This window comes from Microbacterium sp. SCN 69-37 (genome assembly GCF_001724435.1).
Lineage (GTDB): Bacteria > Actinomycetota > Actinomycetes > Actinomycetales > Microbacteriaceae > Microbacterium > Microbacterium laevaniformans.
Genome location: NZ_MEEL01000016.1, coordinates 1 through 208,434 on the forward strand (window position 1 = coordinate 1; position 208,434 = coordinate 208,434).

The 208,434-nt window shown below is 70.6% G+C and carries 187 protein-coding genes, 1 tRNA gene, 9 pseudogenes and 1 riboswitch; of the genes and pseudogenes, 90 read left to right on the plus strand and 107 right to left on the minus strand.

From position 1 onward, the window contains the following. Nucleotides 1–94: 94 nt before the first annotated feature. A complete protein-coding gene (locus tag ABS64_RS01360; RefSeq protein WP_292680263.1) occupies nucleotides 95–1,069 on the minus strand; it encodes an IS481 family transposase in 975 nt (324 codons plus the stop codon). A 157-nt stretch (nucleotides 1,070–1,226) separates the two neighbouring features. Here ABS64_RS01360 and ABS64_RS01365 point away from each other — a divergent pair, with 157 nt between their 5' ends. Continuing rightward, nucleotides 1,227–2,573, plus strand: coding sequence for a deoxyribodipyrimidine photo-lyase (locus tag ABS64_RS01365; protein WP_292680265.1), 1,347 nt, complete (start codon nucleotides 1,227–1,229; stop codon nucleotides 2,571–2,573). Between the two features lie 14 nt (nucleotides 2,574–2,587). Beyond that, entirely contained in the window at nucleotides 2,588–3,667 is a 1,080-nt protein-coding gene (locus ABS64_RS01370; protein WP_292680492.1) for an LLM class flavin-dependent oxidoreductase, read from the plus strand. Nucleotides 3,668–3,684: 17 nt separating this feature from the next. On the opposite strand, the gene pheA is transcribed toward ABS64_RS01370, so the two are convergent. Then, a complete protein-coding gene (gene pheA / locus ABS64_RS01375) occupies nucleotides 3,685–4,668 on the minus strand; it encodes a prephenate dehydratase (RefSeq protein ID WP_005054570.1) in 984 nt (327 codons plus the stop codon). Nucleotides 4,669–4,691: 23 nt separating this feature from the next. Between pheA and ABS64_RS01380 the strand changes: the two genes are divergently transcribed. Continuing rightward, nucleotides 4,692–5,327 carry a hypothetical protein gene (locus ABS64_RS01380; RefSeq protein ID WP_292680268.1) on the plus strand — a complete coding sequence of 212 codons (636 nt, stop codon included), beginning with the start codon at nucleotides 4,692–4,694 and terminating at the stop codon, nucleotides 5,325–5,327. 33 nt (nucleotides 5,328–5,360) lie between these two features. Beyond that, nucleotides 5,361–7,004 (plus strand): phosphoglucomutase (alpha-D-glucose-1,6-bisphosphate-dependent), encoded by a 1,644-nt coding sequence (pgm, locus tag ABS64_RS01385; RefSeq protein ID WP_292680270.1) that lies wholly within the window; start codon nucleotides 5,361–5,363, stop codon nucleotides 7,002–7,004. A gap of 78 nt (nucleotides 7,005–7,082) precedes the next feature. Here the strand turns inward: pgm and ABS64_RS01390 are convergent, their stop codons facing one another. The 3 genes from ABS64_RS01390 to ABS64_RS01400 form a co-directional block, all read right to left on the minus strand. Next, nucleotides 7,083–7,304: a hypothetical protein gene (locus tag ABS64_RS01390; protein WP_288121706.1), complete on the minus strand. Its 222-nt coding sequence runs from the start codon at nucleotides 7,302–7,304 to the stop codon at nucleotides 7,083–7,085. After that, nucleotides 7,301–7,543 (minus strand): hypothetical protein, encoded by a 243-nt coding sequence (locus ABS64_RS01395; RefSeq protein ID WP_036288982.1) that lies wholly within the window; start codon nucleotides 7,541–7,543, stop codon nucleotides 7,301–7,303. The genes ABS64_RS01390 and ABS64_RS01395 overlap by 4 nt, the downstream gene beginning before the upstream one ends. Nucleotides 7,544–7,622: 79 nt before the next feature. Further along, the gene (locus tag ABS64_RS01400; protein ID WP_292680272.1) at nucleotides 7,623–8,720 is read right to left on the minus strand and encodes a glycerate kinase; all 1,098 of its coding nucleotides are present in this window, start codon (nucleotides 8,718–8,720) and stop codon (nucleotides 7,623–7,625) included. A 68-nt stretch (nucleotides 8,721–8,788) separates the two neighbouring features. Between ABS64_RS01400 and galE the strand changes: the two genes are divergently transcribed. Beyond that, nucleotides 8,789–9,766 carry a UDP-glucose 4-epimerase GalE gene (gene galE, locus ABS64_RS01405; protein WP_292680273.1) on the plus strand — a complete coding sequence of 326 codons (978 nt, stop codon included), beginning with the start codon at nucleotides 8,789–8,791 and terminating at the stop codon, nucleotides 9,764–9,766. A 226-nt stretch (nucleotides 9,767–9,992) separates the two neighbouring features. On the opposite strand, the pseudogene ABS64_RS01410 reads toward galE, so the two are convergent. Together ABS64_RS01410 and ABS64_RS01415 are read right to left on the minus strand one after the other, a co-directional pair. Next, a pseudogene (locus tag ABS64_RS01410) lies at nucleotides 9,993–10,319 on the minus strand (alpha-L-arabinofuranosidase C-terminal domain-containing protein); the annotation flags it as partial. A gap of 64 nt (nucleotides 10,320–10,383) precedes the next feature. Beyond that, nucleotides 10,384–11,394 (minus strand): LacI family DNA-binding transcriptional regulator, encoded by a 1,011-nt coding sequence (locus tag ABS64_RS01415; protein ID WP_292680275.1) that lies wholly within the window; start codon nucleotides 11,392–11,394, stop codon nucleotides 10,384–10,386. A 55-nt stretch (nucleotides 11,395–11,449) separates the two neighbouring features. Here ABS64_RS01415 and galT point away from each other — a divergent pair, with 55 nt between their 5' ends. From galT to ABS64_RS01435, 3 genes and pseudogenes are all read left to right on the plus strand, one after another. Then, nucleotides 11,450–12,646, plus strand: coding sequence for a galactose-1-phosphate uridylyltransferase (gene galT / locus ABS64_RS01420; protein WP_288119710.1), 1,197 nt, complete (start codon nucleotides 11,450–11,452; stop codon nucleotides 12,644–12,646). Continuing rightward, a complete protein-coding gene (gene galK / locus ABS64_RS01425) occupies nucleotides 12,643–13,842 on the plus strand; it encodes a galactokinase (RefSeq protein WP_292680277.1) in 1,200 nt (399 codons plus the stop codon). The genes galT and galK overlap by 4 nt, the downstream gene beginning before the upstream one ends. A gap of 61 nt (nucleotides 13,843–13,903) precedes the next feature. Then, a pseudogene (locus ABS64_RS01435) lies at nucleotides 13,904–14,479 on the plus strand (YdcF family protein); the annotation flags it as partial. Here the strand turns inward: ABS64_RS01435 and ABS64_RS01440 are convergent. The 5 genes and pseudogenes from ABS64_RS01440 to ABS64_RS01460 all read right to left on the minus strand — a co-directional run bounded on the left by ABS64_RS01440 (nucleotide 14,452) and on the right by ABS64_RS01460 (nucleotide 18,765). Next, nucleotides 14,452–15,246 (minus strand): hypothetical protein, encoded by a 795-nt coding sequence (locus tag ABS64_RS01440; RefSeq protein WP_292680279.1) that lies wholly within the window; start codon nucleotides 15,244–15,246, stop codon nucleotides 14,452–14,454. The pseudogene ABS64_RS01435 and the gene ABS64_RS01440 sit on opposite strands and share 28 nt — an antisense overlap. Nucleotides 15,247–15,316: 70 nt before the next feature. Further along, nucleotides 15,317–15,841: pseudogene (locus ABS64_RS01445) on the minus strand (carboxylesterase family protein); the annotation flags it as partial. Nucleotides 15,842–15,880: 39 nt separating this feature from the next. After that, on the minus strand, nucleotides 15,881–16,774 hold the full coding sequence (locus ABS64_RS01450) for a site-specific DNA-methyltransferase (protein WP_292680281.1): 894 nt from the start codon (nucleotides 16,772–16,774) through the stop codon (nucleotides 15,881–15,883). Further along, entirely contained in the window at nucleotides 16,771–17,820 is a 1,050-nt protein-coding gene (locus ABS64_RS01455; RefSeq protein WP_292680283.1) for a biotin/lipoate A/B protein ligase family protein, read from the minus strand. The genes ABS64_RS01450 and ABS64_RS01455 overlap by 4 nt, the downstream gene beginning before the upstream one ends. Nucleotides 17,821–17,883: 63 nt before the next feature. Continuing rightward, on the minus strand, nucleotides 17,884–18,765 hold the full coding sequence (locus ABS64_RS01460; RefSeq protein WP_292680284.1) for an alpha/beta fold hydrolase: 882 nt from the start codon (nucleotides 18,763–18,765) through the stop codon (nucleotides 17,884–17,886). A gap of 59 nt (nucleotides 18,766–18,824) precedes the next feature. Between ABS64_RS01460 and ABS64_RS01465 the strand changes: the two genes are divergently transcribed. The 4 genes from ABS64_RS01465 to ABS64_RS01480 all read left to right on the plus strand — a co-directional run bounded on the left by ABS64_RS01465 (nucleotide 18,825) and on the right by ABS64_RS01480 (nucleotide 23,925). Further along, a complete protein-coding gene (locus tag ABS64_RS01465) occupies nucleotides 18,825–20,444 on the plus strand; it encodes a DHA2 family efflux MFS transporter permease subunit (protein ID WP_016464194.1) in 1,620 nt (539 codons plus the stop codon). Between the two features lie 78 nt (nucleotides 20,445–20,522). After that, nucleotides 20,523–20,972, plus strand: coding sequence for a MarR family transcriptional regulator (locus ABS64_RS01470; protein ID WP_288119708.1), 450 nt, complete (start codon nucleotides 20,523–20,525; stop codon nucleotides 20,970–20,972). Then, entirely contained in the window at nucleotides 20,969–22,321 is a 1,353-nt protein-coding gene (locus ABS64_RS01475; protein ID WP_204947806.1) for an MFS transporter, read from the plus strand. Before ABS64_RS01470 ends, ABS64_RS01475 begins: the two co-directional genes overlap by 4 nt. A 185-nt stretch (nucleotides 22,322–22,506) precedes the next feature. Then, nucleotides 22,507–23,925, plus strand: a complete 1,419-nt coding sequence (locus ABS64_RS01480; RefSeq protein ID WP_292680496.1) for an HNH endonuclease signature motif containing protein — start codon at nucleotides 22,507–22,509, stop codon at nucleotides 23,923–23,925. 186 nt (nucleotides 23,926–24,111) lie between these two features. Here ABS64_RS01480 and ABS64_RS01485 read toward each other — a convergent pair whose 3' ends face one another. The 3 genes from ABS64_RS01485 to ABS64_RS01495 all read right to left on the minus strand — a co-directional run bounded on the left by ABS64_RS01485 (nucleotide 24,112) and on the right by ABS64_RS01495 (nucleotide 26,997). Further along, entirely contained in the window at nucleotides 24,112–24,252 is a 141-nt protein-coding gene (locus tag ABS64_RS01485) for a hypothetical protein (protein WP_197017266.1), read from the minus strand. 109 nt (nucleotides 24,253–24,361) lie between these two features. Continuing rightward, nucleotides 24,362–24,943 (minus strand): DUF1349 domain-containing protein, encoded by a 582-nt coding sequence (locus tag ABS64_RS01490; protein ID WP_061683811.1) that lies wholly within the window; start codon nucleotides 24,941–24,943, stop codon nucleotides 24,362–24,364. Beyond that, entirely contained in the window at nucleotides 24,940–26,997 is a 2,058-nt protein-coding gene (locus tag ABS64_RS01495) for a beta-galactosidase (protein ID WP_292680286.1), read from the minus strand. The genes ABS64_RS01490 and ABS64_RS01495 overlap by 4 nt, the downstream gene beginning before the upstream one ends. Nucleotides 26,998–27,068: 71 nt before the next feature. Here ABS64_RS01495 and ABS64_RS01500 point away from each other — a divergent pair, with 71 nt between their 5' ends. Both ABS64_RS01500 and ABS64_RS01505 read left to right on the plus strand, forming a co-directional pair. Beyond that, nucleotides 27,069–27,671 carry a TetR/AcrR family transcriptional regulator gene (locus ABS64_RS01500; RefSeq protein ID WP_292680287.1) on the plus strand — a complete coding sequence of 201 codons (603 nt, stop codon included), beginning with the start codon at nucleotides 27,069–27,071 and terminating at the stop codon, nucleotides 27,669–27,671. 45 nt (nucleotides 27,672–27,716) lie between these two features. Beyond that, complete coding sequence (locus ABS64_RS01505; protein ID WP_036286965.1) at nucleotides 27,717–28,073, plus strand: hypothetical protein; 357 nt, start codon at nucleotides 27,717–27,719, stop codon at nucleotides 28,071–28,073. 20 nt (nucleotides 28,074–28,093) lie between these two features. On the opposite strand, the gene ABS64_RS01510 is transcribed toward ABS64_RS01505, so the two are convergent. Beyond that, nucleotides 28,094–28,435, minus strand: coding sequence for a peptide ABC transporter permease (locus ABS64_RS01510; protein WP_292680289.1), 342 nt, complete (start codon nucleotides 28,433–28,435; stop codon nucleotides 28,094–28,096). After that, nucleotides 28,432–28,758, minus strand: a complete 327-nt coding sequence (locus ABS64_RS01515; protein ID WP_292680291.1) for an RNA polymerase subunit sigma — start codon at nucleotides 28,756–28,758, stop codon at nucleotides 28,432–28,434. The genes ABS64_RS01510 and ABS64_RS01515 overlap by 4 nt, the downstream gene beginning before the upstream one ends. A gap of 150 nt (nucleotides 28,759–28,908) precedes the next feature. On the opposite strand from ABS64_RS01515, the gene ABS64_RS01520 reads away from it, so the two are divergent. Continuing rightward, nucleotides 28,909–29,397: a MarR family transcriptional regulator gene (locus ABS64_RS01520; protein WP_292680292.1), complete on the plus strand. Its 489-nt coding sequence runs from the start codon at nucleotides 28,909–28,911 to the stop codon at nucleotides 29,395–29,397. Here ABS64_RS01520 and ABS64_RS01525 read toward each other — a convergent pair. After that, nucleotides 29,382–29,873 (minus strand): MarR family transcriptional regulator, encoded by a 492-nt coding sequence (locus ABS64_RS01525; RefSeq protein WP_292680294.1) that lies wholly within the window; start codon nucleotides 29,871–29,873, stop codon nucleotides 29,382–29,384. The two genes, ABS64_RS01520 and ABS64_RS01525, sit on opposite strands and share 16 nt — an antisense overlap. Nucleotides 29,874–29,946: 73 nt before the next feature. Between ABS64_RS01525 and ABS64_RS01530 the strand changes: the two genes are divergently transcribed. From ABS64_RS01530 to ABS64_RS01540, 3 genes are read left to right on the plus strand one after another with little or no spacing between them, the layout of a single operon-like run. Further along, nucleotides 29,947–31,560, plus strand: a complete 1,614-nt coding sequence (locus ABS64_RS01530) for a carboxyl transferase domain-containing protein (protein WP_288119613.1) — start codon at nucleotides 29,947–29,949, stop codon at nucleotides 31,558–31,560. Nucleotides 31,561–31,564: 4 nt separating this feature from the next. After that, a complete protein-coding gene (locus tag ABS64_RS01535) occupies nucleotides 31,565–33,553 on the plus strand; it encodes an acetyl-CoA carboxylase biotin carboxylase subunit (protein ID WP_292680296.1) in 1,989 nt (662 codons plus the stop codon). Further along, entirely contained in the window at nucleotides 33,550–34,050 is a 501-nt protein-coding gene (locus tag ABS64_RS01540) for a MaoC family dehydratase (RefSeq protein WP_036286952.1), read from the plus strand. The genes ABS64_RS01535 and ABS64_RS01540 overlap by 4 nt, the downstream gene beginning before the upstream one ends. On the opposite strand, the gene ABS64_RS01545 is transcribed toward ABS64_RS01540, so the two are convergent. Genes ABS64_RS01545 through ABS64_RS01560 form a run of 4 tightly spaced genes read right to left on the minus strand, consistent with a single transcriptional unit; the run spans nucleotide 34,051 to nucleotide 38,374 of the window. Then, entirely contained in the window at nucleotides 34,051–34,641 is a 591-nt protein-coding gene (locus tag ABS64_RS01545; RefSeq protein WP_036286949.1) for a TetR/AcrR family transcriptional regulator, read from the minus strand. Nucleotides 34,642–34,683: 42 nt separating this feature from the next. Beyond that, nucleotides 34,684–35,529, minus strand: coding sequence for a transglutaminase family protein (locus ABS64_RS01550; protein WP_036286947.1), 846 nt, complete (start codon nucleotides 35,527–35,529; stop codon nucleotides 34,684–34,686). After that, complete coding sequence (locus ABS64_RS01555) at nucleotides 35,526–36,458, minus strand: alpha-E domain-containing protein (RefSeq protein WP_005047726.1); 933 nt, start codon at nucleotides 36,456–36,458, stop codon at nucleotides 35,526–35,528. Before ABS64_RS01555 ends, ABS64_RS01550 begins: the two co-directional genes overlap by 4 nt. Beyond that, complete coding sequence (locus ABS64_RS01560) at nucleotides 36,452–38,374, minus strand: circularly permuted type 2 ATP-grasp protein (RefSeq protein WP_292680301.1); 1,923 nt, start codon at nucleotides 38,372–38,374, stop codon at nucleotides 36,452–36,454. The genes ABS64_RS01555 and ABS64_RS01560 overlap by 7 nt, the downstream gene beginning before the upstream one ends. Nucleotides 38,375–38,468: 94 nt before the next feature. On the opposite strand from ABS64_RS01560, the gene ABS64_RS01565 reads away from it, so the two are divergent. After that, nucleotides 38,469–39,998, plus strand: coding sequence for a molybdopterin-dependent oxidoreductase (locus tag ABS64_RS01565; RefSeq protein WP_292680303.1), 1,530 nt, complete (start codon nucleotides 38,469–38,471; stop codon nucleotides 39,996–39,998). Between the two features lie 13 nt (nucleotides 39,999–40,011). On the opposite strand, the gene rocD is transcribed toward ABS64_RS01565, so the two are convergent. Together rocD and ddaH are read right to left on the minus strand one after the other, a co-directional pair. Beyond that, nucleotides 40,012–41,235 carry an ornithine--oxo-acid transaminase gene (gene rocD, locus ABS64_RS01570; RefSeq protein WP_061683819.1) on the minus strand — a complete coding sequence of 408 codons (1,224 nt, stop codon included), beginning with the start codon at nucleotides 41,233–41,235 and terminating at the stop codon, nucleotides 40,012–40,014. Beyond that, nucleotides 41,232–42,074: a dimethylargininase gene (gene ddaH, locus ABS64_RS01575; protein WP_288119631.1), complete on the minus strand. Its 843-nt coding sequence runs from the start codon at nucleotides 42,072–42,074 to the stop codon at nucleotides 41,232–41,234. The genes rocD and ddaH overlap by 4 nt, the downstream gene beginning before the upstream one ends. A 106-nt stretch (nucleotides 42,075–42,180) precedes the next feature. Here ddaH and ABS64_RS01580 point away from each other — a divergent pair, with 106 nt between their 5' ends. Then, nucleotides 42,181–42,936 carry a hypothetical protein gene (locus tag ABS64_RS01580; RefSeq protein ID WP_292680306.1) on the plus strand — a complete coding sequence of 252 codons (756 nt, stop codon included), beginning with the start codon at nucleotides 42,181–42,183 and terminating at the stop codon, nucleotides 42,934–42,936. Nucleotides 42,937–43,293: 357 nt separating this feature from the next. Here the strand turns inward: ABS64_RS01580 and ABS64_RS01585 are convergent, their stop codons facing one another. Continuing rightward, complete coding sequence (locus tag ABS64_RS01585) at nucleotides 43,294–47,016, minus strand: bifunctional proline dehydrogenase/L-glutamate gamma-semialdehyde dehydrogenase (RefSeq protein ID WP_292680307.1); 3,723 nt, start codon at nucleotides 47,014–47,016, stop codon at nucleotides 43,294–43,296. A 137-nt stretch (nucleotides 47,017–47,153) separates the two neighbouring features. On the opposite strand from ABS64_RS01585, the gene ABS64_RS01590 reads away from it, so the two are divergent. After that, entirely contained in the window at nucleotides 47,154–48,035 is an 882-nt protein-coding gene (locus ABS64_RS01590; RefSeq protein WP_292680309.1) for a LysR family transcriptional regulator, read from the plus strand. Nucleotides 48,036–48,054: 19 nt separating this feature from the next. Here ABS64_RS01590 and ABS64_RS01595 read toward each other — a convergent pair whose 3' ends face one another. After that, nucleotides 48,055–48,615: an acyl-CoA thioesterase gene (locus tag ABS64_RS01595; protein ID WP_036317546.1), complete on the minus strand. Its 561-nt coding sequence runs from the start codon at nucleotides 48,613–48,615 to the stop codon at nucleotides 48,055–48,057. Nucleotides 48,616–48,758: 143 nt separating this feature from the next. Here ABS64_RS01595 and ABS64_RS01600 point away from each other — a divergent pair, with 143 nt between their 5' ends. Continuing rightward, nucleotides 48,759–49,277 carry a GNAT family N-acetyltransferase gene (locus tag ABS64_RS01600; RefSeq protein WP_036289977.1) on the plus strand — a complete coding sequence of 173 codons (519 nt, stop codon included), beginning with the start codon at nucleotides 48,759–48,761 and terminating at the stop codon, nucleotides 49,275–49,277. Between the two features lie 164 nt (nucleotides 49,278–49,441). Here ABS64_RS01600 and ABS64_RS01605 read toward each other — a convergent pair whose 3' ends face one another. Genes ABS64_RS01605 through ABS64_RS01615 form a run of 3 tightly spaced genes read right to left on the minus strand, consistent with a single transcriptional unit; the run spans nucleotide 49,442 to nucleotide 52,814 of the window. Beyond that, nucleotides 49,442–51,013, minus strand: coding sequence for a cytochrome b/b6 domain-containing protein (locus tag ABS64_RS01605; protein WP_292680316.1), 1,572 nt, complete (start codon nucleotides 51,011–51,013; stop codon nucleotides 49,442–49,444). Then, a complete protein-coding gene (locus ABS64_RS01610) occupies nucleotides 51,013–52,002 on the minus strand; it encodes an electron transfer flavoprotein subunit alpha/FixB family protein (protein WP_292680498.1) in 990 nt (329 codons plus the stop codon). The genes ABS64_RS01605 and ABS64_RS01610 overlap by 1 nt, the downstream gene beginning before the upstream one ends. Before the next feature lie 35 nt (nucleotides 52,003–52,037). Further along, nucleotides 52,038–52,814, minus strand: coding sequence for an electron transfer flavoprotein subunit beta/FixA family protein (locus ABS64_RS01615; protein ID WP_292680318.1), 777 nt, complete (start codon nucleotides 52,812–52,814; stop codon nucleotides 52,038–52,040). A gap of 154 nt (nucleotides 52,815–52,968) precedes the next feature. Here ABS64_RS01615 and ABS64_RS01620 point away from each other — a divergent pair, with 154 nt between their 5' ends. Further along, nucleotides 52,969–53,487, plus strand: coding sequence for a MarR family transcriptional regulator (locus ABS64_RS01620; protein WP_292680320.1), 519 nt, complete (start codon nucleotides 52,969–52,971; stop codon nucleotides 53,485–53,487). On the opposite strand, the gene ABS64_RS01625 is transcribed toward ABS64_RS01620, so the two are convergent. From ABS64_RS01625 to ABS64_RS01665, 9 genes are all read right to left on the minus strand, one after another. After that, entirely contained in the window at nucleotides 53,474–54,250 is a 777-nt protein-coding gene (locus ABS64_RS01625) for an enoyl-CoA hydratase-related protein (protein WP_292680322.1), read from the minus strand. The genes ABS64_RS01620 and ABS64_RS01625 overlap by 14 nt on opposite strands. A gap of 4 nt (nucleotides 54,251–54,254) precedes the next feature. Next, nucleotides 54,255–55,409, minus strand: coding sequence for an acyl-CoA dehydrogenase family protein (locus ABS64_RS01630; protein ID WP_292680324.1), 1,155 nt, complete (start codon nucleotides 55,407–55,409; stop codon nucleotides 54,255–54,257). Nucleotides 55,410–55,508: 99 nt separating this feature from the next. Then, the gene (locus tag ABS64_RS01635) at nucleotides 55,509–56,678 is read right to left on the minus strand and encodes a thiolase family protein (protein ID WP_036289199.1); all 1,170 of its coding nucleotides are present in this window, start codon (nucleotides 56,676–56,678) and stop codon (nucleotides 55,509–55,511) included. Nucleotides 56,679–56,769: 91 nt separating this feature from the next. Next, nucleotides 56,770–62,829, minus strand: a complete 6,060-nt coding sequence (pulA, locus tag ABS64_RS01640; RefSeq protein WP_292680326.1) for a pullulanase-type alpha-1,6-glucosidase — start codon at nucleotides 62,827–62,829, stop codon at nucleotides 56,770–56,772. Nucleotides 62,830–63,029: 200 nt separating this feature from the next. Next, nucleotides 63,030–64,220 (minus strand): bifunctional 2-methylcitrate synthase/citrate synthase, encoded by a 1,191-nt coding sequence (locus ABS64_RS01645; protein WP_292680327.1) that lies wholly within the window; start codon nucleotides 64,218–64,220, stop codon nucleotides 63,030–63,032. Further along, the gene (prpB, locus tag ABS64_RS01650; RefSeq protein WP_036289190.1) at nucleotides 64,217–65,119 is read right to left on the minus strand and encodes a methylisocitrate lyase; all 903 of its coding nucleotides are present in this window, start codon (nucleotides 65,117–65,119) and stop codon (nucleotides 64,217–64,219) included. The genes ABS64_RS01645 and prpB overlap by 4 nt, the downstream gene beginning before the upstream one ends. 148 nt (nucleotides 65,120–65,267) lie before the next feature. Next, on the minus strand, nucleotides 65,268–66,794 hold the full coding sequence (locus tag ABS64_RS01655; protein WP_288119068.1) for an MmgE/PrpD family protein: 1,527 nt from the start codon (nucleotides 66,792–66,794) through the stop codon (nucleotides 65,268–65,270). Further along, entirely contained in the window at nucleotides 66,791–67,420 is a 630-nt protein-coding gene (locus tag ABS64_RS01660) for a GntR family transcriptional regulator (RefSeq protein WP_016464152.1), read from the minus strand. Before ABS64_RS01660 ends, ABS64_RS01655 begins: the two co-directional genes overlap by 4 nt. A 107-nt stretch (nucleotides 67,421–67,527) precedes the next feature. Continuing rightward, the gene (locus ABS64_RS01665) at nucleotides 67,528–69,237 is read right to left on the minus strand and encodes a PucR family transcriptional regulator ligand-binding domain-containing protein (protein WP_363331263.1); all 1,710 of its coding nucleotides are present in this window, start codon (nucleotides 69,235–69,237) and stop codon (nucleotides 67,528–67,530) included. Nucleotides 69,238–69,310: 73 nt separating this feature from the next. Here ABS64_RS01665 and ABS64_RS01670 point away from each other — a divergent pair, with 73 nt between their 5' ends. From ABS64_RS01670 to ABS64_RS01680, 3 genes are read left to right on the plus strand one after another with little or no spacing between them, the layout of a single operon-like run. After that, nucleotides 69,311–70,798, plus strand: a complete 1,488-nt coding sequence (locus ABS64_RS01670; RefSeq protein WP_292680333.1) for a CoA-acylating methylmalonate-semialdehyde dehydrogenase — start codon at nucleotides 69,311–69,313, stop codon at nucleotides 70,796–70,798. Between the two features lie 25 nt (nucleotides 70,799–70,823). After that, entirely contained in the window at nucleotides 70,824–72,191 is a 1,368-nt protein-coding gene (locus ABS64_RS01675) for an aspartate aminotransferase family protein (protein ID WP_292680335.1), read from the plus strand. After that, a complete protein-coding gene (locus tag ABS64_RS01680; protein WP_292680337.1) occupies nucleotides 72,188–73,624 on the plus strand; it encodes an aminobutyraldehyde dehydrogenase in 1,437 nt (478 codons plus the stop codon). Before ABS64_RS01675 ends, ABS64_RS01680 begins: the two co-directional genes overlap by 4 nt. Here ABS64_RS01680 and ABS64_RS01685 read toward each other — a convergent pair. Then, nucleotides 73,605–74,252, minus strand: coding sequence for a TetR family transcriptional regulator C-terminal domain-containing protein (locus ABS64_RS01685; RefSeq protein ID WP_292680339.1), 648 nt, complete (start codon nucleotides 74,250–74,252; stop codon nucleotides 73,605–73,607). The genes ABS64_RS01680 and ABS64_RS01685 overlap by 20 nt on opposite strands. Nucleotides 74,253–74,328: 76 nt before the next feature. Here ABS64_RS01685 and ABS64_RS01690 point away from each other — a divergent pair, with 76 nt between their 5' ends. The 5 genes from ABS64_RS01690 to ABS64_RS01710 all read left to right on the plus strand — a co-directional run bounded on the left by ABS64_RS01690 (nucleotide 74,329) and on the right by ABS64_RS01710 (nucleotide 80,505). After that, nucleotides 74,329–75,375, plus strand: a complete 1,047-nt coding sequence (locus tag ABS64_RS01690) for an agmatine deiminase family protein (RefSeq protein ID WP_292680340.1) — start codon at nucleotides 74,329–74,331, stop codon at nucleotides 75,373–75,375. Next, the gene (locus ABS64_RS01695) at nucleotides 75,372–77,084 is read left to right on the plus strand and encodes an amidase (RefSeq protein ID WP_292680341.1); all 1,713 of its coding nucleotides are present in this window, start codon (nucleotides 75,372–75,374) and stop codon (nucleotides 77,082–77,084) included. Before ABS64_RS01690 ends, ABS64_RS01695 begins: the two co-directional genes overlap by 4 nt. Beyond that, nucleotides 77,081–78,457, plus strand: coding sequence for an aminotransferase class V-fold PLP-dependent enzyme (locus tag ABS64_RS01700; protein WP_292680343.1), 1,377 nt, complete (start codon nucleotides 77,081–77,083; stop codon nucleotides 78,455–78,457). The genes ABS64_RS01695 and ABS64_RS01700 overlap by 4 nt, the downstream gene beginning before the upstream one ends. Nucleotides 78,458–78,643: 186 nt before the next feature. Next, nucleotides 78,644–79,126, plus strand: coding sequence for an Lrp/AsnC family transcriptional regulator (locus ABS64_RS01705; RefSeq protein WP_196384588.1), 483 nt, complete (start codon nucleotides 78,644–78,646; stop codon nucleotides 79,124–79,126). Beyond that, a complete protein-coding gene (locus ABS64_RS01710) occupies nucleotides 79,123–80,505 on the plus strand; it encodes an aspartate aminotransferase family protein (RefSeq protein WP_288121415.1) in 1,383 nt (460 codons plus the stop codon). Before ABS64_RS01705 ends, ABS64_RS01710 begins: the two co-directional genes overlap by 4 nt. A gap of 87 nt (nucleotides 80,506–80,592) precedes the next feature. On the opposite strand, the gene ald is transcribed toward ABS64_RS01710, so the two are convergent. Continuing rightward, the gene (gene ald, locus ABS64_RS01715; RefSeq protein WP_292680345.1) at nucleotides 80,593–81,666 is read right to left on the minus strand and encodes an alanine dehydrogenase; all 1,074 of its coding nucleotides are present in this window, start codon (nucleotides 81,664–81,666) and stop codon (nucleotides 80,593–80,595) included. A 141-nt stretch (nucleotides 81,667–81,807) separates the two neighbouring features. On the opposite strand from ald, the gene ABS64_RS01720 reads away from it, so the two are divergent. The 6 genes from ABS64_RS01720 to ppsA all read left to right on the plus strand — a co-directional run bounded on the left by ABS64_RS01720 (nucleotide 81,808) and on the right by ppsA (nucleotide 89,875). After that, on the plus strand, nucleotides 81,808–82,281 hold the full coding sequence (locus tag ABS64_RS01720; protein WP_292680347.1) for an Lrp/AsnC family transcriptional regulator: 474 nt from the start codon (nucleotides 81,808–81,810) through the stop codon (nucleotides 82,279–82,281). 213 nt (nucleotides 82,282–82,494) lie between these two features. Then, nucleotides 82,495–83,859, plus strand: a complete 1,365-nt coding sequence (locus ABS64_RS01725) for an APC family permease (protein ID WP_288121423.1) — start codon at nucleotides 82,495–82,497, stop codon at nucleotides 83,857–83,859. A gap of 80 nt (nucleotides 83,860–83,939) precedes the next feature. Next, nucleotides 83,940–84,869, plus strand: a complete 930-nt coding sequence (locus ABS64_RS01730) for an ABC transporter ATP-binding protein (RefSeq protein ID WP_288121413.1) — start codon at nucleotides 83,940–83,942, stop codon at nucleotides 84,867–84,869. Beyond that, nucleotides 84,866–86,482, plus strand: a complete 1,617-nt coding sequence (locus tag ABS64_RS01735) for a polyketide antibiotic transporter (RefSeq protein WP_292680349.1) — start codon at nucleotides 84,866–84,868, stop codon at nucleotides 86,480–86,482. The genes ABS64_RS01730 and ABS64_RS01735 overlap by 4 nt, the downstream gene beginning before the upstream one ends. 139 nt (nucleotides 86,483–86,621) lie before the next feature. After that, nucleotides 86,622–87,437 carry a pyruvate, water dikinase regulatory protein gene (locus ABS64_RS01740; RefSeq protein WP_005047812.1) on the plus strand — a complete coding sequence of 272 codons (816 nt, stop codon included), beginning with the start codon at nucleotides 86,622–86,624 and terminating at the stop codon, nucleotides 87,435–87,437. Between the two features lie 50 nt (nucleotides 87,438–87,487). Beyond that, nucleotides 87,488–89,875, plus strand: a complete 2,388-nt coding sequence (ppsA, locus tag ABS64_RS01745; RefSeq protein ID WP_292680352.1) for a phosphoenolpyruvate synthase — start codon at nucleotides 87,488–87,490, stop codon at nucleotides 89,873–89,875. Between the two features lie 71 nt (nucleotides 89,876–89,946). Here ppsA and ABS64_RS01750 read toward each other — a convergent pair. From ABS64_RS01750 to ABS64_RS01760, 3 genes and pseudogenes are all read right to left on the minus strand, one after another. Further along, nucleotides 89,947–90,576 (minus strand): annotated as a pseudogene (locus tag ABS64_RS01750) (MBL fold metallo-hydrolase); the annotation flags it as partial. 48 nt (nucleotides 90,577–90,624) lie between these two features. Further along, complete coding sequence (locus ABS64_RS01755; RefSeq protein ID WP_292680353.1) at nucleotides 90,625–91,929, minus strand: HNH endonuclease signature motif containing protein; 1,305 nt, start codon at nucleotides 91,927–91,929, stop codon at nucleotides 90,625–90,627. 95 nt (nucleotides 91,930–92,024) lie between these two features. Next, nucleotides 92,025–92,300: a hypothetical protein gene (locus tag ABS64_RS01760; protein ID WP_292680354.1), complete on the minus strand. Its 276-nt coding sequence runs from the start codon at nucleotides 92,298–92,300 to the stop codon at nucleotides 92,025–92,027. A 74-nt stretch (nucleotides 92,301–92,374) separates the two neighbouring features. On the opposite strand from ABS64_RS01760, the gene ABS64_RS01765 reads away from it, so the two are divergent. Continuing rightward, on the plus strand, nucleotides 92,375–92,920 hold the full coding sequence (locus ABS64_RS01765; RefSeq protein WP_039416302.1) for a ribonuclease H: 546 nt from the start codon (nucleotides 92,375–92,377) through the stop codon (nucleotides 92,918–92,920). Here ABS64_RS01765 and ABS64_RS01770 read toward each other — a convergent pair. The 4 genes from ABS64_RS01770 to rlmN all read right to left on the minus strand — a co-directional run bounded on the left by ABS64_RS01770 (nucleotide 92,917) and on the right by rlmN (nucleotide 96,326). Continuing rightward, nucleotides 92,917–93,279: a VOC family protein gene (locus tag ABS64_RS01770; RefSeq protein WP_036285634.1), complete on the minus strand. Its 363-nt coding sequence runs from the start codon at nucleotides 93,277–93,279 to the stop codon at nucleotides 92,917–92,919. The two genes, ABS64_RS01765 and ABS64_RS01770, sit on opposite strands and share 4 nt — an antisense overlap. 56 nt (nucleotides 93,280–93,335) lie before the next feature. After that, on the minus strand, nucleotides 93,336–93,830 hold the full coding sequence (locus tag ABS64_RS01775) for an NUDIX domain-containing protein (RefSeq protein ID WP_005047824.1): 495 nt from the start codon (nucleotides 93,828–93,830) through the stop codon (nucleotides 93,336–93,338). Nucleotides 93,831–93,861: 31 nt separating this feature from the next. Then, nucleotides 93,862–94,875: an aldo/keto reductase family protein gene (locus ABS64_RS01780; RefSeq protein ID WP_292680358.1), complete on the minus strand. Its 1,014-nt coding sequence runs from the start codon at nucleotides 94,873–94,875 to the stop codon at nucleotides 93,862–93,864. A gap of 218 nt (nucleotides 94,876–95,093) precedes the next feature. After that, complete coding sequence (gene rlmN, locus ABS64_RS01785) at nucleotides 95,094–96,326, minus strand: 23S rRNA (adenine(2503)-C(2))-methyltransferase RlmN (RefSeq protein WP_292680360.1); 1,233 nt, start codon at nucleotides 96,324–96,326, stop codon at nucleotides 95,094–95,096. 202 nt (nucleotides 96,327–96,528) lie between these two features. Between rlmN and ABS64_RS01790 the strand changes: the two are divergent. Both ABS64_RS01790 and ABS64_RS01795 read left to right on the plus strand, forming a co-directional pair. Beyond that, nucleotides 96,529–96,831 (plus strand): annotated as a pseudogene (locus tag ABS64_RS01790) (LysE family transporter); the annotation flags it as partial. A gap of 52 nt (nucleotides 96,832–96,883) precedes the next feature. Beyond that, nucleotides 96,884–97,756 carry a Cof-type HAD-IIB family hydrolase gene (locus ABS64_RS01795; RefSeq protein ID WP_292680362.1) on the plus strand — a complete coding sequence of 291 codons (873 nt, stop codon included), beginning with the start codon at nucleotides 96,884–96,886 and terminating at the stop codon, nucleotides 97,754–97,756. An 88-nt stretch (nucleotides 97,757–97,844) separates the two neighbouring features. Here ABS64_RS01795 and ABS64_RS01800 read toward each other — a convergent pair whose 3' ends face one another. The 3 genes from ABS64_RS01800 to ABS64_RS01810 all read right to left on the minus strand — a co-directional run bounded on the left by ABS64_RS01800 (nucleotide 97,845) and on the right by ABS64_RS01810 (nucleotide 100,483). Continuing rightward, a complete protein-coding gene (locus tag ABS64_RS01800; RefSeq protein WP_292680364.1) occupies nucleotides 97,845–98,681 on the minus strand; it encodes an NAD(P)-dependent oxidoreductase in 837 nt (278 codons plus the stop codon). Nucleotides 98,682–98,802: 121 nt separating this feature from the next. Next, nucleotides 98,803–99,576 carry an enoyl-CoA hydratase/isomerase family protein gene (locus ABS64_RS01805; protein ID WP_292680366.1) on the minus strand — a complete coding sequence of 258 codons (774 nt, stop codon included), beginning with the start codon at nucleotides 99,574–99,576 and terminating at the stop codon, nucleotides 98,803–98,805. A 145-nt stretch (nucleotides 99,577–99,721) separates the two neighbouring features. Next, nucleotides 99,722–100,483: an SDR family NAD(P)-dependent oxidoreductase gene (locus tag ABS64_RS01810; protein ID WP_292680367.1), complete on the minus strand. Its 762-nt coding sequence runs from the start codon at nucleotides 100,481–100,483 to the stop codon at nucleotides 99,722–99,724. Between the two features lie 146 nt (nucleotides 100,484–100,629). Between ABS64_RS01810 and ABS64_RS01815 the strand changes: the two genes are divergently transcribed. Continuing rightward, complete coding sequence (locus ABS64_RS01815; RefSeq protein ID WP_353681708.1) at nucleotides 100,630–100,959, plus strand: DUF488 family protein; 330 nt, start codon at nucleotides 100,630–100,632, stop codon at nucleotides 100,957–100,959. Between the two features lie 34 nt (nucleotides 100,960–100,993). Then, nucleotides 100,994–101,269: pseudogene (locus ABS64_RS01820) on the plus strand (aminoglycoside 3'-phosphotransferase); the annotation flags it as partial. Nucleotides 101,270–101,572: 303 nt separating this feature from the next. Here the strand turns inward: ABS64_RS01820 and glpK are convergent. The 3 genes from glpK to ABS64_RS01835 form a co-directional block, all read right to left on the minus strand. Further along, the gene (gene glpK / locus ABS64_RS01825) at nucleotides 101,573–103,087 is read right to left on the minus strand and encodes a glycerol kinase GlpK (RefSeq protein ID WP_288121401.1); all 1,515 of its coding nucleotides are present in this window, start codon (nucleotides 103,085–103,087) and stop codon (nucleotides 101,573–101,575) included. Between the two features lie 47 nt (nucleotides 103,088–103,134). Next, on the minus strand, nucleotides 103,135–103,893 hold the full coding sequence (locus tag ABS64_RS01830) for an MIP/aquaporin family protein (protein WP_016464114.1): 759 nt from the start codon (nucleotides 103,891–103,893) through the stop codon (nucleotides 103,135–103,137). A 118-nt stretch (nucleotides 103,894–104,011) separates the two neighbouring features. Then, nucleotides 104,012–105,739 (minus strand): glycerol-3-phosphate dehydrogenase/oxidase, encoded by a 1,728-nt coding sequence (locus ABS64_RS01835; protein WP_292680370.1) that lies wholly within the window; start codon nucleotides 105,737–105,739, stop codon nucleotides 104,012–104,014. A gap of 168 nt (nucleotides 105,740–105,907) precedes the next feature. On the opposite strand from ABS64_RS01835, the gene ABS64_RS01840 reads away from it, so the two are divergent. After that, nucleotides 105,908–106,894, plus strand: coding sequence for a sugar-binding domain-containing protein (locus ABS64_RS01840; RefSeq protein ID WP_292680372.1), 987 nt, complete (start codon nucleotides 105,908–105,910; stop codon nucleotides 106,892–106,894). On the opposite strand, the gene ABS64_RS01845 is transcribed toward ABS64_RS01840, so the two are convergent. The 3 genes from ABS64_RS01845 to ABS64_RS01855 form a co-directional block, all read right to left on the minus strand. Further along, complete coding sequence (locus ABS64_RS01845; RefSeq protein ID WP_292680373.1) at nucleotides 106,875–107,669, minus strand: energy-coupling factor transporter transmembrane component T; 795 nt, start codon at nucleotides 107,667–107,669, stop codon at nucleotides 106,875–106,877. The genes ABS64_RS01840 and ABS64_RS01845 overlap by 20 nt on opposite strands. Then, nucleotides 107,666–109,138: an ATP-binding cassette domain-containing protein gene (locus tag ABS64_RS01850; protein WP_292680375.1), complete on the minus strand. Its 1,473-nt coding sequence runs from the start codon at nucleotides 109,136–109,138 to the stop codon at nucleotides 107,666–107,668. Before ABS64_RS01850 ends, ABS64_RS01845 begins: the two co-directional genes overlap by 4 nt. A gap of 1 nt (nucleotide 109,139) precedes the next feature. Then, nucleotides 109,140–109,796 carry an ECF transporter S component gene (locus ABS64_RS01855; RefSeq protein ID WP_292680377.1) on the minus strand — a complete coding sequence of 219 codons (657 nt, stop codon included), beginning with the start codon at nucleotides 109,794–109,796 and terminating at the stop codon, nucleotides 109,140–109,142. Further along, nucleotides 109,789–109,898: riboswitch (TPP riboswitch) on the minus strand. Its footprint overlaps the gene before it by 8 nt. 33 nt (nucleotides 109,899–109,931) lie before the next feature. Here ABS64_RS01855 and ABS64_RS01860 point away from each other — a divergent pair. Next, nucleotides 109,932–111,341 carry a D-alanyl-D-alanine carboxypeptidase gene (locus tag ABS64_RS01860; RefSeq protein WP_292680378.1) on the plus strand — a complete coding sequence of 470 codons (1,410 nt, stop codon included), beginning with the start codon at nucleotides 109,932–109,934 and terminating at the stop codon, nucleotides 111,339–111,341. 5 nt (nucleotides 111,342–111,346) lie between these two features. Here the strand turns inward: ABS64_RS01860 and ABS64_RS01865 are convergent, their stop codons facing one another. From ABS64_RS01865 to ABS64_RS01885, 5 genes are read right to left on the minus strand one after another with little or no spacing between them, the layout of a single operon-like run. After that, complete coding sequence (locus ABS64_RS01865) at nucleotides 111,347–112,942, minus strand: SLC13 family permease (RefSeq protein ID WP_061683868.1); 1,596 nt, start codon at nucleotides 112,940–112,942, stop codon at nucleotides 111,347–111,349. A 39-nt stretch (nucleotides 112,943–112,981) separates the two neighbouring features. After that, nucleotides 112,982–113,938 carry a DnaJ domain-containing protein gene (locus ABS64_RS01870; RefSeq protein ID WP_288121395.1) on the minus strand — a complete coding sequence of 319 codons (957 nt, stop codon included), beginning with the start codon at nucleotides 113,936–113,938 and terminating at the stop codon, nucleotides 112,982–112,984. A gap of 8 nt (nucleotides 113,939–113,946) precedes the next feature. Next, a complete protein-coding gene (locus ABS64_RS01875) occupies nucleotides 113,947–114,474 on the minus strand; it encodes a hypothetical protein (RefSeq protein WP_292680382.1) in 528 nt (175 codons plus the stop codon). Further along, nucleotides 114,471–115,307: an LssY C-terminal domain-containing protein gene (locus ABS64_RS01880; RefSeq protein ID WP_292680384.1), complete on the minus strand. Its 837-nt coding sequence runs from the start codon at nucleotides 115,305–115,307 to the stop codon at nucleotides 114,471–114,473. The genes ABS64_RS01875 and ABS64_RS01880 overlap by 4 nt, the downstream gene beginning before the upstream one ends. Then, nucleotides 115,307–116,371 carry an enoyl-CoA hydratase/isomerase family protein gene (locus ABS64_RS01885; RefSeq protein ID WP_036285677.1) on the minus strand — a complete coding sequence of 355 codons (1,065 nt, stop codon included), beginning with the start codon at nucleotides 116,369–116,371 and terminating at the stop codon, nucleotides 115,307–115,309. The genes ABS64_RS01880 and ABS64_RS01885 overlap by 1 nt, the downstream gene beginning before the upstream one ends. Before the next feature lie 123 nt (nucleotides 116,372–116,494). On the opposite strand from ABS64_RS01885, the gene ABS64_RS01890 reads away from it, so the two are divergent. Both ABS64_RS01890 and ABS64_RS01895 read left to right on the plus strand, forming a co-directional pair. Beyond that, entirely contained in the window at nucleotides 116,495–117,583 is a 1,089-nt protein-coding gene (locus ABS64_RS01890) for an ATP-binding cassette domain-containing protein (RefSeq protein ID WP_292680386.1), read from the plus strand. Further along, nucleotides 117,580–118,404, plus strand: a complete 825-nt coding sequence (locus tag ABS64_RS01895; RefSeq protein WP_016464105.1) for an ABC transporter permease subunit — start codon at nucleotides 117,580–117,582, stop codon at nucleotides 118,402–118,404. Before ABS64_RS01890 ends, ABS64_RS01895 begins: the two co-directional genes overlap by 4 nt. 7 nt (nucleotides 118,405–118,411) lie before the next feature. Here the strand turns inward: ABS64_RS01895 and ABS64_RS01900 are convergent, their stop codons facing one another. Continuing rightward, nucleotides 118,412–118,801 (minus strand): hypothetical protein, encoded by a 390-nt coding sequence (locus ABS64_RS01900; RefSeq protein ID WP_292680389.1) that lies wholly within the window; start codon nucleotides 118,799–118,801, stop codon nucleotides 118,412–118,414. 125 nt (nucleotides 118,802–118,926) lie between these two features. Here ABS64_RS01900 and ABS64_RS01905 point away from each other — a divergent pair, with 125 nt between their 5' ends. Next, on the plus strand, nucleotides 118,927–119,904 hold the full coding sequence (locus tag ABS64_RS01905; protein WP_016464104.1) for an acetylxylan esterase: 978 nt from the start codon (nucleotides 118,927–118,929) through the stop codon (nucleotides 119,902–119,904). Nucleotides 119,905–119,925: 21 nt separating this feature from the next. On the opposite strand, the gene ABS64_RS01910 is transcribed toward ABS64_RS01905, so the two are convergent. From ABS64_RS01910 to ABS64_RS01930, 5 genes are all read right to left on the minus strand, one after another. Then, the gene (locus ABS64_RS01910; RefSeq protein ID WP_005047876.1) at nucleotides 119,926–120,720 is read right to left on the minus strand and encodes a uroporphyrinogen-III synthase; all 795 of its coding nucleotides are present in this window, start codon (nucleotides 120,718–120,720) and stop codon (nucleotides 119,926–119,928) included. Between the two features lie 233 nt (nucleotides 120,721–120,953). Next, complete coding sequence (locus ABS64_RS01915) at nucleotides 120,954–121,226, minus strand: hypothetical protein (protein WP_005047879.1); 273 nt, start codon at nucleotides 121,224–121,226, stop codon at nucleotides 120,954–120,956. Further along, nucleotides 121,216–121,626 carry a phage holin family protein gene (locus ABS64_RS01920; RefSeq protein ID WP_005047881.1) on the minus strand — a complete coding sequence of 137 codons (411 nt, stop codon included), beginning with the start codon at nucleotides 121,624–121,626 and terminating at the stop codon, nucleotides 121,216–121,218. Before ABS64_RS01920 ends, ABS64_RS01915 begins: the two co-directional genes overlap by 11 nt. A 1-nt stretch (nucleotide 121,627) precedes the next feature. Then, nucleotides 121,628–122,023, minus strand: coding sequence for a hypothetical protein (locus ABS64_RS01925; protein WP_036285681.1), 396 nt, complete (start codon nucleotides 122,021–122,023; stop codon nucleotides 121,628–121,630). 109 nt (nucleotides 122,024–122,132) lie between these two features. After that, on the minus strand, nucleotides 122,133–123,611 hold the full coding sequence (locus tag ABS64_RS01930; RefSeq protein ID WP_292680394.1) for an FAD-dependent oxidoreductase: 1,479 nt from the start codon (nucleotides 123,609–123,611) through the stop codon (nucleotides 122,133–122,135). A 560-nt stretch (nucleotides 123,612–124,171) separates the two neighbouring features. On the opposite strand from ABS64_RS01930, the pseudogene ABS64_RS01935 reads away from it, so the two are divergent. Further along, nucleotides 124,172–124,480, plus strand: a pseudogene (locus ABS64_RS01935) (transcriptional regulator); the annotation flags it as partial. Nucleotides 124,481–125,074: 594 nt separating this feature from the next. On the opposite strand, the gene ABS64_RS01940 reads toward ABS64_RS01935, so the two are convergent. From ABS64_RS01940 to ABS64_RS01955, 4 genes are all read right to left on the minus strand, one after another. Continuing rightward, a complete protein-coding gene (locus ABS64_RS01940; protein ID WP_292680396.1) occupies nucleotides 125,075–125,929 on the minus strand; it encodes a hypothetical protein in 855 nt (284 codons plus the stop codon). Between the two features lie 534 nt (nucleotides 125,930–126,463). Beyond that, nucleotides 126,464–127,297: an ABC transporter permease gene (locus ABS64_RS01945; protein WP_016464101.1), complete on the minus strand. Its 834-nt coding sequence runs from the start codon at nucleotides 127,295–127,297 to the stop codon at nucleotides 126,464–126,466. Continuing rightward, entirely contained in the window at nucleotides 127,294–128,313 is a 1,020-nt protein-coding gene (locus ABS64_RS01950; RefSeq protein ID WP_292680398.1) for an ATP-binding cassette domain-containing protein, read from the minus strand. The genes ABS64_RS01945 and ABS64_RS01950 overlap by 4 nt, the downstream gene beginning before the upstream one ends. A gap of 98 nt (nucleotides 128,314–128,411) precedes the next feature. Next, entirely contained in the window at nucleotides 128,412–128,549 is a 138-nt protein-coding gene (locus tag ABS64_RS01955) for a hypothetical protein (RefSeq protein WP_292680400.1), read from the minus strand. 174 nt (nucleotides 128,550–128,723) lie between these two features. On the opposite strand from ABS64_RS01955, the gene ABS64_RS01960 reads away from it, so the two are divergent. Continuing rightward, nucleotides 128,724–129,290, plus strand: coding sequence for an HhH-GPD-type base excision DNA repair protein (locus tag ABS64_RS01960; protein WP_292680402.1), 567 nt, complete (start codon nucleotides 128,724–128,726; stop codon nucleotides 129,288–129,290). Nucleotides 129,291–129,450: 160 nt separating this feature from the next. Here the strand turns inward: ABS64_RS01960 and ABS64_RS01965 are convergent, their stop codons facing one another. Continuing rightward, nucleotides 129,451–130,251, minus strand: coding sequence for a GNAT family N-acetyltransferase (locus ABS64_RS01965; protein WP_292680403.1), 801 nt, complete (start codon nucleotides 130,249–130,251; stop codon nucleotides 129,451–129,453). Between the two features lie 105 nt (nucleotides 130,252–130,356). Continuing rightward, on the minus strand, nucleotides 130,357–131,745 hold the full coding sequence (locus tag ABS64_RS01970) for a glycine--tRNA ligase (protein ID WP_292680404.1): 1,389 nt from the start codon (nucleotides 131,743–131,745) through the stop codon (nucleotides 130,357–130,359). Nucleotides 131,746–131,870: 125 nt separating this feature from the next. Between ABS64_RS01970 and ABS64_RS01975 the strand changes: the two genes are divergently transcribed. Next, entirely contained in the window at nucleotides 131,871–133,442 is a 1,572-nt protein-coding gene (locus tag ABS64_RS01975; RefSeq protein WP_292680406.1) for a class I SAM-dependent methyltransferase, read from the plus strand. A gap of 147 nt (nucleotides 133,443–133,589) precedes the next feature. Here ABS64_RS01975 and ABS64_RS01980 read toward each other — a convergent pair whose 3' ends face one another. Continuing rightward, on the minus strand, nucleotides 133,590–134,273 hold the full coding sequence (locus ABS64_RS01980) for an NUDIX domain-containing protein (protein WP_016464094.1): 684 nt from the start codon (nucleotides 134,271–134,273) through the stop codon (nucleotides 133,590–133,592). A gap of 89 nt (nucleotides 134,274–134,362) precedes the next feature. Here ABS64_RS01980 and ABS64_RS01985 point away from each other — a divergent pair, with 89 nt between their 5' ends. Both ABS64_RS01985 and ABS64_RS01990 read left to right on the plus strand, forming a co-directional pair. Continuing rightward, nucleotides 134,363–135,391: an SPFH domain-containing protein gene (locus ABS64_RS01985; protein WP_292680407.1), complete on the plus strand. Its 1,029-nt coding sequence runs from the start codon at nucleotides 134,363–134,365 to the stop codon at nucleotides 135,389–135,391. 1 nt (nucleotide 135,392) lies between these two features. Next, nucleotides 135,393–136,280 (plus strand): hypothetical protein, encoded by an 888-nt coding sequence (locus ABS64_RS01990; protein WP_292680408.1) that lies wholly within the window; start codon nucleotides 135,393–135,395, stop codon nucleotides 136,278–136,280. A gap of 14 nt (nucleotides 136,281–136,294) precedes the next feature. Here the strand turns inward: ABS64_RS01990 and ABS64_RS01995 are convergent, their stop codons facing one another. The 3 genes from ABS64_RS01995 to ABS64_RS02005 form a co-directional block, all read right to left on the minus strand. After that, nucleotides 136,295–137,758, minus strand: coding sequence for a sugar porter family MFS transporter (locus tag ABS64_RS01995; protein WP_292680410.1), 1,464 nt, complete (start codon nucleotides 137,756–137,758; stop codon nucleotides 136,295–136,297). 74 nt (nucleotides 137,759–137,832) lie between these two features. Beyond that, nucleotides 137,833–138,198 (minus strand): hypothetical protein, encoded by a 366-nt coding sequence (locus ABS64_RS02000; protein ID WP_292680412.1) that lies wholly within the window; start codon nucleotides 138,196–138,198, stop codon nucleotides 137,833–137,835. 103 nt (nucleotides 138,199–138,301) lie between these two features. Then, the gene (locus tag ABS64_RS02005; RefSeq protein ID WP_036321246.1) at nucleotides 138,302–138,673 is read right to left on the minus strand and encodes a DUF4870 domain-containing protein; all 372 of its coding nucleotides are present in this window, start codon (nucleotides 138,671–138,673) and stop codon (nucleotides 138,302–138,304) included. Between the two features lie 133 nt (nucleotides 138,674–138,806). Here ABS64_RS02005 and ABS64_RS02010 point away from each other — a divergent pair, with 133 nt between their 5' ends. After that, nucleotides 138,807–140,174 carry a flotillin family protein gene (locus ABS64_RS02010; RefSeq protein ID WP_292680416.1) on the plus strand — a complete coding sequence of 456 codons (1,368 nt, stop codon included), beginning with the start codon at nucleotides 138,807–138,809 and terminating at the stop codon, nucleotides 140,172–140,174. A 58-nt stretch (nucleotides 140,175–140,232) separates the two neighbouring features. Here the strand turns inward: ABS64_RS02010 and menC are convergent, their stop codons facing one another. From menC to ABS64_RS02035, 5 genes are all read right to left on the minus strand, one after another. Further along, nucleotides 140,233–141,372, minus strand: coding sequence for an o-succinylbenzoate synthase (gene menC, locus ABS64_RS02015; RefSeq protein ID WP_292680418.1), 1,140 nt, complete (start codon nucleotides 141,370–141,372; stop codon nucleotides 140,233–140,235). 236 nt (nucleotides 141,373–141,608) lie between these two features. Next, on the minus strand, nucleotides 141,609–142,031 hold the full coding sequence (locus tag ABS64_RS02020; RefSeq protein ID WP_005047915.1) for an organic hydroperoxide resistance protein: 423 nt from the start codon (nucleotides 142,029–142,031) through the stop codon (nucleotides 141,609–141,611). A gap of 55 nt (nucleotides 142,032–142,086) precedes the next feature. Beyond that, nucleotides 142,087–142,539, minus strand: coding sequence for a MarR family transcriptional regulator (locus tag ABS64_RS02025; RefSeq protein WP_292680420.1), 453 nt, complete (start codon nucleotides 142,537–142,539; stop codon nucleotides 142,087–142,089). Nucleotides 142,540–142,594: 55 nt separating this feature from the next. Next, a complete protein-coding gene (locus tag ABS64_RS02030; RefSeq protein WP_292680422.1) occupies nucleotides 142,595–142,990 on the minus strand; it encodes a hypothetical protein in 396 nt (131 codons plus the stop codon). Further along, nucleotides 142,987–143,736, minus strand: coding sequence for a GNAT family N-acetyltransferase (locus ABS64_RS02035; RefSeq protein WP_292680423.1), 750 nt, complete (start codon nucleotides 143,734–143,736; stop codon nucleotides 142,987–142,989). Before ABS64_RS02035 ends, ABS64_RS02030 begins: the two co-directional genes overlap by 4 nt. 91 nt (nucleotides 143,737–143,827) lie before the next feature. Here ABS64_RS02035 and ABS64_RS02040 point away from each other — a divergent pair, with 91 nt between their 5' ends. From ABS64_RS02040 to purU, 3 genes are all read left to right on the plus strand, one after another. Continuing rightward, on the plus strand, nucleotides 143,828–145,228 hold the full coding sequence (locus ABS64_RS02040; RefSeq protein WP_061683514.1) for an MFS transporter: 1,401 nt from the start codon (nucleotides 143,828–143,830) through the stop codon (nucleotides 145,226–145,228). 185 nt (nucleotides 145,229–145,413) lie between these two features. Then, nucleotides 145,414–146,592 carry a cobalamin-independent methionine synthase II family protein gene (locus tag ABS64_RS02045; RefSeq protein WP_036285717.1) on the plus strand — a complete coding sequence of 393 codons (1,179 nt, stop codon included), beginning with the start codon at nucleotides 145,414–145,416 and terminating at the stop codon, nucleotides 146,590–146,592. Nucleotides 146,593–146,669: 77 nt separating this feature from the next. Further along, on the plus strand, nucleotides 146,670–147,551 hold the full coding sequence (purU, locus tag ABS64_RS02050) for a formyltetrahydrofolate deformylase (protein ID WP_036285719.1): 882 nt from the start codon (nucleotides 146,670–146,672) through the stop codon (nucleotides 147,549–147,551). Between the two features lie 17 nt (nucleotides 147,552–147,568). Here purU and ABS64_RS02055 read toward each other — a convergent pair whose 3' ends face one another. Both ABS64_RS02055 and ABS64_RS02060 read right to left on the minus strand, forming a co-directional pair. After that, nucleotides 147,569–148,516 carry a serine hydrolase gene (locus ABS64_RS02055; protein WP_082230710.1) on the minus strand — a complete coding sequence of 316 codons (948 nt, stop codon included), beginning with the start codon at nucleotides 148,514–148,516 and terminating at the stop codon, nucleotides 147,569–147,571. Between the two features lie 89 nt (nucleotides 148,517–148,605). After that, complete coding sequence (locus ABS64_RS02060; protein ID WP_292680429.1) at nucleotides 148,606–150,603, minus strand: M13-type metalloendopeptidase; 1,998 nt, start codon at nucleotides 150,601–150,603, stop codon at nucleotides 148,606–148,608. Nucleotides 150,604–150,781: 178 nt separating this feature from the next. On the opposite strand from ABS64_RS02060, the gene ABS64_RS02065 reads away from it, so the two are divergent. Beyond that, nucleotides 150,782–152,101 (plus strand): MATE family efflux transporter, encoded by a 1,320-nt coding sequence (locus ABS64_RS02065; protein ID WP_292680431.1) that lies wholly within the window; start codon nucleotides 150,782–150,784, stop codon nucleotides 152,099–152,101. Nucleotides 152,102–152,113: 12 nt separating this feature from the next. Here the strand turns inward: ABS64_RS02065 and ABS64_RS02070 are convergent, their stop codons facing one another. Beyond that, nucleotides 152,114–152,779, minus strand: a complete 666-nt coding sequence (locus ABS64_RS02070) for a TrmH family RNA methyltransferase (protein ID WP_292680432.1) — start codon at nucleotides 152,777–152,779, stop codon at nucleotides 152,114–152,116. A 261-nt stretch (nucleotides 152,780–153,040) separates the two neighbouring features. On the opposite strand from ABS64_RS02070, the gene ABS64_RS02075 reads away from it, so the two are divergent. Then, nucleotides 153,041–154,306: an Nramp family divalent metal transporter gene (locus ABS64_RS02075; protein WP_292680433.1), complete on the plus strand. Its 1,266-nt coding sequence runs from the start codon at nucleotides 153,041–153,043 to the stop codon at nucleotides 154,304–154,306. Nucleotides 154,307–154,331: 25 nt separating this feature from the next. Beyond that, on the plus strand, nucleotides 154,332–154,976 hold the full coding sequence (locus ABS64_RS02080) for a metal-dependent transcriptional regulator (RefSeq protein WP_292680435.1): 645 nt from the start codon (nucleotides 154,332–154,334) through the stop codon (nucleotides 154,974–154,976). 180 nt (nucleotides 154,977–155,156) lie between these two features. On the opposite strand, the gene ABS64_RS02085 is transcribed toward ABS64_RS02080, so the two are convergent. Next, nucleotides 155,157–156,119 (minus strand): SDR family NAD(P)-dependent oxidoreductase, encoded by a 963-nt coding sequence (locus tag ABS64_RS02085; protein WP_292680437.1) that lies wholly within the window; start codon nucleotides 156,117–156,119, stop codon nucleotides 155,157–155,159. Between the two features lie 41 nt (nucleotides 156,120–156,160). Between ABS64_RS02085 and ABS64_RS02090 the strand changes: the two genes are divergently transcribed. The 6 genes from ABS64_RS02090 to ABS64_RS02115 all read left to right on the plus strand — a co-directional run bounded on the left by ABS64_RS02090 (nucleotide 156,161) and on the right by ABS64_RS02115 (nucleotide 161,887). Beyond that, nucleotides 156,161–156,970: an HAD-IIA family hydrolase gene (locus tag ABS64_RS02090; protein WP_292680439.1), complete on the plus strand. Its 810-nt coding sequence runs from the start codon at nucleotides 156,161–156,163 to the stop codon at nucleotides 156,968–156,970. Next, a complete protein-coding gene (locus tag ABS64_RS02095) occupies nucleotides 156,967–158,028 on the plus strand; it encodes a LacI family DNA-binding transcriptional regulator (protein WP_005051873.1) in 1,062 nt (353 codons plus the stop codon). The genes ABS64_RS02090 and ABS64_RS02095 overlap by 4 nt, the downstream gene beginning before the upstream one ends. A gap of 161 nt (nucleotides 158,029–158,189) precedes the next feature. Beyond that, a complete protein-coding gene (locus ABS64_RS02100; protein ID WP_292680442.1) occupies nucleotides 158,190–159,503 on the plus strand; it encodes an MFS transporter in 1,314 nt (437 codons plus the stop codon). A gap of 27 nt (nucleotides 159,504–159,530) precedes the next feature. Continuing rightward, nucleotides 159,531–160,340, plus strand: coding sequence for an alpha/beta hydrolase (locus ABS64_RS02105; protein ID WP_292680444.1), 810 nt, complete (start codon nucleotides 159,531–159,533; stop codon nucleotides 160,338–160,340). Continuing rightward, nucleotides 160,337–161,554, plus strand: coding sequence for a GDSL-type esterase/lipase family protein (locus ABS64_RS02110; RefSeq protein WP_292680445.1), 1,218 nt, complete (start codon nucleotides 160,337–160,339; stop codon nucleotides 161,552–161,554). Before ABS64_RS02105 ends, ABS64_RS02110 begins: the two co-directional genes overlap by 4 nt. A 150-nt stretch (nucleotides 161,555–161,704) precedes the next feature. Beyond that, complete coding sequence (locus ABS64_RS02115) at nucleotides 161,705–161,887, plus strand: hypothetical protein (protein WP_016464066.1); 183 nt, start codon at nucleotides 161,705–161,707, stop codon at nucleotides 161,885–161,887. A 133-nt stretch (nucleotides 161,888–162,020) separates the two neighbouring features. On the opposite strand, the gene pyrE is transcribed toward ABS64_RS02115, so the two are convergent. Further along, complete coding sequence (gene pyrE / locus ABS64_RS02120) at nucleotides 162,021–162,596, minus strand: orotate phosphoribosyltransferase (protein WP_292680446.1); 576 nt, start codon at nucleotides 162,594–162,596, stop codon at nucleotides 162,021–162,023. A 150-nt stretch (nucleotides 162,597–162,746) separates the two neighbouring features. Between pyrE and ABS64_RS02125 the strand changes: the two genes are divergently transcribed. The 3 genes from ABS64_RS02125 (at nucleotide 162,747) to ABS64_RS02135 (ending at nucleotide 166,753) form a co-directional block, all read left to right on the plus strand. Then, a complete protein-coding gene (locus ABS64_RS02125) occupies nucleotides 162,747–164,303 on the plus strand; it encodes a Re/Si-specific NAD(P)(+) transhydrogenase subunit alpha (RefSeq protein WP_292680447.1) in 1,557 nt (518 codons plus the stop codon). 32 nt (nucleotides 164,304–164,335) lie between these two features. Continuing rightward, complete coding sequence (gene pntB / locus ABS64_RS02130; RefSeq protein WP_292680502.1) at nucleotides 164,336–165,745, plus strand: Re/Si-specific NAD(P)(+) transhydrogenase subunit beta; 1,410 nt, start codon at nucleotides 164,336–164,338, stop codon at nucleotides 165,743–165,745. A gap of 168 nt (nucleotides 165,746–165,913) precedes the next feature. Next, the gene (locus ABS64_RS02135; protein ID WP_036286585.1) at nucleotides 165,914–166,753 is read left to right on the plus strand and encodes an exodeoxyribonuclease III; all 840 of its coding nucleotides are present in this window, start codon (nucleotides 165,914–165,916) and stop codon (nucleotides 166,751–166,753) included. Between the two features lie 10 nt (nucleotides 166,754–166,763). On the opposite strand, the gene ABS64_RS02140 is transcribed toward ABS64_RS02135, so the two are convergent. After that, nucleotides 166,764–167,390, minus strand: coding sequence for a dihydrofolate reductase family protein (locus ABS64_RS02140; protein ID WP_036286586.1), 627 nt, complete (start codon nucleotides 167,388–167,390; stop codon nucleotides 166,764–166,766). Beyond that, on the minus strand, nucleotides 167,390–167,812 hold the full coding sequence (locus ABS64_RS02145) for a VOC family protein (protein WP_036286587.1): 423 nt from the start codon (nucleotides 167,810–167,812) through the stop codon (nucleotides 167,390–167,392). The genes ABS64_RS02140 and ABS64_RS02145 overlap by 1 nt, the downstream gene beginning before the upstream one ends. Nucleotides 167,813–167,904: 92 nt before the next feature. Here ABS64_RS02145 and ABS64_RS02150 point away from each other — a divergent pair, with 92 nt between their 5' ends. Next, complete coding sequence (locus tag ABS64_RS02150) at nucleotides 167,905–169,203, plus strand: sensor histidine kinase (protein ID WP_292680452.1); 1,299 nt, start codon at nucleotides 167,905–167,907, stop codon at nucleotides 169,201–169,203. Beyond that, nucleotides 169,200–169,910: a response regulator transcription factor gene (locus ABS64_RS02155; protein ID WP_005051858.1), complete on the plus strand. Its 711-nt coding sequence runs from the start codon at nucleotides 169,200–169,202 to the stop codon at nucleotides 169,908–169,910. The genes ABS64_RS02150 and ABS64_RS02155 overlap by 4 nt, the downstream gene beginning before the upstream one ends. An 18-nt stretch (nucleotides 169,911–169,928) precedes the next feature. Here ABS64_RS02155 and ABS64_RS02160 read toward each other — a convergent pair whose 3' ends face one another. Then, nucleotides 169,929–171,296 (minus strand): hypothetical protein, encoded by a 1,368-nt coding sequence (locus ABS64_RS02160; RefSeq protein WP_292680454.1) that lies wholly within the window; start codon nucleotides 171,294–171,296, stop codon nucleotides 169,929–169,931. 251 nt (nucleotides 171,297–171,547) lie between these two features. On the opposite strand from ABS64_RS02160, the gene ABS64_RS02165 reads away from it, so the two are divergent. Then, a complete protein-coding gene (locus ABS64_RS02165; protein WP_016464057.1) occupies nucleotides 171,548–172,432 on the plus strand; it encodes an ATP-binding cassette domain-containing protein in 885 nt (294 codons plus the stop codon). Beyond that, the gene (locus ABS64_RS02170) at nucleotides 172,429–173,517 is read left to right on the plus strand and encodes an ABC transporter permease (protein WP_292680457.1); all 1,089 of its coding nucleotides are present in this window, start codon (nucleotides 172,429–172,431) and stop codon (nucleotides 173,515–173,517) included. Before ABS64_RS02165 ends, ABS64_RS02170 begins: the two co-directional genes overlap by 4 nt. A 10-nt stretch (nucleotides 173,518–173,527) precedes the next feature. Here the strand turns inward: ABS64_RS02170 and ABS64_RS02175 are convergent, their stop codons facing one another. Next, nucleotides 173,528–174,841: a cation:proton antiporter gene (locus ABS64_RS02175; RefSeq protein ID WP_292680458.1), complete on the minus strand. Its 1,314-nt coding sequence runs from the start codon at nucleotides 174,839–174,841 to the stop codon at nucleotides 173,528–173,530. A 95-nt stretch (nucleotides 174,842–174,936) separates the two neighbouring features. After that, a complete protein-coding gene (gene rraA, locus ABS64_RS02180; protein WP_016464055.1) occupies nucleotides 174,937–175,404 on the minus strand; it encodes a ribonuclease E activity regulator RraA in 468 nt (155 codons plus the stop codon). Nucleotides 175,405–175,589: 185 nt separating this feature from the next. On the opposite strand from rraA, the gene ABS64_RS02185 reads away from it, so the two are divergent. The 3 genes from ABS64_RS02185 (at nucleotide 175,590) to ABS64_RS02195 (ending at nucleotide 177,761) form a co-directional block, all read left to right on the plus strand. Continuing rightward, on the plus strand, nucleotides 175,590–176,171 hold the full coding sequence (locus ABS64_RS02185; protein ID WP_016464054.1) for a nitroreductase family protein: 582 nt from the start codon (nucleotides 175,590–175,592) through the stop codon (nucleotides 176,169–176,171). 181 nt (nucleotides 176,172–176,352) lie between these two features. Beyond that, nucleotides 176,353–177,381: a hypothetical protein gene (locus ABS64_RS02190; RefSeq protein WP_005051851.1), complete on the plus strand. Its 1,029-nt coding sequence runs from the start codon at nucleotides 176,353–176,355 to the stop codon at nucleotides 177,379–177,381. After that, on the plus strand, nucleotides 177,378–177,761 hold the full coding sequence (locus ABS64_RS02195; RefSeq protein ID WP_005051850.1) for a GntR family transcriptional regulator: 384 nt from the start codon (nucleotides 177,378–177,380) through the stop codon (nucleotides 177,759–177,761). The genes ABS64_RS02190 and ABS64_RS02195 overlap by 4 nt, the downstream gene beginning before the upstream one ends. On the opposite strand, the gene ABS64_RS02200 is transcribed toward ABS64_RS02195, so the two are convergent. Further along, nucleotides 177,758–179,980 carry an AAA family ATPase gene (locus tag ABS64_RS02200; protein ID WP_292680464.1) on the minus strand — a complete coding sequence of 741 codons (2,223 nt, stop codon included), beginning with the start codon at nucleotides 179,978–179,980 and terminating at the stop codon, nucleotides 177,758–177,760. The two genes, ABS64_RS02195 and ABS64_RS02200, sit on opposite strands and share 4 nt — an antisense overlap. A gap of 141 nt (nucleotides 179,981–180,121) precedes the next feature. Here ABS64_RS02200 and ABS64_RS02205 point away from each other — a divergent pair, with 141 nt between their 5' ends. From ABS64_RS02205 to ABS64_RS02225, 5 genes are read left to right on the plus strand one after another with little or no spacing between them, the layout of a single operon-like run. Beyond that, a complete protein-coding gene (locus tag ABS64_RS02205) occupies nucleotides 180,122–180,415 on the plus strand; it encodes a hypothetical protein (RefSeq protein WP_036286598.1) in 294 nt (97 codons plus the stop codon). Next, nucleotides 180,412–181,818, plus strand: a complete 1,407-nt coding sequence (locus tag ABS64_RS02210; RefSeq protein WP_292680467.1) for a hypothetical protein — start codon at nucleotides 180,412–180,414, stop codon at nucleotides 181,816–181,818. Before ABS64_RS02205 ends, ABS64_RS02210 begins: the two co-directional genes overlap by 4 nt. Further along, nucleotides 181,815–182,408 (plus strand): hypothetical protein, encoded by a 594-nt coding sequence (locus tag ABS64_RS02215; RefSeq protein WP_292680468.1) that lies wholly within the window; start codon nucleotides 181,815–181,817, stop codon nucleotides 182,406–182,408. The genes ABS64_RS02210 and ABS64_RS02215 overlap by 4 nt, the downstream gene beginning before the upstream one ends. 8 nt (nucleotides 182,409–182,416) lie before the next feature. Further along, the gene (locus tag ABS64_RS02220) at nucleotides 182,417–182,986 is read left to right on the plus strand and encodes a hypothetical protein (protein ID WP_061683492.1); all 570 of its coding nucleotides are present in this window, start codon (nucleotides 182,417–182,419) and stop codon (nucleotides 182,984–182,986) included. Between the two features lie 10 nt (nucleotides 182,987–182,996). Beyond that, a complete protein-coding gene (locus ABS64_RS02225; protein ID WP_036286607.1) occupies nucleotides 182,997–183,551 on the plus strand; it encodes a hypothetical protein in 555 nt (184 codons plus the stop codon). A gap of 9 nt (nucleotides 183,552–183,560) precedes the next feature. Here ABS64_RS02225 and ABS64_RS02230 read toward each other — a convergent pair whose 3' ends face one another. The 3 genes from ABS64_RS02230 to ABS64_RS02240 all read right to left on the minus strand — a co-directional run bounded on the left by ABS64_RS02230 (nucleotide 183,561) and on the right by ABS64_RS02240 (nucleotide 187,157). Continuing rightward, the gene (locus ABS64_RS02230) at nucleotides 183,561–184,544 is read right to left on the minus strand and encodes a helix-turn-helix domain-containing protein (RefSeq protein WP_036286609.1); all 984 of its coding nucleotides are present in this window, start codon (nucleotides 184,542–184,544) and stop codon (nucleotides 183,561–183,563) included. Between the two features lie 299 nt (nucleotides 184,545–184,843). After that, nucleotides 184,844–185,944 carry a glycosyltransferase gene (locus ABS64_RS02235; protein ID WP_036286613.1) on the minus strand — a complete coding sequence of 367 codons (1,101 nt, stop codon included), beginning with the start codon at nucleotides 185,942–185,944 and terminating at the stop codon, nucleotides 184,844–184,846. Nucleotide 185,945: 1 nt separating this feature from the next. Continuing rightward, complete coding sequence (locus ABS64_RS02240) at nucleotides 185,946–187,157, minus strand: glycosyltransferase (RefSeq protein WP_288121353.1); 1,212 nt, start codon at nucleotides 187,155–187,157, stop codon at nucleotides 185,946–185,948. Nucleotides 187,158–187,276: 119 nt separating this feature from the next. On the opposite strand from ABS64_RS02240, the gene ABS64_RS02245 reads away from it, so the two are divergent. From ABS64_RS02245 to ABS64_RS02260, 4 genes and pseudogenes are all read left to right on the plus strand, one after another. Beyond that, entirely contained in the window at nucleotides 187,277–187,882 is a 606-nt protein-coding gene (locus ABS64_RS02245; protein WP_005051821.1) for a hypothetical protein, read from the plus strand. Between the two features lie 338 nt (nucleotides 187,883–188,220). Beyond that, nucleotides 188,221–191,082: pseudogene (locus ABS64_RS02250) on the plus strand (GH92 family glycosyl hydrolase). Between the two features lie 28 nt (nucleotides 191,083–191,110). Continuing rightward, nucleotides 191,111–191,848, plus strand: a complete 738-nt coding sequence (locus ABS64_RS02255; RefSeq protein WP_016464038.1) for a potassium channel family protein — start codon at nucleotides 191,111–191,113, stop codon at nucleotides 191,846–191,848. 4 nt (nucleotides 191,849–191,852) lie between these two features. Beyond that, entirely contained in the window at nucleotides 191,853–193,214 is a 1,362-nt protein-coding gene (locus ABS64_RS02260; RefSeq protein WP_036282758.1) for a DUF2252 family protein, read from the plus strand. A 9-nt stretch (nucleotides 193,215–193,223) separates the two neighbouring features. Here ABS64_RS02260 and ABS64_RS02265 read toward each other — a convergent pair whose 3' ends face one another. The 4 genes from ABS64_RS02265 to dnaK are packed head-to-tail and all read right to left on the minus strand — an operon-like array spanning nucleotide 193,224 to nucleotide 197,146. Further along, nucleotides 193,224–193,664 carry a MerR family transcriptional regulator gene (locus tag ABS64_RS02265; RefSeq protein WP_005051817.1) on the minus strand — a complete coding sequence of 147 codons (441 nt, stop codon included), beginning with the start codon at nucleotides 193,662–193,664 and terminating at the stop codon, nucleotides 193,224–193,226. Nucleotides 193,665–193,666: 2 nt separating this feature from the next. After that, a complete protein-coding gene (locus ABS64_RS02270) occupies nucleotides 193,667–194,650 on the minus strand; it encodes a DnaJ C-terminal domain-containing protein (protein WP_292680475.1) in 984 nt (327 codons plus the stop codon). 15 nt (nucleotides 194,651–194,665) lie between these two features. After that, a complete protein-coding gene (locus ABS64_RS02275; protein ID WP_036286639.1) occupies nucleotides 194,666–195,262 on the minus strand; it encodes a nucleotide exchange factor GrpE in 597 nt (198 codons plus the stop codon). Nucleotides 195,263–195,274: 12 nt separating this feature from the next. Next, on the minus strand, nucleotides 195,275–197,146 hold the full coding sequence (gene dnaK / locus ABS64_RS02280) for a molecular chaperone DnaK (protein ID WP_036286642.1): 1,872 nt from the start codon (nucleotides 197,144–197,146) through the stop codon (nucleotides 195,275–195,277). 219 nt (nucleotides 197,147–197,365) lie between these two features. Between dnaK and ABS64_RS02285 the strand changes: the two genes are divergently transcribed. Then, nucleotides 197,366–198,679, plus strand: a complete 1,314-nt coding sequence (locus ABS64_RS02285; RefSeq protein ID WP_082784327.1) for an MFS transporter — start codon at nucleotides 197,366–197,368, stop codon at nucleotides 198,677–198,679. Nucleotides 198,680–198,896: 217 nt separating this feature from the next. Here the strand turns inward: ABS64_RS02285 and ABS64_RS02290 are convergent, their stop codons facing one another. Both ABS64_RS02290 and ABS64_RS02295 read right to left on the minus strand, forming a co-directional pair. Further along, on the minus strand, nucleotides 198,897–200,729 hold the full coding sequence (locus ABS64_RS02290) for a DEAD/DEAH box helicase (RefSeq protein WP_292680482.1): 1,833 nt from the start codon (nucleotides 200,727–200,729) through the stop codon (nucleotides 198,897–198,899). Between the two features lie 26 nt (nucleotides 200,730–200,755). After that, on the minus strand, nucleotides 200,756–201,265 hold the full coding sequence (locus ABS64_RS02295) for a DUF427 domain-containing protein (protein ID WP_081767980.1): 510 nt from the start codon (nucleotides 201,263–201,265) through the stop codon (nucleotides 200,756–200,758). 36 nt (nucleotides 201,266–201,301) lie between these two features. Here ABS64_RS02295 and ABS64_RS02300 point away from each other — a divergent pair, with 36 nt between their 5' ends. Beyond that, on the plus strand, nucleotides 201,302–201,898 hold the full coding sequence (locus ABS64_RS02300; RefSeq protein ID WP_016464024.1) for an LON peptidase substrate-binding domain-containing protein: 597 nt from the start codon (nucleotides 201,302–201,304) through the stop codon (nucleotides 201,896–201,898). A 9-nt stretch (nucleotides 201,899–201,907) separates the two neighbouring features. Here the strand turns inward: ABS64_RS02300 and ABS64_RS02305 are convergent, their stop codons facing one another. From ABS64_RS02305 to ABS64_RS02320, 4 genes are all read right to left on the minus strand, one after another. Further along, complete coding sequence (locus tag ABS64_RS02305) at nucleotides 201,908–202,105, minus strand: hypothetical protein (protein ID WP_155947529.1); 198 nt, start codon at nucleotides 202,103–202,105, stop codon at nucleotides 201,908–201,910. A gap of 177 nt (nucleotides 202,106–202,282) precedes the next feature. Continuing rightward, nucleotides 202,283–203,935 (minus strand): BCCT family transporter, encoded by a 1,653-nt coding sequence (locus ABS64_RS02310; RefSeq protein WP_036286648.1) that lies wholly within the window; start codon nucleotides 203,933–203,935, stop codon nucleotides 202,283–202,285. 90 nt (nucleotides 203,936–204,025) lie between these two features. Further along, the gene (gene dcd / locus ABS64_RS02315) at nucleotides 204,026–204,631 is read right to left on the minus strand and encodes a dCTP deaminase (RefSeq protein ID WP_036286662.1); all 606 of its coding nucleotides are present in this window, start codon (nucleotides 204,629–204,631) and stop codon (nucleotides 204,026–204,028) included. Between the two features lie 40 nt (nucleotides 204,632–204,671). Beyond that, nucleotides 204,672–205,262, minus strand: a complete 591-nt coding sequence (locus tag ABS64_RS02320) for a TetR/AcrR family transcriptional regulator (protein ID WP_288119529.1) — start codon at nucleotides 205,260–205,262, stop codon at nucleotides 204,672–204,674. Between the two features lie 162 nt (nucleotides 205,263–205,424). Between ABS64_RS02320 and ABS64_RS02325 the strand changes: the two genes are divergently transcribed. Genes ABS64_RS02325 through ABS64_RS02335 form a run of 3 tightly spaced genes read left to right on the plus strand, consistent with a single transcriptional unit; the run spans nucleotide 205,425 to nucleotide 207,246 of the window. Beyond that, nucleotides 205,425–206,021 carry a DUF6230 family protein gene (locus ABS64_RS02325; protein ID WP_288119533.1) on the plus strand — a complete coding sequence of 199 codons (597 nt, stop codon included), beginning with the start codon at nucleotides 205,425–205,427 and terminating at the stop codon, nucleotides 206,019–206,021. Beyond that, the gene (locus tag ABS64_RS02330) at nucleotides 206,012–206,512 is read left to right on the plus strand and encodes a DUF6114 domain-containing protein (protein WP_288119530.1); all 501 of its coding nucleotides are present in this window, start codon (nucleotides 206,012–206,014) and stop codon (nucleotides 206,510–206,512) included. Before ABS64_RS02325 ends, ABS64_RS02330 begins: the two co-directional genes overlap by 10 nt. Next, complete coding sequence (locus tag ABS64_RS02335) at nucleotides 206,509–207,246, plus strand: hypothetical protein (protein ID WP_036286671.1); 738 nt, start codon at nucleotides 206,509–206,511, stop codon at nucleotides 207,244–207,246. The genes ABS64_RS02330 and ABS64_RS02335 overlap by 4 nt, the downstream gene beginning before the upstream one ends. 104 nt (nucleotides 207,247–207,350) lie before the next feature. Here ABS64_RS02335 and ABS64_RS02340 read toward each other — a convergent pair. Next, a pseudogene (locus tag ABS64_RS02340) lies at nucleotides 207,351–207,488 on the minus strand (alpha/beta hydrolase); the annotation flags it as partial. A 620-nt stretch (nucleotides 207,489–208,108) separates the two neighbouring features. Between ABS64_RS02340 and ABS64_RS02345 the strand changes: the two are divergent. After that, a tRNA-Gly gene (locus ABS64_RS02345) sits at nucleotides 208,109–208,182 on the plus strand. Nucleotides 208,183–208,434 lie beyond the last annotated feature (252 nt).

Below are 208,434 nucleotides of genomic sequence, written 5' to 3' on the forward strand. Positions count from 1 at the left end.
AATGCGATTCTTAGTCGTTTCACATCCCACCCGGAGGACCTCACCTACTCCCGAGCGACCCGCCGAACGTCACCAACCTCACGAGACACAACATCTAGTTGTACTGACCTCGACCGTTGTTGATGCGGTCGATGGGTGAGATGCCTCCGATGCCGAGGTGGCGCCTGTCTAGGTTGTAGTGGTCGAGCCAGGTCGTCAAGCCGGAGGCCCGGTCCTCGTTCGAGGTCCAGGGTCTCGCGTAGGCCCATTCGGTCGCGAGGGTCCGGTTCAGGCGTTCGACCTTCCCGTTGGTCCAGGGGCAGTGCGGTTTGATGAACCGGTGCGTGATGCGGTGCTGCTCGATCACCGCGCGGAACGCGGTCGAGTGGCGGTATGCGAACGCGTTGTCACTGATCACCCGCTCGACCTTCACTCCGAGGGTCGTGTAGAACGCGATCGCCCGCTCGAGAACACCGGCCGCGGTGGTGCCCTTCTCATCATCGTGGATCTCCGCGTAAGCGACCCGGGAGTGGTCGTCGATGACGGTGTGGACGTAGTCGTAACCCAGCCCTCGCTTGCGGGCGGGTCGTTCACCGCGGCCGTGGAGGCGCCACCCGCCGCCGGCGGGGATGCGGCCCAGCTTCTTCACATCGACGTGGATCAAGGACCCGGGATGGTCGTGCTCGTAGCGCCGTCCCGTCCGGCGGGTCGCGCGGATCACCGTCCCGGTGACCGGGTCCAGCTCCCGTAGCAGCGGGACGTGGTGGCGGCGCAGCACCCGCCCCACCGTCGAGGGCTGCAGGCCGAGCCGGCCCGCGATGAACACCGGACCGCGACGAGTGACGTGTCGCATGATCCGCACCCGCGTCTCCACGCATGCCGCCGTCCTACGCGGGTGCGAGTGGGCGACGCTGGAACGATCCTGCAGACCTGCGTGGCCGTGTTCCCGGAACCGACGCCACCACCGCCACGCAGTCGTGCGCGAGATCCCCATCTCCGCCGCGACGTGCGCGACCGCACGCCCCGACTCGATGCGCTGGACCATGATCAACCTGCCGGCCGGAGTCAGCCGGGCATTACCGTGGGACACGAGAGACCTCCGTGGACTCGAGGGAACCTAGACAGCTCCAACTCGACTACGGAGGTCTCTCCTACGTCAACAACGATCCGGGTCAGTACATCTAGCCCGCCGGACACCGCATACGCAAGGGCTCGCCGCAGCCCGACGCACCCGGCACGATGGAGCCATGCCGGCATCCCCGAGCCTCGTCTGGTTCCGCGACGACCTCCGCCTCGCGGACAATCCCGCGCTGCATGCGGGCGTCGATCGCGCCGAGCCCGTGATCGCGGTCTATGTGCTCGACGAGGAGTCGCCGGGCATGCGCCCCCTCGGCGGCGCCGCCCGGTGGTGGCTGCATCACTCCCTCACCGCGCTCGGCGAGCGCCTGCGCGAGAAGGGCACCCGCCTCGTCCTGCGCCGCGGCGCCGCATCCGAGGTCATCCCTTCACTCGCCCGCGAGGTCGGCGCCGGCGCGGTGTTCTGGAACCGGCGGTACAGCGCGCCCGAGCGCGAGGTGGATGCCGGGCTCAAGACGTCGCTGCGAGCGGGCGGCCTCGAGGTGAGCTCGTTCGCGGCGTCGCTGCTGTTCGAGCCATGGACCGTCCGCACCGGCGCGGGCACCCCCTACGGGGTGTTCACGCCGTTCTGGAAGGCGTGCCGGCAGCCGCCCGCTCCGCGCGAGCCCCTGCCGGAGCCGCGCGAGCTGCGCGGGGTGTCGAGCTACCCGGCATCCGACGACCTCGACGACTGGGGCCTCCTGCCGACGAGACCGGACTGGGCGGGCGGGCTGCGCGAACGCTGGACACCCGGCGAGCTGGCCGCGCGCCGCCGCCTGCGGGAGTTCCTCGCCGAGGATGTCGCCGACTACGACCGCGCCCGCGACGAACCCGCCGGAGGCGCGACCTCGATGCTGTCGCCGCGGCTGCGCTGGGGAGAACTCAGCCCCCACCAGGTCTGGCACGCCGCGGTGGCGTCGGGAGCCCACGTCGGAGGCTTCCTCTCCGAGGTCGGCTGGCGCGAGTTCGCCTGGCACACCCTTTTCCATGCCCCCGACCTCGCGGCGAAGAACCTGAAGTCCGCGTACGACGCCTTCCCCTGGCCCCGGCTCAAGCCCTCCCTGCTGCGGGCGTGGCAACGGGGCGAGACGGGCGTGCCCCTCGTGGATGCCGGGATGCGCGAGCTCTGGGTGTCGGGCTTCATGCACAACCGGGTGCGGATGGTGACGGCATCCTTCCTCATCAAGAACCTCCTCATCGACTGGCGCCGCGGCGAGGAGTGGTTCTGGGACACCCTCGTCGACGCGGATGCCGCGAGCAACCCCTTCAACTGGCAGTGGGTCGCCGGCTCGGGAGCCGATGCCGCCCCCTACTTCCGCATCTTCAACCCGGAGCTGCAGGCGAAGAAGTTCGACCCCGACGGACGGTACGTCCGCGAGTGGGCGCCGGATGCCGCGGACAGGGAGCCCCTCGTCGATCTGAAGGCATCGCGCGACGCCGCGCTGGCGGCCTACGAGGCCGTCAAGAACGCCCGGTGAATCCCGGCGGTGGAATGCGGCGGGCGGTCGCGGGGTTGTCTCCGTCGATGTCTCCCGCGCTCTCTGTTCTCGACCTCGTACCCGTCCGTACCGGCCAGACCAGCACGCAGGCGGTCGCCGCCTCGCTGGCTCTGGCACAGCGCGCCGATGATCTGGGCTACCGCCGCTACTGGTTCGCGGAGCACCACAACATGCCGGCTGTCGCGTCGACCACCCCGCCCGTGCTGATCGCCGCCGCCGCCGCACGCACGTCGCGCATCCGGGTCGGCTCCGGCGGCGTGATGCTTCCGAACCATGCGCCCCTCGTCGTCGCGGAGCAGTTCGCCGCCCTCGAAGCGATCGCTCCCGGCCGCATCGACCTGGGCCTCGGGCGGGCTCCGGGAAGCGACCCGGTCATCACCCAGCTGCTGCGCATGAGCGGCACCTCCAGCGACGTCGACCGCTTCCCCGATCACGTGCGCGACATCGGCGCGCTCATGTCGCCCGAGGGTGCGACGGTGCGCCTCACGGGCCGCGCCGGCGACGACGACCGCTACGGCATCCACGCGACGCCGGCGGCGACGGGCGCGCCCGAGGTGTGGCTGCTCGGATCGAGTGACTACTCGGCGCAGCTCGCGGCCGCATTCGGGCTGCCCTACGTGTTCGCCAATCACTTCTCCGGCGAGGGACTCGAACGGGCCCTCGATCTCTATCGCGGACAGTTCCAGCCGTCGGCGCACCTCGACGCACCCCGAACCTTCCTCACCGCCAACGCGGTCGTCGCCGCCACCACGGCCGAGGCCGAGGAGCGCATGCTGCCGCAGGCACGCATGATGGCGCGTCTGCGCGGCGGGCACCCGCTCACGGCTCTGGAGAGCGTCGAGCAGGCCGCGGCGGCGGAGGCGGAGGACCGTCTCGCCGGCCCTCTTCTCGACGCGCTGCGGCGGCGCTGGTTCGTCGGCACCGGCGACGACGCGCGCGGGGCGATTTCGGCCTTCGCCGATCGCCACGGCGTCGACGAGGTCATGGTCTCGCCCGTGTCGGGTGCGTACGACGAGGAGGCGATGGATGCCGCCGCCGGCCGTATCCAGACCCTCGAGCTGCTCGCGGCCTGAGGCGCGCGGCGGGAGGCTCAGGCCTCCGGTGCGCCGGAGATGAGCGCGCGCAGCCAGTCGCGGGCCTCGACGAACACCTCATCCGAATAGCGCTCCGGATAGTGCACGATCGCGCGGTCGGCACGCGGATAGGAGCCCAGATAGATCATCTTCGGGCTGAACCGCCGCAGGCCCAGCAGCGCGTCGGCCATGCGCTCGTCCTGGATGTGCCCGTCCGCGTCGATGACGAACCGGTAGCGCCCCAGGGCGTCGCCGATCGGTCGCGAGGCGAGCAGCGACAGGTTGATCCCGCGCGTGGCGAACTGCTCGAGCATCTCCATCAATGCGCCCGGGTACTCCTCGGGCAGCTCGACGATCAGCGAGGTCTTGTCGGCGCCGGTCGGCGCGGGCGGCGCGACGGTGCGCCCCACCAGCACGAAGCGGGTGACGGCATTGGCATTGTCGCCGATCTCCTCGGCGAGCAGCTGAAGGTCGTGGTGTTCGAGGATCGCGGGCGGCGCCACCGCGGCATCCGCGTCGCTCACACCCTCCAGCATGTCCACGGCCGAGGCGACATTGCTCGACGCCGGCAGGTGCGCATGGTCGGGCAGATGCGCCGACAGCCACCGCAGGCACTGCGCGTAGGCGACCGGGTGCGCGGCCACGAGGGTGACGTCTTCGATGCGGGTTCCCGGGCGGGCGACGAGCACGAAGTTCACGCGGACCAGATACTCACCGATGATTCTCAGCCCGGGCATCGTGGCCAGCGCATCCTGCGCCGTGGACACTCCGCCGTCGACCGAATTCTCGATCGCGATCATCGCGGCATCCGACCGGCCCTCGACGACATCGGCGAGCGCTTCGGCGACATTGCGCACCGGACGCCAGATCTGATCGCGCGCTTCGGGCACCTGCGCCAGCGCCGCTTCGGTGAAGGTTCCGGCCGGTCCGAGATAGCTGTAGGTACGGCGCGCGGGCACGGATGCCGCAGACGCCCCGGTCGGCGAAGGCGCGGAAGTCACGGGTGACAGCCTACGCTGAAGGGGTGATCCGCCGATTCTCCCCCCTCGCCGTCGTCACCGCCTCCGTCCTCGCGCTCGGGTTGAGCGCATGCGCCCCCGTCGAGGAGAAGCCGGCGACCCAGCCCACGCCGACCGGTTCTGCGAGCGCAACCCCGACGCCGACGCCCACTCCGACAGCGACGCCCTCGCCGTCGCCCACGGCCGACCTCGCCTGCCTCGTCGGCGCGTGGCACATGGGCCAGGACCAGGTCACCGCGTTCTACAACGACGTGAACTCGCTCATGGCGGGATCCGGTGCGAAGTTCACTCCCGTCGGCACCGCGGATCTCATCCTCCGCAAGGACGGGACCTACACGTGGACCCCGGCCGAGCAGGTCACCGCGAACGTGTCGGGAACGACCATCCTCATCAACTTCAAGGGCTCGATCACGGGAACCTACACGGTCACCGGCAACGGGATCGGCAGCCAGACCCAGGACACGTCGGGCTTGGAGATCGTCGCGACGATCGACGGCAAGGGCACGGATGCCGGCGCCATCAGCCAGCAGATCTCGGTCGCGCCGATCAGCGACGCGAAGTACGGGTGCAAGCCCGACACGCTCACGCTCATCAACAAGCTGTCCGACAGCACGGCGACATCGGTCCTGCACCGAGAGTGAGCACGGGCGCCGCGGCAGTGACAGACTGTGGACATGAGCCGCGCAGGACAGCCAGCCGAAGCCTCCGACCTCGTCGACATCGATGAGCTCATCGCCGCCTACTACGACCTCAAGCCCGATCCGGCCGTCGCCGAACAGCGTGTCGCCTTCGGCACGAGCGGCCACCGCGGCTCGTCGCTGAGCACGAGCTTCAACGAGGACCACATCCTCGCGACCACCCAGGCGATCGTCGACTACCGCACGGCGCAGGGCATCAGCGGTCCGCTCTTCCTCGGTCGCGACACGCACGGCCTGTCGCTTCCGGCAGAGCGGACGGCGGTGGAGGTCCTGGTCGCCAACGGTGTGGACGTCCGTACCGACTCCCGCGATTCGTGGGTGCCGACACCGGCCCTCAGCCACGCCATCCTCACCTACAACCGCGATCTGGCCGCCGACGACCCCGCTCGCGCCGACGGCATCGTGGTCACCCCCTCGCACAACCCGCCGCGAGACGGGGGCTTCAAGTACAACCCGCCCCACGGCGGCCCGGCCGACACCGATGCCACCGGCTGGATCGCCGACCGCGCCAATGCCCTCATCGCCGCCGGCCTCGAGGGCGTGCGGCGCACGCCCTTCAAGGACATCGACGCCGACACCCTCGGTTCGTACGACTTCCGTGAAGGCTATGTCGCCGACCTCGGCAGCATCATCGACGTCGCCGCCATCGCGAAGGCGGGCGTGCGCATCGGCGCGGACCCCCTGGGCGGCGCCTCGGTCGAGTACTGGCAGCTGATCGGCGAGCGCTACGGGCTCGATCTCACCGTCGTGAACCCCGAGGTCGACCCGACGTGGCGCTTCATGACACTGGACTGGGACGAGAAGATCCGCATGGACCCGTCGTCGCCGTCCGCGATGGCCGCTCTCGTGGCGCGACGCCATGAGTACGACATCCTCACAGGCAACGACGCCGACGCCGACCGCCACGGCATCGTGACGCCGGATGCCGGGCTGATGAACCCCAACCACTACCTGGCAGTGGCGATCGACTACCTGTACGCGCACCGCCCACAGTGGGCGGCCGACGCCGCCGTCGGCAAGACCCTCGTCTCGTCGATGATCATCGACCGGGTCGCCGAGGCGCTCGGTCGGCGCCTGCTCGAAGTGCCGGTCGGGTTCAAGTGGTTCGTTCCCGGCCTTCTCGACGGGTCGGTCGCGTTCGGCGGCGAGGAGTCGGCGGGAGCCTCCTTCCTGCGTTTCGATGGCTCGGTGTGGACGACCGACAAGGACGGCATCCTCCTGTGCCTTCTCGCCGCGGAGATCCTCGCGGTCACCGGCAAGACGCCGTCGCAGCGCTATGCCGAGCTGGAGGCCCAGTTCGGCGCCTCCGCCTATCAGCGCGTGGACGCCCCGGCGACGCCGGCGCAGAAGTCCGCCCTGTCCAAGCTCGCCCCGGAGGCGGTCACCGCGACCGAGCTCGCCGGCGAGCCGATCACCGCGAAACTGTCGCACGCGCCCGGCAACGGCGCCGCGATCGGTGGCCTCAAGGTGCAGACCGCACACGCCTGGTTCGCCGCACGCCCCTCCGGCACGGAGGACGTCTACAAGCTGTACGCCGAGTCGCTGCGCGGCGAGGAACACCTGCGCGACGTGCAGGCCGAAGCCCGCGCCGTCGTCGCGGCGGCGCTGGGCGACGCGTGACACGCACCGATCGCTGACCGCACGAACGGAAGCGGCCCCGGCCCCTCACAGAGAGGGTCCGGGGCCGCTTCCGCTCACTCAGCCTCGCGCGGGACGCCGACGCAGGACCAGCGCCGCGCCGGCGAGGACCAGGAGCATGGCGATGGCCAGAGCCACACCGAACGGGGCCGTGGCGCCGGACGTCGCCAGCGCCGTCGGCGCTGCCGTCACCGTGACCGCGTACCACCCGATCACCGCTCCGGAGGCGTCGGTCACCGCGAGGCGGTGCGCGCCCGCCGGAGCATCCGTCGGAACGGTCACGGCGATCGTTCCCGCTGCCGAGACGGTTGCGGTGCCGAGGGCTCGCGGCGTCGAGAACAGCCGCCGATGTTGTAGCGGGCGATGTTGAGGTTGAGCTCCTTCTCGCCGAACACCTTGTCGAGGAGGTCCTGACGTACCTCCTCCGGATAGCCGCCGGCGGCGTTCGCGAACCAGACCAGGCTCGTCCCCCAACCCTTGAAGGGCTCGGAGGCGTAGGCGGGGTTGGGGGTGATCGTCACAACGGGGGGGCGCAGATGCCGCTGCCGTCGCGATGTTGACGTCAACACGCGACGTGCGCGGCGCCGCGGCGCCCACTCCTCACGCCACGCCCGCGACCCCCGCTGCGAGCTGCGCCCCGGCGGCGCGCAGCCACCGGGCGGGATCGGCGAGCGCGGCGTCCGCCGACCCGGCAAGGTCGGTGAGCGCGATCGCCGCGCAGAACGCGGTCGCATCCGCCGCGGGGGCGATCCGTCCGGCGACGAGAGCCGTCGGCACTCCGGCCGCACCGGCCGCCGCGGCGACCACGGAGGGGGCCTTTCCCGCGGCGGACTGATCGTCGTAGGCCCCCTCACCCGTGACGACGAGATCGGCGGTCGCGGCGGCATCCGCGAGTCCGACGAGGCGGGCGATCTCCTCGGCGCCGGAGACGAGTCGCGCACCCCAGGTCAGCAGGGCGAAGCCGGTGCCTCCCGCCGCGCCCGCGCCCGCCACCATCGGATCGAGCGGGAACAGCGACGCGGCGTGCGCGAGGCCCGCCTCTGCGCGCGCGATGTCGTCGATGCCCTTCTGCGGTCCGAAGACCGCGGCCGCACCCGAGGGGCCGAGCAGCGGGGTGGTCACATCGGAGAGCACGACGATGCCGCCGACAGGAGGATGTCGCAGCGCAGCGGTGTCGACGTGGGCGATCGCCGCCAGCCCGCCGGCGCCGTCGGGCACCGCGGCTCCGGCGCCGTCGACGAACCCGGCACCGAGCGCCGAGAGCATACCGACGCCGAGATCGGTGGACGCGCTCGATCCGATGCCGAGGACGAGGCGCTCCACACCGTGCTCGAGCGCGGCGGCGATCGCCTCGCCGAACCCGCGCGTCGACGCGTCCCAGGGACGCAACCGGCCACCGAGCAGTTCGATCCCGCTCGTCGCCGCGAGCTCGACGACCGCGGTACTGTCCGGCAGCAGCAGCCATGCGGTGTCAACGGGCGTTCCCGCGGGCCCGGTGACCGTGAGCGGCATCCGCGTCGCGCCCGGGACGGCAGCGGCGAACGCGTCCAACGTCCCCTCTCCCCCGTCGGCCATCGGCCGCAGCACCACCTCGTCGGCCGGTCGCACCGACCGCCACCCGTCGCGCAGTGCGGCGGCGACCGCGACGGCGGGGATCGAGCCCTTGAAGCTGTCGGGGGCGAGGACGACGCGGGTCATGGGCGCGATGCTACGCGTTCACCGGCCCGCGGCATCGGTCACCGGCTCGCATCGGGCAGGATGGACACATGACGTGGCTTGTGACCGGCGGAGCGGGATACATCGGTGCGCACGTGGTGCGCGCCCTGCAGGCGGCGGGCATCGCCCCGGTCGTCGTGGACGACCTTTCGAGCGGCCACGCGTCGTTCGTGCCCAAGGGCGTGCCGTTCGTGGAGGGCACGATCCTGCATCGCGCGCTGTTGGTCGACACGATGCGCGAACACGGCGTCACGGGCGTGATCCACGTCGCCGGATTCAAGTACGCCGGCGTCTCGGTGCAGCGCCCGCTGCACACCTACGAGCAGAACGTCGAGGGCACCCGCGTCGTGCTGGCGGCCATGGCGGATGCCGGTGTGCACAACATCGTCTTCTCCTCCTCAGCCGCGGTCTATGGCACCCCCGACGTGCCCCTGGTGACCGAGGACCTGCCCAAGCGCCCCGCGTCGCCCTACGGCGAGTCGAAGCTCATCGGCGAATGGCTGCTGCGCGATCAGGGCGTGGCGACGGCATCCGACGAGCAGCCCCTCCGCCACACGTCGCTGCGCTACTTCAACGTGGTCGGCTCGGCCGACCCGTCGGTGTACGACACGAGCCCCCACAACCTCTTCCCGATCGTGTTCGAGAAGCTGCTCGCCGGCGAGACCCCGCAGATCAACGGCGACGACTACGACACCCCCGACGGCACCAACGTGCGCGACTACGTGCACGTCGGCGACATCGCGGCCGCGCACGTCGTCGCGGCGCAGCGACTCGAGGCGGGTGAGCCCATCGAGGCCGCGTACAACCTGGGGTCGCAGAACGGCCTGAGCGTGCGCGAGATCATGGATGCCATGGCCCGCGTGACCGGCACCGACTTCACGCCGAGGATCGGTCCGCGCCGCCCGGGCGACCCCGACCGCATCGTCGCCACCGGGGAGCTGGCCGCCCGCGACCTGGACTGGACCAACCGCTACACCGTCGACGAGATGGTGCGCACCGGCTGGGAGGCGCGCCGCAACGCGCGCTGATCCCGGCGCGGCGCTGCGTTTCGACTCTGCGTTTCGACTCGCTGCGCTCGCTCAACGAACGGCGCTCGCTCAACGAACGCGGGAAGCGGTGCTTTCCGGTCGTTGAGCGAGGAGCGCAGCGACGAGTCGAAACGCCGTCTCCGGCGGTCAGGCGGATGACCGCCCACGAGACGGCCGGCAGTGACACGCGCAGCTCGTCGCCCTGACGGATGACCTCCAGCGACTGCGGCCTCACCCGGTAATCGGCATCGGTGATCATCCACGACTCGACGGCGGCGAGGGATGCCGCGTCGAGTTCGCGCAGATCGATCACGAGCTCCGCGGCATCCGACACCGAGCGGTTCACGAGGAACACGCTCGTGCCGGCGTCGTCGGTCGTGACGACCGCGTTGACGGCGGAGACGTCGCCGAAGCGCGCGCTCTGCACGCGCGGCGCGCCGTCGATCTCGACCCGCCGCGCGGTGCCGCGGCCGAGGCGGGACGTGAGCGAGAAGGGGTAGAAGGTCGTCTGGCGCCACGCGGGACCGCCGGGCTCCGGCCGCCGGTGCTGCAACCCCAGGCCGCGGCGCTGATCGACGCCGTCGCCGTCGACTGACCTCGCGAACGTCGCCCCGCGATCAGACCGGCGCGGGGCCTGTGCTGTCGCGCACGATGAGGGGAGCCGGCATGACGGCGCGGGTCGCCCCGGTCGCCGACGTGGACTCGAGGTCGTCGCCCTCGTCGAGAAGAGCGGCGACGGCCTGGGCGCCGAGCCGGTCGAAGTGCTGGCGCACCGTCGTGAGAGGAGGCCGGTAGTTGGCCGCGTCGTCGACGTCGTCGAAGCCGACGACGCTGACGTCTTCGGGCACCCGCACACCATGCTCGGCGAGGGCGCGCAGCGCCCCGAGGGCCATCTGGTCGTTGGCGACGAACAGGGCGGTGCCGACGGCGCCGTCGCCGATGAGCGTCTGGGCTGCCTCGTAGCCGGATGCCGAGGTCCAGGAACCGCGCACGAGCGCGCCGACGGGACGCCCCGCCGCCTCGAGGGTGTCGCGCCATCCGCGCTCGCGCTCGGCGGCCGCGTACGAGGTCGTCGGCCCGGCGATGTGCGCGACCGTGGCGTGCCCGAGTGCGAGCAGGTGCGCGGTCGCGCCGGCCGCTCCCCCGGCATGATCGGTCTCCACGCCGGCGAACCGGTCGTCGGGCGGCGAGTCGACGACGACGAGTCGAAGAGCGGTCGGCAGATCCGCCGAGCGGACGAGAGCGGAGGCTTCGTTGATGACGACCACGCCGTCGACTCCCTGCTCGTTGAGCCGCTGGAGCGCTTCGGCGGCGTCTCCGGAGCCGAGGGTGACCACCGCGACGTCGTGCTCGCGTTCGGCGGCGGCATCGGTCACCGCCTCGAGCATGAGCGAGTTTCCGACAGTCGCGAGCGTGGAGACGACGACGCCGATCGTGCCGGACCTCCCCGTGCGCAGGGCCCGGGCGGCGCGGTGGATGCGGTAGCCGCTGCGTGCCATCGCCTCCTCGACGCGGGCGCGGGTGGCGGGGTCGACCCGCGGGCTGGCGTTGACGACACGAGAGACGGTCTGCGCCGACACCCCCGCGATCCGTGCGACATCCGCCATCGACGCGCGTTTGTGTGCCATCCCGACCTCCGTGTTGACGATAGCACGCACATAGCCGTATCGTGTTATCGTGAACATGCCGGAGCCGCCTCCTCACCTCGCCCCCGCGACACCGCCGACGGCCCCCGCGACGCCGCTCGGCGCGGGCGTCGTCAAGCGCCCCACCCGCCTCGCCGACGGGCGCGACCTCATCTACTTCGACGACCCCGACACGACCCTCGGCCCCGATCGCGCCCTCGACACGCGCAGCCTCGACCCCCGCCCGGCGACGGCGACCATGCGCCAGGACATCCTCACGGGAGACTGGATCTCCGTCGCCGCCGCCCGACAGAACCGCGCCTTCCTGCCGCCCGCCGAACTCGATCCGCTCGCCCCGCAGACCCCGACCAACCCGTCCGAGATCCCCTCGCACTACGACGTCGCCGTCTTCGAGAACCGCTCGCCCTCCTTCGGTCCGGCACTGTCCGAGGCGACCGGAGACGCCCCCGCGGCATCCGATCCCCCGCGCGGGCTCGACGACCTCGCGCACCTGGGCCTCGGTCGCACCCGCACCAGCGTCGGCCGCTGCGAGGTCGTGTGCTTCTCACCGGCGCGCAGCGGCTCGTTCGGCACGCAGACGCCGACACGCGCACGCACGGTGATCGAGGCGTGGGCCGACCGCACGGCGGCCCTGTCGGCGCTGCCCGGCGTGCAGCAGGTGTTCCCGTTCGAGAACCGCGGCGAGGCGATCGGTGTCACGCTGCAGCACCCCCACGGCCAGATCTACTCGTATCCGTACATCACCGCGCGCACGACCCGACTCCTCGACGCGATCGACCGGACGGCACCGGACCTCTTCGCTCGTATCCTCGCGTTCGAGCAGGCAGGCCCCCGCGTGCTGCTGCGGGGCGAGCACTGGACCGCCTTCGTGCCGTTCGCCGCGCGCTGGCCGATCGAGGTGCACCTGCTCCCCCACCGTCACGTGCCGGACTTCGCCGCCCTCGACGACGCCGAGCGCGACGAACTCGCACCGATCTATCTGCGGCTGCTGCGCGGCATCGACGCCCTCTACGGCGACCCGACCCCCTACATCGCCGCCTGGCATCAGGCACCCGTCCACGTCGGTCGCGACACGGTGCGCCTGAACCTGCAGATCACGAGCCCGCGTCGCGCCGCCGACAAGCTCAAGTTCCTCGCCGGATCCGAAGCGGCCATGGGCGCCTGGATCGGCGACGTCCCCCCCGAGACCGCCGCCGATCGGCTGCGATCCGCCATCGAAGGAGTCCAGCTGTGACGACCACGGCCACACCACGCACCGACGCGCACGACCTGTTCGGCGAGCTCACCGGCGCAGAGCCCGCGGGATACTGGTCGGCTCCGGGACGGGTGAACCTGATCGGCGAGCACACGGACTACAACGACGGCTTCGTCTTCCCCTTCGCGATCGACGGCCGCACGATCGCGGCGCTGGGCACGCGCGGCGACGGGCGCATCCGCGTCGTGTCGACGTTCGATCCGGTGCCGGTGGAGGTCGCCCTCGCCGACCTCGACGCGCTGTTCCCCGCCCGCCGCGACGAGATCGTCGAGTGGGCGCGCTATCCGCTCGGGGTGGCGTGGGCGCTGCGGGATGCCGCGCGTGCCGCCGGCCGCGACGCCGACGCCCTCACCGGGGTCGACATCGCTCTGGCCTCCGACGTCCCCGTCGGCGCAGGGCTTTCGTCATCGGCGGCGATCGAGGGCGCCACGGCATCCGCTCTCAACGACGTGTGGCAGCTCTCCCTCTCGCCGGTGGATCTCGCCCAGGCCGGTCGCCGCGCCGAGAACCTGGCGGTGGGAGCCCCCACCGGGATCATGGACCAGATGGCGTCGATGCTCGGCCGCGCCGACGCCGGCATCTTCCTCGACTGCCGGTCGCTGGAGGCCGATGTCGTGCCGCTCGGGTTCGCCGACGCCGGTCTGGAGGTGCTCGTCATCGACACCCGCGTGAGCCACGCGCACTCCACCGGCGGCTACGGCGAGCGCCGCGAGGCCTGCGAACGCGGAGCCGAGATCATGGGCGTCGCGGCCCTGCGCGACCTCGTGCCGGCCGACCTGGACCGCGCCCGTGCGCTGATGGACGACGTGACCTTTCGGCGCGTCCGCCACGTCGTCACGGAGGACCAGCGTGTGCTCGACGCCGTGCGCCTGCTGCGCGCGGAGGGACCGCGGGCGATCGGCGCGCTTCTCGACGCGTCGCACGCGTCGATGCGCGACGACTTCGAGATCTCCACGCCCGAGCTCGACCTGGCCGTGGAGACCGCGCGCGCAGCAGGGGCCGTCGGCGCCCGCATGACCGGCGGCGGCTTCGGCGGCGCCGCGATCGCGCTCATCGACCGCGAACTGGTCGATGAGGCGACCGCCCGTGTCGCCGCGGCATTCGCCGCCGCGGGCTTCGGCGCTGCGCACGTGTTCACCGTGCATCCCTCGGACGGCGCGCGCCGGGACGGGTAGCGTCGAGGGCGGGAGGTCGATCCGCGGCATCCCGGAAGGAGCACTCGTGGCCTCGCTCACCTACGTCGAGATCGACGGCGCCCCGCACGGGCTGTTGCGCACCCACGGCGCCGAGGTGAACGAGGCGCTGCTCGCCTTCCTGAGGCGGACGCGCATCGCGGTGCGCTCGGCACCGCCCGACGCACTCTTCGTCTTCTCCGGCGGCACCGTACGCGGAACCGAACCGGAGGCGGCGGTGATGGCGCGTCACGCGACTGTTCGTCTGGGCGTGCCGCCGGATGCCGTCGCCATCGAGTCGGCGGCCGAGAGCACACGGGAGAACCTGTCGTTCAGCCTGCCGTGGCTGCGGGAGGCCCGCACCATCCGCATCGCCTCGAACACGGCGCACGCCCACCGCGCCCGCGGCTACCTGCGCGAGCTCGATCCGCACCTGTGGGCGCGTCTTCGCCGCACCCGCGACTTCCGCCCGCTCGAGCTCGGCCCCCTGCGACTCGCGCTCACCTTCTACGATTTCGTCGCGGCGCGCTCGGCCGGCCGCGCCGCCGCCATGGCCGCCGCGAACCGAGCGGTCATCGGCGTGCGCGCCGGCGAGGACGCCGTCTCGGGTGCTCAGCGCAGCGGCGCCACCGAGGCGTAGGCGCCGACCCGCTCCGAGACCGGTACGTCGTAGATCCGCGCCGCCTGCGCCGCACTCCACCGGGTCCATCCGGGATCGCCGCCGGCGACGAACGCGACCGCGTCGGCGTGCACCGCGTCGGCGAGCTGCGGGGGCGGCGCATCGCCCGCCAGCGGCGCGATGCCCTCGGCATCCAGACAGTCGAAGAAGAAGGGCACGTCGAGGCAGTGCTCCGCGAATCCGAAGCGCCCCGACGGCCACGAGAATCGGTACATCCAGGTGGGCGCCGCACCGCGCGCATCCGCGAGCTGCACGTTCTTCTCTCGGAACATGCGGTCGGTGAGATAGCGACCGGCGACGCGCGCCGTCCCGTGCGCGGCGACGTCGCGGTTGGCCGCGAGGTAGGCGCGGCGCCGTCGTCGTTCCAGCCCGAGACGACCGAGGACGATGCTCCGGGGCACCCAGCGCATCGCCCGGGCCGCGCGCGCGAAGATCATCGTGAACTCGTCGTCGGTCGTGCCCAGCACGAGCGGCTTGTCCGCTCCCACGCCAGCCGCGAACGACGCGCCGGTCGCGCGCGGCAGCAGCTCGCCGTCGATCTCGGGACCGAGGGCGAGCCCGACAGCGAGCATCTGCGCCGCCGCCTTCGGATCGATCGCGGTCGCCTGCTTCTGCAGCGCGAGCAGGCGTTCCTCGGGGATCGATGCGAACCCGTGGCGGTCGGCGGAGACCCCGGCTGCGGCGGCGATCGCGGCGATGTGGAGCCCGAGCGCGCTCGGGCTCCACATCGCCGAGAGCGGCAGACAGCGACCACACCCGGTGGAACAGGTGTTGTGCCGACGGCATCCCGAGGAGGGTCAGCACCGCACCGCCTCCGGCCGACTGGCCGGCGATCGTCACGCGGGCCGGATCGCCCCCGAAGGCGGCGATGTTCTCCTGTACCCACTCCAGCGCCGCGAGCCAGTCGCGGACGCCGCGGTTGGACGGCGCACCGTCGATGTGACCGAAACCGTCCACGCCGAGGCGGTACGAGGTGGTCACGGTCACGGCGCCGTCGCGCGCGAAAGCACGTCCGTCGTACCAGGGGCTGGCGGGCGAGCCGGAGAAGAAGCCTCCGCCGTGGATCCACACGAGCACCGGAAGCCCGGCGGCTCCCGGGTCGGGCGTGACGACATTGACGTTGAGCGTGCCGTCGCCGGGGATGCTGGGCTCGGGATGAGGGTGATCCCGGGGTCACCGCGTTGCGCCGTGGCGCCGCTCTCCCACCGGCGGCTCCGCGAACGGGATGCCGAGGAACGCGGCCGAACGGCTCCCGTCCGCCGCCGTCCGCCAGCGACCGCGCACACGTCCGGCGGTGATCAGGATCTCGGGATCGCTCTGCACGGTCGGATCATGGCACGGCCCGATCGGGGCCGGAGTCGATCACGGCACGGGCGGTCGCGGCTCGGCCGTCACGATGCGCGCATGCGGCATGCGGCGGCGCATCACCGCGATGGCCTCGGGGTTGTCGTCGACGAGCACGGCGTCGCGCCCCAGCGCGCTGCACACCGCCCCCGTGGTGCCGCTGCCGGCGAAAAGATCGAGCACGCGATCGCCGGGTCGGCTGGACGCCTGGACGATCCGACGAAGGATACCTTCGGGCTTCTGCGTGGGGTAGCCCGTCTTCTCGCGGCCGCTGGTCGGCACGATCGTGTGCCACCACACGTCGGTCGGGAGTTTGCCCCGGGCCGCCTTCTCGGCCGTGACGAGCCCGGGGGCCATGTAGGGCTCTCGGTCGACGGCATCCGAATCGAACCAGTACCCGCGTGGATCCTTCACGTAGACCAGTATCGTGTCGTGCTTCGTGGGCCACCGGCGGCGGCTCTTGGCGCCGTAGTCGTAGGCCCAGATCAGCTCGTTGAGGAAGCACTCGCGCCCGAAGAGTGCATCGAGCAGCACCTTCGCGTAGTGGGCTTCGCGATAGTCGAGATGCACGTAGAGGGTGCCGTCGGCGGCGAGCAGTCGCCACGCCTCCCGCAGGCGCGGCTCCAGGAACTCCCAGTAGTCGTCGAAACGGTCGTCGTAGCGGCGCAGATCGCCGCGCAGGCGCGCGTAGCTCGTGCCGCGAAAGCCGGTCTTGACCTCGCCGCGCACGCCCCCGCGGTCGGCGGACTCGATCGCCTTGCCCTGGAGGCGTCCCGTGTTGAACGGCGGATCGAGGTAGATCAGGGTGAACGCGGCATCCGGGAGTGCGCGCGCGACCGCGAGGTTGTCGCCGTGGTGGATCTCGACGGCGCCGGGAACGTCGACGGTGCCGGATGCCGGTGCGTGGGTCACGGAACGCGGTGCAGCCAGGCGTCGGTGGAGAACTTCTCCTCGACGAGCGCCTCGGCCTCGGCATATTCCTCTTCGGTGATATAACCGGGCTCGGCGCCATAGAGCGTGGAGAACGTCTGCATGAACCGCTCGATGATCGCCTCGCGCGGCAGTCCCGTCTGGCTCCGCAGCGGGTCGACGCGCTTGGCCGCAGAGACGGTGCCCTTGTCGCTGAGCTTCTCGCGGCCGATGCGCAGAACCTCGGTCATCACCTGACCGTCCATGTCGTAGGACAGCGTCGCGTGATGCAGCACGCCGCCGTTCGCGAGCCGCTTCTGCGCGGCGCCGCCGATCTTTCCGGCCGGCGAGGCGATGTCGTTGAGCGGCTGGTACACGGCATCCACGCCGAGCGAGCGCAGCGCCTGCAGGGCCCAGTCGTCGAGGAACGCGTAGGAGTCCGCGAAGGTGAGGCCGGCGACGAGCGCGGCGGGCACGTAGAGCGAGTAGGTGACGATCGAGCCCGCCGCCATCAGCATGGCGCCACCGCCGGAGATGCGCCGCACGACGTCGAATCCGTGCCGCGCCGCGCCCTCGGGGTCGACCTCGTTGCGGTACGACTGGAACGAGCCGATTACGACGGCCGACTCGTTCCACTCCCAGATACGCAGGGTCGGCTTGCGTCGACCATCGCCCACCCGCGTCGTGAGCACCTCGTCGAGCGCGAGGTTCATGGCGGGCGAGACCGCCTTCTCGTGCACGACCTCCCACTCGAAGTCGCGCCAACCGGGAGCGGTCACGAGCGCCCGGCGCACGGCCGTGCCGACCGACTCGGGCGTGAACCCGAGCAGCTGCGCGCCGTCGGGCAGCGCCCCGCGGACGGCGGCCGCGATGCCCGCGGCATCCGTTTCCACGGGAAGCCCGGTGACGGCGGCGTCGATGTCGGCCAACGCGTCGTCGGGCTCGAGGAAGAAGTCCCCCGCGAGGTGGAAATCGGCGATGCGCCCGTTATCGACCTCGAGGTCGACGACGACGAGCTTGCCGCCCGGAACCTTGTACTCCCCGTGCATGACTCCAGCGTACGAGGTCGAGGCAGCCCTCCGGCGCACCGTCGGCGCGACGCGATCCGGCCGTCACACCGCGTGCAGGAGGTGCCGGTCGATCCACGCGATCAGATCGGCGATCACGGCCTCGCGCGTCACGTCGTTGAACACCTCGTGGCGGATGTCGGGGTAGATCAGCGTCGTGACGTCGGTGAGGCCGGAGCGGCGCCGGTACGCCTCGGCGAGACGGTGGATGCTGCGCGGGCCCCCGACGGTGTCGTCGCGCCCGATCATCAGCAACAGCGGCACGTCGCGGGGAAGGTCCTTCGCGGGCTTTCCGATCAGCCGCAGCGTGTCGAGCGGCCCGAAGAGCTTCGCGAGCGGCTCCGAGGTCGTCAGCGGGTCGTCGAGGAACGCGCGGCCGACCGCGAGGTCGGAGGACAGCCACTCCGATCCCATCGCATCGGGCGCCTTCCACGGCGCGTTGAGGTCACCCGAGTTCAGGGCTCCGGGCCAGCGCAGGGCCGAGCCGGTGAGGACGACGGCGTCGTAGTCCCGCGGATGCCGGTCGAGCAGCATCTGCGCGAGGAACGAGCCCCACGAGTGCCCGACGAGGATGAGGGGCAGCCCGGGGTGGTCGGCGCGGATGATGCTGCTCAACTGAGCGCAGGCCGCGACGGCGGCCCGAAGCCCACCGGGGCCGAGTCGACCCAGCCGGCGCACGTCGCCTCCGTGCTGCTCCAGGCCGGTGCGCCCGTGCCCGCGGTGATCGTCGGCGTAGACGAGATAGCCGGCGGCCGTGAGCGCCTCGGCGACGTGGGCGTAGCGGCCCGCGTGCTCCCCGACGCCGTGGAGGATCTGCACGACGCCGCGGACGCGGGCGGCGTCGCCGCCCGGCTCGTAGACGTCGTAGATGGTGCGGATGCCGTGAGGATCGATGAAGGAACGTTCCTCGCGCTGCGCCGCTGCCATGGCCCGAGTCTAGGACCGGCGGTTGGCAGCCGGAAAATTGCTAGATAAGCTAGCTATTCATGAAGGACGTCACGTCACGCCGCTGGATCGGCCTGGTCTTCATCAGCCTCGCGGTCGCGCTGATCATCGTGGACTCGACGATCGTCAACGTCGCGATTCCGGCGATCGTCGACGACCTGCGGATCACCTCCACACAGGTGCAGTGGGTGCAGGAGGCGTACACGCTCGTGTTCGCCGCGCTGCTGCTGCTGTTCGGGTCGCTCGCCGACCGCATCGGACGGCGACGCCTGCTGCTGATCGGCGTCGCATTGTTCACGGTCGCGTCGGTGATCGCCTCGTTCGCGCCGACGGGCGACCTGCTGATCCTCGCCCGTCTCGTGCAGGGCGTCGGCGGTGCGATGATGCTGCCCAGCACGCTGTCGCTGCTGAACGCGACCTTCCAGGGTCGTGAGCGCGGCATCGCCTTCGCGGTCTGGGGGTCGACGATCGGCGGAATGGCGGCGGTGGGGCCCCTCCTCGGCGGCTGGCTGACGACCTCGTTCTCGTGGCGGTGGGCCTTCGGCATCAACATCCCCCTCGGCGTGATCATCGCGATCGGCGTGCTGTGGGCGGTGGGCGAGTCGCGCGCCCAGAACGCGCCCGCGATCGACGCGCTCGGCGCGGTGCTGTCGGTCCTCCTCTTCGGAGCGCTCGTCTTCGGACTGATCGAAGGCCGCACCCTCGGATGGTGGGACGTCGACGCCCCGTTCACCGTCGCCGGCTGGAGCTGGCCGTTCTCCGTCTCGCCCGTACCGGTCGCCTTCGCGCTGGCACTGTTGGCGGCGGTGGGCTTCGTGACGTGGTCGCGGCGCCAGGCGCGTCGGGGACGACCGACCCTGCTCGATCCCCGCCTCTTCTCCATCGCGAGCTTCCGCAGCGGCAACATCGCCGCGCTCGTCGTGGCGCTGGGCGAGTTCGGGATCATCCTGTCGCTGCCGCTGTGGCTGCAGTTCGTCCTCGGATTCGACGCCCTGCAGACCGGCCTCATCCTCATCGCGCTCGCCGCGGGCTCGTTCGTGGCCAGCGGGTTCGCGGGAGCCTCCAACGGCAAGGTCAGCGCGGTGCTGATCGTCCGCGCCGGACTCGTCGCCGAGATCGTGGGCGTGGTCGCGGCGGGCCTCGTCGTCGGCGCGGATGCCGGGACGCAGTCGGCCTGGCTGTGGCTGCTGCCCGCGCTGTTCGTCTACGGCTTCGGCGTGGGACTCGCCACGGCGCAGCTGACCGGAGTCATCCTGCAGGACGTGCCGGTCGAGCTGTCCGGACAGGGGTCGGGGACGCAGTCGACGGCCCGACAGGTCGGCTCGGCGCTGGGGATCGCGATCCTCGGAACGGTGCTGTTCACCGGCACCGCCGGCATCCTGTCGTCGTCGCTCGACGACCGCGGCCTGCCGCCGCAGCAGCGCGATCAGATCGTGTCGGCCGTCGTCGACAGCTCCGGCGGCGCCATCGCGGGCCTCGCCGCGAACCCGGCGACCGCGCCGATCGCCGCTGACGCGAAGGCGGCGTTCTCCGATGCGACGCGACTGTCGGCGTTCACCGCGGCCGGCTTCCTGGTGGTGGGACTTCTCGCGACCATTCCGCTGGGCCGCGAGCGGCGGCGAGGCGAGACGGATGCCGAGGAGCCGCCCGTGCGGAGCTGAGAACCGGCGCCGGCGGCATCCGCCTGACACCGTCCACGTGATACTTAGCAAGACTAATGAGCGATGCTAAGTATCAGCATGAGCCCCGAGACGCCCGCCCCCGCCGCACCCGACCTCTCCGCACCCGCCGCCGAACTGCGCATGGCGACCTTCCGTCTGGCGCGACGACTTCGCTCCCAGCGGGCGGTCGACACCATGAGCGACGCGCAGTTCGCCGTGCTGGCCGCTCTGTCGGTGCACGGGCAGCACACCCTCGGCGAACTCGCCGACCGGGAGCGCGTGTCGGCGCCGTCGATGAACCGCACGGTGAACGGCCTGGAGGAATCGGGCTACCTCACGCGCACGACCGACGCCGACGACCGCCGCAAGGTCAACATCGCGCTCACCGACGCGGGTCGCGCGGTCGTGGAGGAGACCGTCCGGCGCCGCGACTCGTGGCTCGAAGACGCCCTGGCCGCATTGACGGCGTCGCAGCGCGAGCTGCTGCGCTCCGCCGCCGAGCTGATGCGGGAGGTGGCAGCCCGATGAGTTCGCCCACCCGCGCGTCGAATGCGATGTTCCGCTCTTTCTCGGTCTTCAACTACCGCGTCTGGTTCATCGGCGCACTGGTGTCCAACATCGGCGCGTGGATGCAGGCCACGGCGCTCAGCTGGGTCGTGCTCACGCAGCTCACGCACAACGACGCGGGGGCGATGGGCGTGACGATGGCGTTGCAGTTCGCGCCTCCCCTGCTGCTGGTGAGCGTGACGGGCTGGGTCGCCGACCGCTTCGAACGGCGACGGCTGCTGATGGTGACGCAGAGCTCGCTTCTCGTGCTCGGGGCGACCATCGGCATCCTGATCCTCAGCGGCGTCATGACGCTTCCCCTCATGTACGTCTTCGCCTTCGCGCTGGGTCTCGTGGCGGCGTTCGACAACCCGACGCGCCAGGCGTTCGTGTCGGATCTCGTCGACCGCGAGAACGCCTCGAACGCGGTGGCACTGAACGCGGCATCCTTCAACGGCGCCCGGATGATCGGGCCCGCCGCCGCCGGCGTCGTGATCGTCGCGGTCGGCACCGGCTGGGTGTTCCTGATCAACGCGGTGACGTTCCTCGCGATGATCGTGGCTCTGCGGCTGATCCGCTCCGAGGAACTCGTGCCGCGCATCACGGCGCCCGGGGCATCGCGTCTGGCCGACGGCTTCCGCTACGTCGGCAGCCGCCCCGACCTCATGGTGACGTTCGTGATGGTGTTCCTGCTCGGCGCGTTCGGCATGAACTTCCCGATCTTCGCCTCGACGATGGCCCTGGAGTTCGGACGGGATGCCGACGGCTACGGGCTGCTGAGCTCGATCCTGGCCATCGGCTCACTCGCCGGGGCCCTGTTGGCCGCCCGGCGGGATCGTGCGCGGATGCGTCTCGTGATCGTGGGCACCGGCATGTTCGCGGTCGCGGGAACGGTCTCGGCGTTCATGCCGGACTACTGGCTGTACGCCATCACGCTGATGTTCACCGGGTTCTCGGTCGTCACGACGCTCACGACGGCGAACGGCTACGTGCAGACGACGACCGATCCGGCGCTGCGCGGGCGCGTGCTCGCCCTGTACATGGCGATCCTCATGGGCGGAACGCCGATCGGCGCGCCCATCGTGGGCTGGGTGGCCGCGGAGTACGGGGCGCGTGCCGCCATCCTGCTGGGGGCCGCGGCGGCATTCGTCGCCTTCGCCGGCGGCTTCGGATGGCTGCTGTGGTCGGGGCGCCTGCACCGTCACGAGTCGCGCCGCTTCGCCCTCTCGCTGGACGAGACCCGGCCCCTGTCGATCGTGACCCCGGAGGAGTTCAGCGACGAGGTGGCGGGAACGACGCCGATCTCGCTGCCCGATCCGACACGGCGGTAGCACCACCACGAATCGGCCTCTGCCGCCACCCATCATGCATCGCACCCCGTCGCGGATCACGACGTGTGCGAAATGTCCATTGCAGTATTCGAATCTTTGTTCTATTATCGAAGGAGAGAAGCCCCGCGTATCCCCCCGATCCTGATGCGGGTTCTGCGCTCCGGCCTGTCCGGAGCGAGGGGATGATGCACGTGAGCGCGCAGCGGGAAGACGTGGCCGACATCGGCCGCATGCTCGATACGCCGTGGCCGGCGCTGGACCGGCTGGTCGCCGATGTGGTGGATGCGCGGCGGCGGATAGCCGAAGTCCAGGCCGAGGAAGCTCGACTTCTCGCCGACGCGGTCGGACTGGTCGCGGATCGGACCGCGTTGCTGCGACAAGAAGCTCAGCAGCGGGGCAGCTCACCCCTCCGGTCGAGCGACGCGGACCTGCCGCTTCGGGAAGTGGCGCTGGAGTTGGGCATGGCGATGCGCGCCTCAGACCGGGGCGTGCAGCGACGGATGTCCGAGGCGTATCTGCTGACCACGCTGTTTCCTCGCACCCACGCGTCATGGGCCGACGGCGAGATCGACGCAAGCCATGCCTGGGCCATCGCGCGAGCGGGCGCGGTGCTGCGGACGAGCGAGGATCGCGCCCGCTTCGAAACCCTCGCGCTCGAGGCGGCACGGACGGAATCTCCCTCGCGAATGACCCAGGCGGCGAAAGCCATCGCGGCGACCATCGACCCGGCGGCGTTCGACGACGCCGTGCACCGGGCAACGGACGAGCGATCCGTGCGCCTGTTCGACCTCGACGACGGCATGGCTAGACTCATCGCCGATCTGCCCGCGCCGATCGCGTACGCGATCTACGACTCGCTCACGACACGCGCTCGGACGATCGTCGACCGGACCGACACCGACACCGACACCGACACTTCCAAGGATGCGTGCGGCGAGCCCCGGCGAGCCCGAGGCGACGATGCCGACACCGTCGTCACCAGCCGATCCGCCGACGCGGAGCGCCGCACCCTCGCGCAGGTCCGCGCCGACGTCTTCGGCGACCTCCTGCTGACCGCAGCACCATCGACGACGGCCACCGGTGCGGGCCTGGACGCCATCCGCGCCCGCATCCAGGTGACGGTCCCCGCATTGACCCTCGCCGGAGACCCGGCGGGCGGACCTGCCATGCTCGCAGGTCACGGCCCCATCGACCCGGCGATCGGCCGCCGACTCGCGGGACTGGCGCCCGGCTGGGATCGTGTGTTCACCGATCCGCACACCGGTATCCCGGTCGCCGTCGACCGCTATCGCCCCAGCGCGGAACTCTCCCGCTACCTCGCCGCGCGCGACGAACGGTGCCGCGCGCCCGGTTGCACCCGGCCGGCCCACGGATGCGACCGCGACCATACGACCGCAGCGGCAGACGGCGGCGCGACCGCCCACGAGAACCTGGCGCACCTCTGCCGACGCCACCACACGATGAAACATCACACCGCCTGGCGTGTGCGCCATCTCGGTGGCGGAACACTCGAGTGGACCGGCCCCACGGGGCGCCGCTACACCGACCGGCCACCGTCACTGGTGAGGTTCGTTCCCGCGACCGAGGATCCGCCCCCGTTCTGAGCGAGGTGGGCACAGGTCAGCGAGCAGTCGACGCTCCTGCGACGACCCGCACCACGGCGAGCGCACACGCGTCGTGGGTCAGACGCGACGGGCCCGCGAGCGACTCCGACACGACGTCGTCCCAGGGTGCACCCGGAGTGCACGCTGCTCGGGCCGACGTCCAGCCGTCGCGGAAGGGACCCCGCTTCACGACGTGGCAGCCGGGCCGGAACCCTCGCCGCTCGCGAGGGATTCGGCGGCGCGCGCGTCGAGCAGCTGCTCGAGCGCGTCGAGGTCGTACCCCCGCACGTAGCCGCGGAAGAACTCTGCCAGGGCGTCGGCCGGCAACGTCCTGATCCAGGCACGCGCAGCGGGCGTGATCGACGGAGAGCTCGAACAGCTGCGAGACCTCGTCGCGCGCACGCAGGAGCTGCGCCGGTACGAGCCGCGGGCGCGATCAGTGCAGCGACGCGTCGGCGTCGGTGTGCAGCCACTCGGTGAACACGACCTCGAGGCCGGCGCGCGTCGGCGCACACACCATCGGTCCCGCCTGCGCGTCGAGATCGCCGCGGAACGGCGCGACCCGCACCAGACGCAACGGCTCGCCGTCGACGCCGGCGCGTACCGTGAGGGCATCCTCGCCACGGCTCACGCGCACGCGCAACGGCCGCCCGGCCCACTCCGGCACGGCCCCGACCGACCAGTCCGACATGATGTCGGTGACGACGGCGCCGACGCCGAGCACACCGTCGGCGTTCTCGACTCCGGCCTTCATCCAGCGCTCATCGTCGGCGCGCACGAACAGTCCCGCCTGATCGAACTGCGCTGTGAAGTCGGCCTCGAAGACGACCTCCATGGCCGTCCCGACCGGCAGCGGTGCGATCAGCGCGTGCTCGGTGTCGTGGATGAAGCCGTACGCCGTGCGGCGCCATGCGTCACTGCCTTCGACGGCCGTGACGGCCAGCGCGTCGCCCTGGGCGCGCACGGCTGCCGGCGGGGTCGTCCACGTTCCGCCGTCCCAGGCGATGCGCTCCCTCATGCGTCCATCCTGTCGCGACCGGCACCGACGGCGGCGGCATCCGCCGGACCCGCGTGCAGGGTCAGCACCTCCACGCCGCGCGGGGCGACGCGCAGACCGTCTCCGGCATCGACGACGACCTCCTCGTCGGTGCGGTTGACGAGGAACACGTGCCGGGTCGCCTCGTCCCCGCGGACGATGACCTCGAGCCGGCCTCCCGCCGCGAGCGGGTCGGCTGCGAGCGCGTCGATCTCACCGGCGAGACGCTCGAGCAGAGCCCGGGTGCCCTCCCGACCGAGGTCGGCGGACACGTAGGTCGCCGACCCGGTGCCGACGCGGCGGTGGGTGACGGCCGGCATCCCCGCGAGCTCGCCCGCCGCATAGGTGTCCAGCACCTCGACGTCGGCGCCGACGCGGGCGATCCGCTCGCTCCAGTGTGCCGCCCGTGCCCCGGAGGCGAGCAGGGCCGATTCTTCGGGCAGAAGCGGCACGAACTCTTCCACCGTCACGCCGAGGACGTCGCGAAGGGCACCCGGGTAGCCCCCGAGCCACACCCGGTCGTGCTCGTCGACGATGCCGGAGAAGTACGTCGTCACGAGATGACGACCGCTGCGGACGACGTCCTCCAGCCGGGCGCGCAACGCGTCGGGCATGACGTGCAGCATCGGCGCGATGACGACCTCGTAGTCGTCGAGGGATGCCGAGACGGGAACGACGTCGGCGCGCACGCCGAGGTCCAGCAGCGCGCGATACCAGGCCAGCGTCTCGTCGTCGTAGCGGATCGCGTCGGTGGGGTGCGAGTCGCGCCCGCTGACCCACCAGGACTCGTAGTCGAAGACGACGGCGACGCGGGCACGCTCGCGGTGCGAACCGGTGACCGCCGACAGCTCCCCCAGACGCGCGCCGAGCGCGACGACGTCGCGGAAGACGCGGCTGTGCTCGCCGGCGTGCGGCACCATGCCGGAGTGGTAGCGCTCGCCCCCGGCCCGCGACTGACGCCACTGGAAGAAGCAGACGGCATCGGCGCCGTGCCCGACGTGGGTCAGCGCGTCGCGCAGCAGCACGCCCGGCCGCTTGGGCGGGTTCACCTCGCGCCAGTTGATCGCACTCGGCGCGTGCTCCATCAAAAACCAGGGCCGCCCCTCGGCGATGTTGCCGGTGAGATTCGCCCAGAAGGAGAGGTCATCACGGCCGATCTCCCCGGGACGCAGGTAGTGGTCGTTGGAGACGAAGTCGACATCCCCGGCCCACGAGGGGTAGTCGATGTCGCGAACGTTCTGCGCGACCATGAAGTTCGTCGTGAACGGGATGTCGGGCGTGACCTCGGCGAGCACGGCGGCCTCGGCGCGCAGGTGCTCGCGCACCGCGTCCGACGAGAACCGCTCGAAGTCGAGCCGCTGGCCGGGGTTGCGGTGCGTGGGCGCGGTGCGCGGGGGCAGGATCTGATCCCACTCGGTGTAGTGCTGCGACCAGAACGCCGTTCCCCACGCGTCGTTGAGAGCATCGAGCGTCCCGTAACGCTGCCGAAGCCAGCCGCGGAAGGCGCGGGCGGCGTCGTCGGAGTAGTCGTAGATGTTGTGGCAGCCCAGCTCGTTCGAGATGTGCCAGGCGATGATCGCAGGATGCTCGCCGTAGCGCTCGGCGAGGGCGCGCACGAGTCGCAGGGCGTGCTCACGGAACGCGGGAGAGGTGGGCCGCCAGTGCTGGCGGGCACCCGGCCACAGCACGGTGCCGTCCTCGGTCTGCGGAAGGATCTCGGGATGCCGCTGCGACAGCCAGGCCGGCGGGGAGGCCGTCGCCGTGGCGAGGTCGACGTCGATGCCGTTCTCGTGCAGCAGATCGATGACCTCGTCGAGCCAGGTGAAGTCGTATTCGCCCGGACGCGGCTCCAGCAGCGCCCAGGAGAAGATCGCGAGTGACACGACGTTCACCCCGGCCTCGCGCATCAGACGCATGTCCTCGGCCCAGACGTCGCGGGACCACTGCTCGGGGTTGTAGTCGGCGCCATAGCGCATGCGCCGCGCCTCCGTCGCTCCGTCTCGGACCCAGCGATACTCCCGTGCCTGCGTTGCCATGACGGCATCCTATCTCGAATATCGTGCAGATGCACGGTTTTTTGACAGGCCCCACGGTACGCTGTCATGCCATGACGACCCCGACTTCGGCTCGCCGCGGTCCGTACGCGAAGTCGGCCGAACGGCGCGCGGAGATCATCGCGTCGGCGACGGCCATCTTCAGCGCGCACGGCTACCGCGGAGGTTCGCTGCGCCAGATCGCCGCCGAGCTGGGGCTCGGCCTGACGACGGTCATGCATCACTTCCCGACGAAGGTGTCGCTGCTGGCAGCCGTCTTGGAGCAGGAGGATGCCGCAGATGCCGACTTCCTCGCACGCACCCGTCGCGACGGACTCATCCCGACCGTGCTGGGCATCGTCGAACGCAATCTCGACCGTCGCGAGTTGGTGCGCATGTTCTCCATCGTCTCGGCGGAGGCCACCTACCCCGGACACGAGGCACACGACTGGCTGCGCCAGCGGTACGCGCGCGTCATCGCCGACTACGCCGGCGCGATCGCCGCCGATCGCGCCGCCGAAAGGATCGACCCGCCCGTCGGCGACGACACCGCTCTGGCCGCCCTGGTCATCACGGGGTGGGAGGGCGTTCAGATCCGCTGGCTCGCCGATGATTCGGACCCCGTGGCGGCCATGTCCCTGCTTCTGTCGAGTGCACTGCGACCACGGGCGGCATAATGGGTTTGTGCCTTCCGGCACGCTGAAGCCGAGAATCGAAGCCCCATGCCCTATCGCAACCAGGAAACGGTCGCGTCATGGGTGCGCGATTACCTCGAGGACCGCAACGTGGACGCTTCCTCCGTGTCGGTTCTCGAGAAGGACTTCACCCCGGGACCGGACTCCGGCCTCGTCGTCGTCGCCTTGAGCAACGCGTCCACGGTCACCTACATCCAGCCGGTCATCGCCGACGGCCACCCGCGGTGGGTGGTGACGTTCGAGCCCCGGACCGAGGGTTTCGACCTCGACGCCGCGGGCGTGGCCCGCCTGTCGGCCGATCTCTCCACCCTCGCCGACCTGTGCGGTTATCTGCAGGAACGCACCGAGCAGGCCATCGCCGACGCACCGACGGCCGCGGTCTGAGCCGCACCGCGCGGTGCGATCTAGATCAGAGGCGTCGTGAACACGGCGGTCGCCAGCGCGCCGAGCGCGACGATTCCGCTCACCGTCGCCGCCGCCTGCCACAGCGCTTGCGCGCGCGTCGACGGCGACTCGACACCGGGTTCGGGCCGCGCGGCATGAGCGCCGAACACCGCGCGCTGAGCGTCGACCAGGGTCATGTAACGGCCGACGGGGGTCGAGCGCGAGTCGAAGCCGACGAAGTGTCCGTCGGGTGTGCCCTCCACGCAGCCCACGTAGTCACCGGCGCGTGACGCGACGAAGAAGCCCTCACTGACACGGGCCCAGGTCACGCGCCCCGTGGACGCCGGAGCGATGATAGTCATGCCACGGCCGCCAGCTCCGCGCGCGACGGAACCGTGGCGCGCGCCCGCTCCATGACGATTCCGGCGGCCGACGCGGCCGCCTGGGCGATCTCGTTCACGCGTGCCGGATCGAGGCGGATCGGCTCCGCGTCGTCGAACTCGAAGCGCAGGGGAATCGCGCTGTGCACCCACAGAGCCGTCCGACCGTCGGCGGGCGACGAGAACGACAGGCTGAAGCCCTCCGACCTGCGGAGCTTGGTCATCGCGACCATCCGCAGATGGGCGAGGTCGACATCTTCGATCTCGATCGCGTCGGAGCTGTTGCCGTAGTACATGCGTCCCATCGTGACTCCCCTCGGTGTGGTGCGTTGCGCCCGGTCGGTTACGAGAAAGGTTATTCCGCAAATAAGTAGTTAGTCAAGCGAGATAATTCATGAGCTATATTGGTGGCACCGTAGCTTTTCGGCGACGACTTCTTCTGGGAGGTGAGCGAGGTGACGACCGCACACACGTCCGACGCAACCTCCGTGCTGGACGCCCTGGCGCGTTTCAGAGCGGCCGACGCGCAGATGCATCAGCGCGTGCGCACCCATGCCGCCCTCGGCGAGAACGAGCTGCGCATCCTTCAGTACGTTCTGGCCTGCGACCGCGCGGGCACCGACGTCAAGCCGAGCGAGATCTCGCGCCACCTCGGCATCAGCTCCGCGTCGACGACGGCCCTGCTCGACCGACTGGAGCGCCTCGGGAGTGTTCAGCGCGTGAGCCATCCCACCGATCGGCGCAGCATCCTCATCGCTCCGACCGCGCGCGCGGCAGCCGAGGTCGCCGCCCTCGTCGACGCGTTCGAGGACCGTGTCGCGCGGGCCATCGATCAGCTCTCCGACGACGGTCGCGCAGCGGTGTTGGCCTTCCTGGATGCGGCGACCGGGGCCGCTGACGATATCGCCGACCCCGCGGGCGCTCGCGACTACGCGTCGATGTGATCGACCGCGACGCGCATCGCGTCGAGGAAGCGGATGACCGTGTCCCGCTGGTCCTGATCCATTTCGCGAACGACCGCCATCATGCGCTCGTGCATCGCTGAGAGCGTCTGACGCACCTCGTCATCGGACTTCTCGCTGGAGCGGATGAGCACGCTGCGGCGATCGCCGGGGTTGGGGGTCCGCGTGATGTGGCCCGACTTCTCGAGCCGGTCCAGCAGTGCGGTCGTGGACGCGGAAGTGATCCCGAGATAGCGGCTCAGGGCGACGGGCGTCACATCCTCGTGGCGCAAGCGTGCGCGCGCGAGGAAGCGGAGCACGAGAAGCTCGTTCTCTCCCATGTCCATCGACTGCTGGGTCCTTCGCCGCATCGCCACCTCGGCGGCCCGGTAGGAGCGCATGGCTTCCATGACCGACGTAGAGCGCGCATCTTCGTCCACGTACCAGTAGGACGGCGACTGCTCGGCGGGCATGCTCATCGCAACATTGTGCCGCACCAGCGCGGGGGCCCCAGATCAGTGACGACGGTGGACATTCCCCGCCGCAGGCGCTATGTTTCTGATCGGGTTACTGATTGATAACCGAAATGAGGATGCCGTGTCGACGAAGGCGACGGACGGGTACCGCGAGCTCGTGGCGACGCTGCGCGCCGTGCGCGAGAGAGCCGCGCGGGGCGGCCCCGACAGCGCGCGCCAGCGGCACACCTCCCGCGGCAAACTCCTGGCTCGCGACAGGATCGACCTGCTGCTGGATCGCGGAAGCCCGTTCCTCGAACTCGCTCCCCTCGCCGCGCACGGTCTCTACGGCGGCGACGCTCCCGCCGCCGGCGTCATCGCCGGCATCGGCCTCGTCCACGGGCGGCACGTGATGGTCGTCGCCAACGACGCCACCGTCAAAGGCGGCACGTACTATCCGATGACGGTGAAGAAGCACCTGCGCGCACAGGAGGTCGCGGCCGAGAATCGCCTCCCGTGCATCTACCTCGTCGACTCCGGCGGCGCGTTCCTGCCCCTCCAGGACGAGGTGTTCCCCGATCGCGAGCACTTCGGTCGCATCTTCTACAACCAGGCGCGGATGTCACGCGACGGCATCGCGCAGATCTCCGCGGTGATGGGCTCCTCGACCGCCGGCGGCGCCTACGTCCCGGCGATGAGCGACGAGACCGTGATCGTGCGCGACCAGGGCACGATCTTCCTCGGCGGTCCGCCTCTGGTCAAGGCCGCGACCGGCGAGGTCGTCACGGCGGAGGAACTCGGGGGCGGGGTGACGCACTCGCGCATCTCGGGCGTCACCGATCATCTCGCCGAGAACGATCATCACGCCCTTCAGATCGTTCGCGACATCGTCGCCACCTTGCCGCGCTGCGCCGCGCTGCCGTACGATCTCGGCCCGGCCGATCCGCCCGCGCACGACGCCGACACTCTCTACGACGTTGTCCCGGTCGAGCTGACCACTCCCTACGACGCGCGCGAGATCATCACACGACTCGTCGACGACAGCCGGTTCGCGGAGTTCAAGCAGGAGTACGGCGAGACCCTCGTCACCGGCTTCGCACACATCCACGGCCACCCCGTCGGCATCGTCGCCAACAACGGCGTCCTGTTCGCCGAGTCGGCGATGAAGGGGGCGCACTTCATCGAACTGTGCGACCAACGCGGCATCCCGCTGCTGTTCCTCCAGAACATCACCGGTTTCATGGTGGGGCGCGAATACGAGCACGGCGGCATCGCCAAGCACGGCGCGAAGATGGTCAACGCCGTCGCCTGCACCCGCGTGCCCAAGCTCACGGTCGTCGTGGGCGGGTCGTTCGGTGCCGGGACCTACTCCATGTGCGGTCGCGCCTACTCCCCGCGCTTCCTCTGGTTGTGGCCGGGAGCACGGGTGTCGGTCATGGGCGGCGCACAGGCGGCATCCGTGCTCTCGACCGTGCGGGGCGAGCAGCTCAGCGCCGCCGGCAACGCCTGGACCGAGGAGGAGAAGGCGGCGTTCGAAGCGCCCATCCGCGACCAGTACGAACGCCAGGGCAGCCCCTACTACTCCACCGCGCGGCTCTGGGACGACGGCGTGATCGAGCCCGCGCAGACCCGCGACGTGCTCGGACTCGCCCTCGACGTCGTCTCCCGTGTCCCGATGACCGACGCCGGCTACGGCGTCTTCCGGATGTGATCGCATGACCACCATCACGAAGGTGCTCGTCGCCAACCGCGGCGAGATCGCCGTGCGCATCATCCGTACGCTCCGGAGCCTCGGCATCCGCTCGGTCGCCGTCTTCAGCGACGCCGACGCGGATGCCGTGCACGTCCGCCTCGCCGACGAGGCGGTGCGCCTCGGGCCCGCCCCCGCCGCTCAGAGCTACCTGTCCATCGAGCGGGTGCTGGATGCCGCGCGGCAGACCGGCGCCGAGGCCGTCCACCCCGGTTTCGGCTTCCTTGCCGAGAACGCCGCCTTCGCGAGCGCCTGCGCGGATGCCGGCATCGTCTTCATCGGCCCGAGCCCCGAGGCGATCGAGATCATGGGCGACAAGATCTCGGCCAAGCGGACGGTGGAAGCCCGGGGTGTGCCCACCGTGCCGGGGCTTGCGCGCGCCGGCCTCACCGACGCGGAGCTGATCGACGGCGCTGCCGGAGTCGGCTTCCCCGTCCTCATCAAGCCCTCCGCGGGCGGAGGCGGCAAAGGGATGCACGTCGTCGAGGAGGAGGCGCAGCTTCCGGCCGCCGTCGCCGCCGCCCGGCGCGAGGCGGCGGCGTCCTTCGGTGACGACACCCTGTTTCTCGAGCGCTACGTCACGACGCCACGGCACATCGAAGTGCAGGTGATCGCCGACTCCCACGGCAACATCGTGCACCTCGGGGAGCGCGAGTGCTCGCTGCAGCGACGGCATCAGAAGGTCGTCGAGGAGGCTCCCTCTCCCCTGCTGGATGCCGCGACGCGTGCCCGCATCGGGGCCGCCGCATGCGAGACGGCGCGCAGCGTCGGGTACGTGGGCGCCGGCACCGTGGAGTTCATCGTCCCCGCGGACCGTCCGGACGAGTTCTTCTTCATGGAGATGAACACGCGCCTGCAGGTGGAACATCCCGTCACCGAACTCATCACCGGCCTCGACCTGGTGGAGCTGCAGCTGCGCATCGCGGCGGGCGAGGCGCTGCCGTTCCGGCAACAGGACGTGCGCCTGAACGGCCACGCCATCGAGGTGCGCGTCTACGCCGAGGATCCGCAAGCGGGGTTCCTGCCCACCGGCGGCCGGGTCGAACGGGTCGTGCACCCGTCGGGACCCGGCATCCGCGTGGACACCTCGCTCGAGGACGGCCTCGACGTTTCCACCGACTACGACCCGATGCTCGCGAAGCTCATCGCGTGGGCTCCGAACCGCGAAGAGGCGCGGTGTCGTCTCGTGGATGCCATCGCCGAGACCGCGATCTTCGGGTTCGAGACCAACCTCACCTTCCTGAAGCTGTTGCTCGAGCGGCCCGAAGTCATCGCCGGTGAGCTCGACACCGGGCTCATCGCCCGCGTCTTCGAGCACCTGCCCTTTCCCGAGACCTCGGAGCGCACCTTCGCGGAAGCCGCGCTCGTCATGCACGCACAGCCGACCGGCACCACCGCGACGGGTCCGACCGGCCCGACAGGACCCTGGGCGCGCGCCGACGGGTGGCGGCTCGGTCCGGCGGTACCGAGCGCGTTCGACCTCGAGACCTCTGCGCGGCGGGAGCGGGTGCGGGTGTGGGCGTCGCCGCTGCGCGTCGCGGTCGGTGACGGCGGACCGCGAGCCGCCACGGTCGCCCTCGACGAGGGACGGGCGACGGTCGGCATCGGCGGTCTCGGACGCTCCTTCGCGTTCGCGGCGGGATCGGGCGGAGTCTGGCTCCGTACTGACGCAGACGCGGTTCTCGTGCGCGAGCACCGCGCGACATATGGAGCGGACCGCACCGCCGACGCCTCCCCCACACTCACCTCCCCTCTCCCGGGCACGGTCGTCATGGTGGCGGTCGACGAGGGCGCCCATGTCGAGGTGGGCGACGCGATCGTCGCGGTGGAGGCGATGAAGATGGAGCATGTGCTGCGCGCAACGGTGGGCGGCACCGTGCGGCTGACCGTCGCCGCCGGCGATCAGGTCGCCCGCGGCGGCGTCGTGGCCACGATCGAGAGGGAAGACGCATGAGCGACGGCATCGCCGCGGCACGGATCGAGCAGCGGGGGCTCTATTTCGAGGAGTTCATCGAGGGGGCGCTCTACGTGCATGCCCCCGGGCGTACCGTCACGGAAGCCGACAACGTGCTGTTCACGACGCTCACCATGAACACGCAGTCGCTCCACCTCGACGCGGCGTGGGCTGCGGGCACCGAGTTCGGGGAGCGCCTCGTCAACAGCATGTTCACCCTGTCGACGCTGGTCGGCCTGTCGGTCGCCCAGCTCACGCAGGGAACGATCGTGGCGAACCTGGGCTTCGGCCAGGTGGCGTTCCCGGCGCCAGTACGCGTCGGCGACACCCTCTACGCCGAGACGCTCATCACCCGAAAGCGCCTGTCGTCGTCCCGACCGGGGCAGGGCATCGTGGAGTTCGCCCACACGATGCGCAACCAGCGCGACGAGGTCGTGGCCACCGCGACGCGCATGACCCTCATGCGATGCCTGCCCGCGGCGCCGCGACGGGCGTGATCATCCCTCGACCAGAGCCCGGTGCGCCATCGCGGCGAGGATGCCGGCTGCCGCCGCACCGCTGGCGGGCGCGCTGTGGGGCGTGGAGTTGAGCAGACCGAAGACCCCGAGCAGCCGCGTCTCGCGTTCGGCCGCACTCAGGCGAGGAACGGCCGCGGCGAGCACGGTGTCCCAGTCCTGCACGTATTCGCGCTGCAGCCGCCGTACGCGTTGGTTGGTCTCCGCGTCGAGTCCGGCCAGCTCCCGATCCTGGATGCGGATGATGTCAGGGGCCGCGGTCGCGAAGCCGATGTGGAATGCGATGAGCTCGTCCAGCGCAGCGCGCGCCGCGGCGGCATCCGTCACCGGGCCGGCACCGAGGATCTCCCGAGCGCCCTGGAGCAGACGCTCGCTCGCGTCGAGAAGCAGCTCCGCCAGCAGCGCATCCTTGCTCCGGAAGTGCTTGTACAGGGCCGGGCCGCTCATCCCGACGGCTTCCCCGATCTCGACGGTGGTCACCGCCGCGAACCCGCGCCGCGCGAAGAGCGCGGCGGCCTCCGTGAGCAGGCGTGCTCGACGATCAGCCTTCTGCGAGCTGCGCCACGTCGTCACCGGTTCAGCCTACCGAGCCGCTGCGCAGTCCCCGCGGAGGCGTCACGCTTCCCGGGTGATGGTGACCTTCACGTGCAGGTTGCTCTTGAACGGGCCGGCGTAGACGCCCCGCAGCGGCGGGATGTCGTTGTAGTCACGGCCGCGGCCGACCAGCACGTGCCGGTCACCGATCTCGGCGTTGTTCGTCGGGTCGAAGCCCTGCCAGCCGCCCGAGAACCACTCCACCCAGGCGTGCGACTCACCCGTCACGGGCACGCCGACCTCGGCATCCGGCTGCGGATGCAGGTACCCCGACACATAGCGCGCAGGGATGCCGACCTCGCGCAGCGCCCCGAGGGTGATGTGGGTGATGTCCTGGCAGACGCCCTTGCGCTCGACCCATGCCTCCGCACCGGTCGAATGCACGCCGGTGATGCCGTGCATGTACTCCATCGCGTCACCGACGGCGGTCGCGATCTCCAGCGCCGCGCGGGCGGGCTCATCGTGACGGGCGGCGATGTCGCGCGCGAGCTCGGCGACCTCGGGATGCGGGCTCGTGCGGGTCGACTGCCCGAGCATCTCCACCGTGCCGATCGAGCGCACGCTCTCGGCTGCGAGCCGCTCCCAGCTCAGCTCGGGGAACTCGAGCGGCCGCGGGCGCACCTCGACGAGCGAGCGGGCGGTGATCTCCAGCGACCGGTGGCCGGCAAGCACGTCGAAGGCGGCGACGCGAGTGCCGAAGTAGTCGAGGTAGTAGTTGACGCTCGTCGACGGATCGATGTCCAACTGCGAGCTCAGCACGAACTGACTGTCGGTGGAGATGGGCAGCATCCGCGCCTCGTTGTACGACGCCCCCACGTCTCCTTGATAGGCGAAGCCGGTGGTGTGCTCGATGCGCAGCCGCATCATGATGTCTCTCCGATCCAGCTCGGCTCGGCGTGCGTGGGGAAGAAGCGCCCGCGGATGGCTTCCGAGGCCTCCCGCGTGACCTTCTGCACACGCTCCATGTGATCGGGCAGCTCGCTGAGGATCTCGCCGATCGGCCGGTACTCGAGGTCGTTGCGGATGCGTCCCAGCGCCCGCAGCACGGTGTTCGAGTGGCCGACCCGATCGGCCACGGGGTCGATCTCCCGCATGCACGCTTCGGCCTGGGCGATCGAGTAGATGATCGAGCGCGGGAACAGCCGGTCCAGCAGCAGGAACTCAGCTGCGTTGGACGCGCTCGGCATCCCGCGATAGGTGCGTAGATACGCCTCGTAGGCGCCGCAGGAGCGCAGGATCGTCGTCCACGACGGACCGGATGCCTCGGTCAGCGCGCGCGTCGCGAGAAGCCGTGCGGTCATGTCGGTGCGTTCGATCGCCCGCCCCAGCGTCAGGAACTGCCACGCCTCGTCCCGGCTCGTGGAGGAATCGGTGATGCCGACGGCGAGCGCGGAGCGCTCCCGCACCCACTGGAAGAACTCGTGCACCTTCTCGTTGTGCAGGCGGCGCGGCATCCGCGAATTGGTCGTATTCAGCGTCTCCCACAGCTCCGTCGAGACGATCTCGCGCGCGCGGCGGGCGTTCTCGCGCGACGCCTGCACGGCGTAGGCGATGCTCGACGGGTTGGCGCGGTCGACGGCGAGGCTGGTCAGCACGTCGGAGCGGGTGACCTCGACCGTCGGTGGTGGCGGCACCGAGCCCATGACACCCATGAGCGAGCGGCAGGCCGTGTCCTCATCGATCCAGGGGTCCTCCAGCAGCAGCTGGAGGTGCACGTCGAGGATGCGGGCGGTGCCGTCGCTGCGCTCGATGTAGCGTCCGATCCAGAACAGGCTCTCGGCGATCCGGCTCAGCATGGCATCACCTCCGCATCCGCCCCCGCGGCACGCACCGCACCCGCAGCACCCGCCGTATCCGCGCGTCCCCCTTGCAGCCCACCGTGTCCCACTTGTTGCGCAGCGTGTCCCACTTCCGGTCGCCCCAGGCCCTTGCAGACGGCAGATTCTGGGACACGCTGGCGGGTGGATGCCGCGGCATCCCGCACCGGCGGCTGTCGCCGCACCGGCGGCTGTCGCCGCACCGGCGGCTGTCGCTTCACCTCCTGCGCATCGCGGCCCTGCTGCTGCTGCTCCTGCTGCTCCTGCGTGCTCAGAGGGCGATCCTGCGGCGAGTGCGACTGCTCGCCCTGCGCGTCGTAGATGATCGGGATCGCCTCGGTGACCGAGGCCTGATCGGCGACCAGTCCCGCCAGTCCGCCCGCGGTCTGCACGACGCGGTCACCGCGGTGGGGGGCGTCGCCGCCGACGATCCAGGTGTCCTTCGAGCCGCCACCCTGTGAGGAGTTGACGACGAGCTGCCCCTCCGGCAGAGCCACGCGCGTCAGGCCCCCGGGCAGCACCCAGACCTCGTCTCCGTTGTTGACCGCGAACGGACGGAGGTCCGCATGGCGCGGGCGCATCCCGTCCTCGACGAGGGTCGGGATGGTCGAGAGCATCACGACCGGTTGAGCGATCCACCCACGCGGGTCGCGGATGAGCTTCTTGCGCAGCTTCTCGAGCTCCGCGGGCGACGCGTCGGGGCCCACCACGAGGCCCTTTCCGCCCGAGCCGTCGACCGGCTTCACGACGAGCTCGTCCAGCCGGTCGAGCACCTCTTCGAGGGCGGCCGGCTCCTCGAGCCGCCACGTGTCGACGTTCTTGAGGATCGGCTCCTCCGCGAGGTAGTAGCGGATGAGGTCGGGCACGTACGTGTAGAGCAGCTTGTCGTCGGCCACCCCGTTGCCCACGGCATTGGCGATCGTCACGTTGCCCAGCCGCGCGGCGAGCATGAGGCCGGGCGCTCCCAGCATCGAATCGGCGCGGAACTGCAGCGGGTCGAGGAAGTCGTCGTCCACACGGCGGTAGATGACGTCGACGCGGCGCGGCCCGCGAGTGGTGCGCATGAAGACCTTGCCTCCGACGCACTGCAGGTCGCGCCCCTCGACGAGCTCGACGCCCATGAGCCGCGCCAGCAGCGTGTGCTCGAAATAGGCCGAGTTGTACACACCCGGCGTCAGCACGACGACGTTCGGGTCGTCGATGCCGGGCGGGGCCGAGGCGCGGAGGGCCTGCAACAGCTTGTTGGGGTAGTCGCCGACGGGACGCACCCGCATCGAGACGAACAGCTCGGGGAGCGTCTGGGCCATCACCCGACGGTTGGAGATGACGTAGCTGACGCCGGACGGCACCCGCACGTTGTCCTCCAAGACCCGCATCTCGCCGTTCTCGTCGCGGATGAGGTCGATGCCGGCCACCTGGATACGCACGCCGTTGGCCGAGTGGATGCCGGCGGCCTGGCGGTAGAAGTACTGGCTGGAGGCGATCAGCGCAGCCGGCAGCACGCCGTCGCGCACGCAGTGCTGGTGGCCGTAGGCGTCGTCGAGGAACGCCTCGAGGGCGCGCACGCGCTGCTGCACGCCCTTCTCGATGTTCGACCACTCGTCGTACTGGATCACACGGGGCACGGCGTCCAGCGGGAACGGACGCTCCTCTCCGGCGAAGTCGAAGGTCACGCCCTGCGCGAGGTACGAGCTGGCGAGCGACTCGGTGCGTCCGCGCAGCTCCTCCTGAGTCATCTTGGCGAGCGCCTGATACAGCTCGCGGTACGCCGGACGGGAGGTCGCTGCGGCGCCGGCGGGGGCGGGCGCCGCGAACATCTCGTCGAAGGCCGCGACGCCGGAGACGGTCTTGCGCGGAGCCAGCGTCGAGCCGTATCCGTCGAACAGGTCACCCATGCCATGAGCCTAGCCCGGGCCGTGTTTCCTGAGTGTGACGACGGATGCCGCGGCATCCGCCCGCGCGCCGTCCGCGGCGACTTAGGATCAGCGCATGCGTACGCGAGCACGGGCAGCCGCCGCCGGCGCGGCCTCCGCCGCCTTCGGTGCCGGGCTCGGCGAGCTTGCCGGCGCCCTCGTGGGGGCGAGTCCCATCGCCGCCGTCGGCGGGGCACTGATCGACCTCGCCCCGCCGTGGGGAAAGGACCTCGCGATCGCTCTGTTCGGCACCGGCGACAAGGCGGCGCTCGTCACCGCGGTCGCCCTCGGGCTGCTCCTGCTGGGCGCGGCGGCGGGTCTGCTCGCCCGCCGTTCGATGGGAGCCGCGCAGACGCTGGTCGTCGTGCTGGGTCTCGTCGGCGCCGGAGCGGCCGTCACCCGGGCGGATGCCGCGGCCCTCGCCGTCGTGCCGCCGGCGGTCGGCGCCGGGGCGACCCTCCTCGGGCTGAGCCTGCTCGTCCCGCGGGCTCTCGCGGCCGCACCGCCACGGGCCGTGCCGAACGCCGCGATGCCTGCGGGCACCTCCCGCCGCACCTTCCTCCTCTGGACCGCCGGCGCGGCGGCGACGGGAGCCCTGGCCGCCGTCGGCGGGTGGGCGCTGCAGACGGGGGCCCGTGCCGCCACCGCGGTCCGTGCGGCGATCACCCTTCCGCGCGCGACGACGACCGTGAGCGTGCCGGCCGGCGCCGATCTCGGCATCCCGCAGTTGGCGCCCGTCATCACCCCCACGAGCGATTTCTACCGGATCGACACGGCGCTCGCGGTGCCGCAGATCGATCCGGCGACCTGGCGTCTGCGCATCCACGGCAAGGTCGACACCGAGGTGGAGATCGGCTGGGACGAGCTGCTCGCCCTCCCTCTCGAAGAGAGCGTGACCACCCTGACGTGCGTGTCGAACGAGGTGGGCGGCGATCTCATCGGCACCGCACGCTGGCTCGGCTATCCGATCCGTCACCTCCTCTCGCGCGCCGGCGTGCAGGCGGATGCCGACATGGTGCTCTCGACGTCGATCGACGGCTTCACCGCGGGCACGCCGCTGGAAGCCCTCACCGACGAGCGCAATGCGATCCTCGCCGTGGGCATGAACGGCGAGCCGCTGCCGATCGCGCACGGCTTCCCCGTGCGGATGGTCGTGCCGGGCCTGTACGGCTACGTGTCGGCGACGAAGTGGGTGACCGATCTGGAGGTCACGCGCTTCGCCGATGCGCAGGGCTACTGGACGCCGCGCGGGTGGTCCGAGCGGGGCCCGATCAAGCTCGCGAGCCGCATCGACGTCCCCCGGCGGGGCGACACGGTCGCGGCCGGCGACACGGTGATCGCCGGCGTCGCCTGGCAGCAGCACGTGGGCGTTCGCGGTGTGCAGGTGCAGATCGACGGCGGGGACTGGCAGGACGCGACGCTCGCCACCGCGATCTCGCCCGACACGTGGGTGCAGTGGTCCCTCCCCTGGCGGGCGACGGCGGGGCCGCACACGATCGTGGCACGAGCGATCGGGACCGACGGGCAGCCGCAGACGCCGACGGTCGCCCCACCGGCGCCGGACGGCGCGACCGGGTGGCCGCGGGTCTCGGTCTCCGTGACCTGAGGCCGGGCGGCTCTCAGCCCTCGAGGACGAGCCGCAGCTGCTCGACGGCCCAGTCGAGCTCGGTCGCACGGACCACGAGCGGCGGCGCGATGCGGATCGTCTGTCCGTGCGTGTCCTTCACGAGAACCCCCCGCGCGAGCAGCCGCTCGGCGATCTCGCGTCCCGTTCCGCGCGCCGGGTCGATGTCGACGCCGGCCCAGAGCCCGGCGACGCGGATCGCGGTGACACCGTTGCCGACGAGCGGTGCCAGCGTGGCCTCCAGGTGCTCACCGAGCGCGGTGGCGCGCGCCTGGAACTCGCCCGATGCCAGCATCTGCACCACCTGGGCACCGATGGCCGCCGCGAGCGGGTTGCCCCCGAACGTGGACCCGTGCTCGCCGGGACGGATGACCCCGAGGACGTCGCGGTCGGCGACCACCGCCGACAGGGGCACGATCCCGCCGCCGAGCGCCTTGCCCAGCAGGTACACGTCGGGCACGACCTGCTCCCGGTCGCAGGCGAACGTCGTACCCACCCGCGCGAGCCCGGACTGGATCTCGTCCGCGATGAACAGCACGCCTTCGCGGTCGCACACCTCCCGGATGGCGCGGAGGTAGCCGTCGGGCGGGATGACGACGCCCGCCTCACCCTGGATCGGCTCGACCAGCACCGCGGCGGTGTTCTCGTCGATCGCGGCGGCGATGGCGTCGGCATCCCCGTACGGCACGCGGACGAATCCGGGCGTGAAGGGGCCGAAGCCGGCGCGAGCCTGCTCGTCGTCGCTGAAGCCGACGATCGTCGTGGTGCGCCCGTGGAAGTTGCCGTCGGCGACGATGATGGTCGCGGCATCCGCGGCGACGCCCTTCGTGCGGTACGCCCACGCGCGGGCGACCTTGATCCCCGTCTCGACGGCCTCCGCACCGGTGTTCATCGGCAGCACGAGGTCCTTGCCGCACAGCTCCGCGAGCGCCGCGGCGAAGGTGCCGAGCTGATCGTTGTGGAACGCTCGGCTCGTCAGCGTGACCCGTCCCAGCTGCGCGGTCGCGGCGGCCAGGAGGGCGGGGTGGCGGTGACCGAAGTTGAGGGCGGAGTAGGCGGCCAGCAGATCGAGGTAGCGCTTGCCCTCGACGTCGGTCACCCAGGCCCCCTCACCGCGGGCGATGACGACCGGCAGCGGGTGGTAGTTGTGCGCGACGTGCTCGTCCTCGGCCGCGATGAGGGCGGCGGAGGATTCGTCGATGGAGATGGCGGAGCTCATTTCATTCCTCGCAGTTCGAGCGTGCAGCATTTGATGCCCCCGCCGCCGAGCAGCAGCTCTGACAGGTCGACGGGAACGGGAACGTAGCCCCGATCGCGCAGCTGGGCATCGAACCCGGTGGCGCGCGGGGAGAGGAAGACGTGACGGCCGTCGGATGCCGCGTTCAGGCCGAACACGGCGCCGTCCTCGTCCGACACGAGGATCGCGTCGGGGTAACGCTCTTCCAGCAGCCGCAGCGACGCCTCGTCGAACGCCGAGGGCAGGTAGGCGATGTTCGCGGCATCCACCCCGCCCTCACCTTCGACCGGATCGAGCACGCAGATCGCGGTGTCGAGGTGGTAGAACCGAGGATCGATCAGGCGGAGGGAGACGACCTCGCGGCCGAAGACATCGGCGACCTCGCGATGACTGTCACCGACGGAGCGGAATCCGGTGCCGGCGAGGATCGTGTCGCCGACGAGAAGGAAGTCCCCCTCACCCTCCTGCACCTCGACCGGTTCGATCACCTCGAAGCCGGCGGCGGCGAACCAGTCCATGAACGGACGCTCCTCCCCTCGCCGTTCCGGAACACGAAAGCGGACTCCGAGCGCTCGGCCGTCGACGACGAAACCGCCGTTGGCCGTGTAGACCATGTCGGGAAGTCCCGGCAGCGGGTCGATCAGTTCGACCTCGTGTCCGAGGGCGAGGTACGTGTCGTACAGCGTCTGCCACTGACGCACGGCCTTGGCCGTGTCGGTCGGTCGCGCCGGCTCCATCCACGGATTGATCGAATAACGCACCGTGAAGTGCTCGGGTCGGCACATCAGGTAGCGGCGGTGATGGGCGATACGGTCGGGCATTCGAGATCCTCGTTCCTCGCCATCCCCATTCTGCCAGAGCACCCTCGGCATCCGCCGAGACTGTCAAGACCGTTGCGGGTTTCATTCCCCTGAGTAGATTCGTCCCATGGCCCGCCGCACGGGAGAGGAAACGCGCGCACTGTTGTTGCGCGTCGGCATGCAGATGCTGCTGGAGCGCGGGGTGGCGGCCGGTGTGCAGCACATCCGTCTGCAGGAAGTACTGCGACGGGCGGGGCTGACCACCGGAGCGGCGTATCGGTTGTGGGCCGATCAGAGCGACTATCAGCGTGACCTCGCAGTGGCGATGGTGCGGCTGCGCATCCGCAGCGACCCCGCCGAGTATCCGCGTGCCGCGATCGAGGATCTCGTCGCGGCGGCGGCCGACGGTGACGAGGTGATCCGCACGGCGGCTGCCGCGCATGTGCAGAGCATCACACTCGACACCGACGATCCGACCCACGATCTGGACGCGCAGCAGTTCCTCGTGACCCTGGCTCTGCGGGCGGCGGCCGAGACCTGGCCCGAGCTGCAGGAGGCGACGCGAGAGCGTCGCCAGGGATCCACCGCGGCCTTCGCACGGTTCTACCTCTGGCTCATGGAGGCCTACGGCGTGCGCCTGCGCAGCCCGCTCACGATCGAGGGTTTCACCGAGCTGCTGGCAGCGATGTCGGAGGGCTTCGCGTTGCGGGCGATCGAAGGCACCCCCCACCCGACCGTCGCGGCGAGCGCATCGGACGAATTCCCCGAAGGCGCGTGGACGCTTCTCGGTCTCGGAGTGCGCGCACTGGTGTATGGGCTGATGGTTCCGGTCGAGACGGACGAGCGCGACTGCGAATCGGGCGGGAGCTCTGGGGTCGAGTGAATCCCCCGGCCCCAGAGCGACACTCCCCCCGGCGTGTCACAAGACGGTCCGATCGGACGCACAACCGCGCGTGAGTCGATCCCCGTCTGGCGCTCCCCAGATGCGCCAGAATCATGCTCGCTCGCGCGACCTTCCATCGCCAGAAAGATAAGTTGTTTCTCTCGCTGGCGAGTCGGCGACGGTTGCGTTCCACACCTTCACGAGGCGCTCGTCGGTCTCGGTGGCCGTGCGCGCCCGGCCCTCGGCATCCACATAGTCATAGGTGACCGTGGACGTCTCACCCGTTGCGACGTAGCCCAGGCGTCCGATCGACGTCGGATGCCGAGAGCTCACGGACCTCGACGAACGCCGGCTGCATCAGATGACCTCCGCGCTCCAGTCGTCGGGGTTGCCGAAGCGGTGCGCAGTGATCGACACGGCCTGCTCGCGCAGGAACGGCAGCAGTTCGATGCGCCCGGCGGTGGTGACCTCTCCGGCGTAGACGGCGATGTCGACGTCACCGTCGGTCGCACTGACGAGGGCGTCCTGGATGCGGGCGACGGATGCCGCCGGCCCGACCAGCCGCACGCGCGGTGCGTCACCGTCTTCGCGTGCCGCCTGCAGGCGCTCGATCCACTGCTCGTCGGTCTCGACGAACACCGCGATGTCGAGATCACCGAGCGCGCGACGCACGCCGGCCGGAAGCCCCACCGGTGCACTGATCGTCATCCCGCCACCCGCGCGAACGCCCGCCACCACGACGCGCAGCAGGGCCTGCCACGCGGCATCCTTCGTCGCGCGCACCGCCACCTCGACGGGCCGATACCGGAAGAGATTCCGCTCCACACCGAGCCGTGACACGTCCTTGACGCGGCCGAACTCCCGATCCCAGGCGACGGCATCGGACAGCGCGCCGCGACGCAGCCACTCGAAGGCCTCGTAGTCCAGCGAGGGCTGGGCGGACTCGATGAGCGTCGTGATGCGCGCATCCAGCCCACGCAGGTGCAGCGTCGATGACGGCGCGCCACCCGCCGAGGGCCGCCACGAGCCGAGTCCGATCAGATAGTTCGGGCCGCCGGCCTTCGTGCCGGCGCCGACCGACGAGCGCTTCCAGCCGCCGAAGGGCTGGCGCTGCACGATCGCCCCGGTGATGCCGCGGTTGACGTAGAGGTTGCCCGCCTCGACCTGATCGAGCCACAGTTCGAGGTCGGCGGGGTCCTGGGTGTACAGCCCCGCCGTCAGGCCGTACGCGACGGCGTTCTGCATCTCGACCGCCTCCGACAGCGAGGAGGCGTGCATGATGCCGAGCATCGGGCCGAAGAACTCCTCCAGATGCGTGCGCGACCCCGGCCGCACCCCCACGCGGATGCCGGGCCGCCACAGGCGCCCGGCCAGAGCAGCATCGGCGTCGGCCGAACCCTCGATGAGTTCGGGAGCGACCAGCCAGCTCTCACCCTCCTCGAGGGTCGTGAGGGCCCACTCGAGCTTGCCGCGCGGCGTCTCGATCACCGGCCCGACCTCGCTCGACGGGTCGGAGGGCGCTCCCACGCGCAGTGAGCGGACGGCATCGACGAGCTGGCGCGCGAACCGCTCGGAGCGCGCCACCGGTCCCACCAGGATCGCGAGCGAGGCGGCGGAGCACTTCTGCCCGGCGTGACCGAAGGCGCTCTTCACCAGATCGGATGCCGCGAGATCCAGGTCGGCGGAGGGCATGACGATCATGGCGTTCTTGCCGCTCGTCTCGGCGAGCAGCGGCAGGTCGCGCCGCCACGAGCGGAACAGCTGCGCGGTCTCCCACGAGCCGGTGAGAATCACACGATCCACGTCGGGGTGCGCGATCAGCCGCTGGCCGTGCTCCTCCTCGTCGACGTCGACCAGCGCGAGGATGTCGCGGTCGACGCCCTCGAGGTCCAACGCCGCCCAGACGGCCTCGGCGACCACGGCCGCGCAGCGGCGCGCCTGAGGAGCCGGCTTGAACACGACACCCGAGCCCGCCGCAAGCGCAGCGAGCACTCCGCCGGCGGGGATCGCGACGGGGAAGTTCCAGGGCGGCGCGACCACCGTGAGCGCCGCAGGCACGAAGACCGCGCCGCTCACCCGATCGAGCTCGCGCGCCGTCGCGGCGTAGTAGTTGGCGAAGTCGACGGCTTCGCTGACTTCGACATCGGCTTCGGCGAACACCTTGCCGGTCTCGCTCGCGGCCACCTCGATGAGCTCGCCGCGCCGAGCCTCGAGCGCACGCGCGACCGCACGCAGAACCTTCGCTCGATCGTCCGCGGGCACGGCGCCCCACCGTGTGCCGGCGGCCCGAACGCGCGCGACCGTCTCTTCGAGCGACGCCGAATCGTCGATGCGCGCAGCGGCGATGGTCGACTCTCCGGCGCGCGACCCGGCGATCCGCGCCAGAATCTCGTCGGCCCAGGCCCGGTTGGCCGGCAGTGCGGGGTCCGTGTCGGGCGCGTTCGCGAACCCCGGCGCACCCTCGGCGCGGACGGATTCACGAAGGTCGAAGACCGCGGTGTCGACGAACGACCCGCCGTCACCCCGACCGTCGGCGATACCGAGAACCACCTGCGTCAGATCGCCGTCGGCGGCTCCCTCCGCCGTTTCGGCTGCGGGCTCCGGACGGGTGAGGGCGGGGGTCGCTGCGCCGCTCGCCGCGTCGTCCCGCCGGGTCTGCGTCCGCTGAGGCCCCACGGGAAGCGCCGGGTCGGCCGCCCGCAGCAGCGAGGCGAGGAAGCGGTCGCGCTCCCGCGCGAACATCGCCGGATCTTCGGCAAGATCGAAAGCGGCCGAGAGGAAGTTGTCGCTCGACGCGTTCTCCTCCAATCGGCGCACGAGGTAGCTGATGGCCACATCGAACTCGTCGGGCCGCACGACCGGCACGTACAGCAGCACGTGGCCGACCTCGCGCGAGACCGCCGCCACCTGTCCCTGTGCCATGCCGAGGAGCATCTCGAACTCGACGTCGTCCCGGACGCCGCGCTCCCCCGCCAGCAGCCACGCGTACGCGATGTCGAAGAGGTTGTGGCCGGCGACGCCGAGGCGCACCGCGCGCGAGTTCTCCGGCCGCAGCGCCTCGTCGAGGCACCGGAGGTAGCTGGCGTCGGCGTCGAGCTTGCTCGCATGGGTGGCCAGCGGCCAGCCGTGCATGACGGCATCCACCCGTTCCATCGCGAGGTTCGCGCCCTTGACGAGTCGCACCTTGATGCGGGCGCCCCCGTCGTCGACCCGCTGCTGAGCCCAGGCGGTGAGCTGCCGCAGGGCCGGCAACGCATCGGGAAGGTACGCCTGCAGGACGATGCCCGCCTCCAGATCACGCAGCCGCGGATCCTCCAGCAGCCGGGTGAACACCGCGATCGTCAGGTCGAGGTCGCGGTACTCCTCCATGTCCAGATTGATGAACGTCTGAGCGGACTCGGGCCCCGCCGAGGAGGCGGCCGTCAGGTACAGCGGGAGCAGGCGGTCGACCACCCGGTCGACGACCTGGTCGAAGGCCCACATCGAGATGTGGCTCGCGATGGCCGACACCTTCACCGAGACGTAGTCGACGTCGTCGCGGCGGATGAGATCGTGGATGCCGTCCAGGCGGCGCAGCGCTTCGGCCTCGCCGAGCACGGCCTCGCCCAGGAGGTTCAGGTTGAGGCGCGCACCCGAGGCGCGGATGGCCGTCAACGCCGGGCCCAGCTTGTCGGGGCGGGCATCGACGATGAGGTGGCCGACCATCTCGCGCAGCGCGCGGCGCGCGAGCGGCACCGTCGGCGCCGGAAGGAGCGGCCCCACGGCACCGGCGGTGCGCACCGCGGCCCGCAGGTACCAGGGCAGGAACTCGGGCACCAGCGGCGCGACGCGCTGCAGGTTCGCCGCGGCGGCGCTCAACGACTCGGGACGCATGACGCCGTCGACGAAGCCGATCGTGAACGGCAGCCCGTGGGGGTCCTTGAGCACGCCGGCGAGCCGTTCGGCGGCGGGATCGACGTCGGCCGCCGCGGACTCGTCCACCCAGCGTCGCGCGAGGGAGACGGCGCTGTCGGCGAGCCGGGATGCCGAGGGGGGCGTGGTGGTGTCGTCGGTCACGTCTCCAGAGTGCACTGTGTCCATGCGTCCAGCGTGAGGCACGCATATGATTCGGCAAAAGCGATGATCTTTGACGGATATCGTTCGATGACAGCGATGTTTTCTCCGGCGCGACCACGACGCAGCCGAGACGACGGCGACGGGTGACGGAAGGAGCGCGCGTGTTCGAGTTGAAACGCCTCCGACTGCTGCACGAACTCGCCCAGCGCGGCACGATCGCCGCCGTCGCACAGGCCTTGGCGTACAGCCCGTCCACGATCTCGCAGCAGTTGTCGCAGTTGGAGCGCGAGGCGGGAGTGGCGCTGCTCGCTCCGGATGGACGCCGCGTGCGGCTGACCGCGCACGGCGAGACGCTGGCCGCCTACGCGGCGCGCGCCCTCGATGCCGACGAGGAGATCCGCGGCGAACTCGAAGACACCCGCCTCGGGATCGCGCCGGTGCGTCTCGCCGTGCTGCAGACGGCCGCCCGCGCTCTCGTGCCCGCAGCCCTGACCCTGCTCGCCGAGCGGACGCCGGGCCTGCGCGTGGAGATCTCCGAGCTGCCGCCCGAAGAGGGGTTGTTCGAGCTCGGAGCGCGCGGCTTCGACCTCGCGATCGCCGAGCAGTACCCCGGGCTCACTCGCCCCCACCGATCGGCGCTCGATCGGGATCTGCTCGGCGTCGATCCGATCCGACTGGCGACGGCGCGCGCCACCGGGCCGCTGGCCGACCTGGCCGAACACGCCTGGGTGATGGAGCCGCGCGGCACGGCGGCGCGCGAGTGGGCGATGCAGCAGTGCCGCGCCGCCGGGTTCGAGCCCGACGTGCGCTTCGAGCTCGCCGACCTCAGCGGGCATGCCGAGCTGATCGCCGCCGGTCACGCCGTCGGACTGCTGCCCGATCTGCTGTGGGCCGGCGGCGCACCCCCGGTGCACCTCAGCGCGCTTCCGGGCGACCCGGCTCGCGAGATCTTCACGGCCGCGCGCCGATCCAGCCGCAGCCGTCCCGGCATCCGCAGCGTCCGCGAGGCTCTCGCCGACGCGTTCGTCGCGCGTCGGGTCTGACGCCGGCATCCCTGCGGGATCAGTCCCACTCGCTCGGCGCGGGAGCCTTCGTCGAGGGCAGCGCGCTGTCGCGAGCCCAGTCGGCCACCCACTGCGGCAGCGGTGGGAGATCATCCGGCCGCTCGAGCGCCTCGAAGAGCTCGTCGGTGTTCACCACGCCGCCGGTGCGGCGCAGGAAGCGCGCGCGGACGATCATCTCGGCATAGACCTCGCCGTCCACGACCGCGCGGTGCATCTGGTAGACGGCCTTGTCATCGTGGGCGTACAGGCGGGATTCGACCGTGAAGCGCTGCCAGAGCTGCAGCGATTTGCGGAAGGTCACCGTCTCGCTGGCGACCACCGCGTACCAGCCCTGCGCGTTCATCGCATCCCAGATGCCGGTGCGGATCAGCAGGTCGAAGCGGCCGAGGTCGAACAGCGAGGCGTAGCGGCCGTTGTTCATATGGCCGAGCAGATCGATGTCGGTGGGCAGCGTCCGAAGCCGCAGCCGACCGACACTGCGTGGCGGCATGGGGCCGCGCCGATGCAGCAGCACCTTCGCGCGCCAGATCGTCAGGAGGGTCCGCCACCATACGTTCACGAAGCGCGATGCTAGCGGATTCCCCGATGGGCTCCTGGCATCTCTTGTGGGGTTCCCACAGTCCTCGTGGTGCCGCCGCGACGAGGGTGGAGCGCGGCATCCATCGATTTCGTGAATCGGAAGGGCCGCCGTAGAGTCTGGCCATGGAAGCCCCCACCGACATCACCGCGCAGACCGACACCGTCGTCCGTCCCGTTCGTGACGTGGATGCCGAGGCCCTCGGACGGGTCCACGCGACGTGCTGGCACGAGACCTACGACCACCTCATCAGCAAGGCCGCTCTCGAGAACGTCTCTCCCAAGCGCCTCGCCGAGCTGTGGACGCACTGGGCCCAGCAGGGCCCCGAGTTCAAGATGTTCGCCGCCCTCGTCGGCGGCGAGATCGTCGGATTCGCCGGCTCGGGCCCGGCGCGCGACCGCGACGCTCCGCGCACGCGTGAGCTCTACTTCATCTACCTGCTCGACCAGTTCCACGGCACCGGCATCGGGCAGCAGCTGTTCGACGCGACGGTCGACGCCGACGAGGAGCTCTACCTCTGGGTCGCCGCGGACAACCCGCGTGCTCACCGCTTCTACGCGCGCAACGGTTTCACGCTCGACGGAGCCACGCACACCGAGCCGTTCCTCGGCGAGACGCTCACCGAGGTCCGCTTCGTGCGCTGATCGCGCCTGCCGCGTCGCGGGTTCGGCCGGCCCCACCGCGCTGACGAACTCCGCAGATTCTGACGAACTCCGCATCCAGATCGCCGATCGGATGCGGAGTTCGTCGCATTCTGCGGAGATGCTCGACTGAGCGGCGGCCACTGTCGGGACGCTGATCGCGCGCGTCAGCGTCCGCTGACCGTGCCGAACAGGCGGGCGATCGGGGCGAGTACGAGGGGCCGCGCCGCGACCCATGCGGCGGCGATGACGACCAGCGAGACGACGAACAGCCAGAAGCCGGTCCAGTTGTCGGCATAGGCCGTCGGGTCGACCGAGCCCTGCGCGGCGTACATGTGGTTGAGGTTGCGCAGCGCCCCGGTCGCGAGCACGAGAACGACGTGGATGACGATGAACACGACGAAGAACAGCATCACCGGGAAGTGCACCTTGCGCGCCCACTCGATCGGGTAGGCGGCGCTGAGCTTCAGGTTCTTCTTCGGCCACATCCCGCTCATCCGGAAGCCGGTGATCGCGGCGAGCGGGGCGGCGATGAAGACGGTCGAGAAGTAGGCGAGCTGCTGCAGCGCGTTGTAGTTGACCCAGCCGTTCTCGGTCGGCCAGTCCAGCGAGACGTACTGCAGCGCGGCGCTGAGGGCATTGGGGACGACTTCCCAGCTCGTGGGGACGATCCGCATCCACTGGCCGGTGACGAACAGCAGCACGATGAAGACGGCGCCGTTGATGAGCCACAGGATGTCGAGCGCCTGATGGAACCAGATCGTCAGGCTCGTCTTGCCCTTGGGGTTGTTCTTCGGCGCCCAGAAGACGCTCGGCCGCTTCTCGCGGCGGATCGTGAGCCCCGAGCGGATGATCAGCACCATCAAGAAGACGTTGAAGAAGTGCTGCCAGCCGAGCCACGCGGGGATGCCGACGGGCGCACCGTCGGGCAGGTGATACTCACCGGGGTAGGTCGCGAGGAAATCGCGCGGGCCGTCGAGGCTCAGCAGGAACCGCACCGCGAGCACGGCCATGCCCGCCGCGAACAGGAGCCCGATCCCGCCGACGATGACGGTGCCCGCCCACTGCGTCTTCGTGAACGGGCCGATGCGCTGCAGTTCAGGCTTCGGCTGCGGCCGACGCGACGCGGCACGACCGGCCCAGGCGGTCCGCGGTACTGTCAGCGGCGCACGCGGACCCTCGGCGACGGCGGGAACGAGAGGGCTGTCGGCGGCGTGGGCGACCTCCGCGGAGGCATTCTCCTCACCGGGCGCCGCGGCATCGACGGCGGCCACGGCGACCGCGGTCGAGGCAGCCACCTCGGTGCCGGCGGGTGGCCAGGCGTCGCCGCCCGCGACGCGGGGCAGCCCGCGTCGCACCGATGGGGCGCCGTCGGCCGCGGCGGGTCCGGGCGTCGGCGCGGAGACCGCGGCCGCCTCCGCGTACGCCGCCTCGGCGTCAGCGGCAGCAGCGACGACGCCGGTCGGCCACGGCTCGCCTCCGGCGACGCGCGGCAAGCCCCGGCGTACGACGGTCTCGCTGCCGCGGGAAAGTGCGGAGGCGGCCACCGCGGTCGCCTGTTCCCCCGAGTGCGTCGGTGCGACCGCGGACGGCGCCATGTCTGCCTCGGCGACAGTGCTCTCCACGACAGGGGTCGCCTCCACGGCGACCTCCGCGGGTGCACTCGCGGCCGGCGGCCACGGCTCACCCCCGGCGATGCGCGGCAGCCCGCGACGCATCGACGATCCGCCGGTCGCCATCAGGCCTTCCTGGCGTCGAGGGCGGCGATCAGCTGCGGGACGACCGTGAACACGTCCCCCACGATGCCGAAGTCGGCGATGTCGAAGATGGGGGCGTCGCCGTCTTTATTGATCGCGACGATCGTCTTCGCGGTCTGCATGCCGGCTTTGTGCTGGATCGCGCCCGAGATGCCGAGAGCGACATACAACTGCGGAGACACCGACACACCGGTCTGACCGACCTGGTGCGAGTAAGGGATGTACCCGGCATCCACGGCGGCCCGCGAGGCGCCCACAGCCGCGCCGAGGGCATCGGCGAGCTGTTCGACGAGCGCGAACTTCTCGGCCGAGCCGAGTCCGCGCCCTCCCGAGACGACCTTCGCCGCGCCGCGCAGCTCCGGCCGCGACGACGCCGCGACCTCGGCTTCGAATCCGGTGATGCGCGCCGCCGGCGCGCCCGAGGCGGCGACCGCCAGCGGCACCACCCGCGGCTCGGCGACGGCCGCGGCACGGGCTTCGACCGCCCCCTGGCGCACCGTGACCACGAGAGGACCGAAGGTGGCCGCGCTCGTGACGTTGTACGCCCCGCCGTAGACGGAATGCTGCGCGAGCACGCCCTCGTCGTCGCGGGAGACGCCGACCGCATCCACGGCCAGGGCCGCACGCGAGCGTGCCGCGTACCGTCCGGCGATGTCGCGGCCCTCGATGGAGTTCGAAACGAGCACGGCGTCGGGCTTCACGAGCGCGGATGCCGCGTCCACGGCATCGACCAGAGGAACCGTCAGCGATCCGTCCGCACCGCCCAGCCCCGCGGTGAGCACGACCGCAGCCCCCAGCGCACCCGCCGCCTCGGCGAGTGCGGCATGCGCCTCGTCACCGGCGACGACCAGCGCGACCGGCGTGCCGATGCCGGCGGCGGCGCCGAGCAGTCCGGCGGCCGAGCCGGCCAGCTCACCGGCCGGGGTGACATCCAGCAGGACGAGAATCGCGTCCGAGGCGACATCCACCATCACGTTCTCCATCGTCATCGTTCCCAGCACCGTTCTCAGGCCAGTCGGTTCTCGACGAGGAAGGCGGCGAGCTTGTCGCCGGCGTCGCCCTCATCGACGATCTTGATTCCCGCACCGCGCGGAGGCTTCTCGGCGACCGCCGTCATGATCGACTGCGCGGCCGCGGACGGGTCGACGTCGACGCCGAGGTCGGCCAGCGACACGATCTCGAACGGCTTCTTCTTCGCCGCCATGATGCCCTTGAAGTTCGGGAACCGGGCATCCGGGAGGGCTTCGGTGATCGAGATGACGGCCGGCAGCGTCGCACTGACCTGCGCGGTGCCGAAGTCGGTGGCGCGCGTGCCGGTGATCTCCCCCTCGCCGATCGTGACCGACGACAGCGCGGTCGCCTGCGGCACCTGCAGGTGCTCGGCGATCATCGCCGGAAGGACGCCGCCGGTGCCGTCGGTGGAGAGATTGCCGGTGATGACCAGGTCGAACCCGGCTCGCCGCACCGCCGCGGCGAGCACGGCCGCGGTCACGCCCAGATCTGCGCCGGCCAGCGCCGGGTCGACGACCTGCAGAGCGGATGCCGCGCCCATCGCGAGCCCCTTGCGGATGGTGGCCGCAGCCTCCTCCGATGCCATCGAGACGACAGCGACCTCCGTGCCGGGGTGGGCGTCGGCATACGACAGAGCCACCTCCAGTGCGCGCTCCCCGATCTCATCGAGCACGCGCTCAGAGGCCGAGCGCTCGGCGAGACCGGTCTCGAGGTCGAGCTTGCGGTCGCCGTAGGTGTCGGGGACTTCTTTGACCAGCACCACGATCTTCATCGGTTCTCCTTGCGACGCATTCATTCTAGAAGGTGCGACTCAGTATCGCATCCGTTGAGACTCAGGATCATCCGTGGGGACGGATCGAGGTCCGCGCTAGCGTGAGACCAGCGCGCACGGCACTCCGGGCGCCGAGCCGTTCGAGGAGATGCCCGTGAGCCGCACGCCGTCGTCGCCACGCGATCCGATCGCAGAGGCCCGCCGCCAGTGGGTGGCGCACGGCTGGGTCGACGCCGCGGCCGGGATGACGGCGGTGACGAGCATCATGCGGGCGCACCAGATTCTGCTCGCGCGCGTCGACGAGGCCCTGAAGCCGTTCTCGCTCACGTTCGCCCGCTACGAACTGCTGACGCTGCTGAGTTTCACCCGTGACGGACGGATGCCGCTGTCGTCGGCGGCGAGCCGCTTGCAAGTGCACCCGACGAGCGTGACGAACACCGTCGACCGTCTTGAAGCGGCCGCGCTCGTCGCGCGCGAGCCGCACCCCGGCGATCGTCGGGCGACGCTGGTTGCCCTGACGAGGGCGGGGCGTGACCTCGCGGCTCAGGCCACCGCGGCGCTCAACGACGCCGTGTTCGCCGCGCCCGGCCTGACAGCCGACGACGTGGAAGACCTCGTCGCGATCGTCGCCCGACTGCGCCGGTCGGCGGGCGATGTCGTCAGCGATTCGTGAATCGCGGCGCACGCTTCTCCCGGAAGGCGGCCATGCCCTCCTTCTGGTCGTCCAGCGCGAATAGTGATGTGAAGACCTGCTTCTCGAAGCGCAGCCCCTCGGCGGCGCCGGTCTCCAGCGAGGCGCGCAGCGACTCCTTGGCGGCGTACAGGACGGGAAGCGATTTCGCGGCGATCTGCTCGGCCATCGCTTCTGCCTCGGCGAGCAGGTCGGCGGCGGGCACGACGCGGGAGACCAGGCCGGCCCGCTCGGCTTCGGCGGCATCCATCATCCGTCCGGTGAGCACGAGCTCTGCCGCCTTGTAGTAGCCGATCGCACGCGGCAGACGCTGCGTGCCGCCGAGGCCGGGGATGACGCCGAGAGTGATCTCGGGCTGACCGAAGCGGGCGGTGTCGGCAGCCAGGATGATGTCGCACGCCATCGCCAGCTCGCAGCCGCCGCCGAGCGCGTACCCCGCGACGGCCGCGACGACCGGCGTGCGGACGCGCGAGAAGGCCTCCAGTCCGGTGAAGGGGCTGCGCAGCGACATCTCGACGGGCGACTTGTCCTCCATCTCCTTGATGTCGGCACCGGCGGCGAAGGCGCGCTCCGAACCCGTCACGACGATGCAGCCGATCTGCTCGTCGGCATCGAACGCGGTCGCCGCGGCGGCGAGTTCTTCGACCAGGGTCGAGTTGAGGGCGTTGAGGGCCTCGGGGCGGTTGAGGGTGATCCATCCGACACGGCCGCGGGTGGACACGAGGATCGTGGAGTAGTCGCTCATGTCCTCATGCTCCCAGAACGTCGCGGCCGATGATCACGCGCATTATCTCGTTCGTGCCCTCGAGGATCTGGTGCACCCGAAGATCGCGCACCACCTTCTCGATCCCGTACTCCTGCAGATACCCGTAGCCGCCGTGCAGCTGCAGCGCCCGGTTGGCCACCTCGAAGCCGGCGTCGGTGGCGAAGCGCTTGGCCATGGCGCACTGCACGGCGACGTCGTCGGCACGGACGTCGATCGCGCGAGCCGCGTCGCGCACCATCGCCCGGGCCGCCTGCAGTTGCGTGGCCATGTCGGCGAGGGCGAACACGACGCTCTGCCGTTCGGCGAGGGCCTCGCCGAACGTGAACCGCTCGTGCACGTAGCGCACGGCACGATCGAGCGCCCACTGGGCACCGCCGACGGAGCAGGCCGCAATGTTGACCCGCCCCCCGTTGAGCCCGCTCATCGCGATGCGGAACCCCTCGCCCACGCCGCCCAGCAGAGCGGATGCCGGCACCCGCACCTCGTCGAGGATCACCTGACGGGTGGGCTGCGCGTTCCACCCCATCTTGCGCTCGTTGGGCCCGAAGCTCAGGCCCGCGGCATCCGCCGGCACCAGGAAGGCGCTGATGCCCCGCGCGCCGGGCTCGCCGGTGCGGGCCATGACGACAGAGACCGATGCCTCACCCGCGCCGGAGATGAACTGCTTGACCCCGGTGAGCACATAGCCGTCGCCGTCGGCGATCGCGCTGGTCGTGATGGCCGCGGCATCCGAGCCCGCGCCGGGCTCCGTGAGGCAGTAGGCGCCGAGGTCGCGAAGCGTGATCAGACGCGGCAGCCACTGCTCGCGCTGCGCCGGAGTGCCGTAGCTGTCGATCATCCAGGCGACCATGTTGTGGATGCTGATGTACGCGGCGATCGTGGGATCGCCCATCGACAGCTGCTCGAAGACGAGTGCGGCGTCCTCACGCGTCAGCGCGGTGCCGCCGACGTCCTCACGCACGTACAGCCCTCCGAGGCCGAGTTCTCCGGCGTCGGCGAGCACATCCCGCGGAAAGTGCTTGTCGCGATCCCATTCCAGCGCGTGCGGCTCCAGCCGCGTCCGGGCGAAGTCGCGGACGGCTTCGAGGATGGCTCCCCGCTCATCGGCGGAGAGGGAAGGGGACACAGTCATGCTCATCGCGTCACGTCCTTGTGAAACAGATCGACAGCCGGAAGTGCGCCCGGTAGGGCACAGCGATCATTTTACATGGACGTCCTAGTAAATGGACGCGGCGTTCTAGAGCCGTTCGATGATGGTGGCGTTCGCCATGCCCCCGCCCTCGCACATGGTCTGCAGTCCGTACCGTCCGCCGGTGGACTCGAGGTGCGCGAGGAGCGTACCGAGAAGTCGCGTGCCGCTGGAGCCGAGCGCGTGCCCGAGGGCGATCGCCCCTCCCCAGGGGTTGAGCTTGGCGGCATCCGCGCCGAGTTCGGCAGCCCACGCGAGCGGCACCGGGGCGAACGCCTCGTTGACCTCGTACGCGTCGAGATCGTCGATCGTCAGGCCACCGCGCTCCAGCACGCGACGTGTCGCGGGAATCGGCCCCGTGAGCATCATCAGGGGGTCGTCGCCGACGACGGCGAACGCGTGGAAGCGCGCACGCGGCGTCAGCCCCAGCTCGAGCGCCTTCTGCTCGCTCATGATGAGCACCGCGGAGGCGCCGTCGGTCAGCGGAGAAGAGTTGCCGGGTGTGATCAGCCAGTCGATCTCGGGAAAGCGCTCCGCCATGGCATCGGTGCGGAAGGCCGGCGCGAGGCCGGAAAGACCCGCGACGGTGGTGCCCGGGCGCACCGTCTCGTCGATCTCGACACCGTCGACGGCCAGCAGCTGCGAGGCGAATCTGCCCTGGACCTGCGCCTCGGCAGCGCGTTCGTGCGACTCGGCCGCGTACGCGTCGAGCTCGTCGCGCGAGAAGCCCCAGCGCGCCGCGATCAGCTCGGCCGACACGCCCTGGTTCACGAGTCCGTCGGGATAGCGCGCGTGCAACCCCGGTGAGAAGGGTGAACCGGCGACGGATGCCGCGACCCCGAGAGGCACGCGGCTCATCGATTCGACGCCGCCGGCGATGACGATGTCGTACTGTCCGGCCATGACGCCCTGCGCCGCGAACTGCGCGGCCTGCTGGCTCGATCCGCACTGCCGATCGATCGTCGTCGCCGGAACGCGCTCGTCGAATCCGGCCGCGAGCACCGCCTGACGCGCGATGTTCATCGTCTGTTCGCCGACCTGGCTGACGCAGCCGAGCAGCACGTCGTCGATCTGACGGGAGTCGAGTCCGTTGCGTTCGAGCGTCGCGCGCAGCACGTGCGCGGCGAGGTCGACGGGATGGATGCCGCTGAGCGCCCCGCCCGGCTTGCCGCGCCCCGACGGGGTGCGGACGGCGTCGACGATGACGGCGGTGCGCATGTTCATGGCATCCATCCTGTCTCCTGCCCGCGCGCGTGTCAGCACGCGCACCGGTCAGCGGCCCGCCGCCCGTCCGCGCCGTCCGCGCCCGTCAGTACGCGACGACGGGCAGCACCCCCCTCGCGCGGGAGTCGAGCCAGCCGGGGGCACCGGTGAAGGTGACCCGCACGACGTGCAGGCCGCGGCGGAGCGCCGGCAGCGTCACCGAGAACCGGCCGCGGTCGTCGGCATCCAGGGTCACCGTCGCGACGGTCGTGCCGTTGTCGGTCACGGTGACGGTGCCGACGGGCGCGCTGCGGTCGTCGGCCGTGACCTTGCCCGACACACTGACCGACGACCCGTGGCGCACGAGCAGTCGGCTCGGCTGCGCGATCACGTGGGTCGCGACCGGCTGGGCCTCGGTCAGCACCGCGACGGAGCGGGCCGGCACCGTGACGGTGCCCGTGGCGGCATCCCATGTCGTCGTCTTCACGACGGCATCCGACCCGTTCGCCTGCGCCGACGTGAGCGTGAACGAGCGCCCCGACAGCGCGGGCACGGTCTGCGTGGTCGCTTCGGGCGACGCGTTGAAGACGACGAGCGCACCGGCCAGGTCGGGATCGACGTCGGCGCCGACCGTGTCGTCGACGAGCATCGTGATCACGCCCGGCGTCGCGCCGGCGCCGCTGTTCGGGAACGACACCTTCTGCTCGATGCGGTCGGCCGAGCCGAGTCGCAGGAGGGGCACCTCGCCCCGCACCCGCAGCAGGTCGAGGGCGGATGCCTCCGCCGCGGCCATGTCCGCCGGCCCGGGCTTCAGGGCGGGGTCCGCGAGCAGCGGCTGCATGACGGCCCACTTCTCCTGGTTGTCGGCGGCCGGGGGCAGCCCCGACCCGAACGTCGATTCCTGACCGGTCCAGTCGATCCTGTTGAACCAGTCGCCCGAGTTGTAGCTGTTGCGGTCGAGCGACTTCGACCGCAGCAGCTCGGTGCCCGCGTGCCAGAACGACGGGGTCTGCGACAGCGTCACGGTCGCGAGCGACACGGTGTTCATCCGCACCCGGTCGGCCATCGTCGTGTCTTTCGGCAGCTTCAGCACGCCGAGGTCGTACAGCGTCTCGTTGTCGTGCGCGTCGACGTAGCTGATGATCTCCTCGGGCTCGTCGGCATAGCCCGCCGCCTGCCCGTTGTAGTCGAGCTCCGCTCCCTTCTTCACGCTGCCGTCGGCGGTCGTCAGGGCGAAGTCGGCGAGGTTGCCGGCGAGTCCGAGCTTGACGAGGTCGGTCTGGTGACCGAGGTCGGCGAGCGCCTGCTCGGGGGTGCCGTTGATCGGGTCGCCGTTCGGGTCGGTCGCGAGCCCCGTGCCGTACCCCTGGCGGAAGGTCGAGCCGGCGTCGACGGGGCTGCCGCCGTGCACCGCATCGCGGAGGCGATCGCTGAACGTGCCGATGCCGGTGCCGCCGAGGTTCCCCTGCCGCGCCTGCACGAACAGGGCGTCGTCCTGCACTTCGCCGAAGTTCCAGCCCTCTCCGTAGAGGTACACCTTCTTCCCGTCGACGCCGTCCTTCTTGAGGGTCAGCTCGTCGAGTGCGGCCCGGATGGCGAGCATGTTGTCCTTCGAGTGGTGCCCCATCAGGTCGAACCGGAAGCCGTCGACCTTGTACTCCTTCGCCCACAGCACGACGGAGTCGACCATGAGCTTCTGCGCGACGGCGTGCTCGGTGGCGACGTTCTGGCAGCACGTGGAGGTCTGCACGGCGCCGTTGCCGTCGAGGCGCTGGTAGTAGCCCGGCACGACCTTGTCGAGCACCGACGTGTCCGCCTGCCCCGAGGCCGAGGTGTGGTTGTACACCTCGTCGAGCACGACCTGCAGCCCCATCTTGTGGAGCGACCCGACCATCGTCCGGAACTCGCCCACGCGCGCCCCGCCCTCGGGGTTCACCGCGTACGAGCCCTCGGGCGCCTGGAAGTGGAACGGGTCGTAGCCCCAGTTGAACCCGTCGGTGTCGGCGACCGCCGCGACGCAGGCCTGCTGCTCGGCGGAGTCGGGCGCGAACGACGCGAGGTCGCACGCGGGCACCGCCTGCTGGGCGCGGTTCTCCTCGATCGTCGCGATGTCGAACGACGGCAGCAGGTGCACCGTGTTGATGCCGGCGGATGCCAGCTGCTTCAGCTGCTGCGTGCCGGCGCTGTCCCGGGCGAAGGCGAGGTAGGTGCCGCGCTCGGTCTCGGGCACCGTCTCGTCGCCGATCGAGAAGTCGCGGATGTGCAGCTCGTAGATGGCACGGTCGACGTCGCGCGCGATCACCGGCGCCTTCGTCTTCTTCCACACCTTCGGCGCCCACGCAGGGTCGGCGAGGTCGATCGCGACCGACCGGGTCGAGTTGGCCGTGAGCGCGACCGTGTACGGGTCCGTGACCTGGTTCGTCTCGACCTTTCCGGTCGTCGGGGCGTAGACCGCGACCTCCCAGAGGTACTCGTCGCCGGTCAGCGCCTTCCCGCCCGTGACGCTCCAGGTGCCCGATGCCGAATCGAAGGATGCCTCGCGCCGCGCGGGATCGCCCGTCGCACCGGCATCCCACGTCAGGAGCGTCGCCGTCTGCGCCGTCGGCGCCCAGACGCGGAAGGTCGGCTTGGATCCGCGGAAGGAGACCCCCAGGTCGTCGTCAGCGACGGCGTCGGCGTAGAGGTCGTCGAGCACGCCCGGGATCTGCACGCCGGTGTAGGCGGTGAGCTTGCCGTCGGCACCGCGCTGCGCGACGGCAAGCTGCCCGCGTAGGAGCGTCGCGACGGCGTCGCGGTCCTGCCCCTCGACGTGCAGGGCGACGAAGCCGGAGAGAGCCGGGAAGCGCGCGCGCTGCGCGTCGGTCAGCCCGTCGCCGACGCGTGTCAGCGTCACCGGGTCGCCGTCCGTCCCGGTGACGTCGCCGTCCGAGACGGCGAGCGCCGCCGTGGCCGAGCCGTACAGCTGCCAGGTCGCACCGACGGCGGGTGCGCCGAGCTCGCCGGGCCACGCGATCGTGTCGGCGTCGATCCAGTGCGCGCGCGACTGGCCGGTGCCGGGGAGCGGCGGGTCGGCCGAGACGATCTCGAGCAGGTGCGTCGCCACGTCGTAGCGGAACGAGACGCGCTTGCCCTCGGTGGCCGAGAACGCGATGTTCGCGCCGTCGCGCGCGCCGTCGGCGCCGTAGTTCTCCGCCCAGCTGAGCCCGTGCGCGACCTTCAGCTCGTACGAGCCGGTGGGCAGCTTCGTCGTCGAGAACTCGTAGACGCCGTCGCGGTCGCCGTCGAACATCATCGCGCGCAGGCAGTCGGGCGCCCAGTCGCCCGCGCAGCCGAGCTCCGACTGGAACGAGCCTGCGAGGGTGACGACGGGGCCGTCATCGCTCGACTGCACGACCTTCGTGCGCGGGTCGAACCAGAAGGTCACCGGTCCGCCGGCGTGGCGGAGGACGAGGTTCGGGCCGCTCGCGACGCCGCCCTGGCCGTAGTTCTCGTCCCAGCTCTTCTCGGTCGCGACCTTGTACTCGTAGTCGCCGGCGGGCAGGTCGACCGTCAGCCGCCAGATGCCATCGACCTGGGTCATCTGCGCCTGATCGCAGTCGGGCGCCCAGTCGTCTGCGCAGCCCATCTCGGTGTTCAGCGACCCCGGAATGCTGACGAAGTCGTACGGCGTCGCGTCGTCGGGCTCCTCCGGCGCCGGGTCGTCGACGAGGTTCACGCGGTTGCCGACGGAGGCGTAGGTGGATGCCGCGGAGCGGCCACCGGCAGCGTCGGTCGACACGGCGCGGTACTCGACGAGCGTGCCGGCGGCGAGACCCGCGACGTCGTGGAAGACGCCGGGCGTCGTGTCCTCGGCCGTGCCGAGCGGGTGCCACTCGTCACCGCCGACGACGCGCCAGGCGAAGCTCGTCTGCCGCCACGACTGGTCGGCGGTCGCCGAGACGGCGACCTGACCCGACAGCCCCGCACCGGCGGCCGGCGCCGTCACCTCGAGGGGCGCAGGCGCGGCGGGGGCTGTCACGGTGGCGTCCGCGCGGTAGACGACCGCGGAGAGGGCGGGAACCGTGACGGCGGCCGTGGCGTCGGCGCCGGTCGTGAGCGAGCCCGTCGCGCCGTAGACACCCGTGAACGAGGCATCCGCCGTCAGCGTCGGCACCGTGACGGTCGCCTCGGATGCCGTGTTGTTGAGCGCGACGAGGTACTCGACCTTCTCGTCGGCGCCGACGCGCGAGAAGGCGTACACGCCGTCTTTCGCGTACCGCTCGATCTGCGCGCCGTCGACGAGTGCCGGATGCTGCGCGCGCAGCGCCGAGAGCCCGGCGATGTGCGTGTACAGGGCGGTGTCGGTGCCGTAGCGGTCGGCCGATCCCACCGGCGTGCCGTCGATCAGGGTCTGGTTCTGATACTCCGGCACCTCGCTCGCGAACAGGGTCTGCCGGGCGCTCTTGTCGCCGCCGGGGTCGGCCCCGGTGAAGCCCTGCTCGTCGCCGTAGTAGACGACCGGCTGGCCGCGGCTGAGGAACAGCAGGTCGTGGGCGAGAAGGTCACGCTGCTCGGCATCCGGCGTGTTCTTCAGGAAGTAGCCGATCCGCCCCATGTCGTGATTGCCGAGGAAGGTCGGCAACGCCGTCGCCGACGAGTCGGGCGTCGTGTAGCGGTCGTCGCCGGCGAACATCTTCTGCAGCACCTGCGCGTCGCCGCCCTTGGCGAAGCTCGTCGCGGCCGACTGGAACGCGAAGTCGAGCACCGAGTTCATGTCGGTGTCGCGCACGTACGGCGAGAGCACGGCGGGGTCGGCGTCGTACACCTCGCCGAACATGAAGAAGTCGGGCTTGCCCTGACTGTGCGCGTAGTCGAGCACCTTGGCCGTCCACTGCTGCCAGAACGGGAAGTCGACGTGCTTGGCCGTGTCGATGCGGAATCCGTCGATGCCGAGGTCGATCCACGACTCGTACACGTCGGCGAAGCCGTTCACGACGGCCGGGTTCTCGGTCATGAGGTCGTCGAGCCCGGAGAAGTCGCCGTACGTCGTCGACTCGCCCTGATAGGTGGAGTCACCGCGGTTGTGGTACAGCGTGACGTCGTTGAGCCAGGCCGGCACCTTCACGTTCGCCTCGGCCGGGTCGACGACGGGGGTGTACGGGAAGCTCGTGGCCGCATCCATCGTCGGGAACGTGTCGGTGCCGGCGAAGTCGGCGGGGTCGAAGGCGTTCCCCGCGGCATCGGTGTACGGCTTCGTCGCCTGGTCGATGTAGGTGTACTGGTTCTCGGCGTACGAGATGACGTCGGCGGTGTGGTTCGTGATGATGTCGAAGTAGACGTCGATGCCACGGCTGTGCGCGTCGTCGATGAAGGCCTTCAGCTCGTCGTTCGTGCCGAGGTGCGGGTCGATGCGGGTGAAGTCGGTGATCCAATAGCCGTGGTACCCGGCGCTCGCGTTCTCGCCCTCGCCCTGGACGGGCTTGTTCATGAAGCTCGGCGTCAGCCAGATCGCGTTCGTGCCGAGTCCCGCGATGTAGTCGAGGTTCGCGCGCAGGCCCGCGATGTCGCCGCCGTTGTAGAAGCCGCTCGAGGTCGGGTCGAACCCGGTGGTGAGGCGGTCGCCGGTGAGGCCGCCGGTGTCGTTCGCGGTGTCGCCGTTGGCGAACCGGTCGGTCATGACGAAGTAGAACTGCTTGCCGTCGCCGGCCTGGCGCACGGGCGCGGAGACGATCGCGTCGTCGGCAGCGGTATACCCGGATGCCAAGGTGTTGGTCTCGATCGCGATGCGGTGCGAGGTGTCGTCGTAGACGAAGCGGAGCGAGGCCGGTCCGGCGATGGTGAGCGGGATGTTCGCTCCCCCGGCCGCGCCGTCGGCGCCGTAGCTCTCGTCCCACGCGCCGTTCAGCGCGATCTTGTACTCGTACGTGCCCGCCGGCACGTCGAACGTGCGCGCGTACTGCGTGGTGCCGTCGACCGGTTCGAGCGTGGTCGCGGCGCACGCGGGATCCCAGTCGCCGGGGCATCCCAGCTCGCTCTGCAGGTCGCCGACGAGCGTGGGCACGCGATCGGCGGCGAGGGTGGGCGCGGCAGTGACGGCGACGGCGCCGGCCCCGACGAGGACGGCGGCGGCGAGCAGCGCGAACGCGCGCCGCGCGGGGGTGGACAGGGTCGTCGTCGACTGAGGCACGCGGAGCTCCCGGGGTGTGCGAGCACGGCACCGTGCCCTGAGCAGGTACCCCCGACGCTACTGGGACCGGTCACAGTTCGGTATGAGAATCCTCTCATTCAGCCATGATCCGGGTGTGAGGCATCCTCGCCCCGACCCGGTGCCGCCGGGCGCGCTGCGCCGGCGCGGGGCGGGGCGGGACGAGGATGCTTCGAGCCGGATCAGCCCTCGGCTTCGGCGGCGCGGAGCGTGATCGTCGAGGTGCCGGCCTCGTCGACGAAGCCCGCGATGTGCCGCTCGTCGGGGCCGACGTACTCCGACAGCGGACGGATGAGCGCGTTCGACGCGGCCTGCTCCATGATGTGCGCGGTCCAGCCGACCACCCGCGCCGCGACGAACAGCGGCGTGAAGGTCAGGGTGTCGAACCCGATCAGGTTGTACGCGGGACCCGACGGGTAGTCGAGGTTCGGGTAGATGCCCTTCCGCTCGACGAACTCGCGCTCGAGCGTCGTGTACAGCGCCTCGACGTCGGGGCGGTCGTAGTAGTCGATGAGGGTGTCGAGCGCCGCCTTCATGGTCGGTACCCGCGAGTCGCCGTGCTTGTAGACGCGGTGCCCGAATCCCATGATCTTGCGCTTCTCGGCGAGCGCGCGGTCGAGCCAGGCCTCCACCTCGTCGGCGTCGCCGATCTCGTCGAAGATGTGCAGCACGGCCTCGTTCGCCCCGCCGTGGAGCGGCCCCTTGAGCGCGCCGATCGCGCCGACGACGGCCGAGTACAGGTCGGACAGGGTCGAGGTGATGACGCGCGCGGTGAACGTCGAGGCGTTGAACGAGTGCTCGGCGTACAGGATCATCGAGCGGTTGAAGGCATCCACCACGACGTCGTCGAACTCCTCCCCGAAGGTCATCCAGAGGAAGTTGGCGGCGTAGTCGAGATCGTCGCGCGGCGCGATGAGCTCCTCGCCGCGGCGACGGCGCTGGCCGTAGGACACGATCGCCGGCAGCGCCGCGAACAGGCGGATCGAGCGCTCGAGGTTCTCCTCGGGCGTGCCCGTGGCGTCGAGCACCGAGCCCGTGCCGGCGAGGTCGCGGGCGCCCAGCACGCTGACCGCCGTGCGCACCTCATCCATCGGGTGCGCGTCGAGCGGCGTCAGGTCGATCGCCGCCTTCACGTCATCCTGCAGGGCGCGGTGCGCGCGCTCGGTCGACCGCAGCGCCGCGAGCTGCTCGTCCGTCGGCAGGTCGCCGTTCCACAGCAGGTAGGCGACCGCCTCGGTCGACTGGGTGGCGGCCAGCTCGTGCACGGGGTAGCCGCGGTACAGCAGCGAGTTGGTCTCGGGGTTGACCTTGCTGATCGCCGTGACGTCGGCGACGACCCCGGCGAGTCCCTTGTGAATGTCGGGCATGGTCACTCCTTCGTGATCTGAAAGTTGAAGACGCTCTGGTCGAAGTGGTTGTACGACTCGTAATCGATGAGGTCGTACAGGTCGGCGCGGTGCTGCATCTCCCCCAGCCGCCCGGTGAGGTGTCCCTCGTCGTTCAGCGTATCGAGTGCGCGACCGGCGGCGCCCATCGCCATGCGCAGCAGCGACACCGGCCAGATGACGATCTGCACCCCGGCATCCCGCAGCGCATCGACGGCGAACAGCTCGCTCTTGCCGAACTCGGTCATGTTGGCGAGGATCGGCACGTCGACCGCCTTCGCGACCGCTTCGAACTCGGCGAGATCGCGCATCGCCTCGGGGAAGATGGCGTCCGCCCCGGCATCCACCAGCGCCCTCGCGCGGTCGATCGCGGCGTCGAGCCCCTCGACGGCGCGGATGTCGGTGCGCGCCATGATGAGGAAGTTCGGATCGCGGCGCGCGTCGACGGCGGCGCGGATGCGCTGGAGCGCAGTGTCGGCGTCGACGACCTGCTTGCCGTCGAGGTGGCCGCAGCGCTTCGGGTTGACCTGGTCTTCGATGTGGGTGCCGGCGATCCCGGCATCCTCGAGCGTCTGGATCGTGCGGGCGACGTTCATCGGCTCGCCGAAGCCGGTGTCGGCGTCGATGATCGCGGGGAGCTCGGTCATGCGGGCGATCTGCTGCCCGCGCCCGGCGACCTCGGTGAGCGTCGTCAGGCCGATGTCCGGAAGCCCCAGGTCGGCCGACAGCACGGCGCCCGAGATGTAGACGCCTTCGAAGCCCTTCTGCTCGATCAGCCGGGCCGACAGCGGGTTGAACGCCCCGGGGAAACGCAGCAGCTCGCCCGCGGCGAGCCGCTCGCGCAGCAGGCGCCGCTTCTCGGCGGCCGGAGTCTGTGCGTACAGCATCAGAAGCCTCCTGTCTGTGCTCTGCGGCGTACCGTATTCAGTCTGCGCGAAGCAGACGGAGCGGGCCCGCCGGGGAATTCCGCGGGCGCCGCGTCGTCAGCACGCGATGGAGACTGAATACGGTACGGTCCGTCGCCGAGACCACGCATCAGAACAGCCCCTTCGGGCTCGCCGCCGTGGCCAGCACGCCGTCGCGGGCGACGATGTTGAGCTCTCGCACCTCGTCGGCGGTCAGCTCGGGCAGCCGCTCGGCGAGAGCGAGGAACCGCTCGATCTCGGCCGGGGCGAGCACGGGCTCGGCGAGCAGGCGGAACTTGCGCACGTAGTCGGCGCGGGCGAACGGGCGCGCCCCGAGCGGGTGGGCGTCGGCGACGGCGATCTCGTCCACGATCGTCGACCCGTCCGTGAGACGGATCTCCACGCGTCCGCCGAACGCCTTCTCGTCGGGGTCCTCGGAGTGGTACCGGCGGGTCCACTCGGCATCCTCCGCCGTCGTGATCTTGTGCCACAGCGCCACCGTGTCTTCGCGGGCGGCGCGAGCGGGCAGGTACGAGTCGACGTGGTGCCAGCCGCCGTCCTGCAGCGCGACGGCGAAGATGTACGGGATCGAGTGGTCGAGGGTCTCGCGGGAGGCCTGCGGATCGTACTTCTGCGGATCGTTCGCTCCCGAGCCGATCACGTAGTGGGTGTGGTGGCTCGTGTGCAGCACGATGCTCTCCACCTTCGCCGGGTCGGCGAGCTCGGGGTGGCTGCCGTGGAGCTTTCGGGCCAGGTCGATCCACGCCTGCGCCTGATACTCGGCGGAGTGCTCCTTCGTGTACGAGTCGAGGATCGCGCGCTTGGGCTCGCCGGGCGCGGGAAGCGGAACGTCGTACGCGGCATCCTTGCCGTCGAGCATCCATGCGATGACGCCGTCTTCGCCTTCGTAGATCGGCGACGGAGAGGTCTGCCCGCGCATCGCACGGTCGACGGCTTCGACCGCCATCTTGCCGGCGAAGGCGGGGGCGTGCGCCTTCCACGTGGAGATCTCGCCCTTGCGGGACTGACGGGTGGCCGTGGTCGTGTGCAGCGCCTGCGCGACGGCCTGGGCGATGGTGTCGGCGTCGAGTCCGAGCAGGGTGCCGATGCCGGCGGCCGCCGACGGACCGAGGTGCGCGACGTGGTCGATCTTGTGCTTGTGCAGGCTGATGGCGCGCACGAGGTCCATCTGGATCTCGTAGCCGGTCGCGATGGCGCGCACCAAGGCCGCGCCGTCGACGCCGACGTGCTGGGCGACGGCGAGGATCGGCGGGATGTTGTCGCCCGGGTGCGAGTACTCCGCGGCGAGGAAGGTGTCGTGGTAGTCGAGCTCGCGCACGGCCACCCCGTTCGCCCACGCCGCCCACTCGGGACTGGTGCGCACCTCGTTCGGCTCGCCGAACACCGTCGCACCCGAACCTCCCCGCGAGACCGGGTGGTCGAGGGCCTGGGCGCGCGCCGCGGTGACGGGGCCCCGGGTGAGGGATGCCGCCGCCACGGACGCATTGTCGATGACGCGGTTGATGATCATCTCGACGACGGCGGGCTCGACGGCGACCGGGTCGGCGGCGACCTCGGCGATCTTGTGTGCGAGCTGGTCTTCGCGGGCGAGGTTCTCTTCGCTCCGGTGCACACGGACGTGGTGGATGACGGTCATGGGGTTCCTTCCAACGAGGCGAGGATGGCGACGAGCGCGTTGTGCAAGTGGACGTGGGTGGCGTGCGCGGCGAGCTCCGCGTCGCCTGCGGCGACGGCGGATGCGATCAGGCGGTGCTCGGCGACGGATGCCGCGAGCCGCGCCGGATTGTCGCGCGCGAGCCGGCGGACCCGGACGAGGTGGGTGCGCACGGTCTTCAGGGCCGCGGTCAGATAGTCGTTGGCGACGGCCGCGTCGAGCGTTTCGTCGAAGCGCGCGATGAGCGCGTAGTAGGCGTCGGGGTCGGCGGCGGCATCCGTGCGGGCGAACTCACCGGCCAACGCCGCGAACAGCGCTCCCTCTGCCCCGCCGGCGGCGAGGCGCGCAGCCGTCTCCTCCAGGGCGCGGCGCACCTCGAAGAGCTCACGGATGTCGCCCGCATCGATGTCGCTGACCACCGTCAGTCGCGGCGACGGCTGCACGACGAGGCCGTCGGCGAGGAGGCGCCCGAGTGCTTCGCGCAGCGGCGTGCGGCTCACGCCCAGGCGGACGGACTGCTCGACTTCGGCGAGCACCGTGCCGGGCGCCAGATCGCCGGACTGGATCTCGTCGAGGAGCACCCGGTAGGCACGGTCACTGGCACGCACGCGGTCTCCTCTCGACACCCATAGTGTATACATCAGCGAGGCTGCGAGGAAGCGATGACCGCTTTCGGTGCCCTAATGCATACAGAAGGCAACAGCCGCGTGCGGATTCACCCGGCCGCGTGCAGCCGATGGGTCAGCACGGCGACGTGGAGAGCGGCGACCTGCTCCCCATCGTCGAAATCGACGCCGAGAAGGTCTTCGAGCAGGGCGATGCGCTGATAGAACACCGACCGCGACAGGTGCGCCGCTTCGGCGGCCGCCGTGCGGTTGGACGGATGCGCGAGCAGCGCCGTCAGCACCTCGAAAAGGTCGCCGCCCCGAGCGCGACCGTCGGCCAGCACCGGATCGAGCATCCGCTCCGCGTGCGCGACGAGGCGATGATCGTCGCGTAGCGCCGCCACCACCCGGGTGAGGGGACGCTCGGCCACGCGCCGGCCGTCCGCGCCGCGGCGGGAAGCGCCTCGCAAGCTGTCGTCGGCACCGACGAGGTCGATCGTCTCGCGAAGGCCCGCGACGAGGGTTCCGACCGCGCGCTCGTACGCGGCCGCGGGCTCGAGCGCGGGGATGACCGCGCCCGGGCCGAGCACGACCCGCGCCCGCGCCGACGTCGACCCCGCCCGCAAGGCGTCTTCGAGTGCGACGGCGAAGGCGTCGGCACGGTTGTCGGCAGCGCTCGTCGCGCGGCCCGCGACCGCCAGGATCAGCGGCGTGCGCACCAGCGCCGACCCGTCGTCGAGGGTCGTGCTCGTGCCGCACACGACGCGCGCGCCGACCGCCGCGGCGGCGATGTCGGCGGCGGCCGCGACCGTGACCGCGTCGCCGCCCCGGCCCGACGACACGAGGGCGACCACCGCGAAGGCCACCGTGCCGACGAGGGGCATGCCCGCGGCATCCAATCGCGCCGCCACCGCGGACAGGCTGGTGAATCGTCCGTCGATCAGCGCGTCGACCACGCGCCGACGCCCCAGCCGCGACCACTCCTCGCCGCCGGGATCGGCGAGCCTGCCGAGGGCGAGCGCGGTGGCCGCCTGCTCGAGCACGGCGTCGCGTCCGGCGAGGTGGGCGGCGCCGGGCAGCGCCACGAGCCATCCCCAGCGGATGCCGCGGGCCTCCACCGGCACGATCGTGCGCCCCTCCCGGTCGGGTGCCGAGGCGGCGGCGCGGGACCGACGCGCCCAGTCGCGGAGCGTGCGGGTCTCGGTGGCACCGCCGACGTGGGCGACGACGACCTCGTGTCCGACGCTCTCCAAGACCACCGGGGCGGCCAGCGTGAGACCGACCTGCTCGACGATGAACTCCGTCGGCGCCCCGCGCAGCGCAAGTCCCGTGAACAGGGTGCGCACCGCGTCGCGGGCTTCCAGAGCCGCCGTCTGGTCGGCGATGATCCGGCGGTGCACGGCCTCGGTGATGGTGACGAACTTCACCTCTCGGTGCAGCACGATCAGCGCGATGTCGGCGCTGCGTGCGGCATCGGCCAGCACCGCCGGCACGTAGCGGTAGTGGGCGCCCAGCTCGAGCACGATGCCCGCAGCGCCCACCTCGGCCAGCTGCGCGACGAAGTGCGCCAGCCGTCGCGGATCGTCCGGCCATCCCGAACCGGTGGACAGGAGCAGCTCTCCGCCTTCGAGCAGTCGCGCGACATCCGCACTGTCGGAGACGTGCACCCAGCGCACGGGCGCCTCCAACGCGGCTCCGCCGACCACGACGACCGGGGCGCCGGGCGCGAAGGCGTCGAGGGCCAGCACCTCGGAGACGGTCGGCAGAACGGCGGCCGGACGTTCTGTCCGAGAACCGTCCACATCGCGACGATCAGACACCTGCGTCTCCCCCCTGTGCTCCGTCAGCATAAGCATGTCACGACCCGGTCGAACTGTCCGAACAGGAGCCCTCATGGACCTCATCCGTCATCACATCGCCGGCCAGTCCGTCGGATCGACCGAACGCACCGGCCCCGTCTACGACCCCGCGACCGGTGCCGCGCAGGCCGAGGTCGCCTTCGCGTCGACCGCCGAGACGGATGCCGCGATCGCGGCGGCCGCGGCGGCGCTGCCGGCCTGGCGCGCGACGAGCCTCATCAAGCGGGCGGACGTCTTCTTCCGCCTCCGCCACCTGCTGGTCGAACGCGCCGACGAGCTCGCCGCGATCATCACCGCCGAGCACGGCAAGGTGCTCTCGGATGCGAAGGGCGAGATCAGCCGCGGCATCGAGAACGTCGAGTTCGCCGCCGGGCTCGTGCACCTGCTGAAGGGCGAGCATGCCGAACAGGTGTCGCGGGGCGTCGACGTGCACTCGGTGAAGCAGCCGGTGGGCGTCGTGGGCGCGATCACGCCGTTCAACTTCCCGGTGATGGTGCCGCTGTGGATGACGGCATCCGCCATCGCCTGCGGCAACACGGTGGTCCTCAAGCCGAGCGAGAAGGACCCCTCCGCCGCCCTCTTCCTGGCGCGTCTGTACGAGGAGGCGGGCCTTCCCGCCGGTGTCCTCAACGTCGTGCACGGCGACAAGGTGGCCGTCGACGCGATCCTCGACTCCCCCACCGTCCGTGCCGTCAGCTTCGTCGGCTCGACCCCGATCGCCCGCTCGATCTACGAGCGGGCCGCCGCGGCCGGCAAGCGCGTTCAGGCTCTCGGCGGCGCGAAGAACCACATGGTCGTCATGCCCGACGCCGATCTGGATGCCGCGGCCGACGCCGCCGTCTCGGCCGCCTACGGCTCGGCCGGCGAGCGCTGCATGGCCGTCTCGGTCCTCGTCGCGGTCGGAGACGACGTCGCCGACGCCCTCGTGGCGAAGGTCGCGGAGCGCATCGCCGGGCTGACCATCGGGCCGGGCACGGATGCCGCGAGCGAGATGGGACCGCTCATCACCCGCGAGCACCGCGACAAGGTGGCCTCGTACGTCGCCGGCGCCGCCGCGGAGGGCGCGACGGTCGTCGTCGACGGCACCGCACAGCGCTTCGAGGGCGATGGCTTCTTCATCGGCGTCTCGCTCGTCGACCGGGTCGCCCCCGGCATGAGGGTCTACGACGAGGAGATCTTCGGCCCCGTGCTCTCCGTCGCCCGCGTCGCGACGTACGACGAGGCGGTCGCTCTCATCAACGCGAGTCCGTTCGCGAACGGCACCGCGGTGTTCACGCGCGACGGCGGCACCGCCCGCCAGTTCGAGTTCGACATCGAAGTCGGTATGGTCGGCATCAACGTGCCGATCCCGGTGCCGGTGGGCGCGTTCTCGTTCGGCGGGTGGCGCAACTCCCTGTTCGGCGATTCGCACATCTACGGCCCGGAGTCGATCCACTTCTACACGCGGAGCAAGGTCGTGACGACCCGCTGGCCCGACCCCAGCGAGAGCCAGATCAGCCTCGGCTTCCCGAGCAACCACTGAGTCCGCGGCATCCGGAGGAGACATCATGAGCACCATCGACCCGATCGCCGACCCGGCGGCCGACGCCGCCGTTCGCGGCGACGACCGCAGCCACGTCTTCCACTCGTGGAGCGCGCAGGCGCTCATCGACCCGCTGCCGGTCGCGGGAGGCGAAGGCGCGACGTTCTGGGACTACGCGGGAAACCGCTACCTCGACTTCTCGTCGCAGCTGGTGAACCTCAACCTCGGCCACCAGCATCCCGACCTCGTCGCGGCGATCCAGGAGCAGGCGGGTCGCCTCGCCACGATCCAGCCGTCGATGGCCAACGCCACGCGCGGCGAACTGGCGCGCCGCATCAGCGAGATCGCTCCCGACGGCTTCTCGAAGGTGTTCTTCACCAACGGCGGAGCCGATGCCAACGAGAACGCGGTCCGGATGGCGCGCCTGGTCACCGGTAAGCGCAAGGTGCTGGCGATGTACCGCAGCTATCACGGCAACACCTCGACCGCGATCACCCTCACGGGCGACCCGCGCCGGTGGGCCAACGAGCCGGCAGACGCCTCGGTCGTGCATTTCTTCGGCCCGTACGCCTACCGGTCGCCGTTCCACGCGGACTCGCCGGAGCAGGAGGCCGAGCGTGCGCTCGCCCACCTCGAGCAGACGATCATCCTGGAAGGCGCCTCGACCATCGGCGCGATCATCATCGAGTCGGTCGTCGGCACCAACGGCGTGCTGATCCCGCCGCCGGGCTACCTGCCGGGAGTGCGCGAGCTCTGCGACCGCTACGGCATCGTCTACATCGCCGACGAGGTCATGGTCGGCTTCGGACGCCTGGGCACCTGGTGGGGGTTCGAGAACTTCGACGTCGTGCCCGACCTCATCACCTTCGCGAAGGGCGTGAACTCGGGCTACGTGCCGCTGGGCGGCGTCGTCATCTCCGACCGGATCGCCGCGCACTTCGACACGGTCTCCTTCCCGGGAGGGCTGACCTACTCCGGTCACCCGCTGGCCTGCGCCCCGGGTGTGGCGACCTTCGAGGTCTTCCGCCGCGACGGCATCCTGGAGCGCGTCCGCGACCTCGGCGAGCGCGTCGTGCGCCCGCGACTGGAGCAGATGGCCGAACGGCATCCGTCCGTCGGAGAGGTGCGCGGTCTGGGCCTGTTCTGGGCGATCGAGCTCGTGCGCGACCGGCACAGTCGCGAGCCGCTCGTACCGTTCAACGCGGCGGGAGCGGATGCCGCCCCGATGGCCGCGTTCGCGGCGGCGTGCAAGAAGGCGGGCCTGTGGCCGTTCACGCACTTCAACCGCGTGCACGTGGCGCCGCCGCTGATCATCTCGGAGGACGACCTGGTGCGCGGCCTCGACGTCATCGACCGCGCGCTGGAGGTCACCGACGCCGAGGCGGCGTCGTGACCGCGGCGCAGGCCGTGCTCCGCAACGTCATCGACGGCGTACCGGTCGCGTCATCGGGTGCGGCTCTGCCGCTCGTGAGCCCCGTGACCGGCGAGGTGTACGGCCACGCTCCGGTATCGACGGCGGAGGAGGTGGATGCCGCCTTCGCGGCGGCATCCCGCGCCTTCGACACGTGGAAGCGGACGACGCCCGCCCAGCGCCAACTGCTGCTGTTCCGCCTCGCTGATGCACTGGAGGCGCACGCGGAGGAGTTCGCCGATCTGGAGTCGCAGGACACCGGAAAGCCGCGCGCGAGCCTCGTCGCCGACGAGATCGTGCAGTCGGTGGACCAGCTCCGCTTCTTCGCGGGCGCAGCCCGTGACCTCGACGGACGGGCGGCGGCGGAGTACGCGGAGGGGTTCACGTCGTACGTCCGCCGCGAGCCGATCGGCGTCGTCGCCCAGGTGACGCCGTGGAACTACCCGCTGAACATGGCGGTGTGGAAGATCGGGCCGGCTCTGGCGGCCGGCAACACCGTCGTGCTGAAGCCGAGCGAGACGACGCCTCAGACCACCGTGCGCCTCGCTGAGATCGCCGCCGAGATCTTGCCCGCCGGGGTTTTCAACGTCGTCCTCGGCGACCGGGAGACCGGCCGGATGCTGGTGGAGCACCCGACCCCGCAGCTGGTCGCGATCACCGGTTCGGTGCGCGCGGGCATGCAGGTGGCCGCTTCGGCCGCGCAGGACCTCAAGCGTGTGCACCTGGAGCTCGGCGGCAAGGCGCCGGCCCTCGTCTTCGCCGACGCCGACCTCGACCGCGCCGCCCGCGGCATCGTGGAGGCCGCGTTCTTCAACGCCGGACAGGATTGCACCGCCGCGACGCGCGTACTCGTGGATGCCGCCGTGCACGACGAGCTGGTCGCCACGCTCGTCGCCCACACCCGCGATCACGCGAAGACGGGCGCGCCGGACGACCCGGATGCCTTCTTCGGGCCGGTGAACAACGCCGACCAGCTCGCGCGCGTGAAGGGTTTCGTCGATCGCCTCCCCGCGCACGCGACGATCGCCATCGGCGGCCGCCGCCAGGGCGATGCCGGCTGCTTCTTCGAGGCGACGATCGTCACGGGCGTCCGCCAGGACGACGAGGTCGTACAGCAGGAGATCTTCGGCCCCGTGCTCACGGTGCAGCCGTTCGCGTCGGAAGAGGAAGCGCTCGCGCTGGCGAACGGGGTGCCGTACGCCCTCGCGGCATCCGTCTGGACGCGCGAGCACGCGCGGGCGCTGCGGTTCTCGCGCGACCTCGACTTCGGCTGCGTCTGGATCAACGCGCACATCCCGTTCGTCTCGGATATGCCCCACGGCGGCTTCAAGCACTCCGGGTACGGCAAGGACCTCTCGGTCTACGGCTTCGAGGACTACACCCGCCTCAAGCACGTCATGGCGAGCCTGGACTGAGCGTCTCTGCCTCGATGCCCAGCAGCCCCGCGGCCGCACGGAGCACGGGCGCGACCGGCGCGACCGGCGCGACCGGCGCGATCGCCGGCCCCCAACCCACCAGCGCGTGCGCGCCGAGTCCGTCGATCATGGCGAGCAGGTGCCAGGCCAGCGGCTCTGCGTCACCCGCCGGGATGACGCCGGCCGCCATCCCCCGAGAGACCTCCTCCGCGATCAGCGCACGCCAGGCGTCCATCGCCGCGCGCACCCGCTCGGCGAGCGGAGCGTTGCGCGTGCCCAGTGCCCACGCCTGCACCCAGACGAGGGTGACGTCGCGGCGTGCGGGATCCAGCGTCGTCCGCAGCAGCGCGCCGATCCGCACGGGAGCGGCAGCGTCGGGAAGCAGCGCCCGCACCTCCTCGAGCTCGCCGGCGACGATCTCGAAGAAGGTGTCGGCGACCAGGTCGTCCATGCTCGGGATGTAGTGGGCGACCAACCCGGAGGCCACGCCGATGCGCGTCGCGACAGCGCGCAGCGTCACGGCATCCAACCCGTCGGCGAGCGCGAGTTCGCGCGCAGCGCCCGCGATCTGCTCCCGGCGCTGCTCGGCGCTCAATCGTGCGCGCCCGGTGGTTGACGTCTGCGGCATCGGCTCGCTACCCTCCGATGAGTTGATCATGTGATCAATAAGCTACTCCAGGACCGCACGAGAGTCGAGGATGCCGATGAGCTGGCGGATGCCGAGCGAGACCGCGCCGCACGCGCGCACGTGGATGGCCTTCCCCGTGGAGGGACCGACCCTGGGCGACACCGACGCCGAGCGCGAAGAGGGCTACGCGGCGTGGACGGAGGTCGCCGCGGCCATCGCCCGCTTCGAGCCGGTGACGATGGTCGTCGATCCGTCCGAGCTCGCGCGCGCCCGGAGGATGCTGCCGGGTGACGTCACGGTCCTGGAAGCGCCCGTCGACGAGTTCTGGATGCGCGACCACGGCCCGACGTTCGTGATCGACGACGAGCGCCCCGGCGTCCTCGGCGCGGTCGACTGGATCTTCAACGGCTGGGGCGCACACGACTGGGCACGCTGGGAACGCTCCGCCGAGCACGCCCGCATCGTCGCGGCCGAGGTCGGCGCGGAACTCATCTCCTCGACCCTGGTCGCCGAAGGCGGCGGCTTCCACGTCGACGGCGAGGGCACGGTACTGCTGACCGACACGGTGCAGCTCGACCCGCGGCGCAACCCCTACGCCGACCGCGCCCGGGTCGAAGCGGAGCTCGCCCGCACGCTCGGCACGACGACGGCGATCTGGCTGCCGCGCGGCCTCACCCGCGACTACGACGATTTCGGCACGAACGGCCACGTCGACATCGTTGCGACCTTCCCCTCCCCGGGTCGCGTGCTCCTGCACACGCAGCGCGACGCGGCGCACCCCGACCACGCCGTCAGTGCCGCGCTCCGCGAGCTGCTCGCCACTCAGACCGATGCCGCCGGACGCCGTCTCGAGGTCGTCGAGCTGCCCGCGCCGGCGACCCTGCGCGACGGCGAGGGCTTCGTCGACTGGAGCTACGTCAACCACCTCGTCGTGGGCGGCGGCGTCATCGCCTGCGGCTTCGGTGAGGACAGAGCGGATGCCGGGGCCCGCGCGATCCTCGCCGATGCCTACCCGGGGCGCGAGATCGTCACCGTCGACGCACGCCCGATCTTCGCGCGCGGCGGCGGCATCCACTGCATCACGCAGCAGCAGCCGGCCCTGCCGCGCGGGGTGACCTCGTGATCGACGTCGTCGACGCCTCGATCGCCGAGCTGCGCGCCGCCCTCGACGACGGGCGTGCGACGGCCGTCGAACTCGTCGAGGCGTACCTCGCGCGCATCGACGCGTACGACGGGCCCGCCACCGCGACCGCCCTCAACGCGGTCGTCGTCCGCAACCCCGATGCGCTCGCGGAAGCCGCGGCATCCGACGAGCGCCGCGCCCGCGGCGAGACCCTCTCACCCCTGGACGGCATCCCCTACACGGCGAAGGACAGCTACCTCGTGCGGGGACTCACCGCCGCGGCGGGCTCCCCCGCCTTCGCCGAACTGATCGCCCAGCGCGACGCGTTCACGATCGAGCGCCTGCGGGCGGGCGGGGCGATCTGCCTGGGACTCACGAACATGCCGCCGATGGCCAACGGCGGCATGCAGCGCGGCGTCTACGGACGGGCGGAGAGCCCGTACAGCGCCGACTGGCTGACCGCGCCGTTCGGCTCCGGATCGTCGAACGGGTCGGGCACGGCGACCGCGGCATCCTTCGCGGCGTTCGGACTCGGCGAGGAGACGTGGTCGAGCGGCCGCGGGCCGGCGAGCAACAACGCACTGTGCGCCTACACGCCCTCGCGCGGCGTCATCTCCACGCGCGGCAACTGGCCGCTCGTGCCCACGATGGACGTCGTCGTCCCCCACACCCGGACGATGGCCGACCTGCTCGAGGTGCTCGATGTGATCGTCGCCGACGACCCCGACACCCGCGGCGACTTCTGGCGCACACAGCCATGGATCCCGCTGCCGGCGCCGTCCGCCGTGCGCCCGGACGACTACCGTGCGCTCGGCGCGGGCGCGTCGGTGGCGGACCTGCGCCTCGGCATCCCTCGGATGTACATCAACGCCGACCCGGATGCCGGGACCTCCCCCGCCCCGGGCATCGGCGGCCCGACCGGCCAGCGCATCCAGACCCGCGCGTCGATCATCGCGCTGTGGGAGCAGACGCGGGCTTCCCTCGAAGCGGCGGGGGCCGGGGTCGTCGAGGTGGATTTCCCCGTGGTCAGCACCTACGAGGGCGACCGGCCGGAAGCGCCGACCATCGCGACGCGCGGATTCGTCTCGCCCGCGTACCTCCGGCGCGAGATCGTCGACCTGTCGGCGTGGGCGTGGGAGGACTTTCTCGCCGCGAACGGCGACCCCGCGCTGTCCTCGCTCACGAACGTCGACGGCGCGCGGATCTTCCCGCACCCCGAGGGGGCGCTCCCCGACCGCTACACCGGGTTCGATGACGACATCGCGACCTACCCCGACTGGGTGCGGGAGAACCCCGGCATGACCTGGCGCGACATGCCGGAGCTCGAAGACGGGCTGAGGGGCCTGGAGCGCACCCGGCGGGTCGACCTGGAGGAATGGATGGACGGGCTCGGCCTCGACGCGGTCGTCTTCCCCGCCGTCGCCGACGTCGGACCCGCCGACATGGACGTGAACCCCGCCTCCGCCGAGCTCGGCTGGCGCAACGGCGTCTGGGTGGCGAACGGCAACCTCACCATCCGTCACCTCGGCATCCCGACCGTGACGGTGCCGATGGGACCCCTGGCCGACATCCGGATGCCGATCGGCCTCACGATCGCGGGACGCGCGGGCGATGACGTCGCACTCCTGCGCCTCGGCTGCGCGATCGAGACACTCACCCCCGAACGACCGGTGCCGCCGCGCACCCCCGCACTGAAGGACCGCACATGACCGGCGCCGCCCGCATGCACGATGTCACGCCCGAGACGCGCCGCATCGTCGACCTCGTGCTCGACTACTCCCGCGAACGCCTGCTCGCGCAGGACACCCCGCTCGACAAGCCGCTGCCCGCCGCCGAGCTCAGCCGACTGGCGGGGCGGACGATCTCCGAAGAGGGGGTCGGCGCCGAGCGCGCACTCGGGGTGTTCACGCACGTCCTGGCCCCGGCCTGCATCACGACCGACGACCCGCGGTATCTCTCCTTCATCCCGACCGCGCCCACGAAGGCGGCCGCGGCGTTCGACCTCGTCGTGTCGGCGAGCGCGCTCTACGGCGGCTCCTGGCTGGAGGGCGCCGGCGCCGTGCACGCCGAGAACGAGGTGCTGCGCTGGCTGGCCGACGAGTTCGGCCTGCCGGCATCCGCGGGCGGCGTCTTCGTGCAGGGCGGCACGCTCGGCAACCTCTCCGCCCTTGTCGCCGCGCGGGAAGCGGCGCGCGCGCACCGCGCCGACACCGGCGCCGCCGCGCCGACCCGCTGGGCGGTCGCCTGCAGTTCGCAGGCGCACTCCTCGATCGCCTCGGCGGCGCGGGTCATGGACGTCGACGTCATCACGGTGCCCACGGATACCGACGGGGTGCTGCGCGGCGACGCCGTCGCGGAGGTGCTCGTCGACGTGCACGAGCGGGTGTTCGCCGTCGTCGCGACCGCCGGCTCGACCAACTTCGGCATCGTGGACGACATCGCCGGCGTCGCCGCGGCAGCCCACGCCCACGACATCTGGCTGCACGTCGACGGCGCCTACGGCCTCGCCGGCATGCTCTCACCCCTCGCCCGCCACCTGTACGCCGGCGTCGAACAGGCCGACTCGGTGATCGTCGATCCGCACAAGTGGCTGTTCGCCCCCTTCGACGCCTGCGCTCTCATCTACCGCGACCCCGAGCAGGGCCGGCGTGCGCACACGCAGCACGCGGAGTACCTCGACACCCTGACCGACCGCTCCGACTACAGCCCGTCCGACTACGCGGCCCACCTCACCCGCCGCGCCCGGGGGCTCCCGCTGTGGTTCTCGCTCGCCACCCACGGCGCGGCTGCGTACCGCGAGGCGGTCAGCGCCTCGATCGTGCTCGCCCGGCGGATCGCCGACGAGATCGCGGCTCGGCCCGGGTTCTCCCTCGTGCGCGAGCCGCAACTGGGCGTCGTGGTGTTCGAGCGCGACGGCTGGACGCGCGCCGAGTACGAGGCGTGGTCGCAGCGCCTCCTCGACGTGCAGCACGCCTTCGTCACGCCGTCGAGCCACGAGGGCCGCGCCAACGCCCGGTTCGCGATCCTCAACCCCCGCACCACGTTCGAGGACCTCACCGGCATCCTCGACACCATGCGCTGACCGGGCGGCCCAATGGATGCGGCGGACGTCAACGGATGCGGAGACGGCGGCTGACGGCATCCGATTCTGCTGCACGTTTCCGAATCCGGTGAGGTCGGAGGGGCGGGGCGCGGCGGGCAGGCGTCCGTCGCGAACTTCTGATTCAGTCTTGATTATTCACTGCGGCGATTGATATCGTCGCCGATCATGCCCCAAACGACGGAAACCGCGCCTTCGCGTCGACAGGCCCTGGATGCCGCGTCCAAAGCGATCATCGAGCAGCTGCAGGAGGACGGGCGCCGACCGTACGCCGAGATCGCGAAGGCCGTCGGTCTCAGCGAAGCAGCGACGCGCCAGCGCGTGCAGAAGCTCGTCGACCAGGGCGTGATGCAGATCGTCGCCGTCACCGACCCGCTCCAGCTCGGCTTCGCCCGTCAGGCGATGATCGGCATCCGCATCGCCGGCGACACCCGCGGCATCGCCGCGCAGTTGTCGACCCTGCCGGGGATCAGCTACGTGGTGTCGACGGCGGGATCGTTCGATCTGCTCGTCGAGGTCGTCTGCGAGAACGACGACGACCTCATGGACCTGCTCAACGAGCAGATCCGCGCCCTTCCCGAGGTGGTCTCGACCGAGACCTTCGTCTACCTCAAACTCCACCGTCAGCTCTACAACTGGGGGACACGATGACCATCGACGACGCCGACCTGCAGGCCAAGGCCCGCAACCACCTCTGGATGCACTTCGCACGCCAGTCGGTGATGACCGAGGGCGCCGGCGTGCCCATCATCGTCAAGGGCGAGGGCCACCACATCTGGGACTCGCACGGCAAGCGCTACATCGACGGGCTCGCGGGCCTGTTCGTCGTCAACGCCGGCCACGGACGCTCCCGCATCGCCCAGGCCGCGGCGAAACAGGCGGAGGAGCTCGCGTTCTTCCCGCTCTGGTCGTACGCACACCCCTCGGGCATCGAGGCCGCCGACCGCATCGCGAACCTCGCGCCCGGCGACCTCAACCACGTCTTCTTCTCCACGGGCGGCGGCGAGGCGGTCGAGACCGCTTTCAAGCTCGCCAAGCACTACTGGAAGCTGCAGGGAAAGCCCACCAAGCACAAGGTCATCTCCCGTGCCATCGCGTACCACGGCACCACGCAGGGCGCCCTCGCGATCACCGGCCTGCCCGTCATGAAGCACATGTTCGAGCCCGTCACCCCGGGCGGCTTCCGCGTGCCGAACACCAACTACTACCGCGCCGCGGAGTCCGGCTTCGGCGGGGGGACGCCCGAGGAGTTCGGCCTGTGGGCCGCCGACCGCATCGAGCAGATGATCCAGTTCGAGGGTCCCGAGACGGTCGCCGCGGTGTTCCTCGAGCCGGTGCAGAACGCCGGCGGCTGCTTCCCCGCCCCGGCCGGCTACTTCCAGCGGGTGCGCGAGATCTGCGACCGCTACGACGTGCTGCTCGTCTCCGACGAGGTGATCTGCGCCTTCGGACGCCTCGGCCACTACTTCGGGGCCCAGGCCTACGACTACCAGCCCGACATGATCACGTTCGCGAAGGCCGTCACCAGCGGTTACGCGCCGCTGGGCGGCACGATCGTGAACGACCGCGTCTACGAGCCCTTCGCGCACGGCGACCTGTCGTTCCCGCACGGCTACACCTTCGGCGGACACCCCGTCTCGGCGGCCGTCGCGCTGGAAAACCTCGATGTGTTCGAGGAGGAGAAGCTGCTCGAGAACGTGCGCGAGAACTCACCCGTGTTCCGCGCGACGCTCGAGAAGCTGCTCGACCTGCCCATCGTCGGCGATGTGCGCGGCGACGGGTACTTCTTCGGCATCGAGCTCGTCAAAGACAAGGCCACGAAGGAGACCTTCGACGACGACGAGTCCGAGCGGCTGCTGCGCGGCTTCCTCTCCAAGGCGCTGTTCGACGCGGGGCTCTACTGCCGCGCCGACGACCGCGGCGACCCCGTGATCCAGCTCGCCCCGCCGCTGACGATCGGCCCGGCGGAGTTCGACGAGATCGAGCAGATCCTGCGCTCCGTGCTCACGGAGGCCTGGGCCCGGCTCTGACCGGGATCGCGAGCTCCGCAGAATGCGACGAACTCCGCATCCGATCGCGTGATCGGATGCGGAGTTCGTTCGTATCTGCGGCGTTCGTCAGGCCAGGATGCGGGTGTCGATCACCTCGCCGCCGCGGATCGACAAGCCCGCCGCCAGCGAGGCGTCAGCGGCGAGCGCGGCGTCGGTGCCGAGGTCGGCGAGCGCGAGCGTGTACCGCAGCGTCGCGTTGGTGAGAGCGAGGGTCGAGGTCAACGGCACCGCTCCCGGCATGTTGGCAACGGCGTAGTAGATGGCGTCGTGCACCCGGTAGGTCGGATCGGTGTGCGTGGTCGCATGCGTGCCCTCGAAGCAGCCACCCTGGTCGACCGCGATGTCCACGAGCACCGACCCTGGCCGCATGCGCTCGACCATGTCGAGCGTCACGAGCTTGGGCGCCGCCGCGCCGGGCACCAGCACCGAGCCGATGACGAGGTCGGCGTCGGCGACGAGGTCGGCGATCGTCGAACGCGTCGACACGCGCGTGTCGACGCGGCCGTCGAAACGCTCGTCGAGCCGGCGCAGCTGCGGGATCGACAGGTCGACGATGGTCACGTGCGCGCCGAGTCCCACGGCCATCTGTGCGGCGTGGGTGCCGGCGACGCCGCCACCGATCACGACGACACGGCCGCGCGGTGTGCCGGGCACGCCGCCGAGCAGGATGCCGCGTCCCCCGGCCGGACCGAGCAGCTGCTGCGCGCCCACCTGCACCGACAGTCGGCCGGCGATTTCGCTCATCGGGGCCAGCAGCGGCAGCGACCGGTCGGGCAGCTGCACCGTCTCGTAGGCGATGGCGGTGGTACCGGCATCCAGGAGAGCGGTCGTCAGCGCCGGCGCGGCGGCCAGATGCAGGTAGGTGAACAGCGTCAGGTCCGAGCGCAGGAAGCCGTACTCGGGCGCGATCGGCTCCTTGACCTTCACGAGAAGGTCCGCGCCGCCCCAGACTTCGGCGGCCTCGGCCACGATCTCGGCCCCAGCGGCGCGATAGGCGTCGTCGCTGAAACCCGACCCGACGCCGGCTCCGCTCTGGATGAGCACCCGGTGGCCGTGTGCAGAGAGCTCGTCGACCCCCGTGGGCGTCATGCCGACGCGGCGCTCACTGTCTTTGATCTCTGTGGGAACACCGATGATCATGGGCGGGACTCCTTCGACATGGTCCGCGGGAAAGGGAGTGGAGCGGTGCAGCGCGATCACGATGTCAGCCCTCCGGACGCTCGACAAGAGCATCCGAAAATTCGGTGAAATTGCCTCCGCGCTGAGAACTATGCTCGGGAAATGGCCGTCTCTTCCGCTGATTCTTCACTGGATGCCGCCGATCTCCGACTCATCGACGAGTTGCGCGACGATGCCCGCCAGCCCCTGAGTCGTCTTGCGGCGACCCTGGGCGTCGCGGCGTCGACCGTGCACGCACGCATCTCGCGCCTCGTATCGCGCGGGGTGATCCGTCACTTCACGATCGACGTCGATCCGGGAGCACTGGGGTACCGCACCGAGGCTCTGGTCTCGGTGCGGATCCGCCCGGGGGCACGCGCGCAGCTGACCCGCTTCGCCGAGGAGCTGCGCACCCACCCCGACGTCGCCCAGTACTTCTATGTCGCCGGCGCGGAGGACTTCGTGATCCACTTCCGCGGGCGCGACAGCGCCGACCTGCGCTCGTTCGTCACCGACCACCTCTCCACGCACTCCATCGTCGCGGCGACCAACACGAGCCTCATCTTCGAGCGCACCGACGGGCTGCGCGGGGTCTGAGCCCACACCCTTCGTCCGCGAAGGGGCGATCCCCGGTCGAATCGTCCGAACATGGTGCCCACGCGTCATCGGAGGTGACGGCGACGCTACACAAACGAAACAGGGCGACCCTAGTATTCGAGCACCCGAAACACCTCACCATCAGGAGGAATCACGAACGAGTCACTGGCCGCCACGTCGGCATCCTCTCGCTCCGCCACCCTTGCGCGCTCTCTGGGAGTCTGGTCCATCGTCGGTCTCGGCCTCGGCTACATGACCCCGACGGTCGTGTTCGACACGTTCGGCAATGTCGCCGTCGAGACCAACAACGTCGTCCCCGCCGCCTACGCGCTCGCCCTCGTCGTCATGGGCTTCACCGCGATCAGCTACGGCAAGATGGTCGGCGTCATCCCGAGCGCCGGCTCCGCGTACACCTACGTCCGCGAGTCGATGCACCCGAGCCTCGGCTTCCTCGTCGGCTGGACGTCGCTCATCGACTACCTGCTGCTGCCGATGGTCAACGCCCTGATCCTGCGCAGCTACATGGAGGCGCTCTTCCCCGACATCCCGGGATGGGTGTGGGTCGTGGCCTTCACCGCGGGCGTCACCGGGATCATCTACCTGACGATGCGAGGCACCTCCAACGTCAACATGATCCTGCTGATCTTCTCGATCGTGGTCATGGCGGTGTTCGTCGTCATGGTCATCGTGCAGTTGGGGCAGGGCGCCGGCGCCGGTACGGTCGCCTCCGTGCAGCCGTTCTTCCACCCCGAGGTCGAGTTCGGCGCGGTGCTGGCCGGTGCGACCATCGTCTGCTTCTCGTTCATCGGCTTCGACGCGGTGACGATGTACGCGGAGGAGGCGAAGAACCCGAAGACCATGCCGCGCGCGATCCTGCTGACCGTGCTGGTGGGCGGCGCGATCTTCCTCGTCGCGGCCTACTTCACGCAGCTGCGCTTCCCGGCCCACGAGGCGTTCCCGCCCGAGGCGATCGCCGACTCGACGCTGCCGGAGATCGGCTCGCAGGTCGGCGGCATCGTGCTGCAGTCGGTGCTGACGGCCGCCGGCTTCGCGGCGACCTTGGCGTCGTGGCTCGCCTCGCACGCGTCGGTCGCTCGCATGCTGCTGGTCATGGGCCGCAACGGCGTGCTGCCCAAGCGCTTCTTCGGCTACATCAGTCCGCGCACCCACACCCCGGCGTTCACGGTGGTGCTGGTCGGCATCGTGAGCCTGGCGGCCATCGCCTTCACCCTCGATCAGATCGTCGACTACATCAACTACGGCGCCCTCATCGCGTTCACCTTCGTGAACATCTCGGTGATCGCCTGGTTCGCGGTTCGCCAGGGACGTCGACGGACGCCGCGCGACATCATCAACTACATCGTGATGCCCGCGATCGGCATGGCGCTGACCGGACTGCTGTGGGTGAACCTGGACGACCACGCGCTCATCGTCGGCCTCATCTGGACGGGGCTCGGGCTCGTGTATCTCGTCTTCCTCACCCGAGGGTTCCGTCGCCCCGTGGTGTCGTTCGATGAGAACCAGCCGGTGACCGGTTTCAACAAGATCGTCGAACCGGGGCCGCGCTCGCAGATCTGAGCGCAGCCCCCGACGCACCGGGGGTAAGGGGCGGGTGTCGCATCTACCGCGGCACCCGCCCTCGGCGTAGCATCCGGCGCATGACCGCCGTCATCCGCACGGACGCCCTCACGAAGCACTACGGCCGCGTGCACGCCCTCGACGGGCTCGACCTCGTCGTCGAGGCGGGCCAGGTGCACGGCTTCCTCGGCCCCAACGGCGCGGGCAAGTCGACCACGATCCGCATCCTCCTCGGCCTCGCACGTCCCACCTCGGGCACGGCGACCGTGTTCGGATCCGACCCCTGGACCGACGCGGCGCGCCTGCACCGCCGGCTGGCATCCGTGCCCGGCGACGTGAGTCTCTGGCCGAACATCTCCGGTGGCGAGGCCATCGACCTCGTGTACCGGATGCGCGGCGGCGGCACGGGACCCGCCTACGACACCGCTCGCCGTCGGCTCTGCGACGCCTTCCAGCTCGACACCCGCACGAAGGGACGCGCCTACTCGAAGGGCAACCGGCAGAAGGTCGCGCTCATCGCCGCCTTCGCGGTCCCCGCCGAGCTCTACGTCCTCGACGAGCCCACGAGCGGTCTCGATCCGCTCATGGAGGTGGTGTTCCGCCAGGAGGTCGCACGCGTCCGGGATGCCGGTGCCACGGTCCTGCTGTCCAGCCACATCCTGTCCGAGGTGGAACTGCTCTGCGACCGGGTGTCGATCGTACGGGCCGGGCGCATCGTCGACACGGGCTCTCTCGCCGAGATGCGCCATCTCACCCGCACCGAGGTGTCGTTCGCGGCATCCGCGCGCGCGACCTCCGCCGCGGCGGCGACGGTGCCCGGAGCCGAGGGTGTGCGGGAGGACGAGGGCCGGATCTCGCTCACGCTCGCCAGCGATGCCGTCGCAGTCGCGCTGCCGCGGCTCGCGGAGCTCGGCGTGGAAGGACTGCGCGTCGCACCGCCCTCCCTGGAGGAGCTGTTCCTGCGCCACTACGGGGCGTCCGACGCCCCGGGCGAGGGAACGCGGCGATGAGGACGATCGGACTCCTCCTGCGCCAGCGCGCGCGGCGGGATGCCGTCTCGCTCGCCGTCTGGCTGGCGGGACTGGCCGCGCTGGCGGTGGCCGGCTACCCGGGCGTGCGCAGCTCGTACGGTGACGAACAGGAACGCGTCGCCCTGCTGGGAACCGTCATGGCGAATCCCGTCGTGCTCCTGTTCCGCGGGTTGCCGTCGGGCGCGGGAGAGGCGCAGATGGTGGCATTCCTTCTGCTGCCGTGGTTGCTGCTGCTCGTCGCGCTCATGTGCTCGTTCCTCGCGGTGCGCCACACCCGTGGAGACGAGGAGGAGGGCCGCCTCGAGCTGGTGTCGGCGACCGCGGCGGGACGCACGGCACCCCTGGTCGCAACCGCGCTGCACGGCGTCGGGGCATCGATCGTGGCCGGCGCGGTGGTCGCCGTGATCTTCGTCGCCAGCGGCGCGCCACCCGTAGGGGCCGCGCTGATCGCGGCGGGCTGCACACTCGCGGGCACGGTCTTCCTCGGCGTGGGGCTGGTGTCCGCCGAGCTCATGCCCACCTCGCGTGCCGCGAATGCGCTGGCCGTCTGGCTCGTGGTCGGCACGTTCGCCCTTGCCGGCACCGGGAATGCGCTCGGGACGCCGAACGCCGACCTCACCCGGATGACGAGCTCCGCGCTCGCGTGGTTCTCGCCGTTCGGCTGGGCGGAGAACACGCGCCCCTTCGACACGGACGACGCGTGGCCGCTGGCGGCGTCGGTGCTCGCAACGCTCGTCCTGCTCGGCGGCGCCGCGCTCCTGCACGCCCGCCGCGACCTGGGCGCCTCGTTCGTTCCCCCGCGCACCGGACGCGCCGCGGCACGACCCGGGTTCGCGACGCATCTCGCGCTGACCGTCCGCCAGAGCCGCGCCGCGGGCATCGGGTGGATCGTGGCGGGGCTGCTCGTCGGCATCCTGTCGACGTCGCTCGCGGGCGTCGCGAGCCGGATCGGAGAGGGCAACCCGGCCGTGACCTCCCTCCTGCAGGCGCTGAGCGGGACGTCCGCGGACCTCTCGCGCGGACTCATCGTCGTCTTCTTCGTCATGCTCGGCATCTTCGCGGCCTGCGCCGCCACGCAGACGGTCCTGCGGGCGCGTCAGGACGAGACGCAGGGGACGGCGGAGCTCGTGCTCGGCGGCGGACTGACCCGCACGCGATGGCTCGCCGACCACGTCGTCGTCGCGGCGGCATGCGCGGTGCTCACGATCGCGGCCGGGATCGCGGGGGCGGCGGCCGGAGCGCTCTCGGGCGGCACCGATGCCGACCTGATCCGCGCCGCCGCCGTGGCCGGTGCCGGACAGATCGTGCCGGCGTGCCTGTTCGCCGCGTGGGCTGCCGTGCTGGTGGTGGCGCTTCCCCGCACGGCGATCGCGCTCGCGTGGGCGCTCGTGGCGGTCGCCGCGGTCATCGCGCTGTTCGGTCCTCTCTTCGGCCTGAGCACGGCCGTCGTCAACGCCTCGCCGTTCGCCTCGGGCCCCGTGCCGACCGGCGAAGGCGTCGACCCGCGCGGCATCGTCCCTCTCCTCGTCGTCGCCGCCGTCGGAGTCGCCGCGGCGCTCGGCGGCATGCATCGTCGGGAGCTCGTCGCCTGAGACCTCGGATTTCCTCCCCAAGCGTAAAGAAAGCCTGATCTTTCGCGCTTTGGAGCACAGAGGGATGCCGCATCTTTCGTAGCCTCGGAGAATCCGGTCGATCGATCGACCCGCCGCCCCGAGACGACGAGGAGCCCGCGTGACCACGACGCCCCGTGCCGCCTACTTCGTCTCCGATTCGACGGGGATCACCGCGGAGACCCTGGGGCGCGCCCTCCTGGTCAACTTCCCGGGCGTCTCGTTCCGCCACCACACCGTGCCGTTCGTCGACTCGGCGGAGGGCGCCGCGGCCGTCGCTCGCGAGATCGACCGCGCGGCGGATGCCGGGAAGGAGCCGATCGTCTTCCACACCGTGCGCTCACCGGCCGTCGCGCAGGTGCTCGGCGAGGCGCGCGCGACCCACATCGATCTGCTCAACGGGCACCTCACAGAGCTCGAGGCGGCGTTGGGCACCACGGCATCCGAGCAGCTCGGCTCGTTCCACACGGTCGGCGACACCGAGCAGTACTTCGCCCGGATGCGCGCGGTCGAGTACGCCATCGAGCACGACGACGGTCAGAGCATTCGCGCCCTCGACCAGGCGGACGTGCTGATCGTCGCCCCCTCCCGGTGCGGCAAGACGCCGACCACGATGTACCTCGCGCTGCAGTACGGACTGCTGGTGGCGAACTACCCCCTCACCGACGATGACTTCCCCACCGACGGCCTGCCCCGCGCGATCGCGCCGTACGCGGCCCGGTGCTTCGGGCTCACGACGACGCCGCTGCGTCTCAGCCAGGTGCGGCACGAGCGGCGGCCCGACTCGACCTACGCGAGCCTCGCCCAGTGCACGCTCGAGCTGCGCCGTGCCGAGGACCTCTACCGGCGCACGCACATCCCGTTCGTGAACTCATCGACCAAGAGCGTCGAGGAGATGTCGGCGGTGATCATGCAATCCCTCAAACTCCGCACCTGACACCTCCGCACCCGCACCCGGCACCCCCGCCCGACAGGAAGGCACGACACATGAGCAGCATCCTCTGGTTCGATCAGCTCGGCATGGCCGACCTCCCCTCCGTGGGCGGGAAGAACGCGTCGCTCGGCGAGATGGTCTCCCACCTCTCCTCCCTCGGGGTGAGCGTGCCCGGCGGGTTCGCCACGACCGCGGACGCGTACCGCGGGTTCCTCGCGGAGGGCGGCCTGCGGGAGCGGATCGCCGCCGCCATCGCCGAGATCGACGTGGAGGACGTCGCCGCGCTGACGCACGCCGGGACGCAGATCCGCGCGTGGATCGAGGAGCAGCCGTTCCCGCCCGCGCTGGAGTCGTCGATCCGGACGGCGTACGAGCGTCTGACGGCGGAGCACCCCGGTGCCTCCTTCGCCGTGCGCTCCTCGGCGACCGCGGAAGACCTCCCCGACGCCTCCTTCGCCGGCCAGCAGGAGACCTTCCTCAACGTCGCGGGCATCGACAACGTGCTCGCCGCGATCCGCTCGGTGTTCGCGTCGCTGTACAACGACCGCGCCATCGCGTACCGCGCTCACCACGGGTTCGACCACGACGAGGTCGCCCTGTCGGCCGGCATCCAGAAGATGGTGCGCTCCGACGTGGGCGCGGCGGGCGTCATGTTCACCGTCGACACCGAGTCGGGATTCGAGAATGCCGTGTTCATCACGAGTTCGTACGGACTGGGCGAGGCCGTCGTGCAGGGCGCGGTCAACCCCGACGAGTTCTACGTCTCGAAGGTGGCCCTGCGCGCAGGGCGCCCGGCGGTGCTGAAGCGCTCGGTCGGCGAGAAGGCCATCGCGATGCGCTACACCGATGCCCGCGAAGCGGGAGCGTCGACCAGGTTCGAGGATGTCCCGGCATCCGCGCGCCGACGGTTCTCGATCGACGACGCCGACCTGGTCGAGCTCGCACGCCAGGCGCTGATCATCGAGGAGCACTACGGCCGGCCGATGGACATCGAGTGGGGCAAGGACGGCATCGATGGACGGCTCTACATCCTGCAGGCCAGGCCCGAGACGGTCGTCTCACGGGTGGAGGCCGGGGTCATCCGCCGCTTCGTGCTGGGCGCGCGCGGCGAGGTCGCGTCGGCCGGGCGGGCGATCGGTCAGCGCATCGGCGCGGGACCGGTGCGGGTGCTGCGCAGTCTCGACCAGATGACCGAGTTCCAGCCCGGCGAGGTCCTCGTCGCCGACATGACCGATCCCGATTGGGAGCCCATCATGAAGCGCGCGAGTGCCATCGTGACCAATCGCGGCGGTCGCACGTGCCACGCCGCGATCATCGCGCGCGAGCTCGGCATTCCCGCCGTCGTCGGCACGGGCGATGCCACCGCCGCGCTCGTGGACGGAGAGGAGGTCACCGTCTCGTGCGCGGAGGGCGACACGGGGTTCGTGTACCGCGGCATCCTTCCGTTCGAGGAGGAGGTGACCCGGCTGGATTCCATGCCGGAGGCGCCGGTGAAGATCATGATGAACGTCGGCACGCCCGATCAGGCCTTCTCGTTCTCACGGCTGCCTCACCGCGGTGTCGGGCTGGCGCGGCTGGAGTTCATCATCAATCGACAGATCGGCATCCATCCGCGAGCGCTGCTGGAGTTCGACGCGCTGGACGGCGAGCTGCGCGCCCGCGTGGCCGACGCGACCGCCGCCTACGACGCGCCGCGCGACTACTTCGTGCGGCGGGTCGCGGAGGGCGTGTCGATGATCGCGGCGGCGTTCTGGCCGGAGCCGGTGATCGTGCGACTCAGCGACTTCAAGTCGAACGAGTACGCCAACCTCGTCGGCGGCGAGCTGTACGAGCCGCACGAGGAGAACCCGATGCTGGGCTACCGCGGCGCGTCACGGTACATCTCCCCCGACTTCCGCGCGTGCTTCGACATGGAATGCGAGGCGCTGCGGTTCGTGCGCGACGAGATGGGATTCACGAACGTACAGGTCATGGTGCCGTTCGTCCGCACCGTCGGCGAGGGCCATGCGGTCGTCGAGCTGCTCGCCGAGAATGGCCTGCGCCGCGGCGAGAACCACCTCAAGGTCATCATGATGTGCGAGCTGCCGTCGAACGCGCTGCTCGCGGATCAGTTCCTGCAGTTCTTCGACGGGTTCTCGATCGGCTCGAACGACATGACCCAGCTGACCCTCGGGCTCGATCGCGACTCGGGACTGGTGGCCTCCACGTTCGATGAGCGCGATCCGGCCGTGCTGCGCCTGCTGTCGATGGCGATCAGCGCGTGCCGTGCGGCAGGGAAGTACGTCGGCATCTGCGGACAGGGCCCGTCGGATCATCCCGACCTCGCCGAATGGCTCGTCGCGGAGGGGATCGAGTCCGTCTCGCTCAACCCCGACACGGTCGTGGAGACGTGGCTGCGCCTGTCGAAGACGGCCGCCGTCGAGGCGCCCGGCGTGGGGTGATCACCGAACTCACGTCCGAGGCGGTCGATCGTCTCGGTGAAGTGGTGCCATCCCTCGGCATGCACGGGAACGATGATCGCCTCCCCCAACGCCCGTGCCGCCTCGACGGCGGTGCGGGCGTTGAGGGTGAGGTCGCTGTCGCCGAACCGCCCGACGTTGGCGGCGCCGGTGAACAGGACGGCGATGTCGATCGTGCCGATGCGTTCGACGATCTCGGCGACGAGCGCGCTGTCGGCATTGTCGCCGGAGACGTAGACGACCGGCTCGCCCTCGGCGCGCAGGATGAAGCCCGTCACCGGGCCGGAAAGCTCCTCGGCGCCGGCCGGACCGTGGAGAGCGGGGACGGCGATGATCTCGACACCGCCGACGGTGTGGCACTGCCACGACGCGAGGCCGTGGATGCCCCCGATGCGCGAGGCCGCCGCGGGCGTGGAGAGCACGGTTGCGGCGCGAGACAGGAACGCGCGACCCGCGGCATCCAGGTTGTCGGGATGCTGGTCGTGTGAGAGCAGCACGACGTCGATCGCGCCGACCTCGTCGGCCGTCCGGGCCGGGCCGGTGAGCTTGTGGAGTGTCACCGATCCCGACGGATAGTCACCCGGCTCGTCGAACGTCGGATCCGTGAGGACGCGGATGCCGGCGTACTCGATGATCGCCGTGGGACCGCCGACGAGAGTGAGCACGGAGCGCGGTGAGGTCATCCTCCCAGTCTCTCTCGGCTCACGACCTCCGCCGGAGCCGAGCACGTGTCAGCGGGTGAAGACGGGGAGGGTTCGTTCGGGCGCGACCACGTACCGGCGTCCGTAGGGGGAGATCCATTCGAGGGCGCCGTTGTGGGTGGGGTCGGTGAGGTGGTGCACGCGCCAGCCGCCGTGGTGTTTGAGGGTGTGGTGTCCGCGGCACAGGGGTGCGAGGTTGGTGAGGGTGGTGTGGCCGCCGTGTTCCCAGGCGAGGGTGTGGTCGAGGTCGCACCGTTCGGCGGGTATCGCGCAGCCGGGGGCCATGCAGCGGGCGGCGCGCCAGCGGGCGAGTTTCTGCAGAGCCGGGGGTGGTCGGTAGCGTTCGCGTCCGACGGAGAGGACCGCGCCGGTGTCGGGGTGGGTGAGGATCCGCATCCACCCCTCCGCCCCACCACACAACTCCCGGGCTTTGTCGATCGGGATCGGCCCGACACCGTCGACGACGGCGACCCCGCAGTTCAGCGCGTCGGTGGGTGCGTCGAGGAGGGCGAGGGCGGGAACGGTGACGACGACGGTGGCTCGGATGCCGCGGGCGGCGTCCGGGTGAGCGGTGCAGGTGCCGTCGATCAGCAGGTCGCCGAACACGTCTGCGCGCGCCTGATCCAGCGTGCGATCATCGCCGCCAGCGTCGGTCACCGCCTTCGCGATCGCGGTGAGCCGTCCCCGGATGGCGTGCGCCTCAACCGCGGGCAGGTACGCGGTCAGCCAGGCCATGCCGTCGTCGGCGGGTTCCACGAACACGCGCCGATCCTGCAGCGCCCGTTCGTGGCGTTCGGGGAGGGTTTCGGTGCGGACCTGATCGATCAGCGCCCGCACCCGCCGACGGAACGTGCCGACCGGTTCCGCCTCCGCCAGCACCAACGCCCGCGGGTAGACCGCTTCCCGCTCGGCCGGGGTGAGGGGGTCGAGCAGTTCGATCAACACGTGCACGTGCCGTTCCGTCACCCGCGCCGCCCCCAGGGCGTCCAACACCGCCGGGTACCGGGTCTCCAGGGCTTGCGCCTGCGTGAGCAGCACCCCCGCGGCATGCTCCGTGACCCGTAAGGCTGCCGCGAGTTCCAGGCGGATCGCCCGCTCCACGACCTCGACCAGACCCCGACCGCGACCAGCAGCGCCTGCGAGAGCTTCTCGCCGGTACGCGGCGACCCGTCGATAGCGTTCCGCGGCGAACACCGCGACCATCGCATCCGCATCACAGACCAGGTCCACCGCATCGGGCGCAACCCACCCCGGATCACACGGAAACACCTCGTCCTCGACGGCATCCCACCGACCCGGGACACCCGGGGAAGAACCTCCGTCGACGACCTTCATAACCCCGACGCTACCGGCAACCCCCGACATTCCCCGCTCGCCGGTGAGCCGCCGAAAACGGCAGTCCGGCGCGGAAAACCAGTCCCCCAGAACCATCAGCCATTCGGGATTCGGCAGCGGCACCCGCGCGCGGACGGCGTGACGAACACGTCGCACACCCACGCGAACGTCGCGGCATCGGTGACGACGCGCGCGTAGCCGACGAGTATGCCGTCGGCATCCAACGCCCCGAAGTTCAGCGACGCCCGAGCGGCGCGTTCGACGAGCTCACGGCTGCGCCCGAGCGCCCAGTACGCCTCCTCCGAGAGCCAGCGATGCACGACGTCCAGGTCGATCTCGTCCAACTGCGTCGTCACGCGCACACCGGTCATGTCGTCAGCATAGGAGAGGAGCCAGGGCGCGCCGCACGGCATCCGCCGCCTGCCCCATCGAGTACCGTCGAACGGTGACATCCGCGACCGACTCCCCCGACACGTACACCGTGGCCACCGACGGCGCCTGCAAGGGCAATCCGGGGCCGACCGGCTGGGCGTGGGTCGGCGAGGACGGTCACTGGGCGGCGGGCGCGATCCCGGTGGGCACCAACAACATCGGTGAGCTCATGGGGCTGCTGAAGGCGATCGAAGACCACGCGGACGTCGCACATCTCGTCGTGCAGGCCGACTCGAAGTACGCGATCGACACGTACTCCTCCTGGATGGACGGACATCGTCGACGCGGGTGGAAAACCTCGACGGGTGCGCCGACGAAGAATCGCGACCTGCTCGAACAGCTCATCGTCGCCCGCGACGCCCGTCGCGCGGCGGGACTGCCCGACGTGGTACTCGAGCACGTGCGCGGCCACCGCGGACACGTCCTGAACGAATGGGCCGACGAACGCGCCGTCCGCGGCGCCGAGCACGCCGCGAAGGGCACCGCGAGTGCGTGGTCGTCGCTGGGCGGCCTGCACCCTCAGCTCGACGTGTCAGCAGCGCCGAAGAAGAAGCGCTAGTCCTGGGTCGTCCCCTCGAACAGGCCGATGTGGTTGCCGTCGGGGTCGGCGAGCACTGCCCACCAGCTCTTCGCCGTGATCGGCTGCTTGCCCATGACGACCGTCGCCCCGGCGGCCTCGGCCTTGGCAATGGTGTCGTCGATCGAATCGACCTCGACGTACGAACGCGGCTGGGTGAACCCCTCGCTGCGCGGGGCGAGTCCGCCGCCGCTGATGCCGTTGGGGGCCGACCACATCGGGGAGCCCTCGAAGCCCGGCGGCTCCGCGATCTGCCAGCCGAACAGCTCGGAGTAGAACGCCGCGGCCTGCGCAAGATCCGCGACCGGGATGTCGATATGCGTGATGTCGCCGTGTGCCATGAGTGCCCCCTTCGTCGCGCACAGTCTTCGCCACCGGGGGTGCGCCCGCAAGAGGGTCACATCTTGCGCATCAACCGTTCACACGCGTCCAGCGCCGGCCGCTGCCCGGCGACCAGTCGGGGGCGGGCTTCTGCGAGCGGCATCCAGGCCACGCGGTCGATCTCGGGAAAGCTCTGACGGCGTCCCGACCGCGGCGGCCACTCCATCTCGAACGCGCCGAACACGAGCGCGGCGCGGTCGACATCGGAGGCGAGGAATCCCGTGCCGTCGCCACAGAACACCGTGACGGACTTCGCCCCCGAAGAGTACGCGAAGGTGCCGAGCTCGACGTAGGGGACCTCGGGCGGGTCGACGCCGAGCTCTTCGCGGAACTCGCGCGCCGCGGCATCCCTCGCCGCCTCCACCTGCGGATCGAACTCGCCCTTGGGGATCGACCAGGCCCCCTCGTCCTTGCGCGCCCAGAACGGACCGCCCATATGTGCGACGAGCGCCGACACCGTGCCGTCCGGATCGGTCCGGTACAGCAGGATGCCGGCGCTCGTCGTGACCATCGTCAGACGACGTCTCTCATCGTGAGAGCGCTCAGAGCGGACGCGAGGCGGGCGAGACCGTGTAGGTCTCTTCGGGGTCGGTGACCGCGGCGGGGGCGAGGGCCTCATCGATCGCCGACATCACCTCGGCATCGAGGACGACGCCGGACGCCTTGACCGAGTCCTCGAGCTGCTCGGGGCGCGAGGCGCCCACGAGCGCCGCCGAGACGTTCGGGTTCTGCAGCACCCACGCGATCGCCAGCTGCGGCATGGTGAGGCCCGCCTGCTCGGCGATCGGCTTGAGCTTCTGCACGGCGGCGAGCGTGTCGTCCTGCAGGAAGCGCTTGATGAAGTTCGCCCCGCTCTTCTCGTCGGTCGCCCGCGAGCCCTCGGGAACGGGCTGACCGGGCAGGTACTTGCCGCTGAGCACGCCCTGCGCCATCGGCGACCAGACGATCTGCGAGATGCCGAGCTCCTCGGAGGTCGGCACGACCTTGCCCTCGATGACGCGCCAGAGCGCCGAGTACTGCGGCTGGTTGCTCACGAGCTGGAAGTTCAGCTCCTTGGCGAGTGCGGCGCCCTCGCGCAGCTGCTCGGCCGTCCACTCGCTGACGCCGATGTAGAGGGCCTTGCCCTGGCGGACGATGTCGGCGAAGGCCTGCATCGTCTCTTCGAGCGGGGTCTCGTAGTCGTAGCGGTGCGCCTGGTACAGGTCGACGTAGTCGACGTTCAGGCGGCGCAGCGACCCGTGGATGCCGTCGAAGATGTGCTTGCGCGAGAGACCCTGGTCGTTCGGTCCCTTCTTGCCGATGGGCCAGTAGACCTTGGTGAAGACCTCGTAGTCGGTGCGTTCGAGGCCCTTGAGCGCCTCCCCGAGCACGACCTCGGCGGCCGTGTTGGCGTAGGTGTCGGCGGTGTCGAACGACGTGATGCCGAGATCCAGCGCCTTGTGCACGGTGGCGATGGCGGCGTCGTTCTCCACCTGGGAGGCGTGGGTCACCCAGTTGCCGTAGGTGATCTCCGAAACCTTGAAGCCGCTGTTGCCGAGATAGCGATAATTGACCATTCCTCCACGCTACTGCCGCCGCCTATGGGCGGGGTCAGGCTTGACAGGATGGTGCGGTCTCGGCATCCGCCGCCGGCGTGGGCGCCATCCCCCTCGAACCGAACTGCAAGGGATGCCGGGCGACACGCCGCCACTGGCCACCCCGCACCGGCGTGTCGGGCAGTCGGCCTTGCAGTTCGGGCAGCGCGAGGGCAGCGCGCGCGGCGCGGCCCGCCGGGTCAGTCGACGGGAACGGATGCCGCGACGGCGCGATCTTCCTCGGTGGCGACGAGCTGGCCGCACGCGCCGTCGATCTCCTTGCCGCGGGTGTCGCGGAGGGTCGTCGGGATGCCGGCCTCGTTGAGGCGGCGCACGAACTCGCGCTGCACATCCTTGTCGGACGCGGTCCACACCGAGCCCGGCGTCGGGTTCAGCGGAATTGGGTTCACGTGCACCCAGCCGCGGCCGCGCTCGTTGAGCTTGGTGGCGAGCAGATCGGCTCGCCACGCGTGGTCGTTCATGTCCTTGATGAGCGCGTACTCGATCGAGACCCGGCGACCCGTCTTCTCGAAGTAGCCGCGCGCGGCATCCAACGCCTCATCGACCTTCCAGCGCGAGTTGATCGGGATCATCTCGTCGCGAAGCTGATCGTCGGGGGCGTGGAGAGACAGCGCGAACGTCACCGGGATGTCCTCGGCGGCGAGCTTGTTGATCGCCGGCACGAGGCCCACGGTCGACACCGTGACGCCGCGCGCGCTCATCCCGAGCCCGTGATCCTTGTCGACCATCGTGCGGACGGCCTGCATCACCCGGTTGTAGTTGGCGAGGGGCTCCCCCATCCCCATGAAGACGATGTTGGTGACGCGCTCGTCGGCGTGCTCGGCGGGGCCCAGCTCACCGGCACGGATCGCCGCGTTCGCCCGGACGACCTGCTCGATGATCTCCGCCGCCGACATGTTGCGGGTGAGCCCCGCCTGACCGGTTGCGCAGAACGGACAGTTCATGCCGCAGCCGGCCTGGCTCGACACGCACAGCGTGATGCGACCGGGGTAGCGCATGAGCACCGATTCGACGAGCGCGCCGTCGTGCAGCTTCCAGAGGAACTTGATCGTGTCGCCGCGGTCGGTCTCCAGCCGTCGCACCTCGGTGAGCAGGTGGGGCAGCAGGCCCGCGACGAGCTCCTCCCTACCGGATGCCGGGAGGTCGGTCATAGCGGCGGGATCCGACGTGTAGTGCTGGAAGTAGTGCTTCTCGACCTGCTTCGCCCGGAACCCCGGCAGCCCCAAATCCTTGACCTTCTCCACGCGCTGCTCGGGCGTCAGGTCGGCCAGGTGCACGGGCGGCATCCCCCGTTTGGGTGCGGCGAACTGCAGCAGGGGCTTGCCGTCGGTGTCGAGCCGCTGGGTCCAGCCTTCCGCGCGAGGGCGCACCTGACGGGGACGGGTGGTGCGCACGGCGTTCGGCTCGGTCATGACTCCAGGGTACCGAGGCCGCCTGGATGAGTGGCGGGCGCGGGTCACCTGGCTGCGCGCGACTTCTAGACTTCTCAGCATGAGCACCCCCGACGCCGCGGCATCCGCTCGGCGCACCCCCGCGTCGCACGCCGTCCCGGTGCACAAGGTGCTCAACAACAACGTCGTGATCGCCATCGACGAGTCGGGGCACGAGCACGCCCGTCAGCTCTGGCAGGGCTTCGTCGTGGGTGTCACCAATCCGAAGACGCTCGCCTTCTTCGTCGCGGTGCTGCCGCAGTTCGTCGATCTGAAGGCCGGCGCGGTGCCGCTGCAGCTCCTCGAGCTCGGCCTGGTGTTCGCGCTGCTCGCGGTCGTGTCCGATTCGATGTGGGTGCTCGCCGCCGCGGCGGCGCGCGTGTGGTTCGCGCGCTCACCGAAGCGCATCGAGCGGCTGACCGCGACCGGGGGTGGAATGATGATCGGGCTCGGCGGCATCCTGCTCGTCACCGGGCCGAAGCACTGAGGTTCGGGCCGGCGACGGTCGCGACACCGGACGTTCAGGCGCACCGGGGAGAATGGATGCCGTGAGCTCCTCGTCGATATCCCCGTCCCGCCGCCGCATCATCTTCATCGACATCGACGGGACGATCCTCGAACACGGGGCCCAGATGTCGGCCTCGACGCCGGTCGCGATCGCCGCCGCGCGCGCGAACGGTCACCTGGTGTACCTGTGCACGGGTCGCTCGGCCGGGGACATCAACCCAAAGGTGCGCGCCATCCCCGTCGACGGCGCCATCACCAACGGCGGCGCCTTCGCCGTCCGCGGCGACGAGCAGATCGTCGCGCACCTCATGCCGCGCCCCCTCGTCGACCGGATGATCGCGTACTTCGAAGAGCACGGTGCACACTACTTCCTGCAGACCGACGGCACCGTCTACGTCAGCCCCGGCGTGCTCGATCACGCCCGCCGCTTCGTGCGAACCCACCCCCCGGTCGACGAACGCGCGGCGGCCGCCGCCTCGGAGGACGTCGCGCTCCTCAACCACTACCGGCCGCTCGACGAGGTCGACCTCGATGCCGTGGTCAAGGCGACCTTCCTCAGCACGGCCAGCGACACGCTCACCCGCGCCGCCGACGAGCTGGGGCCGCAGTTCCACGTGATCCCCGGTTCCATCCCGCTGCCCGGCGGCTCGAACGGCGAGATCTGCCAGCAGGGCGTCAACAAGGGCGCGGCGATCACCGAGGTGCTCGCCGTGCTGGGGATGGATGCCGCCGACGCCATCGGCATCGGCGATAGCTGGAACGACGTCGAGATGTTCGAGGTCGTCGGCACGTCGGTCGCGATGGGCGGTGCCGATCCCGAACTGCAGGCGATGACCGACATGGTCACCACCGGCGTGCTGGAGGACGGCGTCAGCAACGCCCTGACGCGCCTCGGCCTGATCTGACCGGGGTACCTCTCCCGGGTCGTTGAGCGAGGAGCGCAGCGACGAGTCGAAACGCAGAGGGGCGCAGCGACGAGTCGAAACGCAGGGCTCAGAGGAAGATGTCGGGGAACAGCTCGTGGTCGGGCGTGCCGGGTGTCGCCGCATAGCGGGAGAAATCCGTCACCCCGGCATCGCGCAGCACCTGCTCGACGATGAGCGTCTGACCGGTGTACTCCCGCGCCGGACGGGTGAGCACTTCGTACGCCGCGTCGGCGTAGACCTCGGGAGTGCGGCTGACCTTCATCATCCGGTCGCCGCCGAGGGCGAACTGCACGGCGGCCGTGGCGATCGTCGTCTCGGGCCACAGGGTATTGGCGGCGATGCCGTCCTTCGCGAACTCCGCCGCCATCCCCAGCGTCGCCATCGTCATCCCGTACTTGGCGAGGGTGTAGCCGGTGTGCGCACCCAGCCAGCGCGGCGTGATGTTCAGGGGCGGCGACAGCGACAGGATGTGCGGGTTCTCGGCATCCTTCAGAATCGGCACGGCGGCACGGCTGAGCATGAACGTGCCGCGCACGTTGACGTCCTGCATGAGGTCGTACTTCTTCGCGGCGAGCTCGAGCGAGCCCGACAGATCGATCACCGAGGCGTTGTTCACGACGATGTCGATGCCCCCGAACTCGCCGTGGGTCTTCAGCACCGCCGCGGTGATGTCATCGTCGTTGCGCACGTCGCCGACGATCGGCAGTGCCCGCCCACCGGCCGCCTCGATCTCGGCCGCGGCGCTGTGCACGGTGCCGTCGAGCTTGGGGTGCGGAGTGTCGGTCTTGGCCATGAGGGCGATGTTGGCGCCGTCGCGCGCGGCCCGCAGTGCGATGGCGAGGCCGATGCCGCGGCTGCCGCCGGACATGAGGATGGTCTTGCCGGCGAGGCTTGCGTCAGCCATGTCTGTCTCCTTCGTGTCCCACTCGGGGCGTGCGTTGTCCGTGTCCCACTCGGGGCGGGTGTCGTCCCAGAAGAGGTCGTTTCAGGCATCCGATCTCGACCGTTTCTGGGACATGCGGCGGTCAGGTCTGTGAGCTCTTGCGGGATGCCTGGGCGAACGCGGCCACGCGCGCGGCCGCGTCGGGGGTGTCGAATCGCGCGCCGATCGTCTGCGCCTCGTCGGAGAGGTTGTCGGCGAAGGCGCGGCGCGCACCCGCCCGGATGAGGCGCTTGGCCTGCCCGAACGCCGCCGTCGCGTTCTCGAGCCAGAACGACGCGACCTCGCCCGCGCGGGCGCCGGGGTCGGCGGAGAGCTCGGTCACGAGCCCCCAGTCGAGCGCGGTCTCGGCATCGACCGTCTCGTCCTGCAGCAGGAGGCGCAGCGCCCGGGTCTGCCCGATCGCCGCGGGCAGCAGCGTCGAGACGCCGAGGTCGGGGCTCAGACCGATGTTCGCGTAGCGGCTGACGAACATGGCGCGGGGCCCCGCGACGATGTAGTCGGCCGTGAGCATGAGGCCCAGGCCGCCCCCGGCGACGGCGCCCTGCACCGCGGCGACGACGGGCTTGTCGGCTTCGACGAACGTGCGGATGCCGTCGTGGATGATGCCCGCCATCTCCGTCACATCGGCGCCCGAGGCCCCCGAGGTCGACATCTCGATGACGTCGCCGCCCGCGCAGAAGGCCGGGCCCGCGGCATCCATCAGCACCGCCCCGACGGTGTCGTCGGACGTGATCTCGTGGGCGATATCGCGCCAGCGGCGTCCCATCTCGAACCCCATCGCGTTGAGCGAGGCGGGACGGTTGAAGGTGACGCGCGCGAGCGCGCCCTCGCGGGTGTACAGAATCGAGTCGGTCATGGGCGGGTCTCCTTCGTCGGGCGTACTGTATTCAGTCCGGTCGAAACGGCCACGCTGCCACGCCCGCGGGGTTCCGCTGCCGCCCTGCCTGCAGCGCGTCGCGCAGACTGAGGACGGTACGCGGCGGCGGGCCGACCGGCCGGGCTCACTTCGGCGCCATACGGATCGCGCCGTCGAGGCGGATGGTCTCGCCGTTGAGGTAGCCGTTGCGGACGATCTCGAGCGCGAGCGAGGCGTACTCGTCAGTCCGCCCGAGCCGCTGCGGGTAGGGCACCTGCTGGCCGAGGCTCTGCTGGGCCGCTTCGGGCAGGCCCGCGAGCATCGGGGTCTCCATGATGCCGGGGGCGATCGTGCAGACGCGGATGCTGTAACGGGCGAGCTCGCGCGCGATCGGCAGCGTCATGGCGTGCACCCCGCCCTTGGATGCCGAGTAGGCCGGCTGCCCGATCTGGCCGTCGAACGCGGCGACGGATGCGGTGTTGACGATGACGCCGCGGTCGCCGCCGTCGGTCGGCTCGGTCTTCGCGATGGCGGCGGATGCCTGGGAGATGACGTTGTACGTGCCGATGAGGTTGACACGGACGATCTTCTCGAAGTGGGCGAGGTCGGTGGGCGCCCCCTCGCGGTCGAGCACCTTCGCGGGCGGGGCGATGCCGGCGCAGTTGACGACGACGCGGAGGGGGCCGTGCTCGCCCGCGGTGGCGACGGCGGCGGCGACCTGGCCCGGGTCGGTCACGTCGGCGGGGGCGAACGTGCCCCCGATCTCGGCCGCGCGGTCGGCTCCGGGAGATGTGGGCAGGTCGACGATGACGACGTGCGCTCTGGCGTCGGCGAGACGGCGGGCGGTCGCGAACCCGAGTCCGCTCGCGCCACCGGTGACGAGGGCCGATGCTCCGCTGATGTCCATGTGTGCTCTCCTTCGAACTCCTCGTCCAGCCTAGGCGATGGGATCGAGTACCAAAAGCACAGACACCCAGTCCCACAGCATGGAGGGGGTGGCGCCGCCGTCCGATACCGCGTTGACTGGAGCGCATGGACGTGAGGATCAAGCGCGTGTACGAACCGCCAGCGCCCGACGACGGCTTCCGTGTGCTCGTCGACCGGCTCTGGCCGCGCGGGCTGTCGAAGGAGCGCGCCGCGATCGACCTGTGGGAGAAGGACGTCGCACCGTCCGACGCGCTGCGGACGGCGTTCCATCACGGGGGCCTGCCGTGGCCCGATTTCGCCGACCACTACCGCGCCGAGCTCGCCGGCGCGCCGGCGCTCGACGAGCTGAGTCGCACCGTCGCGGACCACACGACGACAACCCTCCTGTACGCCGCCCATGACGAGCAGCACAATCAGGCCGTCATCCTGCAGCACCTCCTCACGGACGCCGCGTGAGCACCCCCTCCGCGGATCTGGCCGTTCCCGCCCGGGTCCGCGCGCGCTGCACGAGGCCCTCCCCGTCGACGACTGCCCCTTCGACTGGTCCCTCCCGACGCGGATCGTGGATGTCGACGGCCGCGTGCTCGCGCACGTCGACCTCGGCGCGCTCGGCGTCGCCGACCGCTGGGCTGACATCGCCGTCGCCGCGATGAGCACGACGCGGAACTGCGGACCCGGGTGGGAGCGCACGCTCATCGACGCGTACGGCATCGCCCCCGACAGCGAGCGTCTCGCGTACTACCGAGACCTCTGGTACGCGACGTGACGGCGCGGCAGGATGACCCCATAACCCACCCGCTGATGTTCGACGAGGCCGATCCGCTGCTCGGTCGAGTGCGTGGCATCCACCCGCGAATAACCACTCGTGCTTCGAATCGCCGTAGCTTTTGCGCGAAACGCGTCGTGACTCGCGAAACGCGTGGTGACTCGCGAAACGCGTGGTGACTCGCGAAACGCGTGGTGACTCGCGGATCGGGCGGTGACTCTCGGGTCGGGTGACGACCCGCCGCGCGAACGCGCGGCATCCTTCCCCCCGGATGGATGCCGCGCGTCCGCGGTGTGCGTCAGGTCAGCGCACGTCCTCGTTGACCCAGTCCATCGACTTCTGGACGGCCTGCTTCCAGAGGCGCAGCTGACGCTCGCGCTCGGCGACGTCGTCGTTCGGCGTCCAGCGCTTGTCCTCCTGCCAGTTCGCCCGCAGCTCGTCGAGGTCGTTCCAGAAGCCGACCGCGAGTCCCGCCGCATACGCCGCGCCGAGCGCCGTCGTCTCGGCGACGACGGGGCGGACGACCGGCACACCGAGGATGTCGGCCTGGAACTGCATGAGCGTGTCGTTGGCGATCATGCCGCCGTCGACCTTCAGCTCGGTGAGGTCCACACCCGAGTCCGCGTTGACGGCATCCAGCACCTCGCGCGTCTGGAAGGCCGTGGCCTCCAGCGCGGCACGGGCGATGTGGTTGCGGTTCGCGAAGCGGGTGAGACCGACGATCGCGCCGCGGGCGTCGGGACGCCAGTACGGCGCGAACAGGCCCGAGAATGCCGGGACGAAGTACACGCCGCCGTTGTCCTCGACCTTGGCGGCGAGCTCCTCCACCTCGGGGGCGGAGGAGATGATGCCCAGCTGGTCGCGCAACCACTGGATCAGCGATCCGGTGACGGCGATCGATCCCTCGAGCGCGTAGTGCGCGGGCCCGTCGCCCAGCTTGTAGCCGACGGTCGTGAGCAGGCCGTTCTCGCTCTTCACGATCTCGGTCCCCGTCTGGAAGATGAGGAAGTTGCCCGTGCCGTACGTGTTCTTGCTCTCGCCCGCGTCGAACGCGGCCTGACCGAAGGTCGCCGCCTGCTGGTCGCCGAGGATACCGGCCACCGGGGTCTCGCGCAGCAGCGAGGTGTCGCGCGCCTCGCCGTAGACCTCGCTGGAGGAGCGGATCTCGGGCATCATCGAGCGCGGCACACCGAAGTCGGCGAGGATGTCGTCGCGCCACTCGAGCGTCTTCAGATCCATGAAGAGCGTGCGCGAGGCGTTCGTGACGTCGGTCGCGTGCACGCCGCCGTCGGGTCCGCCGGTGAGGTTCCAGAGCACCCACGTGTCGGTCGTGCCGAAGATCAGGTCACCGGCTTCGGCCTTCTCGCGCGCCCCCTCGACGTTCTCGAGGATCCAGACGATCTTCGTGCCCGAGAAGTACGTGGCCAGCGGCAGGCCCACGATGTCCTTGTAGCGCTCGACTCCCGCGTCGCCCGCGAGCCGGTCGACGATGGGCTGGGTGCGCGTGTCCTGCCAGACGATCGCGTTGTACACCGGGATGCCGGTGTTCTTGTCCCACACGACGGCGGTCTCACGCTGGTTCGTGATGCCGACCGCGGCGATGTCGTGCCGTGTCAGGTTCGCACGGCCGAGCGCGATGCCGATGACCTCGCGCATGTTGTCGCGGATCTCGATCGGGTCGTGCTCGACCCAGCCGGCGCGCGGCATGATCTGCTCGTGCTCCTTCTGGCCGACGGAGATGATCGAGCCCTTCTTGTCGAAGACGATCGCGCGGCTGGAGGTGGTGCCCTGGTCGAGGGCGATGATGTAGTCACTCATGAGTGGACGTCCTTGTCTAGGTGTCTGTGTTGAGGATCGGGAACGGATCAGATGTGCGCGAGGTGCAGCAGCGCCGGAGCGGCGAGCGCGGCGATCGTGCCACCGAGCAGCGGGCCGACGACGGGGACCCACGCGTACGACCAGTCGCTGGAACCCTTGCCCTTGATCGGCAGGATCGCGTGCGCGATGCGGGGACCGAGGTCACGGGCGGGGTTGATGGCGTAGCCGGTCGGGCCACCGAGCGAGGCGCCGATGCCGACCACGAGGAGGGCGACGGGGACGGCGGTGAGCGGGCCGAGGGCGCCCGGCGTGCCGATCTGGACGTCACCGTAGTCGGCGAACGCGAAGATGACGAACACGAGCACGAAGGTGCCGATGACCTCGGTGACCAGGTTCCAGCCGTAGGAGCGGATGGCGGGACCGGTGGAGAAGACGCCCAGCTTGGTGGCCGCGTCCGGCTCTTCGTCGAAGTGCTGCTTGTAGGCGAGCCAGCAGAGCACGGCACCGATGAACGCACCGACCAGCTGCGCGGCGATGGCCACGAAGAACTGTGCGACGCCGATCTTCCCGGCGATCAGCAGCGCGATCGACACCGCGGGGTTCAGCTGCGCACCGGAGTACGACGAGACCAGCACCCCCGCGAACACCGCCAGACCCCAACCCCAGTTGATCATCAGCGTGCCGCCGCCGAAGCCCTTCGACTTGGCGAGAATGACGTTGGCGACGACGCCACCGCCGAGCAGGAGCAGCATCGCCGTCCCGACGAGCTCTGACACGAAGTAGAGCCCGAGATTGATGTCTTGCATGTCAGCATTGACCTTTCTGCAGAGGTTCCCCCGGCGACGCCGCCGGGCGGGAAGAATGACCTGAAGGGGATGCCGGCGTCAGGCCGCGCCGGATTCTAGAAGCGGCTCCTCCTGCCTCTCATGCGCTCAAGGGCGCAAGGTGGGAGGTCTCGACGTCGATGCGGTGCCGCTCCTGGAGCACGCGGGCCGCGTCGTCGATCTGGGCACGAGTGGTATCGGCATCCCATCCGAGAACCGGGGCCGCCGCCTCGGCGACCTCGGCGAGGGTCTCGGCGGTGACACCACCGACGAAGGCGATGTGCGTGCGGCGCAGGAGCAGATCGATGAGCGTGACCACCTCCTCGCGCTCGGCCAGGAAGGCGATCTCCTCCGCCGAGTAGCCCGGGGCGTGCTCGAGCGGACGCTGGTTGACCGGCAGCGTTGCGAGCATCTCGGTGGCGTAGGTGCCGTAGCGCTCCAGCATGCGATCGGCGAAGGCGGCACTGTGGGCTCCGCGGTGAGCTTCGAGCCAGCGGGACCGGTCGGCGTCGGTGCGCGGGTATCCGGCGCCGCCGCCGATCGCGAGGTCGAGCGTCGAGATCCGACGCGGGCGTCCGAGAGCGGCGAGCACCTCGGTGGACAGGTGCTCGGCGAGGGCGCGGAAAGTCGTCCACTTCCCCCCGACCAGGCTCATCACCGGAACGCCGGCGGCCCCGCCCAGCCGCGCCTTCTCGATGCGGTAGTCGCGCGACACGAAGCCGGGCGCGACGTCGTCGTGACGCGGCAGCGGACGGATACCCGAGAACGTGTAGACGATCTGCGAGCGGTCCACCGCGATGTGCGGGAAGACCTGGGCGATGAGATCGAAGAAGTACGAGATCTCGTCGTCGGTGCAGACGGTCGGAGTCGAGGGGTCGGCGTCGATGTCGGTCGTGCCGACCATCACGCGGCCCTTCAGCGGGTAGATCAGCACGATCCGGCCGTCGGCCGCCTCGAAGAAGATCTCGTTGCCGCGGGTCGCCTCCAGCAGCTCCGGGTTCTCCAGCACGATGTGCGAGCCCTTCGTCCCCCCCATGAAGCGGGTGGGGGCACCCAGAGCGCCATTGGTGATGTCGGTCCACGGCCCACTCGTGTTGACGACGACGTCGGCAGTGAAGGGGAACTCCTCGCCGGTGACGGCGTCGCGGATGATGACCGCCTTGCCGTCGGCGGCGACGACGGGCGCGTAGTTCGCGGCGCGCGCGGACTCTTCCCGGGCGCCGTCGCGCAGCACGTCGAGCGCGAGCCGCTCGGGGTCGTGCATGGAGGCGTCGTAGTAGGTCGCGGTGTAGCGGAACCGGTCGTCGAGGTCGGGGAACAGCTCGCGCGAGCGGCGACGGCCGTGGAAGCGGTGGCGCGGCACGGCACCCCCGTCGCGCGAGAAGGTGTCGTACATGACGAGACCGAGCTTGATCAGCAGCGCACCGCGCTCGCTCGGCTTGCCGCGGCCGTGCGTGACGAGCAGACGGAAGGGCGCAGTGAGGATGCCCGAGAAGGTGCGGTGGATCGGAATCGTCGTGGGCAGCGGGCGCACGAAGTGGGGCGCGTTGCGCACGAGCCGGTTGCGCTCGGTCACCGACTCCTTCACGAGGCGGAACTCGCCGTTCTCCAGATACCGCACACCGCCGTGGATCATGTGGCTGGATGCCGAGGACGCGCCGCTCACGTAGTCGTCGCGTTCCACGAGGGCGACGTCGACGCCCTGCAGCGCGAGGTCGCGGAACGTCGCGATGCCGTTGATTCCACCCCCGATGATGAGAACGTCCGCGTGGGGGCGGTCCTTCAGGGCCTGGATGTTCGGACGGATCGTCGCCTTCGACTCGGTCATCGCTCTTCCTTCCGCGGCTTCGCAGTGTCTCGCCGCGCGTTTTTCACGGCGGAACGGATCTACACTGAAACGCCGGTGAACGAACGCGCAAACGATCTGAACATACGTGCATCGTAGCCCGCACCCTGCACGAATGTGCAGGAGGAATGTTCATGATCAGGAGGACACGTGAGCATCGAGACCGACGCCGAGGCGCGAGCCCGTGACGCGCTGCACGCCGCGCAGCTGTACTACGTGCAGGACCAGACGATGGAGCAGATCGCCTCCGAGATGAAGCTGTCGCGATCATCGGTCTCGCGCCTGATCGCTCACGCCCGCGAGATCGGCCTGGTGGAGATCACGGTTCATTCGCCACAGGAGGCCACGAGCGTCGTCGCCCGGCGTCTGTCCGAGCGCTACGGCATCTCGGTGCACGTCGTCAGCACGCCGCCGCGTTCCACCGACGCCGCGCGCCTCGAGCGCACCGCGCGCACCGCGGCGCACGTCCTGTCGACCACGCTCGATCCCCAGGCGAGCATCGGCATCGCCTGGGGCGCGACCGTGTCGGCGATCGCCCGTCATCTGCCGACCAAGCGGCTGCACGAATCGCAGATCGTGCAGATGAACGGCGCGGCCAACGAGTCGACCTCGGGCATCAGCTACTCGGGGGCCATTCTGGAACGCTTCGGGCAGGCCTTCGGCACCGACGTGCAGCAGTTTCCCGTGCCGGCGCTGTTCGATGACCCGCACACGAAGCAGCTGCTGTGGCGGGAGCGCTCCATCCGCCGCGTCGTGGAGGCGCAGGCGCGCGTGCAGGTGTTCGTCTTCGGGCTCGGCTCGCCCCAGGCGGACGTTCCCTCGCACGTCTATGCCGGCGGCTACCTGACCGGCGAGGATCTGCGGGTGCTGCTGCGCGACGGCGTCGTCGGCGACTGCGCCACGGTGTTCTACCGGCTGGATGGCTCGACCGGCGGCATCGAGCTCAACGATCGCTCGAGCGGTCCGTCGTTCGACGTCATCCGCCGCATCCCCCGTCGCCTGTGTGCGGTGTCGAGCCTGTCGAAGATCGACGCGCTGCGCGGCGCGCTGGCGGCGGGGCTCATCACCGAACTGGTCGTCGAGGAGGCTCTCGCCCGCCGCATCGTGGAGCTGCCGCTCAGCGCGGCCCGAGGATGAAGTTCCACGTGCCCGCCGCAACCGCGGCCGACACCGAGACGGCGGAGATCGCGACGCCCACCGCCACGAGCGTCCATTCGCGCCTGCCGAAGCGGGAGGCGCGGGCCCACGTGCGGCGGCCGGGAGCGCCGAAGCCGCGCGCCTCCATCGAGGTGGCGAGCTTGGAACCGCGGCGGATGGAGAGCACGAGCAGGGCGAAGGCCATGCCGGCGAAGCGGCGAACACGCCCCTGATCGGCGATGCCGCGTGCCCGGCGGGCGAGTTCCAGAGCCCTCCAGTCCTCGAGGAACAGTCCGACCATGCGCAGGCCCGCCAGCGCGCCGAGCACGAACCGTGCGGGCAGGCGCCACACCTGGGCCAGGCCGTCGGCGAGATCAGTGGGATCGACGGTGACGAACAGCACGACCGAGGGCAGGGCCACGGCCAGCACGCGGAAGAAGGTCGCGACCGCCAGCGCGAGCGACCCCTCGCTGATGCGCAGGACGAACCATTCGACGTAGACCTGCCCGGACGCCGCGCCGTAGAGCGCGATCGTCAGCGCCGTCAGCGGCGCGGCCAGCCACACGGGCCAGGTCCGCATCCAGAACTCCCGCCACCGCAGCCCCGCGAACACGAACAGGACGCTCTCCAGCGCCAGCGCGACCGCGGCCGACACCCAATCCAGCGTCACGATCAGCGGCAGGGCGATCACCGCGCTGGCGGCGAGTTTGGCGACCGGATTGACCCGCGCGATGACGCCGGGCCGGGTGCGGGTGTCGGCGGCGAGCATGCTCATGCCGCGGCATCCGCAGTCAGCGCGAAACGCCGGGCGTGAAGCGCATCGACGACGGCCTCGTCATGGGTGATCGCTACGATGGCCGACCCCTCGTCGCGCAGGCGGGCCAGCAGCGCGACCAGCTCCGCCCACGTGCGCGCGTCCTGACCGAAGGTCGGCTCGTCCAGCACCAGGACGCGGGGGGCGGTGGCGAGGACGGCGGCGACGGTGAGACGGCGCTTCTCCCCTCCCGAGAGCGTGTACGGGTTGGCGGCGGCCAGCGCGGTCAGCCGCAGCCGCTCCAGCAGCTCGTCCACGCGGGCGGCAGACGCGGCCTCGTCCATTCCGAGCGCGCGCGGCCCGACCTCGAGCTCGCCGCGTACCGACCGGGCGAGCAGCTGATGCTCCGGGTCCTGGAAGACGGTGCCGACACGGGTGAGAAGCTCACGTGAGCGCCACGCGATCGGTGTCGGCGCGGCGCCGGCGGCGAGCGTCGCCGAGGCCGACAGGTCGCCGGATGCCGGCCGCAGCAGTCCCGCGAGAGTGAGGCCGAGAGTCGACTTGCCGGCCCCGTTGGGCCCCGTGATGGCGAGCGCCTCCCCGGCGCGGACCTCGAGATCGATGCCCGTGGCGACCGGCACGCCGCGCACGCGCGCGACGGCCAGGTCCCCCGCGCGCAGCAGGTCGTCGCCCGCGGCTGCGGCGGGCGGAGGCGGCACCGTCGCCGGGATGCCGGGAACCCAGACACCCGCGTCGGCGAGCTCGGCCGCCCGCGCGCCGAGCACGCTCTGCGGCGGGCCGTCGGCGAGCAGCCCCTCCGCCCCGAGCACGATCACCCGGTCCACGAGCGGGAGCCAGACGTCGACCCGATGCTCCACGACCACGAGCGTCGCCCCGGTGCCGTCGAGAACGCGCCCCACAGCGTCGCGGACGTCGGCGACACCGGCCGGGTCGAGATTGGCGGTCGGCTCGTCCAGCAGGAGCAGGCCCGGCCGCATGGCCAGCGCGCCGGCGAGCGCGAGCCGCTGCTTCTGCCCGCCCGACAGCGCCTGCGTCGGCCGGTCGATGCCGACGTCCAGCCGCACGGCATCCAGTGCGGCGTGCACCCGCGGCCAGATCTCCTCGCGCGGCACGCCCAGGTTCTCGCATCCGAAGGCGACGTCGTCGCCCACCCGCGCCAGAATCACCTGCGCGTCCGGGTCCTGCAGCACGAGGCCCGCCCGTCCGCGCGCCGCCGCGGCCGGTGCCCCGTCGATCAGCAGCGCTCCCGCCGACTCTCCTTCTTCGTCGCCGCCCAGCACCCCGGCAAGTCCCTGGAGCAGGGTCGACTTGCCCGCGCCGGAAGCGCCGAGCAGGAGCACGCGCTCACCCGGGTCGATGCGCAACGAGACGTCGCGCACCGCCCAGGCCCGCCGTGACGCATGTCGCCAGCCCCATCCGTGGGCGCTGACCGTTGCCGGCGCGACCGATCCGCCGAGGTCGACCGCCACGTCAGACGAGGTCGCGGCGTTCGCGCCCCACGGCGAAACGATCCAGTGCGCCGGTCGCGGCAAGGCCCCGGGCGAGCACCCACGACAGGGCTCCGGCGATGACGGCGCCCGAGAGGGTGGTGCAGATCATGTAGATCACGGTGAACGCGGCGTCGGCCCCGGCGTACCAGAGGATCAGGTTGTTGATGCCCCCCGCGATCGCCGCGCCGGCTCCGGCGAGGATCGCGACCGGCAGCTTCCACGCCCGGTAGAGGAACAGCAGGAAGACGAGCTCGGCTCCGAGCCCCTGGACCAGCCCGGCTTCCAGAGTGAGGAAGCCGCCCCACTGGTTGCCGACGAGGGCGGAGACGACGGCAGCGAGCGTCTCGGTGTACAGCGCCGCTCCGGGCTTGCGGATGATGAGCGCTCCGAGCACGCCGGCGAACAACCACGGACCGTCCAGCAGGCCCTGCATGCCGGGCAGCAGCGGGTCGAGCAGGCTCTTGGGGCCGAGGTAGCCGATGTTCCAGAGCAGGAAGATCAGGCCCGATGCGACGCCGATGACGCTGGCGACGACGATGTCGACGACTCTCCAGCGCAGACGGCCGACACCGATGCGGGAATGGGATGCCGCGGCATCCGACGAGGTGGCGGTGGACGGGGACGCAGACGCGTGCATATTCTCTCCTCCCTGCGCCGGCATGATCCGGATCAGGTTCGACGGTCGAAGCGTGGATCGCTTCCTCTCAGCCCGGCTCACCGGACTCCCGTGGTTGTGCGCTCGAGTATAGCGGCGAACGGGTACGTTGGGCGGGTGACCTCGGACGACGCGCCCCTGCCGTCGCGCCGCGCGCTGCGGGAGAGCACCGCCCCGACCGACACCATCGTCGTCCGCAATCGCGCGGGCCGCCGCGCGCTCGCCTGGGTCGACGACGAGACCGTCACCGACGCGGTGGATACGCCGATCGCGGGCGGTGCGGCTCCCGACCTGCTTGCTCGACGCCCGCGACGCTCCCCGCTGCGCGCCGGCGTCGTCGTGCCGTTGCTCACCGCCATCGGCGTCTGCGGCGCCTACGCGGCCGCGACGCTGCTCTGGCCGCTCTGGGCCGTGGCGCCGACCGTGCGGGAGATCACGCCCGACGGACCGGTGGCGACCGTGTCGGCCGTGGCGTGGCCGTCCGCGGGCGCCGGCGCCGTCGGCGTCGCGGGATTCGAGGCCGTCGCGGCATCCTCGAGCGCACCCGTCTCGATGGCGAGCATCTCCAAGGTCGTCACCGTCCTGATGATCCTCGACGAGATGCCGCTGAGCGTCGGACAGCCCGGGCCGGAGTTCACCTTCACCTCGCGCGACCGCCAGACGTACTGGGACTATCTGGCGGACGACGAGTCGGCGCTGGATGTCCCCGTCGGAGGCACGCTCACCGAGTACCAGATGCTGCAGGGCATTCTGATGGGGTCGGCGGGCAACTACACGAATCGACTGGCCAGCACCCTCTGGCCGACCGACGAGGTCTTCGCCCAGGCCGCGCGAGCATGGCTGGACCGGCACGGCCTCGGGGCCATCACGCTGTCGGAGCCGACGGGAATCGACCCCGCCAACACCGCCGAGCCGGCCGCTCTGGTGGCGCTGGCGCAGCTCGCCCTCGCCAACCCCGTGGTGGCCGAGATCGCACGCACTCGCAGCGTCGAGCTGCCCGGGGCGGGCGAGGTCGCCAACACGAACGACCTGCTCAGCGACCCCGGCGTGGTCGGGCTCAAGACGGGCAGTCTCGCCGACTCCTACAACCTCCTCGCCGCGAAGGACATCACGGTCGGCACCACGACGGTGCGGGTCTACGCCACGGCGCTCGGTCAGCCCACCGGCGAGGCGCGGGACCAGGAGACGGCGCGCCTGCTGACGGAGGTCGCGGCGGAGGTCTCGACGCCCAAGACCATGCCGGCCGGCACCCTCGCCGGCGTCGTCAGCACGGCATGGGGCGCGACGGCGAACATCGTGACGGATGCCGACGCGGCCGTGATCCTCTGGAACGGTGCCGCCGCGACGGCGACGACCACCCTCGACCTCGGGAGCGCCCGAACGGCGAACGCCCCCGTCGGCCAGGTCCTCGTGCGCGGACCTCTGGATGCGGTCACCGTGGGCGTCCATCTGACCGCGGACATCCCCGACCCCGACGCGTGGTGGCGGCTCACCCATCCCCTGCAGCTGTGGGGTCTCGCCGGCTGAGCCCCTCAGAACGGCCAGATCAGCGGGACGTAGAGCACGGCGACGGCGAGATACACGACCATCAGGGGCAGCCCCAGCTTGCCGTAGTCGCCGAACCGATAGCCGCCGGGCTGCATCACCATGAGATTGACGGGCGTCGCGACGGGGGTGAGGAAGGCCGCCGCACCGGCGACCGTCAGCGCCATCATGAACGGCTGCACGCTGACGCCGAGCGTCTGCGAGATCGCGACGGCGATCGGGATCACCACCAGGACCGTGGCGACGTTCGAGATGAACTGTCCGAGCACCATGGTCAGCAGGCACAGCACGAGCAGCGCCACCTGCGGTGAGCCGGAACCGATGACGCGCAGCACGGCGGCGGCGACGACGTCGGCGGCGCCCGTGGACACGAAGGCGGAGGACAGGGGGATCATGCCGGCGATGAGGATGACCGTCGTCCACGAGATGGACCGATAGGTCTGCGGGACGGTCAGCACACCGGTGAGCACGAGAGCGCCGGCGGCCAGCAGTCCCGCCACCGGGGCCGGGACCAGACCGGTCGCCAGGAGCACGACCATGACCGCGAGGATGCCGATCGCGCGCTTGGCCCCGCGCCCCCAGGGCACCGCGCGCTGCAGCGTCTGCGGCGGCGTGACCGCGATGACGTCCGGCGACTGCGCGTAGCGCGTCAGTGCCGCCCACGGTCCCTGGACGAGCACCGCGTCGCCCGCCTGCAGCACGAGAGCGCCGGCGACGCCGGTCCCCCGCGACGCGTTCGGTCCGTCGTCGTCTCCGCGGCGCACCGCCAGGATCACCAGGTTCTCGTCGCGTGTCGTCATTCCCACCGACACGGTGCGGCCGATGAGCCGCGAGCGCGGCGCGACGAGCACCTCGGCGACACCCTCCCGCACGCTGAACAGGCGCGCGGTGTCGAGGTCGACGTCGTAGCTGTCGCGGAGAGTCTGCGCGTGCTCTCGCGGATCGGGGGCGAGGTCGGCCAGCCGCTCCGCGGTGCGGGCCGGGAGCAGGCGTCCGCCGCCGAGCGCGACGATCGCGACGGTCAGCAGCACGAGGGGGATGCCGGCGAGAGCGAACTCGAAGAAGCCGAACTCCCGGCCTCCGGCGGCGACCGCAGCCTCGCTGACGACGATGTTGACCGGGGTCCCGGTGAGGGTCAGCAGCGACCCGGCGCTCGCGGCGAAGGCGAGCGGGAGGAGGAGCTTCGAGGGGAGGATGCCGGCGCGGACCGCCACCACGACGACGACCGGCAGCAGCGCGGCCACCGCGCCGTTGATCGAGATGAAGGCCGTGAGCACGGCGGCCAGCAGACCGATGATCACGGTGAGGCGCGCTCTGCCCGTGCCCGCGCGGGTGACGACCTGGTGGCCCAGCCATGCCGTGACGCCGGTGGCATCCAGCGCCTCACTGACCACGAACAGGGAGGCGATGAACAGCACCGTCGGATCGCCGAATCCGGCGAAGGCCTCGCCCAGCGTGAGCACGCCGGTCGCCCAGAGCGCGAGGGCGACCCCGACCGAGACGAGGGCCAGCGGCACCCGTCCGCTGACGAAGGCGACGACGGCGAGCCCGAGGATCACGAAGGTCCAGCCGGCGGGGTCCATGTCCTCACCCTAGACGGCGCCCGCGCGCCGCTCAGCGGATCACACGAAGCGCACGGTCTGCTGCAGGCGTGTGCGCACATCGAACAGCTCGTTGCCGCCGATGTCGCGGGCCCCGGTCAGGCCCCGCCGGAGCACTGTCGCCAACGCCGAACGGGCGACGACCGCGACCGGCAGCGAGCGCACCTTGCCGATCTCCTCGATCGCGCTGACGACGTCGTCGTCGGGCAGCACCACGATCGCGCCGCTGAAACGGACGCGCGCTGCGCGCGCCAGCACGCGCGCCCCCGCGACCAGGTCGGCGATCGGAGAACCCTCGACACCGTCACCGATCAGCTCACCGCGGCGCAGCCGCACCGGACCACCGAGATCCTCGCTGAGCAGAGCGTAGAGGCCGCTGGGTCCCAGCACGATGTGATCGACCTTCAGCGACGGATCACGCGGGTCGACGGCGACGTCGTGCCACACCGTGTACCCCATTCCCAGGTCGCCGATGACACGCGCGCTGGCCTCTTCGGCGAGGGCATCCGCGAGCATCCGCTTCAGCTCGCGCGGGGCCGCGCGCACCAGCGCCGGGTCGTAGGGGTCGGGCAGCTCGGTGCCGCGCCCCGCCCACTCGCGGATGAGATCGAGGTAGCGCTCGCGGCGCCAGCCCCCGGGCTGACCGAACGAACGCGCCCGCGGGCGCGTGTCGGCCGGTCGCGACGGCGGACGCCAGCTCGTGCCGGCGCCGCTGCCGTCACCGTCGGCGCCGTCCGGACCGTATGCCGGCGCCGAGGCGCCGAAACCGTGACCGCGATCGTAGGCGCTCCGGGCATCCGGCGTGCCGACGAGCTCCCACGCGCGCTGCACGTGGACGAAGAGCGCGGCATCGCCGCCGGTGTCGGGGTGGGTCTGACGCAGCCGCAGGCGATACGCCTTGCGGAGCTCGTCGTCGGCGGCATCCGCGGCGACCCCGAGCACCTCGTAGGCGGACGCGGATAGGGGACTGTCGAACACGGGACCTCTCAGCGCTTCTCGGTGCGACGGGCGTACGCCGCGGCGCTGCGACTGGACAGGGCGAGCAGCACGAGGATGTCGAGTGCCAGGGCGGGCAGGGTCGTGAACAGCGTGATCTCCTGATCGCGCGCCCACCAGCTCGCGAAGGCGCTGGCGATGGACAGGGTGGCGACGGTCATCACCGCGACGCGTGCGAGGTTGCTGCCGAAGAACAGAAGGATCACGCACACGAGCTGTATCACCACGGCGGCGCCGAGGACGACGAGCAGGACGGCGAGTGAGGCGTCAGCCAGATCGGGGGTGGCATCGATGCCGTCGAGGTCGAGCACGACCGCGCTCGCATAGCTCTTCCAGTTCACCGCCACCTCGACCATCGAGCCGATCCCGACCAGCGCGCTCAGCAGCACCAGGGCGGCGCCGGTCACCGTCGTGGACGGCCGCGGCATCGCCGGGTCGTGGGCGATCGGCTGCAGGAGCCGGGTCACCGGTTCATACGACGGTCGCCGTTCGGGCCGCACGTTCCGCTCCCCGCTCATGCCACGGCCTCCTCGGAGACGTGCACCCCGCGCACGTCGACCACGGGCAGGTCACCGTCGGTGCGGATGCTGTCGCCGCCGCCGTTGCGGGCGTGGTAGCCCGTGGAGAAGTCCGCGATCACGTCCACCCGCACGGCCGGCTCGCCGGTTCGGAGAGTGGAGACGATGTGATCGCGCTCGACGTCGGTGTCGGCGTCGATGCGGTGGGTGACCTGCAGGGTGAACAGCGACAGCCCGACCGAGGTGTCGAACGTGCCCGCCGCCAGCCAGTCGACGCGGCGGCCTCCCGGCAGCAGCCACCCGTCCGGACATTTCCAGAAGCGCACGTGGTGGCGCTGCGCCGGGTTGCCGTCGACCTCTTGCTGATAGGCGAAGTCCTGCTGACGACCGAAGAGGAACAGGGGGCTCACCGGGGCTTCGTGGTAGCTGCGGCGACGCAGGGTCGAGGTGACGATGCGCCAGGACGACGCGAAGGTGACGGGATCGGCCTTGGTCCACCCCGAGGCCCGCATCACCCGCTCGATCTGCTCGCCGTCTCCCAGGAAGGCGAGGTTCACAGGGTCGCCGAGAAGCCCGTCGCTCGTACGGGCGCGACCGATGAAGTAGTCGGGCACGTAGATCGTCGTCAGGATCCGGTGCAGTCGGGGCAGCACGAGGTAGGCCAGCAGCAGCCAGAACAGCAGGAAGCCGAGGATGCCCCACCACCCGACCGTCAAGCTCTCGGTGAACCCCAGATAGGCGAGCCAGATGGCCGCCAGCCCCGCGAAGACGAAGAAGAACTGGTCGATCGCGACGCCGATCGACCATCTGCGCGAAGATCGGGTCCGGCTCATCACGGTTCCCACAGCGCCAGCGGCGGCTCCCACGCGAGCGCCCGCTCTGCCAGCCCGTCCTCGAGGTCGTCGAACGCGGCCGGATGCCAGTGCGGGTCGCGGTCCTTGTCGACCAGCTGCGCGCGAATGCCCTCGGGCAGGTCGGGCTGGGTCTGGGCGAACCACAGCACGAGCCCGTACTCCTGCGCGAGCGCGGCGCGAAGATCCGGCAACCGCCGGGCGGCACGGACGGCGGCCAGCGTGACGGTCAACGCGGTGGGCGCGAGCGCCGCGAGCGTCTCGGCGGTGGCGACGGCATCCGGCTCGGGCCGCTCACGCAGCCGCGCGATGATCTCGGCGACGGTGTCGGCGGCGAAGGCATCGTCGATCCACGAACGGGCCGCGACGAGCCGCGACGGCCCCGGCGTCTCGTCGAACAGCAGCACGATCTCGGCCGGGGTCGCCGGATCGGCACGATCGGCGAGCGCGCCGCGGAGGTCTCCGATCCGCTCGCTCGGCACCAGCGCATCGGCGAAGCCGGCAGCGAGGGCGTCCGCGGCATCCATCGCCTCGCCGGTCAGCGCGAGGTACTCGCCGAGCCGTCCGGGCGCATGCGCCAGCAGCCACGAGCCACCCACATCCGGCGTGAAACCGATCCGTGTCTCGGGCATGGCCAGGCGCGAGCGTTCCGTGACGACACGGACCGCCGCGTGGCCGGCCAGCCCGATGCCACCACCCATCGTCACACCGTCGGCGACGACGACGATCGGCTTCGGATACGTGGCGATACGCAGATTCAGGGCGTACTCGGCGCGGAAGAAGTGCGCGGTCTCGTCGACCCGGCCGGCGACGATCCACTCGCGAAGGCCCCGCACGTCTCCCCCGGCGCACAGGCCCCGCTCGCCCGCACCGTCCAGCAGCACCACCTCGATGTCGGCGTCGTGCTCCCAGCGGTCCAGGGCGGCGGAGATCGTCTGGATCATGTCCAGGTCGAGCGCGTTGATGGCGCGCGGACGGTTGAGGGTCAGGTGGCCCACTCCCCGGACGGTGCGGACCAGCACGGTGGGTTCGGCGGCATCGCTCACGCTCGCAACGTTACCCGCGCCGTCGGTCTCGGCGCCTCCCGCGCGGGCACCCGGCCGGCGCGGGCCGATCGGGCAGGATGGAGGCAACGGCCGACGATGGTCGGCGATGACGAGAGGATGACGATGCCCGAAGGACACCTCCTCGAGTTCCGTGGGGTCACGAAGACGTTCGGTGCGGTGCGCGCGGTGGACGACTTCACCGCCCGCGTCGAGCCCGGCCGCGTGACGGGATTTCTCGGCCCCAACGGCGCGGGCAAGACCACGTCGTTGCGCATCCTGCTCGCGCTCGTGCGCGCCACCTCGGGCAGCGCCACCATCGGCGGCCGGCGGTACTCGGAGCTGCGGCACCCCCTGCAGACGGTGGGCGCCGCGCTCGAGGCCTCCAGCTTCCATCCGGGTCGCACCGCCGCCGGCCACCTCACCGTCGCCGTGCAGGCCGCCGGGCTCCCGCGCGGACGAGTGGACGAGGTCTTGGGCCTCGTGGGGCTCGCCGACGCCGCCGGTCGCAAGGTGGGCGGTTTCTCGCTCGGCATGCGACAGCGCCTCAGCCTGGCCTACACGCTGCTTGGAGATCCCGGCGTGCTGGTGCTCGATGAGCCCGCGAACGGTCTGGACCCCGAGGGGATCAAGTGGCTGCGCGGCTTCCTCGGCCAGCTGGCCGGCGAGGGACGAACGGTGCTGGTGTCCTCGCACATGCTCGCCGAGGTGCAGCAGACGGTGTCGGCGCTGCTGGTCATCTCCCGCGGCCGGCTCGTGTTCGAGGGCGATATCGGCGACCTGGTCGGCGCGGACGACGTGGCGACGGTCATCGATGCCCCCGACCGCACGGCGCTGGCGAATGCTCTGGATGCCGCGGGCATCGCGTACACGCCCCTGCGCTCGGGCTTCTCCGTGCGCGGCGCCGAGCCGGCCCATCTCGGTGCCATCGCTGCGGCGGCCGGAGTCGCCCTGTCGCACCTGCAGCGGCGCGGTCCGGTGCTGGAGGAGGTGTTCCTCGAACTGGTGAACGGCACACGGGTGCAGGCGCCGACGCCGGCGGCTCCGGCGGCACCGGCTCCGGACCCGCTCACGCCGCCGCTCACGGCCGCTGCCGTTCCCGCCGCGACCGCGCCGGAGGACGCGGAGCCGGGCGTCGAGGACGCCGAGTACATCCACGCGGTCGAGGACGACCCCAGCGACACGGTCGCCGCCGAGGAAGGAGACCCGCGATGAGCCTCGTCAACGCGTCCCGTTCGGAACTCACGAAGCAGTTCACCACGGCGATGTGGTGGGTTCTCGCCGTCGTGCTGCTCGCCTATGTCGGCGTGACCGCCGGCGGCCTGTCCGCCGTGTTCGGCGCGGTCGCAAGCGGCACGCTGCCCGGCGGCACGACGAGCGGTGCCGGGGTGTCGCCGACGAGCCTACCTCCGCTCATCTACAGCCTCGCCACCTCGGTCGGCTACGTCTTCCCGCTGCTCATCGGCACGCTGCTCGTGACGAACGAGTTCCGGCACAAGACGCTGACGCCGACTCTCCTGGCCACGCCGCGACGCGGGGTCGCCCTCGGCGGCAAGCTGGCCGCCGGAGTCGTCATGGGCGTGCTGTACGCCGCCGTCGCGCTCGTCGCGGCGGTTGGGATCGGCGCGGCGGCGCTCGCGGCGTTCGGAATCGACACGCGGCTGGGCGAGACCGACACCTGGGCGATGATCGGGCGCATCGTGGCGAGCTTCGTCCTGTGGACGCTGATCGGCGTCGGCGTGGGCACGCTGGTGCGCAATCAGGTCGCCGCCGTCGTCGGCGTGCTGGCGTTCACACAGTTTCTCGAGCCCATCGCGCGCACCGTGGCGACGCTGGTCGACGGCGTGTCGGGGGTGACCGCCTACCTGCCCGGCGCGGCATCGGACGCCCTCGTCGGCTCCAGCATCTACGCGACGATGGGGGCAGGCGGGGCCGCACCCCTCGCATGGTGGGGCGGCGGCGTGGTGCTGCTGGCGTACGCCGCCGTGTTCCTCGGTCTCGGCTACCTGACGAGCTGGCGCCGCGACGTGGCCTGATCGGCCGTCAGGAGTCGGCGAGTTCGACGACGTCCGACGCGTCGTCGCCGTCGAGCCGCAACGCCTGGACGAGGGCGACGCCGTGACGAGTCGTCAGCACGAGACGCTCGAACTCGGCATCCTCGGAGAGATCGACGACCACCGCCCGGCGACGTCGGCGCACCAGCACGAAGTCGTTGCCGCTCGCGGAACGCCAGGTTCCCATCGCGACGGTGCCGCGCACCTGCGTGCCGGGGCTGGGCACTCCGCGCAGCCAGGTCCAGGCGTCGTCGGTCAGCTGCACCCGGAGGATGTGAGACCTGTCGACGCGCACGCTCTCCGATCGCCGCGACAGGGCGCGTTCGACGCCCGACAGCACGACCTCGAGCTGCGTCGAATCGAGCAGCAGGGTCACCATGACTTCAGTCTGCCAGCGCGACCATGTGCGGATGCTCACAGCCCCGCAACGATCCGGTCTCGGCGCGGGCGATATCGTGGAACGTCGGCCGCGATGCGCCGGCGTCACCCGACACGGAGTCCCCGATGCCACGATTCGATCTCGACCTCCCCGCCCTCGAAGCGTTCCGTCCCGCGGTGCGCGAGCCGGCCGACTTCGACGAGTTCTGGGCGCGGACGATCGCGCAGTCGCGCGCCGTCGGCGGTGAGATCGTCGTCGAGCCGGTGGAGACCGTGCTGAGCACCATCGACGTGTTCGACGTGACGTTCCCGGGGTTCGCCGGCGAACCCGTGAAGGCGTGGCTGCACACGCCCCGATACTCCGACGACGCCGCGGCACTGCCGACGGTCATCGAGTTCAACGGGTACGGCGGAGGTCGCGGGCTTCCGACCGAGCGGCTCGGCTGGGCCTCGGCCGGCTACGCGCATCTGTTCATGGACACGCGTGGGCAGGGATCCACCTGGGGCGCTCCGGGCGCGACACCGGATCCGCACGGCACGGGACCCTCGACCAACGGTTACATGACCCGCGGCATCGAATCGCCCGAGGACTACTACTACCGCCGCGTGTTCACCGATGCGGTGCGCCTCATCGACGCCGCCCGCACCCTTCCCCGGGTGGATGCGGCGCGCATCGCCGTCACCGGCGGCAGCCAGGGCGGCGGCATCACGTTGGCCGCGGCAGCGCTGAGCGAGGACCTCGTCGCGGTCATGCCCGACGTGCCGTTCCTCTGCCATTTCGAGCGCGCGATCGGGATGACCGACCGCGAGCCGTACCACGAGGTGGTGCGCTACCTGTCGGTGCACCGGGGCGCCACGCAGCGGGTGCTCGACACGCTCTCCTATTTCGACGGCGTCAACTTCGCTCGCCGCCTGAGTGCGCCCGCGCTGTTCTCCGTCGGCCTGCTCGACCCGGTGTGCCCTCCCTCGACCGTTTACGCCGCCTACAACCACATCGACCGCGGTGACAAGCAGATCCGCGTCTACGACTTCAACGAGCACGAAGGCGGTCAGGCCTTCCAATGGGAGGAGCAGGCGCGCTTCCTCGCGCAGATCCTCGGCTGAGGTCCGCGCGCGGACCGCGCGTCAGAGGTGGAACTCGTCCTTGGCGTGCGGCAGGGGGAAGTTCGACACCGCGGTGATGAGCCCCTCGACGGTCTGCTCCCGCGCCACCGCGCTCACACCGAGACCCACCTTGCGGGCGTCCTTCGCGGTGCGCGGTCCGATGGCGGCGATCACGGTGGCGTCGGGGATCTCCGGGAACTGCAGCCGTACCTGTTCGGCGACCGAGCCGCTGGTGACGAGGATCGCGTTGATACGGCCGCTCGCGACGTCGTGGGCGATCCGCTCGGTGACCGGCACACCCACCGTGCGGTAGGCGACCACGCTGCGCACGTCGTGCCCCGCCTCGGTGAGGCGGCGCGTGAGCACCGGCTTGGCGATCTCGCTGCGCAGCGTCAGGATGCGCCGCGGCGCGGGCTCGAGCTCGATCAGCTGCGAGGCCATCCCGGCCGCCGAGTTGTCCTCGTCGGGGACGAGGTCGACGCGATAGCCGACCGCGGCGAGCGCCGCGGCCGTCGTCTCGCCCACCGCGGCGACGCGAGTGGAAGCGGGGATGACGGCGCGGTAGGCGTAGAGGACGTCGACCGTGGTGGCGCTGGTGAGGGTCACCCAGTCGAAGGCGCCGGCGGCGAGATCGGCGAGCGCCTGCTCGAGCGTTGCCTGATCGGTCGAGGGCGCGAAGTTGATGAGGGGAGCGATGACCGGCACAGCACCCTGCGCCCGCAGCGTCGCCGCCACGGAGTCACCCCAGGGCCCCCCGCGCGGAACGAGCACACGCCACCCCTTGAGGGGCTTGGCGGCGTGCGGATCAGGAATCATGCTCGACTTTCGTGATGCTCAGTCGGGACGCACGGTTTCGCGCATCCGGCAACGGCGCTCGTGCACGCGCGAACGCGATGGCTGCGCGGCTCGGGTCGTCGTTGCCGGCAGCTTGCGCACCATTGCCGCTGCCTGAGACACGAGCATACCCCGGGCGACGCATAGCTCGAACACGGGGTTGACAGCGCCCGCGGCGCGGGTCAGAACGCGCGCGGGCGCGCCCCACGGGGGACTCAGCGCGTGTAGGCGCGGACGATTCCCCAGACGGCCAGTCCCACGAGGGCAGCCGCACCGAGCACGGCGAGCGAGGCCTGCGTGGGATTGCGCCGCGCGAAGCGACGCGCGTCGGCGACCCCGCGATCGGTGGCCTGCGCGACCCGCTTGGGCACGTTCGCCTTGACCTCGATCGCCGCCAGGGCGGCCTTCAGCTCCGCACGGGCGCTCTCCACCGGATCGGTGATGCCGAGGGCGACGGCGGTGCGCGGAATCAGCTGGTCAGAACTCATCGGCCACGTCCTTCACGATGCGCGCGTCGACCTTCACGGCGTCGACGGGGTTGGTCGAACGACTCAGATGCTTGAAACGCAGGAGCCCCAGCCACGCGAACACGGCGGCTCCGACGAGCGCGATGACGACGACGATGAGGCTGGCGAGCCACGCCGGCATCCACGACGACAGGCCGATGATGGCGAAAGCGGCCAACGCCGGCAGCGACCAGAAGAGGAAGAACAGAGCGACGATGAACCAGACACCGCCCATGCCGGCATCCTTGCCCGCCTTCTTGGCCCACGTCTTGGCCGAGTCGATCTCGGCGACCACCAGGTTGCGGACGAGCTCCGGCACCTCGCCGACGAGAGTCAGCAGGCTGTCATCGGCGCGGTCACGGAATCCCCGAGGCGTCGCCATGTCAGTCGTCCGCTGCCTTCTTGGCCGCGGCCTTCGCGTCCGCGACGGCCTTGTCGGCGGCCTTCTTCACTTCTGCGGCCGTCTTCTCCGCTCCGCGGGTGACCTCGTCGGCCGAGGCCCGGCCCGCGCGGATCGCGGAGTCGAGCTTCTGCCCCGGAGTGCCGTTGCGGCTCGCCGCACGGGTGACCTTGACCGCTCCGTCCCACAGGGCGCTCGGCAGAGCGAGGGCGGCGCTCTTGCCGAGGTCCTTGACGGCGGCGACCTGCTTCTGCACCGGGGCGGTGTTCCAGATCTTGAGGTATCCCGCCTTGATCTGCTCGTAGCGCTCGCGGCCGGCGCGCGACCCGAGCACGTAACCCGCGGCGAGTCCCACGACGATTCCGATCTTGCCCTTCATGGCGTCTCCTCACGTCCGTGCCGGGAGTGCTTCGTGACTCCAGGGTAGTCGCAATATTCCGATTCCGGCATCCTCCGGTCACGGGGCTGTCCCTGAAGAGGGCCGTGTGCTAGAAGGAGCCCCACAGCACCTCGTGACGGACGCGTTCCACCTCGGCGAGGGTGTCGGCGACGATGGCGGATACGCCCCCGCCGGCGAGGTCCTCGCCGACCGCGATGAGACCGTGCCGGCGACCGATCGCCGCACGGGTCGCGGCGGTGCGCGGGGCGTGACCGAGGACGGATGCCGGCGGTGCGAGCGTCGCACGCCGTTGCGCGGCCGCGCGAACGCCTCCGATTCCGGGCCACAACTGCGCAGCGTCGGCGGCAGCGCGTGCGATGAGGTCCGTGGCATCGTCCGCCGGTGCCGCATCGAAGGTCAGCCGAAGCACCCGCCGACCGGGCCCGGCGTCGGCACGCACGCCCGCCCACGCGGAGCCGACGTCGATGACGGATGCCGCCGCCATCGCCCCCGGCACGGGATAGATCGTCGCGGGAGCGTCGAAGGCGGCGGTCCCGGCATCCATCACGAGGGTCACGACGTCGCGCACGGGCAGGGGCGCAGCCTCGAGGACGATGCCGTGATCGCGCACGAGCGCGGCGGAGGTCGCCGCGCCGGCGGCCAGCACCACGATATCCGCGGGCAGCGGCTGGGCGGGTTCTCCCGCGGCAGCCGGGTCGGTCGGCTCAGCCGGGCCTGTTGGCTCAGCGGGGTCGGCGGGCGCGAGATGGACGAGCCAGCCGTCCGGCGTCTGCGTCAGGCTGTCCGCCCGGACGTTCACGCGCAGGTCGGCGTCAAGCAGCAGCAGCCGCTCGGTGAGGGCGGTGACGAGCTGCGTGAGCCCCCCGCGGAGCCGTGCTCGCCGCGGGCGTCTCGCCTCGGCATCGTCGTCCGGCAGCAGTTGGCCGACGGCACCGGCGAGCGATCCCGCGCGGGTCAACGCGGCGCTCAGGCCGGGGACGGCCAGGTCCACATCGATCCTGTCGGGGTCGACAGCCCACGTGCCCAGCGTGAGCGGAGCGACCAGCCGGTCGCGGACGTGCGCTCCCATGCGCGAGCGCACGAGCGCGCCCAGGCTCCGCTCGCGACCGATGGTCAGCGGCGGCCGCAGGCGATCGAGGTAGGCGCGCCAGACTCCGCGCCCGCCGATGAGCCGGCGCACGGGCTCGGCCCAGACGTTGGCCGGGATCCCGGCGCGGTTCGGTGGCAGCGTGACCACGCGGGGGCCGCCGGGAGTGGCCAGCGCCACACCCACCGAGCCGTCGCGCGCCGGTTCGACCTCGGCGCGCAGTCCCAGCTCATCGAGGAGCCCGGCGAGCGCGGGCGCCGAGAGCGAGAAGGCTTCGGGAGCCAGATCGACGGTGATGCCGTCCAGCTCATCCGTCTCGATCCAGCCGCCGAGCCGCGGCGCCTGTTCGAGGAGCGTGACGGGCATGCCGATGCGGGCGCACTCCCAGGCGGCGACCAGACCCGCGATCCCCCCGCCGATAACGACGACCCGGGTGGTGCGGGCACGGTCGGCGAGGTCGGCTGCAGGCTTGTCGGACACGCCCCCATCCTTTCACCGGACCACGGACATGCGCCGGAAGAGGCGTGGCGCCTCGCACCTAGAGTGGAGCCGTGCGGCTCACCTACTTCGGCGGACCGGCGTGGGATGCCGGGGCTCTCCCGGCGCGCGGTCGGGGGCAGGAGAGCCTGCTGTTCCGTCTCGCGGTCGACGCCGGCGCGGCGGTGTCCGTGCGCGCACTGTCGGACGACCTGTGGCCCGTCGATGCGCCGGATGATCCGCGCGCAGCCGTGCAGTCCCTCGTCTCTCGACTGCGCCGCGCCCTCGGCTCTGAGGCGATCGAGGCGGTGTCCGGCGGCTATCGCCTCACGCTCGGCCGGGATGAGATCGACCTGACCCGCTTCCAGGATCTCGTGGCGGCGGCTCGCCGCGCGGACGACCCGGCACGGGCGGCTGCGCTGGCGCGCGATGCGCTCGGCCTCTGGACGGCCGACCCGTGGGTTCCGGATGACTTCGACTGGGCGCGGCGCGATCTGCTCGAAGACCGGGCGCACGCCGAGCGTCTCGCCGGCGGTGACCACGCGCCGGTCGGGGCGGGCGCCGTGGGTGGCGAGCGCATTCCGGCGGCGCTGACGCCGCTGATCGGACGGGCCGACGAGATCGCCCTCGCCGAGGCCCAGCTGACCGATGAGCGGCTGCTCACCCTGATCGGCCCGGGCGGTGCGGGAAAGACGACCCTCGCGCTGGAGATCGCCCGCCGTCACTCGCCCGCGGTGTTCGTCGAGCTGGCACCGGCCGATGCCGGCGGAGTCTGGGATGCCGTCGCCACCGCTCTCGGACGGGGCGTCCGCCTGTCCGACGGCACCGTCGGCCAGGCCCAGGGCTCCCGCGAGCGCGCCCTCGCCGCCCTCGCCGGCCGGCCTCTGCTGCTCGTGCTCGACAACGCCGAGCACGTCGTGGCCGATGCCGCCCAGGTGGCGGCCGAGGCGCTGCGCGTGGCGCCGGCCCTGCGGCTGCTGGTCACGAGCCGTGAGCCGCTGGGGGTCCCCGCCGAGGCGTTCGTCAACGTGGGTTCGCTGCCGGAGGCGGATGCCGTGACCTTGCTGTCCGCACGCATCCGCGCCGCTCGCGGGTACGCGCCGGACGCCGGTGAGAGGGCGGCCGTCGCCCGCATCGCACGCCGCCTGGACGGGCTGCCGCTAGCGCTCGAGCTGGCCGGAGCGAAGGCGCGGGTGCTGTCGATCGCCGAGATCGAGGATGGCCTCGCGGATCGATTCGCGCTCCTGGACCGAGGACCTCGCACGGCGGAGCCGCGTCATCAGACGCTGCGCGCCGTCATCGACTGGAGCTGGAGCCTGCTCGACGAACCGGAACGCGATGCACTGCTCGCTTTGGCCGTCTTTCCCGACGGCATCTCCGCCGGCGACCTCCGGGAGGTCACGGCAGCGTTCGGCCTCCGCGAGACGGCGATCGACGACCTGGTCGACCGTTCGCTCGTGCAACGCTCACGCGGCCGCTACCGGCTGCTCGAGACGGTGCGCGAGTACGGACTGGACGCGCTCCACCGATCGGGCCGGCTGGAGATCGCCCGCGAGCTTCAGGCGACCGTGATGGCGCAGCTCGCGCTCGCGCAGGACCGCGCCCTGCGGACGGCGACGGCACGCCCGGCGATCGCTTGGTTCGACGCCAACGAGGAGAACCTCGCCGCCGCGACCCGCTTCTGCGCCGGCCGCGGCGAGCTGGAGGTGCGCCTGGCACGGGCGCAGCTGTGGATCTGGCAGCTGCGTGAGCGGTTCGACGTGCTGACGTCCGTGCTGAACGCGACCGCGGCCCCCGCGGACGCTCTCGCCAGCGAAGCCGACGTCGTGGTGGCGGCCATGGCGATGCTCATGCGCACCATGCTCGACCCCACGACCGCGCACCTGTCCGCGCAGAGCGTCGCGCGCATCGCCGACGCGGCGCGGGATCACGATTCGGAGCTGGCGGCAATCCTGCCCGTCGTCCTCCGCGGAGCTCTGCGGGCCCGCCAGGAGCGGCGTGGAGACGAACCGTGGTCGACGTACCTGCGGCTGGATGAGAGCGAGCTTTCGGACGGTCCCGTATGGAGCCGGGCGTTCGCGGCGGTCATGAACGCGGCCACCGCGCAGAACAACGGCGACATCGATACGCTCGGCGAGGCGAGCGGTCGCGCGCTGGACGCGTTCCGGCGGCTCGGCGACGCGTGGGGCACGGCCCTGGCCAGCCAGATGCAGTCGGAGTGGCTCATGCTGCAGGGACGACTGGAAGAGTCGCTGCGCATCGCCGACGAGTCGACGCAGGCTCTCGTGGGTCTGACCTCCGTCAGCGATCTGCTGCAGCAACAGGCGCTCTCGGTCTCGCTGCTGCTCCGGCTCGGTCGCGACACCGAAGCCCGCGAGCGCGTCGATGAGATGCTCGCCCGCGCTCAGGCCGACGGCTCGGAGCGTGCCGTCGCGCAGGCCGCCGCGACGGCGGCCGCGCTCGAGCTGGTGCGCGGCGACGGGGCTGCGGCGCTGCGGGAGCTGGAGCGCGCGGGCAGCCTCGAACAGCAGCAGGCGCTGGCGGGATTTCCTGCACAGGTCGCGGCGTGGCAGGAGAGCAAGCGCGCCCTGGCGCTGCTGCTGACCGGCGACGCAGCAGCGGCCGCGGACGCCCTGCGCCGCGCGGCACCGGTCGCCGTCCGCACGGGCGATCAGCCGATCATGTCGGATGTCGCGGTCGCCTTCGCCCGATGGTTCCTGGCGGCAGATCGCCTCCCCGACGCGGCGGCGGCACTCGCGGAAGCCGACCGGCTGCGCGGGCGCGCCGACCTCAGCGACCCGATCGCCCTGCCCGTGCGCGATGCGGTGAGCACTGGTCGAACGTCTGGACGGGCGTCAGGCCTTTCGCATGTAGGCGCGCACCGTGAGCGGTGCGAAGACGACGACGATGACGGCGGCGCCCAGCAGCGACGCCCAGAAGTCGCCGGCGATGACCCCGGAGTTCGCGAGGTCGCGCACGGCGGTGACCAGGTGCGAGATCGGGTTGATGCTCGCGAACCACGCGAGCGGGGCCGGCAGAGAGTCGATCGGGACGTACGCGTTCGACAGGAACGTCAGCGGGAAGAGGATGAGCATCGAGATGCCCTGCACGCTGGAGGCGGTGCGGGCGATCACGCCGAAGAACGCGAAGATCCAGCTGATCGCCCACGAGCAGGCGATGACGAGCAGTCCTGCCGCAACGACCGAGCCGAGGCCCCCGGCAGGGTGGTAGCCCATGAGGAAGCCGACCACGAACGTGATGGTCGTCGCGATCGCATAGCGGAGGGTATCGGCCAGCAGCGCGCCCGACAGCGGCGCGATCCGGGCGATCGGGAGCGAGCGGAACCGATCGAACACGCCCTTGTCCATGTCTTCGCGCAGCTGCGTGCCGGTCACGACCGAGGTGGTGATGACGGTCTGAACCAGGATGCCGGGGATCAGCGCCGGCAGGTAGCTCTCGACGTTGCCGGCGATCGCGCCGCCGAAGATGTAGGCGAACATCAGCGTGAAGATGATCGGCTGCACCGTCACGTCGACGAGCTGCTCGGGCGTGCGACGGATCTTCACCAACCCGCGGTAGGCCATGGTCAGGGTGTTCTCGACGCTCTGGCGCAGGCTCGTGCGGTTGGAGAGCCGGCGCTCGGATGCCGGAGTGATGGGTGTCAGCGTGGTGGGGGCGATGGTGGTCATGCGCGAACCTCCGTGATGGCGGTGGGGGCGTCGCCGGACGCGGAGTCGGTGGCCGCGGCATCCGCCGGTCGACCCGTGATGGTCAGGAACACCTCGTCGAGCGTCGGCTTCTGCACGCTCATCTCGGTGAGGTGGATGCCGGCCTCGCGCAGCGTGATGAGCAGGTCGGTGACGCGGTCGGGGTCGGTCATGGGTGCGGTGATGCGCGCCGCTTCGGGCGAGAGGGTGCCGCGCACCCCGAGCACCTGGCCGATCGCGCGCAGGGTGTCATCGGCGTCGGCGGGATCGGACACCCGCAGGACCAGCGACGAGGTGCCCACGGAGGCCTTCAGATCGTCGGCCGTGCCTTCGGCGACCACCCGGCCGTGGTCGATCACGGCGATGCGGTCGGCGAGCTGGTCGGCCTCGTCGAGGTACTGCGTGGTGAGCACAACGGTGGAACCGGTCGCGACGAGCTCGCGGATCGTGTCCCACATCTGCCCGCGCGTGCGCGGGTCCAGGCCCGTCGTGGGCTCGTCGAGGAAGATCAGCGGAGGCTGGGCCAGGAGGGATGCCGCGAGATCGAGCCGGCGCCGCATGCCGCCGGAGAACTTCTTCAGCGGCCGCCGCGCGGCATCCGTCAACGAGAAGCGCTCGAGCAGGTCCTCGGACTTGGCTTTGGCTTCGCTGCGCGACAGACCCAGGAGCCGGCCGAAGATCATGAGGTTCTCGGTCGCCGACAGCGTCTCATCGACCGAGGCGAACTGCCCCGTGACGCCGATGAGCTGACGCACGACGTTCGACTCGCGCATCACGTCGTGGCCGAAGATCTCGGCGCGGCCGCCGTCGGGCCGCATCAGCGTCGCCAGCATGTTGATGGTGGTGGTCTTGCCAGCCCCATTGGGTCCGAGCACGCCGTAGACCGTGCCGGCTTCGACGGCCAGGTCGACGCCGTCGACAGCGCGGTTGTCGCCGAAGACCTTCACGAGGCCCTCCGCGCGCACCGCGAGGGTGGATGGTGAGGTGGAAGTGGTCATGGCATCCACTGTGCGCCCGGGGAACTGTCGCGCCGCTGTCACGAGCAGGATGCCGCTGTCACGGCGCTGTCACGCGCTCGTCGGCGCCCGCGATGCGCTCAGCGACGGCCCAGGACCGCGACGACGGCGCGGTGATCGCTGCCCGGGCGGATGTCGGTGATCACCTGGAAACCGAGCACACGCCACGACGATCCCACCAGCACGTGGTCGATCGGCGACGCGAGCCACGTCGGCACCGTCGACGGCCTGAGCGACGAGCGGCATCCGCTGCAGGCCCAGGGCCTGCGGCCAGACCAGGAGCACCGGCACCCCGACCAGCAGGGTCACGACCAGTCCCCGCCAGGATGCCGTGCGCCCACTCACACGTGCCAGTCAACCACCATCGCCGGGGCGGGTGACACACTCGAAGGATGACGCTGCACATCACCGACGACCCGGCCGCCGACACCCTGCTCACCGACAACCCGCTGGCGCTGCTGATCGGCATGCTCCTCGACCAGCAGGTCGCCATGGAGACGGCGTTCAGTGGTCCGTTGAAGATCCAGGAGCGCATCGGCGCCGTGGATGCCGCGACCATCGCCGGCTACGACCCCGACGCCCTCGTCGCCGCCTTCCAGCAGTCGCCGGCGGTGCACCGCTACCCCGGTTCGATGGCCGGTCGCGTGCAGACCCTTTGCCGCACGCTCGAGGAGGACTGGGGCGGGGATGCTGCGGCCCTGTGGACCGAGGGCGACCCCGACGGTGCGACCGTGCTGAAGCGGTTGAAGGCCCTCCCCGGCTTCGGCGAGCAGAAGGCCAAGATCTTCCTCGCCCTGCTCGGCAAGCAGTACGGCTTCACCGGCGCCGGGTGGCGCGAGGCCGCGGGCGCATACGGCGACGACGGGTCGTTCCGCTCCGTTGCCGACATCGTCTCACCCGAGTCGCTCGCCAAGGTGCGCGAGTTCAAGAAGGCAGCGAAGGCCGCGGCGAAGGGCTGACGGCCGGCGAGGCGCGTTTCGACTCCTCGCTACCCTCGTCGCTCAACGACCGGGAGTTGCGCACGCCCCGGTCGTTGAGCGATTGCAGCGCGTCGAACCGCGGCGGCACCCCCGGTCGTTGAGCGAGCGCAGCGAGTCGAAACGCCCCGAGCCCGCGGGCTCAGCCCTGCACGAACAGGTAGCCGCGCTCGTCGTCGAAACCGCCGATGACGAGCCCGCGACCGTAGTGCGAGAGCATCTCCTCGCGCACGCGCAGACGCCACGCCGCCGCCTCGGCCGCATCGGTGCGGCGCAGAGACTCGATGTCCTGGGGGATCTGGACGGTCGCGACGACATCCGCGGCATCCGGCTCACGCACCGGAGCCGACGCGAGCGCCCACGCGACCAGCAGGCGGTCGCTGTCGACACCCTGGCCGTTCTGGTCGAGCTCGGCGCCGTCGTAGGCCGAGCCGTACTGGTCGACGAGGTACTCCACGAAACGCACGCCGATCGTCTTGGCGTTGAAGTGGGCGTTGCGGCGCACGAGCGGGTCGAAGGTCCAGGTGACGGTCCCGATGTCGCGGGCGATCGCCCACTGGCGCTGCTGCTGCTTGAGCAGGCGTCCGAACCCGCGACGCTGGTACTCCGGCAGCACGCCCGTGACGTGGGAGTGCATGGCGTGCTGCTCCGGCGGGGAGAAGAACGCGACGGAGGCCCCGACGATGCGGTCGCCGTCGTACAGGCCGACCACGTAGTTGCCCGAGTACTGCAACGCGCGCATGAGCGGCGCGGGCATGGGGTCGCGCCCACCCCAGATCTCCACGATCACCCGGTGGGCGGCGAAGATCTCGTCGAGCGTGTCGAGGTCGCGGATACTGAGGGTGGACTCGGATGCGCCGGATGCCATGCCTCCACGGTAGCCGTTCTCTCGCGCTCGGCCGCGTGCCCCTGGCCGCGAGACACGCGCGGCGCACCGAAACACCGGTGCACAACGCGCATCTCGGTGCGGTGCCGGTGTCTCGCGGACCGGACCGGAGCGGCGGCGACGCGGCGGCGGCGCGGACGCCGGATCGACGGATGCCGAGGCTCAGGCGCCCCGCAGGCGCGAGCCGAGGTAGCCCACGAGCGCGTCGAGCGCGATGCGCTCCTGCGCCATCGTGTCGCGGTCGCGCACGGTCACGGCGTGGTCATCGAGCGAGTCGAAGTCGATCGTGACGCAGAACGGGGTGCCGATCTCGTCCTGACGGCGGTAGCGGCGTCCGATGGCGCCGGCGTCGTCGAAGTCGACGTTCCACCCCTGTGCCCGCAGATCGTCGGCGACCTCGCGTGCCAGCGGCGACAGGCGCTCGTTGCGCGACAGTGGCAGCACGGCCACCTTGACGGGCGCAAGGCGCGGGTCCAGCGCCAGCACCGTACGGGTGTCGGTGCCGCCCTTGGCGTTGGACACCTCCTCCTCGCGGTATGCGTCGACGAGGAAGGCCATCATGGCGCGGGTGAGGCCGAAAGACGGCTCGATGACGAAGGGCGTGTACTTCTCACCCGAGGCCTGGTCGAAGAAGGTGAGCGACTGTCCCGATGCGTCGGAGTGGCTCTTCAGGTCGTAGTCGGTGCGGTTGGCGACACCCATCAGCTCGCCCCACTCCTTGCCGGGGAAGCCGAAGCGGTACTCCACGTCGATCGTGCCGGCGGAGTAGTGCGCGCGGTCCTCCTCGGGAACGTCGAACCGCTTCATGTTCGCCGGGTCGACGCCCAGGTCGACGAACCAGTTCCAGCACGCCTCCACCCAGTGCTCGAACCACTCCTGCGCCTCGGCGGGCGGTGTGAAGTACTCGATCTCCATCTGCTCGAACTCGCGGGTGCGGAAGATGAAGTTGCCGGGGGTGATCTCGTTGCGGAAGGCCTTGCCGACCTGGCCCACACCGAACGGGGGCTTGCGGCGCGAGGCGGTGAGCACGTTCGAGAAGTTCACGAAGATGCCCTGCGCCGTCTCGGGGCGCAGGAAGTACAGGCCCGACTCGTCGTCGACGACGCCGAGGTAGGTCTTCACCAGACCGGAGAACGCCTTCGGCTCGGTGTACTGGCCCTTGGTGCCGCAATTGGGGCAGGGGATGTCGGCGAGGCCGTTCTCCGCCGGGCGGCCCTTGCGCGCCTCGAAGTCCTCGATGAGGTTGTCGGCGCGGAAGCGCTTGTGGCAGTGCAGGCATTCGACGAGGGGGTCGGTGAAGGTCGCAACGTGGCCGGAGGCCTCCCAGACGCGCTTGGGCAGGATGATGCTCGAGTCGAGGCCGACCATGTCGGCGCGTCCGCGCACGAACGTCTGCCACCACTGGCAACGGATGTTCTCCTTCAGCTCCGTGCCGAGGGGGCCGTAGTCCCAGGCCGACCGCGATCCGCCGTAGATCTCCCCGGCCTGGAAGACGAAACCCCGGTGACGGGCGAGGGCGATGACTTTGTCGAGGCGGGACTGCTCGGCCACAGGTGGCTCCAAATGGTCGTGTCGCGAATGCGAAAAGGGTGTGGATGCCGACAGTTCCGGCATCCGTCGAGTCTAGTCTTCCGCCGCTGCGGCTTCCCGGCCGGCCCGTGACTAACGTGGGACGGGTGAGCGCACCTCGGCCAGAGATCCAGCACATCATCATCCCGGGGCGCCACCACCTGCTGACGCGGTTCCAGGCCACTTACCTCGGCGAACTGCTCGCCGGTGCCGCTCGCGACGAGGCGGGCGAGCCGATCGCGGTCGCCGCCGACGCGGTCGTCGTCTGGGCGGTCACGAGCGCGAACCACTCCGCGACGCGGCGCAACCCGTTCCCGGGACATCGGCGGGAGGCGGCGATCGAGATCCTCGCGCACGTCGAGCGGATGCCGTCGATCGTCGTGCCCGTCGTGGACATCGCGCCGACGCCCCGGTTCGCCGAGATCACCCTCAAGGAGATCTGGTATGCGACCGCACAAGGGGTGATCCCCGCGCCCGAGACGGCGATCATCGCCACCTCGACGCCGCAGGTCGCCGACATGTACCGCGGCCTGGGGTATCGCATCGCGCCGATGGAGCGCGACCATTCCGACGCGCCGCGCACGCCCTGGCAGCTGCTGGACGATCTGATGGCCGGCTCGGATGGCTGGCGCGCAGACGCGCACCCGGCGAGCCTCGACATCGTCGACCGTTACGGCCTGGCGGCGCAGGCGCGCGAGATCGCGGCCGACCCCGTCATCGGCGACGAGGGCGGGCTCACCCAGACGCGCGACTACCGCACCTATAGCCGCGCGTTCGAGGATGCCGCGGAGCGCAAGTGGGCCCAGGCGCGCCCCTGGATCGTGCCCGGCCGCATCGTCGACTTGGGTTGCGCGACGGGGGCGATGCTCGAGCTGGCATCGCAGGAGCCGGCCCTGGCCGAGTCTGACCTGATCGGCGTGGAGATCGCCCCCGAACTGTTCGCGGCCTGCGAGCACAAGAAGTCCGAGGGCGCGTTCGCGAACCCGAACACGTTCTTCTACCGGCGCAACATCCTGGCCGGGCGCCTGTTCCCGGATCGCAGCGTCGCCACGACGCTCAGCTTCGCGCTGACGCACGAGATCTACTCCTACGGCGAGGGGATGCCGTCGCTGCGGGCCTTCGCGTCGGCGATCGCCGACCATACCGTGCCCGGTGGCGTGTGGATCAACTCCGATGTCTGCGGGCCGGCCGATCCCGATCGCATCGTGCGGCTGCGGATGCGGGGCGGTGACGTCACGACGCCCGCGCGCGAGCTGACGGGATGCAACGACGAGGTCGCGGCATCCCTCGACGCCGTGCCCGTCGGCAGCCGGGTCGCGCAGTTCGCGCACGATTTCCGCGCGCTCAGCGGCGCCGCGTGGGAGTACGAGGTGCGCGACGAGCGGACGATCGAGCTGCGTCTGGCGGATGCCATGGAGTTCCTCGAGACCGTCTCGTACACCCGCAACTGGCTGTCGGAGATGCACGAGCAGTTCTGCGCCCTGTCGTGGGCCGACTGGCGAGAGCTGGTCGCATCGGTGGGGCTCGAGATCGACGAGCGCTCGAGGCCCTGGCGCAACGACTGGCTCGTGGAGAACCGGTTCGCGCCCGCGGCATCCCTTCTTGGGCTCGACGACGAGCCGCTGGACTGGCCCGACACGCACATGCTGCTCGTCGCGCGCCGCCCGCTCGACGCCTGAGGCGCGCGGCGCGGGCGGCGTCGGCCGCGTCGTCTTCCGCGTCGTGGATTCGGATCAGGTCAACAGAATCGGATGCCGCGCGCGCCGGCATCCGCATCCGTTCACATCCTCCGAATCTGTTGACGGGCCGTGCGGCGGCCCGGCCGCTCAGCGCTCGGGACGGGTGAACGGCGGTTGCAGCTGGCCCACGGGGCCGCGGCGGAACAGCTGCGCGGGGCGCCCACCGTCGCGGGCCATGCCGCCGGTGGGATCGACGAAGCCGGGAGCTCCGGTGATCTTGCGGTGGAAGTTGCGCGGGTCGACGGGCACTCCCCAGACCGCTTCGTAGACCGCGCGCAGCTGCGCGATCGTGAACTCGGGCGGACAGAAAGCCATCGCGAGCGCGGAGTACTCGAGCTTCGCACGCGCCCGCTCGAGGGCGTCGGCGAAGATCGCGACGTGGTCGAACGCCAGCGGCAGCACGCCGCCCTCGACATCCGCGACCGGCCACCAGCGAGCAGAGCGGGCATCCGATCCCGCCGCAGGTTCGCCCAGATCGGGCGCCAGGGCCAACCAGGCGACCGTCACGACGCGTCCGCGCGGATCGCGATCCGGCGCACTGTACGTGCGCACCTGCTCGAGGTGCACGCCGCTGGTCACCCCGGTCTCCTCGGCGAGCTCCCGGTATGCGGCGGTCTCGGCATCCTCGTCGGACAGCACGAACCCGCCCGGCAACGCCCACATCCCCGCCGCCGGCGCGATGCCGCGCTCTACGAGGAGGACATGGAGCGCGCGGTCGCGGATGGTCAGCACGACGAGGTCGGCCGCGACCGCGAAGGAGAAGGGGTCCACGCGCTCAGACTACCTCAAATCGTCATCTTGACGATAACTACCACGAGGGGTTATCGTCAAAATGACATTAACGAGAGAAAGAGGACATCATGGCCACCATCACCCACCGCCCGTTCGTCCGCCACCTGAGCACGACACCGACCATGCACGTCACCCACTTCCGCCGCGGCGGCATCCGTCACACCGGCGCCGGCCAGGCGTTCTGGTTCCGCCCGCTGGATGCCGCGATCAGCGAGGTGCCGCTCGACGACCGCGAGCTGTCGGTCGTCGTGAGCCTGCGCACCGCCGACCTGCAGCAGCTGTCGGCGCCGGTCACGGCGACGTATCGGATCACCGATCCCGAACTCGCCGCCCGCCGCATCGACTTCTCCATCGATCTGGTGACCGGCACGTGGACGGAGCAGCCGCTCGACGCGATCGCCGCTCCCCTGCACGGTGCGACGACCGCCGCCGTCGTGCACCTGCTGCAGCCGCGTACCCTCGACAACGCGCTGCGCGCCGACCTCGCCGAACTCGGCGCCGCCGCGACCGCCATGCTCGCCGCCGACGCGCGCCTGACCGACCTCGGCATCGCCATCGTCGGGGTGCGGTTCTCATTGCTGCGCGCCGAGCCCGACGTCGAGCGTGCCCTGCAGACCCCCGCCCGCGAAGCGATCCAGCAGGATGCCGACAAGGCCACCTTCGCCCGCCGCGCCCTCGCGGTCGAGCGCGAGGCCGCGATCGGCGAGAACGAGCTGTCCAACCAGGTCGAGCTCGCGCGCCGGCAGGAGGAGCTCGTCCAAGCGCGGGGACGCAACTCCCGCATCGAGGCGGAGCAGGCGGCCGCCGCTGCCGCGATCGCCGTGGATGCCGAGGCCGAGCGCATCCGCACGAACGCACAGGCCCGGGCCGACGCCGACCGTGCGCTCGGCGAGGCGGCCGGCGCGGCCGAGCAGGCCCGAATGGCGGCACTGCGCGACGTGCCCGTCGAGGTACTGACCGCCCTGGCGATGCGCGAGCTGGCGGGCAACCTGCCCAGCATCGACCACCTGACCGTCACGCCCGACCTGCTCACCGACCTCGTGGGACGCCTCGGCGGCCGGGCCGCCGCGCAGACCGCGACACCGACGGGACACTGAGATGACCACCCCTCGAGCCGTCATCGTGCACCGGGCGAGCGAGCTCACCGAGCTGCTCGCCCGGCACGGCACCCGCGGCCAGGTCGCCTTCTTCCTCGATCAGCGGGGCCAGAGCCTCGCCGCCGTGGAGAAGCGGCACGAGCGCACCCGCGCCGCCCTCGCCGAGGTCTCCGCCGGGCTTCCCCTGGACTGGCGGCGGGCCATGGTGGAGCGCAGCGAGCTGTCGCGCTTCGTCTTCGAGCCCGACGACGTCGTCCTCGTCGTCGGGCAGGACGGGCTCGTCGCCAATGCCGCCAAATACCTCGGCGTCCAACCCGTCATCGGCATCGACCCCCTCCCCGGCGTCAATCCCGGCGTGCTCGTGCCCCACACACCGTCGGCCGGCGTGGCTCTCGCCGTCGCGGCATCCGAGGGAACGGCCGCCGTCTGCGAACGCGTCATGGTGCAGGTGCGCACCGACGACGGTCAGTCGCTCACGGCTCTCAACGAGGTGATGATCGGCCAGCCCGGCCACCAGTCCGCCCGCTACACGCTGGAGGTCGACGGCCGCAGCGAACGGCAGTCGTCGTCGGGCGTCATCGTCAGCACGGGGACGGGGTCGACCGGGTGGTGCGCCTCGATCGCCCGCATCCAGGCGCCACGGCTTCCCCTTCCGACTCCCACCGAGAGCGCGCTCGCCTGGTTCGTCCGCGAAGCGTGGCCGTCGCCGAGCACCGGTGCCGATCTTTTCGCGGGCAGGCTCGACAACGGCGAGCTCACTCTTCGGGTCGAGTCCGACCGGCTCGTCGCCTTCGGCGACGGTATGGAGGACGACCGACTGGTTCTCTCCTGGGGGCAGCGGGTGAGCGTGGGGGTCGCCGAGCGGACGCTGCGCACCGTCACCGGGTGAGCGGACGGGCGGAGTTAGCGGGCCCGCGCGGCAGCCTTCGGCTTGCGAACGAAGAGGGTCTCACTCTGCTCGAGCGCCATGCCCTTCGTCTCGGGGATCTTCCACAGCACGAAGACGAACGACAGCGCGGCGAAGAGCGCATACATGCCGTAGGTGAACGGGAGCGAGAACGCCGAGAGCTGGGGGAAGGTCCACGACACGAGGAAGTTCGCGATCCACTGGGCGCTCGCCGCGACCCCGAGCGCTTTGCCGCGGATGCGGCTGGGGAAGATCTCGCCGAGGAGCACCCACACGATGGGGCCCCACGAGGCGCCGAACCCGACGACGAACAGGTTGGCGGCCACGAGCGCGATCGGACCCCACGCACCGGGCAGGGTGACCTCGCCGTCCACGGTCTGCGCGAACGCGAAGGCCACCGTCATCGTGCCCAGCGACAGGGTCATCACCAGCGAACCGGTCATCAGGATCGGCTTGCGTCCCACGCGGTCCACGAGGAAGATCGCGACGAGGGTCACCAGCACGTTCGTCACGGACGTGAAGACGCTGATGAGCAGCGAGTTGCTCTCATCGAATCCGACCGCACGCCACAGCGTCGTCGAGTAGTAGAAGATGACGTTGATGCCGACGAGCTGCTGGAATGCCGACAGCAGGATGCCGATCCAGACGACGGGCTGGAGGCCCAGCGCGGTGCCGCGCAGGGACGCGCTGCGGTTCTTGCGGTCATCCTCGATGCTGCTGATCAGCTCGTTCATGGTCATGTCGAGGTCGGCGGCCGGGACGAGACGCTCGAAGATCGCCCGCGCCTCGTCGTTGCGCCCCTTGGCGAGCAGGAAACGCGGAGACTCCGGCATCGTCAGCGCCAGGATGCCGTAGACGGCGGCCGGCGCGACGCCGATGAGGAACATCCACCGCCACGCTTCGAGGCCCCACCACAGCACGTTGTCGGCGCTGCCGGCGGCACCGGCGAGCACCGCGTTGCTGAGCAATGCGGTGAAGATGCCGATCGTGATCGCGAGCTGCTGCAGAGAGGCGAGACTGCCGCGCACCTGACGCGGTGCGACCTCGGCGATGTAGGCGGGAGCGACGACCGACGCGATGCCGATGCCGATGCCGCCCAGGACGCGCCAGACGATGAGGTCGGGAACGCTGAAGGTCAGCGCCGAGCCGATCGAGCTCGCGAGGAACATGGCGGAGCCGAGGAGCATGACGCGCAGCCGGCCCCAGCGATCGGAGAGGGCTCCGGCGATGATCGCCCCGAGCGCGCAGCCGAGCAGGGCGACGGCGACGACGAACCCGGTGAGCAGGGCGTCCTTCGTGTACGTGGACTCAATCGAGGAGACCGCTCCGTTGATGACCGAGGAGTCGAAGCCGAACAGGAACCCGCCCACCGCGGCGGCGACCGACAGTGCCGCGGCCCTTCGCCCATACGGGCTCCTCATCGAGAACGTGCCGGCGGGGAGCGAGTCGGTCGAGGTCACTCGGAAAACGATAGCCCCGCCGGGAGCGACAGGGGCCGCCCTCGCCGGCGGAGCCCTGCGCGTGGTAAGGACCGTCAGGGAACGCGCTGGAACAGGCCGTCCAGCAGCGACTGGTAGTACGTCGGCGTGACGGAGATGGGCCCTGAGTAGGGACGGTCGAATCCGGCGATGGCGTAGAGCAGCAGCGCCACGAAGACGGCGATGAGCCCCGCCATGATGAGGTGGATGCGGAGATTTCGCACCTGGATGAGCGACAGCAGGATCGCGTTCAGCAGCGCGCCGACCCAGAGGACCGTCCACAGGATGCTCGGCAGGCCGAGATCGGTCACCTCGATCCGCTGGCGCCGCTCGCCGACGAACGCCTCGAAGGACTGCAGCGTCTGCGCCTGTACGTTGATCTCCCGAGCGTCGGCGGGGACGAACCCGGGCTCGGGAGGCACGACAAGCCGACGAAGCCGACGCAGAAGACCGTCATCCCCAGCCACAGGGGCGCGTCCATCAAGCCGACGATCATGAGCCCGCGGGCCTGCGCGCAGACCGCCGTCAGCTGACGAACGAGATCGAAAGGGGGTAGGTGTACCACTCCCCCTTGTTCGCCTTCACGGCGGCGATGATCGAGAAGACGATGTTCACCACGTACACGGCGAGCAGGATGAGCAGCCCGATGCCGATGATGGAGAGCACCGTGCCGACGAGGGACGCGATCAGCATCGTGAGCTGGAAGTTCAGCGCGGCGGCCGTGTGCGCCCGCACGAACGGGCCGCGGTCCTTCAGCACGAGGTAGCCGATCAGCGACGGCAGGAAGTAGAAGATGCCGCCGACGTGGACCAGGGTCGCCCACAGCTTCTCATCCGAGGGACTCATGGGCTGAGGGCCGGAGGGGACGGCGGGTTGCGGGTACGGCGGAGTGGTCATGCCACCAGCGTAGGGGGCGCGTGTCCGGCACACCGAGGGGGTTATCCCGAGATCCGCCGAATCCTCGGCATCCGGCGGCATCGTTCGATACGGTCGAAGGACATCGGCAATACACAGGAAGTGGGTTCGTAACGTGGAGATTCTTGCCGCTGGGGGCGCGCTGGTGATCGTCGGCATCGCCGTCGTCGCCGCGATCATCCTCCTGGTTTTCCTGCTGATCATGGTGCGCGCGTGGTACAAGGTCGCCAAGGCCGACCAGGCGCTCGTGGTGGTCGGCAAGAGCCAGAAGAACGCCAGCGGCGAGTCGTCGCGCATCTCGGTGATCACCGGCGGCGGCGCCCTCGTCAACCCGCTCACGCAGCGCGCCGAGATGATCTCGCTGCGCGCCCGCCAGATCAAGATGGAGCCGACGGCACAGGCCTCCAACGGTGTGACGGTCAACGTCTCGGGCGTCGCACTGGTCAAGATCGGCTCCGACCCCGAGTTCGTCCGCCGCGCAGCGGAGCGCTTCCTCTCCCAGGACGGCGCGATCGAGCAGTTCACGACCGAGCAGCTCGAAGGCGCCCTGCGCGGCGTCGTCGCGACCCTGACCGTCGAGCAGCTGATGAAGGATCGGCAGAAGCTGTCCGACCAGATCGCCGAGGGCATCAAGAGCGACCTGCTCGCCCAGGGACTCATCCTCGACTCGTTCCAGATCCAGGGCGTCACCGACAAAAACGGCTACATCGACGCCCTCGGCGCGACCGAGGTCGAGCGCGTGCGCCGAGAGGCCGAGGTCGCCCGTATCAACGCCGCCCGCGAGGTTCGCGCCCGACAGATCGCGACCGACGAGGCGAACCTCGTCGAGCAGACCGCGTTCGACAAGAACTCCGCCGCCGCGGCGGCCGAAGTCGGTCGCGCCCGCGCCGAGGCCGAGCAGGCCGAAGCGCTCGCGCGTGCCGAGCGTGAGCAGGCCGTGCTGCTGCAGGGAGCCGAGAACAAGCAGGCCCAACTGGATGCCGACATCAAGAAGGTCGCCGACGCCTCCCTCTACGAGCGCCAGCGCGCGGCGGACGCCGCCGCGTACGGCGAGGTCAAGGCCGCCGAGGCGCGCGCGCAGATCGCAGCGCAGGAGGCGGAGGCCACCCGGCTTCGCGCCCAGGCCGAGGCCGACGCGGTGCGCCTCGTCGGAGAAGCCCGCGCGTCGGCGATCGAGGCGGAAGCCGAGGCCCTGTCGAAGAACCAGGAGGCGCTGCTCGCCCAGCGCGCGCTCGAGGCCCTCGTGCCGATGATGACCGAGTTCGCACGCGGCTTCGACAAGGTCGGCTCGATCACGGTGCTCGGCGGCGAGGGGGCGTCCAGTCACATGGCCGCCGAATCGGCCTCGAGCATGCGGGCCAGCTTCGACGCGATCCAGGCGGCGACCGGCATCGACCTGCGGCAGGTCATCCAGGGGCAGGCGACCGGCCGCGGCATGGCCCAGGGGCTGCGCGAAGAGCCGCCGGTCACGACCGAGAGCTGACGCGTTTCGACTCCTCGCTGCGCTCGTCGCTCAACGACCGGGCAAGCCTCCCGCCCGGTCAGCGGCGCAGCTCGACCCGAGCGACGGTCGCGTCTTCGAGCGCGACGGGATCGATCTCGACGCCGATGCCGGGCGCGGTCGGCACGCGGACGTGCCCGTCTTCCAACACGATCGGCTCGCGCACGATGTCGCGGGCGTAGAAGCGGTCGGATGCCGAGACGTCGCCGGGCAGCGTGAATCCGGGGAGCGCGGCCAGCGCCGCGTTGGCCGCGCGGCCGATGCCGGTCTCCAGCATCCCTCCGCACCAGACAGGCACCCCCGCCTCGCGACACAGATCGTGCACACGCACGGCCTCGAGGTAGCCGCCGACGCGGCCCGCCTTGATGTTGATGATGGCGGCGGCGCGCAGGGCGAGCGCGTCGCGCGCCGCCTTGGCCGACACGATCGACTCGTCGAGGCAGATGGGCGTGCGAAGACGCGCGGCGAGCGCGGCATGGTCGACGATGTCGTCCTCCTGCAGGGGCTGCTCGATCAGCAGGAGGTCGAAGCGGTCCAGCTCGGCGAGGGTGTCGGCGTCCGCGAGCGTGTAGGCGGAGTTCGCGTCGACCTGCAGGGGAATCGCCCCGAACGCGTCACGCACCGCGGCGGTGTCGGCGACGTCGCGCCCGGGCTTGATCTTGATCTTGATGCGCACGTAGCCCTGGTCCACGTAGCCGGCGACGGCGTCGACGAGGGCCGACGGGTCGCGTTGGATGCCGACCGACACCCCGCTCGGCACGCGGTCGACCGTGGCGCCGAGGTACTCCCGCAACGCGCAGCCCTCCGCGCGGAGGGCGGCGTCGAGGACGGCGAGCTCCAGGCCGGCCTTCACCATGCGGTGCCCGACGAACGGCTCGAGCACGCCCGCTACCTCTTCGGGCGCGAGAGCGTGCGCCGCGGCATCCAGAAGCGCGGGCGCGAGGAAGCGCTGGGCGACATCCCACGCGCCCTGCGTGTATTCGCTGGAGTAGAGGGGGGACTGCTGGGTGACGATCTCTCCCCACCCGTCGCCGTCGGCGGTGCGAACGCGCACCACGATGACCTCCCGCACGGTTTCGGTGCCGAAGGAGGTCGTGAACGGCGAGACGAGCGGCAGATGGAGCACGCGAAGCTCGATCGCGTCGAGGCGCACGGGTGCGGCGGGGCGGGCGATCGGCATGCGCTCAGGCTACGCCGCGCGCCCCGCGGGCACCCGGACGGCGCGAGCCGCCGGGCGTGCTCAGCGGGGCGCTCGCAGCAGGGCGAAGCGCGGGGCGACATAGGTGCTGCGACGCGGTGGCCGCGGCAGCAGGGCTTCGGTGATGGCGGTGATGAAAATGCGCACGGCATCCGTCCTCTCAAGGTCTTCACTCAAGAGATGACGGATGCCGTGCGATATGACGCAGGTTCGCGAAATCAGTCGTCGACGACGGTGACGTTGACCTCGATGTTGCCGCGCGTGGCGTTCGAGTACGGGCACACCTGGTGCGCCGCGTCAGCGAGCTGCTGAGCCACGGCGAGGTCGACGTCGGGGATGTTGACCTCGAGCTCGACCGCCAGCTGGAAGCCCCCCTGGCCGTTCGGGCCGATGCCGACCCGGGAGCCGACGCTCGAGCCCTCGATGCTCACCTTCTGCGCGCGGGCGACGCTCTGCAGCGCGCTGTGGAAACATGCCGCGTAACCGGCGGCGAAGAGCAGCTCGGGGTTGGGCGCCTCACCGGCACCGCCCATCTCCTTGGGGACGCGCACGTCGAAGTCGAGGATGCCGTCGGTCGTGCGGACGTGTCCGTTTCGGCCGCCACCGGTGGCGAGGGCTTCGGCGGTGTAGAGGGTTTCCATGGGTGTTCCTTTCGTGGAGGTGGGAGGGGCCGCAGCGACGTGCGTCGACCGACGCTCAGGCGGCCGTGCGCCGGTCGGCGGCGAGCGCGCGCATGTTGGCGGTGATGGCGGCGAGCTGGTCGAGCAGGTCGCCGAGGCTGCGGCCGCTGTCGACGAATGCCGGGACGAGGCAGCCGGCCGCGGCGACGACCTCGGCGTGCACGTCACGACCGGCGGCGGTGAGAGCGACCCGCACCACGCGCTCGTCGGCGGCATCCCGCCGGCGCGAGACCAGCCCGCGGTCCTCGAGCCGCCGCAGCAGGGGCGACAGGGTGCCGGAGTCCAGTGCGAGCTCCTCGCCGAGGCCGCTGACGGTGCGCTCGCCCGTGGCGAGAACGACCATCGCCAGGTACTGCGGATACGTCAGCTTCCACGGCTTGAGCAGCTCGCGGTAGGCCTGCGTCGTGGCATGCGAGGCGGTGTACATCGCGAAGCAGACGAACTCGTCGAGCGTGGCGGGAGCGGGCATGAGGGAAGCATTGCACACAATTGAATTGTGCACAATGTCTCCCGCAAGGGCGGCCTCAGCGCGACAGGGTGAACCCGTCCGGGTCGCCCGGCCGGGGCGGTCGCAGCTGCGGCGGCAGGGGCCACGGCAGCACGATGCCCTCGTACGGCCTGCTCATGTCGCCGTAGTCGTCGACCTTCACGACGATCCGCGCCGGCGTCACCTCGACGAGCCGGACCCGCACCGGCGTGCCCTGGCCGCGCTCGAGCATCCAAGGCTCGGCAAGGAAAGCGAGGCCGCGCTGCTCGAGCGCCTCCTCGGCATCCAGCCACTCGACGGATGCCGCGACCACCCGCCCCAGCACGTCGATCGCCGTCCACGCGTCGCCGTCGGGGCGGATCCACCCCAACCGCTCGCCGTCGTCGCGACGGTGGGGAGTCCAATCGTCGGCAACGGCGCCGCCCCCGCTCACGACGCCACCCCGGAGCGAACGAAGAGGTAGCCGCGCTCGTCGGACCCGGCCACCGCGAAGCCATCCTCGGTGAGCCCGAGGAACGCCTCCCGCACGCGGTACCGCCAGTCCAGCGCTTCGCCCGGGGCATCTCGGCGGAGCCGTTCGATGTCGGCGGGAACCTCCACGGTGGTGACGATGTCGCGCTCGGGCGGCGGGGCGGCGGGCGCATCCAGGTCCCAGACGGCGAAGATGCGGTCGCTCTCGTCACCGCGGTTCACGCCGTCGTCCATCGCGCCGTAGTGATCCACGTAGTACTCCCCCACCCGCGCGCCGAGCACACGAAGGTTGAAGGAGGCGTTGCGGGCGACGAGCGGGTCGAACGTCCACGTGATCCGGTGGACGCCGCGCGCCAGAGCCCACTCGCGCTGGTGCTGCTTCAGCAGCCGTCCGAGTCCCCGCCCGCGATGATCGCCGACGATGCCGGTGATGTGCGAGTGCAGCGAACGGTCGTCGGGGGCGGCGAAGAAGCCGACCGACGCGCCGATCATGCGCTCCGCCGAGGGATCACCCTCCGTCGGCACGGCATAGAGCCCGACGGCGTAATTGCCGACGTGCGCGAGCGCACGCAGGAGGTTCGGCGGCATGCCCGTGCGGTCACCGCCCCACACCTCGCTGAGCACGGCGGATGCCGCCGCGATCTGCTCCATCGTGCGAAGTGGCCGGATGCGAAACCCGTCGAGGGTCCGGCTGTCGAGGTCCGCCATGCCGTCACCCTATGCCGGAGCCACCGCATCAGGCGGCCGATAGCCTGAAAGGATGCCCGCTGATGACGATGCCCGACGACGATTGACCCGGATGCCGCCGCAGGGCGCGATCGTCGCCGTACTGGCGCTGGCCGGGCTCGCGTCGTCATTCATGTTCACGCTCGTCGTTCCCATTCAGACGCGCCTGCCCGATCTGCTGCACGCGAACCGGGACGACACGGCATGGGTGGTCACCGCGACGCTGCTCGCGGCCGCCGTCATCACGCCCATCGCCGGACGCCTGGGCGACATGTACGGCAAGCGGCGCATCGTCCTGGTGCTGTTGGCGACGCTGGTGGTCGGGTCGGTGATCGCCGCCGTGTCGACCGGACTGATCTGGCTGATCGTCGGCCGCGCCCTACAGGGCGCGGTGACGGGTGTGATACCCCTGGGGATATCCATCCTGCGCGATGTGCTCCACGAAGACCGGGTCGACCCGGCCATCGCCCTCATCAGTGCGACTCTCGGCGTCGGAGGCGCGCTCGGGCTTCCCATCAGTGCGCTGGTGACGGAGAACGCCGACTGGCACGCGCTGTTCTGGACGGCCGCGGTCCTCGGCGCCGTCGTGTTCGTCCTCGTCCTTCTCGTCGTCCCCGTGAGCGTCCTGCGCACCGCGGGCCGCTTCGACTACGTCGGTGCGCTCGGGCTGGCGGTGGGGCTTCTCGGCATCCTGCTGGCGATCTCGCGCGGCGACGCCTGGGGCTGGGGGTCGGCAGCGACGCTCGGCTGCGGCGTCGGCGGGGTGGCGGTGCTGCTCGTGTGGGGATGGTACGAGCTGCGCATCCCGGAGCCTCTGCTGGACCTGCGGGTCGCCGCCCGACGCCCCGTCCTGCTCACCAACATCGCCTCGGTCGCGATGGGCTTCTCGCTCTTCTCGTCCAACGTCTCCTACCCGCAACTGCTGGAGCTGCCCGCGCCGACCGGGTTCGGGCTCACCCTGCTGGCGGCGAGCCTCGTGATCATGCCCTCCGGCCTGGTGATGATGGTGCTCTCCCCGTTCTCCGGACGCCTCGCGAGCACCGTCGGCCCGCGCCGCCTGCTCATCCTGGGCGCGATCGCCCTCATCGCGGCGTACGGCTTCAGCCTCCTTCTCGCGTCCGCCGTCTGGCACATCCTCATCGCGAACCTCCTGATCGGCGTGGGGATCGGCTTCGGCTACGCGGCCATGCCCATGCTCATCATGCGCTCGGTCCCCCAGAGCGAGACGGGCGCCTCGAACGGCCTGAACGCCCTCTTCCGCTCACTCGGGACGAGTTCGGCGGCGGCGGTGGTCGGCGCCGTGCTCGCGAGCATGTCGAGCGTGCAGGACGGACGCACCGTTCCCACGGCAGCCGCCTTCCAGGTGTCGTTCTGGCTGGGACTGGTCGCGGCGGTGATCGCACTCACGGTCGCCGCCTTCATCCCGCTGCGCCCCGCCGCCGAGCACCACCCGGCGCTGCCGAACGGTCACTAGCGGCGCGCGGGCGCCGCCCGGTTTCACCCGGCGTCACACGGCCGTCACGCATGCCCGGCGCGCCGTATCCTGACGACGGCTCGAAAACCGGAAGCCTCCGCCTTGAGCAGTCGGTGACCGTCGCCGCTGCAAGAGCCTTCTGACACTCGCCCGCGTCGCGGGCCATCGTCCTCAGGAGGAGAACCATGTCCGTCGCCACCACCACCTCCGGCAGCCTGCCGCGCACCGCCGCCCTCATCGAGGCGAACGCCGCCCGCAGCCTGGCCGACGACGGCTTCACGCTGCTGTCGACACCCGAGTTCGAGACGCTCACGGCCCAGGCCGTCGCCGACGTCGTCGAGCGCCAGCGGGCCGCTGGCGTCACCCTGGTCGGCGACGGCGAGTTCGGCAAGGCCATGTCGAACGCCGTCGACTACGGTGCCTGGTGGTCGTACTCGTTCCAGCGGGTGAGCGGCCTGTCGCTCACCGAGATCAACGCCTTCAACGAGCCGCCGGTGCGCTCGGAGCCCGGCGCGATCCGCCTGACGAGCTTCCTCGATCGCCGCGACCGCCAGCGGTTCCCCGTCGTGTACGCCGAGGCCGTGGAGGCCGGACGCACCGCGACCGCCTTCCCCACGACCACCGGACCGCTCGCGTACCGGGGTCAGGATGCCGTGGCCTCCGACATCCGCCACCTCACCGCGGCGCTGCGACCGGGCGAACAGGGCTTCCTCACCGCGATCGCACCCGGATCCGCGGCACGCGTGCGCAACGACTACTACGCCACTGACGAGGAGCACATCTTCGCATGGGCCGACGCGCTGCGCGAGGAGTACCGCGCGATCGTCGAGGCGGGTCTCATCCTGCAGCTCGACGACCCCTCGCTCGCCGAGAACTTCGACCAGATCTCCCCGGAGCCCTCGATCGCCGACTATCAGGCGTTCACGAAGATCCGCATCGACGCGATCAACCACGCCATCGCGGGGCTTCCCAAGGAGCAGGTGCGTCTGCACCTGTGCTGGGGGTCGTGGCACGGCCCCCACACCACCGACATCGAACTGAAGGACATCCTCCCCGTCGTGCTGCAGGCGAACGTCGGCTCGATCTCGTTCGAGGCCGGCAACGTGCGCCACGAGCACGAGTTCGGCGCCTGGGCGGATGCCGCCGTGCCCGACGACCTGGTCCTGGTGCCCGGCGTCGTCAGCCACGCGACGAACGTCGTGGAGCACCCCGAGCTGGTCGCGCAGCGCATCCGCCGGTTCACCGACATCGTCGGCGCCGACCGCGTCATCGCCTCGACGGACTGCGGCCTCGGCGGCCGCATCCACCCCGACATCGCCTGGGCGAAGCTCGAGACGCTCGGCGAGGGCGCCCGCCGCGCGTGACTGCCGCCAGCGGCGACGGCACGGGCATCCCTGTGAACCCGGTCGGGACAAGCGCGCCCATCCGGCAGAATCGATCCATGGCTCCCGTGCACGATCCCCACCTTCCCGCCGACCATGCCTGCCTCATCGTGCACGGCAGCGACAAGCCCGGCATCGTCGCCGCCGTGTCGGCGATGATCACCCGCATCGGCGGCAACATCGTGGCGTTCGACCAGTTCTCCGACGACCACCGCGGCGGGGCGTACTTCCAGCGCGTGGTGTTCCACCGCCCCGACTTCGCGCTCGAACGCCCCGCGATCGAGATCGACATCGCCCGCACCCTCGCCGACTTCGAGCTGGAGTGGTCGCTGACCGACCAGTCGGTGCCCAAGCGCATGGCGATCCTCGCGTCGAAGCAGGACCATTGCCTCCTCGACCTGCTGTGGCGCCACCGGCGCGGCGACCTGCCGGTCACCATCCCGATGGTCATCTCGAACCACACCACGACGGCCGAAGACGTCCGCAGCTTCGGCGTGCCGTTCTTCCATGTGCCCTCGGTCGCGGGTCCCGACAAATCGGCGTCGGAGGAAGAGATCCTGAAGCTGCTCGTCGGCAACGTCGACTTCGTCGTGCTGGCGCGCTACATGCAGATCCTCTCGCCCGAGTTCCTCGAACGCCTCGGCGTGCCCGTGATCAACATCCACCACTCGTTCCTGCCCGCCTTCATCGGCGCCGAGCCCTACAAGAAGGCCAAGGAGCGCGGCGTGAAGCTCATCGGCGCGACCTCGCACTACGTGACGGGCGACCTCGACGAGGGTCCCATCATCGAGCAGGACACCGTGCGGGTCACCCATGCCGAGTCATCCGCCGAGCTCGCCCGGCGCGGCGCCGACGTCGAGCGTCAAGTTCTCTCCCGCGCGGTGCTGTGGCACGCGCAGGATCGCGTCATCCGTCACGGCAACCACACGATCGTCTTCTGACGTCTGCCGAGCGGGCGTCAGTACACGTACTCCATGAGGTCCAGCCCGAGGGCGCGGAAGGCCTCGTGCGCGCGCAGCCGGTGCGCCACAGACAGGTCGTCGAAGCACACGATGAGGGCGTAGGCGGCACCGGCGCGCGGGCCCGCGATCACTCCGGCCTCGGCGCGGATGCCGTCGCCGCGACCGGTCTTGTTGACGAAGAGCAGACCGTGGCGGTCGTCATCGTGCGCGAAGGGGTCCAGCGCGGTGCTCGCCGCGACGAGCGCCAGATCCTGGTTGAGGCTGAGCCACTCCGACACCTGCGCGCTCACCGCCGGGGAGACGACCTGAGCGTTGACGAGCCCCGCGAACAGCGTGACCAGCTCCCCCGTCGACGCGAGACCGACGTGCGGTGCGTCGTCGGGCCCGCGCTCGTCTCGGAAACCGTCGATGAGCGCGGTCTTCACGAGACCGATCTCCTCGACCCGCGCGCGGACGGTCTCCAGCCCCACGCGCTCCAGCAGCGCATTGGCGGCGGCGGCGTCGGATGCCGCCGCGGCGAGCACCGCCAGATCGCGCACCGGAAGCGCGGGAGCCGCCAACCGATGCCAGAGGCCCCCGACGGTGACCGGCGCCACCGAGCTGCGTTCGATGATCTGCAGGGGATCGAGGGTGCCCGCGTCGATCTGCGCCGCGACCTCGATCAGCAGCGGAACGACGCCGATGCCGGCGACGGGCAGCACGAGGTGGGCGTCACCCGCGAGCACCGTCTCGCCCGAGTCCAGATCCGTGACGCACACCGACACCTGCGCCCCTGCCGCGGCGACGGCGTCCAGTGCGGCGAGCGCGGTGGCGAACGAACGCGAACGGCCGGGCGAGCGTCGCGGCGAACGCCGGGTCGACGCCCGCTCTCCGCGCGCTTCGCCGCGCAGCTGCGCGCGCACCTCACCTCGACGTGTCGACGATGCCCGACCTGCACTGTCCACGCGAGATGCTCCGTCCTCGATGTTCTCGCCGGCGCCGGCGTCGTGACCCTGGCGCCGGGCCGACGATCGCCGGCCCGGCGACGCCGTGGTCACCAGATGGTGACGCGCTGGTCGGCGTCGAGCCACAGCGCGTCGGTCTCGGTGACGTCGAACGCACGGTAGAACTCGTCGACGTTGCGAACGATCTGGTTGCAGCGGAACTCGTTGGGCGAGTGCGGGTCGATCGTCAGCAGGCGGATCGTCTCGGCCTCGCGACCCTTCTGCTGCCAGATCTGCGCCCAGCTGAGCAGCAGCCGCTGAATGCCGGTGTAGCCGTCGATCACAGGACCATCGGCATCCTCGTCGGTCGTGTCGGCGCCGAGCGAGAGGCGGTAGGCCTTGATCGCGATGCCGAGCCCGCCGAGGTCTCCGATGTTCTCGCCGATCGTGAGAGCGCCGTTGACGTGGTGCTCGGCGGCGAGGCCCTGCGGCACGAGTGCGTCGTACTGGGCGATGAGGGCGCCGGTGCGCTGCTCGAAGGCGGCACGGTCGTCATCCGTCCACCAGTCGCGGAGGGCCCCGGTGCCGTCGAAGGCCGATCCCTGGTCGTCGAAGCCGTGGCCGATCTCGTGGCCGATCACGGCGCCGATGCCGCCGTAGTTGGCCGCGGCATCCCGGTCCAGCTCGAAGAACGGGTACTGCAGGATCGCGGCCGGGAACACGATCTCGTTCATCAGCGGGTTGTAGTAGGCGTTGACCGTCTGCGGGGTCATGTACCACTCGTCGCGGTCGATGGGGGCGCCGAGCTTCGCGATCTGCCGTTCGTGTTCCCACGCGTTCGTGCGTCGGACGTTGCCGATCAGATCGGCGGCGTCGACTTCCAGCGCCGCGTAGTCCTTCCACGTCACGGGGTAGCCGACCTTGGGCGTGAACGCGTCGAGCTTCTCGAGGGCACGGCCGCGGGTCTCCGGGGTCATCCACTCGAGGGTCTCGATGGAACGCCGATAGGCCTCGATGAGGTTCGCGACGAGCTCGTCCATCGCCTCTTTGGCTGCGGGCGGGAAGTGGCGCTCGACGTAGACCTTGCCCACGGCCTCGCCCATCGCCGCCTCGACGAAGCTGACGCCGCGCTTCCAGCGCTCGCGGTTGACAGGAACGCCCGTGAGCTCGGTGCCGTAGAACGCGAAGTTCGCGTCGACGAAGTCCGACGACAGGAACGCCGCCGAGGCGCGCACGATGTGCAGCCGCAGCCACGCCTTCCAGTCCTCGAGGCGGTCCTCGACGAGCAGCGAGCCGAGCCCTTCGAAGTAGCTGGGCTCGTTCACGTTGATCTCGGCGAAGCCGTCGGAGCGGCCGGGGGCGACGGCATCCAGCCAGGGGGCAAGATCGACGCCGACCAGCTGCTGCACGTCGTCCCACGTCATGAGGTTGTAGGTGGCGACGGCGTCGCGCGTGCGCACGTTGTCCCAGTGGTGCGTGGCCAGCTCGGTCTCCAGCACGAGCACCCGGTCGGCCTGCTGCCCGGCATCCTCGCCCTGCGCACCCACGCCTGCGAGACCGAGGACCGTCTGCACGTACTCACGGAAGGCGATGCGGGTCTTGTCGAAGTTGTCGAGGCGGTAGTAGCTCTCATCCGGCAGCGACAGACCGGACTGCACGAAGAACGCGACGTAGCGCTCGGGGTCTCCCGGGTCGGGCTCGATGTAGACGCCGATCATACTGCCGACGCCCTCCCGCTCCATCTCGCCGACCGTGCGCAGCAGCGCCGGGATGGAGTCGATGGCGTCCACGCGGGCCAACTGGGCCGCGAGGGGCTCGGCCCCGAGCCGCTCGATGCGCTCGGTGTCCATGAAGCTCGCGAACAGGTCGCCGATCTTGCGCGCCTCCGTGCCCGGCTCCGCCGTCGTCGACTCCTCGATGATGGCCCGCACGTCCTTCTCGGCCTGCTCGGCGATCAGGTGGAACGAGCCCCAACGCGCCTTGTCGTCGGGGATCTCCGCACGTTCCAGCCAGGCGCCGTTCACGTGACGGAACAGGTCGTCCTGAGGACGGATGCCGGGGCTCAACGCGGACAGCTCGATACCCGAGCGAAGGGTGGGGGCGGTCATGCCGTACAGGATACGCGCCGGTCCTGTCCGCGCGATCCGTGTTCACCCGCCGTTCGCCCACCCCCGATCGTTGCGCGGCATCCCTCCCCCCGGTCGTTGAGCGAGGAGCATCGCGACGAGTCGAAACGCCCCACCCCGACCGACGCGCCGCGTCGGCGCCCGCCCGTAGGCTCGACGCATGGCCGCGCCCACCCTCAACCGTGAGATCCTCCGGCTGGCGGTGCCGGCCCTGGGTGCGCTGGTCGCAGAGCCCTTGTTCCTCATCGTCGACGCGGCTCTCGTCGGCCATCTGGGAGTGGTGCCGCTCGCGGGCCTCGGGATCGCGTCGGCCGTGCTCCAGACGATCGTCGGACTCATGGTCTTCCTCGCCTACTCGACCACACCCGCGGTGGCGCGTCGCTTCGGCGCCGGTGATCATGCCGACGCGGTGCGAGCCGGCGTCGACGGACTCTGGCTGGCTCTCGGTCTGGGCGTCGTGCTCGCGATCGTCGGATCGCTGGCGACACCCGCGCTCGTGTCGCTGTTCGGCGCGGCGCCCGATGTCTCCCACCAGGCGCTCATCTACCTGCAGCTGTCGATGTGGGGCCTTCCCGCCATGCTCATCGTGTTCGCGGCGACGGGCCTGCTGCGCGGCATGCAGGACACCGTCACGCCGCTGTGGATCGCGGGAATCGGCTTCGCCCTCAACGCGGCGCTGAACGCACTGTTCATCTACGGGTTCGGGTGGGGCATCGCCGGCTCGGCGGCCGGAACCGTCGCGGCACAGTGGGGCATGGTCGGCGCCTACGCGGTCGTGATCGGCCGGCTGGCGCAGCGCCACTCGGCATCCCTGCGTCCGCAGCGCGACGGTCTGCGCGGATCGGCCGCGTCGGGGGGCTGGCTGTTCCTGCGCACCGTGTCGTTGCGCGCGGCGTTTCTCGCGACCGTGTTCGCCGCGACCGCGCTGGGCACCGATGAGCTGGCCGGGTGGCAGGTCGCGTTCACGATCTTCTCGACCGCCGCCTTCGCGCTCGATGCGTTGGCGATCGCCGCCCAAGCGCTCATCGGTCGGGGCCTCGGAGCCGGCGATGAGTCGTTCGTCCGTCGTGTGCTCGGCCGCACCGTCGCGTGGGGGGTGTGGTTCGGGGTGATCGTGGGCGCTGCGATCGCGGCGCTCTCCGGCGTGATCGGTCTCGTGTTCACCGGGTCGCCCGAGGTCGCCGCTCTCGTGCAGCCCGCTCTCCTCGTGCTGGCGGTCGCGCAGCCGGTGTGCGGCGTGGTCTTCGTGCTCGACGGCGTGCTGATGGGAGCCGGCGACGTCCGCTACCTCGCCGCCGTCGGCGGCCTCAACCTCGTCCCATACCTGCCCGCGCTCGCGGTGCTGTGGCTCGTGCATCCGACCGGGGCCATCGGCCTGATGTGGCTCGCCGTCTGCTTCTTCGGCGTCTACATGCTGGCGCGGCTCGCGACGCTCGCCTGGCGCGTGCGGCGGCCGGAGTGGGTCACCGCCCGGGCGTGAGCGGCCGGGGCGTCACGCCCAGCGGCGACACCACTCGTACATCACGACCGCGGCCGCCGCGCTCGCGTTGATCGAGCGGGTCGAGCCGTACTGGGTGATCTCGACGACGGCGGATGCCGCGGCGACCGCCTCGGCGGACAGCCCCGGTCCCTCCTGGCCGAACAGCAGGACGCACCGCTGAGGGAGCTCGGCGCGGTCGACCGGCACCGACCCGTCGACGTTGTCGACGGCGATCACGGGGATCTCGGCATCCGCGGCCCAGGCGGTGAACGCGGCGACGTCTTCGTGGTGCCGCACGTGCTGGTAGCGGTCGGTCACCATCGCGCCGCGACGGTTCCACCGCCGCTTGCCGATGATGTGCACCTCCGCGGCGCCGAACGCGTTGGCGCTGCGGACGATCGAGCCGATGTTCATGTCGTGCTGCCAGTTCTCGATGGCGACGTGAAACGGATGCCGGTGCTCATCGAGGTCGGCCACGATCGCGGCCATCGTCCAGTAGCGGTAGCGGTCGACGACGTTGCGGCGATCACCGTCGGCGAGTAGGTCGCGGTCGTAGCGGGGATCGTCGGGCCACGCGTCGGGTCCCCCCGGCCACGGCCCGACCCCGACGGGCAACTGAGGCTCGAGCTCGGCACTGTCCGGGGCGGCCGCATCCGGCGGCAGCACGGGCTCGGTCATCGCTCCAGGCTACCGACGACCTCGCCGACTCGCCTTCCGTATTCAGTCCGCACGGATGCGCCGCGGGCGATCGGTCCGTTCGTTCTGCGACCTCGTCGCGCTGCCGGACCACGCGGGACTGAATACGGAACACGTCCGCGTGGGGCCGCCTCGGCCGCGCGTCAGGACGAGGCGTCGATGTGGAGGAGCTCGGTCCACGTGCTCGACATTTCGGTCACCCGAAATCTCTGGTAATTTTTCGGTGTGCCGAAAAATACCGGGGTGATCATCGAGGCGCCTGTCGGGGCGGCGACCGTGCCCTCCCGGACCCGGCGCGCGGCATGGCTGCTCGGTCCGGCGCTGGTCGCCGGTGTCGCCTACCTCGATCCCGGCAACGTCGCGAGCAACATGACCGCCGGGGCGCGGTTCGGCTACCTGTTGGTGTGGGTCGTCGTGCTCGGCAACGCGATGGCGTGGCTCATCCAGTACCTGTCCGCCAAGCTCGGCATCGTGACGGGACAGAGCCTCGCCGAGACCCTCGGCGAGCGCCTTCGTCATCCCTGGGCGCGCCGCGCCTACTGGCTGCAAGCCGAGCTCGTCGCTGTCGCCACCGATGTCGCCGAGGTGATCGGCGGCGCGGTCGCCCTCTGGCTTCTCTTCGGCGTCCCCCTGCCCGTCGGCGGCCTCATCACGGGAGCCGTCTCGATCACACTGCTGCTCATCCAGCAACGCCGCGGCGCGCGCAGCTTCGAGTTCGTCGTGATCGGCCTGCTCGTCGTGATCTCGATCGGCTTCACCTACGGCGTCTTCATCGCCCCGCCGGATGCCGCGAGTGTCGCCGGCGGCATGATTCCCCGATTCGAGGGGTCGGAGTCGGTGCTGCTCGCGGCATCCATCCTGGGTGCGACGATCATGCCGCACGCGATCTATGCCCACAGCGCCCTCGCCCGCGACCGCTTCTCCGCGGTCGGCGCGCGCGCCGCCGACCGCGCCGTCGCGACACCACGCCTGCTGCGCGCGACCCGGTGGGACGTCACGATCGCCCTGGTCGTCGCGGGCACGGTGAACCTCGCGATCCTGCTGCTCGCCGCCGCCAACCTCGCCGGCGTCGACGGGACCGACAGCCTCGAGGGCGCGTACACCGCGCTGTCGGCGGGCCTCGGTGGCGCCGTCGCGACGATGTTCGCGGTCGGCCTGCTCGCGAGCGGCCTGGCGAGCACCACGGTGGGCGCCTACGCCGGCGCGGAGATCATGCACGGCCTGCTGCGTGTGCGGGTTCCGCTGATCGCGCGGCGCCTCGTCACGCTCGTGCCGGCCATCGTGATCCTCGCGCTCGGGGCCGATCCGACCTGGGCGCTGATCCTCAGCCAGGTGGTGCTGAGCTTCGGCATCCCGTTCGCGCTCGTGCCGCTCGTCGCGCTCACCGCCCGCCGCGACGTGCTGGGGGCGCACCGCAACCGCTGGTGGACGACCATTGCGGGTGTCGTCGCGTCGGTGTTCCTCATCGCTCTGAACGCACTGCTGCTGTGGCTCGTGCTGACGGGCTGATAGTCACGGCCGGTAGCCTGGGAGCGTGGCTGCGAACTCCGTCGCGATCGACGACTACCTGAAGACGATCTACCACCACACCGAGTGGCAGCCCGTGCTCATGACGTCGTCGCAGCTGGCGGCCGAGCTGAAGCTCGCCCCGTCGACGGTCACCGAGATGGTGCAGAAGCTCGTCGCACAGGGCCTCGTCGACCACCGCCCGTACGGACCGGTGGCACTGACGGAGCGGGGTCGGCTGCGTGCGGCATCCATCATCCGCCGCCACCGTCTCATCGAGACCTGGCTCGTGCAGGAGTTCGGCTACGCGTGGGACGAGGTGCATGACGAGGCCGAGGTGCTCGAGCATACGATCAGCGACCGCCTGCTCGCCGGTATCGCGGAGCGGCTGGGCCACCCCCGCTTCGACCCGCACGGCGACGCGATCCCGGATGCCGAGGGCAACGTCCACCGCCTGCCGTTCGTGCTGCTGTCGGCCGCCGAGGTCGGACACGCGGGCGAGGTGCTGCGGGTCAGCGACCGCGATCCCGAGCTTCTGCGGGCGCTGGAGGGCGCCGGCATCGATGTGGGGCACCGCCTCGTGGTCGCCGGAACGGACGTGGTCCGCGTCGACGACGGCGCGACCGTGACGCTGCCCGCCGGCGCGGCCGGTGCGGTCTGGCTGACCGCCTGACCCGGGTTGTGCCCCTCGCCCGCCGCGGCGTGGCTGCCCCCCGCCACGGGGATGTCCCAAAAGCGGTCCCCTCCGGGGCCTCCACACCGCACAATCTGGGACACGCCCCGCTACAAGTGGGACACGGTCGGCGGCGATGGGGGCATCGCGACCGTGGCGCGGAGGGGCTGGCCGACAGCGTCAGCGCCGCCAGAGGCGCCGCGGACGGCTGGCCTTGAGGTAGGGCCAGGTGATGCCGGTGGCGTGCTCGCAGTAGTCCCAGAGCCTCGCGGCGATGTCCTCGCGCCGGGCCAGCGTACTCGCCTGTCCGAGCGTGGGCGCACCGGCCACCAGTCGCGACGGCCCCCAGAACTGGCCACCGATCGCCTCCGGATCGACGAGCGCCCGGACGAGCGGCCACGCCCCGCGCTCCTTGGACTGCGTGATCGGAGCCTGCAGGTTGTCGACGAAGCGCGTCATCCGCGTGGGCTCGTTGATGCCCAGGATGCCGCGGGTGCGTCCGCTGATCGCGTACCCGGGATGGGCGACGAGGCTGGCGATCGGCACGTTCGCGGCCCGCAGGCGCCGATCGGCCTCGAAGCCGAGAGCGGTCGTCGCGACCTTCGACTGCACGTAGGCCCGCCACGGCGAGTAGTTCGTCGCCAGCTCCGGGTCGACGGGGTCGTAGTTGCCCATCGCGGTCGACATCGATCCCACCCACACCATGCGACCGCGTCCCGCCGCGAGCGGCAGCAGCAGCTCGCCGGCGAGCGCGTAGTGGCCGAGGGCGTTCGTCGCGAAGACGACCTCGTGGCCGTCGGCGGTGGTCTCGCGGTGGCGCGGCGGGTGCACGACTCCGGCGTTCAGCAGCAGCCCGTGCAAGCCGGCGCGCCCGCGGACCGTGGCGGCGGCCGCGCGCACCGAGCCGAGGTTGCTCGTGTCGAGCAGGAGGGTCGTGATCTCGGCATCCGGCACCTGACGGCGCACGGCGACGCGTGCGGTGGCCAGCTTGTTCGGGTTGCGCCCCGTCATGATCACGTGGGCGCCCGCCTCGGCGAGCTGCAACGACGCGAAGAAGCCGAGCCCAGCCGTCGACCCGGTGACGAGGTAGCGTCTGCCGAAGAGGTCGGGGAGCGTCGTCGGGTCCCAGTCGTCGCGTGCCACGCGTCGAGACTACGGCCCGATCGCCCCGCTAGGCTGGCCCCATGCGGACACGCGCCGATATCGAATGCTGGCTCACCGACATGGACGGCGTCCTCGTCCACGAGAACAAGCCCATCCCCGGCGCCGCCGAACTGCTCGCGCAGTGGCGCGACGCGGGCACGCCGTTCCTCGTGCTGACGAACAACCCGTTCTACACGCCGCGCGATCTCAGTGCGCGCCTCCGCATCTCGGGCCTCGAGGTGCCCGAGGACCGCATCTGGACCTCCGCACTGGCGACAGCCGAGTTCCTGCGCTCGCAGCACCCGGGCGGCACGGCGTTCGTCATCGGCGAGGCGGGGCTGACGACGGCGCTGCACGAGGCCGGCTACGTGATGACCGAGACCCAGCCCGACTACGTCGTCATCGGCGAGACGCGCAACTACTCGTTCGACCGCATCACCCAGGCGATCCGCTTCATCAACAACGGGGCGCGCTTCATCATCACGAACCCCGATGCGACCGGGCCGACCCCCACCGGTATCGTGCCGGCGACCGGCTCGTTCGCCGCGCTCATCACGCATGCGACGGGCAAGGCCCCGTACGTGGTCGGCAAGCCGAACCCGATGATGTTCCGCTCCGCGATGAACCGCATCGGGGCCCACTCGGAGAACACCGGCATGATCGGTGACCGCATGGATACCGACGTCGTCGCCGGCATCGAAGCCGGACTGCACACGATTCTCGTCCGCACCGGCATCTCCGACGACGCCGAGATCGAGCGCTACCCGTTCCGCCCCGACGAGATCCTCGACTCGGTCGCCGACCTGCTCGCCGACGAGCCGGCGGAGTCCGAGATGCCCGAGGGGCTGTGACGGAGCGCAGCTCCGGTCGGCGGGTCACCCTCACCGAGGTCGCAGAGAGGGCGGGCGTGTCGCGCTCGGCGGCCTCGTTCGCGTTGAACGGTCGCCTCGACCAGCGTCTGTCCGTCGAGACGATGGCCCGCGTTCGCCGGGCGGCCGACGAGCTCGGCTATCGCGCGAACGTCACCGCGAAGACCCTGCGCACGGGCCGCTCCGGCACGGTCGCGCTGGTCTCGGACTTCGTCAGCTCGACCTCCTTCGCCAACTCGATGGTGCGCGGCGCGCTGGAGCGCCTGCGCGAGGCGGGGCTGCTGCTGTTCACCGTCGACACGCAGGGGGATGCCGAGATGGAGCGCCGCTTCCTCGACGACCTCGTCGCGCGCGACATCGACGGCATCCTGTACGCGTCGATGTTCACGCGGCGCGTGACGCCCCCGGCGTCCGCTCGGCACACCGCGCTGGTGCTCATGAACTGCGAGGCCGACGACGCGGCGATCAGTTCGATCGTCCCCGACGAGCGGGCCGCGGGCGCGACCGCGGCACGCCTGCTGCGGGAGGCCGGTCACGATCGCGACATCTGGTTCGTCGGAACGCTCGCGCCCGGCCGCACCGGGGGCAGCGCCTGGCACGAGTGGGGTCCGGTCGCGCTCCCTCGTCGCCTGGAGGGCATCCGCGCACAGCTCGCCGCCGCGGGCACGCAGCTCGCCGGCGAGGTCGCCGTGGACGACGACTGGACGGTGCACGACGGGCGGGATGCCGCGGAGCGCCTGCTCGCGTCCGGCGTGCGCCCGCGCGCCGTCATCTGCGTCAACGATGCCGTCGGGGTCGGCGTGTTCCAGGCCCTCCGCCGAGCGGGGCTGCGGGTGCCCGACGACGTGTCGCTCGTCTCCTTCGACGGCGGCGTGCTCGCCGAGGCGACCGATCCGCAGTTGGTCTCCCTGCGCCTTCCGCAGGCGGAGATCGGCCGTCGCGCCGCCGATCTGCTGCTCTCCCCCGACGAGGGCGTGCGCCACGAGCTCGTCGAGATGCCGGTCAGCGCCGGCGCCTCGATCGCCGCGCCGCGGTTCTGACGGGCGGCATCCGGAGTCGGATTTATCCGGCCGATGGGGCGAAACTCGTGCTTGCCCCGGTTGCTATATCGGTATAGCTTGAGACGCGACGGCGGCGGAGCCTTCGGGAACACCGCACTGTCGTCCACCTTCGTCACCCGCACGTACAAAGGAGTATGACCATGAGCGCACCCCTCGCTCGCACCGCCCCCAACCCCTGGTGGGTGGGCTTCGTCTGCGGAATGGCGACGTTCGTCGACGCCGCCGCGACCACCGGCATCGCCGTCGCCCTCGTTCTCTTCCAGTCGTTCGCCCCCGGGACTCCCGGACTCACGCCCGATCAGGTCGGCCTGCTCACGGGCGTGCTGACCGCGGGCGTCGCGATCGGCTCGCTCGTGGGCGGGCGCCTGGCCGACCGCTTCGGCCGTCGCCGCGTCTTCCTCGTCACGATGACCCTCATCGTGCTCGGATCGCTGACGCCGTTCTTCGGCGTCTCCTTCGGGCCGCTCCTGCCCGGCATCGCACTCATCGGCCTCGGCGTCGGCGCCGACCTGCCCGCCGCCCTCGCCTCGATCTCCGAGGCGGCCACCGACCGCAACCGGGGCAAGATCCTCGTCTTCTCCAACCTGCTCGGCGGCTTCGGCATCCTCCTCGCGGTGCTCATCGGCATCTTCTTCGGATCCCTCGGCGAGGCCGGTGGGCGCATCATGTTCGCGGCCTTCGGCGGCGTCGGCCTCGTCGTCCTCGCGCTGCGGCTGACGATCCCCGAGTCGGCCGACTGGCTCGCGGCCCGCGACGAGCGCCGCAGCGGCGTGCAGACCGTCCGTGCCGAGCGCGGCCGCCTCCGCGACTTCGGTCGCCCGCAGTACCGCCGCCCCTTCGTGACCCTGCTCGTCTACTACACGCTCGCCTCGATCGCGATCAGCGTGGCCGGAAGCTTCGGCACCTTCGTGGCGGTGAACGTCGCCGGCATCCCGGTGAACGAGTACCAGACCTGGACCCTGCTGGCGATGCCCGCCGCGATCCTCGGCGCCGTCTGGTTCATGGCCGTCGCCGACACGACGTTCCGCATGAGCTACTACGTCGCCGGCGCGATCGCGGTGGTCGTCGCGAACCTGGTGCCGGTGGTGTTCGGCTTCACGCTGCCCGCCCTCATCGTCTCGGTGGTCGTGACGACCTTCGCCGGCGCGTTCTGTTTCGAGACGATCATGAAGGTGTGGACGCAGGAGTCCTTCCCCACCATGCTGCGCTCCACGGCGCAGGGCACCGTCTACGCCGTCGCGCGGTTCGCCACCGCCGCGTTCAACGTCGTCACCCCGGCCCTGCTGCTCCTGAACCCCAGCGCCGTCTACGTGGCCGTCTCGGTGGTCGCCGCCGCCGGCTTCCTCATCGGCTGGATCGGCTTCCGCCGTGGCGTGACGAACGCGTTCGACGTCGAGGCGGACATGCTGCCGGCATCCGACACGGACGCGCCCGCCGCGACACTCGCCCGCTGATCCGGCTGCCCTGACGAAAGAACTCCCATGCGACTCGTTCCCTTCGAGACCACCGTCCGTGCGCTCACGCTGCGCGGCACGCACTACCTGCCGGATGCCGCGGCGGGCGCCGGCCCGGCGCCGCATCCGACCGTCGTGCTGCTGCACGGCTTCGGCGGATCTCGAGTGGAGACGACGGGGGTCTTCGTGACGCTCGCCCGCACGCTGGTCGCCGCCGGGTTCGGGGTGGTCGCCTTCGACCGGGCCGGGCACGGCGAGAGCGACGGGGAGTTCTTCGACACGACGGCGTCGGGTGACGTCGCCGACACGGCCGCCGTGCTGTCGACGATCCGGCAGGCCGACGAGGTGGATGCCGACAACCTCCATCTCGTCGGCATGAGCCTCGGCTCCGTGATCGCCGCGGTCGTCGCGGCGGAGGCGGGAGCCGGCGGCATCCGCTCGCTGACGATGTGGTCAACGGCCGCCGTGTTCGTCGACGACATCCGCTCGGGACAGATCCAGGGGCGCTCGCTCGCCGCGCTCGACGGGCCGGACGGGTTCTTCGACTTCCTCGGGATGCGACTGGGCCCGGCGATGCGCGCCGACGCTCTCACGTTCGATCCGTATGCGCGAGCCGCGGCCTACGACGGTCCGGCCCTGCTGCTGCACGGCACGGCCGACTTCGTCCCGGTGCGCTACGCCGAGCGCTACGCCGACGCGCACGTGTTCGGCGAGCGCGCCGAGGTCGTCGTCGTCGAGGGGGCCGATCACGGGTGGGCCGAACTGCCCCAGCGTGACGAACTGATCACCCGCACCGTCTCGTTCATCACGGCCCACTCCGAGAGGACCGCATCGTGACCACCCCCCTCATCCCGTCCCGCACCGGCATCGGCGAGGTCGTGCGCCTCGGAGACGCCGAGGTGCTGCTGGAGGGCCACCTCGACCTCGACGACAGTCGCGGCATCCGCCCCCTGCGCCTGCCGCGGAGCACGTGGGCGCACTTCCCGCCGAACGGGGAGATCCTGCGCGCGATCACGGCCAACGCGAGCGGTGTGCGCGTGCGCTTCACGACGGCCGCGACCACGCTGAGCCTGACGATGCGGTGCACGCAGCTGTTCTTCGCCGAGCTCGCCGGGCCGGTGAACGACGTGGTCGTCGAGGTCGACGGCGAGCCGGTGCACATCGAGCGCGCGCCCGTCACCGACGTCCGTCGGCTCTCGTGGGTCGGGGATGCCGCGACCGATGAGCCGCTGACCGAGCCGGCCACACTGGAGGTCGCGCTGGGCGGCGCGGGCGGGCCGGGTGCGCGTGCCGTCACCGTGTGGCTGCCGCAAGGGATGATCGTCGACCTGCTCGATCTTCGCGCCGACGCCCCCGTGATCGCGGCAGAACCGTCGCATGCACCCGTCTGGATCCACCACGGCAGCTCGATCAGTCACTGCGTCGAGACACCTTCGCCGACCGGGGTCTGGCCCGTCATCGCGGCGCGCACAAGCGACCTGTCGCTCGTCAACCTCGGCTTCGGCGGACAGTGCATGCTCGACCCGTTCGTCGCCGACACGATCGCCGTCACGCCCGCCGACGTCATCACGCTCAAGGTGGGCATCAACATCGTGGGGGCGCGGTCGCTCGATCAGCGCACGTTCACGCCCGCAATGCACGGCTTCCTCGACCGCGTGCGCGCCGGGCATCCCGATACCCCGATCGTGCTGGTGTCGTCGATCCTCTGGCCCGGAAGCGAGGACACACCGGGGCCCTCGGACGTGGAGTTCTTCGACGACGGTCACGTCCGCTGCTACGCCGCCGGAGACGCCGCCGACGTCGCCCGCGGTGCGCTGACCATGACCGAGTCGCGGCGACAGCTGGCCGAGGTGGTGCGGGTGCGCGCGGCATCCGGTGAGCGGATCGCGTACCTCGACGGGCTGAGCCTGTACGGCGCCGACGACGCGGAGCGCTACACGCTGCCCGACAGCCTGCACCCCGACACGGAGCTCTACGCCGAGATCGCGGCACGCTTCTCCGCCGCTGTCTTCGGTGCCGACGGGCTCGTGCCGCGCGCCGGGCTAGGCTGAGACTGCCCGCCTCCGCGCGGGCGGAGGAGACAACGTGAACGCGACCGAGCAGACGCTGCTGTTCGCCTCGACCGGCGTCGTGCTGGTCGGGACGCTCGTGGTGTTCGTCGTGCAGTTCCTCCGCGGTCGCCGGCGCGACGGGAGCGACCAGTGATCGCCATCGTCTTCGTCGTGACCGCGATGGTGCTGCTGATCGTCGCGCTGGTGCTCTTCGTGCGGGGCCGCCGCGATGCGCCGCAGGGGACCCCCCTGCCGAACGGCCGCGGCATCCTGCTGCTCACCCTCGCGGGCCTCGTGCTCGCGCTGGCGTCGCAGCTGCCCGTCTTCCGCTGAGCGCGCCGGTCGGGTCGCCGCCGGCGCTCCCAGAATCGGATGCCGAGAACGGATTCGGATCTGTCGGCCGGCGGCATCCGAATCTGCTGCTCATCTCCGCATCCGGTTCACGGCCGGGGGCAGCAGCGGGGCCCTACTGCGCCTGCAGTCCCAGGTCGTCGAGGTCGATGATCGAGCGCCACTCATAGCCGGCGGCCTCCACCGCCGCCTGCGCGCCGGTCTTGCGGTCGACGACCGTGACGACCGCCACGATCTCGGCACCGGCAGCCGCGACGACCTCGGCCGCCTTCAGGGGCGAGCCGCCCGTCGTGGAGGTGTCCTCCACGATGACGACACGCTTGCCGGTCACCTCGGCGCCCTCGATCTGGCGACCGCGGCCGTGGTCCTTCGGCTCCTTGCGCACGACGAACGCATCCACGGGCGTGCCGGCGGCGACCGACGCGTGCATGACGGCGTTCGCGATCGGGTCCGCACCCAGGGTGAGGCCGCCCACGGCATCCACGTTCAGGTCGCGCACTGCATCGAGCACGAGGCGACCGATCGCGGGAGCCGCGCGGTGGTCGAGCGTGAGCTTGCGCATGTCGACGTAGTACGTCGCCTTCTTCCCGCTGGACAGGGTGAAGTCGCCGTGGAAGACGGCTTCGGCGGCGATGAGGTCGACGAGGGCGCGACGCTCGGACTCGAGCTCGGGCGTGGAGGCGGCGGTCATGCTGAAGAGTCTACGGAAGCGAAGAACCGGGATTATTTCCGCGTCATCACCCGCCGCGGCATCCGTCCCGCCCCCTAGACTCGGGAACGTCACCCGGCGGGGTGCCCGGGCGCGCCCGGAGGCCCCGTCGGACCCGATCGAAGGAGCACCATGGCCCGTATCGGCATCGTCCGCGAGCGGGACGGCGAGACCCGCGTCGCCGCGTCCCCCACCACCGTCGGCAAGATCCGTGCGCTCGGGTACGACGTCGTCGTCGAGGCCGGCGCGGGCGCCGCATCGTCGTTCCCGGATGCCGCTTACACCGCCACCGGCGCCACCGTCGCCACCCGCGACGACGCCTGGGGCGCCGATGTCGTCCTGTCGGTCGCGGCCCCCACGGATGCCGAGATCGCGCTCCTGCAGCCGGGGGCGACGCTCGTCGGCATCCTGAGCCCGGCGCTCAGCCCCGACCTGCTCGCCGCCCTCGCCGCCCGCGGCGTGACCGCCCTCGCGATGGACGCCGTGCCGCGCATCTCCCGGGCGCAGTCGATGGACGTGCTCAGCTCGATGGCCAACATCGCCGGCTACCGCGCGGTCGTCGAGGCCGCGAACGAGTTCGGCCGCTTCTTCACCGGACAGGTCACCGCCGCCGGCAAGGTGCCGCCCGCGAAGGTGCTGGTCGCCGGGGCCGGCGTCGCCGGTCTCGCCGCGATCGGCGCCGCCTCGAGCCTCGGCGCGATCGTCCGCGCCACCGATCCCCGCCCCGAGGTCGCCGACCAGGTCGCCTCGATCGGCGGCACCTACCTCGAAGTCGTCGTGCCCGACGAGCAGAAGGAGGTCTCGGCCGACGGCTACGCCAAGGCCACCAGTGCCGCCTACGACGCCGCGGCCGCCAAGCTCTACAGCGACCAGGCCGCCGACGTCGACATCGTGATCACGACGGCGCTCATCCCGGGCCGCGCCGCCCCGCGCCTGCTCACCGCCGCCGACGTCGCCGCAATGAAGCCGGGAAGCGTCATCGTCGACATGGCCGCGGGCCAGGGGGGCAACGTCGAGGGCTCCGTCGCCGGCGAGCGCGTCGTGACCGCGAACGGCGTCATCATCCTCGGCTACACCGACCTCGCCGGCCGCCTCCCCCAGCAGGCCTCGCAGCTCTACGGCACCAACCTGGTGAACCTCCTCACCCTCCTCACCCCGGGCAAAGACGGGCAGCTCGCGATCGACGACACCGACGTCGTGCAGCGCGCCGTCACCGTCACGCGTGACGGCACCGTCACCTGGCCGCCGCCCCCGGTGCAGGTCTCGGCCGCGCCGGCGAAGCCCGGGACGGATGCCGCGGCATCCGCGCCGGCCCCCGCCGCCAGGAAAGGGCTCTCGGCGGGCGCGAAGACCGGCCTGATCGTCGCCGGCGTCGCCGCCCTGTTCCTCGTGTGCGCGGTCGCGCCCGCGCCCCTGCCGCAGCACATCCTCGTGCTGACCCTCTCGGTCGTGATCGGGTTCTCCGTCATCGGCAGGGTCGCCCACGCCCTGCACACGCCGCTGATGAGCGTCACCAACGCGATCAGCGGCATCATCGTCGTCGGCGCCATGAGCCAGATCGTCGTGCCGAACCCCGTCGTGCAGGTGCTCGCCGCGATTGCGGTGCTCCTGGCATCCATCAACATCTTCGGAGGCTTCGCGGTGACCCGTCGCATGCTCGCCATGTTCCAGAAGGGTGACCAGAAGTGACCGACGCCTACATCGGAGACCTCGGCGCCGTCATGCTCGCCCAGTCCGTCTCCACCGCCGCCTACATCGTCGCGGCGCTGCTGTTCATCCTCGCCCTCGCCGGCCTCAGCACACAGGAGACCGCGCGCCGCGGCGTCGTCTACGGCATCGCCGGTATGACGATCGCCCTCCTCGCCACTCTCGTGCTCGTCATCGCGAACGGCACCCTCCTGCCCGAGGGGGCGACGGCCGCACTCGGGATCACGCTTCTCGTGGCCGCGGTCGTGGTCGGCGGCGCCATCGGCCTCTGGCGGGCGCGCGTGGTCGAGATGACCGGCATGCCCGAGCTCATCGCGCTGCTGCACTCCTTCGTGGGACTGGCGGCCGTGCTCGTCGGCTGGAACGGCCACCTCTACGCCGAAGGCATCGCGCCCGAGCTCATCGGCATCCACCACGCCGAGGTGTTCATCGGGGTCTTCATCGGCGCCGTCACCTTCACGGGATCGATCGTCGCCTTCCTGAAGCTGTCCGGGCGGATGTCGTCGAAGCCGCTGATGCTGCCCGGCAAGAACACCCTCAACATCGGCGCCCTGGCACTCTTCCTCGTGCTGACCGTCTGGTACGTCGCGACCCCGTCGATCTGGCTGCTCGTCGCCGTGACCGCGCTCGCCCTCGCCCTCGGCTGGCACCTGGTGGCCTCGATCGGCGGCGGCGACATGCCGGTCGTCGTCTCGATGCTCAACAGCTACTCCGGCTGGGCTGCGGCCGCCGCCGGGTTCCTCCTGAACAACGACCTGCTCATCGTCACCGGCGCCCTCGTCGGTTCGTCGGGTGCGTACCTGTCGTACATCATGTGCAAGGCGATGAACCGGTCGTTCCTCTCGGTCATCGCCGGCGGATTCGGCATCGAGGCTCCCCGCAGCGCCGAGGCCGAGGAAGGCGAGCATCACGAGACGGATGCCGCAGCCGTCGCCGAGCTCCTCCGCGACGCACGGTCGGTCATCATCACCCCCGGCTACGGCATGGCCGTCGCCCAGGCGCAGTACCCGGTCGCCGACCTCACGAAGCGGCTGCGCGAACGGGGCGTCGAGGTGCGCTTCGGCATCCATCCCGTCGCCGGGCGCCTGCCGGGCCACATGAACGTGCTGCTGGCCGAGGCCAAGGTGCCCTACGACATCGTGCTGGAGCTCGACGAGATCAACGACGACTTCGCCGACACCGACGTCGTGCTCGTCATCGGGGCGAACGACACGGTCAATCCCGCCGCGGCAGAGGACCCCGGCTCGCCCATCGCGGGCATGCCCGTGCTGCACGTGTGGGAAGCGCGCAACGTCGTGGTGTTCAAGCGGTCGATGGCCTCCGGCTACGCGGGCGTGCAGAACCCGCTGTTCTTCCGCGACAACACGCAGATGCTCTTCGGCGACGCCAAGCAGCGGGTGGAGGACATCCTGCGGGCACTGTGACCCGCCGCCCGCGTGCGCGTTCCGTATTCAGTCTGGTTGCGATGCGGCGTGGTGACGCAGCGTGCCAAGACGGGCCGCAGCGGGATGCCGCGGGCCGCGGAGACTGAATACGCGACGGCGGGACGGCGGGGCGCCGACCCCAGCGCGGGGGCCAATACGCTGGATGCCATGCGCATCGCCACCTGGAACGTCAACTCGATCCGCGCCCGCGTCGTCCGCACCGTCGACTTCGCCGTCCGCGAGGGCATCGACGTGCTGGCGATGCAGGAGATCAAGTGCAAGCCCGAGCAGTTCCCGTACGAGGCTTTCGAAGACGCGGGCTACACCGTCGAGGCGCACGGGCTCAACCAGTGGAACGGGGTCGCGATCGCCAGCCGTGAGCCGATCGAGAACCTGCAGGTCGGATTCCCGGGCATGCCCGGCTTCGCGAAGGGTCACGATGGCCCCGGCGCTCCGCTCGAGGCCCGCGCGCTCGGCGCGACCATCGGCGGCGTCGAGGTGTGGAGCCTGTACGTGCCCAACGGGCGCGGCCTCGACGATCCGCACTACCGCTACAAGCTCGACTGGCTCGAAGCGCTCCGCGGCTACACCGCCGACACGCTCGCGGCCGATCCCGACCGGGCGCTCGCGCTCACCGGCGACTTCAACATCGCCCCCACGGATGCCGACAACGGCGACCCCACCGTCATCGAAGGCGTGACCACCCACGTCTCCCCGCCCGAGCGCGCCGCCTTCCAGGCGCTCCTGGATGCCGGCTTGGCCGACACCGTCCGCCCCCTCGTTCCCACGGGGTACACCTACTGGGACTACAAGCAGCTGCGCTTCCCCCGCAACGAGGGCCTGCGCATCGACTTCATCCTCGGCTCGCACGCGTTCGCCGACGCGGTGACCGCGGCATCCATCCACCGAGACGAGCGCAAGGGCGAGATCCCGAGCGATCACGTCCCCGTCGTCGTCGACCTGGACCTCGACGGCCCGGACGACGACGACCGCCCGATGATCTGGTGACCGGGCGAACTCAGGTCATGTCGCCCGTGACGACGTCGCCGTCGGGGGCGTAGCGCAGCAGAAGCGTGCCGGTCGGTCCCGATACGGCGGGTGCGATCAGCCGCAGCCGTGCCGGTGCCGCGCCGTCCGGAAACACCTTCTTGCCCCGACCGAGCACCACCGGGTGCACCCACAGCTTCAGCTCGTCGTACAGACGGGTGCGAAGCAGCGTCTGCGAGAAGTCGACGCTGCCGATCACGTGCACCTCGGCGTGGCGGTCGCGCAGCGCATCCACGGCCGCCGCGACCTCGGCGTCCGAGCCGGTCAGCACGCTGGTGCCCGCCCATTCCGGGTCGACACCGGCCCGGGTCGCCACATACTTCGGGATGGCATCGAAGTGCCGACCGATGAACCCCTCCGGCCCGTCGGTGTGATGCGGCCAGTACCCGGCGAAGATGTCGTAGGTGCGTCGGCCGAGCAGCAGCGCGTCCATCCGGCGGATGCCGCTGCCGACGTCCTCGCCGATGACGGCGTCCTCGAACGGCGCCTGCCAGCCGCCGAACGGGAACCCGCCGCTGGTGTCTTCGTCGGGGCCGCCCGGCGCCTGGGCGACGCCGTCGAGCGTCGTGAACAGGTCGATGACGATCCGCCCGCGCATCACGCGGTCTCCGCCGGGGGTCCCTGCTCGGCCGCGACGGGGTCCATGTAGAGGAAGCCGAGGCTGTTACCGTCGGGATCGTCCAGGTCGCGGCTGTACATGAAGCCGTAGTCCTGAACGGGGTGCGGCTCGGTGCCACCGGCAGCCACGCCCGCCTCGACGATCGCGTCGACGTCGGCGCGCGAGTCCCGCGTGAACGACAGCGACACCTGGGCCCACTCCTTGGGCTCTCCGATGGGCTTGTCCGTGAAGGTCGCGAAGAACTCCCGGCGCAGCACCATGAAGAAGATGTCGTGCGACCAGACGACGCACGCCGCGTTCTCGTCGGTGAAGTTGGGGTTGATGGCGCAGCCGAGCGCCCGGTAGAAGGCGACGCTGCGCTCGAGGTCGTTCGTCGGAATGTTCACGAAGATGCTCGTCATACCCAGAGCATGCACCCCCGGCGCGATGAGGTCGAGACCCTCTCCCTCTCAGGGGGGATGCCGCGGCATCCGGCTGCCCCTAGCGTGGAAGGATGAGCTCCGCCGCCCTCGTCCGCACGACCACGCCCGCGCAGCGTCGCAACGATGTGTGGCTCGCGCTCGCACTGTTGATCAGTGCCGTGATCAGCGCGTGGCTAGGCACGGTGGCCGGCTTCTACGGCGAGAACACCCCCGCCTTCGGCTGGGCGCTCGTGTACGTCGCCGCCCTCACTCTCCCTCTGGCCCTGCGCCGGCGCTTTCCCGAAACGACGCTCATCGTCGTCGCGCTCGCATTCTTCGTCGGTGTCTCGGTACGCATCCCGGAGATCTACGTCGGCAACGTGGCCCTGTTCATCGCCATGTACACCGTCGGGGCGTGGGTGAGCGACCGCCGGCGCGCAACCGTCGTGCGGCTCGCGGTGATCGCGGGCATGTTCGTCTGGCTTCTCGTGGTGACCTTCCAGAGCGCGACCGATCCGGACGGCGACGGGCCCTCCCGGGCGGGCCTGTTCTCCCCGTTCGCCGCGTACATGATCATCCAGTTCCTCGTGAACGCGGCCTACTTCGGCGGCGCGTACTTCTTCGGAGAGCGCGCCTGGGCCGACGCCCGTGCGCGCGCGGTGCTCGAAGAGCGCACCGCCGAACTCGAACGCGAACGCGAGATCACCGCCGCCCAGGCGGTCGCCCTGGATCGCGTCCGTATCGCCCGTGAACTGCACGACGTCGTCGCCCACCATGTGTCGGCCATGGGCGTGCAGGCGGGGGCGGCGCGCACCGTGCTCGACGACGACACCGCCGCAGCCCGGGAGGCGTTGGTGACGGTGGAGACGTCGGCGCGCGAGGCGCTGACCGAGCTGCGCCAGCTGCTCGAGACCCTCCGCACCCCCGACGCCGACACCCCCGCCGCCTCGACGGTGCGCCTGCAGTCGATCCCCGAGCTCATCGCGCACGCGAATGAGAACGGCATGCCCACGACCTTCGCGGTGGTAGGTGACCCGACCGAGCTGCCCGAGCTGGTGCAGGTGAACCTGTACCGCATCGCGCAGGAGGCGCTCACGAACGCGCGGCGTCACGGAGGTCCGGATGCCGCGGCCGACGTCCGGCTGCGCTTCGACGACGATCACGTCGAGCTCGAGGTCGCCAACCGCGGCCGCGAGCAGGTCGCGGGGCGGGCCGGGCTCGGCATCGTCGGGATGCGCGAACGCGCGGCGGCGTCGGGCGGAACACTCGAAGCAGGGCCGCGGCCGCGTGGCGGTTTCCTCGTGCGCGCCCGCGTGCCCTCACGGCTCGGAGGCTCCTCGACCCGAACATCATCGCCTCGCGCGGCAACGATCGCGGAGGCAGGGCGATGAGTGAGCCGGTGCGGGTGCTGCTCGTCGACGATCACGCCGTCATGCGAGCCGGCTTCCGCATGATCCTGGAGGCGCAGCACGACATCACGGTCGTGGGCGAGGCCGCAACGGGATCGGAGGCGATGGCTGCGGCATCCGCTCTGCATCCCGATGTGATCTGCATGGATGTGCAGATGCCCGATATGGACGGGCTCGAAGCGACCCGTCGCATCGTGGCCGACCCGTCGGTCACGGCCGTCGTCGTCATCGTGACCACGTTCGACCGTGACGACTATCTGTTCCACGCGCTGCACGCGGGCGCGAGCGGCTTCCTCCTGAAGAATGCCGGCCCGGAGGAGCTCGTCACCGCGGTGCGCGTCGCCGCCGCGGGCGACGCACTCCTGTCGCCGGCGGTCACCCGCCGCGTGATCGAGCGGTTCGCGGCGTCGCCGGTCGACACCGACGCCCGGATTGCCGCCGCGCTGCCACCGGCGCCCGGGCCGGCCTCGTCAGCGACCGTCCGCACAGCGCCGGCGATCGAACTCACCGAGCGTGAGGATGACGTCCTGCGTCTGCTCGCCGAGGCCTACAGCAACGCCGAGATCGCCGCCGCCCTGTTCATCGGCGAGGCGACCGTCAAGACGCACGTGTCGAACGTGCTGCAGAAGCTCGGAGCGCGAGACCGCGTGGCCGCCGTGGTCTACGCACACCGGCACGGCATGGTCTGACGCGAGCTGGCCGCCGTGTCAGCGAGCGGCGACCGGGATCGATCCCGTGGTGGCCGTCGTCGCGGCGCGCGCCAGGCGCTCGCGCAGCGAGACCAGAGTCGCGTCGGGACGCCACAGCACCACGAGGCTCCAGCCGAACATGCCGACCAGCAGCACGTTGCGAGCAAGCAGCACGCCCGCGGCGAACGGATGAGCATCGATCAGCGGCAAGTACAGCACCGGGAACACGAGGGTCGTCAGGAAGCACGTGACCGCCAGCCAGACGGCGATCGACGTCCACGCCTTGCGGTCGATCAGCAGGCCGGCGGCGACGACGGGGGCAAGCCACAGCATGTACTGCGGCGAGCCGACCTTGTTGAACACGATGAGAGCCGACGTCAACGCGAACGCTCCGCGAAGGATCAGGTGCTGCTCGCCGATGCGGGACAGGGCGCCCTCCTGGAGCGCACGACGACGCGCACGCCAGAGCAGGACGAGGATCACCATGAAGGCGATCGGCATGGCGTAGCCGACCAGCACGCCCGCGGCGGTGGCGCCGGGACCGGCGACCTCACGCGTCGCCAGGACGTAGTTCTGGTGGATCTGAGCTCCGGGAAGACCCAGCACCGTCGCCCACACCCAGGGGGTGGCGACGGGAGCCTCGAGCTGCAGGGCGCGGTCGCCCTGGATCGTGGCGAAGCTGAAGAGGTTGGAGGCGCCGCCGAAGGCGACCACCACGCCGGCGATGGCGGCGCTCAAGGCCAGTCCACCGGCGATGATGCGCATGCGCAACGACGAGACGGCGACGGCGGCGGCGGCCAAAGCCGCCGGGGCGACCTTGATCCATGTCGCCGCGGCGATCAGCACCCCCGCGATGAAGGGGCGACGGACGAGCCAGACGAGACCGGCGATGGCCAGCGGTGCGGCGAAGCCCTCGAGACGCAGCATCGAGACGGGCGCGAGAAGCACCTGGATGGCCAGCCAGTACCAGGCCGCGACGTAGCCCTTGCGGTTGCGAAGGTTGTCGGTGAGAGCGAGGACGGCGAAGAAGTTCGCCGCCACCATCATGAGCAGCCAGACGAGCTGGTAGTTCCAGGGGCCCGCGACGATCGCGGCCATGATCGGCGCGAGAGCACCGGCCGGGTAAACCCACGGCATGTCGATCACGGGCCAGTGCCCGTGGGCCGCCTGCTCCGCCCACAGGCGGTACAGCGGCAGGTCGCCCTCCGTGCCGCCGAAGATCATGACCTTCAGCAGAGCAAGGAAGAAGAGGGCGTGCACGACGGCGAAGCCGATGAGCAGGCCACGACGGGTGAACGCGAAGTGCAGGGCACGGGGCCACCACTCGCGGGCACGGTCGGATACACGGGCGCCGAGGGCGCGGGTCACCTCAGGAGCGCTCGTCACTCGACAGAGTTTAGGAGAGCTCGCCTGAGCAAATGGTGGACGCGGTGTTACCCATTGCTGGGAATTCACCGAGTGCCCCGCGCTCCTGCGCCGTGAGAACTGCGGAACACACGCTCCCCCGCATGGGGGATGCCGAGGCCCGGCAGATGCCGCCGCGCAGCGGATTGCGCTACGGATTCCCGCCTCAGGGGGGAGGTGTGCGGCATCCGCGCTTCCTAACGTGGAGTCAACGGCAAGTCGAGGAGGAGAACATGCTCGAACTGAACGGCATCACCAAGAGCTACGGCGTGAAGCGGGTGCTCGACGACGTGAGCTTCCGGGTTCCGTCCGGGCGCCTGACCGGATTCGTGGGCGGCAACGGCGCAGGCAAGACGACGACCATGCGCATCGTGCTCGGCGTGCTCGGCCGTGACAGCGGCGAGGTCACCCTCGACGGCGCCCCCGTCACCGCGGCCGACCGACGCCTCTTCGGCTACATGCCGGAGGAGCGCGGGCTGTACCCGAAGATGCGGGTGCTGGAGCACATCGTCTACCTCGCCCGTCTGCACGGGTTCGACAAGGTCGAGGCCACCGGCCGCGCCGAGGCGCTGCTCGTCGAACTCGGTCTCGGCGAGCGCCTGCGTGACAACGTCGAGACCCTCTCGCTGGGCAATCAGCAGCGCGCGCAGATCGCCGCCGCTCTCGTGCACGACCCGCAGGTGCTCATCCTCGACGAGCCGTTCTCGGGCCTCGATCCGCTCGCCGTCGACGTCGTCGCGGGCGTGCTGCAGGCCCGGGCGGCCCAGGGTGCGGCCGTCCTGTTCTCGTCGCACCAGCTCGACGTCGTCGAACGGCTCTGTGACGACCTGGTCATCATCGCGGACGGCACGATCCGCGCCGCCGGTACCCGCGACGCTCTCCGCGCCGCGCACGCCCAGCACCGCTACGAGCTGATCTCCGGCGGCGATCTCGGCTGGCTCCGTGACGAGCCTGGCGTGGACGTGCTCTCGTTCGACGGCGGCTACGCACTGTTCGACGTCGATGGGGATGCCGCCGCGCAGCGGGTGCTGCAGCGCGCGGTCTCCGCGGGCGATGTCGCCAGTTTCTCGCCTCAGCAGCCCTCTCTCGCCCAGATCTTCAAGGAGGTCATCCAGTGAACGTCAGCGCTCCATCCTTTGCCCAGAGCACGTGGCTCGTCGCCGAGCGCGAGGTGGGATCCAAGCTCCGCAGCAAGGCGTATCTCATCTCCACCGGCATCCTCTTCGTGCTCGCGCTCGTCGGTGTGCTGTGGGGAGGCTTCTCGGCACAGTCCGACAGCCGGACCCCGGTCGCCGTCACCGCCGACACCGCCGCATCGGTCGCCGACAACCCGCTCGTGAAGACCACCGAGGTCGCCGATGCCGACGCCGCACGCGCGCTCGTGCAGGACGGCACCGTCGACGCCGCGCTCATCCCCGGCGGCGCCGCGCCGTTCGAGTACACCGTCGTCGCGAAGGAGACAGCCCCGTCGTCCCTGCTGCAAGCGCTGAGCCTCACCCCGCAGGTGGAGCTGCTCGACCCGTCGAGCGTGCACCCGGGACTGCGCTACCTCGTCGCGCTCGGATTCGGGCTCATCTTCTTCATGGCGGCACTGACCTTCGGCTCGACGATCGCGCAGTCCGTCGTGGAGGAGAAGCAGACTCGCGTTGTCGAACTGCTCATCTCCGCCGTCCCCGTGCGGGCGCTGCTGGCCGGCAAGGTCATCGGCAACACGATCCTCGCGATGGGCCAGATCATCGGCCTCGCCGCGATCGCGATCATCGGCTTCACCGTCACCGGGCAGAGCAGCCTGCTCGCCGGGCTCGGCGCCCCCATCGCCTGGTTCGCCGTCTTCTTCCTCTTCGGCTTCATCCTGCTCGCCGCACTGTTCGCCGCCGCGGCCGCGATGGTGTCGCGGATGGAGGACATCGGCTCGACCACGACGCCGCTGACCATGCTGGTGATGGCGCCGTACTTCCTCGTCATCTTCTTCAACGACAACCCGCTGGTGATGACGATCATGTCCTACGCGCCGTTCTCGGCCCCCGTCGGCATGCCCGTGCGCATCTTCCTGGGTGATGCGCAGTGGTGGGAGCCGCTGTTGTCGCTCGCCATCATGCTGGTCACGTGCGCGGCGGCCATCTGGGTGGGCGCGAAGATCTACCAGAACTCGCTGCTGCGGATGGGAGCGCGCGTCAAGCTCTCCGAGGCGCTCGCGGGATGAGCCCGTCGGGTCAGTGATCGGCGGATGCCGGTGCCGGCGCGGGCTGCGCGAGCACCGGCATCCGTCGATTGACGAACTGCGGAACGGCGATGCCGTGCAGCAGGATGCTGCCGACGACGGTGAACACCATGATCGCGAGGACGTCGTACGCCTCCGCGTCGGGCAGCTTGTTGAACGCCAGCAGCCCGAACACGATCGTCGCCGTGCCGCGCGGACCGACGACCCCGATGAGAGTGCGCGACCCCCACGGGACGGGCGATCCCAGCATCGACACGTACACCGGCACGATGCGGAACAGCGTGAGCGCCAGGGCAACGAGCACGAGCAGACGCCAGTCCACGCCGTTGACGATGACAACGGTGGTCATGGCCCCCAGGACGAACCACACGATGTTGGCGGCGAGGGTGCCGGCTTCTTCGACGAGAAGGATCTCGGCGTGCGGGATGGTGCGCTCATCGGTGCGCCTCGTCCGTGCGATGCGGTAGACGATGCCGGCCACGAAGGCCGCGACGAAGCCGTTCGCCGCGACGTCGCTGAGTGTCGCGACGCCGAAGGCGATGAGCGGAACGAGAAGCATGACGTAGCGGATGCCGGGGGCGTCGGCCCAGCCCCGGCGCGACGCCCAGCGCACGCACAGACCGAAGGCTCCGCCGACGATCGCTCCGACGAGGATGGCGATCGCGGTGGCCGGAACCGCCCCGAAGAACGCCTCGAAGAACTCACCCAGCCTCTCCTCGAGCTGCGACTGGTTCTCGGGCGACAGGTTGTCGGAGTTGACCGCCGCCAGGATCGTCGGCCAGGCGATCGCCGCGGCCAGTGCCATGCCGAACACCGGCGAGACCAGCCCGTCGTTGTAGCCGCTCTCGACATTCAGGATCTGGCGCACGCGGGCGGGGATGCGCGGCGAGCGCAGCAGCGTCGCCGCCGGCGCGAAGTCGGTCGGCATGATCACGCACGCGATGACGATCAGGATGAACAGGCTGAGGTGGGGCAGCAGGAACAGTCCGCTCACCACGACCGCCAGGATCGACAGCGGCAAGGCCACGAGCACCAGCCGAGCGATCGTCCTTCCTTCGCCGCCGAAGACGCCGCCGCTCACCTCACAGGCGTCGACGAAGAGGAGGACGGCGAGGATCAGCTCGACCACGTGCTCAGCGGCGTCGCTGCCGACGGCATCCGAGAATCCGCTCACGTCGATGAGCACGAGCGCGGCACCTGCCAGCGCCAGCACGGCAGGACCTGCGACCCCGGTGCGCTCGAAGCGGTGCGCGACGGTCGACCACAGGCCGATCACGACGAATCCCAGCAGGAAGATCAGCGGCACCGTTCACCCTCTCCTCGGCCGTGTCGGGCGGGCGCGCAGCCCGTTCGGGGATCAGTCTGCCAGTCGGCGTCGACGCTGCGTGTCAGCGCGGCCTGTCAGCGCTCGACGAGCACGCCGTCGGCATCGGCCCACACATGGGCACCCGGGCGGAAGACGACGCCGGCGATCTCGACGGGAACGTCGAGCTCTCCCGTCCCTTCCTTGGAGCTCTTGCGCGGATTCGAGCCGAGCGCCTTGACGCCCAGCGCGAGCCGCCCGATCGCCTCACGGTCGCGGATCGCGCCGTGCACGATGATCCCCGCCCAGCCGTTGTCGACCGCGGAGGCCGCGATCAGATCGCCCACGAGCGCCGACGCGAGCGAGCCTGCGCCGTCGATCACGAGCACGGCACCGGCGCCCGGTGTCGCGAGTGTCGCCTTCACCAGCGCGTTGTCGCGGTGGCACCGCACGGTGCGGATCGGGCCGTCGAACGCGACTCTGCCGCCGATGTCCTGAAGCTGCAGCGCGAGGGAGTCCAGCGCGTCGCCGCGCTCGTCGTACAGGTCGGCGGTGGGAGTGGTCATGACGCCACGCTAACGAGGCTCGAGGCCCCAGTCCCCCGCCATGAGCGCGGAAGTTCCGGCATCCTTCCGCCGCCAGCAAACTCGTAGGCCCTCGCGGGAACAACACTCCCGGTGCATACGGTTGCATCGAGCGGGCCGAAGGCGTCCCCCGACAACCGTTACCCAACTTCTTTCAGGAGACGATCATGAGCACCATCGCCGCTCACCCCGCCGACACCGACGCGCCGATCCTCGACGTGCTCGCCGAGCGCTGGAGCACCCGCATCTTCGACCCCGCGACGCCCATCGACGAGCAGGCCCTGGCCAGCGCGCTCGAGGCGGCCCGTTGGGCGCCGTCGGCGAACAACTCGCAGCCGTGGCGCTTCGTCGTCGCCCGCCGCGGTTCGGCCGCACACGCGCAGATCGTCGACGCGCTCATGGGCTTCAACCAGTCCTGGGCCGCGGATGCCGCCGCCCTCGTCGTCTTCGCCTCGGCCGCCGCGCTCGACGGCAAGCCGCTGCCGTGGGCCGCGTACGACACCGGCCAGGCCGCCGCTCACTTCACGGTCCAGGCGCACGCGTCGGGGCTGCACACCCACCAGATGGGCGGGTTCGACCGCGACGCGATCGCGCAGGCGTTCGGCTTCGGCGACGACCTCGTGGCCGTCACCGTGATGGCCGTCGGCGCCCTCGGTGACATCGAGGCCGCTCCCGAGGCGCTGCGTGAGCGCGAGCTCGCCCCGCGCGTGCGTCGCCCCATCGCGGACTCGCTCGTCGTCAACGACTGACACACGTTCGCGCCTGCGCACTTCGGTGGCGCATACGGCGGCATCCTTCGTCGGGTTCCCGCTGTATGCGCCACCTTTTTCGTGCCTACGCATGCCGTGGCCACATTTGTACTTCACACGGGATACAAGTTGTGATACTCATGTAGTACAAGTTCCGCAGCACACGAGCGAGAGGCGTTCGATGACGACGACCAGCCGCACCCTCACCCTCTTCGATCTCGTCGAAGCGGGTCTTCAGTCACCCGCGATCTGCGCGGCGCTGGCCCTCATCCTCGCCACCTCGATCGCACTCCTCACCTCAGTGAGGCGCTCCCGCGCCATCGGCTCCGCGACCGACCCGGCAGTCACACGCTCGCACGCGAACGAGGGCCGCGGCATCGCGGTCGCCGCCGCCGCGGTCGTTCTGGCGTTTCTCACCGAGTTCCTCACGCGCGGCTACCTCGTGGGCGGCATCGCGCTGCCGTGGTGGCGGTTCGCCATGCCCCTGGTCGCCGCGGCCGGAGGGCTGGGCGTCGTCGCCGTACTCATCGCTCGACGACGGATGCCGCGCGTTGCTGCGCCGATGCCGCCGACCGTTCGACGAACGTGGCGCAGCTTCAGCTCAGCCTCGTCGCTGTGGTTCGCAGCAGGCGCCAGCGCGGTGCTCGTCGCGACCACGATCGGAGCCGGCGCCGTATCGTCCCGCGACGACGCGGGGCGTTACACACTCCTCACGATCCCTATCCCCAACGCTCCCGACGTGCCCGCGCTGCAGTTCCCCTTCTACGGCTGGGCTTATGGAGCGCCGGTACTCGTCAGCCTCGTGCCGGCGATCGCGTGCCTGGTGGCTGTTCTGCATCTGAACTCCGCGCGCCGGTTTCAGAGCATGCACACGATGGCGGCGGAAAGCACGCTTCGGCGGCAGACCGCACGAGACTGCACGAGACTCGTGTCGGCCGTAGTGGTGCTGACGACCGCAGAGGCGTGGCGAATGATCGCCCACGCAGGATCGGCGTCATCACTCACGGTCGGCTCGCCCACCGGCGAGGCCACGTACGAGACGCCCTGGCGCTTCGCCGACGTGGCCGCGGCCGCGGGGTGGTGCGCACCGTTTCTCGAGGTCGCCGCCCTGACCCTCCTCCTGCTGCTCACCTCGAACGGACTTCGCAAGAGTCCGCGGAAGAGTGCGCAGACGGTCGCGCTGGGCCACCCTCTCGGGAGTATCGGGTGACCCCTCGACCGGGCAGCGCGGGAGACGAGGCCGGATCGGCCCGCGACATCTACGGGCAGCTGCGTGGCCACATTCTCGGGGGAGCTTTCGGCGCCCACGAGAAACTGCCCACGGTGCGACAGATGGCGTCCGACGTGGGCGTTTCGCCGGGCACCGTCGCGAAGGCCTACAAGCTGCTGGAGCAGGATGGCCTGGTGGTGACCAGGACCGCAGCCGGCACGCGAGTCGCGGCATCCGCCGCCCGACTGCCCGCATCGGTCACCCACCGCCTGCGCGCCGTAATCGAGGAGGCCGCGGTCACGGGCACCAGCATGGAGGACGTCATCGACGTCTTGCGTAGTACGTGGCCACCCGCGGGCGCCCCGGACGGCAGCCACTAGTCGTCGAGCAGTTCGGCCTCGATCACGTCGTCGTCGGATGCCGCGCCATCCGCGCTCTCCTCGGGCGACGCTCCGGCGCTGGTGAGCACGAGGCCCGAGCCGTCGGCGGCGACGTCGACACGCACCAGGTCGCCGTCGCGTACACCACCGGACAGCAGTGCCATCGCCAGCCCGTCCTGGATCTCGGACTGGATGAGGCGGCGCAGCGGCCGGGCGCCGAAGATCGGGTCGTAGCCGCGCTCGGCCAACCAGGCACGGGCGTCGGGTGTGACCGCGAGCGTCAGCCGGCGATCGCGCAACCGTCGCTGCAGCGCGTCGACCGACAGCTCCACGATCTGCGCCAGGTCGTCCTGGCTGAGAGCCTGGAACATCACGATGTCGTCGAGCCGGTTGAGGAACTCGGGACGGAATGACGTGCGCACAAGGGCCATCACCTGCTCCCGCTTCTGCGCGAGCGTCAGCGTCGGGTCGATGAGGATCGGCGAGCCGAGGTTCGAGGTCAGCACCAGGATCGTGTTGGTGAAGTCGACCGTGCGTCCCTGCCCGTCGGTGAGGCGACCGTCGTCGAGCACCTGCAGCAGGATGTCGAAGACCTCGGGGTGCGCCTTCTCGACCTCGTCGAGCAGCACGACAGAGTACGGGCGGCGACGCACGGCCTCGGTCAGCTGGCCACCCTGCTCGTAGCCGATGTATCCCGGAGGGGCGCCGACCAGCCGCGCGACGGCGTGCTTCTCGCCGTACTCGCTCATGTCGATGCGCACCATGGCGCGCTCGTCGTCGAACAGGAACTCGGCGAGCGCCTTGGCCAGCTCGGTCTTGCCGACACCGGTGGGCCCGAGGAACAGGAACGAACCCGTCGGCCGGTTCGGGTCGCTGATGCCGGCTCGCGAGCGGCGCACGGCATCGGACACCGCCTTCACGGCATCCTTCTGCCCGATCAGACGCTTGCCGAGTTCGGCTTCGAGGTGCACGAGCTTCTCGCTCTCGCCTTGCAGCAGGCGTCCGACGGGGATGCCGGTCCAGGCAGCGATGACGGCGGCGATATCGGCATCCGTCACCTGATCGCCGACCATCCGCTCCCCGCCCTCGGCGGCCTCCGCGTTCTCGGCCTGCGCGACCTGCCGCTCGAGCGCCGGAATCTCGGCGTAGTACAGCCGCGACGCCTTCTCGAGGTTGCCCTCGCGCTGCGCGCGCTCGGCCTCCACGCGCGCCTGGTCCAGGCGCGTCTTGAGGTCACCGACCGCGTTGAGCGAGGCGCGTTCGCGTTCCCACCGGGCCTGCAGCTCGTCGAGGCGAGCCTGTTCGACCGTCAGCGTGTCGCGAAGGGTCGCCAGACGCTCCCTCGATGCGGCATCCTTCTCGCGCTTGAGAGCCAGCTCCTCGAGCTTGAGCCGGTCGACGTGACGACGCAGCTCGTCGATCTCCAGCGGTGCGGAGTCGATCTCCATGCGCAGCCGAGAGGCGGCCTCGTCGATCAGGTCGATCGCCTTGTCGGGCAGCTGGCGGCTCGGGATGTAGCGGTTCGACAGGGATGCCGCGGCCACCAGCGCCCCGTCGGCGATCGCGACCTTGTGGTGCGCCTCGTAGCGTTCCTTGAGGCCGCGGAGGATCGCGACGGTGTCCTCCACGCTCGGCTCGCCGACATAGACCTGCTGGAAGCGGCGCTCGAGCGCGGCATCCTTCTCGATGAACTCGCGGTACTCGTCGAGCGTCGTGGCACCGATCAAGCGAAGCTCGCCGCGCGCGAGCATCGGCTTGAGCATGTTGGATGCCGCGACCGACCCCTCGCCGCCTCCCGCACCCATGAGCACGTGCAGCTCGTCGATGAAGGTGATGATGCGCCCCTCGGACTCGGTGATCTCCTTGAGGACGCTCTTGAGGCGCTCCTCGAACTGTCCGCGGTACATGGCACCGGCGACGAGCGCGGAGATGTCGAGGGAGACGAGCTCCTTGTCCTTCAGCGACTCGGCGACGTCGCCCGCGACGATGCGCTGGGCGAGGCCTTCGACGACGGCGGTCTTGCCGACGCCGGGCTCGCCGATGAGGACGGGGTTGTTCTTCGTGCGGCGCGTGAGCACCTGGCTGACACGTCGGATCTCGCTGTCGCGGCCGATCACGGGGTCGAGCTTGCCCTGGCGCGCACGGTCGGTCAGGTTGATGCCGAACTGTTCGAGGGCGCTCTGCTGCTCCTCCTGACCGGGCTGCGGTTGTGCGTTCATCGCTTCTCCTTGAAATCTTCGAGGCTCAAACTTGAGCCCTCTGGACTCAACTTTATCAAAACGTGATGCGCGCGGCAAGCGGTGCGGCGATGGGCAGTCCTCCCCATCGCGACGATTCCGGGGCTCACCTAGAGTGACGGCGTGGCCGATCTCGTCGTCAATACGGAGAACCTCCGAAACCTCGCGAACCAGCTCGCGACCGTCCACGGCACCCTCACTGCCGCAGACGGCGACGCGCGCGACCTGTCGGGGATGATCCCGCACCCCGGACTCGCGTCCGCCGTCGACGAGTTCACGTCAGGATGGGACCGGCGCCGCAAAGACCTCACCGATCGCGTGGACCAGCTCCAGAAGCGCGCCGACGGCGCCGCCGATGCGTTCGAAGGCGTCGACAGCCAGCTGGCCGACAAGCTCACGGAGGGGAGCAACGGATGAGCATGACACCCATCGGCGGCGACGTCGCCGGCATTCGCGGACACGCCTCGCGGTACACTTCCACGGCCCGCGCAGTGTCGGAGGCGGTGGAGATGCTGCAGGCGGTCATCGACGCGTCGCAGCAGGAGACGAGCGACGCCGTCGACGCCCTGGCCGGCACGATCGGCGACACGAAGACCTACCTCGCACGCATCCGCGAGCGCTACGAGGTCGCGGGCTCCGCGCTGAGCACCTTCGCGAACGAGCTCGAGCAGGCGCAGCAACAGGCGGCCTCCGCCATCGCGGCGCATGACGACGCGCAGCGTCGGCACAGCTACGCGCAGCGCCATCTCTCGGAGGCCCGCGACGCGACCCAGCAGACCGTCGACCCGGGCGAGCTCGCCGAGGCGACGGATGCCGCGCGGCGCTACTCCTCGATGAGCACGACGGCCGCGACGGACCTCTCCCACGCTCAGGCCGCGTACGACGCCGCGCTCGAGCGCGTGCAGCGCGCCGGCGACGCCACGGCATCCACGATCTCGCAGACGGTGTCCAGCGATGAGCTCAACGATTCGTGGTGGGACAACGTCCTGGACTGGGTGAACCAGAACGCGGAGTGGCTGAAGGTCGTCAAGGACATCCTGACGGTCGTCACCGCCATCGTCGGCGTGCTGTCGATCTTCTTCCCCGTACTCGCACCCATCGCGCTGGGGCTCGCCGTCCTGTCGATGGGTCTCAGCTTCCTCTTGGCCTCGTCGGGCGACGGGTCATGGTTCGACTTCGCGCTGGATGCCATCGGCGTGTTGACCTTCGGTGTCGGCAGCGCCGCACTTGCCGGCATCAAGCTCGGCACGGTCGCCCTGCGCGGCGGCCGTGCGGCCACGCTGGCGGTGCGCAGCCCGGGGATGGTCTGGGGCAACGGCGCTCGCCAGGTCATCGGCAATCTGCTCGATCGGGGCCTAGTCGGCTCGGTCCGTCAGCCGATGCGGATGGTGGCCGAGGAGAGCGCGAGCGTGCTGTCTGCGCGGCCGAACTTCGCGCAGGTGGTCACGCACTGGGGCGACGACGCGATGAAGGCCATCCGCGAATCGGACAGCATCATCATCTCGGAGTTCGACCAGATCGCGTCGCAGGCACGGCTGGGCGCCGGGGGCGCCATCGACAACCTCGTGACGAGCAGTGTCGACAGCCTGAAAGGCGTCGTCGGCACGATGGGCAAGATCGGCTCGTCGCTCGACGCCTACAACATGGTCGGAATCGGGATCAACCGCAGCGACCAGCTGGTGGACTGGGTTCAGGACCAGAGGGGAGTCCAGACGCCGCTGGGCACCCTCACCAGCGGCCTCAACGAGGCGTACGGATTCGTTCCGGGGCTGTTCGAGGCGCCGATGGGGGCAGCGTGGAGCCTGCCCTCGCTCAAGTGAATCTCCCACGTCGGGTCGCGTGGGAGGCCCGCTTCGGCGACGGCCTGTTCCTCGCCACCATCCTCTGGATCATCTTCGGTGCGCTCCCGACGATCGGCTTACTGGTAGGACAGCTCGTGACCGGCTCGTTCGCGAACACTGGCAACGTGCCCGACAGCTTTCCCGCCTTCATGCCGCCGTGGTGGGCGGCATACCCGATGACGCTGCTGCTCGTGGCGCTGACACTAGGTTCGCTGCCGCTGCCGCTGCGGGGCCTGCGGGCAACGACGCGGAGCACACTTCTGACGGTGCTCGTGCTGACCTTCAGCACGACGCTCTACATCGCCGCGGCCGCCGCGGCGGCGGAAGCCCACCAGGGCCGACTCAACTTCTTCGGGGTCGACAACCTCGTGTTCATCCAGTTCTTCCTGATCCTCGTCACGGTCGCACGCATGCTGCTGAGCGGACTGCGCCTGCTGCCGCGAACGTGGCGGGAGTACATCGACGAGGACGGTACGGTGGTGCCGCCGAAAGAGATCGTGCGTCGCGCCCCGCGCCGCCCGTGGGACTGGAATCGCAACCGGGCGCGGCGCCGTCCGCCGGGGCAGTGAGGGACACCATGAACGAGATCGCGCCCCCGCGCTACCGGCTCGTGCTGCCGCCGGGCTTCCTGCTCATCCCCGTCGCCCACTCCACCGACGACGACATCGCTGACCTCGTCCGTCGGCATTATCGCGACCTGCCTCGCGACAGCTACGGCCCGCAGATCGACCGGACCGCCGCTCAGCTGGTCGCCGCTGCGCGCAGCGCCCGCGAGGCCGGCGTACTCGACCTCATCGTGCCGATGGGCGTGCCGTGGCGTGCGCCGGTATCGCTGGCGATCGCGATCAGCACCGGCCCGGCACCCACAGGCGACGACCCGGGGCCCTCGGCATCCGAGATCAGCGAGACCGTGACGACATCCGCAGGCGAGGCCGTTCGAGCAACCGAGAGGTTCGCCGTGCCGACAAGAGCCGACGAGATGGCACCGTTGATGAGAGTGCGCTTCCGATGGCCGATTCCCGATAGCGATCGGCACCTGCTCGCCGTCTGTACGATCAGCGGCATGGTCGACCCCGAGCTCGCGCCGATCGTCGACGCCCTCGCGGAGCTCGGCGATCTGCTGCTGCAGACGCTTCGCTGGGACTGAGAGGAACCTCATGGCCATCGACATGGACTACGACCTCGACCGCTGGGTCTACGTACCGAACCTCTTCCCCTGGGAGTCGTTCGGCGACGAGGAGCAGTGGGCGGATGCCGTCGCGCGCGCCTTCGGCGGCGAAGGGCGGACGGCCGCACCGGCGGAGCTGGTCGACTGGCTGCGGGCGTACCTGGTCGGCGCGGTGCGCAGCAACCGATCGGGAACGATCCGCTTCGTGCATCTGCCGAACATCACCGCGCCGCACGCGATCGTCGACGTTTACGACATGCCGCATCGCGACGATGTCGCGCTGGTCGACCTCACACACGAGAGGCAGGCACCGGCCGCCCGCGAGCCCGAGGTGGTGCCGTTCGATTCGGAGCATCTCGGAGCGGGAATCAAATCCACCCGGTGGGTGCGCACCGAGGCCGACACGATCGTCCGGGCGACCAACTGGGTGTGGCGAACCGTCGAGCGCGACATCGTCGTGATGACCGCCAGCTCCGACCTTCCCCTCGCCGAGGCTCTCGACCCGGTGGTCGACGAGCTGGCCCGCACGATCCGCCTGGCCTGACGCGCGCGGTCAGGAGGCCATCGCCTCCAGCTGCGCGGGCGGCGTCGTGCACGTGAAGCGCGCGCGGTAGGCGGTGGGCGTGAGCCCCAGGGTGCGCGCGAAGTTCTGCCGCAGGACGGCCGCCGAGCCGAACCCGCACGCCGACGCGATGGCATCCAGGCCCAGATCGGTCTGCTCGAGCAGACGCTGCGCGTGGATGATGCGCTGGCGTCCCAGCCAGGCCGCGGGCGTCGTGCCGTAGTCGGCTTTGAATCGGCGGGCGAAGGTGCGCGGCGACATGTGCGCGCGGGCGGCGAGCTGGTCAACCGACAGATCGAGGGTGAGGTTCTCCAGCATCCACTCGGTGACCGGTGTGAGCGAGAGCGAGGTGGATTCGGGCAGCGGCTTCGCGATGAACTGCGCCTGGCCGCCGTCGCGCTGGGGAGGGACGACCATGCGGCGCGCGATCGTGTTGGTCATCTCGGCGCCGAGCTCGAGGCGCAGCAGGTGAAGGCATGCGTCCAGCCCTGCTGCCGTGCCGGCGCTGGTGATGATGCGCCCGTCCTGGACGTACAGAACGTTGGGGTCGACGTCGATGCGCGGATACATCTCGGCCATCGTGTCGGCGTAGCGCCAATGGGTCGTCGCACGCCGTCCATCCAGCACCCCGGCAGCCGCCACCACGAACGAGCCGCTGCAGACCGTGAGCACCCAGGCGCCTCGCTCGACGGCGCGGCGGACCACGGCGGACACGCGTTCGTCCACGTGTGCCCACTGGTCGCGCGGGATCGGGGTGATGACGACGAGATCGGCCTCGTCGGCGAACGACAGATCGTCGTCGACGTTGATCGAGAAGCGCAGGTTGCTCGGCACCGCGCCCGGGTCGGGCGCGACGACGCGGAAGTCGAAGTTCGGGATGCCGTCGTCCGACCGATCGAGCCCGAACGCCTCGCAGGCCAGACCGAACTCGAAGGGAGCGAAACCGGGCTGGACGACGCAGGCGATGGTCTTCATGGCAGGAATCCTACTCCTTTGAGCAGTTCTGCCACTCATGACTCTTCGGCTACGGGCATAGCTTTTCTGCCATGCTCATCTTCTTCCTCGTTCTCACACTCGTCATCGTCGTATCGGTCGGCGCGACCGTTCGCGCCCTCATCACCGACGACTACCGGCCGGTGCGGACCGACCGGTCGCGCCTGCCGTGAGGACGCCGTTTACCCGGCGGGCGCCGTGCGCCTCGCTCGACGACCGGGGGCGGCACTCGCTCCGGTCGTTGAGCGAGCGCAGCGAGTCGAAACGCCGCCGCCGGGGTGTCAGCGCCGTCGCGGCAGCCGGTCGAGCGCATCCAGCAGCACGTCGGCCGATCGCTGCCACGAGAAGCGCGCGATGTGCGCCGATCCGGCGGCGATGAGCGCGTCACGGCGCTCGGGATCGTCGATCGCACGCACCGCGGCGGCGAAAGCCGCGGCATCCGTGCCCGGCGCGTACAGCGCACCGTCGCCGGCGACCTCTCGGAAGATCGGCATGTCGGTGACGACAGCGGGAACGCCCAGCGCGAGAGCCTCGGCGACCGGAAGCCCGTAGCCCTCGTCGAGGGATGCCGAGACCAGCACGGCCCGCTCGGCCAGAAGCCCGGCGTACTCGGCATCCGTCACACCGTTGTGGAAGCGCACCGCACCCCCGCGGCCATCGACGAGACGCTCGAGCTCAGCGCGACGGTCGGGCGAGATGCGCGACAGCAGATGGAGCGTACGTCCGGGAAGCTCCGCCATGGCGCGGATGAGGGTCTCGACGTTCTTGTACCCCATGAACGAGCCCATGTAGACGAGGTTGTCGGCGCCGGGCTCAACCCGGACGCCCGCCGGCAGCAGGTCGCCGAGGCGCTGCGGCGCGTTCGGGACGACGATGACGGCCCGCTTCGTCAGGCGCACGCGGGCGAACTCGGCCGCGCTCGTCTCGCTGACGGTCGCGACCAGATCGGCGGCGTTGAGCGTGAGGCGCTGCGGAACGTATGAGAGATGGAACAGCCGCCAGCCGACGCGGACGTACCAGGGAAGATTCCGCGGCGGCGTGCGATGCCGGTAGTAGATCGTGTCGTGGAGGGTGAGGATCACACCGAAGCGACGGCCGAGCACCCCGATCGTCTGCATCGGTGAGAACAGGGCGTCTGGACGATACCGGTTCAGCAGGAGCGCCGTGAACGGCTCGCGCACCGCGGTGGGGGCGTGAATCCGCAGCGCACGTGCACCCTCCGGCAGGAGAGCCCGCTGCGCCTCGTCGTGGATCAGGAACACGACCTCCACACCCCGCGCGGCCGCGCCACCGGCGACGGCCGCGGCGAGCTCGGCCGAGTACCGGCTGATGCCGTCATGGAAGTCGGTGCGGATGTACCGCGCGTCGAACAGCAGGCGCATGTCAGCCGTCGAGGGGCTCGCCGCGGTAGAGCTTCTCGAACGTGTCGAGGGTCTTCTCGATGTCGTGGATCTCCACCCCGTCGAGCGACGCCTGCTGCATGCGCAGGTACTCCTCCGGCGAGGCCGTCAGCACGCGGCGCAGCTTGTCGGCGAGGTCGTCGACGTCGCCCGGCGCGAACAGGTACCCGTTCTCCCCGTCGTGGACGAGGTGCGGCAGCGCGACGGCATCGGCGGCGACGACGGGAAGGCCCGAGGCCATCGCCTCCATCGTCGCGATCGACTGCAGCTCGGCGATCGACGCGATCGCGAAGACGTCGGCGCGTGTGTACGCGGCGCGGAGGTCGTCCTCCTCGACGCGGCCGTAGAAGGTGACGCGGTCCTGGATGCCGAGGCGTTGCGCGGTCTGCTCCAGCGCGCGGCGCTGGTCGCCGCCCCCGACGATGTCGAATGCGATGTCGGGCAGTTCCGGCGCGAGCTTCGCGATCGCCGCGAGCGTGACCTCGACGTGCTTCTCGGTGGTCAGCCGACCGACGAACAGCACGCGGTTGTGGGGCCGCGGGGTCAGGTTCGGCGTGTAGTTGCGCTTGTCGATGCCGCAGCTGATCGGGATGACGCCCGTGATGTCGATCGTGCTCTCGAGGAACTCCGCGGCCTTGCGCGTCGGCGTGGTGACCGCGCGCGACATGTCGAACGTGCGCTTCGCGTCGTCCCACGCGAGCTTGACGACCACCTTGTCCAGCAGGGGCGGCAGGGTCGTGAAGTCGAGGATGTTCTCGGCCATGACGTGGTTGGTGGCGATCACGGGGATGCCGCGCTGGCGCGCGATGCGGGTGAGCGCACGCCCGAGGACGATGTGCGACTGGCTGTGGACCACGTCGGCGGCCACCTCGTCGAGAAGTCTGCGCGAGTAGTGCTTGGCCATCCACGGCAACACGAAGCGCAGCCAGTCGTGCGGAGGCCAGCGCCACCCGGGTGGACGGTGCACGGTGAGCCGCTGGCCCTCGATGATCTCGTGGAAGGTGCCGTGCACAGAGTGCTTCACGCTCGGCGTCATGACGTGCACGTCGTGCCCACGAGCGGCGAGTCCGGCCGCGAGGCGCTCCGCGAAGCGCGCAGCGCCGTTGACGTCGGGGCTGAAGGTGTCGGCGGCGATGACGATCGTGAGCGGCCGATGAGCGGGATGCGGGTCGTCGGGTGTCGCGGAGTCGGTCACGGGGTGCGAGGCCTATCTGTGCGGCGGCGGCAAGACCGCGGATCGCGGAGCCACCCCGAGGAGTCTACCCGAGGGCCCCGTTGCCGCCGGGAACCAGCCGCCCCGCGTAACGTGGTGTCATGGCCCGACTGACCGCCGATGCCGACCAGACGCGCTGGGTTCCCGTCACCGACTCGTTCGGGCTGCGGGGACGTCGCGCCCGCAAGAAGGCGATCCGGATGCTGCTGGGCCAGGCCAACGGCATGCTGGGCGCCGAGGCGCGCCCGGGCGGTGCGTTCGCAGCCTGGGCGATGAGCCAGGCGGCGCCCGCGCTCATGCGTAAGGCCGCCGGACGCGTCCTCGTGTGGGTGTGGAGGTCCGACCCCGAGCTGGTCGTCGTCATGGCGCAGATCCAGCAGCTCACCCCGCAGCTGCGGACCGCGCGCGCCATGATGCCGATGGAGTACGACGACACCGAGGACTTCCGCGGCACGTACCTGGGGACGGGAGAACGGCTGGTCATGCCGACTCCGCCGACCCGGGACGGTGCCGCGACGCCGCCGCCGTTCGCGACCTACACGTGGGACACCGAGACGCATCTGATCACCGTGACGGCGACCGGGGGCGATCGAGAGCGCTTCGGCACGGTGATCCCGGCGGTCGACGAGCTCGCCCGATCGCTGCGGGTCGTCGACGACGTGGTCGCCGGCGAAGCGGGGCCGGTGCTGCGGATCGACCCCGCATGATCTTCCTGGAGCCGGCGGACGGCCCCGCCGATCCACCCTCGTCGCGCCCGCACGCAGGCGTCCTCGGGGGCCGGGTGTTCCGTTTCGGCTTCCGGCCGGGCGAGAGTGCACAGCGCGTCGCGGTGCCCGGGCTCGACGCGGTGGTCTGCACCGTCGACACGGTGCTGCACTGGGCGTTCTACGCCGACGGGGATGCCGCGGTGCACGCACCGTGGGCGCCGCTCGCGGTGACGGTCGACGCCCGCGCCGGCGAGGAACGTCTCAGCGACGATGTCCGCGTGCGCGACCGCTACGGCTTTGCTCTCGATGCCGAGAGTCAGTTCGCGGCGGCGTGGAGCATGCCCGAGCAGTGGAACGCCGACACCGTGAGCCTCGCTCCTTTCGCCGGGCGGACCGCGGCGGTCGAGATCGTCCTGGGGACGACGGCGCTCGCGCCCGACGCCCGCACCCCCGAGGAGGTGACCGGGTTCGTCGAGGTGCGGATCGAGGAGGCACCGGCATCCACCCCTTCGCCGGCCGAACGCGTGGACACCCGGCGCGGCTCGCACGCCGGCGACCGCTTCTCGCGCGGCAACACGATCCCCGCGGTCGCGGTGCCGCACGGGTTCACCTTCCTCACCCCGGCGACCGATGCCCGCGACCAGCGCTGGCCGTACCGTCCCTTCGTCCACGACGACGAGCGCGGCCGGCGCCTCGAGGCCGTGCAGTTCTCGCATCAGCCCAGCCCGTGGATCGGCGACCGCGGAGTGCTGCAGGTCATGCCCTTCGACGGCATCCCCGTCTCGGCGCCGACGGCGCGGCGACGCTGGATCGCACCGGGCAGCGAACGCGCCCACCCGCACGTCTGGTCCGCGACACTCGACGGCGACCTGAGCGTCCAGGCGACGGCGACCGACCACGTCGGACTCTTCCGGGTCGAGGGCCGCGACCCCGACGCCGACGTCGGCTTCGTCATCGACCAGCCGGGAGCCCACGGCGCCGTCGCCGCCCACGGTGACAGCGTGCAGGGATGGGTCGGCGAGGCCGACCCCCGGTGGGGCAACGGGCCGCGGACGTTCTTCGCGGGTGTCGTGCGGGGGGCTCGGGTTCACGCGGGACGCCTCGACGACGACGGGCGGGGCGAGCGCGCCGGCTTCGTCGCCGGCACGGGCTCCCTCGAGCTGCGCATCGCGATCTCGTTCATCTCCGTCGAGCAGGCGCAGCGCTCGCTCGCTCTGGAAGCCCCTGCGGGGGTGACGTTCGACGACATCCGCGACCGCACGCGCAGCGCCTGGGACGCGGTGCTCGACCGTGTGCAGATCCCGCAGCTCCCGGCATCCGAGCGCCCCTTCCGGGGCCTCGCCGACGCCGACACACGCGCACAGCTCGCGTCGGCGCTGTACCGCCTGCATCTGTACCCGAACGCTGCGCAGGAGAACGCCGGGTCTGCCGAGAGCCCGCAGTGGGTCTACGCCGATCCGTTCGCCCCCGCCGGCGCGCACACCGATACGCACACTGGAGCGCCGGTCGTGGCCGGACGCCTTCCGGTCAACAACGGCTACTGGGACACGTACCGCACCGCATGGCCGATGATGAATCTCGTCGACCCCGTTCGGGCTCGTGAGCTGCTGGACGGCATCCTCGAGCCGCAGCGACGGCACGGCTGGATGCCGAGGTGGACGGCACCCGGCTACGTGGACGCGATGGTGGGCACCTCCAGCGACCAGATCCTCGCCGACGGCGAAAGGTGGGGACTGCTCGACGACGCCGAGACCGCCCTGTCGTCCGGGTGGCGCAACGCCGCCGAGCGCGCGCCCGACGCCCGCCGGGGACGCAAGGGCATCGGACGGGGGCGTTTCCTGGGGTTCATCCCGCGCGACATCCACGAGGGCATGAGCTGGAGTGCCGAGAACGCCATCAGCGATGCCGCGCTGGCGCGGCTGGCGCAGCGCCTGGCGGCGGCCTCGGCGGGCGAGGACGCCGCACGCCATGAGGCGTTGTCGCGCTGGCTGGGAAACCGCGCTCTCGCCTATCGGCAGTTGTTCGATCCGGCCGTCGGGTTCTTGCGCGGACGCGACGCCGACGGCCGCACGGCGGGCGGACGCTTCGACCCGCGCGTCTGGGGCGGCGACTACGTCGAGACGAACGCGTGGGGGATGTCCGTGAGCGCCGTGCACGATCCGGCCGGACTCGCCGAGCTGTAGGGCGGGCCGGCGGCGCTGCGCGCACACCTGGACCGCCTGTTCGCCGAGCCCGAGACGGCCGAGCGCGCATTCTCTGGGGCGTACCACCGGGTCATCCACGAGCAGCGGGAGGCGCGCGCACTGCGCAGCGGCATGTGCGCTGTCTCGAACCAGCCCGCGCACCACATCCCGTACATGTACTCCGCGACCGACGAGCCCTGGCGGGCGGGCGCGGTGGCGCACGCACTCGCGCGACGCCTCTTCACCGGCGGGCACATCGGCCAGGGCTTCCCGGGCGACGAGGACAACGGCGAGATGAGCGCCTGGTGGCTGTGGGCCGCGCTCGGCCTCTACCCGCTCGATCCCGCGTCGGGCTCCCTTCTGATCGGTTCGCCCCTGTTCGACGACGTCACCGTCCGCCGTTCCGACGGCTCGCGGATCCGCATCCGCAGCCGGCGGGCGCACGCCGACGCGCACGTGCTGCGCTCCGCGCACGTCAACGGAATCCCCCTGCGCTCCGCCGCGCTGCCGGTCGATGTCTTCGGCGCCGACGTGGACATCGAGCTGGAGTTCGACGACGCGCCGGGCCGGGCGCTCTGGGCGGGCCCGGCGACGACGAGCGAGATCGCGCCGTGGCATGCGGATCTCACCGCCCGTGGCGGCGTTGCCGTCCGCGCCCGCGGCGTCTGGCACGCGGCGCGGCTCTTCGACGACGGGGCCCCGCGGGGCGACCGCGGCACCCGACTGCGGGCGGGAACGTGGGCGGGCTGGGTCTTCCCGCGTGCGACGACAGTGACCGATGCGACCCTCACGTCCGTGGATGCCGCCGACACCGACGCACTGGAATGGGAGGCGAGCGAGGACGGCACGTCCTGGCATCCGGTCGCCGTCTCCGCCCGCGTCGCGCTGCACCCCGACCGGACGACCCCGTTCCGCTTCACCCCCGCGGTCACGGCGCGCGGCGTGAGAGTGCGCGCCCGCCAGCCGGTGCGGCTGCGGCAGATCGAGCTCTTCGACCTCGGCGACGCGCCCGGATGATGCCGGCGACGCCCGCTATCGTGGCCGCATGAGCGAGAGTGCGCGCCCCCGGCCGACGCTGTCGCCGCGTCTGCTGCGGTGGGAAGATCGCACCGCGTGGCCGATGTTCGCGCTGTCGCTCGCTTTCTTCGGGGCCTGGATCTGGAGCCTCGGCGACGACACGCTGAGCGCGACGCACCAGAATGTCCTGCTCGCCGTCGTGGGCGTCGCCTGGCTGATCTTCATCGCGGACTTCCTGGTGCGTCTGGCCATCTGCGGGTCGCGGCGCGAGTTCCTGCGCACCCGCTGGATCGAGGCGGTGTCGCTGGTGGTCGTCTACCTCCGGCCTTTCGTGATCCTCGCCTACCTCTGGCGACTGCCGTGGTTCCGCACGAGCCGCTCGCGGCAGCGGCTGCGCCTGATCATCCTCGTCTCGCTGTTCACGCTGCTGTTCGTCGTCACGGCGTCGGCGCTCGTGTGGATCGCCGAACGGCACGACCCGCACGCGAACATCCTCACCTTCGGAGATGCGGTGTGGTGGGGGTTCGAAACCGTCGCGACCGTCGGCTACGGCGACTTCGTGCCGGTCACCCCGCTCGGCCGCACGATCGCGGTCGGCCTCATGATGGGCGGTCTGGTCGTGCTCGGCGTGACCAGCGCGACGGTGGTATCCGCCCTGACCGACCAGATGCACCGCGTCGGGGAGCGCCTCGCCCACGAACGCGCGGGGGCATCCGGCGAAGAGGCGTCACCGGATGTCGCCCCGGACGCTCCAGTGTCATCATGAGCGCATGACGAACGCCGTGTGGACGGTTCCGCTCTCCCGGCAGAGCGCCCACGAGGAGGGCCGCCGCCGGCGTCGGGAGCTTCCGCGCAGGATGCTGGCCGAGCTTCCGACCCGCACGCGCGATCCCCTCGGCATCCTCGCCGCGCAGAACGCCGCACGCGTGCCCGAGCTCGTGCCGCTGCGGGAGGAGCGGATGTCGGCGAGCCCGTTCGCGTTCTACCGCGGCACCGCAGCGCTCATGGCCGACGACCTCGCTGCCGGGCCTCGCAGCGACATCCTCGTCGCCTCCTGCGGGGATGCACACGTCGCGAACTTCGGGTTCTATGCGTCGCGGCAACGCACACTCGTCTTCGATCTGAACGACTTCGACGAAGCGGCCTGGGCCAGCTGGGAGTGGGACCTCAAGCGGCTCGTCACGAGCATCGTCGTGGCCGGTCAGGCGACCGGCCGTGACGACGCCGTCACGCAGGATGCCGCGCGTGCGGCGGTGCGGCGCTACGCGCGCGCCCTCAGCGCGGGCGATACGGCGACGCCGCTCGACCGCTTCTACCAGCACTTCGACGCCGCCGGCTCACTGACCGCGATGGACAAGGCGTCGCGCAAGGTGCTGCGCGCCGCCATCGCCGACGCGGAACGGCGCACCGGCGACAAAGCAGTCCGCAAGATGACGCTCGTCGGCGCGGACGGACGGCTGCGCTTCGTCGAGCAGCCGCCGACCATGACCCATGTCGACGAGCAGACCGCCGCCGGGGTCGACGCCGCGCTGGGGCAGTACATCGCGACGACCCGGGCAGATGTGCGTCTCCTGCTGTCGCACTACGCGTTCTCCGACATCGTCCGCCGCGTTGTGGGTGTGGGCAGTGTCGGCACGCGCTGCTTCGTGACGGTCCTCGTCGACGGCGACGGCGCCGCGCTGCTGCTGCAGGTGAAGGAAGCGGGTCGCAGCGTGCTGGAGCAGTACGGCCACTGCCCGCAGCCGGAGGAGATCTCGACGTTTGTCGCCGCGCATGGCGAGGGCGCCCGTGTCGTCGGCATCCAGCGCATTCTCCAAGGGTCGTCGGATCCCTTCCTCGGCTACTTCCGCGGTCCCGCCGCCGACTACTACGTGCGACAGTTCCGTGACATGAAGGGGAGCATCGACGCCGAGACGCTCGAGGACGGCCCGTTCCGCCGGTACGCGCAGGCGTGTGCGACCGTGCTCGCCCGCGCTCACGGGCAGTCGCCGAACGCCGCGCGCATCGTCGGCTACCTCGGTGCGGGCGGCGCCGCGGCCGAGGCGATCGTCGAGTGGGCGTACGGCTACGCCGCGCTCTCCCGCGCCGACTACGGAGCCTTCGTCGAGGCGACCTCCGGCCGCACCGCGTAACGGCGCCTGTTACTCGAGGTCGGTCTCCGACGGCGGAAGCGGACGCCAGAGCACCACCTCGGTCGCCCGGCGCACGCGCGTACCATGACGCAGCGTGACCACCGATCCCGTCGCCCCCGCCGCGAAGACGCGGGAGCGACGGGCCAGTTCCTCCTGCAGACGCTGTTCGAGATCGGCGACGCGGCGTCGCAGACCGCGCGCCTCGTTCTCCAGCTCGATGAGTCGGGCGATGGCCGGAAGGCTCATCCCCTCGGCGGACAGCGCGGCCACTTCGCGCAGCTGCTTGACGTGCCGCAGCGAGTAGCGCCGCGATCCGCCTTGCGTGCGCCCGGGAACGACGAGTCCCAGCCGGTCGTACTGACGGAGGGTCTGCGGGTGCATGCCGGCAAGCTCCGCGGCGACGGCGATCGCGAAGATCGGCGCTTCCTCATCGGGTTGCTCGTCGGCCATGCTCACTCCCGAGCCTTGGCCATGAGGTCGGCGCGCGGGTTCTCCTTCGGCTCCAGCTCATGGAAGCGCTGAAGCGCTTCCATCGCCTGATCGTCCAGATGCGACGGCACCGCGACCTGCACCTCGGCGAGGAGGTCTCCGGTGCCCTTCGCGGTGTGCACGCCGCGACCCTTGACCCGCAGCACGCGCCCGGAGGGCGTGCCCGGCGCCACACGCAGCTTGACCGGATCTCCGCCCAGGGTCGGCACCTCGATCGTGGCGCCGAGCGCGGCTTCCGTGAAGGTCACCGGAACCGTGACGCGCAGGTTCAGCCCGTCGCGGGTGAACACGGGGTGCGGTCGCACCGTGACGCTCACGACGATGTCCCCGGGCTCGCCGCCATCGGGCGACGGGCGGCCGCGGCCACGCAGACGGATCTTCTGGCCGTCGGCGACACCGGCGGGGATCTTCACCTTGAACGGCTTGCCATCCTCGCCCGCGAGAGTGATGGTCTCACCCTTCACCGCGGTCTGGAAGTCGAGCGTCGTGCGTGCCGTCACATCGGCACCGCGCTGCGGGCCGCCGTAGCCGCGGAATCCACCGGTGGACTGCCCGAACCGGCCGGAGCCGAAGCTGCCGCCTTGGCCGAACATCGAGAACAGGTCGTCGAAGTCGGCCGACTGGGCCGACCCCCGGGACTGGCCGAAACGGCTGAAGACGTCCTCGAAGCCGCCGCTGCCGGTGCCGGGGGCCTGGAAGCGGGCGCCGCCGGCACCCATCGCGCGGATCTGGTCGTACTCCTCGCGCTGGCTCTTGTCCGAGAGCACGGAATACGCCTCGCTCATCTCCTTGAACTTCGCCTCCTTCGCAGGATCGCCCTGCGTGGAGTCGGGGTGATACGTGCGGGCGAGCTTGCGGTACGCCTTCTTCAGGTCGGCCTCGGACACGTCCTTGGAGACGCCCAAGACCTTGTAGAAGTCCTTGTCGAACCAATCCTGACTGGCCATGGACACCTCCTCCCGTCAGTCGGCGGAACCGGCGACGACGACCTTGGCCGGTCGCAGTTCGATCGTGCCCAAGCGGTAGCCGACCTCGACGACGTCGAGGATCGTGCCGTCTTCCACTCCCCCGGGGTTCGGGGCGTGGAAGATCGCCTCGTGCTGCTGCGGGTCGAACATCTCCCCCGCGACGCCGTAGGTCTCGACACCGAGGCGGGCGACCACGCCGCGGAGCTTCTCCGCGATGGCGGCCAGCGGCGAGCCGTCCACGAGGTCACCGTGCTTGTCGGCACGGTCGAGGTCGTCGAGCACCGGCAGCAGCCCCTTGGCGACCGATCCCTTGGCGCGGGCGATCTCCACCTCGCGCTGGTCCTCGGTGCGACGGCGGTAGTTGGCGTACTCGGCCTGCACCCGCTTGAGGTCCAACAGCAGGTCGCGGTCCTCGGGCGAAGCCTCCGCGACGGCGGCCTCGTCGGTCTGCGGCGCGTCCAGGATGTCGTCGACGGTCAGGTCGTCGCCCTCGCGCGCGTCCCCCTGCGAGTCGGGGCCGGAGGCGTGCGCCTCCGACCCCTCGTCACCGGGGACTTCGTCGATGGGCTCTTCGAAGTCCTTGTTCGTCATGGCTCGATTCTCTTACTTCTTCTCGTCCTCGTCGTCGACGACCTCGGCGTCGATGACGTCCTCTTCGGGGTTCGGGACACTGCCGTTGCCGGGGTCGGCGACGGTGGGGTCGGCCGGCTCGCCGGCGGCCTGGGCCGAGGCGTAGATGGCCTCACCCAGCTGCTGCTGCGAGGCGTTGAGCTTGTCGAACGCCGTCTTCACGGCATCCTCGTCGTCTCCCGCGAGCGCCGTCTTCAGCGCGTCGACATCGGCCTGCACCGAGGTCTTCACCTGGTCGGGGAGCTTGTCCTCGTTGTCCTTGATGAGCTTCTCGATCGAGTACGAAAGGGTCTCCGCCTGGTTGCGGACCTCGGCGGCCTCGCGGCGCTTCTTGTCCTCCGCGGCGTGCTCCTCGGCTTCGCGCACCATGCGCTCGATGTCCTCCTTCGGCAGCGACGAGCCGCCGGTGATCGTCATCGACTGCTCCTTGCCCGTGCCCTTGTCCTTCGCGGACACGTGCACGATGCCGTTGGCGTCGATGTCGAAGGTGACCTCGATCTGCGGGATGCCGCGGGGCGCGGGCGCGATGCCGGTCAGCTCGAAGGTGCCGAGCGGCTTGTTGTCACGCGTGAACTCGCGCTCGCCCTGGAAGACCTGGATGGCGACCGACGGCTGGTTGTCGTCGGCGGTCGTGAAGGTCTCGCTCCGCTTGGTCGGGATGGCCGTGTTGCGCTCGATGAGCTTGGTCATGATGCCACCCTTGGTCTCGATGCCGAGGCTCAGGGGGGTGACGTCGATGAGCAGCACATCCTTGCGCTCACCCTTGAGGACACCGGCCTGCAGGGCGGCGCCGACGGCGACGACCTCGTCCGGGTTCACGCCCTTGTTGGGCTCCTTGCCACCGGTGAGCTGCTTGACCAGCTCGGTGACCTGCGGCATACGGGTCGATCCACCGACGAGCACGACGTGGTCGATGTCGCCGACCTTGATGCCCGCTTCGGCGATGACGTCGTTGAACGGCTTCTTCGTGCGGTCGAGGAGATCCTTGGTGAGGTCCTCGAACTTGGCACGCGTCAGCGTCTCCGACAGCGACACGGGGCCCGAGTCGGTCAGCGAGAGGTAGGGCAGGTTGATGGAGGTGCTGGTCGAGCTCGACAGCTCCTTCTTGGCCTGCTCGGCCGCCTCCTTCAGACGCTGGAGGGCGATCTTGTCGCCCGAGACGTCGACGCCGGTGGTGTCCTTGAACTGCTTGATGAGGTAGTCGACGATGCGCTGGTCCCAGTCGTCGCCTCCGAGGCGGTTGTCGCCCGCGGTGGCACGCACCTGAATGGTCGAGAAGTCGTCGTCCTTGCCCACCTCGAGCAGGGACACGTCGAACGTTCCACCACCGAGGTCGAACACCAGGATGAGCTCGTCCTCCTTGCCCTTGTCGAGGCCGTAGGCGAGGGCCGCGGCGGTCGGCTCGTTGATGATGCGCAGGACGTTGAGGCCCGCGATCTCACCGGCATCCTTCGTCGCCTGACGCTCGGCGTCGTTGAAGTACGCCGGAACGGTGATGACGGCGTCGGTGACGCTGTCGCCCAGGTAGGTCTCGGCGTCGCGCTTGAGCTTCTGGAGGATGCGGGCGGAGATCTCCTGCGGCGTGTACTGCTTGCCGTCGATCGGCTGCGTCTTCCAGTCGGTGCCCATGTGGCGCTTGACGGAGGACAGGGTGCGGTCGACGTTGGTGACGGCCTGGCGCTTCGCGGTCTCGCCGACGAGCACCTCCCCGTCCTTGGTGAACGCGACCACCGACGGGGTGGTGCGGAAGCCCTCGGCGTTGGTGATGACCTTCGGCTCGCCACCCTCGAGGACGGCGACGACGGAGTTCGTCGTCCCGAGGTCGATACCCACTGCACGTGCCATGTGTGTTCCCTTTCGTGAAACGGCTCTGAAGAAATCTGCGGACGTTGAGTCCTGAAGGCTCAACTTCGATGTCTCCACGATAGCCGCGGCATCCGCGACTGTCAAACGCAAGTTGATATGAATCGGCTCAACTTTTCGACCGGATGCCGGGAGTAACGTGACCTGCACGCGCAACGACGCGCCACCCGGTGTTCACCGAAGGGACATACCGTGACGAACATGTCACTGCCCGACCTGCCCGCACCCACGACGATGACTCCCCCGACGGCGACCTCTCGTCGCGCTGTCATCGCGTGGGGGCTGTGGGACTGGGGCTCGGCTTCGATCAACGCGGTCGCGACCTCTTTCGTGTTCACCGTGTATCTCACCGGCAGCGCCTTCGGTGACGCGGCGACCACGTCGCAAGCCCTGTCGCTGGCCCTCACCCTCGCCGGCCTGGTCGTGCTCATCACGGCGCCGATCACCGGACAACGCTCGGACGCCTCGGCCCATCGCAAGCGCTGGCTGGGCATCAACACCGGCGTGGTCGTGCTCATGCTGGCCCTGATGATCTTCGTCCGCGAAGACACCGCCTACCTGTGGTTCGGGCTCACGCTGCTCGCGGTCGGCACCGTCTTCTACGAACTGGCGAGCGTGAACTACAACGCGATGCTCTCCCAGATCTCCACACCGCGCACGGTGGGCAAGGTCTCCGGCTTCGGCTGGGGGATGGGGTACCTCGGCGGCATCGTGCTTCTGCTGGTGCTCTACTTCGGGCTCATCAAGCCCGAGGTAGGACTGTTCGGCGTCACGGGGGCGGACGGCATGGCTGTGCGCGTGTCGATGCTCCTCGCCGCGATCTGGTTCGCCGTGTCGGCCCTGCCCCTGCTGTTCGCGGTGCCGGAGAACACGCCGTCGACGCCCGGCGCGGCGCGCATCGGCTTCTTCGCCTCATACCGCGTGCTCTTCGGGACGGTCGCCTCGCTGTGGCGCGAGAGCCGTACGACCGTGTGGTTCCTGCTCGCCAGCGCGATCTTCCGCGACGGTCTCACGGGAGTGTTCACCTTCGTCGGAGTGCTGGCGACCGGTACGTTCGGGCTCACCGCCGCGGACGTCCTCATCTTCGCCATCGCCGCCAACGTCGTGGCGGGCATCGTGACCATGGCATCGGGCTTCTTCGACGACCGGTTCGGACCGAAGCCGGTCATGATCGTCTCGCTCGTCGCGCTCGTGGTCGGCGGCATCCTGATCTTCGTCCTCCACGACGGAGGGCCCGCCGTGTTCTGGGGCCTCGGCCTCGCGATGGCGATGTTCGTCGGCCCGGCCCAGTCCGCGTCGCGTACGTTCCTGGCCCGCAGCATCCCCACCGGTCGCGAGGGAGAGGTCTTCGGCCTCTATGCGACGACCGGCCGCGCCGCCGTCTTCTTGGCCCCGATGATGTTCGGCGTCTTCGTCACGCTCGGAGGCCATCAGTACTGGGGCGTGCTCGGGCTCGTCGCCGTGCTGCTCGTCGGGCTGGCGCTGCTGATCCCCGTGCGTCCGCCCGCCCGCTGATCACCACTCCGGCGCAGCCCGCCGCGCCCCTCACCGGGCCCCGATGGCCGCGCGCGGCTCAGTCGCCCGCCGACCTGCCGACCGACGCGCCTGCCCGCCCGAACTGCAAGGCGAGCAGCGCGACACCCCGCGGTGCGACTGACCCAGGCGGCGCGTCGCCGGTGATCCCTTGCAGTTGCGTCAGCGACTCGGGCGCCGGCGGGATGCCGAGCCGCGCTCAGTCGCGGCGCGGGCGCCGATCGCCGCGGTCGCGGTCGTCGCGGTCGGGGCGCTTGGCGGAGCGCTGGAAGCGGTCGGGTTTGATCTCGATCAGGCGACCGCTGATGCGGGTGCCCTCCAGCCGCTGGAGCGTCTCGCGGGGAAGGTCGGCGGGCAGTTCGACCAGCGAGAAGTCGGGACGGATCTGGATCGCGCCGAAGTCCTCACGGCGAAGACCGCCTTCATTGGCGAGCGCTCCCACGATCTGACGCGGCTCGACCTTGTGCCGACGACCGACCTCGATGCGGTAGGTCGCGGTCGGGCCTCCCGAGCGACGGCGATCGTCGCGGCGGGGCCGGTCGTCGCGGTCGCGGTCGCTGCGGTCGCGTCCGCGATCGTCGCGCTCGAACCGTTCGCGGCGCGCCGGAGCGGGCGGGTCCTCGTCCAGCAGCAGCGGGGTCTCGCCCTGTGCGACGACGGCGAGCGCCGCCGCGACATCCGCCTCGGGCACGTCGTGGTGGGTGACGTAGTGGTTGATGATGTCGCGGAAGCGGTCGATGCGCTCGGTCTCGGCGAGCGCCGCCGTGATGGCGTCGTCGAAGCGGGTCAGACGCGTCGCGTTGACGTCGTCGGCACTGGGCAGCGCCATCTCGGTGAGGGGCTGGCGCGTCGCCTTCTCGATCGACGCCAGCATGCGGCGCTCGCGCGGCGTCACGAAGCTGATCGCGTCGCCCGAGCGGCCCGCACGGCCGGTGCGGCCGATGCGGTGCACGTACGACTCGGTGTCGATGGGCAGATCGAAGTTGACGACGTGGCTGATGCGCTCGACGTCGAGGCCGCGCGCGGCGACATCGGTCGCGACCAGGATGTCGAGCTTGCCGTCCTTGAGCTGATTGACCGTCCGCTCGCGTTGCGCCTGCGCGACGTCGCCGTTGATGGCGGCAGCCGCGTACCCGCGGGCGCGCAGCTTCTCGGCGAGGGTCTCGGTCTCGTTCTTGGTGCGGGTGAAGACGATCATGCCCTCGAAGTTCTCGACCTCGAGGATGCGGGTGAGCGCGTCGACCTTCTGCGGATACGACACGATCAGGTAGCGCTGCGTGATGTTCGTCGCGGTCGAGGTCTTCGCCTTGACGTTGATCTCCTCGGCATCCTTCAGATACGTGCCCGCGAGGCGGCGGATCTGGGCGGGCATGGTCGCGGAGAAGAGCGCGACCTGCTTGCCGGCGGGGGTGTCGGCGAGGATCGTCTCGACGTCTTCGGCGAAGCCCATCTTGAGCATCTCATCGGCCTCGTCGAGCACGAGGAAGCGCAGCTCGGAGAGGTCGAGCGTGCCCTTGTCGAGGTGGTCCATGATGCGACCGGGCGTGCCGACGACGATGTGCACACCACGGCGAAGCGCCGACAGCTGCTGCCCGTAGCCCTGGCCGCCGTAGACGGGCAGCACGTGCACGCCGCGCAGATGTCCCGCGTAGGACTCGAACGCCTCGCACACCTGCAGCGCGAGCTCGCGCGTCGGCGCGAGCACGAGCGCCTGCGGCGTCTTCTGCGAGAGGTCCAGCTGCGACAGGATCGGCAGCGCGAACGCCGCGGTCTTGCCCGTTCCCGTCTGCGCGGTGCCGAGCACGTCGCGACCGGCCAGCAGCGGCGGGATCGTCGCGGCCTGGATCGCCGACGGCGTCTCGTAGCCCACGTCCTTCAGCGCTTTGAGGACCGCGGCGTCGAGGCCGAGATCGGCGAAGCCGGGGGTCGACGGCGCGGCGGATGCCGGGGCGGATGCCGAGGATTCGGCGTCGGTCTGGGTGTCGGGCGCGGGCGCGGCCTCGAGGGGATCGGTCAAGCTGTCAGAGGCCATAGACCCACGGTAGCCGCCCGACGCCGTCACCACCCCATCGAACCCGGGATGCCTTTGTACGGCCCGAGGATGTTCGCCGTGATCCAGCCGCCGTAGAAGCCTCCCGGCTGCGGCGTGACGACCTCGCCGTCGGCCGTGCACTCGTCCATCGCGGCGGCGTACACGGCGACACGGTCGCGCAGCACTGCGTACCCCGGCGCGGGATGCGGATAGTTCCACGCGGCTCCCGCCCGCGTGATGCCCCCGCCCACGACGTCGAGATAGCGCGCGGCGCCCTTGAACTCGCAGAACGAGGTGCCCTCGGCATCCACGAGGGAGCCCGGGGCGAAGTCGGAGATCGGCAGGTAGTAGACGGGCGGATGGCTCGTCTCGAGCACGCGGACGGCGTCGTGGGTGTCGGCGATGAGCTGGCCACCGAGGCGGACGGTGACACGCACAGGGACCGGCTCGACGCGCGGCGGACGCGGATAGCCCCAGACCGACTCCTGTCCGGGGCCGGGAACGTCGGGGCGGATCGAGGCGGGAAGGCGAGGCACGCGCCCACTGTACGTCTGTCGGTGTTGACTGGGCGCATGACCGTCATGCCGATGTTTCCTCTCGGATCGGTGCTCTTCCCCCACACGCCTCTGCCGCTGCGCGTCTTCGAGCCGCGCTACCTGCGTCTGATGGGCGAACTGCTCGACAGCGATGATCCGCAGTTCGGGGTCGTCCTCATCGACCGCGGGCACGAGACCGGCGGCGGCGACCAGCGCTCCGGCATCGGCACACTGGCCCGCCTGGTCGATGTCGCCGCCGGGGCGGACGCCCTGCAGGTGGTCGCTGTCGGCACCGACCGCTTCACCGTGGACCGCTGGCTGGACGACGACCCCTATCCGCGGGCGGAGGTCACGCTGCAGGAGCCGCTGCCGTGGAACGATGCGCTGACGCCGTTGCGCACGGAAGCCGAGGCCATCGTGCGTCGCGTGCTCGGCCGGTTTCCCGACGCCCCCTGGGGAGCGCACATCGAGCTGTCGTCCGACCCCGTCGCCGCCGCCTGGCAGATCGCCGCGATCGCGCCGCTCGTGGAGTACGACCAGCAACGCCTGCTGCGCGCGACGACGATGGGCGGCCTGCTTCAGCAGATCATCGATCTGACCCTCGAGGTCGACGAGATCTGGCCCGAGGAGTGAGCTGCGACCTCAGCCGCGCGGCCAGGCCGCCGCGAGCTTCGTGAGCAGCCGGGCGAGCTCCGCCGCGCCCTCTGGCACGATCGCGCGCAGGCCCTCGGCGCGGAGGGCGACCCCGATGAGGGCCACCACCGTCGCCACCGTGGAGGGTTCGGCCCCCGCGTCCGCCGCTTCGGTCCGCACCGGCACGGCTTCGGACCCGGCGGACACGGTTTCGGGCGCGGCATCCACATCGATGCCGAACGCGACGGCGACGGATGCCGCGACCGCTCACCCCACCGTGACGCCGAGGGCGCCTACGAGCGCGGCTTCGCGGCCGGCTTCACCGAGGGACGCACCGCCGCGAGCGCGTGAGCGCCCTGCGCGTGATCGCGTGCGCCGGCAGGCTCAGCGTGGCGTGCGTCGCCACCATCCCGGCATCCGCACGCCCTGCTCGTTGCCACGTTCGACGTCGAGCCCGTAGTGCTCGCCGACGTAATCGACGAGCTGGGCGCGCTGGGCGCGGTCGTAGACCCGTCGCTCCCGCCGGAAGGCGATCACCGTCGACCAGCAGATGAGGAGCATGACGACGCTGAACGGCAACGCGATCGTGACCGCCGCCGTCTGCAGCGCCGACAGGCCTCCGGCCAGCAGCAGGGCGACCGCCAGCACCGCGGTCGCGAGCGTGAAGAACACGCGCACCCACCGCTTCGGCTCGACGTCGCCGCCGGTGGCCAGCATCCCCATCACGAGCGCACCCGAGTCCGCCGAGGTGACGAAGAAGATGCCGATGAGCAGGATGGCGCCCACCGTCAGCACCGGTCCGGCCGGCAGGTGGGCGAACAGCTGGAACAGAGCGCCCTGCAGATCGACCGTCCCGTCGGGTGCGAGCATCGATCCCGGCACCGTCAGTTCCTGGTACAGCGCCGAGCCTCCGAGGACGGCGAACCAGAGGATGCCGACGAGCGTGGGCACGATCAGCACACCCAAGACGAACTCACGGACCGTGCGCCCCTTGCTCACCCGGGCGATGAAGATGCCGACGAACGGCGCCCACGAGATCCACCATCCCCAGTAGAACGACGTCCACGAGGCCTGCCACTGCTCGCCGGCCTCGCCCTGGAAGGCGCTGACCGTGAAGCTCAGGCCGACGAAGTTCTGCAGGTAGGCGCCGATCGACTGCACCCACTCCCGCAGGAGGTATTCGGTGTGCCCCGCGATGAGGATGAACACGAGCAGCGCTGCTGCCAGCAGCAGGTTGAAGCTCGACAGCCACTTCATGCCCTTGCCGACGCCCGACAGCACGGACAGCAGCACGAAGATCGTGATCACGCCGATGATGACGATCTGCATCGTCGTGTCGGGGGTGCCCAGGCCGGCGCTGGACAGGCCCGCGCCGATCTGCATGACGCCCAGCCCGAGCGAGGTGGCGACGCCGAAGACGGTGCCGACGAGGGCCAGGGTGTCGATCGCGTTTCCCCACGCCCCGCGCACGCGATGGCCGAGGAGCGGCTCCAGCGCCCAACGGATGGAGATCGGTCGGCGCCGACGGTGGATCGCGTAGGCGAGGGCGACGCCGATCACGACGTAGATCGCCCACGCCTGCACACCCCAGTGCAGGTAGGTCTGGGTGAGCGCGCTCTGCGCCAGCTGCGCATCGGTGCCGGTGACGCCCGGGCGCGGTGTGACGTAGTGACTGAGCGGTTCGCTCACCCCGTAGAACACGAGCCCGATGCCCATGCCCGCCGCGAACAGCAGCGAGAACCAGGCACCGAGGGAGAACTCCGGCTCGTCGTCGTCTTTGCCCAGCTTGATCTCGCCGAAGCGGCTGAAGCCCAGGACGAGCGCGAACGCGACAAAGAACGCCGCGATCAGGACGTAGTACCAGCTGAAGGTTCGGATGATCGCGCCCTGGATGGTCGCGAACGCGGTCTCTGCGGACGAGGGGAAGATTACCGCGAATGCGGCGACGGCGACGATGATGACGGCGGCGGGCCAGAACACCCAACGCGCGAGCGGACGGGGGGCGAGCGGATCGGCGGCCGGGGCAGTCTCGGTCATCGTTTCAGGGTAGCCACGCACGCGGCGACGGCCGAGTCCTGGCCCCTTCCGGGCAACTCTGATAAAGCTGCGGCGGCGGTCGCCGCGCGCTCAGGCCCCGCGAGCGCCCGCGTCCGTCGCGCCGACGTCGGTGCGGTGGAAGTTCTGGAACGAGCGCGACGCCGTCGGGCCCCGCTGCCCGTGATAGCGGTTGAGGTACGGGCCGGTGCCGTAGGGGTTCTCCGCCGCAGACGACAGCCGGAAGAAGCACAGCTGACCGATCTTCATCCCCGGCCACAGCTTGATCGGCAGCGTCGCGACGTTCGAGAGTTCGAGGGTGACGTGACCGGAGAATCCGGGGTCGATGAAGCCCGCGGTCGAGTGGGTCAGCAGGCCGAGGCGTCCGAGCGACGACTTGCCCTCCAGGCGTGCGGCGATGTCGTCGGGGAGCGTCACCTGTTCGAACGTCGAGCCGAGGACGAACTCCCCCGGGTGCAGGACGAACGGCTCGTCGGGGCGCACCTCGATGAGGTGGGTGAGGTCGGGCTGGTCTTCGGCGGGATCGATGAAGGGGTACTTGTGGTTGTCGAACAGCCGGAAGTAGCGATCCAGACGCACGTCCACACTCGAGGGCTGCACCATCGCGGCATCCCACGGGTCGAGTCCGACGCGGCCGGAGGAGATCTCGGTGCGGATGTCGCGGTCACTGAGCAGCACGCGGCCAGCCTACTGTCCGCGGCGGGCGAGCGCGGCGCGCTCAGTGGTCGACGGATGCCGCGATCGCCAGCGCCGAACGCGACAGGAAGGCGACGATCTCGCCGGCGGGCCGGTCGGACTCGAGCCCGAGTTCGATGAGCACGTCCTCCGCGAACGCGACCCAGGCGCGTGCGGCCACCGACAGCAGGGGCGAGTCGGCGTGACCCAGCTCGTGGAAGACCTCGACGATGCGATGCGCGTTCTCGTCGCGGGCCTCGTCGACGAGTTCGCGGACGACGGGGTCGCCGCTGGCGACGCCCCGCACCAGCGAGTAGAAGGTTCCGCGGTGGGCGCGAACGAACGCGACGATCCGCTCGATCGTGTCGTCGAGGCGGGCGCGCGGCGGCAGCTCCGCGCGGGGGGCGGATGCCGCGATCAGCGCGTCGCGGGCGGTCGTGACCACCGCGGTGTGCAGGCCCTGGCGGGAGCCGAAGTAGTGGAAGACGAGTGCGCGCGAGACGTCTTCCCGTTCGGCGAGCGCCTCGATGGTCAGCTCATCCAGCGGCTGCGACGCGAGGAACGCGACCCCCGAGGCGATCAGCTGGGCGCGCCGATCCTCCCGCGACAGGCGCCGACGCTGCTCCGTGGACATGTCCTCGACCCTACCGACGAGGTGGGCACGGTCCCACGGACAGTTTTCGTGAGAGTTCTCTCACAGTGACGCCGTCCTTATTGACTGATTGTCAATTGAAGCGCACAGTCGATGATCGAACGCGTCGGCAGCGGAGCCGGCGCCCCGGCATCCGGAGGATCGATGAGACTCTCGAACCCGACTCGCTCCCGCGCGGGACGCATCACCCTCGCCACCATCCCCGTCGTCCTCGCCTCGACGTTCCTCCTCGGAGGCGTCGCACAGGGCGCCGTTCCGGTCTCGTTCGCGGTCTCCGGCAGCCAGTTCCAGATCAGCGCATCCAAGCTCGAGGGCACCGGCTTCTCGCAGTACGCCGGCGTCACGCAAGACACCGCGGGCGGCTCGCACAACGTCGCGATCGCGAACATCGCGTCGGCGCAGCTCTACGACCTCTGCCAGTCGGTGATCTCCGACACCCCGCTGGGCAAGGTGGGCGTGCTCATCACGGCGGGCGGCGGCGGCAACCCGGCCACCGCGAGCGACCTGCAGATCGGCATGACCGACCTCAAGGGCGATTCGTCGTTCTCCAACATCCGCATCGGCGTCGACGCCTCGACCGTGAACACGGCGGCGAAGGGCTCGGCGGGCGACTTCGCTCAGGATGCCGACGGCGTCACGATCAACAACCTTCAGCAGATCTCGTGGAGCACGCAGGCCTCGGTCTTCACGCTGACCGGGATGTCGCTGAAGCTGACGGACGGATCGAGCGGATGCTTCTGACACGCCGGGCGTCCCGCGCCGCCGAGCTCGCCGCGGAGTCCGAGAACGAGACCGAGCCCACGCCCGCGGCGGGCCGGCCGGTGCGCGCGTGGCGGAAGGATCGGCCGCTCGTCGGCGGCATCCTGCTCATCGTCGGTGGCCTCGCGATGTTCGGCTCGAGCCAGCTCGACTTCGGGCGCCTGCACATCCACCTCGGCATCGAGGGGCTGCAGGCGGTGGTGATCCCGCTGCTGCTGATCGTGCTGGGCGCGCTCGTCATCGCGACCCCGGCGCACCGCATCCTGTACGGAGTGATCGCGCTGGCCACGAGCGTCTACTCGATCGTGGGAGTGAACCTCGGCGGCTTCCTGATCGGCTTCCTACTGTCGGCGGTCGGAGGCATCCTCGCGGTGTCGTGGATGCCGAGAGCCGCGCGCACCGCGGGGGCGGAGCCGACGGCTGAGGCGGATGCCGAGGAGGCGATCGTTTCCGACGAGGCGGTCACGCGATGACCACGCGGCGCGCTCGTTCCGCGCTGCTGGCGGCCGCGCTCCTCGCGCTCGCGCCGAGCGCGGTGGGTGCCGCAGCCCTGCCCGCGGCCGCCGCCGAGACCTCCGGCGCACGGCCGACCGAGTGGTGCATTCCGATCATCATGCCCTGCCACTCGTCGCCGTCCCCGACGCCCAGTCCGTCACCGTCGGCGAGCGCGTCGGCTCCCGGCATCCCGAGCCTGCCGACCGTCCCCGGCCTTCCGGAGCCGGGGCAGCCCTCGCCGTCACCGTCGCCGTCGGAAGGCACGACGCCGCCCGCGGTGGCGCCCGTCGCCGACGAGCAGGGGCCCGTGTTCACGCAGCCGTCCGCCCAGCTCGGCTCGAAGTCGCTGTCGTTCAGCGGCCTGCGCGGCATCTCGGTCGTGACCGTTCCCCTCGCCGACGGGTCGCGGACGACGGCCCTGAAGCTCGAAGCCGACCGCATCACGATCTCCGGATTCAGCCTGACCGTCCGCCACGACACCGGCCCCATCCTGACGACGACGGCCGACACGATGACCCTCGACGGGCACGTGGTGGTGTACATCAACTCGCTCAGCGCGACGCTTCCGGGAGGAAAGCTGCTCACGCTGGGCGCCGACACCCCGCCGCCCGCCGAAGGCCTGGACTCGATGTTCGGGGTGACCCTCGGCCTTGTCGGATCGACGGCCGATGCGATCACCTACACGAACACGGTGCAGCACCTGTCGGAGTGACGGGGAGTACGGCGCCCAGCGCGCAGCGGGCGGTTCGCGAACGGACGGTCAGGACTGGATGAACGCGAGGATGTCGGGGTTGAGACGTCCGCGTGCGTGGTCAGCATGAAGTAGAGCAGCTGCGCGTCCCAGTCGTCGGACGAGAGGGGCCAGCCGTGGTGGAAGACGATGGGCCGGGCGTCAGCGCTTCCCCAGTCCTTGTAGTAGATCTCCGCGCCGTCTTCGATGGCGACGTAGGCAATGATCGGTCCTCCGGGTCGTGTGGATGGGTGCGCTCGATCCGAGCGTGTTCACGCCAACCGCGGCATCCGCTGACCCGTTCCTACATCTGTACAGACGTTCGGGGCGGCGCCGCGAGTGAGCCGAAGGCCATGCGTCATTGCGGCACGCTTCAATTACGCGACGGCAAGTTCAATTGTTTCCGGTTTTAGTTGAATCGATACGTGGTGTGATCAAGGGAACTTGAAGGAGAGCAGCACGGATCCCGCACGATTCGCGGCAAGTCCGATCGGCGACCTCCTTCCGATCTCCGGCACGGACGGCCGAGGGCAGACCTACGAGCGCGTCGCGTTCGCCGCTCATCCACTCGCGGCGCCGCCAGAACTCTGCACAGCCACCTGGAACCGTGTTGCGTTTCCAGGGCTGACCTACCAAGCGGTGAGCAACGCTGTACGCAAGCTCGAAGAAGTTGGGATCCTCGAGCAACGGAACGTTCCGGGGGTCATGGTGTTCCGCGCCCCCGATGTCGTCGCGATCATCTCTGCGCCCAGCGCAGCGTAGCGGCGCCCGCCCGCGCTCAGTGCGGCGGTCAGTCAGCGACATTCGTGGGTATGCTAGACGGGCACGGCCGTCAGGTCGTCGTGGGGCTGTAGTTCAATGGCAGAACTTCTGCTTCCCAAGCAGACAGCGCGGGTTCGATTCCCGTCAGCCCCTCCACTTCATTGACATACGAAGTCGATCGCATCCGGGCCCAGGTGCGACGCATGAGACTTCCGCCAGCAGACGCGTGCGTCACAGCCCCACACCCTCTGGTTTGCGAGGGGCCCGTGGACGCGGCCTTGAGCACTGCTCGTCCTTTGCCCGTGACTTGGGCGTGTTGATCAAGAAGGTGCGGGGTGGCCAGCCGCCGCGAGTTGCGCGGGAGAATGGGCGTGTGAAGATCCAGGTGCTGCATATCGAGGATTGCCC

Excerpts from the sequence above, each read along its gene's own strand:
- ABS64_RS01500 (WP_292680287.1), top strand. The coding sequence starts at position 27,069 with ATGACGACCCCGACTTCGGCTCGCCGCGGTCCGTACGCGAAGTCGGCC.
- ABS64_RS02035 (WP_292680423.1), bottom strand. The coding sequence starts at position 143,736 with ATGGCGGACCTCGACAGCCGGACCCTCGACGGGTTTCGCATCCGGCCA.
- ABS64_RS01985 (WP_292680407.1), top strand. The coding sequence starts at position 134,363 with ATGGCCACCATCACCCACCGCCCGTTCGTCCGCCACCTGAGCACGACA.
- ABS64_RS01855 (WP_292680377.1), bottom strand. The coding sequence starts at position 109,796 with ATGCACGCGTCTGCGTCCCCGTCCACCGCCACCTCGTCGGATGCCGCG.
- ABS64_RS02100 (WP_292680442.1), top strand. The coding sequence starts at position 158,190 with ATGAGCGCACCCCTCGCTCGCACCGCCCCCAACCCCTGGTGGGTGGGC.
- ABS64_RS01830 (WP_016464114.1), bottom strand. The coding sequence starts at position 103,893 with ATGCAAGACATCAATCTCGGGCTCTACTTCGTGTCAGAGCTCGTCGGG.
- glpK (WP_288121401.1), bottom strand. The coding sequence starts at position 103,087 with ATGAGTGACTACATCATCGCCCTCGACCAGGGCACCACCTCCAGCCGC.
- ABS64_RS02220 (WP_061683492.1), top strand. The coding sequence starts at position 182,417 with ATGAACGAGATCGCGCCCCCGCGCTACCGGCTCGTGCTGCCGCCGGGC.
- ABS64_RS01895 (WP_016464105.1), top strand. The coding sequence starts at position 117,580 with ATGAGCCTCGTCAACGCGTCCCGTTCGGAACTCACGAAGCAGTTCACC.
- ABS64_RS01610 (WP_292680498.1), bottom strand. The coding sequence starts at position 52,002 with ATGGTGGATGTCGCCTCGGACGCGATTCTCGTCCTGCTGGATGTCACC.
- ABS64_RS02165 (WP_016464057.1), top strand. The coding sequence starts at position 171,548 with ATGCTCGAACTGAACGGCATCACCAAGAGCTACGGCGTGAAGCGGGTG.
- ABS64_RS01700 (WP_292680343.1), top strand. The coding sequence starts at position 77,081 with ATGACCGGCGCCGCCCGCATGCACGATGTCACGCCCGAGACGCGCCGC.
- ABS64_RS01635 (WP_036289199.1), bottom strand. The coding sequence starts at position 56,678 with ATGCGCACCGCCGTCATCGTCGACGCCGTCCGCACCCCGTCGGGGCGC.
- ABS64_RS01880 (WP_292680384.1), bottom strand. The coding sequence starts at position 115,307 with ATGAGCCGGACCCGATCTTCGCGCAGATGGTCGATCGGCGTCGCGATC.
- ABS64_RS01365 (WP_292680265.1), top strand. The coding sequence starts at position 1,227 with ATGCCGGCATCCCCGAGCCTCGTCTGGTTCCGCGACGACCTCCGCCTC.
- ABS64_RS01915 (WP_005047879.1), bottom strand. The coding sequence starts at position 121,226 with ATGAGTTCTGACCAGCTGATTCCGCGCACCGCCGTCGCCCTCGGCATC.
- ABS64_RS01925 (WP_036285681.1), bottom strand. The coding sequence starts at position 122,023 with ATGAAGGGCAAGATCGGAATCGTCGTGGGACTCGCCGCGGGTTACGTG.
- ABS64_RS01890 (WP_292680386.1), top strand. The coding sequence starts at position 116,495 with ATGCCCGAAGGACACCTCCTCGAGTTCCGTGGGGTCACGAAGACGTTC.
- ABS64_RS01530 (WP_288119613.1), top strand. The coding sequence starts at position 29,947 with ATGTTTCTGATCGGGTTACTGATTGATAACCGAAATGAGGATGCCGTG.
- ABS64_RS01555 (WP_005047726.1), bottom strand. The coding sequence starts at position 36,458 with ATGCTGAGCCGGATCGCCGAGAGCCTGTTCTGGATCGGACGCTACATC.
- prpB (WP_036289190.1), bottom strand. The coding sequence starts at position 65,119 with ATGCTGTACGCACAGACTCCGGCCGCCGAGAAGCGGCGCCTGCTGCGC.
- ABS64_RS01780 (WP_292680358.1), bottom strand. The coding sequence starts at position 94,875 with ATGGTCAATTATCGCTATCTCGGCAACAGCGGCTTCAAGGTTTCGGAG.
- ABS64_RS01460 (WP_292680284.1), bottom strand. The coding sequence starts at position 18,765 with ATGGCAGCGGCGCAGCGCGAGGAACGTTCCTTCATCGATCCTCACGGC.
- ABS64_RS01795 (WP_292680362.1), top strand. The coding sequence starts at position 96,884 with ATGGATGCCGTGAGCTCCTCGTCGATATCCCCGTCCCGCCGCCGCATC.
- ABS64_RS01475 (WP_204947806.1), top strand. The coding sequence starts at position 20,969 with ATGAGTTCGCCCACCCGCGCGTCGAATGCGATGTTCCGCTCTTTCTCG.
- ABS64_RS01400 (WP_292680272.1), bottom strand. The coding sequence starts at position 8,720 with ATGACCCGCGTCGTCCTCGCCCCCGACAGCTTCAAGGGCTCGATCCCC.
- ABS64_RS01735 (WP_292680349.1), top strand. The coding sequence starts at position 84,866 with ATGAGGACGATCGGACTCCTCCTGCGCCAGCGCGCGCGGCGGGATGCC.
- ABS64_RS02245 (WP_005051821.1), top strand. The coding sequence starts at position 187,277 with ATGGCCCGACTGACCGCCGATGCCGACCAGACGCGCTGGGTTCCCGTC.
- ABS64_RS01515 (WP_292680291.1), bottom strand. The coding sequence starts at position 28,758 with ATGGGACGCATGTACTACGGCAACAGCTCCGACGCGATCGAGATCGAA.
- ABS64_RS01905 (WP_016464104.1), top strand. The coding sequence starts at position 118,927 with ATGCCACGATTCGATCTCGACCTCCCCGCCCTCGAAGCGTTCCGTCCC.
- rlmN (WP_292680360.1), bottom strand. The coding sequence starts at position 96,326 with ATGACCGAGCCGAACGCCGTGCGCACCACCCGTCCCCGTCAGGTGCGC.
- ABS64_RS02150 (WP_292680452.1), top strand. The coding sequence starts at position 167,905 with ATGAGCTCCGCCGCCCTCGTCCGCACGACCACGCCCGCGCAGCGTCGC.
- ABS64_RS02090 (WP_292680439.1), top strand. The coding sequence starts at position 156,161 with ATGCGGACACGCGCCGATATCGAATGCTGGCTCACCGACATGGACGGC.
- ABS64_RS01770 (WP_036285634.1), bottom strand. The coding sequence starts at position 93,279 with ATGGCACACGGCGACATCACGCATATCGACATCCCGGTCGCGGATCTT.
- ABS64_RS01615 (WP_292680318.1), bottom strand. The coding sequence starts at position 52,814 with ATGAAGATCGTGGTGCTGGTCAAAGAAGTCCCCGACACCTACGGCGAC.
- menC (WP_292680418.1), bottom strand. The coding sequence starts at position 141,372 with ATGCCGATCGCCCGCCCCGCCGCACCCGTGCGCCTCGACGCGATCGAG.
- ABS64_RS01730 (WP_288121413.1), top strand. The coding sequence starts at position 83,940 with ATGACCGCCGTCATCCGCACGGACGCCCTCACGAAGCACTACGGCCGC.
- ABS64_RS01455 (WP_292680283.1), bottom strand. The coding sequence starts at position 17,820 with ATGCACGGGGAGTACAAGGTTCCGGGCGGCAAGCTCGTCGTCGTCGAC.
- ABS64_RS02285 (WP_082784327.1), top strand. The coding sequence starts at position 197,366 with ATGTCACTGCCCGACCTGCCCGCACCCACGACGATGACTCCCCCGACG.
- pyrE (WP_292680446.1), bottom strand. The coding sequence starts at position 162,596 with ATGACCGCCGCCTCCACGCCCGAGCTCGAGTCCGAGCGTCGCGCCCTC.
- ABS64_RS01670 (WP_292680333.1), top strand. The coding sequence starts at position 69,311 with ATGGACCTCATCCGTCATCACATCGCCGGCCAGTCCGTCGGATCGACC.
- ABS64_RS01950 (WP_292680398.1), bottom strand. The coding sequence starts at position 128,313 with ATGACCACTTCCACCTCACCATCCACCCTCGCGGTGCGCGCGGAGGGC.
- ABS64_RS01465 (WP_016464194.1), top strand. The coding sequence starts at position 18,825 with ATGAAGGACGTCACGTCACGCCGCTGGATCGGCCTGGTCTTCATCAGC.
- ABS64_RS01655 (WP_288119068.1), bottom strand. The coding sequence starts at position 66,794 with ATGACCGTCATCCACCACGTCCGTGTGCACCGGAGCGAAGAGAACCTC.
- ABS64_RS02040 (WP_061683514.1), top strand. The coding sequence starts at position 143,828 with ATGCCGCCGCAGGGCGCGATCGTCGCCGTACTGGCGCTGGCCGGGCTC.
- ABS64_RS01705 (WP_196384588.1), top strand. The coding sequence starts at position 78,644 with ATGCCCCAAACGACGGAAACCGCGCCTTCGCGTCGACAGGCCCTGGAT.
- dnaK (WP_036286642.1), bottom strand. The coding sequence starts at position 197,146 with ATGGCACGTGCAGTGGGTATCGACCTCGGGACGACGAACTCCGTCGTC.
- ABS64_RS01945 (WP_016464101.1), bottom strand. The coding sequence starts at position 127,297 with ATGACCACCATCGCCCCCACCACGCTGACACCCATCACTCCGGCATCC.
- ABS64_RS02060 (WP_292680429.1), bottom strand. The coding sequence starts at position 150,603 with ATGACCGCCCCCACCCTTCGCTCGGGTATCGAGCTGTCCGCGTTGAGC.
- ABS64_RS02300 (WP_016464024.1), top strand. The coding sequence starts at position 201,302 with ATGACCGTCATGCCGATGTTTCCTCTCGGATCGGTGCTCTTCCCCCAC.
- ABS64_RS01600 (WP_036289977.1), top strand. The coding sequence starts at position 48,759 with ATGGAAGCCCCCACCGACATCACCGCGCAGACCGACACCGTCGTCCGT.
- rocD (WP_061683819.1), bottom strand. The coding sequence starts at position 41,235 with ATGAGCTCCGCCATCTCCATCGACGAATCCTCCGCCGCCCTCATCGCG.
- ABS64_RS01835 (WP_292680370.1), bottom strand. The coding sequence starts at position 105,739 with ATGACCGAGTCGAAGGCGACGATCCGTCCGAACATCCAGGCCCTGAAG.
- ABS64_RS01910 (WP_005047876.1), bottom strand. The coding sequence starts at position 120,720 with ATGATTCCTGATCCGCACGCCGCCAAGCCCCTCAAGGGGTGGCGTGTG.
- ABS64_RS01605 (WP_292680316.1), bottom strand. The coding sequence starts at position 51,013 with ATGGCGACCGGCGGATCGTCGATGCGTCGCGGGCTGCCGCGCATCGCC.
- ABS64_RS01490 (WP_061683811.1), bottom strand. The coding sequence starts at position 24,943 with ATGAGGGAGCGCATCGCCTGGGACGGCGGAACGTGGACGACCCCGCCG.
- ABS64_RS02200 (WP_292680464.1), bottom strand. The coding sequence starts at position 179,980 with ATGAACGCACAACCGCAGCCCGGTCAGGAGGAGCAGCAGAGCGCCCTC.
- ABS64_RS01470 (WP_288119708.1), top strand. The coding sequence starts at position 20,523 with ATGAGCCCCGAGACGCCCGCCCCCGCCGCACCCGACCTCTCCGCACCC.
- ABS64_RS02325 (WP_288119533.1), top strand. The coding sequence starts at position 205,425 with ATGAGACTCTCGAACCCGACTCGCTCCCGCGCGGGACGCATCACCCTC.
- ald (WP_292680345.1), bottom strand. The coding sequence starts at position 81,666 with ATGATCATCGGTGTTCCCACAGAGATCAAAGACAGTGAGCGCCGCGTC.
- ABS64_RS01495 (WP_292680286.1), bottom strand. The coding sequence starts at position 26,997 with ATGGCAACGCAGGCACGGGAGTATCGCTGGGTCCGAGACGGAGCGACG.
- ABS64_RS02255 (WP_016464038.1), top strand. The coding sequence starts at position 191,111 with ATGAGCGAGAGTGCGCGCCCCCGGCCGACGCTGTCGCCGCGTCTGCTG.
- ABS64_RS01805 (WP_292680366.1), bottom strand. The coding sequence starts at position 99,576 with ATGACCGACTCGATTCTGTACACCCGCGAGGGCGCGCTCGCGCGCGTC.
- ABS64_RS01630 (WP_292680324.1), bottom strand. The coding sequence starts at position 55,409 with ATGAGCATGACTGTGTCCCCTTCCCTCTCCGCCGATGAGCGGGGAGCC.
- ABS64_RS01800 (WP_292680364.1), bottom strand. The coding sequence starts at position 98,681 with ATGGCTGACGCAAGCCTCGCCGGCAAGACCATCCTCATGTCCGGCGGC.
- ABS64_RS01585 (WP_292680307.1), bottom strand. The coding sequence starts at position 47,016 with ATGGACACAGTGCACTCTGGAGACGTGACCGACGACACCACCACGCCC.
- ABS64_RS01505 (WP_036286965.1), top strand. The coding sequence starts at position 27,717 with ATGCCCTATCGCAACCAGGAAACGGTCGCGTCATGGGTGCGCGATTAC.
- ABS64_RS01560 (WP_292680301.1), bottom strand. The coding sequence starts at position 38,374 with ATGGGTGACCTGTTCGACGGATACGGCTCGACGCTGGCTCCGCGCAAG.
- ABS64_RS02145 (WP_036286587.1), bottom strand. The coding sequence starts at position 167,812 with ATGACGAGCATCTTCGTGAACATTCCGACGAACGACCTCGAGCGCAGC.
- ABS64_RS02310 (WP_036286648.1), bottom strand. The coding sequence starts at position 203,935 with ATGACCGAGACTGCCCCGGCCGCCGATCCGCTCGCCCCCCGTCCGCTC.
- ABS64_RS01565 (WP_292680303.1), top strand. The coding sequence starts at position 38,469 with ATGCGTACGCGAGCACGGGCAGCCGCCGCCGGCGCGGCCTCCGCCGCC.
- ABS64_RS02290 (WP_292680482.1), bottom strand. The coding sequence starts at position 200,729 with ATGGCCTCTGACAGCTTGACCGATCCCCTCGAGGCCGCGCCCGCGCCC.
- ABS64_RS01370 (WP_292680492.1), top strand. The coding sequence starts at position 2,588 with ATGCGGCGGGCGGTCGCGGGGTTGTCTCCGTCGATGTCTCCCGCGCTC.
- ABS64_RS02065 (WP_292680431.1), top strand. The coding sequence starts at position 150,782 with ATGGCCGCGCCCACCCTCAACCGTGAGATCCTCCGGCTGGCGGTGCCG.
- ABS64_RS02140 (WP_036286586.1), bottom strand. The coding sequence starts at position 167,390 with ATGCGCGGGCGGATCGTCATCGACCTGTTCACGACGCTCGACGGCGTC.
- ABS64_RS02105 (WP_292680444.1), top strand. The coding sequence starts at position 159,531 with ATGCGACTCGTTCCCTTCGAGACCACCGTCCGTGCGCTCACGCTGCGC.
- ABS64_RS02265 (WP_005051817.1), bottom strand. The coding sequence starts at position 193,664 with ATGGCCGACGAGCAACCCGATGAGGAAGCGCCGATCTTCGCGATCGCC.
- ABS64_RS02235 (WP_036286613.1), bottom strand. The coding sequence starts at position 185,944 with ATGCGCCTGCTGTTCGACGCGCGGTACATCCGCACCGACTTCCATGAC.
- ABS64_RS01720 (WP_292680347.1), top strand. The coding sequence starts at position 81,808 with ATGGCCGTCTCTTCCGCTGATTCTTCACTGGATGCCGCCGATCTCCGA.
- purU (WP_036285719.1), top strand. The coding sequence starts at position 146,670 with ATGGCTCCCGTGCACGATCCCCACCTTCCCGCCGACCATGCCTGCCTC.
- ABS64_RS01690 (WP_292680340.1), top strand. The coding sequence starts at position 74,329 with ATGAGCTGGCGGATGCCGAGCGAGACCGCGCCGCACGCGCGCACGTGG.
- ABS64_RS02230 (WP_036286609.1), bottom strand. The coding sequence starts at position 184,544 with ATGAAGACCATCGCCTGCGTCGTCCAGCCCGGTTTCGCTCCCTTCGAG.
- ABS64_RS01990 (WP_292680408.1), top strand. The coding sequence starts at position 135,393 with ATGACCACCCCTCGAGCCGTCATCGTGCACCGGGCGAGCGAGCTCACC.
- ABS64_RS02155 (WP_005051858.1), top strand. The coding sequence starts at position 169,200 with ATGAGTGAGCCGGTGCGGGTGCTGCTCGTCGACGATCACGCCGTCATG.
- ABS64_RS01865 (WP_061683868.1), bottom strand. The coding sequence starts at position 112,942 with ATGGACCCCGCCGGCTGGACCTTCGTGATCCTCGGGCTCGCCGTCGTC.
- ABS64_RS01710 (WP_288121415.1), top strand. The coding sequence starts at position 79,123 with ATGACCATCGACGACGCCGACCTGCAGGCCAAGGCCCGCAACCACCTC.
- ABS64_RS01525 (WP_292680294.1), bottom strand. The coding sequence starts at position 29,873 with ATGAGCATGCCCGCCGAGCAGTCGCCGTCCTACTGGTACGTGGACGAA.
- ABS64_RS01810 (WP_292680367.1), bottom strand. The coding sequence starts at position 100,483 with ATGGACATCAGCGGAGCATCGGCCCTCGTCACCGGTGGCGCGAGCGGA.
- ABS64_RS01580 (WP_292680306.1), top strand. The coding sequence starts at position 42,181 with ATGGCCCGCCGCACGGGAGAGGAAACGCGCGCACTGTTGTTGCGCGTC.
- ABS64_RS02320 (WP_288119529.1), bottom strand. The coding sequence starts at position 205,262 with ATGTCCACGGAGCAGCGTCGGCGCCTGTCGCGGGAGGATCGGCGCGCC.
- ABS64_RS01685 (WP_292680339.1), bottom strand. The coding sequence starts at position 74,252 with ATGCCGCAGACGTCAACCACCGGGCGCGCACGATTGAGCGCCGAGCAG.
- ABS64_RS02025 (WP_292680420.1), bottom strand. The coding sequence starts at position 142,539 with ATGCCCGCTCCCGCCACGCTCGACGAGTTCGTCTGCTTCGCGATGTAC.
- ABS64_RS02330 (WP_288119530.1), top strand. The coding sequence starts at position 206,012 with ATGCTTCTGACACGCCGGGCGTCCCGCGCCGCCGAGCTCGCCGCGGAG.
- ABS64_RS01960 (WP_292680402.1), top strand. The coding sequence starts at position 128,724 with ATGACGCTGCACATCACCGACGACCCGGCCGCCGACACCCTGCTCACC.
- ABS64_RS01675 (WP_292680335.1), top strand. The coding sequence starts at position 70,824 with ATGAGCACCATCGACCCGATCGCCGACCCGGCGGCCGACGCCGCCGTT.
- ABS64_RS02185 (WP_016464054.1), top strand. The coding sequence starts at position 175,590 with ATGAGCACCATCGCCGCTCACCCCGCCGACACCGACGCGCCGATCCTC.
- ABS64_RS01900 (WP_292680389.1), bottom strand. The coding sequence starts at position 118,801 with ATGGTGACCCTGCTGCTCGATTCGACGCAGCTCGAGGTCGTGCTGTCG.
- ddaH (WP_288119631.1), bottom strand. The coding sequence starts at position 42,074 with ATGCCCGACCGTATCGCCCATCACCGCCGCTACCTGATGTGCCGACCC.
- ABS64_RS02125 (WP_292680447.1), top strand. The coding sequence starts at position 162,747 with ATGGCCCGTATCGGCATCGTCCGCGAGCGGGACGGCGAGACCCGCGTC.
- ABS64_RS01755 (WP_292680353.1), bottom strand. The coding sequence starts at position 91,929 with ATGAAGGTCGTCGACGGAGGTTCTTCCCCGGGTGTCCCGGGTCGGTGG.
- ABS64_RS02260 (WP_036282758.1), top strand. The coding sequence starts at position 191,853 with ATGACGAACGCCGTGTGGACGGTTCCGCTCTCCCGGCAGAGCGCCCAC.
- ABS64_RS01535 (WP_292680296.1), top strand. The coding sequence starts at position 31,565 with ATGACCACCATCACGAAGGTGCTCGTCGCCAACCGCGGCGAGATCGCC.
- ABS64_RS02190 (WP_005051851.1), top strand. The coding sequence starts at position 176,353 with ATGACGACGACCAGCCGCACCCTCACCCTCTTCGATCTCGTCGAAGCG.
- ABS64_RS01625 (WP_292680322.1), bottom strand. The coding sequence starts at position 54,250 with ATGAGCGACTACTCCACGATCCTCGTGTCCACCCGCGGCCGTGTCGGA.
- pgm (WP_292680270.1), top strand. The coding sequence starts at position 5,361 with ATGAGCCGCGCAGGACAGCCAGCCGAAGCCTCCGACCTCGTCGACATC.
- rraA (WP_016464055.1), bottom strand. The coding sequence starts at position 175,404 with ATGACCACTCCCACCGCCGACCTGTACGACGAGCGCGGCGACGCGCTG.
- ABS64_RS02335 (WP_036286671.1), top strand. The coding sequence starts at position 206,509 with ATGACCACGCGGCGCGCTCGTTCCGCGCTGCTGGCGGCCGCGCTCCTC.
- ABS64_RS02045 (WP_036285717.1), top strand. The coding sequence starts at position 145,414 with ATGTCCGTCGCCACCACCACCTCCGGCAGCCTGCCGCGCACCGCCGCC.
- ABS64_RS02135 (WP_036286585.1), top strand. The coding sequence starts at position 165,914 with ATGCGCATCGCCACCTGGAACGTCAACTCGATCCGCGCCCGCGTCGTC.
- ABS64_RS01480 (WP_292680496.1), top strand. The coding sequence starts at position 22,507 with ATGCACGTGAGCGCGCAGCGGGAAGACGTGGCCGACATCGGCCGCATG.
- galT (WP_288119710.1), top strand. The coding sequence starts at position 11,450 with ATGCCGGAGCCGCCTCCTCACCTCGCCCCCGCGACACCGCCGACGGCC.
- ABS64_RS02020 (WP_005047915.1), bottom strand. The coding sequence starts at position 142,031 with ATGGAAACCCTCTACACCGCCGAAGCCCTCGCCACCGGTGGCGGCCGA.
- ABS64_RS02070 (WP_292680432.1), bottom strand. The coding sequence starts at position 152,779 with ATGACCGAGCCCGTGCTGCCGCCGGATGCGGCCGCCCCGGACAGTGCC.
- ABS64_RS02270 (WP_292680475.1), bottom strand. The coding sequence starts at position 194,650 with ATGGCCAGTCAGGATTGGTTCGACAAGGACTTCTACAAGGTCTTGGGC.
- ABS64_RS01775 (WP_005047824.1), bottom strand. The coding sequence starts at position 93,830 with ATGGTCACGACGAGCGCCGGCATCCTGCTGTACCGGACCGATCCGGAC.
- ABS64_RS01920 (WP_005047881.1), bottom strand. The coding sequence starts at position 121,626 with ATGGCGACGCCTCGGGGATTCCGTGACCGCGCCGATGACAGCCTGCTG.
- ppsA (WP_292680352.1), top strand. The coding sequence starts at position 87,488 with ATGAGCAGCATCCTCTGGTTCGATCAGCTCGGCATGGCCGACCTCCCC.
- ABS64_RS01440 (WP_292680279.1), bottom strand. The coding sequence starts at position 15,246 with ATGTGGAGCCCGAGCGCGCTCGGGCTCCACATCGCCGCGATCGCCGCC.
- ABS64_RS02275 (WP_036286639.1), bottom strand. The coding sequence starts at position 195,262 with ATGACGAACAAGGACTTCGAAGAGCCCATCGACGAAGTCCCCGGTGAC.
- ABS64_RS01845 (WP_292680373.1), bottom strand. The coding sequence starts at position 107,669 with ATGAGCATGCTCGCCGCCGACACCCGCACCCGGCCCGGCGTCATCGCG.
- ABS64_RS02005 (WP_036321246.1), bottom strand. The coding sequence starts at position 138,673 with ATGACCACTCCGCCGTACCCGCAACCCGCCGTCCCCTCCGGCCCTCAG.
- ABS64_RS02225 (WP_036286607.1), top strand. The coding sequence starts at position 182,997 with ATGGCCATCGACATGGACTACGACCTCGACCGCTGGGTCTACGTACCG.
- ABS64_RS01510 (WP_292680289.1), bottom strand. The coding sequence starts at position 28,435 with ATGACTATCATCGCTCCGGCGTCCACGGGGCGCGTGACCTGGGCCCGT.
- galE (WP_292680273.1), top strand. The coding sequence starts at position 8,789 with ATGACGTGGCTTGTGACCGGCGGAGCGGGATACATCGGTGCGCACGTG.
- ABS64_RS01415 (WP_292680275.1), bottom strand. The coding sequence starts at position 11,394 with ATGGCACACAAACGCGCGTCGATGGCGGATGTCGCACGGATCGCGGGG.
- ABS64_RS01760 (WP_292680354.1), bottom strand. The coding sequence starts at position 92,300 with ATGACCGGTGTGCGCGTGACGACGCAGTTGGACGAGATCGACCTGGAC.
- ABS64_RS01540 (WP_036286952.1), top strand. The coding sequence starts at position 33,550 with ATGAGCGACGGCATCGCCGCGGCACGGATCGAGCAGCGGGGGCTCTAT.
- pntB (WP_292680502.1), top strand. The coding sequence starts at position 164,336 with ATGCTCGCCCAGTCCGTCTCCACCGCCGCCTACATCGTCGCGGCGCTG.
- ABS64_RS01875 (WP_292680382.1), bottom strand. The coding sequence starts at position 114,474 with ATGAGCGGGGAGCGGAACGTGCGGCCCGAACGGCGACCGTCGTATGAA.
- ABS64_RS01550 (WP_036286947.1), bottom strand. The coding sequence starts at position 35,529 with ATGATGCGGCTGCGCATCGAGCACACCACCGGCTTCGCCTATCAAGGA.
- ABS64_RS02210 (WP_292680467.1), top strand. The coding sequence starts at position 180,412 with ATGAGCATGACACCCATCGGCGGCGACGTCGCCGGCATTCGCGGACAC.